This is a genomic window from Streptomyces sp. NPDC044719 (genome assembly GCF_056433405.1).
This window is the reverse complement of the sequence record NZ_JBWKHE010000009.1, coordinates 1-227924: the sequence shown is the minus strand read 5'-3', so window position 1 is coordinate 227924 and position 227924 is coordinate 1. Positions and strand designations below refer to the sequence as shown.

At 71.8% G+C, this 227924-nt stretch carries 197 protein-coding genes and 4 pseudogenes (1 of these 201 running past the window's edge); 101 read left to right on the top strand and 100 right to left on the bottom strand.

Annotation, left to right across the window (positions count from 1 at the left end):
* Positions 1-81, bottom strand: partial view of an NAD(P)/FAD-dependent oxidoreductase gene (locus AC07DF_RS32995; protein WP_478979742.1) — the 5' portion only. Its footprint begins 1596 nt before the window's first position; only the first 81 of its 1677 coding nucleotides appear in the window; it begins with the start codon at positions 79-81; its stop codon lies off the left edge, out of view.
* 188 nt (positions 82-269) lie between these two features.
* Between AC07DF_RS32995 and AC07DF_RS32990 the strand changes: the two genes are divergently transcribed.
* On the top strand, positions 270-1151 hold the full coding sequence (locus tag AC07DF_RS32990; RefSeq protein WP_478979739.1) for a universal stress protein: 882 nt from the start codon (positions 270-272) through the stop codon (positions 1149-1151).
* Between the two features lie 13 nt (positions 1152-1164).
* Here AC07DF_RS32990 and AC07DF_RS32985 read toward each other — a convergent pair whose 3' ends face one another.
* The 3 genes from AC07DF_RS32985 to AC07DF_RS32975 form a co-directional block, all read right to left on the bottom strand.
* A complete protein-coding gene (locus AC07DF_RS32985) occupies positions 1165-2397 on the bottom strand; it encodes a DUF4032 domain-containing protein (protein ID WP_478979737.1) in 1233 nt (410 codons plus the stop codon).
* Positions 2398-2438: 41 nt separating this feature from the next.
* A complete protein-coding gene (locus AC07DF_RS32980) occupies positions 2439-3185 on the bottom strand; it encodes an MBL fold metallo-hydrolase (protein WP_478979735.1) in 747 nt (248 codons plus the stop codon).
* A 116-nt stretch (positions 3186-3301) separates the two neighbouring features.
* On the bottom strand, positions 3302-3925 hold the full coding sequence (locus AC07DF_RS32975) for an alpha-ketoglutarate-dependent dioxygenase AlkB (RefSeq protein WP_478979733.1): 624 nt from the start codon (positions 3923-3925) through the stop codon (positions 3302-3304).
* A 118-nt stretch (positions 3926-4043) separates the two neighbouring features.
* Between AC07DF_RS32975 and AC07DF_RS32970 the strand changes: the two genes are divergently transcribed.
* Positions 4044-4676, top strand: coding sequence for a TetR/AcrR family transcriptional regulator (locus tag AC07DF_RS32970; RefSeq protein ID WP_478979731.1), 633 nt, complete (start codon positions 4044-4046; stop codon positions 4674-4676).
* A gap of 17 nt (positions 4677-4693) precedes the next feature.
* Positions 4694-6367 carry an FAD-binding dehydrogenase gene (locus AC07DF_RS32965; protein ID WP_478979729.1) on the top strand — a complete coding sequence of 558 codons (1674 nt, stop codon included), beginning with the start codon at positions 4694-4696 and terminating at the stop codon, positions 6365-6367.
* 19 nt (positions 6368-6386) lie between these two features.
* Here the strand turns inward: AC07DF_RS32965 and AC07DF_RS32960 are convergent, their stop codons facing one another.
* From AC07DF_RS32960 to AC07DF_RS32950, 3 genes are all read right to left on the bottom strand, one after another.
* Complete coding sequence (locus AC07DF_RS32960; RefSeq protein WP_478979727.1) at positions 6387-6737, bottom strand: DUF488 domain-containing protein; 351 nt, start codon at positions 6735-6737, stop codon at positions 6387-6389.
* Positions 6738-6809: 72 nt separating this feature from the next.
* On the bottom strand, positions 6810-7061 hold the full coding sequence (locus AC07DF_RS32955; RefSeq protein ID WP_193478998.1) for a WhiB family transcriptional regulator: 252 nt from the start codon (positions 7059-7061) through the stop codon (positions 6810-6812).
* Between the two features lie 103 nt (positions 7062-7164).
* Positions 7165-8382: a saccharopine dehydrogenase family protein gene (locus tag AC07DF_RS32950; RefSeq protein WP_478979724.1), complete on the bottom strand. Its 1218-nt coding sequence runs from the start codon at positions 8380-8382 to the stop codon at positions 7165-7167.
* 112 nt (positions 8383-8494) lie between these two features.
* On the opposite strand from AC07DF_RS32950, the gene AC07DF_RS32945 reads away from it, so the two are divergent.
* Positions 8495-9202 (top strand): TetR/AcrR family transcriptional regulator, encoded by a 708-nt coding sequence (locus AC07DF_RS32945; protein ID WP_478979722.1) that lies wholly within the window; start codon positions 8495-8497, stop codon positions 9200-9202.
* 11 nt (positions 9203-9213) lie between these two features.
* Here AC07DF_RS32945 and AC07DF_RS32940 read toward each other — a convergent pair whose 3' ends face one another.
* Positions 9214-10110 (bottom strand): LysR family transcriptional regulator ArgP, encoded by an 897-nt coding sequence (locus AC07DF_RS32940; protein ID WP_478979720.1) that lies wholly within the window; start codon positions 10108-10110, stop codon positions 9214-9216.
* A gap of 81 nt (positions 10111-10191) precedes the next feature.
* On the opposite strand from AC07DF_RS32940, the gene AC07DF_RS32935 reads away from it, so the two are divergent.
* Together AC07DF_RS32935 and AC07DF_RS32930 are read left to right on the top strand one after the other, a co-directional pair.
* Positions 10192-10809, top strand: coding sequence for a LysE/ArgO family amino acid transporter (locus AC07DF_RS32935; protein WP_478979718.1), 618 nt, complete (start codon positions 10192-10194; stop codon positions 10807-10809).
* A gap of 83 nt (positions 10810-10892) precedes the next feature.
* A complete protein-coding gene (locus tag AC07DF_RS32930; RefSeq protein ID WP_478979716.1) occupies positions 10893-12185 on the top strand; it encodes an MFS transporter in 1293 nt (430 codons plus the stop codon).
* 3 nt (positions 12186-12188) lie between these two features.
* Here AC07DF_RS32930 and AC07DF_RS32925 read toward each other — a convergent pair whose 3' ends face one another.
* From AC07DF_RS32925 to AC07DF_RS32915, 3 genes are all read right to left on the bottom strand, one after another.
* Positions 12189-12644, bottom strand: a complete 456-nt coding sequence (locus AC07DF_RS32925; protein WP_478979714.1) for a cyclic nucleotide-binding domain-containing protein — start codon at positions 12642-12644, stop codon at positions 12189-12191.
* 269 nt (positions 12645-12913) lie between these two features.
* Positions 12914-14392, bottom strand: coding sequence for an aminotransferase class I/II-fold pyridoxal phosphate-dependent enzyme (locus AC07DF_RS32920; protein WP_478979712.1), 1479 nt, complete (start codon positions 14390-14392; stop codon positions 12914-12916).
* Between the two features lie 75 nt (positions 14393-14467).
* Complete coding sequence (locus tag AC07DF_RS32915) at positions 14468-14689, bottom strand: hypothetical protein (protein WP_399014503.1); 222 nt, start codon at positions 14687-14689, stop codon at positions 14468-14470.
* 275 nt (positions 14690-14964) lie between these two features.
* Between AC07DF_RS32915 and AC07DF_RS32910 the strand changes: the two genes are divergently transcribed.
* The 5 genes from AC07DF_RS32910 to AC07DF_RS32890 all read left to right on the top strand — a co-directional run bounded on the left by AC07DF_RS32910 (position 14965) and on the right by AC07DF_RS32890 (position 18199).
* Positions 14965-15399 carry an ATP-binding protein gene (locus AC07DF_RS32910; RefSeq protein WP_478979709.1) on the top strand — a complete coding sequence of 145 codons (435 nt, stop codon included), beginning with the start codon at positions 14965-14967 and terminating at the stop codon, positions 15397-15399.
* 201 nt (positions 15400-15600) lie between these two features.
* Entirely contained in the window at positions 15601-16464 is an 864-nt protein-coding gene (locus AC07DF_RS32905; RefSeq protein WP_478979707.1) for a SigB/SigF/SigG family RNA polymerase sigma factor, read from the top strand.
* A 29-nt stretch (positions 16465-16493) separates the two neighbouring features.
* Positions 16494-16730: a DUF5133 domain-containing protein gene (locus tag AC07DF_RS32900; RefSeq protein ID WP_478979705.1), complete on the top strand. Its 237-nt coding sequence runs from the start codon at positions 16494-16496 to the stop codon at positions 16728-16730.
* Between the two features lie 166 nt (positions 16731-16896).
* The gene (locus AC07DF_RS32895; protein WP_478979703.1) at positions 16897-17736 is read left to right on the top strand and encodes a DUF1206 domain-containing protein; all 840 of its coding nucleotides are present in this window, start codon (positions 16897-16899) and stop codon (positions 17734-17736) included.
* Between the two features lie 28 nt (positions 17737-17764).
* On the top strand, positions 17765-18199 hold the full coding sequence (locus tag AC07DF_RS32890) for a hypothetical protein (protein WP_399014492.1): 435 nt from the start codon (positions 17765-17767) through the stop codon (positions 18197-18199).
* Between the two features lie 46 nt (positions 18200-18245).
* Here AC07DF_RS32890 and AC07DF_RS32885 read toward each other — a convergent pair whose 3' ends face one another.
* The 8 genes from AC07DF_RS32885 to AC07DF_RS32850 form a co-directional block, all read right to left on the bottom strand.
* On the bottom strand, positions 18246-20489 hold the full coding sequence (locus tag AC07DF_RS32885; RefSeq protein WP_478979700.1) for an FUSC family protein: 2244 nt from the start codon (positions 20487-20489) through the stop codon (positions 18246-18248).
* A gap of 83 nt (positions 20490-20572) precedes the next feature.
* Complete coding sequence (locus tag AC07DF_RS32880) at positions 20573-21946, bottom strand: NAD(P)/FAD-dependent oxidoreductase (protein ID WP_478979698.1); 1374 nt, start codon at positions 21944-21946, stop codon at positions 20573-20575.
* A gap of 218 nt (positions 21947-22164) precedes the next feature.
* Entirely contained in the window at positions 22165-23895 is a 1731-nt protein-coding gene (locus tag AC07DF_RS32875; RefSeq protein WP_478979696.1) for a PP2C family protein-serine/threonine phosphatase, read from the bottom strand.
* On the bottom strand, positions 23892-25289 hold the full coding sequence (locus AC07DF_RS32870) for a SpoIIE family protein phosphatase (protein WP_478979694.1): 1398 nt from the start codon (positions 25287-25289) through the stop codon (positions 23892-23894). The genes AC07DF_RS32875 and AC07DF_RS32870 overlap by 4 nt, the downstream gene beginning before the upstream one ends.
* Positions 25289-25729 carry an anti-sigma regulatory factor gene (locus AC07DF_RS32865; protein WP_478979692.1) on the bottom strand — a complete coding sequence of 147 codons (441 nt, stop codon included), beginning with the start codon at positions 25727-25729 and terminating at the stop codon, positions 25289-25291. The genes AC07DF_RS32870 and AC07DF_RS32865 overlap by 1 nt, the downstream gene beginning before the upstream one ends.
* A complete protein-coding gene (locus tag AC07DF_RS32860; RefSeq protein WP_478979690.1) occupies positions 25729-26148 on the bottom strand; it encodes an STAS domain-containing protein in 420 nt (139 codons plus the stop codon). The genes AC07DF_RS32865 and AC07DF_RS32860 overlap by 1 nt, the downstream gene beginning before the upstream one ends.
* Positions 26145-27032, bottom strand: coding sequence for an STAS domain-containing protein (locus tag AC07DF_RS32855; RefSeq protein ID WP_478979688.1), 888 nt, complete (start codon positions 27030-27032; stop codon positions 26145-26147). Before AC07DF_RS32855 ends, AC07DF_RS32860 begins: the two co-directional genes overlap by 4 nt.
* A gap of 264 nt (positions 27033-27296) precedes the next feature.
* Positions 27297-27698 carry an STAS domain-containing protein gene (locus AC07DF_RS32850; protein ID WP_382488571.1) on the bottom strand — a complete coding sequence of 134 codons (402 nt, stop codon included), beginning with the start codon at positions 27696-27698 and terminating at the stop codon, positions 27297-27299.
* A 347-nt stretch (positions 27699-28045) separates the two neighbouring features.
* On the opposite strand from AC07DF_RS32850, the gene AC07DF_RS32845 reads away from it, so the two are divergent.
* Entirely contained in the window at positions 28046-28411 is a 366-nt protein-coding gene (locus AC07DF_RS32845) for a PRC-barrel domain containing protein (RefSeq protein WP_478980202.1), read from the top strand.
* A gap of 61 nt (positions 28412-28472) precedes the next feature.
* Here AC07DF_RS32845 and AC07DF_RS32840 read toward each other — a convergent pair whose 3' ends face one another.
* Both AC07DF_RS32840 and AC07DF_RS32835 read right to left on the bottom strand, forming a co-directional pair.
* A complete protein-coding gene (locus AC07DF_RS32840; protein WP_478979685.1) occupies positions 28473-28907 on the bottom strand; it encodes an ATP-binding protein in 435 nt (144 codons plus the stop codon).
* 114 nt (positions 28908-29021) lie between these two features.
* Positions 29022-30920 (bottom strand): AMP-dependent synthetase/ligase, encoded by a 1899-nt coding sequence (locus tag AC07DF_RS32835; protein ID WP_478979683.1) that lies wholly within the window; start codon positions 30918-30920, stop codon positions 29022-29024.
* 150 nt (positions 30921-31070) lie between these two features.
* On the opposite strand from AC07DF_RS32835, the gene AC07DF_RS32830 reads away from it, so the two are divergent.
* Positions 31071-31304, top strand: coding sequence for a DUF6480 family protein (locus AC07DF_RS32830; protein WP_478979681.1), 234 nt, complete (start codon positions 31071-31073; stop codon positions 31302-31304).
* 42 nt (positions 31305-31346) lie between these two features.
* On the opposite strand, the gene AC07DF_RS32825 is transcribed toward AC07DF_RS32830, so the two are convergent.
* From AC07DF_RS32825 to AC07DF_RS32800, 6 genes are all read right to left on the bottom strand, one after another.
* Positions 31347-32435 carry a glutamate--cysteine ligase 2 gene (locus AC07DF_RS32825; RefSeq protein WP_478979679.1) on the bottom strand — a complete coding sequence of 363 codons (1089 nt, stop codon included), beginning with the start codon at positions 32433-32435 and terminating at the stop codon, positions 31347-31349.
* Positions 32436-32547: 112 nt separating this feature from the next.
* Positions 32548-34755, bottom strand: coding sequence for a 1,4-alpha-glucan branching enzyme (gene glgB / locus AC07DF_RS32820; RefSeq protein WP_478979677.1), 2208 nt, complete (start codon positions 34753-34755; stop codon positions 32548-32550).
* A gap of 3 nt (positions 34756-34758) precedes the next feature.
* Positions 34759-36129, bottom strand: coding sequence for a maltokinase N-terminal cap-like domain-containing protein (locus AC07DF_RS32815; protein ID WP_478979675.1), 1371 nt, complete (start codon positions 36127-36129; stop codon positions 34759-34761).
* 28 nt (positions 36130-36157) lie between these two features.
* Positions 36158-37876, bottom strand: coding sequence for a maltose alpha-D-glucosyltransferase (gene treS / locus AC07DF_RS32810; protein ID WP_478979673.1), 1719 nt, complete (start codon positions 37874-37876; stop codon positions 36158-36160).
* On the bottom strand, positions 37873-39870 hold the full coding sequence (locus AC07DF_RS32805) for an alpha-1,4-glucan--maltose-1-phosphate maltosyltransferase (RefSeq protein WP_478979671.1): 1998 nt from the start codon (positions 39868-39870) through the stop codon (positions 37873-37875). Before AC07DF_RS32805 ends, treS begins: the two co-directional genes overlap by 4 nt.
* Positions 39871-39945: 75 nt before the next feature.
* Entirely contained in the window at positions 39946-40269 is a 324-nt protein-coding gene (locus AC07DF_RS32800) for a DUF5133 domain-containing protein (RefSeq protein WP_478979669.1), read from the bottom strand.
* A gap of 373 nt (positions 40270-40642) precedes the next feature.
* Between AC07DF_RS32800 and AC07DF_RS32795 the strand changes: the two genes are divergently transcribed.
* Together AC07DF_RS32795 and glgX are read left to right on the top strand one after the other, a co-directional pair.
* Positions 40643-41155, top strand: coding sequence for a pep a2 (locus AC07DF_RS32795; RefSeq protein WP_184598753.1), 513 nt, complete (start codon positions 40643-40645; stop codon positions 41153-41155).
* On the top strand, positions 41152-43296 hold the full coding sequence (glgX, locus tag AC07DF_RS32790; protein WP_478979666.1) for a glycogen debranching protein GlgX: 2145 nt from the start codon (positions 41152-41154) through the stop codon (positions 43294-43296). The genes AC07DF_RS32795 and glgX overlap by 4 nt, the downstream gene beginning before the upstream one ends.
* Before the next feature lie 6 nt (positions 43297-43302).
* Here the strand turns inward: glgX and AC07DF_RS32785 are convergent, their stop codons facing one another.
* Positions 43303-44106: a VOC family protein gene (locus tag AC07DF_RS32785; RefSeq protein WP_478979664.1), complete on the bottom strand. Its 804-nt coding sequence runs from the start codon at positions 44104-44106 to the stop codon at positions 43303-43305.
* 251 nt (positions 44107-44357) lie between these two features.
* On the opposite strand from AC07DF_RS32785, the gene AC07DF_RS32780 reads away from it, so the two are divergent.
* The gene (locus AC07DF_RS32780; protein WP_478979662.1) at positions 44358-44678 is read left to right on the top strand and encodes an ANTAR domain-containing protein; all 321 of its coding nucleotides are present in this window, start codon (positions 44358-44360) and stop codon (positions 44676-44678) included.
* Between the two features lie 20 nt (positions 44679-44698).
* Here AC07DF_RS32780 and AC07DF_RS32775 read toward each other — a convergent pair whose 3' ends face one another.
* Entirely contained in the window at positions 44699-45490 is a 792-nt protein-coding gene (locus tag AC07DF_RS32775) for an RNA polymerase sigma factor SigF (protein ID WP_478979660.1), read from the bottom strand.
* Positions 45491-45739: 249 nt separating this feature from the next.
* Between AC07DF_RS32775 and AC07DF_RS32770 the strand changes: the two genes are divergently transcribed.
* The 3 genes and pseudogenes from AC07DF_RS32770 (at position 45740) to AC07DF_RS32760 (ending at position 47191) form a co-directional block, all read left to right on the top strand.
* A complete protein-coding gene (locus AC07DF_RS32770) occupies positions 45740-46195 on the top strand; it encodes a MarR family winged helix-turn-helix transcriptional regulator (protein WP_478979658.1) in 456 nt (151 codons plus the stop codon).
* Positions 46196-46286: 91 nt separating this feature from the next.
* Positions 46287-46478, top strand: a pseudogene (locus AC07DF_RS32765) (ABC transporter permease); the annotation flags it as partial.
* A 191-nt stretch (positions 46479-46669) separates the two neighbouring features.
* The gene (locus AC07DF_RS32760; protein ID WP_478979656.1) at positions 46670-47191 is read left to right on the top strand and encodes a hypothetical protein; all 522 of its coding nucleotides are present in this window, start codon (positions 46670-46672) and stop codon (positions 47189-47191) included.
* Between the two features lie 27 nt (positions 47192-47218).
* Here the strand turns inward: AC07DF_RS32760 and hemC are convergent, their stop codons facing one another.
* Entirely contained in the window at positions 47219-48154 is a 936-nt protein-coding gene (gene hemC / locus AC07DF_RS32755) for a hydroxymethylbilane synthase (protein ID WP_478979654.1), read from the bottom strand.
* A 137-nt stretch (positions 48155-48291) separates the two neighbouring features.
* Positions 48292-49170 carry a helix-turn-helix transcriptional regulator gene (locus AC07DF_RS32750; RefSeq protein WP_478979652.1) on the bottom strand — a complete coding sequence of 293 codons (879 nt, stop codon included), beginning with the start codon at positions 49168-49170 and terminating at the stop codon, positions 48292-48294.
* A 102-nt stretch (positions 49171-49272) separates the two neighbouring features.
* Between AC07DF_RS32750 and AC07DF_RS32745 the strand changes: the two genes are divergently transcribed.
* Positions 49273-49968: an SDR family NAD(P)-dependent oxidoreductase gene (locus AC07DF_RS32745; RefSeq protein ID WP_478979650.1), complete on the top strand. Its 696-nt coding sequence runs from the start codon at positions 49273-49275 to the stop codon at positions 49966-49968.
* 218 nt (positions 49969-50186) lie between these two features.
* Here the strand turns inward: AC07DF_RS32745 and AC07DF_RS32740 are convergent, their stop codons facing one another.
* Entirely contained in the window at positions 50187-50960 is a 774-nt protein-coding gene (locus AC07DF_RS32740) for an NPP1 family protein (RefSeq protein WP_478979648.1), read from the bottom strand.
* Positions 50961-51098: 138 nt separating this feature from the next.
* On the bottom strand, positions 51099-52079 hold the full coding sequence (gene ligD, locus AC07DF_RS32735; RefSeq protein ID WP_478979646.1) for a non-homologous end-joining DNA ligase: 981 nt from the start codon (positions 52077-52079) through the stop codon (positions 51099-51101).
* Between the two features lie 133 nt (positions 52080-52212).
* Here ligD and AC07DF_RS32730 point away from each other — a divergent pair, with 133 nt between their 5' ends.
* The 4 genes from AC07DF_RS32730 (at position 52213) to AC07DF_RS32715 (ending at position 54545) form a co-directional block, all read left to right on the top strand.
* Entirely contained in the window at positions 52213-52953 is a 741-nt protein-coding gene (locus tag AC07DF_RS32730) for a response regulator transcription factor (RefSeq protein WP_478979644.1), read from the top strand.
* 127 nt (positions 52954-53080) lie between these two features.
* Positions 53081-53557, top strand: a complete 477-nt coding sequence (locus AC07DF_RS32725) for a hypothetical protein (protein ID WP_478979642.1) — start codon at positions 53081-53083, stop codon at positions 53555-53557.
* Positions 53558-53821: 264 nt separating this feature from the next.
* Positions 53822-54019: a hypothetical protein gene (locus tag AC07DF_RS32720; protein ID WP_478979640.1), complete on the top strand. Its 198-nt coding sequence runs from the start codon at positions 53822-53824 to the stop codon at positions 54017-54019.
* Between the two features lie 10 nt (positions 54020-54029).
* On the top strand, positions 54030-54545 hold the full coding sequence (locus AC07DF_RS32715) for a MarR family winged helix-turn-helix transcriptional regulator (RefSeq protein ID WP_478979638.1): 516 nt from the start codon (positions 54030-54032) through the stop codon (positions 54543-54545).
* 51 nt (positions 54546-54596) lie between these two features.
* On the opposite strand, the gene AC07DF_RS32710 is transcribed toward AC07DF_RS32715, so the two are convergent.
* The gene (locus AC07DF_RS32710) at positions 54597-55754 is read right to left on the bottom strand and encodes an MFS transporter (protein WP_478980200.1); all 1158 of its coding nucleotides are present in this window, start codon (positions 55752-55754) and stop codon (positions 54597-54599) included.
* A gap of 90 nt (positions 55755-55844) precedes the next feature.
* On the opposite strand from AC07DF_RS32710, the gene AC07DF_RS32705 reads away from it, so the two are divergent.
* The 4 genes from AC07DF_RS32705 (at position 55845) to AC07DF_RS32690 (ending at position 59914) form a co-directional block, all read left to right on the top strand.
* Complete coding sequence (locus AC07DF_RS32705; RefSeq protein WP_478979636.1) at positions 55845-56591, top strand: AraC family transcriptional regulator; 747 nt, start codon at positions 55845-55847, stop codon at positions 56589-56591.
* Positions 56592-56666: 75 nt separating this feature from the next.
* The gene (locus AC07DF_RS32700; RefSeq protein ID WP_189729852.1) at positions 56667-57047 is read left to right on the top strand and encodes a DoxX family protein; all 381 of its coding nucleotides are present in this window, start codon (positions 56667-56669) and stop codon (positions 57045-57047) included.
* Positions 57044-57511, top strand: coding sequence for a peroxiredoxin (locus AC07DF_RS32695; protein ID WP_478979633.1), 468 nt, complete (start codon positions 57044-57046; stop codon positions 57509-57511). Before AC07DF_RS32700 ends, AC07DF_RS32695 begins: the two co-directional genes overlap by 4 nt.
* Positions 57512-57571: 60 nt before the next feature.
* Entirely contained in the window at positions 57572-59914 is a 2343-nt protein-coding gene (locus AC07DF_RS32690; protein ID WP_478979631.1) for an ATP-binding SpoIIE family protein phosphatase, read from the top strand.
* 15 nt (positions 59915-59929) lie between these two features.
* On the opposite strand, the gene AC07DF_RS32685 is transcribed toward AC07DF_RS32690, so the two are convergent.
* Both AC07DF_RS32685 and AC07DF_RS32680 read right to left on the bottom strand, forming a co-directional pair.
* Positions 59930-60538, bottom strand: coding sequence for a DNA polymerase ligase N-terminal domain-containing protein (locus tag AC07DF_RS32685; RefSeq protein ID WP_478979628.1), 609 nt, complete (start codon positions 60536-60538; stop codon positions 59930-59932).
* Between the two features lie 37 nt (positions 60539-60575).
* Positions 60576-61406 carry an aldo/keto reductase gene (locus AC07DF_RS32680; RefSeq protein ID WP_478979626.1) on the bottom strand — a complete coding sequence of 277 codons (831 nt, stop codon included), beginning with the start codon at positions 61404-61406 and terminating at the stop codon, positions 60576-60578.
* Positions 61407-61510: 104 nt separating this feature from the next.
* Between AC07DF_RS32680 and AC07DF_RS32675 the strand changes: the two genes are divergently transcribed.
* A complete protein-coding gene (locus tag AC07DF_RS32675) occupies positions 61511-62575 on the top strand; it encodes a LacI family DNA-binding transcriptional regulator (RefSeq protein ID WP_478980197.1) in 1065 nt (354 codons plus the stop codon).
* Here the strand turns inward: AC07DF_RS32675 and AC07DF_RS32670 are convergent.
* The 4 genes from AC07DF_RS32670 to AC07DF_RS32655 are packed head-to-tail and all read right to left on the bottom strand — an operon-like array spanning position 62538 to position 67151.
* Positions 62538-63920 (bottom strand): glycoside hydrolase family 32 protein, encoded by a 1383-nt coding sequence (locus AC07DF_RS32670; protein ID WP_478979624.1) that lies wholly within the window; start codon positions 63918-63920, stop codon positions 62538-62540. The two genes, AC07DF_RS32675 and AC07DF_RS32670, sit on opposite strands and share 38 nt — an antisense overlap.
* Positions 63917-64771, bottom strand: a complete 855-nt coding sequence (locus AC07DF_RS32665) for a carbohydrate ABC transporter permease (protein WP_478979622.1) — start codon at positions 64769-64771, stop codon at positions 63917-63919. The genes AC07DF_RS32670 and AC07DF_RS32665 overlap by 4 nt, the downstream gene beginning before the upstream one ends.
* 17 nt (positions 64772-64788) lie before the next feature.
* On the bottom strand, positions 64789-65745 hold the full coding sequence (locus tag AC07DF_RS32660; protein ID WP_478979620.1) for a carbohydrate ABC transporter permease: 957 nt from the start codon (positions 65743-65745) through the stop codon (positions 64789-64791).
* Positions 65742-67151, bottom strand: a complete 1410-nt coding sequence (locus tag AC07DF_RS32655) for an extracellular solute-binding protein (RefSeq protein ID WP_478979618.1) — start codon at positions 67149-67151, stop codon at positions 65742-65744. Before AC07DF_RS32655 ends, AC07DF_RS32660 begins: the two co-directional genes overlap by 4 nt.
* Positions 67152-67308: 157 nt before the next feature.
* Between AC07DF_RS32655 and AC07DF_RS32650 the strand changes: the two genes are divergently transcribed.
* Positions 67309-68853, top strand: a complete 1545-nt coding sequence (locus AC07DF_RS32650) for a glycoside hydrolase family 32 protein (RefSeq protein ID WP_478979615.1) — start codon at positions 67309-67311, stop codon at positions 68851-68853.
* 88 nt (positions 68854-68941) lie between these two features.
* Positions 68942-69916 carry a TauD/TfdA dioxygenase family protein gene (locus AC07DF_RS32645; protein ID WP_478979613.1) on the top strand — a complete coding sequence of 325 codons (975 nt, stop codon included), beginning with the start codon at positions 68942-68944 and terminating at the stop codon, positions 69914-69916.
* Between the two features lie 2 nt (positions 69917-69918).
* Here AC07DF_RS32645 and AC07DF_RS32640 read toward each other — a convergent pair whose 3' ends face one another.
* The 5 genes from AC07DF_RS32640 to AC07DF_RS32620 form a co-directional block, all read right to left on the bottom strand.
* The gene (locus AC07DF_RS32640; protein ID WP_478979611.1) at positions 69919-70947 is read right to left on the bottom strand and encodes an LLM class flavin-dependent oxidoreductase; all 1029 of its coding nucleotides are present in this window, start codon (positions 70945-70947) and stop codon (positions 69919-69921) included.
* A 79-nt stretch (positions 70948-71026) separates the two neighbouring features.
* Complete coding sequence (locus AC07DF_RS32635) at positions 71027-72532, bottom strand: metallophosphoesterase family protein (RefSeq protein WP_478979609.1); 1506 nt, start codon at positions 72530-72532, stop codon at positions 71027-71029.
* Positions 72533-72578: 46 nt separating this feature from the next.
* Positions 72579-73424 carry an MHYT domain-containing protein gene (locus AC07DF_RS32630; RefSeq protein WP_478979607.1) on the bottom strand — a complete coding sequence of 282 codons (846 nt, stop codon included), beginning with the start codon at positions 73422-73424 and terminating at the stop codon, positions 72579-72581.
* 122 nt (positions 73425-73546) lie between these two features.
* Complete coding sequence (locus AC07DF_RS32625; protein WP_478979605.1) at positions 73547-74302, bottom strand: dienelactone hydrolase family protein; 756 nt, start codon at positions 74300-74302, stop codon at positions 73547-73549.
* Between the two features lie 193 nt (positions 74303-74495).
* A complete protein-coding gene (locus tag AC07DF_RS32620) occupies positions 74496-75116 on the bottom strand; it encodes an L-threonylcarbamoyladenylate synthase (protein WP_382488613.1) in 621 nt (206 codons plus the stop codon).
* A 136-nt stretch (positions 75117-75252) separates the two neighbouring features.
* On the opposite strand from AC07DF_RS32620, the gene AC07DF_RS32615 reads away from it, so the two are divergent.
* The gene (locus tag AC07DF_RS32615) at positions 75253-76746 is read left to right on the top strand and encodes a helix-turn-helix domain-containing protein (protein ID WP_478979602.1); all 1494 of its coding nucleotides are present in this window, start codon (positions 75253-75255) and stop codon (positions 76744-76746) included.
* 214 nt (positions 76747-76960) lie between these two features.
* Here AC07DF_RS32615 and AC07DF_RS32610 read toward each other — a convergent pair whose 3' ends face one another.
* The 6 genes from AC07DF_RS32610 to AC07DF_RS32585 are packed head-to-tail and all read right to left on the bottom strand — an operon-like array spanning position 76961 to position 82525.
* Positions 76961-78187, bottom strand: coding sequence for a cytochrome P450 family protein (locus tag AC07DF_RS32610; RefSeq protein WP_478979600.1), 1227 nt, complete (start codon positions 78185-78187; stop codon positions 76961-76963).
* Positions 78184-79422: a cytochrome P450 family protein gene (locus AC07DF_RS32605; RefSeq protein ID WP_478979598.1), complete on the bottom strand. Its 1239-nt coding sequence runs from the start codon at positions 79420-79422 to the stop codon at positions 78184-78186. Before AC07DF_RS32605 ends, AC07DF_RS32610 begins: the two co-directional genes overlap by 4 nt.
* Positions 79419-80045 carry a GTP-binding protein gene (locus AC07DF_RS32600; protein WP_478979596.1) on the bottom strand — a complete coding sequence of 209 codons (627 nt, stop codon included), beginning with the start codon at positions 80043-80045 and terminating at the stop codon, positions 79419-79421. The genes AC07DF_RS32605 and AC07DF_RS32600 overlap by 4 nt, the downstream gene beginning before the upstream one ends.
* Positions 80017-80379, bottom strand: a complete 363-nt coding sequence (locus AC07DF_RS32595; protein WP_478979594.1) for a DUF742 domain-containing protein — start codon at positions 80377-80379, stop codon at positions 80017-80019. The genes AC07DF_RS32600 and AC07DF_RS32595 overlap by 29 nt, the downstream gene beginning before the upstream one ends.
* Positions 80376-80798, bottom strand: a complete 423-nt coding sequence (locus tag AC07DF_RS32590) for a roadblock/LC7 domain-containing protein (protein WP_382488620.1) — start codon at positions 80796-80798, stop codon at positions 80376-80378. The genes AC07DF_RS32595 and AC07DF_RS32590 overlap by 4 nt, the downstream gene beginning before the upstream one ends.
* Positions 80795-82525: an ATP-binding protein gene (locus AC07DF_RS32585; RefSeq protein ID WP_478979592.1), complete on the bottom strand. Its 1731-nt coding sequence runs from the start codon at positions 82523-82525 to the stop codon at positions 80795-80797. Before AC07DF_RS32585 ends, AC07DF_RS32590 begins: the two co-directional genes overlap by 4 nt.
* 310 nt (positions 82526-82835) lie before the next feature.
* Here AC07DF_RS32585 and AC07DF_RS32580 point away from each other — a divergent pair, with 310 nt between their 5' ends.
* Positions 82836-83072 carry a hypothetical protein gene (locus tag AC07DF_RS32580; protein WP_478979590.1) on the top strand — a complete coding sequence of 79 codons (237 nt, stop codon included), beginning with the start codon at positions 82836-82838 and terminating at the stop codon, positions 83070-83072.
* A gap of 73 nt (positions 83073-83145) precedes the next feature.
* On the opposite strand, the gene AC07DF_RS32575 is transcribed toward AC07DF_RS32580, so the two are convergent.
* Positions 83146-83760 carry a hypothetical protein gene (locus AC07DF_RS32575; RefSeq protein ID WP_478979588.1) on the bottom strand — a complete coding sequence of 205 codons (615 nt, stop codon included), beginning with the start codon at positions 83758-83760 and terminating at the stop codon, positions 83146-83148.
* A 96-nt stretch (positions 83761-83856) separates the two neighbouring features.
* Here AC07DF_RS32575 and AC07DF_RS32570 point away from each other — a divergent pair, with 96 nt between their 5' ends.
* A complete protein-coding gene (locus tag AC07DF_RS32570; protein WP_478979586.1) occupies positions 83857-85320 on the top strand; it encodes a hypothetical protein in 1464 nt (487 codons plus the stop codon).
* A gap of 55 nt (positions 85321-85375) precedes the next feature.
* Positions 85376-85608, top strand: a pseudogene (locus tag AC07DF_RS32565) (alkaline phosphatase family protein); the annotation flags it as partial.
* Between the two features lie 57 nt (positions 85609-85665).
* Here the strand turns inward: AC07DF_RS32565 and AC07DF_RS32560 are convergent.
* Both AC07DF_RS32560 and AC07DF_RS32555 read right to left on the bottom strand, forming a co-directional pair.
* The gene (locus AC07DF_RS32560) at positions 85666-86520 is read right to left on the bottom strand and encodes a fructosamine kinase family protein (protein WP_478979584.1); all 855 of its coding nucleotides are present in this window, start codon (positions 86518-86520) and stop codon (positions 85666-85668) included.
* Positions 86521-86581: 61 nt separating this feature from the next.
* Entirely contained in the window at positions 86582-87037 is a 456-nt protein-coding gene (locus tag AC07DF_RS32555) for a hypothetical protein (RefSeq protein WP_478979582.1), read from the bottom strand.
* Between the two features lie 225 nt (positions 87038-87262).
* Here AC07DF_RS32555 and AC07DF_RS32550 point away from each other — a divergent pair, with 225 nt between their 5' ends.
* Positions 87263-87586: a hypothetical protein gene (locus AC07DF_RS32550; RefSeq protein ID WP_478979580.1), complete on the top strand. Its 324-nt coding sequence runs from the start codon at positions 87263-87265 to the stop codon at positions 87584-87586.
* Between the two features lie 31 nt (positions 87587-87617).
* Here the strand turns inward: AC07DF_RS32550 and AC07DF_RS32545 are convergent, their stop codons facing one another.
* Together AC07DF_RS32545 and AC07DF_RS32540 are read right to left on the bottom strand one after the other, a co-directional pair.
* Positions 87618-88154 (bottom strand): hypothetical protein, encoded by a 537-nt coding sequence (locus AC07DF_RS32545; RefSeq protein ID WP_478979578.1) that lies wholly within the window; start codon positions 88152-88154, stop codon positions 87618-87620.
* Positions 88151-88783: a hypothetical protein gene (locus AC07DF_RS32540; protein WP_478980195.1), complete on the bottom strand. Its 633-nt coding sequence runs from the start codon at positions 88781-88783 to the stop codon at positions 88151-88153. The genes AC07DF_RS32545 and AC07DF_RS32540 overlap by 4 nt, the downstream gene beginning before the upstream one ends.
* Positions 88784-89039: 256 nt before the next feature.
* On the opposite strand from AC07DF_RS32540, the gene AC07DF_RS32535 reads away from it, so the two are divergent.
* Together AC07DF_RS32535 and AC07DF_RS32530 are read left to right on the top strand one after the other, a co-directional pair.
* Positions 89040-89570, top strand: a complete 531-nt coding sequence (locus AC07DF_RS32535) for a hypothetical protein (RefSeq protein WP_478979576.1) — start codon at positions 89040-89042, stop codon at positions 89568-89570.
* A 130-nt stretch (positions 89571-89700) separates the two neighbouring features.
* Positions 89701-90666, top strand: coding sequence for an NAD-dependent epimerase/dehydratase family protein (locus AC07DF_RS32530; protein WP_478979574.1), 966 nt, complete (start codon positions 89701-89703; stop codon positions 90664-90666).
* Positions 90667-90983: 317 nt separating this feature from the next.
* Here the strand turns inward: AC07DF_RS32530 and AC07DF_RS32525 are convergent, their stop codons facing one another.
* Positions 90984-91547, bottom strand: a complete 564-nt coding sequence (locus tag AC07DF_RS32525; protein ID WP_478979572.1) for a hemerythrin domain-containing protein — start codon at positions 91545-91547, stop codon at positions 90984-90986.
* 78 nt (positions 91548-91625) lie between these two features.
* Positions 91626-92159, bottom strand: a complete 534-nt coding sequence (locus AC07DF_RS32520) for a DoxX family protein (RefSeq protein WP_478979570.1) — start codon at positions 92157-92159, stop codon at positions 91626-91628.
* Between the two features lie 211 nt (positions 92160-92370).
* Here AC07DF_RS32520 and AC07DF_RS32515 point away from each other — a divergent pair, with 211 nt between their 5' ends.
* The 5 genes from AC07DF_RS32515 to AC07DF_RS32495 all read left to right on the top strand — a co-directional run bounded on the left by AC07DF_RS32515 (position 92371) and on the right by AC07DF_RS32495 (position 96266).
* Complete coding sequence (locus tag AC07DF_RS32515; RefSeq protein ID WP_399025747.1) at positions 92371-92559, top strand: hypothetical protein; 189 nt, start codon at positions 92371-92373, stop codon at positions 92557-92559.
* Positions 92560-92579: 20 nt separating this feature from the next.
* A complete protein-coding gene (locus AC07DF_RS32510; protein WP_478979568.1) occupies positions 92580-93275 on the top strand; it encodes a hypothetical protein in 696 nt (231 codons plus the stop codon).
* Positions 93272-94234 carry a DUF6895 family protein gene (locus AC07DF_RS32505; protein WP_478979566.1) on the top strand — a complete coding sequence of 321 codons (963 nt, stop codon included), beginning with the start codon at positions 93272-93274 and terminating at the stop codon, positions 94232-94234. The genes AC07DF_RS32510 and AC07DF_RS32505 overlap by 4 nt, the downstream gene beginning before the upstream one ends.
* Entirely contained in the window at positions 94231-95148 is a 918-nt protein-coding gene (locus AC07DF_RS32500) for a DUF6895 family protein (protein ID WP_478979563.1), read from the top strand. The genes AC07DF_RS32505 and AC07DF_RS32500 overlap by 4 nt, the downstream gene beginning before the upstream one ends.
* A 113-nt stretch (positions 95149-95261) precedes the next feature.
* Entirely contained in the window at positions 95262-96266 is a 1005-nt protein-coding gene (locus AC07DF_RS32495; RefSeq protein ID WP_478980193.1) for a serine hydrolase domain-containing protein, read from the top strand.
* A gap of 61 nt (positions 96267-96327) precedes the next feature.
* On the opposite strand, the gene AC07DF_RS32490 is transcribed toward AC07DF_RS32495, so the two are convergent.
* The 5 genes from AC07DF_RS32490 to AC07DF_RS32470 form a co-directional block, all read right to left on the bottom strand.
* Complete coding sequence (locus tag AC07DF_RS32490) at positions 96328-97695, bottom strand: alpha-lytic protease prodomain-containing protein (protein ID WP_478979560.1); 1368 nt, start codon at positions 97693-97695, stop codon at positions 96328-96330.
* A gap of 144 nt (positions 97696-97839) precedes the next feature.
* Positions 97840-99504 (bottom strand): alkaline phosphatase D family protein, encoded by a 1665-nt coding sequence (locus AC07DF_RS32485; RefSeq protein WP_478979557.1) that lies wholly within the window; start codon positions 99502-99504, stop codon positions 97840-97842.
* Positions 99505-99756: 252 nt separating this feature from the next.
* Positions 99757-100521: a metallophosphoesterase family protein gene (locus AC07DF_RS32480; protein WP_478979554.1), complete on the bottom strand. Its 765-nt coding sequence runs from the start codon at positions 100519-100521 to the stop codon at positions 99757-99759.
* Positions 100518-100805: a BON domain-containing protein gene (locus AC07DF_RS32475; RefSeq protein ID WP_478979551.1), complete on the bottom strand. Its 288-nt coding sequence runs from the start codon at positions 100803-100805 to the stop codon at positions 100518-100520. Before AC07DF_RS32475 ends, AC07DF_RS32480 begins: the two co-directional genes overlap by 4 nt.
* A 10-nt stretch (positions 100806-100815) precedes the next feature.
* Positions 100816-101493 carry a nucleotidyltransferase family protein gene (locus AC07DF_RS32470; protein ID WP_478979548.1) on the bottom strand — a complete coding sequence of 226 codons (678 nt, stop codon included), beginning with the start codon at positions 101491-101493 and terminating at the stop codon, positions 100816-100818.
* Positions 101494-101704: 211 nt separating this feature from the next.
* On the opposite strand from AC07DF_RS32470, the gene AC07DF_RS32465 reads away from it, so the two are divergent.
* Both AC07DF_RS32465 and AC07DF_RS32460 read left to right on the top strand, forming a co-directional pair.
* Positions 101705-102298, top strand: coding sequence for a hypothetical protein (locus tag AC07DF_RS32465; protein WP_478979545.1), 594 nt, complete (start codon positions 101705-101707; stop codon positions 102296-102298).
* A gap of 16 nt (positions 102299-102314) precedes the next feature.
* On the top strand, positions 102315-106652 hold the full coding sequence (locus AC07DF_RS32460; protein ID WP_478979542.1) for an HAD-IC family P-type ATPase: 4338 nt from the start codon (positions 102315-102317) through the stop codon (positions 106650-106652).
* 70 nt (positions 106653-106722) lie between these two features.
* Here AC07DF_RS32460 and AC07DF_RS32455 read toward each other — a convergent pair whose 3' ends face one another.
* The gene (locus AC07DF_RS32455) at positions 106723-107172 is read right to left on the bottom strand and encodes an SRPBCC family protein (protein ID WP_382488663.1); all 450 of its coding nucleotides are present in this window, start codon (positions 107170-107172) and stop codon (positions 106723-106725) included.
* A gap of 95 nt (positions 107173-107267) precedes the next feature.
* On the opposite strand from AC07DF_RS32455, the gene AC07DF_RS32450 reads away from it, so the two are divergent.
* Positions 107268-107720: a flavodoxin family protein gene (locus AC07DF_RS32450; protein ID WP_478979538.1), complete on the top strand. Its 453-nt coding sequence runs from the start codon at positions 107268-107270 to the stop codon at positions 107718-107720.
* Between the two features lie 5 nt (positions 107721-107725).
* Here AC07DF_RS32450 and AC07DF_RS32445 read toward each other — a convergent pair whose 3' ends face one another.
* A complete protein-coding gene (locus AC07DF_RS32445) occupies positions 107726-108802 on the bottom strand; it encodes a YihY/virulence factor BrkB family protein (RefSeq protein ID WP_478979535.1) in 1077 nt (358 codons plus the stop codon).
* A 103-nt stretch (positions 108803-108905) separates the two neighbouring features.
* On the opposite strand from AC07DF_RS32445, the gene AC07DF_RS32440 reads away from it, so the two are divergent.
* The 4 genes from AC07DF_RS32440 (at position 108906) to AC07DF_RS32425 (ending at position 113606) form a co-directional block, all read left to right on the top strand.
* Complete coding sequence (locus AC07DF_RS32440; protein WP_478979532.1) at positions 108906-109538, top strand: GNAT family N-acetyltransferase; 633 nt, start codon at positions 108906-108908, stop codon at positions 109536-109538.
* A gap of 141 nt (positions 109539-109679) precedes the next feature.
* On the top strand, positions 109680-110363 hold the full coding sequence (locus AC07DF_RS32435) for a lytic polysaccharide monooxygenase auxiliary activity family 9 protein (protein WP_478979529.1): 684 nt from the start codon (positions 109680-109682) through the stop codon (positions 110361-110363).
* Positions 110364-110627: 264 nt separating this feature from the next.
* Positions 110628-112625 carry a DUF1996 domain-containing protein gene (locus AC07DF_RS32430; protein ID WP_478980191.1) on the top strand — a complete coding sequence of 666 codons (1998 nt, stop codon included), beginning with the start codon at positions 110628-110630 and terminating at the stop codon, positions 112623-112625.
* 213 nt (positions 112626-112838) lie between these two features.
* Complete coding sequence (locus AC07DF_RS32425; protein WP_478979526.1) at positions 112839-113606, top strand: sulfite exporter TauE/SafE family protein; 768 nt, start codon at positions 112839-112841, stop codon at positions 113604-113606.
* Positions 113607-113687: 81 nt separating this feature from the next.
* Here AC07DF_RS32425 and AC07DF_RS32420 read toward each other — a convergent pair whose 3' ends face one another.
* The 7 genes from AC07DF_RS32420 to AC07DF_RS32390 form a co-directional block, all read right to left on the bottom strand.
* The gene (locus AC07DF_RS32420; protein ID WP_478979523.1) at positions 113688-114449 is read right to left on the bottom strand and encodes a YsnF/AvaK domain-containing protein; all 762 of its coding nucleotides are present in this window, start codon (positions 114447-114449) and stop codon (positions 113688-113690) included.
* A gap of 187 nt (positions 114450-114636) precedes the next feature.
* Entirely contained in the window at positions 114637-115341 is a 705-nt protein-coding gene (locus AC07DF_RS32415; RefSeq protein ID WP_478979519.1) for a DUF3618 domain-containing protein, read from the bottom strand.
* Positions 115317-115751: a phage holin family protein gene (locus AC07DF_RS32410; protein ID WP_478979516.1), complete on the bottom strand. Its 435-nt coding sequence runs from the start codon at positions 115749-115751 to the stop codon at positions 115317-115319. The genes AC07DF_RS32415 and AC07DF_RS32410 overlap by 25 nt, the downstream gene beginning before the upstream one ends.
* A 1-nt stretch (position 115752) precedes the next feature.
* Positions 115753-116346 carry a hypothetical protein gene (locus tag AC07DF_RS32405; RefSeq protein ID WP_478979513.1) on the bottom strand — a complete coding sequence of 198 codons (594 nt, stop codon included), beginning with the start codon at positions 116344-116346 and terminating at the stop codon, positions 115753-115755.
* Between the two features lie 285 nt (positions 116347-116631).
* Positions 116632-118890, bottom strand: coding sequence for an MMPL family transporter (locus tag AC07DF_RS32400; protein WP_478979510.1), 2259 nt, complete (start codon positions 118888-118890; stop codon positions 116632-116634).
* A gap of 58 nt (positions 118891-118948) precedes the next feature.
* Positions 118949-119935, bottom strand: a complete 987-nt coding sequence (locus AC07DF_RS32395) for an EamA family transporter (RefSeq protein WP_478979507.1) — start codon at positions 119933-119935, stop codon at positions 118949-118951.
* A 92-nt stretch (positions 119936-120027) separates the two neighbouring features.
* Positions 120028-120840: a chitosanase gene (locus tag AC07DF_RS32390; protein ID WP_478979504.1), complete on the bottom strand. Its 813-nt coding sequence runs from the start codon at positions 120838-120840 to the stop codon at positions 120028-120030.
* 230 nt (positions 120841-121070) lie between these two features.
* On the opposite strand from AC07DF_RS32390, the gene AC07DF_RS32385 reads away from it, so the two are divergent.
* Positions 121071-121253, top strand: a complete 183-nt coding sequence (locus AC07DF_RS32385) for a hypothetical protein (protein ID WP_454364280.1) — start codon at positions 121071-121073, stop codon at positions 121251-121253.
* A gap of 7 nt (positions 121254-121260) precedes the next feature.
* Here AC07DF_RS32385 and AC07DF_RS32380 read toward each other — a convergent pair whose 3' ends face one another.
* Positions 121261-121989 (bottom strand): ankyrin repeat domain-containing protein, encoded by a 729-nt coding sequence (locus AC07DF_RS32380; RefSeq protein WP_478979500.1) that lies wholly within the window; start codon positions 121987-121989, stop codon positions 121261-121263.
* Positions 121990-122160: 171 nt separating this feature from the next.
* On the opposite strand from AC07DF_RS32380, the gene AC07DF_RS32375 reads away from it, so the two are divergent.
* Complete coding sequence (locus tag AC07DF_RS32375) at positions 122161-124314, top strand: SpoIIE family protein phosphatase (RefSeq protein ID WP_478979497.1); 2154 nt, start codon at positions 122161-122163, stop codon at positions 124312-124314.
* 23 nt (positions 124315-124337) lie between these two features.
* On the opposite strand, the gene AC07DF_RS32370 is transcribed toward AC07DF_RS32375, so the two are convergent.
* Together AC07DF_RS32370 and AC07DF_RS32365 are read right to left on the bottom strand one after the other, a co-directional pair.
* Positions 124338-125000, bottom strand: a complete 663-nt coding sequence (locus AC07DF_RS32370; RefSeq protein ID WP_478980189.1) for an ANTAR domain-containing protein — start codon at positions 124998-125000, stop codon at positions 124338-124340.
* A gap of 280 nt (positions 125001-125280) precedes the next feature.
* Positions 125281-127848 (bottom strand): SpoIIE family protein phosphatase, encoded by a 2568-nt coding sequence (locus AC07DF_RS32365; protein WP_478979494.1) that lies wholly within the window; start codon positions 127846-127848, stop codon positions 125281-125283.
* 149 nt (positions 127849-127997) lie between these two features.
* On the opposite strand from AC07DF_RS32365, the gene AC07DF_RS32360 reads away from it, so the two are divergent.
* Complete coding sequence (locus AC07DF_RS32360; protein ID WP_478979491.1) at positions 127998-128585, top strand: AMIN-like domain-containing (lipo)protein; 588 nt, start codon at positions 127998-128000, stop codon at positions 128583-128585.
* An 89-nt stretch (positions 128586-128674) separates the two neighbouring features.
* Here AC07DF_RS32360 and AC07DF_RS32355 read toward each other — a convergent pair whose 3' ends face one another.
* From AC07DF_RS32355 to AC07DF_RS32335, 5 genes are all read right to left on the bottom strand, one after another.
* Entirely contained in the window at positions 128675-129778 is a 1104-nt protein-coding gene (locus AC07DF_RS32355; protein ID WP_478980187.1) for a GNAT family N-acetyltransferase, read from the bottom strand.
* A 97-nt stretch (positions 129779-129875) separates the two neighbouring features.
* Positions 129876-130262, bottom strand: coding sequence for a hypothetical protein (locus AC07DF_RS32350; protein WP_478979488.1), 387 nt, complete (start codon positions 130260-130262; stop codon positions 129876-129878).
* Positions 130263-130408: 146 nt separating this feature from the next.
* Positions 130409-131095: a hypothetical protein gene (locus AC07DF_RS32345; RefSeq protein ID WP_478979485.1), complete on the bottom strand. Its 687-nt coding sequence runs from the start codon at positions 131093-131095 to the stop codon at positions 130409-130411.
* 92 nt (positions 131096-131187) lie between these two features.
* Positions 131188-132246, bottom strand: a complete 1059-nt coding sequence (locus tag AC07DF_RS32340) for an LLM class flavin-dependent oxidoreductase (RefSeq protein WP_478979482.1) — start codon at positions 132244-132246, stop codon at positions 131188-131190.
* Positions 132246-132752 (bottom strand): SRPBCC family protein, encoded by a 507-nt coding sequence (locus tag AC07DF_RS32335; RefSeq protein WP_478979479.1) that lies wholly within the window; start codon positions 132750-132752, stop codon positions 132246-132248. Before AC07DF_RS32335 ends, AC07DF_RS32340 begins: the two co-directional genes overlap by 1 nt.
* A 321-nt stretch (positions 132753-133073) precedes the next feature.
* On the opposite strand from AC07DF_RS32335, the gene AC07DF_RS32330 reads away from it, so the two are divergent.
* Positions 133074-134426: a diacylglycerol/lipid kinase family protein gene (locus AC07DF_RS32330; RefSeq protein ID WP_478979476.1), complete on the top strand. Its 1353-nt coding sequence runs from the start codon at positions 133074-133076 to the stop codon at positions 134424-134426.
* 79 nt (positions 134427-134505) lie between these two features.
* On the opposite strand, the gene AC07DF_RS32325 is transcribed toward AC07DF_RS32330, so the two are convergent.
* Positions 134506-134832, bottom strand: a complete 327-nt coding sequence (locus AC07DF_RS32325; protein ID WP_059416674.1) for an antibiotic biosynthesis monooxygenase family protein — start codon at positions 134830-134832, stop codon at positions 134506-134508.
* A 115-nt stretch (positions 134833-134947) separates the two neighbouring features.
* Here AC07DF_RS32325 and AC07DF_RS32320 point away from each other — a divergent pair, with 115 nt between their 5' ends.
* A complete protein-coding gene (locus tag AC07DF_RS32320) occupies positions 134948-135898 on the top strand; it encodes a DUF1731 domain-containing protein (protein ID WP_478979472.1) in 951 nt (316 codons plus the stop codon).
* A gap of 7 nt (positions 135899-135905) precedes the next feature.
* On the opposite strand, the gene AC07DF_RS32315 is transcribed toward AC07DF_RS32320, so the two are convergent.
* Positions 135906-136775, bottom strand: a complete 870-nt coding sequence (locus AC07DF_RS32315) for an SCO4651 family lipoprotein (RefSeq protein ID WP_478979469.1) — start codon at positions 136773-136775, stop codon at positions 135906-135908.
* Positions 136776-136900: 125 nt separating this feature from the next.
* A complete protein-coding gene (locus AC07DF_RS32310; protein WP_193482844.1) occupies positions 136901-137047 on the bottom strand; it encodes a hypothetical protein in 147 nt (48 codons plus the stop codon).
* A gap of 138 nt (positions 137048-137185) precedes the next feature.
* Between AC07DF_RS32310 and AC07DF_RS32305 the strand changes: the two genes are divergently transcribed.
* From AC07DF_RS32305 to AC07DF_RS32295, 3 genes are all read left to right on the top strand, one after another.
* On the top strand, positions 137186-137614 hold the full coding sequence (locus AC07DF_RS32305) for a hypothetical protein (RefSeq protein WP_478979465.1): 429 nt from the start codon (positions 137186-137188) through the stop codon (positions 137612-137614).
* Between the two features lie 293 nt (positions 137615-137907).
* Positions 137908-139548, top strand: coding sequence for a phosphoglucomutase (alpha-D-glucose-1,6-bisphosphate-dependent) (pgm, locus tag AC07DF_RS32300; protein WP_478979462.1), 1641 nt, complete (start codon positions 137908-137910; stop codon positions 139546-139548).
* A 127-nt stretch (positions 139549-139675) separates the two neighbouring features.
* A complete protein-coding gene (locus tag AC07DF_RS32295; protein ID WP_478979459.1) occupies positions 139676-139969 on the top strand; it encodes a zinc-ribbon domain-containing protein in 294 nt (97 codons plus the stop codon).
* 49 nt (positions 139970-140018) lie between these two features.
* Here the strand turns inward: AC07DF_RS32295 and AC07DF_RS32290 are convergent, their stop codons facing one another.
* A complete protein-coding gene (locus tag AC07DF_RS32290) occupies positions 140019-140423 on the bottom strand; it encodes a hypothetical protein (protein WP_478980185.1) in 405 nt (134 codons plus the stop codon).
* Between the two features lie 207 nt (positions 140424-140630).
* Between AC07DF_RS32290 and AC07DF_RS32285 the strand changes: the two genes are divergently transcribed.
* The 3 genes from AC07DF_RS32285 (at position 140631) to AC07DF_RS32275 (ending at position 142802) form a co-directional block, all read left to right on the top strand.
* The gene (locus AC07DF_RS32285) at positions 140631-141107 is read left to right on the top strand and encodes an SRPBCC family protein (protein WP_478979456.1); all 477 of its coding nucleotides are present in this window, start codon (positions 140631-140633) and stop codon (positions 141105-141107) included.
* Between the two features lie 220 nt (positions 141108-141327).
* Complete coding sequence (locus AC07DF_RS32280; protein WP_478979453.1) at positions 141328-142335, top strand: trypsin-like serine peptidase; 1008 nt, start codon at positions 141328-141330, stop codon at positions 142333-142335.
* A 323-nt stretch (positions 142336-142658) separates the two neighbouring features.
* Entirely contained in the window at positions 142659-142802 is a 144-nt protein-coding gene (locus AC07DF_RS32275; RefSeq protein ID WP_478979450.1) for a hypothetical protein, read from the top strand.
* Positions 142803-142851: 49 nt separating this feature from the next.
* Here AC07DF_RS32275 and AC07DF_RS32270 read toward each other — a convergent pair whose 3' ends face one another.
* Positions 142852-143106 (bottom strand): EF-hand domain-containing protein, encoded by a 255-nt coding sequence (locus tag AC07DF_RS32270; protein WP_382488724.1) that lies wholly within the window; start codon positions 143104-143106, stop codon positions 142852-142854.
* 63 nt (positions 143107-143169) lie between these two features.
* Positions 143170-143868 (bottom strand): helix-turn-helix transcriptional regulator, encoded by a 699-nt coding sequence (locus AC07DF_RS32265; protein ID WP_478979446.1) that lies wholly within the window; start codon positions 143866-143868, stop codon positions 143170-143172.
* A gap of 89 nt (positions 143869-143957) precedes the next feature.
* On the opposite strand from AC07DF_RS32265, the gene AC07DF_RS32260 reads away from it, so the two are divergent.
* From AC07DF_RS32260 to AC07DF_RS32245, 4 genes are all read left to right on the top strand, one after another.
* Positions 143958-144395: a hypothetical protein gene (locus tag AC07DF_RS32260; protein ID WP_478979443.1), complete on the top strand. Its 438-nt coding sequence runs from the start codon at positions 143958-143960 to the stop codon at positions 144393-144395.
* A gap of 137 nt (positions 144396-144532) precedes the next feature.
* Positions 144533-144931, top strand: a complete 399-nt coding sequence (locus AC07DF_RS32255) for a cupin domain-containing protein (protein ID WP_478979440.1) — start codon at positions 144533-144535, stop codon at positions 144929-144931.
* A gap of 100 nt (positions 144932-145031) precedes the next feature.
* Positions 145032-146525 (top strand): HEAT repeat domain-containing protein, encoded by a 1494-nt coding sequence (locus AC07DF_RS32250; RefSeq protein WP_478979437.1) that lies wholly within the window; start codon positions 145032-145034, stop codon positions 146523-146525.
* Positions 146526-146728: 203 nt separating this feature from the next.
* The gene (locus tag AC07DF_RS32245; RefSeq protein WP_478979434.1) at positions 146729-147970 is read left to right on the top strand and encodes a glycosyltransferase; all 1242 of its coding nucleotides are present in this window, start codon (positions 146729-146731) and stop codon (positions 147968-147970) included.
* 21 nt (positions 147971-147991) lie between these two features.
* Here the strand turns inward: AC07DF_RS32245 and AC07DF_RS32240 are convergent, their stop codons facing one another.
* A complete protein-coding gene (locus tag AC07DF_RS32240) occupies positions 147992-149023 on the bottom strand; it encodes a LacI family DNA-binding transcriptional regulator (RefSeq protein WP_478979431.1) in 1032 nt (343 codons plus the stop codon).
* Between the two features lie 269 nt (positions 149024-149292).
* Between AC07DF_RS32240 and AC07DF_RS32235 the strand changes: the two genes are divergently transcribed.
* The 18 genes from AC07DF_RS32235 to AC07DF_RS32150 all read left to right on the top strand — a co-directional run bounded on the left by AC07DF_RS32235 (position 149293) and on the right by AC07DF_RS32150 (position 179865).
* Positions 149293-150603: an ABC transporter substrate-binding protein gene (locus AC07DF_RS32235; protein WP_478979428.1), complete on the top strand. Its 1311-nt coding sequence runs from the start codon at positions 149293-149295 to the stop codon at positions 150601-150603.
* 40 nt (positions 150604-150643) lie between these two features.
* On the top strand, positions 150644-151597 hold the full coding sequence (locus AC07DF_RS32230; protein WP_478979425.1) for a carbohydrate ABC transporter permease: 954 nt from the start codon (positions 150644-150646) through the stop codon (positions 151595-151597).
* Between the two features lie 31 nt (positions 151598-151628).
* Complete coding sequence (locus AC07DF_RS32225; RefSeq protein WP_478980183.1) at positions 151629-152450, top strand: carbohydrate ABC transporter permease; 822 nt, start codon at positions 151629-151631, stop codon at positions 152448-152450.
* 67 nt (positions 152451-152517) lie between these two features.
* Positions 152518-154452, top strand: a complete 1935-nt coding sequence (locus AC07DF_RS32220) for a glycoside hydrolase family 127 protein (protein WP_478979422.1) — start codon at positions 152518-152520, stop codon at positions 154450-154452.
* On the top strand, positions 154407-158624 hold the full coding sequence (locus AC07DF_RS32215) for an Ig-like domain-containing protein (protein WP_478979419.1): 4218 nt from the start codon (positions 154407-154409) through the stop codon (positions 158622-158624). The genes AC07DF_RS32220 and AC07DF_RS32215 overlap by 46 nt, the downstream gene beginning before the upstream one ends.
* Positions 158625-158646: 22 nt before the next feature.
* Positions 158647-160818: a glycoside hydrolase family 127 protein gene (locus tag AC07DF_RS32210; protein ID WP_478979416.1), complete on the top strand. Its 2172-nt coding sequence runs from the start codon at positions 158647-158649 to the stop codon at positions 160816-160818.
* 289 nt (positions 160819-161107) lie between these two features.
* Positions 161108-162370 (top strand): MFS transporter, encoded by a 1263-nt coding sequence (locus tag AC07DF_RS32205; protein ID WP_478979413.1) that lies wholly within the window; start codon positions 161108-161110, stop codon positions 162368-162370.
* Positions 162370-165705, top strand: a complete 3336-nt coding sequence (locus AC07DF_RS32200) for a type I polyketide synthase (RefSeq protein ID WP_478979410.1) — start codon at positions 162370-162372, stop codon at positions 165703-165705. The genes AC07DF_RS32205 and AC07DF_RS32200 overlap by 1 nt, the downstream gene beginning before the upstream one ends.
* A gap of 47 nt (positions 165706-165752) precedes the next feature.
* On the top strand, positions 165753-172958 hold the full coding sequence (locus AC07DF_RS32195) for a MupA/Atu3671 family FMN-dependent luciferase-like monooxygenase (RefSeq protein ID WP_478980181.1): 7206 nt from the start codon (positions 165753-165755) through the stop codon (positions 172956-172958).
* A gap of 142 nt (positions 172959-173100) precedes the next feature.
* Positions 173101-174306, top strand: a complete 1206-nt coding sequence (locus tag AC07DF_RS32190) for a glycoside hydrolase family 64 protein (RefSeq protein WP_478979407.1) — start codon at positions 173101-173103, stop codon at positions 174304-174306.
* A gap of 181 nt (positions 174307-174487) precedes the next feature.
* Positions 174488-175147 carry a hypothetical protein gene (locus tag AC07DF_RS32185; RefSeq protein ID WP_478979404.1) on the top strand — a complete coding sequence of 220 codons (660 nt, stop codon included), beginning with the start codon at positions 174488-174490 and terminating at the stop codon, positions 175145-175147.
* On the top strand, positions 175144-175431 hold the full coding sequence (locus AC07DF_RS32180) for a hypothetical protein (RefSeq protein ID WP_478979401.1): 288 nt from the start codon (positions 175144-175146) through the stop codon (positions 175429-175431). The genes AC07DF_RS32185 and AC07DF_RS32180 overlap by 4 nt, the downstream gene beginning before the upstream one ends.
* A gap of 73 nt (positions 175432-175504) precedes the next feature.
* Positions 175505-176005, top strand: a complete 501-nt coding sequence (locus tag AC07DF_RS32175) for a hypothetical protein (RefSeq protein ID WP_382488767.1) — start codon at positions 175505-175507, stop codon at positions 176003-176005.
* A gap of 76 nt (positions 176006-176081) precedes the next feature.
* Entirely contained in the window at positions 176082-176252 is a 171-nt protein-coding gene (locus tag AC07DF_RS32170; protein WP_478979396.1) for a hypothetical protein, read from the top strand.
* Positions 176243-177136, top strand: coding sequence for a UbiA family prenyltransferase (locus AC07DF_RS32165; RefSeq protein ID WP_478979393.1), 894 nt, complete (start codon positions 176243-176245; stop codon positions 177134-177136). Before AC07DF_RS32170 ends, AC07DF_RS32165 begins: the two co-directional genes overlap by 10 nt.
* A gap of 59 nt (positions 177137-177195) precedes the next feature.
* A complete protein-coding gene (locus tag AC07DF_RS32160; protein ID WP_478979390.1) occupies positions 177196-178284 on the top strand; it encodes a type III polyketide synthase in 1089 nt (362 codons plus the stop codon).
* A complete protein-coding gene (locus AC07DF_RS32155) occupies positions 178281-178799 on the top strand; it encodes an isoprenylcysteine carboxyl methyltransferase family protein (protein ID WP_478979387.1) in 519 nt (172 codons plus the stop codon). The genes AC07DF_RS32160 and AC07DF_RS32155 overlap by 4 nt, the downstream gene beginning before the upstream one ends.
* Positions 178800-178809: 10 nt before the next feature.
* Positions 178810-179865: an NAD(P)/FAD-dependent oxidoreductase gene (locus AC07DF_RS32150; protein ID WP_478979384.1), complete on the top strand. Its 1056-nt coding sequence runs from the start codon at positions 178810-178812 to the stop codon at positions 179863-179865.
* Between the two features lie 70 nt (positions 179866-179935).
* Here AC07DF_RS32150 and AC07DF_RS32145 read toward each other — a convergent pair whose 3' ends face one another.
* Together AC07DF_RS32145 and AC07DF_RS32140 are read right to left on the bottom strand one after the other, a co-directional pair.
* Complete coding sequence (locus tag AC07DF_RS32145) at positions 179936-180358, bottom strand: DUF350 domain-containing protein (protein WP_184598941.1); 423 nt, start codon at positions 180356-180358, stop codon at positions 179936-179938.
* Between the two features lie 123 nt (positions 180359-180481).
* Positions 180482-183013 (bottom strand): SpoIIE family protein phosphatase, encoded by a 2532-nt coding sequence (locus tag AC07DF_RS32140; RefSeq protein WP_478979380.1) that lies wholly within the window; start codon positions 183011-183013, stop codon positions 180482-180484.
* 203 nt (positions 183014-183216) lie between these two features.
* Between AC07DF_RS32140 and AC07DF_RS32135 the strand changes: the two genes are divergently transcribed.
* Complete coding sequence (locus AC07DF_RS32135) at positions 183217-184095, top strand: oxygenase MpaB family protein (protein WP_478979377.1); 879 nt, start codon at positions 183217-183219, stop codon at positions 184093-184095.
* Positions 184096-184202: 107 nt separating this feature from the next.
* Positions 184203-186164 carry a spermine/spermidine synthase domain-containing protein gene (locus tag AC07DF_RS32130; protein WP_478980179.1) on the top strand — a complete coding sequence of 654 codons (1962 nt, stop codon included), beginning with the start codon at positions 184203-184205 and terminating at the stop codon, positions 186162-186164.
* A 408-nt stretch (positions 186165-186572) separates the two neighbouring features.
* Here the strand turns inward: AC07DF_RS32130 and AC07DF_RS32125 are convergent, their stop codons facing one another.
* Positions 186573-187439, bottom strand: coding sequence for a class I SAM-dependent methyltransferase (locus tag AC07DF_RS32125; RefSeq protein WP_478979374.1), 867 nt, complete (start codon positions 187437-187439; stop codon positions 186573-186575).
* Positions 187440-187578: 139 nt separating this feature from the next.
* Between AC07DF_RS32125 and AC07DF_RS32120 the strand changes: the two genes are divergently transcribed.
* The gene (locus AC07DF_RS32120) at positions 187579-188172 is read left to right on the top strand and encodes a TetR/AcrR family transcriptional regulator (protein ID WP_478979371.1); all 594 of its coding nucleotides are present in this window, start codon (positions 187579-187581) and stop codon (positions 188170-188172) included.
* A gap of 32 nt (positions 188173-188204) precedes the next feature.
* Here AC07DF_RS32120 and AC07DF_RS32115 read toward each other — a convergent pair whose 3' ends face one another.
* Complete coding sequence (locus AC07DF_RS32115; RefSeq protein WP_478979368.1) at positions 188205-188642, bottom strand: cupin domain-containing protein; 438 nt, start codon at positions 188640-188642, stop codon at positions 188205-188207.
* Positions 188643-188827: 185 nt separating this feature from the next.
* On the bottom strand, positions 188828-189613 hold the full coding sequence (locus tag AC07DF_RS32110) for an AraC family transcriptional regulator (protein ID WP_478979365.1): 786 nt from the start codon (positions 189611-189613) through the stop codon (positions 188828-188830).
* A 70-nt stretch (positions 189614-189683) separates the two neighbouring features.
* On the opposite strand from AC07DF_RS32110, the gene AC07DF_RS32105 reads away from it, so the two are divergent.
* Positions 189684-190505 (top strand): phytanoyl-CoA dioxygenase family protein, encoded by an 822-nt coding sequence (locus AC07DF_RS32105; RefSeq protein ID WP_478979362.1) that lies wholly within the window; start codon positions 189684-189686, stop codon positions 190503-190505.
* Positions 190502-190777: a hypothetical protein gene (locus AC07DF_RS32100; RefSeq protein WP_478979359.1), complete on the top strand. Its 276-nt coding sequence runs from the start codon at positions 190502-190504 to the stop codon at positions 190775-190777. The genes AC07DF_RS32105 and AC07DF_RS32100 overlap by 4 nt, the downstream gene beginning before the upstream one ends.
* A 158-nt stretch (positions 190778-190935) precedes the next feature.
* Here AC07DF_RS32100 and AC07DF_RS32095 read toward each other — a convergent pair whose 3' ends face one another.
* From AC07DF_RS32095 to AC07DF_RS32085, 3 genes are all read right to left on the bottom strand, one after another.
* Entirely contained in the window at positions 190936-191463 is a 528-nt protein-coding gene (locus tag AC07DF_RS32095) for a cupin domain-containing protein (protein ID WP_478980177.1), read from the bottom strand.
* Positions 191464-191590: 127 nt separating this feature from the next.
* Positions 191591-192571 carry an LLM class flavin-dependent oxidoreductase gene (locus AC07DF_RS32090; RefSeq protein WP_478979356.1) on the bottom strand — a complete coding sequence of 327 codons (981 nt, stop codon included), beginning with the start codon at positions 192569-192571 and terminating at the stop codon, positions 191591-191593.
* Positions 192572-192679: 108 nt separating this feature from the next.
* Positions 192680-193570 (bottom strand): NAD(P)-dependent oxidoreductase, encoded by an 891-nt coding sequence (locus tag AC07DF_RS32085; protein ID WP_478979353.1) that lies wholly within the window; start codon positions 193568-193570, stop codon positions 192680-192682.
* A gap of 182 nt (positions 193571-193752) precedes the next feature.
* Between AC07DF_RS32085 and AC07DF_RS32080 the strand changes: the two genes are divergently transcribed.
* Positions 193753-194082: a winged helix-turn-helix transcriptional regulator gene (locus AC07DF_RS32080; protein ID WP_478979350.1), complete on the top strand. Its 330-nt coding sequence runs from the start codon at positions 193753-193755 to the stop codon at positions 194080-194082.
* A 258-nt stretch (positions 194083-194340) separates the two neighbouring features.
* Here AC07DF_RS32080 and AC07DF_RS32075 read toward each other — a convergent pair whose 3' ends face one another.
* The gene (locus AC07DF_RS32075; protein WP_478979347.1) at positions 194341-194673 is read right to left on the bottom strand and encodes a type II toxin-antitoxin system PemK/MazF family toxin; all 333 of its coding nucleotides are present in this window, start codon (positions 194671-194673) and stop codon (positions 194341-194343) included.
* A gap of 244 nt (positions 194674-194917) precedes the next feature.
* On the opposite strand from AC07DF_RS32075, the pseudogene AC07DF_RS32070 reads away from it, so the two are divergent.
* Positions 194918-195342 (top strand): annotated as a pseudogene (locus AC07DF_RS32070) (transposase family protein); the annotation flags it as partial.
* A gap of 112 nt (positions 195343-195454) precedes the next feature.
* On the opposite strand, the gene AC07DF_RS32065 reads toward AC07DF_RS32070, so the two are convergent.
* On the bottom strand, positions 195455-197107 hold the full coding sequence (locus AC07DF_RS32065) for a hypothetical protein (protein WP_478979344.1): 1653 nt from the start codon (positions 197105-197107) through the stop codon (positions 195455-195457).
* 262 nt (positions 197108-197369) lie between these two features.
* On the opposite strand from AC07DF_RS32065, the gene AC07DF_RS32060 reads away from it, so the two are divergent.
* The 9 genes from AC07DF_RS32060 (at position 197370) to AC07DF_RS32020 (ending at position 221547) form a co-directional block, all read left to right on the top strand.
* The gene (locus tag AC07DF_RS32060; protein ID WP_478979341.1) at positions 197370-204965 is read left to right on the top strand and encodes a hybrid non-ribosomal peptide synthetase/type I polyketide synthase; all 7596 of its coding nucleotides are present in this window, start codon (positions 197370-197372) and stop codon (positions 204963-204965) included.
* A gap of 5 nt (positions 204966-204970) precedes the next feature.
* Positions 204971-206218 (top strand): MFS transporter, encoded by a 1248-nt coding sequence (locus AC07DF_RS32055; RefSeq protein WP_478979337.1) that lies wholly within the window; start codon positions 204971-204973, stop codon positions 206216-206218.
* On the top strand, positions 206215-209736 hold the full coding sequence (locus AC07DF_RS32050; protein ID WP_478979334.1) for an amino acid adenylation domain-containing protein: 3522 nt from the start codon (positions 206215-206217) through the stop codon (positions 209734-209736). Before AC07DF_RS32055 ends, AC07DF_RS32050 begins: the two co-directional genes overlap by 4 nt.
* Positions 209729-212470 (top strand): beta-ketoacyl synthase N-terminal-like domain-containing protein, encoded by a 2742-nt coding sequence (locus AC07DF_RS32045; protein ID WP_478979331.1) that lies wholly within the window; start codon positions 209729-209731, stop codon positions 212468-212470. The genes AC07DF_RS32050 and AC07DF_RS32045 overlap by 8 nt, the downstream gene beginning before the upstream one ends.
* Positions 212467-214563 (top strand): amino acid adenylation domain-containing protein, encoded by a 2097-nt coding sequence (locus AC07DF_RS32040; protein ID WP_478979328.1) that lies wholly within the window; start codon positions 212467-212469, stop codon positions 214561-214563. Before AC07DF_RS32045 ends, AC07DF_RS32040 begins: the two co-directional genes overlap by 4 nt.
* A complete protein-coding gene (locus AC07DF_RS32035) occupies positions 214560-215342 on the top strand; it encodes a thioesterase II family protein (protein ID WP_478979325.1) in 783 nt (260 codons plus the stop codon). The genes AC07DF_RS32040 and AC07DF_RS32035 overlap by 4 nt, the downstream gene beginning before the upstream one ends.
* Before the next feature lie 16 nt (positions 215343-215358).
* On the top strand, positions 215359-219072 hold the full coding sequence (locus AC07DF_RS32030) for a non-ribosomal peptide synthetase (protein ID WP_478979322.1): 3714 nt from the start codon (positions 215359-215361) through the stop codon (positions 219070-219072).
* A 60-nt stretch (positions 219073-219132) separates the two neighbouring features.
* The gene (locus AC07DF_RS32025; protein ID WP_478979319.1) at positions 219133-220341 is read left to right on the top strand and encodes an acyl-CoA dehydrogenase family protein; all 1209 of its coding nucleotides are present in this window, start codon (positions 219133-219135) and stop codon (positions 220339-220341) included.
* Between the two features lie 78 nt (positions 220342-220419).
* Positions 220420-221547: a serine hydrolase domain-containing protein gene (locus AC07DF_RS32020; protein WP_478979316.1), complete on the top strand. Its 1128-nt coding sequence runs from the start codon at positions 220420-220422 to the stop codon at positions 221545-221547.
* A gap of 2 nt (positions 221548-221549) precedes the next feature.
* On the opposite strand, the gene AC07DF_RS32015 is transcribed toward AC07DF_RS32020, so the two are convergent.
* Entirely contained in the window at positions 221550-222104 is a 555-nt protein-coding gene (locus tag AC07DF_RS32015) for a winged helix-turn-helix transcriptional regulator (RefSeq protein WP_478979313.1), read from the bottom strand.
* Between the two features lie 93 nt (positions 222105-222197).
* Here AC07DF_RS32015 and AC07DF_RS32010 point away from each other — a divergent pair, with 93 nt between their 5' ends.
* Together AC07DF_RS32010 and AC07DF_RS32005 are read left to right on the top strand one after the other, a co-directional pair.
* Positions 222198-222965, top strand: a complete 768-nt coding sequence (locus tag AC07DF_RS32010; RefSeq protein WP_478979310.1) for a class I SAM-dependent methyltransferase — start codon at positions 222198-222200, stop codon at positions 222963-222965.
* A gap of 130 nt (positions 222966-223095) precedes the next feature.
* Positions 223096-223692 (top strand): annotated as a pseudogene (locus AC07DF_RS32005) (FAD-dependent oxidoreductase); the annotation flags it as partial.
* Positions 223693-223728: 36 nt separating this feature from the next.
* Here AC07DF_RS32005 and AC07DF_RS32000 read toward each other — a convergent pair.
* Entirely contained in the window at positions 223729-223962 is a 234-nt protein-coding gene (locus AC07DF_RS32000) for an MbtH family protein (RefSeq protein ID WP_478979307.1), read from the bottom strand.
* 53 nt (positions 223963-224015) lie between these two features.
* Positions 224016-227924 (bottom strand): non-ribosomal peptide synthetase (locus AC07DF_RS31995; protein ID WP_478979304.1); only part of this gene is annotated, 3909 nt, incomplete at its 5' end.

The following is a 227924-nucleotide window of genomic DNA, read 5'->3' as shown; positions in this document are numbered from 1 at the left end:
CCGGGCCACGGCCCGGGAGACCCCCGGGTCGTCGTCCACGGTCATGATGACGGTCCGTGCCGCGTCGGCGGCCTGTGCCATACGTCCCCCCACACCGGGCGGTCGACTACCGGTACGGCGCCCCGGGGCACCGCACCGACCTCCGCCCATCGTATGTTCGATCGCCGCGCCGCGCTCCGATACGGAGATCAGCTCCGGCTGCCTCGGCTCACCGACGGGGGTAGTGAAGACTGAGCAGCACGCAGTGACTTCCCACAGGAGGCAGCCGGATGACACGCCCGATCACCGCAGGGATCGACGGATCGCAGGAGAGCATCGCCGCCCTGGCGTGGGCGGCGAGGGAGGCGGTGCGGCGCGGGATCCCGCTCAGGGTGGTGCACGCGTGGCGGGTGCAGACGCCGGAGATGGTCGAGACAGCGATCACCGGGGACGCCGACAGCCAGGCGGAGTGGGTGCACAGCGCGGTGACCGGGGCCGTCCGGACCGTCACCGAACGGCACCCGGACCTCGATGTGACCACCGACGTCGTGGAGGGGCCGCCCGTCGACACCCTGGTCGCCGCCGCTGCCGGCGCCGAGCTGCTGGTGCTGGGCTCGCGCGGGCACGGGCGGATCGTCGGATTCCTGCTCGGCTCGGTCGGCCAGCAGGTGATCGCCGGAGCCGCCCGGCCCGTCGTCCTCGTCCGCGCGGGCGACGAAGCCTCGGCCGAGGCCGCCGAGCGCGAGATCGTCGTGGGCCAGCAGGGCGACCCGGAGGACAGTGCCGACGCGCTGCGGTTCGCCTTCGAGACGGCGGCCGCGCGCGGGGCGACCGTGCGGGTCGTGCGGGCCTGGACCCTGCCGCCGGTGTTCGCCTACAGCCCGGGCTCGCTGAAGCTCCTCGACGAGGCCGGGGGACTGGAGCCGTACGAGAAGCAGAGCCTGGACGCGGCGCTGCGGCCGTGGCGGGAACGCTTCCCCGACGTACCGGTGACGGAACACGTGGAGATGGGCAGTGCCGGCCAGGTGCTGCTGTCGGTGGCCGGGACGGCGCAGCTGATGGTCGTGGGCCGTCGGGCGCACCGTACGGCCGTCGGGGCCCGGATCGGCTCGGTGGCGCACGGGGTGCTGCACCACGCGGACTGCCCGGTCGCCGTCGTGCCGCACGCCTGACGGCCGCCGCGGCTCAGTCCGCGGTCGGCTGCAGGGTCTTGCGGGCCTTGGGCAGAACGTTCTCGATGTAGTCCTCGACCGCGGTGTCGAGGCCGATGTCGTGCTGAGCCCGCTCGGACATGTACCAGCGGTGTTCGAGGAGCTGGTGGTAGATCTCCGCCGGGTCCACGGCGCCGCGCAGCTCGGGCGGCACGGCCCGCACGGTCGGCCGGAACACCTCCCGCACCCAGCGGTGGGCGAGTACCTCCGGCCGGGCGCCCAGGGGATCGCCCGGCGCGTAGTCGTCCTGGGTGGCCATCCAGCTCTCCAGGTCGTTCAGCAGCCGCCGGGCCTGGTTCTCCTCCGTGTCGAGGCCGGTCAGACGCAGCAACTGCCGCTGGTGGTGGCCCGCGTCGACGACCTTGGGCACGAAGCTGACCGTGTCACCGTTCGAGGCGTGCTCGATCTGCATCTCGGCGACGTCGAAGCCGAGTTCGTTCAGACGGCGGATCCGGCGCTCTATGTAGTGGTACTGGCCGGCCGGATAGACGGAGGTGCGGGTCAGCTCGTCCCACAGGCCGCGGTAGCGGGCACAGATCTCCATGCCGAACTCGATGGGATCCACGGACGGGTGCAGCGCCCCGGACGCCTCCAGGTCCAGCAGCTCCCCGCTGATGTTCACCCGGGCGAGGTCCAGGTCGTACTCGCGCTGTCCGACGCTGAGCCGCGGATGCAGGTCACCGGTCTCGGCGTCCACCAGATAGGCGGCGTAGGCACCCGCGTCCCGCCGGAAGAGGGTGTTGGACAGCGAGCAGTCACCCCAGGCGAACCCGGCCAGGTGCAGCCGCACCAGCAACACGGCGAGCGCGTCCATCAGCCGGTGCATGGTGGCCGGGCGCATGGTCGTCTCGAACATCGAGCGATACGGCATCGAACCGCCCAGATGCCGGGTGATCAGGACGCTCTCCAGCGGGGCGCCGTCCGCGGTGGTGCGCCCGGTCACCACGGCGAGGGGGTCCACCGACGGGATGCCGAGCCGGTCCAGGTCGCGCAGCATGTCGTACTCGCGCTGCGCGGGGCGCTCGGCCAGTTCCTTGACGGCGATCACCTCGTCGCCGGCCCGGGAGTAGCGCACCACGTGCCGGGAGATACCGCGCGGCAGCGGCACCAGGTACTCCTCCGGCCACTCCTCGAGGGGCACGTCCCACGGCAGTTCCAGCAAGAGCGCGGGATGCTCCGGGTTGGTCGCGCTGATCTGCAGTGCCATGGGCCGGGTGTCCTTGTCTCGCCGCCGGTCGTCACATCAGATTAGAGGGCGAGCTCGCGGGCCCGGTGCGCGGCGTCCCGCACGGGACCGCGGTGCACAGGCCCGTGCCCGGGCAGCAGCAGCTCGCCCTCCAGTTCCGCGAGCAGGTCCAGGGAGGCCACGGCGCGCGGGCGCTCGTGGTGGAACATGTCCGGCAGCAGCTGCGGCCCCTCGATCCGCGAGGTGGGGTGCCCGCTGACCAGGGCGTCGCCGGAGATCAGCACCCCCGTGCCCGGCACGTGATAGGCGCAGTGCCCGTCGGTGTGGCCCGGTGTGTGCACCGGCACGGGTCGGCCCGGCAGGTCGAGGGCGCCCGCCGCCGGGAACGGTTCGGGGGCCGTGACCGGGTTGTGCTCCGTGCCGCCGGAGCGCAGCGCGTGCACCACCCACGGCAGCACACCGGGCCGCCAGGCGTTCCTCAGCACCGTTCCGACGGACACCTGGTGCAGGAACTCCCGGCGCGCGTGCGGTACTTCGGCCTCGTGCAGGTAGACGGGCGTGCCGCACGTGGCGCGCAGGTATTCGGCGGAACCCAGGTGGTCGTTGTGCGCGTGCGTGATCAGTACGGCCGCGACCGCCTCGGGGGAGCTGCCCACCTGCGCGAGCGAGGCGAGGACCTGCTCCCGGTCGCCGGGGTAGCCGGTGTCGACCAGCGTGACGGCGTCCCCCTCCGTGAGGATCACCCAGTTGGTGTTGGAGCCGTGCACCAGGTAGGTGCCGTCCGCGACTTGCTGTACGTCTGCCCGCATGATCGCCCCGCGTTCCGTGGTCCCAGCCCGTCGGGAGAAGGAAAGCAGACCCCGCGGCCGGCGGAATCACCGGGTCCGCGGTCAACGGACCTGTGCGACAGGGCGGTCAGGTCGCCTCACCGCACGCCGTGCGGACGGAACTGGACGCTGATGCGCGGCTCGGTCGCCCGCGTGCTCTTGGGGACGGAGTGTTCCCAGGTGCGCTGGCAGGAGCCGCCCATCACGACGAGGTCCCCGTGGCCCAGTGGGCGGCGCACGGTGTCGCGACCGCCCCGCATCGGGCGCAGCAGCAGATCCCGGGGTGCTCCCACCGACAGGATGGCGACCATCGTGTCGGTGCGGGCGCCGCGTCCGATCCGGTCGCCGTGCCAGGCCACGCTGTCCCGGCCGTCGCGGTAGTAGCAGAGCCCGGCCGTGGTGAACGGCTCGCCCAGTTCGCCGGCGTAGTGGGCGGACAGGGCGTCCCGCGCCTCGTCCAGCACCGGGTGCGGCAGCGGATCGTCCGCGCCGTAGAAAGCGAGCAGCCGGGGGACGTCGACGACGTGGTCGTACATCGTGCGCCGTTCCGCACGCCACGGCACCTCGGCGGCCAGCTGTTCGAACAGGTCGTCGGAACCGCTGAGCCAGGCCGGCAGGACGTCGAGCCAGGCGCCGAATCCGAGGTCGGTGCGGCTGATCCCGTCGAGAGGACCGAGGCGCAGCTCGTCGGTCTGGTCGAAGAGGGAGCCCTGGAGATGCATGACCCCAGCGTACTCCGAAATCGAAAATACGTTCCATCGAATCGGAAGGGCTCCATGTCATGAGGCTTTCGATACATCGGTGTATCGAATACAGTCACGTATCGAAAGGGGGCCGGAGATGGCCGTGGAGGGAACGACGGGGCGGGTGACCAGGCGCCGGGTGCGCACGCGGGCCAACCTCCTGGACGCGGCGTTCTCCGTGTTCGCGGCCAAGGGCTTCGGGCACGTCTCCATCGAGGAGGTCTGCGAGGCCGCCGGCTACAGCAGGGGCGCCTTCTACTCCAACTTCTCCAGCCTCGACGAGCTCTTCTTCGCCCTCTACCGCGAGCGGGCCGACCTGATCGCCGAGCAGGTGTCGGGGGCCCTCGCCCTCGACGGCCCCGGCCTGGACGTGCCGGCCGCCGTGGACCGCGTCACCGACGTGCTGCTCCTCGACCGGGACTGGCTCCTGGTGAAGACGGACTTCCTCGTGCACGCGGCCCGCGACCCGGACGTGGCCCGCAGCCTGCTGGAACACCGCGCGCGGCTGCGGCAGGCGATCGCCGAACGGCTCGGCCGGGCCCGCGGACACACCGCACTGCCCGCCGTGCTCGGCGACACGGACGGCGCCGCCCACGCCGTGGTCGCGGCGTACGACGGCGTCACCACCCAACTGCTGCTGGACCGGGACGTCGAACACGCCCGCGTCTGGCTGAAGCAACTGCTCACGGCCCTGCTGACCGACGGCAGCGGCACCCCCGATCAGAACTGAGGAAGGGAACGGTCGCCATGGATGCCGACGTCATCGTCGTAGGAGCGGGCCTCGCCGGCCTGGTCGCGGCACACGAGCTGACCAGCAAGGGCCGCAGGGTCGCCCTGGTCGACCAGGAGAACGCCGCCAACCTCGGGGGACAGGCCTTCTGGTCCTTCGGCGGGCTGTTCCTCGTCGACTCGCCGCAGCAGCGGCGCCTGGGCATCAAGGACTCCTTCGACCTCGCCTGGAGCGACTGGCGCGGCAGCGCCGGCTTCGACCGACTCGAGGACGAGGACTCCTGGGCCGTGCGCTGGGCGCGCGCCTACGTCGAGTTCGCCGCCGGGGAGAAGCGGTCCTGGCTGGACGGGCACGGCATCACGTTCCTGCCCACCGTCGGCTGGGCCGAGCGCGGCGACCTCACGGCGCACGGGCACGGCAACACCGTGCCCCGCTTCCACATCGCCTGGGGGACCGGTACCGGCGTGGTCGAACCGTTCGTCCGCTACGCCGAGCAGGCCGCCCGCGACGGCCTGCTCACCTTCCACCACCGCCACCGCGTCGACGAACTGGTCGTCGACAACGGCACCGCCCGGGGCGTACGCGGCACGGTCCTGGCCGACGACTCCGCACCCCGCGGTGTCGCCTCCAACCGTGACCCGGCAGGCGAGTTCGAACTCACCGCCCAGGCCGTCATCGTCACCAGCGGCGGCATCGGCGCGAACCACGACATCGTCCGCCGCTTCTGGCCCGAACGCCTCGGCACCCCGCCGCAGGAGATGGTCACCGGCGTACCCGCCTACGTCGACGGACGGATGCTCGACATCAGCGCCCGGGCGGGCGTACGGCTGGTCAACCGCGACCGCATGTGGCACTACACCGAGGGGCTGCGGAACTGGGACCCGATCTGGCCCGGCCACGGCATCCGCATCCTGCCGGGCCCCTCCTCCATGTGGTTCGACGCCCTCGGCCGCCGCCTGCCCGGGCCGTACCTGCCCGGCTACGACACGCTCGGCACCCTGAAACACCTGCGCACCACCGAGGACATCGCCGGGTACGACCACTCCTGGTTCATCCTCACCCAGAAGATCATCGAGAAGGAGTTCGCGTTGTCGGGCTCCGAGCAGAACCCCGACATCACCGCCAAGGACCGCGCCGGATTCCTCAAGGAACGCATCCTCGGCAAGGGCGCGCCCGGACCGGTCGACGCGTTCCTGCGCAAGGGCGCCGACTTCGTGACCGCGGCCGGCCTCGAACAGCTCGTCGCGAAGATGAACGACCTCACCGACAAGCCGCTCCTCGACGCGGCCGGGATCAAGCGCCAGATCGAGGCCCGCGACCTGCAGATCGCCAACCCCTACGCCAAGGACGCCCAGGTGCAGGGCATCCGCAACGCCCGCCGCTACATCGGCGACCGCCTCGGCCGGGTGGCCACCCCGCACCGCATCCTCGACCCGGCGGCCGGGCCCCTGATCGGCGTCAAGCTGCACATCCTCACCCGCAAGACCCTGGGCGGCATCCAGACCGACCTCGACTCCCGAGCACTCGGGGCGGACGGCAAGCCGGTGGAGGGGCTGTACGCGGCCGGGGAGGTCGCCGGTTTCGGCGGCGGCGGTGTCCACGGCTACAACGCCCTGGAGGGCACCTTCCTCGGCGGCTGCCTCTTCTCGGGGCGGGCGGCGGGCCGGGCGGCGGCGAAGCAGACCGCCTGACGGGACCGGGCCCGTCTCCTCAGCCTTCGAGGAGGCGGGCCAGCACCGTCGCGTGGCTCCGCTCCGGTGTCTTGGACGCGGTCAGCAGTGTCACGTCACCCTCGCGGACCAGGTCCCGCACCCGGCCGAGGAGTTCGGCGGCCTCGTCGCCGGCCAGCTCCGCCTCGTACCGCTCGGCGAACTCCTCGTAGGAGGCCTCGCCCGCGTGGTACCAGCGGCGCAGCTCCGTCGACGGGGTGACCGCCTTCGGCCACTCGTCCACCCGGGCCGTTTCCTTCGACAGCCCGCGCGGCCACAGCCGGTCGACCAGGACGCGCGTCCCGTCGTCCGGCTCGGGCGGATCGTAGACACGACGGACGCGCACGCTCATGGCCGGCCCCTTCTGCGACGGACGGGTCTGCCGCGAGCGTAACCCCGGCCGCGCCGAACGGCCGGACGGACGTCAGCCGGAGCGGCGCCGGGCTGCCGCGCGCCGCTTCAGCGCACGCCGTTCCGTCTCGCTCGTGCCGCCCCACACCCCGATGGACTGCCCCGTGTCCATGGCCCACTGCAGGCACTCGTCCTGGACGGGGCAGCGCCGGCACACCGACTTGGCCTGCTCCGTCTGCAGCAGGGCCGGTCCCGTGGTGCCGATCGGGAAGAAAAGCTCGGGGTCCTCGTGCCGGCAGGCAGCGTGGTCTCGCCAGTTGTCCATCGAAGTCACCTGCATCACAGTAGAAACGTGCCCGTTCGGATGCTTACTCCATTTCGGGTCACCTGTCGATGCCTCGTGAAACAGTGTCTGGACGGACAGCCGTTCACATCTCGCGCATGCCCCAGGGTGAGCCGTAGGCCGTCAGCAGGTCCAGGAACGGGCCGGCCGGGAAGGCCTCCGGGCCGAGCACGCCCGTGCCGGACCAGGCGCCGGTGGCGAGGAGTTCGAGCGCGACGACCGGGTTGACGGCGGTCTGCCACACCACGGCCTGGCTGCCGTACTCCTTCATCGACCACTGGTTGTCGACCACGTGGTACAGGTACACCTCGCGCGGCTTCCCGTCCTTGACGCCCCGCACCCAGGTGCCCGCGCACGTCTTGCCGTGCATCCGCTCGCCCAGGGTCGCCGGGTCGGGCAGGCACGCGGCGACCACGTCCCGGGGTGAGACCGCCACCGGGCCGTCCGGCCCCGGCACGGTCACCGGGTCGGTGCGGTCCAGACCCAGCAGGTGCAGCGTCTTCAGCGTCTCGACGAACTCCCGGCCCAGGCCGTACTTGAAGGTGACGCGGCGCGCGTCGACCCAGCGCGGGACCAGCAGCACCTCCTCGTGCTCCACGTTGACGCACTCGACCGGGCCGATGCCCTCGGGGAACTCGAAGACCTCGGGCTCGCTGAAGGGCTCGGTGGTGAACCAGCCGCGGTCGCCCTCGTAGACGACCGGGGGGTTGAGGCATTCCTCGATGGTGGTCCAGATGCTGAACGAGGGCGCGAAGTCGTAGCCGTCGACGGTCAGGTTCGCGCCGTCGCGGATGCCGATCTCCTCGATCCGGTCGAAGAGCTCGTCGGCGGCGTAGCGGGCGAAGACGTCCGACAGGCCCGGCTCCACCCCCATGCCGACGAGCGCCAGGACCCCCTCCTTCTCCCAGTCGGCCGCCTCGGCGAACTGCTCGTCGCCGAGCTTCAATCCGCACTCCGCGTACGGCCGTTCCTCGTGCGGGCGGGACAGCGACATCGCCATGTCGAGGTAGGTGGCGCCCGCGGCGCGGGCCGCGTGGAACAGGGGCATCACGAAGCGGGGGTCGGTGGCGTTGAGCAGGACGTCGCAGCGGTGCCGTGCCAGCAGTCGGGCCACCGCCGCCTCGTCACCGGCGTCCACGCGCTCGGCGGTGAACCGCGCGTCGCCGCCGAGCGCCGCGACCGCCGCCTCGGCCCGGGCCGGGTCGTAGTCGGCCACCACCATCGCCTCGAAGAACGGCCGCCGGGCCGCGATCCGGGTGATCGCGCCGCCCACACCGCCGGCACCCACGAGCAGTACACGCATGGCAGAAACTCCCTATTTGCGAAATGTGCGAAGAACGTGACGGGCCCTTGGGGAGATGAAACGCCGCCCGCTGTCTTAAGGTCAATGGCGTTGGCATAAGGAGGGAGCCGTCGTGCCGAAGCCCGTGGTGCCGGAGGACAAACGCCGTCGGCGCAGGCCCACCAAGAGCGGCACCGTGCTGTCCGAAGAGCTGATCGTCGAGACGGCCCTGCGCATGCTGCACGAACACGGCAGCGCGGGACTGACCGCCCGCAGGCTCGGCCTGGCCCTGGACGCCGACCCGAGCACGCTCTACCGGTACTTCCGGGGCATGGACGACCTGACGCTCGCCATCGGCGACGCGCTGATCGGGCAGGCGCTCGGCGGCTGGGCACCGGCGGGGGAGTGGCGGGCGGACCTGCGGGCCGTCGGGCTGCGCATCCACGCCGCGTACGTGGCGCATCCGCAGGCGGCCGTGCTCACCGCCAGCCGTGTCTCGGGCCGGGCCCATGAACTCGCGGCCGACGAGGCGGTCCTGGACGTCCTGCGCACGGCGGGCTTCCCGCTGCCGGACGCGGTGCGGATCTACCACGCCTTCGTCGACACCACACTGGCCTTCGCCGCACTCGACGCCGCCTCGCTGGCGCTGCCCCGTGCCTCACTGCGCGCCGACGAGGAGATGTGGCGCTCGACGTACGCCCGTCTGCCCGCCACCACCCACCCCCGCATCGCGGAAGCGGCACCCCTGCTCGCCACCCGCATGCTGACCAGTGCCTATCCGACGGCCCTGGACATGCTGCTGCACAGCGCGGCGGCGCAGCTGGACGGCATCGAGGCGTAGGGCGGCACGCCTCAGTTGCGCAGCGCCTCCGCGGCGGTCGCCGTCACCGTCTCCGCCACCTGCGCCAGCGCCGGCGAGTCGAGCTTCCACTGCTGCCAGTACAGGGGCACGTCGACCGGCCGGCCCGAGGCGAGTCCCACGAGCCGGCCGGTGCGCAGCAGCGGGTCCGCCTGGGCCTCGGGCACCAGGCCCCAGCCCAGTCCGGCGGCCACGGCGTCCACGAACCCCTCCGAGGTCGGTACGTAGTGCCGCAGCGCGCTCGCGCCGCTGCGCCCCCGGGTGAGCCGGCGGACGAAGCCGTCCTGGAAGTCGTCCCGCCGGTCGAAGGTCACGACGGGCACGTCGAGCAGCACCTCCTCCAGGGGGCCGCCGAGGTGGCGTGCGGCGAAGTCCGGCGCGGCCACCGGGACGTAGCGCATCCGGCCGAGAGACCGCACCGAGCAGCCCGGCACGGCGTCCGGCGACGAGGTCACGGCGGCCATCACCACCCCCTCCCGCAGCAGCGCGGCCGTGTGGTCCTCGTCCTCGCGGCGCAGCTCGAAGTAGAGCCGCAGCTCCTCCGGTACGCGGGTGAGCACCCCGAGGAACCAGGTGGCCAGCGAGTCCGCGTTCACCGCCACCGAGACCCGGGTCGGCTCGCCGGTACCGCTCAGGCCCAGCTCCGCGTACGCGTCGCGCTCCAGCCGAGCCACCTGGCGGGCCAGCCGCACCAGCACCTCGCCCGACTCGGTGGGCCGCACCGGCTTGGTCCGCAGCAGCAGGACCCGCCCCGTGCGCTGCTCCAGCGCCTTCACGCGCTGGCTGATCGCCGAGGGCGTCACATGCAGCGCGGCCGCCGCCGCGTCGAAGGTGCCCTCGTCCACGACCGCGAGCAGGGTCCGCACCTGGTCCAGAGGCAGGTCCGCCATCGCCGTAGTCATCACGTGCGCTAATGATACGTAAGAATCTTTAGCTGTACCCGAGCCGGGTCCGTCCGTAGCGTCAAGGTCATGACCAGCACCTTCACCGCCGCGGCCGCGGGTTTCGGCACCGGCCTGTCCCTCATCGTCGCCATCGGTGCCCAGAACGCCTTCGTCCTGCGCCAGGGGATCCGCCGCGAGGCCGTCCTCGCCGTCGTCGGCATCTGCGCCCTGTCCGACGCCGCCCTCATCACCCTCGGGGTCGGCGGGGTCGGAGCGGTGGTGGTGACGTGGCCGGGCGTGCTGACGGCGGTCGGCTGGATCGGCGGCGCGTTCCTGCTCTGCTACGGCGCCCTGGCCGCCCGCCGGGTGTTCCGGCCGGGCGGCGGCGGCCTCCGGGCGGAGGGGGAAGCGGCCGGATCACGGCGCCGGGCGGTGCTCACCTGCCTGGCGATGACCTGGCTCAACCCGCACGTCTACCTCGACACCGTGTTCCTGCTGGGCTCCGTCGCCGCCGACCACGGCCCGCTGCGCTGGACGTTCGGTCTCGGCGCCGTACTGGCCAGCCTGTGCTGGTTCACCGCCCTCGGCTTCGGCGCCCGGCTGCTCGGCCGTCACCTCGCCAAGCCCGCCGCCTGGCGCGTGATGGACGGCGTGCTCGCCACCACCATGATCGTGCTCGGTGCCGCGCTCATCGCCGGAAGCTGAGACCTCGACTCCGGGGCGCTCGGCGGCTGGTGGGATAGTGACCCCCGGCCGGACAGGTGTAGCGAGCATCCAGGAAGCGGCGAGTGGACACCAGCGAGAGCAGGACGGAAGAGCAGGATCCGGTGCCGGAGGCACCGCGGCGCCGCGGCTGGCGGCGCTGGGCCATGGACACCCGCCCCCTGCGCCGCCCCGCCTACCGGCGACTGTGGGGCTCGACCATCGTCACGGCCGTCGGCAGCCAGCTCACCGCCGTCGCCGTGCCCAAGCAGATCTACGACATCACCGGCTCCTCGGCATGGGTCGGCGCCGCGAGCCTGGCCGGGCTCGTGCCCCTGATCGTGTTCGCGCTGTGGGGCGGGGCGATCGCCGACAGCATGGACCGGCGCAAGCTGCTGCTGATCACCAACAGCGGCATCGCCGTCACCTCGCTGCTGTTTTGGCTCCAGGCCTTCGCGGGCCTGGAGTCGGTCGCCGCGCTCATGGTGCTGCTCGCGGTGCAGCAGGCCTTCTGGGGCCTGAACGCCCCGGCCCGCACCGCCTCCATCGCCCGTCTGGTCCCCGAGGACGAACTGCCGGCGGCGGGCGCCCTCGGCTCGACCGTGATGCAGACGGGCCAGGTGGCCGGTCCTCTGCTCGCCGGTGCCCTCATCCCCGTGATCGGTCTCCCCGAGCTCTATCTGATCGACGCCCTGGCCCTGTGCGTCACGGTGTGGGCGGTGTACCGGCTGCCGTCGCTGCCGCCCCTGGCCGGCACGGGCAAGCGCCGCGCGGGCGTGCGGGAGATCGCCGCCGGATTCCGCTACATCTCCGGGCACACCGTGCTGCTGCTGTCCTTCCTCGCCGACATCGTCGCCATGGTCCTCGGTATGCCACGCGCCCTCTTCCCGCAGCTCGCCGCCCAGACCTACGCGCCGTACGGCGAAGGGCTCGCGCTGGGCCTGCTGTTCGCGGCGATCCCCATCGGCGCCGTGCTCGGCGGACTGTTCTCCGGCACCTTCTCCCGGGCGCGCCGGCACGGCTGGATGGTCATCTGGGCGGTGGTCGCGTGGGGCGCGGCCATCGCGGGCTTCGGGCTGAGCACCAGTCTGTGGGTCGGGGTGGCGTTCCTCGCCGTGGCCGGTGTGGCCGACATGGTCTCGATGGTCTTCCGGGGCGCGATCCTGCTGTCCGCCGCCACCGACGAGATGCGCGGGCGCATGCAGGGCGTCTTCACCGTCGTCGTGGCGGGCGGCCCGCGCCTCGCCGACGTACTGCACGGCACGGCGGGCTCCGCCTTCGGCCCCCGCACCGCCGTCACGGGCGGCGGCCTGCTGGTCGTCGCCGTGATGCTGGCCCTGGCAGCGGCGGTACCGGCACTGCGCCGCTACCGGATCTGAGTCCTACAGGGCCCCTCGCCGGTGCAGTGTGTACTGCTCCATCAGCTTGCCGCGGGTCATCTCCAGCCGGTGTGCGAGCACCTCGGCGACCGACCGCACCAGCAACAGGCCCAGCTGGGAATCCTCCTCGCACAGCTCCAGCACGGCCGCCGCGTCGAACTCGTAGGCGCGTACGGGACTGAACGCCACCGCGCCGAAGTCCCAGGTGTGCGGCGGGAACAGCCAGGACCAGCCGAGCAGGTCGCCGGCGCCGAGGCTGGCCACGGTCACCCGTTGCAGGGAGTTGACCTCCTGGTCCAGGGAGACCGCGCCGGAGCGGATGACCCAGAAGCGGTCGGCCGCGCCGCCCGCCTCGAAGATGCGTGTGTCCTCGGGGAAGGACACCTCCCGCGCGAGCGCCATCAGACGGTGCCGCTGGGGCGGAGGCAGGGCGGTCAGGAGTTTGATCGCTTTGGTCATGCGGAGCTCCTCGCCGGGCGGTCGACTTCCGGTGCTTTCTCCCTACGCCCATTTCAGCCGCTGCCGGGGCCGCGGGCACCTCGGCGTGGGCAACTTTCTCCGGGCATGAAAAAGCCCTGGCTGGACGGGGGAGACCAGCCAGGGCCGTTAGCGGTGACGGACGGAGGAACGCGGGTTCGACCCCGTCGTCACGTATGAATGAACGGTAAACCATCATGGGGTCGTACGTGCACCCCGGACCGGGCCGGGTGACCCGTTTCACGTCGGAGTCACCGCGCGTCGCCGGCGACGACACGGACCGTATCCAGCTGCGGGTCCGTGGGATCGGGGAGGTGCATGCCCGCCGCCAGCCCGGTGCGCAGATACGCCAGCACGGGCTCGGTGAGGCGCTCACCAGGGAGGACGGCCGGGATGCCGGGCGGATACGGCGTGATCATCTCCGCCGCGACGCGTCCGGCGGCCTCGCCCACCGGCGCGTCTTCGGCCGGGCCGAAGAACGCGTCGCGGGGCAGCATCACCTGCTCCATCCGCAGCTCGGCCGACGACGGCACCTCCACCCGCTGCGCCCGGGGCAGATCCCGCGCGGCCCGGGCGAGATCGCGCAGCGCCTCCAGCAGCTGCCCGGTCGTCTCCCGGTCGTCGCCGTGGGTGATCTGCATGCCGATGCGGCGGTGGTCCACCAGATGCGCGTCGATGTGCCGGTGCTCGCGCAGCCAGTCCGCCGCCTGGAAGCCCGTGATCCCGAGCCCGGTGAGATCGATGACGCCGGGCAGGGGGTCGAAGTCGTCGGACAGACCCGGGCCGCAGAAGTCCTGCCGATCGTTGACGTGCAGCCCGTCGATCTCCTCGACGGCGGACCGGACCTCGGCCGCGAGAGCCAGCGCACCGCCCATCAGCTCCTCGCCGTGCAGCGCCATCTGCCGCCGCCAGCCGTCCAGACCCGCGAAGATCAGCACCGACGGACTGGTGGTGCCCAGCAGGTCCGCGCGCATCCCCAGCAACTGCGGCGGGACCAGGCCGCCCCGCAGATGGAATACGGAGCCCTGCTCCAGGCCACTGCCCATCTTGTGGATGCTGGTCACGCAGATGTCCGCGCCCGCGTCCATCGCCCAGGACGGCAGATCGGGGTGGAACGGCAGATGCGCGCCCCAGGCCTCGTCCACGATCAGCGGCCGCGCACGCCGGTGGCACACGTCGGCGATCGCCCGGAGATCCGCGCAACCGCCGTACGGCGTGGGGCTCGTGACCAGCGCGCCCCGCGCGTCCGGGTGAGCCCCGAAGGCCCGCTCGAAGTCCTCGGCGGACGGCGGATGGGCCAGTTTCCGCTCGGCGTCCCAGCGGGGATCGACCCAGACGGGTTCGATACCGGACAGGATCAGCCCCGCCACCACGGACTTGTGCGCGTCGCGCCCGATCAGCAGCTTCTCGTGCGGCCCCGCGACCGACAGCATGGCCGCCTTCACCGACAGGGAACTGCCGCACGTACTGAAGTACGTGTGCTCGGCATGCACCGCGTCGGCCATCAGCTCCTGTGCCCGCTGCAGCACCTGTCCCCGGGAGAGCCGGTCGTCCAGACCGCCCGAGGCCAGCACGTCGCCGAGGAACACCGCGTCACCGAGGACCTCCCGGACCATCGGATCGGCGCCGCGCGCCTGTTTGTGCCCGGGCGGCGTGAACGACAGATGCCCTTTGCGGCGGTACTCGTCCAGGGCTTCCAGAACCGGTGCTCGCGTGTGGTCGACTCTCATCCGCGCCGGGTTCCCGCCGCGTCCCGTCGCAATCGGCCGCTCTCCGGTACGGGGTACGGACCCGGACCCGCCCGGTCAGCCCTCCGTACCGTGCTTGCCCGGCGTCAGGATCTCGTCCAGCACCGTGACCACCGCCTCGTAGGACATCCCTCGTACGGTCGCGTCCCTGGCCCCCTTCGGGTCGGTCGCGCTCAGTTCCTCGCTCCTGGCCCGCCACGTCCGCTCCTCGCGCATCGCGCAGGCCCTCGCACGCCGGATGCGCCGCAGCAGTTCGTCCGAGTCCACCACATCGGTCATGCACCCCGCCTACCCACGCAACGCGCCGGGATGGCACCCCGGCCGGCGGCTGTTCGGGCGCTTTTCGGCAGGAGGAGGCGGACCGGAGGTTTGCAGGTGCGGGGAGAGGTCAGCCGAAGAGAAGAGACCCGCGGCGCTCGCGAGGTGCGCGCCCCGAACGCCGCGGCAGGTTGAAGGAAGCAGCGGGCACCGTGAGCCCCAGGGGTGCCCGTGCGGGCGGCCGTGGAACGTGGGCCGGACCCGGCTTCCGTCTTCACCGACCAGGGAGCTGAAGGATGTGCGACGAGCACATGATCGAATCCGTACTCGGGTCGTTCGGCCCGGACCGGGACCGGCCGTGCAAACCCGCTGAGGCGCGCCGGGCCGTGGAGCGCGCCGTGGCCGAACGCTGCCGCACCACGCACACGCCGTGCGACGCGGACGCCCTGTCCGACGCGCTGCTCGTCGTCTCGGAACTGACGACCAACGCGATCCTGCACGGCGGCGGCGTCACCGACTTCCGGGTCGACATCGACGGGCCCGGCGTGCGAGTGTCGGTGAGTGACCGCAGTGACGAACTGCCCGTGACCGCGCCCCCCGTGGATCCGCACGGACGGCTGCGGCACGGCGGCCACGGCTGGCCCATCGTGTGCCGGCTCTCCCGCGACGTCCGCGTCGCGGACCTGCCTGCCGGCGGCAAGTGCATCACCGCCGTCGTACCCCTCGTCTGAAACCCGGTTGCCGGCTCCCGGGCAGATTGCACAGCAAAGTGGAGTTTGTTCCACCGGGGGCAGGGCAGTCGCAATCTCGTGCTTCGGACCGGAGGCGCGCCAGCGGGAGCGGTATGACTGCCCCGGAGGCCCTCCAGGCGATCCGGGCAGCGGCCCTCCCGCGGTAGACCCTGAAATCACCGTTGTCAGGAGCGAATCCGCATGCTCATCGACACGCCCACGAACGGCCCCGACACGCCCGGAACCACGACCACCGCCACCCGGCGGCGGCACGACGACGCTCCGGACACCGCGGCCCTCTTCACCCGGCTGGCGGAACTGGAGGAGGGTCCCGAGCGGGAGGCCGTTCGTGACGAGCTCGTCACGCTGTGGCTGCCCATGGCCCACCGCATCGCCGGCCGCTTCCGCGAGCGCGGCGAGTCGCTCGAGGACCTCAAGCAGGTGGCGGCCCTGGGGCTGGTCAAGGCCGTCGACCGGTTCGACCCGAGCCGGGGAGCCTTCGAGAGCTACGCCGTCCCCACCATCACCGGCGAGGTCAAGCGGCATTTCCGGGATCGGATGTGGGCCCTGCGGGTCCCCCGCCGGGTGCAGGAACTGCGCAACAAGGTGCGGATGGCACGCCGTGAACTCACCCAGAACCCGGGCAGCCCCGAGCCCTCCGTGGCGGACCTCGCCGCCCGCACCGGCCTGACCGAGGAAGAGGTCGGCGCCGGGCTCGAAGCGCTGGAGAGCTTCAGCACCCTGTCGCTGGACGCCGAGCTCTCGGCCGACGACGACGGCTACAGCCTCGCGGACACCCTCGGCGCGGCGGACGCCTCCTACGACGTCGTGGTCGACCGTGAGTCCGCCAAGGAAGGCCTGCGCCGCCTGCCGGAACGCGAACGGGCCATTCTCTACATGCGCTTCTTCGAGGACATGACGCAAAGCCGCATCGCCGACCACCTCGGCATCTCCCAGATGCACGTCTCCCGCCTCATCAGCCGCAGTTGCGCCCGTGTGCGCGACGAGGCCATGGGGCAGCGGACGGGCGCCCGGGACAGCGGCGGCACCTCCACGACGGCCTGACCATCCGACCCATGAGGAGCGAGAACCACATGCTGAGACCCCATCCCGCGGTGCTGCGCCGCCTCGTCGACGAGTACGAGGCACTGGTGCCGGCCGTCGAGGCCGGAAACGCACCGGCGGAGACCGGTCCGCGGGCACGCGACCTGGCGTACACGCTGTGCGTGTCCACCGGCACCCGGGACGTCGGACGAGCCCTGGACGTCGCTCACCAGTGGCTCGCGACCGCACCCGCACCGGCCCGGGAGACCGCTGCCCTGGCCACCTGACAACGGCGGGACAGGGGCCCGGCCGACGGCATCAGCCGCGGCCGGGCCCTTTCGCGTCCCGCGAAGCCCGGGTCGCCGAGGGCGGTCAGGCCGGAACGCGCTGGTCCGGCGGCCGGCCGGGTGTGTGGCCGCCGAGCCGGGGCATCCGGAACGCCGGGAGGTCGACATGAACACGAGTGCGCTGGCACAGACCGGACGGTTCCGGGCCCGACGGGTGGCACGGGGTTCGGTGACGGAGGGGGCGGCACGGGCGGGACTCGCCGCCCGGGGCGTGATCTATCTGCTCGTGGGCGCGCTGGCGCTGCAGATCGCCTTCGGCGACACCAAGGAGCAGGCCGACCGCGGGGGAGCCCTGGCGGCGATCTCGCAGAAGCCGTTCGGGGCGGTGCTGCTCTGGGCCCTGGGCATCGGGCTCGTCGGCATGGCCCTGTGGCGGCTGTCCGAGGTGTTCTTCGGCTCCGTCGGGCAGGACGGCCGCAGCGCCCGCAAGCGACTGATGGCGGGCGTCCGCTTCGCGTTCTACGTCTTCGTCGCCTACTCCGTGCTGTCGTTCGCGGCCAGCCGCGACCAGAGCGGTGGCGGCTCCAGCGACCAGCAGTCCCGGGACGCCACCGCCAGGGCACTGGAGATACCCGCCGGGCAGTGGCTGGTCGGCGCGGCCGGGATGGCGATCGTCGCCGCGGGCGGGTGGATCGGCGTACGGGCGGTCCTGCGCAAGTACCACGACAAGCTCCGGCTCGGGCAGATGGGCCCCCGCACCCGGCGGCTGGTGGACATCACGGGCGTGGCCGGCGGCACCGCCCGCGGGCTGGTCTTCGCCGTGGCCGGTGTCTTCGCCGTGCGCGCCGCGATCGACTACGAACCCGACAAGGCGAAGGGCCTCGACGACACCCTGCGCACCTTCGCCGGCACCCCCCTCGGCCCCTGGCTGCTGGTCTGCGTCGCGGCCGGGCTCGTGCTCTTCGGGGTGTTCTCCTTCGCCATGGCCCGCTGGCGACGCGTCTGAGCCGCGTCGTGCGGGGAACACGAAGCCAATGAGCGATTCCGAGATTCCGCATGGCGACGACCGGCCCGTGGACATGTACCTGGACCTCCTGCGCATCCGGATGGACACCGAGGACTACCGCCTCCTGATGCGCGTGGTGGAACCGGTCCTCGAGGCGATCGACGAGGAGCGCCTGTCCAGCCTCGACTTCGCGCTCGACTCAGGGGCCGGCGACGAGCTGCCCCAAGAGGTGCGTGACGAGGTGGCCCTCGTCATCGCCACCGCCGTCACCGGCCGCCTGGACAACGAAGTGGTCGAACTCGACGTCGACGAGACCGGCCCGGTCAGGATCGTCACGGACGCGACCACCGCGTCCGACCCGGACCGCCTCGGCGAGATAGCCGACTACATCAAGGAACGGCACAAGCAGACCGAGGAGCTCCGGGGCATCGCCGAGGTGAGCGGACTGCCCACGGACTTCTGACCGGGACCGGCCGGGCTCCTGAGGGTACTTCTGAGTGGTACCGGCCTCAGCCCCGGGGTTCCGCCACCGGCACGCCCAGCGGCCGGGCCAGGCCCACCACGGCCTCGTCCAGCCGCTCCAGGTGCCGCAGCACGCGGTCGGTGATCCTGCCGTAGCGCGGTGTGCCGGCGTCGGACCCCAGCAGCGAGGCGATGCTCGGGCCCGTCTCCACCCGGGCCCCGGTGTGCTCGTCCTCGACCCGGGCCGCGATGGTCCCGATGTTGCGCACGGTACGCGCCGCGGCCCCGCGCAACCGCGGGTCCGCCGCGATCGAGGGATGCGTGGGCAGCAGCTCGGCGGTCGCCGCCAGCGTCCGCGCGTGGTACGCGCACGTCTCCAGCAGCGCCACCACGTACCGGGCCGTGTGGCGCCGGGCCCGCAGCGGCGTGACCGGGTGGGTCAGCGGCTGCGTGGCCGCCCGCAGATCGGCCAGCGCCTGGTCCAGGTCACGTGCCTTGTCCAGCAGTTCGTCCGCGGGCCCGCCGCTGAGCTGCCCGACGGCGGCCTCGGTGACGTCGGCCAGCCGCTCCAGCACCGTGCCGAGCAGCTCGTTCGTACGGCGGTCGGTCCGCACCGGCAGGACCAGGGCCGCGGCGACCACGCCGCAGGCCGCACCGAGGGCGGTCTCCTCCACCCGCAGCAGGAGCACGTCGAGGCTGTAGGTGTGCAGCAGCGTGTACAGCAGCCCCAGCATCGCCGTGACGAAGAACGACATCAGCGTGTACGACAACGGCGCCGAGTAGAACATCGCGAAGATCAGCACCAGCACCAGCGCGAACGCCGTCCAGGTGTGCTGTCCGACCAGGCCCGCCAGCACGATTCCGGCCACGACGCCGAACACCGTGCCGAGCAGCCGCCGATAGCCCTTGACCAGGATCTCGCCCGTGGACGCGGTGTTCAGGAAAACGATCCAGCAGGTCAGCACCGCCCAGTACCAGCGCTGTGTGGACAGCAGCTCGCCGCCCACGATGGCCAGCGTCGAGCCGACGGCGACCTGCACCGCGGCACGCGTGGTGGGCCGCCGCAGACCCGTCTCCTCCTCCACGGTCGGCTCTTCGCCGCCGCCGTCGATCGCCGCGTCCTCGGCGTCCAGCTCCTCGCGGGAGCGGGCCGTGGCAGGGGTGTCGTCCGACTCGTCCTGCGGGCCGTCCAGCGCGATCCGCAGACCCATGACCGCGCGGGCCGACTCGCCGATGCCCCGGAAGACGTCCTGGACGGCGGCGGGCGCGGCCGGCAGGTTCTCCTCGTCCCGGTAGCCGAGAAGCCGGTTGCGTACGTGGGCCAGACCTGTGCCCGTACTGCCGCTCCCGGCCCGCAGCACGAGGGTGTGCAGCGCCTGCAGATCCCGGCGGAGCGTGGCGGTGGCCTCGTCCGGCACCGCCGGCGCGCTCAGCGACGGCGCGGGCGCGCCCGGCAGGTGCAGAGTGAGCGTGTCGGCTCGCTCGGCGGTGCGGGCGGTCAGCAACAGCAGACCGAGCCGCTCGGCGGCGATCTCCGCGTCCGCGACCCGGCGCTGCACGAGCCGCGCCACGGACTCGTCCGGGGTGCCCTCGTCCAGCTGCGCCTGGATCATCATGGCTGTCTCGTGCAGCCGCGCGGTGCCCTCGCGCACGGCGTCCAGGGCCTTGTCCATCTCGTCCCCGTCGGCGTCGAGGAGGTCGACCTGCGCGGACACCAACTGGGCCAGCCGGGCGCGGAAGGCCAGTCGCAGCCGCATGAGGACGCCCGTGGGCGTCGCGGGCACCACCGCGAAGCGCATGACGGCACTGGAGCAGAACGCCACGGCCATGACGCCGCACAGCGCGGGCAGCGAGGAGACGGTGACGCCGACGAACAGGGACAGGAAGTAGATCTGGAAGCCGATCAGTCCCAGCGCGGTGCCGCGGTCGCCGAACCGGCGGCCGTAGACCGCGCAGAAGATCAGGACGACGAAGAAGATGTCACCGACGTAGAGACGCGCGTTCAGATACGCGCCCAGGGACACGGAGGCCAGCGCCACCGGCAGCCCCAGGGCCAGCGTCACGGCCTGAGGGCCGAGCTGCTTCTCCCGGATGGCGAAGGTGGCGACCATCGCCGCCATGGCCCCCGCCACCAGCTGGTGCACATCGGCCCCGAAGAGGCTGAGCACGGCGAGGGTGAGCGCGATGGCGCCGACGGTGCGCAACCCGGCCGTCAGGCGCAGCAGTCCGGGGTCGGACGCCGCGATCCGGTCCCGCAGTCCTGTCCACACCGACCGTCCTGCTGCCCTCACTCCGCCGCACTCTCTCCCGACTCACACCAAGATCCGCATCTCAGCATGTCATGCCGGAATCAGAAGCTCCCCTTCGACCCTGCCTAGTCCCGCCGAGCGGTCCCGCCGATGTGCTCCCGCACCTGTTCCGGCGTCAGATAGGCGTCCGTGTACTCGAAGTCCTTCAGCCTGGCGGCCTTGCGGGTCTGGAACCCGGTGCGTACGAAGTCGTCGCCGGCGACCGCGTTGAGCAGCCAGTTCGTCATCACCCGCGTCTTGGCCACGTTGGTGCGCAGCGCGGACCAGTGGTAGCCGCGGGCGACGGCCTGGGCGGGCAGGCCGCGCAGTTCGATGCCCAGCGGCTTGGAGACCGCGTCGGTGCCGCCGAGGTCGACGACGAGCCCGAGGTCCTTGTGGACGTACGGCTGCATCACCTGTCCCCGCAGCGTCGCGATCACGTTGTCGGCGACATGCTTGCCCTGCCGCAGGGCGTGCTGTGCGGTGGGCGGGCACATGGCGCCGTCGTCGCCCTTGGCCAGATCGGGCACGGCGGCCGAGTCGCCGAGCGCGAACACCCCGTCGTCGCCCGGCAGGTTCATCTCGGGGGCGACGGCGAGCCGTCCCTTGACCGTCTCGGCGCCGAGCGTGGCGATGAGGGGGCTGGCGACCACCCCGGCGGTCCAGATGAGCGTGCGCGTCGGGATCACCCGGCCGTCGGTGAAGGTGACCTCTTCGGGGCCCGCCTTGGCGATGGAGACGCCCAGCGAGATCTCGATGCCCCGCCGCCGCAGGATCTCCTGCGCGCTGTTGCCGAGCTTCTCGCCGAGCTCCGGCATCAGCTTCGGCGCGATGTCGATCAGATGCCACTTGATCAGCCCCGGGTCCAGCCGCGGATAGCGCTTGACGGCGGCGTGCGTCAGGCGCTGCAGGCAGGCCGCGGTCTCGGTGCCCGCGTAGCCGCCGCCGACCACCACGAACTGCAGCCGCGAGGCCCGCTCGTCCGGGTCCTGGCTCGCGTCGGCCAGATCCAGCTGCGAGATGACGTGGTCACGGACGTACGCCGCCTCGGCGAGCGTCTTCATCCCGAACGCGTGGTCCGTCAGGCCGGGGATGTCGAAGGTACGCGTGATGCTGCCGGGGGCCAGCACGATGTAGTCGTACGGCTCGTTGACGATCTGGTCGGTGATGGTGCGGATGACGCAGACCTTGGACTTCAGGTCGACGCCGATGGCCCCGCCCGGAATGATCCGCGTGCGGTACTTCTTGCTGCGGCGCAGGGAGACGGCGATCGACTGCGGCGTCAGCACGCCGGAGGCGACCTGGGGGAGCAACGGCAGGTAGAGCTGGTAGGCGAACGGCGTCACCAGAGTGACGTCGGCCTCGTCCGGGGAGAGTTTCCGTTCCAGACGGCGGACGCACTCCACGCCGGCGAAGCCTGCGCCAACCACCAGGATCCTGGGTCGTGTCACGGTGTTCATCCCTTTCTGCGGCTCCAGGCGGTCTGCCTCGAACGCCTTTCGACTGCCCATGGATCGCTGGTTCGCACCCCTTCGATCCCACCGTGTGTCCGGCCGGCACGCCAGCCGGACGCGGCAGGCAGACGAACGCGTCGATCACCACCATGCCCGCCTCGTGGCCGAAAAGCACCAGGCGGGAGTGAAGAACGCGTGCAAGGCCGGGCCGGCCGGACCTGCCGTCAGGACGCGGCGTCCCCGCGGAGGTGACACAGCAACAGACACACGTCGTCGTCGCGCTCGGAATCGCTCAGCAGCGGAGGCAGGAGCCGGTCCGCCGAGCCCTCCAGATCCGCGTCCAGTTCCGCGGAACGGAAGCCGCCGAGCGCAGCGGCCAGCCTTTCGATACCCGGGTCTATGCCCTGCGCGCGCCGCTCGACCAGCCCGTCCGTGTACAGCGCGAGCGTCGAGCCGGGCTCCACATGCTCCGTGTGGTCGGCGATCTCCTGGGTGAGCGGGATGCCGAGCATGGCGCCGGGTTTGGCGTCGAGCGTGCGCACGGTCCCGTCGGGCAGCCGCAGCACCGGCGGCGGATGCCCCGCGGCGGCCCAGGTCAGGGTGGGCTCGTCCGGGTGGAAGCGCGCGATGACGGCCGTGGCGTACAGATCGGGCTGCAGATGGTGCAGGAACCGGTGCAGCCGGGTCAACAGCCGGCCCGGGCTGTCGCCGTCGACGGCGTACGCCCGCAGCGCGGTGCGCAGCTGGCTCATCATGACGGCCGCGTGCAGCCCGTGCCCGGTCACATCGCCGATGACGGTGATGAGACCGCCGTCCCGCTGACGGAACGCGTCGTACCAGTCACCGCCGATGTTCATCCCGTGCGTGGCGGGCAGATACCGCGCGGCCAGGCTGAGGCCCGGCGTCGTCGGCAGCTCCGTCAGCAGGGCGCGCTGCAGCGTCTCGGCGATGTCGCGGTTGTGCTCGAAGCGCCGGGCGTTGTCGATCGCGATGCTGGCCCGCCGGGTCAGCTCGATCAGCATCACCGCGTCGTCCGGGTCCCAGCGCGCACCGGGCGGCGACAGGGTCAGGACTCCCAGCGGCGCCCGCCGCGTCGGCAGCGGGACACACAGCAGCGGCGTCCCGGGATCCAGCGCCGACGGCGGCTGGTCCTCCACGCCGGGCAGGCCTCCCGGATGGTCGGCGGCGTACTGGGGCCGGCCGGTCCGGGCCGCGACCACGGCGGCTGCCGGATGCGGCGCCGACCCGTGCCGGTCGTCCTCGTGGTCGAACAGCCAGATGTCGACGCTGCGCGCGTACTCCGGCACCAGCAGGTCAGGCAGCCGGCGCACGATCTCCTCGTGATTGAGCGACGCCGTCAGCACGGCACTCGCGTCCGCGAGGAAGGTCAGCCTGCGGCGGGCGCTCTCGGCCTCATTGCGTGCGCTGCGCTCGGCGGCGAACGCCTCGCGCTGGGCCCGCCCGGCCGCGTCCAGCTCCGCGTGCAGCGCCAGGACCCCCTGGTTCGTCTGGTGCAGCTCCTCCCGGTGGAAGGAGACCAGGTCCTCCTGCTCGGTGAGCTTGTCCAGCACCACGGCCGTGTCCTCGTCGGCGCCGAGCAGCGCCTCCGCGAGAGCCGCCGGGTCGTCCTCGACCGTGCCGCTGTCCCCTGCCCGGGCCGTCTCGGGGCAGGGGACCGTGACCTCCCACGGTGGCTCCCCGGCCGCTGCGGACGCGTCCGGCGACGGTGTCACCACGGCGTGCAGCAGCCCCTCCTCGGTGGGGGAACCGGCCAGGTCCATGGTGAGCAGCCAGGTGCCGCCCTTGGTGAGGCACTGGCGCAGCTGGGCGCTGAGGGCGGTGGCCAGCCTCGTCCGTTCGACGGTGGACACCCCGTACGCGGCGGCCAGGCGCGCGAGAGCGATGCGGGCGCGTGCCGCGTCGGTGACGGTGGTGATCTGCCAAGTGCGCATCATGGGAGTTCCGGCGGGGTCGGAGTCAGCACGGCCACGGCGGTGTCGTCCCGCACCGGCCGGGCGGGACTGCTCGCGTCACGTATCGTCACGGCGGCCGTCACGGCCGGGTCGGCCGCGGGCAGACCGGGGTCGGCCGGCGGCGTCCACCGGCTGGGCAGGCCGTCGGTGTGCAGGATCAGCAGCCGGTCGTCCGCCCAGTCGGCTTCCTCCTCGCGGAGGGTGCCGGGCCGGTGGACCCCGACGATGCCGGGCCGCGACAGCAGATGGCGCCAGGTGCCGTCCGTGCGCAGCCGCGCCCCCACGTTCCCGATGCCGGCGAACCGCAGCCGTCGCACCCGCAGGTCGAGCTGGGCCACGGCGACGGCGGCGCCCCGGGTGCCCTTCAGCACGTCGTGCAGCCGCCGCAGCGCGTCGGCGGGGGAGAGGTGGGACCAGCGGTGCAGCGCCCCGACCGCGGCGGACGAGGCACGAGCGGCCTCCGGACCGTGTCCCAGACCGTCCGCCAGCATCAGCGTCACCCGCTCCCCGGCCCGCACCCAGGCCCAGGCGTCGCCCGAGCACTCGGCACCGGCGTAGGGGATGTTCACGCCGCCGGCCCGCACACCGGCGACCGGCGCCGGGCTGTCGTCCGAGCGGCCGGGACGCACGTCACCCCCCGGCACACCGGGGACCGGCCGGGACCAGGGACCGTGCTCGGGTTCGTTCCCGGCTTCGCTCCCGAGGGCGCCGCCGGCCGTCGCCGCGTGCCCCGTCAGGCCGCCGCACGCCAGGGCTCCGACCACTGGCCGGTCATCCCCCGGGACAGCTTCCGGCACGCCCGACGGCCACGGCCCGCCGCTGGAAACCCCGCCGCCGGACCACCCCGGGACGGCACCGCCCGGCGTGCCGGGCCCGGGCGGGCCGCCCCAGCTCCCCGAGGCCCCGTCGGCCCACACCCGGACGGCCGGCCCGGCGGGTGTGCCGTCGCCGCGGGGCGTGACGCCCACCCGGGCCACCGCGACCGTGCCGCGGCCCGGGGTGCTGTGCAGACCGAAGTCGTCGGCGAGACGCAGACATGTGCCGAGGCCCGCGCCGAGCGAGCGCGTCGTGGAGAAACCGTCGCGCAGCGCCGCGGGCACGTCGGCAATGCCCGGGCCGTGGTCGATCGCGGCGATCTGCACGACCCGGGACTCCTCACGACCCTCCCGCAGCACGGGCGGCGCCACGACCTCGATGAGCACCTGACCACCCTCGGCGTGCTTGAGCAGATTCGTGGCGAGCTCGGTCGCGACCAGCGCGGCGGCCGCGGTGCGCCGCTCGTCGAGACCGGCCATCGCGGCCGCGTCCTCCGCGGCGACCCGCGCGTCGCGCACCCGCGTCGAGTCGCGCACCGGGACGTCCCACACGCGCGGCATCAGGCCTCCTCGCGCGGACGGGGCGGCTGGGCGACCCAGCAGGTCACCCGCACGGTGGTGCCGTCGCCCGGCGTGCTGTCGATGTGGAAGTCGTGCACCAGGCGCCGCGCGCCGCTCAGCCCCATCCCCAGCCCGCCGCCGGAGGTGTAGCCGTCGCTGAGCGCCCGGTCCAGGTCGGCGATGCCCGGCCCCTCGTCGGTGAAGGCCAGCCGCAGGCCCTGCGCACCCGCGCTGCTGACCCGCGTCACGTTCATGTGCCCGCCACCGCCGTGCACGAGGGTGTTGCGGGCCAGCTCACTGGCGGCGGTGACCAGTTTGGTCTGTGCCACCAGGCCGAAGCCGAGCCCGGCCGCGGCCTGCCGTACGTGCTGCCGCACCCACACCAGGTCCATGTCCGACCGGATGGGCAGGCAGGCCTCCACGCCCGCGGCAGTGTGCATCACAAACTCTCCTGACGCGGGCCGCCGGGACGAGTCACCGGGGTCTGCTGCGCGAGGAGCTCCATGCCCGCCTCGGTGCTGAGCGCGGTGCGCAGCCCCGGCAGCGTCAGCCCCAGTTCCACCAGGGTGATGGCGACCGCCGGGCGCATGCCGGCCACCACGGTCCGCGCGGCCAGCAGCTTGGCCTGCGCGGCGATCTCGGCCAGCACCCGGCCGAGGAAGGAGTCGACGATCTCCACGCCGGAGATGTCGATGAGCACACCGCGCACCCCGGTACGGGAGATCGTCTCCGCGAGGTCCTGCTGGAGCTGCTGCGCCGTGCTGTCGTGCAGGTCCCCCTGGAGCGTGACCAGGAGGACGTCGCTGAGCCGCAGGACCGGCACATGGCCCGGGACGGGACGGAGGTAGGCGTCGCTCACCGCTGTCCCGCACCCGCGTTCACGATGTCCGCACCGAGCTCGTGCAGCGCGTACCCCAGCGCGTCGGCGAGGTTCGCGCGGGTGATCACGTCCAGATCCAGACCGAGGTGGACGATGGTCTGCGCGATGGCGGGACGGATGCCGGAGACGATGCACTGGGCGCCCATCAGCCGCGCCGCGGCGACCGTTTTCATCAGGTGCTGCGCCACCAGCGAGTCGACCGTGGGCACACCGGTGATGTCGAGGATCGCGAACCTGGCGTGCTGGTCGACGACCGCGTTCAGCAGCGTCTCCATCACGATCTGGCTTCGGGCGCTGTCGAGCGTCCCGATGAGCGGCACGGCCACGACGCCGTCCCACAGCCGGATGACGGGCGTGGCCACCTCCATCAGCTGCAGCCGCTGCCGGTCGCTGAGCGCCTGCCACTCGCTCAGCGCCGTCTGCATGGCCACCAGGCGCAGGGTGCCCATCAGCACGGTCAGCGCGGTCGAACACGCCCGCAGGTGCTCGGGCGGCGCTTGCTCCAGATCGGCGGCCAGCAGGTTCTCGACCGGCGGCCGCAGGGCGGCCAGCTCGCTGGACACCTGGGTGTTGGACAGCCCGGCGCGGGAGCGGGCCACGCCCATCCGGGCCAGCTGCTCGCGCACCCCGCTGAACCCCGCGGAGTCCGGGTCCTCCACCTGGTCCGAGTCGGCCACCTGGGCCAGCGCGTCCACGACCACCTTGCCCGCCTCCACCGCCTCGTCGCGCGAGACGGTGAACACGGTGCGGAACAGGGGCTCGTCCGCCCACCGCTGGGCGATCTGTTCCCGCCGGCGGTGCAGGAAGTCCCTGACCTCGTGTGTGGGCGTGGCGAGCTGTCCGTCCGCTTCGTGCTCCGGCACCTGCTTCTCTCCTCATCCGCGTTGCGTCGACCGAGCCCGCTTCGGAAACGAGAACGGCGTGGTGACACTTGCCGGGCGACAACTCTAACCATGCCCCGACCTCGTACGACACCTGATCCGGCGCAAGTGATCCGGTTCCGGGGAACGGCGGTTGGCCACCGCCGGCGGCCGTGGCGCGCAGGGCGGTCCGCCGCACGGGCAGCGCGGAGCGAGGGCACCGGGCCGCCGGTCCGGACGGCGGCCCCGCCCGAGGGCGATCGGTCGTCAGGCGCCCGCTTCCCCCGGCTCCTCGGGGGTGTCCGGTACGTCGTCGGCACGGGCCAGGGCCTCGTCCACGCTCTCCGATATCGGCACCGTGATGCTGACGCCCGTCAGGTCGAGGATGCGTCGTACGGCGGACGTCGGGCTGATGACGTGCACACTGCCGGCGGTCTTACGGGTCTCCTGGTACACCCGGAGGATGATGTTCATCCCCGACGAGTCCATGAAGGGGACGGACGACAGGTCGAGCAGGAAGTGCCGTCGGCCGTGGTGGAGTTGGTTGGCCAGATGTGCCTGGAACTCGGTCGCGGTGTCGACGTCCAGGTAGCCGTCGACCGTGATCAGGGCCACGTCCTCCCGGGGCAGCTCGACTTCCACGGACAGCGGGTTCTGGGCGAGGGGCACGGGTACCTCCAACAAGTGCTACGGCCTGGTCTGGTCACCTCTCAGGGGTGACCGCGGTACGGGGCGACGCCGGTCGTGGGACGGGCTCGGATGCCGTGTCTCATGTGCCTCCCTTCGCCACCGGGCTCCGTTTTCACCGCGCCCCGCGATTACCCCGAAATCCGCCCTCCATTCACTCTGCCCCGAACCTCTGCGAGACCTGCCGCTCCGCGTCGTACGGTGGCAGGGGTGTGCGCCGAATGCGCTTGCGGCAGGAGGGTAGTTGCTGCTGTGGAGCCGGGTGGGCGGGACCGTCCGCCAGGAATCCGCTATCCGCACACCGCGAGGGAGGATGGAGCAGCGTGGCCATCGACAGAATCTGGTCGTACGCGCCGGACAGCGGTCACGTCGAAGGGCAGGACCTGACCGGGTTCACCGTCGCCGCGACCGACGGCACGATCGGGCACCTGGACCGCGAGGCCGCTCCGCACGGCATGCGGCACCTGGTCGTCGACACCGGAGTCTGGGTCTTCGGCCGCAGCGTGCTGGTTCCGGCCGGAGTCGTCATCGGCATCGACACACAGGCGCGGAAGATCACACTGGCCTGCACCAGGGGCGACACGAAGGCGGCCCCCCGCTTCCAGACGGACAGCGAGACCAGGGACCGGAAGTACCTGACGGCCGTGGGCGACTACTACGACCGGCTGCCGCCACGCGAGACGACTTCGATCTGAGCCGGTCCGAGCCGGTCACGGGCGTACCGCGCCCGTGACGCTCCCGGCTTCTCAGGGCGGCTCACCAGGGCAGGAACACGTGCACGTCCTTGCCGCGGTCGTCGGCCACCACGCTGACCTGGTCGCACAAGGTGTGGATCAGATGCCAGCCGATACCGCCGCCACCGCTGCGCGGATCGAAGGGCCGCGGAGCGGGCTCCGTGCTGCTGGTGTCGTGCAGCACCACGTGTACCCCGTCGAAGGTCCGGCGCATCCGCAGCGCGAACGGACCCGGGGCGTACTGGACCGCGTTGGCGGCCAGTTCCGTCACCACCAGCAGGATGTCGTCCCAGTACTCGGGGGCGGAGGGCGGCGAGGATCGCGCCAGGTCACGCAAGAACCCCTCCGCGGCCAGCCGCGCTCCGGTCACGTCGTGCGGCTCGCCCACGAAGCTGTTCGTGCGGCTCGGGATGTCCTCGGAGGTCAGTGCGTCGTCCCCACGCGGCTCGGTTGACATATCGCCTTTCCGGCCCGGTCGTCAGCAAGGGCTGTCGTCAGGGCTGTCGTCCTTTCTCTTGCGTCGCCACTGTCGTGTTCCCGTGCGAGCGCGGAGTACGCGTCCGGTCCGCGTTCAGCGGAACACGTTGTCCGAGTCGTCCCAGTGCGACGGATCCTCCGGGGTGCTCGGCCGCCCGGGACGCCTGCGCGACTCGTACATCGCGTCGATCTCGGCCGCGTAGTGCCGCACGATCTCGTCCCGGCGCAGCTTCATCGACGGCGTCAGCAGCCCGTTGGTCACGTCGAACGGCTCCGGCAGCACCCGGAACACCCGGATCGACTCCGACCGCGACACGGCACTGTTGGCCGCGGCCACGGCCCGCGCGACCTCCTCCCGCAGCGCGTTCTCCTCCCGCGCCTCCCGCATCTCGCCCTGCAACGCCAGCGCCGCCCGCCAGTGCGCCAGAAACTCCGGATCCAGCGTGATCAGGGCGCCGACACAGGGCCGGTTGTCGCCCACCACCACCGCCTGATGGATGAGCGGATGCATCCGCAGCCGCTGTTCCAGGGAAGCCGGGGCGACGCTCTTGCCGCTGCTCGTGACGATGATGTCCTTCTTGCGCCCGGTGATCGTCAGATAGCCCTCCGAGTCCAGTCGCCCGAGGTCACCGGTGGCCAGCCAGCCGCCGCGCAGCGCGGCCCGGGTGCCGGCGTCGTCACCGACGTACCCCTGGAACACCGACGGGCCGCGCACCAGGATCTCCCCGTCGTCGGCCACCTGGATCTCCGTGCCCGGCAGCGCCTGCCCGACGGTCCCGGACTTCTCCCGGCCCAGCGGCTGCATCGTCACCCCGCCACTGGTCTCCGTCAGGCCGTAGCCGTCGTTCACATAGATGCCGATGCCCTCGTAGAAGAGGGACAGGTCGCGGCTGAGGGGAGAGCCGCCGGAGGTCGCCCGCCGTACCCGGCCGCCCAGAGCGGCTCGCAGCCTGCGGTACACCGTGCGGTCGTAGAGGGCGTGCTGGAGCCGCAGATCGAAACCGGGTCCGCGGCCCCGGCCCAGCCGCTGGCGTTCGAGGGCCGCGGCGAAGTCCCGCGCCGTCTCGGCGGCCCGCTCGAACAGCCCGCCGTGGCCCCCCTGCTGCGCCGTGCGCAGGAAGTTCTTGTAGATCTTCTCGAAGACCGACGGGACCGCGTAGAAGTACGTGGGACGGAAGGAGCGCAGCGCCGCGAACAGCGCCTCCCCGCCGAGGTCGGCCTGGTGCCCCATCAGCAGGCCGCCGCGCACGCACAGGCCCTGGATCATGAGCCCGTACACATGGGAGAAGGGCAAAAAGGCCAGCACGGAGCCCTGCTCGCCGCGCGGTGCCGCCGTCCGGCCCCATCCGGTCAGCAACGTGTCGCAGGGCCCGGCCAGGTTGCGATGGCTGAGGGCGCAGCCCAGGGCGTGGCCGGTCGTGCCGGAGGTGTAGGCGATGACGGCCGTGGAGTCCGGCAGCACGATGCGGCGCATCGAGTCGACCGTGGCGAGCGGCACCGACTTCCCGCGCACCGTCAGCTCCTCCAGCGCGCCCGCGTCCAGCTGCCAGACGTGGCTCAGCAGCGGCAGCGCCGCGCACACCGAGCCGACGGTCATGACGCCCTGCTCGTCCTCGACCACCACGGCCACACAGCCGGAGTCCCGCAGGATCCACTCCACCTGGTCGCGCGACGACGACGGGTAGACCGGGACGACCTCGGCGCCCACGGCCCACAGCGCGTAGCACAGAACGGTCCACTCGTACCGGGTGCGCGCCATGATCGCCACGCGGTGGCCCGGCGCGATCCCGGACGCGATCAAACCCTTGGCCACGTCCACCACTTCGTCGCGCAGCTCGATCGCCGTCACCTCCTCCCACACGGCGGAGGCGGGGTCGGTGCGGCGGGCGAGCATCGGCCGGGTGGGCTCGTGGTCCGCCGTCTCGAAGACGCTGTCGGCGAGCCCGCCGGTCAGGGGCGAAAAGGCCGGTGGAGCCAGGGCCGTGTCGCGCATGCATGCTCCTGACGTGTACGGGGTGTGACATTGCCGACGGGTACCGTCATCGGCGGTGCTCGAATGTAGTCGAGTCGGGACCCTTCGGGGTCGGGAAATACGGAAGTGGCACCGCTGATGATCTCGGCGTGATCGGGGGACCCGGGAGGCATGACTCACATCAGTCCCGATCCCGAACCCGAACGCACCCCCGGCCTGGAACCCGGCGGCGGAGTACCGCCGGGCGAGACCCCGCCCGCGGAGAGCAGCCTGCCCGAGGCGGGCCCCCGGGAGACGCACAACCCGACCAAAGGCTGGGCCAAGGCACCCATGACCCTGATCATCGTCCTCGTGGTGCTGATCGCGGCGTTCTTCCTGGCCTACGCCCTCGTCCTGATCCTCTGAACACCCGGCGCTGCCCGCCCGTATCGACCAAGGCGGGACGCCTCACGCCTGTGTGTGGCGCACGCACTCGGTGACGACGTCCCGCAGGCTGCCCGTGCGCTCCATCAGCTCGCGCTGCACCTGTGCGCCGTTGCCCTCCCGCAGCAGTTCCTCGCAGGCGGCCCGGGCCCGCTCGAAGTCATCGGTGTCCTCGAGGGCCTCACCGACATGGTCCAGCAGGGCACGGACGACTGCCTCGGCGGGCAGGCGCCGCATGGTCGCGGGGTGCAGCAGCTCGCCCGCCAGACCGGACCGGGCGGCCTGCCAGTGGGCGAGCCGCAACAGGCTGACGCTGTGGCCGAGGGGCTCCTCGCCCGCCCGCCACGCGCGTGCAGCGGTCTCGACGAGTCCGCGGACCAGGGTGGCGACGAGCGCGGCCGTGCCCGAGTGCAGGCAGACGTCCGAGACCCGGACCTCCACCGTCGGATACTGCCGGGACAGCCGCGCGTCGAAGTAGATCATCCCGTCGTCGAGGATGGTCCCGGTGGCCACCATCTCCGCCACCAGCCGGTGGTACCGCTCGGCCGAGCCGAAGATCTCGGTCGGGCCGGCCGACGGCCAGCGCTGCCACACCCGGCTGCGGTAGCTGCTGTACCCCGAGTCGTGTCCCTGCCAGAAGGGCGAGTTCGCGCTGAGCGCCAGCAGCACCTGCAGCCAGGGCCGCACCCGGTCGACGACCGCGACACCCTCCTCGTCGGACTCCACGGCCACGTGCACATGGCAGCCCAGGACGAGCTGCTCCCGGGTGGCGATGCCGTACTGCTCCGCCATCCACTGGTAGCGACGGTTGATGCTGACGGCGGGGCTGACCGGAAGCGGGGACGTGGCGAGCGCCGCCACCGTGCAGCCGATCTCACCGGCGTGCCGTGCGGCCTCCTTGCGGCAGCGGACGATCTCCGCGCGCAGGCTCTCCATGGACGACTGCGGATGCGTGGCGAACTCCAGCATCTGCTCGTGGAGTTCCTTCTCGAAGACGTCCTGATCCGCGTCGTCCTGCGCGGCCCGGGCGAGCACCGCCGCGGACAGCGCCCGCGGCTCGCCGGTCTCCGGATCGACCAGGAGGAGCTCCTCCTCCACTCCGACGGTGCGCACCTGATGCCCGCCCTTCTGTGACCCTGCCGCGTCGTACCACCGGGTTCTCCCGTTGGTACGACCCCCAGTGCCCCTCACGGGCGGGTCGGACACCTGGTGCGCCCCTGGGACTTCACGGAGCGAACGGCGTCAGCCACACGGTGGCCAGCGGCGGCAGCGTGATCCGGACACATCCGTCCTCCGGTTTGGCCGGGTCCGGGTTGGTGACGCCGCTGCCGCCGTAGCGCGTGTCGTCGGTGTTGAGGATCTCCTGCCAGGCGACGACGTCCGCCGGGACCCAGAGGCCGTAGTCGTGCCGGACGACGGGGGAGAAGTTCGACACCGCCAGCAGCGGACTGCCCTCGGCGTCGTACCGGAGGAACGCGAAGACGTTGTCGTCGGCCGAGTCCACCGCCACCCACCGGAAGCCCTCGGGACGGGTGTCGCACTGCCACAGCGCCGGCGTCGCCCGGTACGCCGTGTTCAGGTCGCGGACCAGATCACGCACGCCCCGGTGGTCACCCGCCGAGTGGTAGCCGTCGTCGAGCAGCCACCATTCCGGCCCGTGCTCCACCGACCACTCGGCCCCCTGCGCGAACTCCTGCCCCATGAACAGCAGCTGCTTGCCGGGGTGGCCCCACATGAAGCCGAGGTAGGCGCGGGTGGTGGCACGCCGCTGCCACCAGTCGCCCGGCGCCTTCGACACCAGCGCCTGCTTGCCGTGCACCACCTCGTCGTGGGAGATCGGCAGGACGTAGTTCTCGCTGTACGCGTACACCATCGAGAACGTCATCTCGTGGTGGTGGTACTTGCGGTGCACCGGCTCGTGGCTCAGGTACTCCAGCGAGTCGTGCATCCAGCCCATGTTCCACTTCAGCCCGAACCCGAGCCCGCCCGTGTCGGTCGGCCGGGTCACGCCGCCCCAGGCGGTGGACTCCTCCGCGATCGTCACCACGCCGGGAGCGCGCCGGTACACGGTCGCGTTCATCTCCTGCAGGAACGCCATGGCCGCCAGGTCCTCCCGGCCGCCGTAGGCGTTGGGCTCCCACTGGCCGTCCTCACGCGAGTAGTCCAGATAGAGCATCGAGGCCACCGCGTCCACGCGGAGGCCGTCGATGTGGAACTCCTCGCACCAGTACACCGCGTTCGCCACGAGGAAGTTGCGCACCTCGGTGCGGCCGAAGTCGAACTCGTAGGTGCCCCAGTCCGGGTGCTCGGCACGCCGCCCGTCCCCGGGCTCGTACAGCGGGTCCCCGTCGAACCGGGCCAGCGCCCAGTCGTCCTTCGGGAAGTGCGCCGGCACCCAGTCCATGATCACGCCGATGCCGGCCCGGTGGCAGGCGTCGACGAAGAACCGGAAGTCGTCCGGGGAGCCCAGCCGGGCCGTCGGCGCGTAGAAGCCGGTGACCTGGTAGCCCCACGACCCGTGGAAGGGGTGCTCGGCGACCGGCATCAGCTCGAGGTGCGTGAAGCCGAGGTCCTTGACGTACGCGGGCAGCTCCTCGGCGAGCTGCCGGTAGGTCAGCCCCGGGCGCCAGGACGGCAGATGCACCTCGTACACCGACATCGGCGCCTCGTGCACCGGCGTGTCGGCACGGTGGGCCATCCACTCGGCGTCGGCCCACTCATGGTGCGAGGCCGTCACGATCGACGCCGTGTTGGGCGGTTCCTCGGCACGGCGGGCCATCGGGTCCGCCTTGAGGAAGCGGTGCCCGTACCGGGAGTGGATCTCGAACTTGTACGCGGTGCCCTCGCCGACGCCCGGCAGGAACAGCTCCCACACCCCGGACGCGCCCAGCGACCGCATCGGGAACTGCGTCCCGTCCCAGTGGGTGAAGTCCGTGGCGACCCGCACGCCCTGCGCGTTCGGCGCCCACACCGTGAACCGGGTGCCGGTCACGCCCTCGTGGGTCATGGGCTGCGCGCCGAGCGCCTGCCACAGCTGTTCGTGCCGGCCCTCGCGGATCAGGTGCAGGTCGAGCTCGCCGAGCGCGGGCAGGAAGCGGTACGGGTCGTGCGTCTCCTGCTCGCCGCCCTCGTACGCCACCTGCAGCGTGTACGCGGGGATCGCCTCCAGTGGCAGCACGCCCGAGAAGAGGCCGCCGCCTTCCGAGACAAGGGCCGTACGCCGGCCGTCGACCACGACGCTCACGGAGCGGGCGAAGGGGCGCAGCGCCCGGAACACGATCCCGCCGGGGACCGGATGGGCGCCGAGCAGCGCGTGCGGATCGTGGTGGGCGCCCGCCAGCAGACGCCCGCGGTCCTCCGGGCTCAGCGGGGGCGCGGTCGCGCTCGGGACCGGGCCGGACGGCTCCGGGATTGAGGTGTCTCGCAGGGCCACGGCTCAGTCTCCTCTCACAGCGAGGCGCTCGATCGCCGCCATCGGTACAGGCAGCCAGTCGGGGCGGTGCCGTGCCTCGTACAGCACCTCGTACACGGCCCGGTCCGTCTCGTAGGCGCGGAGCAGTCCGTGTTTCTTGCGCGGGTCCCAGCCGGCGCGGGCGGCGTAGCCCGCGCAGTAGGCCTCGCGGCAGCGGCGCGCCCACTCCGGGCGCCAGGGGCGGCGCTGCCGGGCGGCGTAGTCGAAGGAGCGCAGCATCCCGGCGATGTCCCGCACGGGGGAGTGGGCGCTGCGCCGTTCGGAGAGCGGCCGGGACGGTTCGCCCTCGAAGTCGATGACGAACCACTCCCGCCCGGCCCGCAGCACCTGGCCCAGATGCAGATCGCCGTGGATGCGCTGGGCTGGCGGCCCGGCGTCGCAGGTGGTGAGGGCGGCGAACGCGGTCCGCAGGCCCGGCACGAACGGCCGCAGCGCGGGCACGCAGTGCGCCGCGGCGTCCAGCCGCTCGGTCATCGCCGTCGCCGTACGCCCGTTCTCCCCGGGCGCCCCGACCGGGAAGGCCGAGGCCAGCGCGAGGTGCACATCCGCCGTGGCCGCGCCGAGCGCCCGCGCCTGGACCGTGAAGTCGTCCCCGGCGGCCAGGGCGTGCAGCGCCAGCGTCCAGCCGTCGGAGGCGTCCCGCAGATACGGCTGGAGCACACCGAGTGTGGCCTTGAAGGGATGGTTCATCTGGAACCAGGCCACGGGCGCGGGGACGCGGTGGCAGCCCTGGCGGGCCAGCGCCCCGGGCACCTCCAGGTCCGGGTTCACGCCCGGCTGGATGCGCCGGAAGATCTTCAGGATGTACTCGTCGCCGTACACCAGCGAGGAGTTGGACTGCTCGGCGTCGAGCAGCCGCGGCACCAGCCCGGCGGGCACCTCCTGGTCCGGGTCGCGGTCGAAGCGCAGCGGGCCGGCGGTGCCGGGCTGTCGCAGCCGGTCCAGGAGCAGCTGGGCCGAACGGGGATCGTGCAGCGCGTCGTAGACCGTCAGACCGGCCAGCGGCCCGTCCTGCACCTGTCCGATGAGCGCCCGGCCCAGGCGCGGTGACGGGTGTTCCCGTACGCCCAGCAGGAGCTGGTAGCAGTCGCCGGCCGGGGGAGCACCGCCCGGCGACGGCACGCCCGTGTGCCCGGCGTGCCCGGCGTGGACCAGCAGGTGCAGACAGCCCGGGAACAGCTCGGTCATCGACAGCAGGCCGAGCTCCGTGACGGGCCGGTCCTTGCCCGCGAACCAGCGCTGGCGGGGCAGCCAGTCGCGCAGCAGAGCGCCGAGCGACTCCATGGGCTCGGCCAGGCGCGTGAGGCTCGGGCGCAGGGATGCGGTCTTCGGCATGGTCACGCCTCCTTGTCCCGGCGCGTGCTCACAGTCGCCGGCCGATGCGGGATGCGACTCGGGTGAGCCGGAACCAGTAGAAGCCGTGACCGCCGAGGGTCAGCAGATACGGCAGCTCGCCGATGGCCGGGAAGCGCACCCCGCCGAACAGCTCCACCGGATGGCGTCCGGCGAACTCGCGCAGATCGAGTTCGGTGGGCTGGGCGAACCGCGCGAAGTTGTTCACGCACAGCACCAGGTCGTCCTCGTACTCCCTGAGGAAGGCCAGCACCGCGGGGTTGGAGGAGGGCAGTTCGGTGTACGTGCCGAGCCCGAAGGCGGGGTTCTGCTTGCGGATCTCGATCATGCGGTGGGTCCAGTGCAGCAGTGACGACGGCGAGGACATGGAGGCCTCGACATTGGTCACCTGGTGGCCGTAGACCGGGTCCATGATCGCCGGCAGGAAGAGGCGGCCCGGGTCGCAGGTGGAGAACCCGGCATTGCGGTCCGGGGTCCACTGCATGGGGGTCCGGACGGCGTCGCGGTCGCCGAGCCAGATGTTGTCGCCCATGCCGATCTCGTCGCCGTAGTAGAGGATCGGCGAGCCGGGCAGGGCCAGCAGCAGAGCGGTGAACAGCTCGATGGTGTGCCGGTCGTTGTCGAGCAGCGGGGCGAGCCGGCGCCGGATGCCGATGTTGGCGCGCATGCGGGGGTCCTTGGCGTACTCGGCCCACATGTAGTCGCGCTCTTCGTCGGTGACCATCTCGAGCGTGAGCTCGTCGTGGTTGCGCAGGAACATCCCCCACTGGCAGCCCGAGGGGATGGCCGGGGTCTTGGCCAGGATTTCCGAGACCGGGTAGCGCGACTCGCGCCGTACGGCCATGAAGATGCGGGGCATGACCGGGAAGTGGAAGGCCATGTGGCACTCGTCGCCGCCGCTGGGGTAGTCGCCGAAGTAGTCGACGACGTCCTCGGGCCACTGGTTGGCCTCGGCGAGCAGCACCGTGTCCGGGTACTGCGCGTCGATCTCCTTGCGCACCCGCTTCAGGAAGTCGTGCGTCTGCGGGAGGTTCTCGCAGTTGGTGTCCTCGGCCGCGTACAGGTAGGGCACCGCGTCCAGCCGGAAGCCGTCGATGCCCAGGTCCAGCCAGAACTTCAGCGCGGCCAGGATCTCCTCCTGGACGCGCGGGTTCTCGTAGTTGAGGTCCGGCTGGTGCGAGAAGAAGCGGTGGAAGAAGTACTGGCCACGTACGGGGTCGTACGTCCAGTTCGATGTCTCCGTGTCGACGAAGATGATCCGGGCGTCCGGGTAGCCCTTGTCGTCGTCGGCCCACACGTAGTAGTCGCCGTAGGGCCCCTCGGGGTCCTTGCGCGACTCCTGGAACCACGCGTGCTCGTCGCTGGTGTGGTTCATGACGAAGTCGATGATCACGCGCATGCCGCGCTGGTGGGCCGCGTCGACGAACTCCACGAAGTCGGCGAGGTCACCGAACTCCGGCAGCACGGCCGTGTAGTCGGAGACGTCGTAGCCGCCGTCGCGCAGGGGCGACTTGAAGAACGGCGGCAGCCACAGGCAGTCGACGCCGAGCCACTGAAGGTAGTCGAGCTTGGCGGTCAGGCCCTTCAGGTCACCGACACCGTCGCCGTTGCTGTCCTGGAACGAGCGGACGAGCACCTCGTAGAAGACGGCGCGCTTGAACCACTCCGGGTCGCGGTCCCTGACGGGAGTGTCCTCGAAGGTGTCCAGCACGGGCTCGTTCACGGTCATGACGTTCCTGTCCCTCCGATCGCTTGCGCGGCGGGCGGTGACAGGACGTGGAAGACGTGCGCGGGAGCCCGCCCCGGCTCGAGACGCACGTAGTTGTTCCGGCTCCAGTGATAGGTCTCGCCCGTGAGCTCGTCGCGCACCGGCACCGACTCGTGCCAGTCCAGGCCGAGTTGCGGCATGTCCAAAGAGACGGTCGCCTCCTGGGCGTGGTGGGGGTCGAGGTTGGCGACCACCAGGACGACGTCGTCCCCCGTGCGCTTGCTGTACGCGATGAGGGAGTCGTTGTCGGTGTGGTGGAAGCGGAGATTCCTGAGCCGGCGCAGTGCCGGGTGTTCCCGGCGGATGGTGTTGAGCCTGGTCAGCAGCCGGGTGATGGTGCGCCCCTCGCGTTCGGCGGCGTCCCAGTCGCGGTGGGTGAGCTGGTACTTCTCCGAGTTCAGGTACTCCTCGCTGCCCTCTCTGAGGGGGGTGTTCTCGCACAGTTCGTAGCCGGAGTAGATGCCCCAGGTCGGCGAGAGGGTCGCGGCCAGGACGGCCCGGACCTCGAAGGCGGGCCGGCCGCCGTGCTGGAGGTAGGCGTGCAGGATGTCGGGGGTGTTGGCGAAGAAGTTCGGCCGCATATAGGACGCGGCCTCCCCGGACAGCTCGGTGAGGTAGTCGGTCAGCTCCTGCTTGGTGTTGCGCCAGGTGAAGTAGGTGTAGGACTGCTGGAAGCCGATCTGGGCCAGGGTGGCCATCATCGCCGGGCGGGTGAACGCCTCGGCCAGGAAGATCACATCCGGGTCGGTGCGGTTGATCTCCGCGATCACCCGCTCCCAGAAGACGACCGGCTTGGTGTGCGGGTTGTCCACGCGGAAGATCCGCACCCCGCAGTCCATCCAGTGCCGCAGCACCCGCACCGTCTCGGCGATCAGGCCGTCCATGTCGGCGTCGAAGGCGATGGGGTAGATGTCCTGGTACTTCTTGGGCGGGTTCTCGGCGTAGGCGATGGTGCCGTCGGGGCGGTGGTGGAACCACTCGGGGTGCTTCTGTACCCAGGGGTGGTCGGGGGAGCACTGCAGGGCGAAGTCCAGCGCCACCTCCATCCCCAGCTCGCGGGCCCGGCCGACGAACCAGGTGAAGTCCTCCAGGGTGCCCAGGGCGGGGTGGACGGCGTCGTGGCCGCCCTCGGGGGATCCGATCGCCCAGGGCACCCCGACGTCGTCGGGGCCGGGGGAGAGGGTGTTGTTCTTCCCCTTGCGGAAGGTCGTGCCGATGGGGTGGATCGGGGGCAGGTAGACGACGTCGAAGCCCATGGCGGCGATCGCGGGCAGCCGGCGGGCGGCGGTGCGGAACGTGCCGTGCGGCTGCTGCCGGGTCCCCTCGGAGCGGGGGAAGAACTCGTACCAGGAGCCGTACAGGGCCCGCTCCCGCTCCACCAGCAGCGGCAACGGCTCGGAGGTCGTGACCAGGTCCCGCAGCGGATGCCGGGCCAGCACCTCCTCCACCTCCGGCGCCAGAGCGGCCGCGAGCCGCGCCAGAGGGGAGAGCGAGTCGTCGCGCAGTGTCTCCGCCGCGCCGAGCAGCACACCGCGGCCGTCGCCCTTCGGCACGCCGGCCGCTGCCCGCTCGTAGAGTTCGGCGCCCTCCTCCAGGACCAGGCCCGGGTCGATGCCGGCAGGCACCTTGATGCCCGCCGCACGGCGCCAGGTGGCCACCGGATCGCTCCAGGCCTGCACCCGGTACGACCAGCGGCCGACCGCGTCGGCGGTGACCTCGGCGCCCCAGCGGTCGCTGCCCGGGGCCAGCTCCCGCATCGGCGTCCACGGCCCGGGGCGGCCCTCGGGGTCCTTGAGCACGACATTGGCGGCCACCGCGTCGTGCCCCTCCCGGAACACGGTGGCGGTGACCTCGAACGCCTCCCCCACGACCGCCTTCGCCGGCCGGTTGCCGCTCTCCACGGCCGGCCGGACATCCCGTACCGGGATACGGCCGATGGCCCGGGTCCTACTCATGGTCCTCACCTCCACCGTGCTCGAAACCGGGCCCCCAGGGCCCGGTTCATGGGGACAAGATGTGCGGGAAGGCCCTCACCTTCCCGCTGGGTACCGCCGCTCCGCCTTCGGCGGTCTTCGTCGCACCGCGGTGGCCGGACGGGGCCGTTCGTTCTGTTCCTGCAGACAGCTGACCTGCTGTTCCTGCAGATACGTGAGCTGGTTGGTGCGCAGATACCGCTCGGCCGCGTCCGCCGCTTCCCGCGCGCAGCGCTTGCCCATCAGCACGCAGAGCGTGTAGCCGGAGTCCTCGAACGTGGTCCGCACCGTGCGGTCGTTGGGTGCCGCGAGCATCACGCGTTCCCAGGCCCGGTAACGCCGCAACTGCCGGGCGACTTCGGCTTTGGCGGGTAGCAGCATGGCGCCGATCACCTTTCGGGCTCGAGGGGCACGGTCTCCCGACGGTCGGACGGCGGCCGCGCGCAGAGCGACACGGACCCGTCCCGGCGATCGAGTTCTGTCACACATGGTGCATGGGTGACAACGCAACGTCCTGTTGGAGCTTCAACCAGTGACGCGTCCGGGTGATCCGTTACGGCCGTAGGGGTCCGTTCGGTCGCAGGCCCCACCGCCCCGACCGCCCCGGTGGTGGGCTCGTGTTGCACGAACGGGCTAGCCCCCTCACTCTGAGGGTGACTCAGAAGCGATACACGCTCACGTTCCGTGCTCGGGGCTCGTCCCGCAGGACTGCGGGAGCGAGGAGGAGCTGAGCCTCGCGGTGAGGAGCCGACCGATGAAGACCGCAGTGCCCTGCTACTACCACCTCGACGTGGAAGTCAGCCCGGAACGGGTGGGACAGGTCAGCCGCATTCTGGCCGCTCACCTGAAGTTCTGGGACCTGGACAACCTGATCCAGCCCGTCTGCGGCGGTGCCGAGATGCTGCTCGAGGCCATCGACGAACACGCCACGGACAAGAACACCTCGATCGAGATGTGGTGGAACGGGCAACACCTGATCACCGCCATCGGGGACAACGACCGCGCCCTGCGCCCCGACCAGGAACTGCGAGGCTGTCTGGAGCACCTCGCGGCGATGAGCGACGGCTGGGGCTGCTGCGCCACCGAGACCGGCAGCAAGGTCATCTGGTTCTCGCAGCGCGCCCGCGCCGGCGAGCGCGTCCCGCTGGTGCCGACCGCGCCCGCCCCGCGACTGAGCGAGGGTCTCGACGTGCCCCGCGAGGTGCGCGTCGCGCAGCTGGCCGGCCCCGCCGGCACACCGGACGAGGTCCTGGAGGAGGCCCGGTGACCCGTCTGCAGTACCGGAACGGGGCGTCCGCCTGGAGTGGGCGCCCCTATCCGCTGGGCGCGTCCTACGACGGGGAGGGCACCAACTTCGCCCTCTTCAGTGAGGTCGCCGAACGCGTCGAACTGGTCCTCGTCGACGACGACGGCACCCACACCCGGGTGCCGCTGGCCGAGGTCGACGGCTTCGTGTGGCACGGCTACCTGCCCGGCGTCGGCCCCGGCACACGCTACGGCTATCGCGTGCACGGCCCGTGGGCCCCGGCCGCCGGCCACCGCTGCAACCCGGCGAAGCTGCTCCTCGACCCGTACGCCCGCGCGGTGGACGGGCAGATCGACAACCACCCCTCGCTCCACGAGCGCAACCCGGACGGCCCCGACCCGGCCGACAGCGCCGGGCACACCATGCTCGGCGTGGTGACCGACCCGGCCTTCGACTGGGGCGAGGACCGCCCGCCCAGCCGTGCCTACGCCGACACGGTGATCTACGAGACCCACGTCAAGGGCTTCACCCGCACCCACCCCGGGGTGCCCGCCGAGCTCCGCGGCACCTACGCCGGACTGGCACACCCCGCGGCCGTCGAGCACCTCACCTCGCTGGGCGTCACGGCCGTGGAGCTGATGCCGGTCCACCAGTTCGTCCAGGACGGCGTGCTCCAGGGCCGCGGCCTGGCCAACTACTGGGGCTACAACACCATCGGCTTCTTCGCCCCGCACAACGCCTACGCCGCGCACGGCACCCGCGGCCAGCAGGTCGCCGAGTTCAAGTCGATGGTGAAGACCCTGCACGCGGCCGGGCTCGAAGTGATCCTCGACGTGGTCTACAACCACACCGCCGAGGGCAACGAGAAGGGCCCCACCCTGTCCTTCCGCGGCATCGACAACTGCTCGTACTACCGCCTGGTCGACGGCGACTGGGAGCACTACTACGACACCACCGGCACCGGCAACAGCCTGCTGATGCGCCACCCCTACGTGCTCCAGCTGATCATGGACTCGCTGCGGTACTGGGTCACCGAGATGCACGTCGACGGCTTCCGCTTCGACCTCGCGGCCACACTGGCCCGGCAGTTCCACGAGGTGGACCGGCTCTCGGCGTTCTTCGACCTCATCCAGCAGGACCCGGTGATCAGCCGCGTCAAGCTGATCGCCGAGCCGTGGGACGTCGGCGAGGGCGGCTACCAGGTGGGCAACTTCCCGCCGCTGTGGTCGGAGTGGAACGGCATGTACCGCGACGCCGTCCGCGACTACTGGCGCGGCGAGGACCATACGCTCGGCGAGTTCGCCTCCCGGCTGACCGGCTCCTCCGACCTCTACGCCCACAGCAGGCGCCGGCCACGCGCCAGCGTCAACTTCGTCACCGCGCACGACGGTTTCACCCTGCGCGACCTCGTCTCCTACAACGACAAGCACAACGAGGCCAACGGCGAGGACAACCAGGACGGCGAGAGCACCAACCGGTCCTGGAACTGCGGCGCCGAGGGCGCCACCCGCGACCCGGCCGTACGGGAACTGCGCACCCGCCTGCAGCGCAACTTCCTCGCCACGCTGCTGCTGTCCCAGGGCATCCCGATGCTCTCCCACGGCGACGAGATCGGACGCACCCAGCGCGGCAACAACAACGCCTACTGCCAGGACAACGAGATCTCCTGGATCGACTGGCGGCTGACCGAGGAGCAGCGCGAGCTGCTGGAGTTCACCCGGTACGTCATCCGGCTGCGCACCGGGCACCCCGTGCTGCGCCGGCGCCGTTTCTTCCTGGGCGAGACCCTGATCCGCGCGGACCAGCCGCTGCCGGACCTGGTGTGGCTGGCGCCCGACGCCCGGGAGATGACCGACGAGGACTGGCAGCGCGGTGACGCGCACTGCGTCGGCGTCTTCCTCAACGGCGACGCCATCGCCGAACCCGACCCCCGCGGCCGGCCCGTCGTCGACGACTCCTTCCTGCTGCTGACCAACAGCCACTGGGAGCCGGTGGACTTCCGGCTGCCGGACGCCGCCTACGGCGAACGCTGGACGGCGCTCATCGACACCGCCGAACCCGAGGGCATCCCGGACGAGGCGGAGCGCAAGGCGAGCACGGGCCTCACCGTCGGAGCACGCAGCCTGGTCCTGCTGTCACGGCCGTCGCGGAAGACTCGCTGAGCCGGATCAGCGGCCGCGGCGCGAGGTGACCGTGAACTGGGCGCCGTCGTGGTCGCGCAGCACGGCCTCGTCGCCGCCCTTGGACAGCACGCTGCCGCCGTGCAGCTCGGCGGTGCGGGCGCAGGCCCCCACGTCGTCGACGGTGAAGTGGACCTGCCAGTGCGGCCGGATCGTGGGGTCGGGGGCCGCCTCCAGCGCCCCCGACTCGATTCGTGCCACCACGTCACCGCGGCTGCGCAGCACGACCTCCTCGCCCTCGTAGTGGACCTCGCAGCAGCCGGGGCGCTGCGTCGCCCAGTCGAGGACCTCGCCGTAGAAGATGGCCGCGTCGAAGGCGTCACGCGTGTGCAGCGTGATGAAGACCGGCTGGGCGTTGCGCCAGGTCTCCCAGTCGGTGAACAGGTCCCCCTCCCAGATGCCGAAGGTCGCCCCGTCCCGGTCCGCCAGCAGCGCCGCCCGCCCCGGCGGCAGGGAGATCGGCCCGACCGCGGCCGTGCCCATGCGCTCCTGCACCCGCGCCACCGCCTCGTCGGCGCTGCGTACGGCGAAGTACGGCGTCCACGCCACGGCCATCTGCCACATGGTCGCCACGCCCGCGATCCCGGCCACCGGCGAGCCGTCCGCCAGCGCGATCCGGTGCCGGTCGCCCAGCTTGGCCGGCCGCCACTGCCAGCCCAGCACGGCACTGTAGAACTCCTCCGTCGCCTTGACGTCCCGGCTGGTCAGACTCACCCAGCAGGGCGCCCCGACCACGGAGTGTGATGAGACGACGTCCCTCGTGCCGGAGGGGGCGGGCATGTCGTGGTTCATGGTGTCGCGTCCTGATCTCGTCGGCCTGGCAGCCACCGGAGGATTGCACCCAGTGTCCAACCGGAACCGCTGTGGGCGCCTGCCGAGTACCCCGGCGGCGACGCACAAACGGTGTCCTGAACCGGCCTGGTCCGCCCCGGTGGCACCGGGCGGGCCGAGTGACGACGATGGAGGGGTCGGACACTGCGTCAAGGCACTCAAGCACCCTGTGAGGCCACACGGACAGCGGCGCACCGGACCCGGAGGTGACCATGCCCACGGACGGGGGCTCGGAGCGGATCTTCGAGCTGCTGGAGGAGATCCAGCAGCTGAAGGAGGCGGTCGTCTCCCACGCCGTCGTGGACCAGGCGATCGGAATGGTCGTGGCACTCGGCCGGATCTCGCCCGACCAGGGGTGGGCCGTGCTGAAGGAGGTCTCGCAGCACACCAACATCAAGCTGCGCAACGTCGCGGAACTGATCCTCGTCTGGGGGCGCACCGGCATGATGCCCGAGGAGATCCGGGCCGCCCTGGAAGACGCCCTCGACCGTGCCGGACCGACGCAGATCCCGGGAACCCCGCCGGAGGCGTGAGCTCCGGCGGCCCGAGTCGCTCACCCGGTCTCGGTCAGCAGCTCCTCGCGCAGATGGGCGAAGCAGCTGCTGAGCAGCCGGGAGACGTGCATCTGCGAGATGCCGAGCTGATCGGCGATGCGGCTCTGCGTCATGCCCTTGAAGAACCGCAGGTAGAGGATGATCCGCTCGCGCTCCGGCAGCGCTTCCAGGCAAGGCCTGACGGCCACCCGGTTGACGACGGTGTCGAAGGCCGGGTCGGGTCCGCCGATCGCGTCCCCGAGGGCGTAGCCGTCCGTCCCCGGCATCTCCGCCTCCAGCGACAGCGCGGAGAAGCACTCCAGGGCCTCCATGCCGGTGCGCACCTCGCCCTCGGTGAGGTGGGCGTACTCGGCGATCTCGGCGACCGTGGGGGAGCGGCCGGGGGTGGTCTGCGACAGCTCCTTGGCGGCGTGCCGCACCCGGTTGCGCAGGTCCTGCACCCGGCGGGGCACGTGCAGCGTCCACATGTGGTCACGGAAGTGGCGCTTGATCTCGCCGGTGACCGTCGGTACGGCGTAGGCCTCGAAGGCGTTGCCGCGCGCCGGGTCGTAGTGGTCGACGGCCTTGACGAGGCCGAGGGCGGCCACCTGGTACAGGTCTTCCAGGGCCTCGCCCCGGCCGCGGAAGCGGACGGCGATCCGCTCGGCCATGGGCAGCCAGGCCTCGACCAGTTCGTCGCGCAGGGCCTTGCGCTCGGGCCCCTCGGACAGCCGCGCGAGACGTTCGAACGCCGCGGCGGTGTCGGGGGCGTCGTCGTGGGGGTGCGTTCTGGTGCTGCCAGCGATACGCATGGTGCGCACCTCCCTGAGCAGGTGCCGAATGGACAGACACCGTGGGAGGCGCGGACTCGGACCTCGCGGCAGGCACCGGGGGCCCGGGCGGCTCCCACGGACGTGCCTCCTGTCCGAAGCACTTCACAGCCCATTCCCGGGCGGGAAGATTACGAAACAATTCAGACAATACGCCCACTTGGCCTTTCTTGACTTCTCTTGACCTCGCCATGGATCGATTAGCTCTCCTACAGAGCTGATCTCGGCCGCATGGAGCCGGAGACCTTCCCCGAAGAGCTGGCCGACGCGCTCGTCGGGGTCCAGCGGCTGGTCAGGCGGCGACTGCGGCGCCAGATGCCCGACCCGCCGCTGCGCGGCGCGGAGGCGGAGCTGCTGCGGCTGGTCGTGACACGGCCCGGGATCGGCATCTCCGACGCCGCCAAGGACCTCGGACTGGCGGCCAACTCGGTGTCCACCCTGGTCAACCAGCTGGCAGGTGCGGGCTACCTGGTCCGCGAGACCGACCCGGCCGACCGGCGGGCCGCACGGCTGCTGCCCACACCCGCCGCACGGACACGGCTCGACGCGTGGCGCCGGCGCCACGCCGCCCTCGTACGACGCCATGTGTCCCGCCTCGACGAGACGGACCGCCAGGCGCTGCACGCGGCGATCCCGGCCCTGCGCAAGCTGGCCGACACCCTGCACGAGGAGGCCGAGGAGTCATGACCCGGGACACCGCACCGCCCCAGGCCGACGCCGTCGCCCGCACCGGGCTCGCCTACGCCTTCGGCGACACCAGCGCCGTGGACGGGCTCGACCTTTGTCCGTGATGCCGGGCTGGCTCCAGGCCGTCGGCAAGGCCAACCCGCTCAGCTACGAGGTCGACGCCCTGCGCGGGCTCCTGCTCGGCACGCCCCACCACCTGGCCTCCGACTTCGCGGTGCTGCTCGTGGCCGCCGCGCTCGGCGTCGCCGCGGCATCGGCCTTGCTGGGCCGGCTGGCCCGTTGATCTTCACTCGGAAAAGTGATGTGCGGCACGCCTCGGCAACCGCTTTCTCCGGCTGTTTCCGGATAACCGCTGGGCACGGCTTGATCGTCGATCAAATGGGGTGAAGTGCCTGGCCACAGCGCATTCTGCTCATTTGACAGTGCGCTGAGACCACAGATAGGAAGCAGCTTCCAGAGGTCGAGAGGGGCACCGTGTACGAGCCGAACGTGGTCGGGGACTGGCAGGAGTACGACGAGCATGCCGGTCTGCGGGTCCGCGTCCACCGTCTGGAACCGGCCGAGCCGCCCCGCGGCCGTGACGACGCCGCCGACGGGCTGACGTACTTCTGCCTCCGTGTGACGGTCGAGAACCGCGGCCGCCGGCACCTCGGCGTCCACCTCGAGGACGGCCAGATCGACGTGCGGATCGGCCCGGACGGGGAGAGTGCCTTCCTCGACTGGCGCAACTCGCAGTTCATCGAGGGCTTCGACGTCTATCCGCTGCGCCGGGCCACCGCCGTGCTGTACGCGGCCGGTACCGAGGCGTCCCTGAGCCTGGTGGACGTCCAGGTCCAGCTGCGCGTCGAGGAGGAGTGGACCGACCGCCGGCTGTGGTCGGGCGGCATCGGTGTCCACGAGGGCCCCGCGGGGACCCAGCAGGGTGCGGTGCGGGACAGTCTGGCGCACCAGGTGAGCGTGTTCCTGCGAGACCAGGCGGAGGAAGGCACCGCCTGATCCGGCGTCAGGCCGGCATCCCGCCGGTCAGTGCGGGATGCCGTCGATGATCTCGCGGGCGCCCTGACGCAGCAGGGCCACGGCGACCGAGGTGCCGAGCGTGGCCGGGTCCAGCCGGCCCGCCCACTCGTGGGCGTTCAGCCGCGTCTTGCCGTCCGGGGTGAACACACAGGCCCGCAGGGACAGTTCACCACTGCGGTCCACCCGTGCGAACCCGGCGATCGGGCTGTTGCAGTGCCCCTGCAGCACATGCAGGAACATGCGCTCGGCGGTCGTCTCCCGGTAGGTGTCCGGGTCGCCGAGGCCGCTCACCGCGTCGATGAGGTCGGCGTCGCCCTCGCGGCACTGGAGCGCCAGCACGCCCGCGCCGATGGGCGGCATCATCGCCTCGGTGGACAGGATCTCGCTGATCACGTCCTCGCGGCCGATGCGCTCCAGGCCGGACACCGCGAGCAGCAGCGCGTCGGCCTCTCCGGCGGCGAGCTTCGCCAGGCGACGGTTGGCGTTGCCGCGGAACGGCACGCACTCCAGGTGCGGATGCGTGGCGGCCAGCTGTGCGACCCGGCGCACCGAGGAGGTGCCGATCCGGGTGCCGACCGGGAGCTCGTCCAGGGTGAGCCCGCCGGGATGGATCAGGGCGTCCCGGATGTCGTCCCGCTTGAGGAACGCGGCGAACACGGTGCCCGCGGGCAGCGGCCGGTCGGCGGGCACGTCCTTCACACAGTGCACGGCGAGATCGGCCTCCCCGGCCAGCAGTGCCGCGTCGACCTCCTTGGTGAACGCGCCCTTGCCCTCGACCTGGGACAGATCGCCCATCCACTTGTCGCCGGTGGTCTTCACCGGCACCACCTCGGTGCGCACTCCGGGGTGGGCGGCGGCCAACTCGGCCCGGACGCGCTCCACTTGGGCGAGCGCCATGGGCGAGTCGCGGGAGACGATGCGGATCAGTTCGGGGACGGACATGCGGACACGATAGACCCTCCCGCGGACGCGTTCGTGCCGTACCTCCCCCGACCGCCCGTCGGCGCACGTCAGTTCGAGGCGAACGGCTCGCTCAGCGAACGCCTCGACCTGCTTGTGAGAAACCGCATGGCGGACCTTTACGGCGTGGAGAACAGGCCGGGTCCCGGAAGCGCGGGGCCGTCGGCCCGGACGCGGTTCGTGACCCGCAGGAACTCCAGCTTCTCCGCGTCGGTGGAGCCCGCGGCCACCGTGTAGACGACGAGTCGGATGTCGCAGCCTGGGACGGTGAGAACGTCGCAGTCGCAGATCACCTCACCCACCTGGGGGTGTACGACGGTCTTGCGGGCCGAGACGTGCGGGCCGACCGTGCCCTCGTCCCACAGTCGGGCGAACTCCGCGCTGGTGGACCGCAGTTCCTCGACCAGGTCGGTCAGGCCGCGGTCGCGGGGGTAGTCGATGAGAGCGGTGCGCAGGTCGGCGACGAGGGCGGGTCTCAGGGCGTCGCCGTCCTGGAGCACGGGCCAGGACGCGAGCCGGCTGGGCCCTGTGGTGAAGACCGCCCGTGCCAGGTTGCGCTCGTCGTGTGTCCGTGCGCTGGGATCGCCCATCAGCACTGACCATGCGGGGGTCCAGGAGAGCAGGGTCCAGTCGGCGCTGAATACGCCCACGGGGAATTCCCCGAGGCGGGCCAGCATCCGTTGGACCCCGGCCGGAACATGCGTGGAGACCGTTCCCTCCTGGGGAGGCAGGAGGCCGGCCAGCCGGTAGGCGTGATCGCGCTCCATGGGCTGCAGTTGCAGTGCCCTGGTCAGGCTCGCGACGACCTGCGCCGAAGGGCTTTTGGCGCGGCCCTGTTCCAGGCGGACCACGTAGTCGACCGACAGTCCGGCGAGTTCGGCCAGTTCCTCGCGTCGCAGCCCCACCGCGCGTCGTCCGGGCCGTGAGGTCAGTCCGACGTCGGCGGGAGAAAGGCGGTCGCGCCAGCGGTGCAGTGCCGTGCCCAGGGTCTCGTCCACTCGGCCATTGTGTCCGCCGGGCCGTCGTCGTGCCTGGTACTGGCTGTCCTACCGTCACGGAGAGCACTGGTTGTCCTCTCGTCACGGGCCGAGAGTGGACGCATGACGACCACATTCATCACCGGAGCCAACAAGTCCCTCGGGTATGAGACCGCCCGCCGCTTGATCGAGGCCGGCCACACCGTCCTCATCGGCGCTCGTGATCCGGAGCGCGGCCGGGCAGCCGCCGAGACACTCGGGGCCCGTTTCGTCCAGATCGACGTGACGGACGACGCGTCGGTGGCCGCGGCCGCCGCCGATATCGAGGCTCGCGAGGGGAGCATCGACGTCCTGATCAACAACGCCGGCGTTTTCGGCACGCACAGCCCGGCCGACCAGATCACGGCCGCTGACGCCACCGAGGTGTTCGAGGTCAATGTCGTGGGGACCGTCCGGGTGACGCACGCGTTCCTGCCCCTGCTGCGCAAGTCCGCCAGCCCGGTCATCGTCAATGTCTCCAGCGGCATGGGGTCGTTCGCGGCCACCCACGACCCCGGGCGCGTCGAGTCGAGGAACCTCGCGCCGCTCTACACGGCGTCCAAGGCGGCGGTGACCATGCTGACCACGCAGTACGCGAAGTCCTGGCCGGACGTGAAAGTGAACGCGGCCGACCCGGGCTACACCGCGACCGACTTCAACGGGCACAGCGGCCCGCAGACGGTGACCGAGGGAACCGACGCGATCGTCGAACTCGCCACCATCGGGGCTGACGGACCGACCGGAACCTTCCGTGACCGTCACGGTGAGATGGCCTGGTGATCCACCCCTGAATTCCCGCCTGCCGGCGTCGCTCACGGGAGGAAGGGGAGCGGGGGAGTCCTCCGGTTTGTGCCGGTACCGATCCATCCAGTGATGTACGGACCTTGGCCGGCCGTCCATGACGGGACGCTACGCGCCGCCCCGCGCCGACGGATCGGACGCGGGGCGGGAAGCCGGACCCGGCCGGGGACCTGGGCCCCGGGTCGGGCCGGGCGGGGTCAGGCGTAGGGATCGAACGCGATGCCGGAGGGCTTGGCCGCGGCCAGGTGGTTGGCGAAGTTGGCGTCCTTCAGGCCGAAATTGGCGCTGCCGAAGTTGTACGCGGAGAGCTTGTCGCGCACACCCGCCGGATAGCCGTTCCAGCCGACCAGCGGCGGGTACTGCCAGGTGCCCTCGTGGTTCTCCGGCGGCTCGTCGTTGGAGTTGGCCAGGCGGAAGCAGTGCGTGCTGACGCCGTCCTTGTGATACACGATCTTCGCGTGCGTGCCGTCGAAGCGGACCGCGGACGCCGCGTGCACGTCGAACGAGCCGTGGGCGGACGTCGACACGTACTTGACCTGGTTGTCCTGCACGAACACCGCGACGTGCTCGAAGTCGTGCCGGTGGCCGCCGATGCTGCTCCCGGCGACGGCCTGGTCCTTCTCGAAGTAGAGGGCGTACAGGATGGCGCACCAGCCGTTGTTGCACTTGTAGCGCGAGTAGCCGTTGGTGTTGTCCAGGTCCGAGGCGTCGCGGCAGTCGCCGTTGAGGGCGCCGGTCGGGTTGAGCCCGCCGTTGACCGTGCCGTCCGCGCCGATGGCGGGCGTGGCATAACAGCCGTCGGTGTCGTAGTCGTAAGCGGGCTGGTACGTCTGCTCCAGCGACTCCGCGTTGGCGGGCAGCGCCCGTGGCGGCGCGGCGAAGGCCGTGGCGGGGAAGGCGAGGACGAGGGTGGCGGCACCGGCCAGGCCGGTGAGCCATCTCCTGCGGGGAGCGAACGGGCGTGACGACACTGCGTCCTCCTCTTGGGCGCAGCCCAACGGCTGTGGGGGAAAGGGAGGTTCAGCTTCCAGGCTGAACGCGTCCATGCCAAGAGGGACGAGGGATCCAAGGAGTGAATCACTGCCCAACGGCCGGAGTCCGGCGCCGTTTCAGACCAGGTCGTCCGGGATGTCGGCCGCCGCCTCCCCGGGCGCGAGATCCGGCCGGAGCCGCAGCCAGGACGGCTGCCGCAACAGGCCCTCCCGGGTGCGGGTGCTGTAGCGGACCTCGCCGACCAGCCGGGGGACGACCCAGTGCGCGCCCGGAGCGCGCGGGGCCGGGTCGAAGGGGCAGACGTCGCTCGCGGCGGCCCGCAGCAGCCCGGCGAGTTCCGTCCGTTCGGCCTCGCTCCAGCCGGTGCCCACGCTCCCCACGTAACGCAGCCGCCCGGCGGCACGCTGCCCGACCAGCACCGCACCCGGCAGTCCGGTGAGCCGCCCCTTGCCGGGCTGCCAGCCGCCGACCAGGACGTCCTCGGTGCGCATGTTGCGGATCTTGATCCAGGCACGGGAGCGCGTCCCCGGCTCGTACACCGAGTCCAGCCGTTTGCAGACCAGGCCCTCCAAGCCGTGCGCCCGGGTGGCGGCCAGGGCCTCCGCGCCGTGGCCGACCAACGCGGCCGGGGTCGACCAGGCGGGCCCGGCGAGCCCGAGCTCCTCCAGCGCCGAGCGGCGTCGCGCGTAGGGGAGCCGGATCAGCGAGTGGGTCTCCAGGTGCATCAGGTCGAACAGCACGAGGTGGACCGGCACCTCCGCCGCCCGCCGCGCCGCCCTGGCCGGCGCGTGGGCCAGGCCCATACGGGACTGGAGCAACTGAAAGTTCGCACGGCCCTGTTCGTCCAGGGCCAGGATCTCCCCGTCCAGTACGGCGGGCGTGGGCCCGAGGGCGGTGCCCAGGGGCCGCAGTTCGGGGTACGCGGCCGTGATGTCCTCCCCAGAGCGGGCCCGCAGCAGCACGCTGCCGTCCCCGGGGAGATAGGCCACCACGCGCTGGCCGTCCTGCTTGGTCTCATAGGCCCAGCGCGCGTCCTGCGCGGCGGGCGGCAGGGTGCCGGGCGTGGCGAGCATGGGCGGGATCAGCGGTAGGTCCACGGGTTGAGGTGTGGACGTACCGGGGTGCCGTCACGCGCGTTTTCCGGGTCTTTCGCCTGAACGGCGTCGATGCCCGAGGCCGGCGATGGACGGTATTGCTTGAGTTAGGCAAGTAGGGCGGTAGGGTGGACGTATGGCTACCTCGTCGCCGTACGGCACTCTCTGTGAGACGTCGAGGCTCGCGCGCGGGGACGGGCAGCGTGTGCTGGTCGTCGCGCGAGAGCCGGAGCTCGCGGAACTGCTGTCCACCACGCTGGAGTTGGCGGGATACCGGATCAGTCTGGTCGGCTCCGGGATGGAGGCGCTGGCGCAGGTCGAACGGCGGCGGTTCGATCTCGTCGTCCTCGACGGCGAGCTGCCCGACATGGCGGAGCTCGGCCGGCGCCGCCCCGCCGTGCTCACCCACCGTCCGCCGGCCCTCCTGCTGACGGTGTGCGACTCCCTGCCCGGTCTGCTGCCCGAACTCGGACCGGGGGAGACGGACTACGTCACCAAGCCCTTCCGCGTGGCCGAAGTCCTGGCCCGGATTCATGTCTTACTGCGTGCCTCGGTCCCCGGCCCGGGCCGTGCCGAGGAGCTGGGCTACGGCGATCTGGTCCTGGACGACGCCCGGTGCCGGGCGCGCCGCGGGGCGCGGGCGCTCGACCTGACCCCGGCGGAGTACCGCCTGCTGCGTCACCTCCTGGTCAACGCGCACCGGGTGCTCTCCAAGGAGCAGATCGGCAGGATCGTCTGGGGCGACCCGCGTGGCGGCAACGCGATCGAGCAGCTCGTCTCCCGGCTGCGCCGCAAGGTCGACCAGGACGCACCGGTGCTGATCCACACCCGCCGCGGCTTCGGCTACTGGCTCGGGCGCGCCGACCTCGAACCCTGACGCCCTGTGAGCCGGGTCACGTCAGCTTTCTGTCAGGTGACTGACGGGAGCGCGTCAGCCCCCTCTGTTTGCATGGGCTCACCGAGGCCTCGACAACGCGCTCCGCCCCCTACGGCCGAGGAGAAGCATGGCCGATACCCTCGCCGGCACGGCAGCGGTCCACGAGTACCCCATGGCCCGGGCCGCCGGCTGCCCCTTCGACCCGCCCCCGGACCTGACCGCCCGGCAGGACGAGGGCCGGCTCGTCAAGGTCCGCCTCTGGGACGGCAGTACGCCCTGGCTCGTGACCCGGTACGAGGACCAGCGCGCCCTGCTCCTCGACCCCCGGGTCAGCGCCGACATCACCCGGACCGGATACCCGCTCCAGGCCGCCGCCGCCGGCGGTGGTGAGAACAACGCCGGCTTCATCCTCATGGACAACCCGGAACACGCCCGGCTGCGCCGCATGGTGACCGCGCCGTTCGCGATCAAGCGCGTGGAGGCGATGCGGCCCGGCGTGCAGAAGATGGTGGACGACCTGACATGCTCGCCGGACCAGGGCCGGGGACACGGCCATTCAGGACCGGATGGCGGTCCACGGGCGGCTCATCGCCTACCTGGATGAGCTGATGGGCGAGAAAATGGCCCGTCCGGCCGACGACCTGCTCTCCGGACTCGTCGAGCGGGTCAGATCCGGGGAACTGTCCCGGCTCGGATCGGCCCGTATGGGCGTGCTCCTGCTCATCGCCGGGCGCGAGACCACCGCCAACATGCGCTCGGCACTCTGGCCCTGCTCGAACAACCGGGGCAGCTCGAGCGGCTGCGCGACACCGACGACCCCAAGCGGGTCGCCGCCGCCGTCGAGGAACTGCTGCGCTATCTCACCATCGTGCACAACGGCCGCCGCCGCGCCGCCCTCGAGGACATCGAGATCGGCGGACAGGTCATCCGGGCCGGTGAGGGCATGGTCATGCCCAACGACCTCGCCAACCGTGACCCCACCGCCTTTGCCGACCCAAACCGGCTGTCTGGCCGCCGCGATCCGGCTCATCGAGTGATTTACTTGAGTTACGCAACGAGATGGTAAAGTGGCTCCCATGTCCACTCCACCGCTCCCCGACGTCCCCTCCCCGGAAGTGATCGAGATCGAGCGTGCGCTCACCCGTATCACGTATCTGAGCACGCGCGCCCGCCAGCACGAGCGGCTGATGGCCCTGGCGGGCGTGCTGCTCGACCGGGCCGCCGTCGCACTGCTGCGGCAGGTCGCCGACTCCGAGCCGCTGCGGCCGGGGGAACTCGCCGCGCGGCTGGGTGTGGAGGCCTCACACGTCACGCGCACGGTGCAGCAGTTGCAGAAGTCCGGCCACGTCACCCGCGTCCCCGACCCCGACGACCGCCGCGCCCAGCGCATCGAGCTCACCGACGCCGGGCGGCAGGCCATCACCAAGATCCGTGAGGTCGGGGTCCGCGGCATGCAGCTCGCCCTGTCCGACTGGTCGCCCGAGGAGCTGCGGCAGCTCGCCGGCCTCTTCCACCGCATGGTCGACGACTTCCTGGCCTACGCCGCCGAGGAGGAGCCCGAGTCGCAGACCATCCAGGAGAGCAGCGCCTGATCCCCGCGCCCGCGGACGGCCGCGACGGCGTTCGCACGGGCCGGACCCGGTTCACCGTGCGGCCGGGTCGCGCGGATCCGCCGGCTCGGCGACCGCGGGACCCGGCGGGGCGGGCTCGCGCAGCCGGCACAACAGCAGCCGGCCCAGGGCGGGCAGCGCGATCAGCGGCAGCAGCGCCGTCCGCAGGGACGTGGCGTCGGCCAGGGCTCCGATCGCGGGAGCGGCGAGGCCGCCGACGCTCACGGTCAGGCCCAGCGTGACACCGCCGGCCGTGCCCACGCGCCGGGGCAGAAAGTCCTGGCCCAGAGTGATGTGCAGCGAGAACGGCACATACAGGCCCGCCGACGTCAGCGCAACGAACGGATACACCGCCGGTCCGGGCACCAGGACCAGCCCGGCCACGGCCAGGACCGTCAGGGCGTACGACCGGCGCACCACCGCCAGCCGCCCGTACCGCTCGGCCAGCCGGCCCCCGGCCAGCGTGCCCACCGCACCCCCGGCGTAGAGCACGAACAGCGCCACCGTACCGGCCGCCTCCCCACCGCCGGTGCGCTCCCGCACGTACAGCGAGACGAACGCGCTCAGGCCGACGAACACGGCCGAGCGGCACACCACCGCACCGGACATCCGCAGGAAGGACGCCCAGTCGTCCTCACCCGGGGCGACGCACGCGCCGCCGCCCTCGGCGCCGGACCCGGCGGAACGCACCGCCGCCGCGCACAGGGCCGCTCCCGCAAGGGCCGGGACGACCAGGAAAGGAGAGGCATCCAGCCCGCCCGTGGCCACCACGGCGAAGACCAGCAGGGGTGCCAGCGCGAAACCGGCGTTGCCGCCGAAGGAGAACCAGCTCATCCCCGTGTGCCGGCCGCGCGCGACGGCCCGCGCCACCCGGGCGGCCTCCGGATGGTAGGCGGCCACGCCGGCCCCCGACACGGCGACCACCGCCAGAGTCAGCGCATAGGAGCCGGTCACCCCGCTCAAGGCCACGCCGGCCCCGGCCGTCAGCGCGCTGAGCGGCAGCAGCCACGGCATCGCCCACCGGTCGGTGAGCACCCCGAACAGCGGCTGCACCAGCGACGACAACAGGGAGGCCGCCAGGACGACACCCGAAGCGGCGGCATAGGAGTAGGCGCGCTCGGCGACGAAGTACGGCACCAGAGCGGCCACGGCTCCCTGGTACACGTCCACGCAGGCGTGCCCCAGGGACATCAGAAGGACGGGTCGGTCGTGTTTCGAAGCAGTCACCTGGCGATCGTCGTCGGCGGCGCCCGTGGCTCGCTTCCGATAATCTGCCGGACTGTGCCGAACATCCGCCACACCCCCGAGGCGCCGACCCGTGCCCAGCGGCTGACCGCAGGGGACCGTATCGACGCGCACCGGCACGACGACCACCAGATCGTCTACGCGGGCTCCGGCGTCGTCGCCGTCACCACCGACTCCGGCACCTGGTTCGCGCCCGGCACGCGTGCCATCTGGGTGCCCGCCGGCACCGTGCACGCCCACCGCGCCCACGGCCGCCTCGACCTGCACCTGGTCGGCCTGCCCGCCGACGACAACCCCCTCGCCCTGGACCACCCCGCCGTCCTCGCCGTCAGCCCGCTGCTGCGTGAGCTGATCCTCGCCTACACCCGCGACCCCGGCGACGACAGCCCCGAGCGCCGCCGGCTGCGCGACGTCCTGCGCGACCAGCTGCGCCACTCGCCGCAGCAGCCGCTGCGCCTGCCCACGCCCGCCGATCCGCGGCTGGCCGCCGTCTGCGCCCTCGTGCACGCCGACCCCGCCGACCCGCGCACCCTGGCCGCCCTCGGTGCCGCGACCGGGGTGGGGGAGCGCACCCTCAGCCGGCTCTTCCGCGGCGAGTTCGGCATGACCTTCCCGCAGTGGCGCACGCAGTCGCGGCTCTACCACGCCCTGCGGATGCTCGCCGACGGCCTGCCCGTGACGACCGTCGCCCACCGCTGCGGCTGGTCCTCCGCCAGCGCGTTCATCGACGTCTTCCGCCGCTCGTTCGGCTACACCCCGGGCGCGCACAACCGCCGCACCTGACCTGGTGAACCCCCCGGTCCGCCCGCCCCTTTACCGCCCGGTAATATCGCGCGGCAGGCCATCAGAGGAGGAACCGTGTCCCGGTCCGAACGCTCGCCCCTGCTGCTCGCCGGCCTGCTGGCCGCCGCGGGGGTCGCCCACTTCGCCGCCCCACGCTCGTTCGACGCGACCATTCCGCGCGGCCTGCCGGGCACGCCCAGGACCTGGACCTACGCCAGCGGCGCCGCCGAGCTGGCGCTGGCCGCGGGCCTGGCGGCGCCGCGCACCCGCAAGGCGGCCGCGCTGGCCACGGCGGCCTTCTTCGTCGGGGTGTTCCCCGCCAATGTGAAGATGGCCGCCGACTGGCGCCACCGCCCCACGCCCCAGAAGGCCGCCGCCTTCGGACGCCTGCCGCTGCAGGTGCCCCTCGTGCTCTGGGCCCGCGGCGTCGCACGGAACGCGGAGGGCCGCTCGTGAGCGCGCGCGTGGAGGCCGGGGACAAGGTCGAGGACTTCGAGCTGCCCGACGAGACCGGCACCGTCCGCACCCTGTCCGGGCTGCTCACCGAGGGACCGGTCGTGCTCTTCTTCTACCCGGCCGCCCTGACCCCCGGCTGCACCGCCCAGGCCTGCCACTTCCGCGACCTCGCCGCCGAGTTCGCCGCCGCCGGCGCACGCCCCGTCGGCATCAGCGGGGACACCGTCGAACGCCAGCAGGAGTTCGCCGGACAGCACGCCCTCGGCATGCCCCTGCTGTCCGACGCCGACGGCACGGTCCGCGAGCGGTTCGGCGTGAAGCGCGGCTTCTCCCTGGCACCCACCAAACGGACCACGTTCGTCATCGCGCAGGACCACACCGTCCTCGACGTCGTCCGCAGCGAGCTGCGCATGAACGCCCACGCCGACCGGGCGCTCGCCGCCCTGCGCGCTCACCGGAGCTGACACCGTCACGAAAGCACCGCCGCGGTTGATAGCGGGCGGCAAAGGGATGATCCTGGACGAATGGAGGACGCCTCCGCTGCTGCGATCATCGACGCGCGCGGCATTGTGACGGGGTGGAGCGAGGGTGCCCGGCGGCTGACCGGCTATCCGGCCGAAGAGGCCGTGGGCCGGGCCGGACGGGAACTGCTCGCCGAGGACGTACCGCCCGAGGCGGTGTCCGCGCGGTCGGGCACCGTCATGGTGCGGCACCGCGAGGGCTATCTGGTCGGGCTCCGTGTCAGCGGGTGTGCCGTGACCGGCCCGGGCGGGGAGTCCGGCGGATTCGTGATCACCGCCGAGCCGCCCGGCGGGGAGGAGACGTCCCTGGCCGGGCAGGCGTTCCAGCAGGCGTCCATGTCGATGTCCGTGTTCGACATCGGCCAGCGGTACATGCGGCTCAACGACGCGGCCTGCCACGTCATGGGCGTGTCCGAGGAGACCCTGCTGGGCCGGCACTTCCCGGAGACCGTGGCGGAAGCGGAGCACAGCCAGGGCTTCAACTGGCACCTCCGGCACGTCATCGAGACGGGCCGCCCGCTCCGCTACGAGAGCTACACCGGCGCCCCGGCCCTGAACCGCGAGCACGCCTGGGTCACCGAGATGTGGCCGGTCCGCGACCCCTCCGGCGAACTCCTCGGCACCGCACTCGCCGCCTTCGACAGCACCGAGCAGTACTGGGCCCGGCAGCGGCTGGCCCTGCTGAACGAGGCGGCGGCCACCATCGGCACCACCCTGGACGTGGTGCGCACGGCTGAGGAACTGATCGAGGTCGTGGTACCCCGGTTCGCCGACTTCGCCAGCGTGGATCTGTTCGACTGGGTCCTCGGCGCCGAGGAGTCGCCGACCGTGCCCACCGACGACATCGCGCTGCGCCGCGTCGCTCACGGCTCCCACACCGAAGGCACCCCGGAAGCCGCCGTCCGCCTGGGAGAAGTGGACGTCTACCCCGCCTTCTCACCCATCGCCCGGGCGATGCGGGAAGGCCGCGCGATCCTCAGCCAGGCAGGGGAGCCGTCCTTCATGCGCTGGGTCGCCGAGCGCAACACGCGCGCCCCGCAAGGACGCCCCTACCGCAAGGGCGTCCATTCGATGATGGCGGTGCCGCTGCGGGCCCGCGGCACCACCCTCGGCGTCGCCGTGGCCGTGCGCATCAAGCAGCCAGACGACTACGCCGCCGACGACGCGGTCTTCGCCGAGGAACTCGCCAGCCGGGCCGCGGTCTGCGTCGACAACGCCCGTCGCTTCGCCCGGGAGCGCACCACCGCGCTGGCCCTCCAGCACAGCCTGCTGCCGAGGGGGCTGCCCGGCCAGGCCGCCGTCCAGGTGGCCCACCGCTATCTGCCCTCCGGCTCGGCGGCCGGTATCGGCGGCGACTGGTTCGACGTCATCCCGCTGTCCGGCAGCCGGGTCGCGCTGGTCGTCGGGGACGTCGTGGGCCACGGCATCCCCTCCTCGGCGACCATGGGCCGGCTGGTCACGGCCGTACGCACCCTCGCCGACGTGGACCTGCCGCCCGACGAGCTCCTCACCCACCTGGACGACCTGGTCACCCATCTGGCGTCGGACGACCAGGGCGACGAGGTCGCCGAACTCGGCGCGACCTGCCTCTACGCCGTCTACGACCCCGTCACACGCCGCCTGAACCTGGCCGCCGCCGGGCACCCCGCGCCCGCCCTGGTGCTGCCCGACGGATCCGCCCGGCTGATCCCCATGAGCGCGGGGCCCCCGCTGGGCGTCGGAGGGCTGCCGTTCGAGGCGACGGAGCTCCAACTGCCCGAGGGCTCCGTCGTCGCCCTCTACACCGACGGACTCATCGAGGACCGCGACCGCGACATCGACCACGCCACCGACGAGCTGTGCCGCGCCCTGACCGTGCCCGCCGACTCGCTCGACGCCCTCTGCGACACCGTGCTGAAGGCCGTACTGCCCGAGGAGCCCAGCGACGACGTGGCGCTGCTGCTGGCCCGCACCCGGGCGCTGGGCGCGGACCGGGTCGCCACCTGGGACGTCACCGGGGACCCCGCTGAGGTGGCCGCCACCCGGCAGGCCGCTACCGACCAGCTCACCGCGTGGGGGCTGGACGAGACGGCCTTCGTCACCGAACTGGTCGTCAGCGAACTGGTCACCAACGCCATCCGGTACGGCGCCCCGCCCATCCAGCTGCGCCTGATCCGCGACCAGAACCTCATCTGCGAGGTGTCCGACGGCAGTTCGACCTCGCCGCACCTGCGGCGGGCCCACCAGGACGACGAGGGCGGGCGCGGACTGCTGCTGGTCGCCCAGCTCACTCAGCGCTGGGGCAGCCGGCAGACCACCAGGGGCAAGACCATCTGGTGCGAGCAGCCGCTCACCCCGCTGTTCTGACCACGCCCCGGAACGTCATTCCCCGGCCGCGTCCGAGGCCACCTGGGCGAGGGTGCGGCCGGACCTGGCCGAACGCGCCCGGCGCGGATCGGGTGCCCCCTGCGTACGAGCGCCCCCGGTCCGCTTCACGAGCAGCCAGGCCTCCTCGCCCCCGTCCGAACCATCCCGGAACCGGGTGAGGGCGTATTCGCCGTGCAGCTTCGACCCGCTCAGCCGGAACGTGGCGTGCCCGCGCTCCAGCGACTTGGCGAAGTCCACGGGCCTGCCCCCGCGGTCATGGCTCAGCGGCTCGTACGTGCCGTGGTCCCAGACGATCACGGTGCCGCCCCCGTACTCGCCGTGCGGGATCACGCCCTCGAACTCCTCGTACTCCAGCGGATGGTCCTCCGTGGGCACGGCCAGCCGCTTGTCCTTCGGGTCCGCCGAGGGGCCCTTGGGGATCGACCAGGACTTCAGCACATCGTCCACCTGCAACCGGAAGTCGAAGTGCATCGTGCTCGCGTCATGGATCTGCACCACGAACCGGGGCCGGTCCCCGGAGGCCGCCCCGCGCCCCCGGGGCTCGCCGGTCCGGCCGAAGTCGCGCTTGCCGCGGTAGTCCCGCAGCCGGTCCCGATCGGCCACGAGCCGCTCCTTCCTGCCTGGGGACCCCGGGTACCCGTCAGAACTCCTCGTGCACCTCGGGGTCCCCGCCGACGCGCCGGTGCGCCCGGTCGGCGACGGTCCGCAGCTCGTCCTCGCTCAGCTCGAAGGCGAAGACGTCGAGGTTCGCGCGCTGCCGCTCGGGGTTCGCCGACTTCGGGATGGGCACCGCGCCGAGCTGTGTGTGCCAGCGCAGGACCACCTGCCCGGCCGACACCCCGTGCGCCTCGGCGATCCGCGCCACGGCCGGGTCCCGCAGCAGGGGCGTGCCCCGGCCCAGCGGGCTCCAGCTCTCGGTGACGATGCCCTTGCCCGCGTGGAAGGCGCGCAGCTCGTCCTGCGGCAGGAAGGGGTGCAGCTCGATCTGGTTCACGGAAGGCAGGACACCGGTCTCCTTCTCCAGTCGCTCGATGTGCGCGGCCGTGAAGTTGGAGACGCCGATCGAGCGGACGAGCCCCTCCTCGCGCAGCTTGATCATGGCCCTCCAGGCGTCGACGTACCGGTCCACGCGAGGCAGCGGCCAGTGGATCAGGTACAGGTCGACGTACTCCAGGCCGAGGCGGGCCCGGGACTCCTCGAACGAGGCGAGCGTCTCCTCGTAGCCGTGGTGCCGGCCGGGGAGCTTCGTCGTCACGACGATCTCCTCGCGCGGCACCACGCCGGAGGCCACACCGCGGCCCACCCCGGTCTCGTTGCGGTAGTTCGTCGCCGTGTCGATCAGGCGGTAGCCCGCCTCCAGGGCCGAGAGCACCGCCTGCTGCGCCTCGTCGTCGCCCAGTGGCCAGGTGCCGAGGCCCAGGGCGGGGAGCGTCGTACCGTCGTTGAGTGTGTGCGTCGGGATGCTGATCACTGCCGGACCTTCCCGTTGACTGCTGACCGTGTCGTCCCTCCAGCGTCACGGATAGGGTGGGCGATGATCAACCGGACAGGTGGGGGATGGGGACGGCGGACGGTATGGACAGCGCCGAGAAGAAGCCGGTGACGGGATCGGGACGTCCCACCTCGCGGGACGTGGCCCGGCTCGCCGGCGTGTCGCACACGGCGGTGTCCTTCGTGTTCAACGGCCGGGCCGACGGCAACCTCTCGCCCGCCACCCAGGAACGCATCCGGCAGGCCGCGACCCAGCTCGGCTACCGGCCCGACCCCGTCGCCCGCGGCCTGCGCCGCAGCCGTACGGCCGTGATCGGCCTGGTCACCGACGAGATCGCCTCCTCGCCCTTCGCCGGACGGCTGCTGCGCGGCGCCATGGACACCGCCTGGGCCGGCGAGCACCTGGTCCTCACCGTCGACTCCGGCGGCGACCCGGCCAAGGAGGACGCGGCCGTCGCCGAGCTCCTCGACCGGCGCGTCGACGGCATCATCTACGCGGCCATGTCCCTGCGCCGCGTCCGCGTCCCCGAGGGACTGCACCGCACCCACTCCGTGCTGGCCAACTGTCTGCCCGAGGACGACTCGCTGCCCGCCGTCATCCCCGCCGAGCGCGCGGGCGGCCGTACGGCGGCCCGGCTGCTGCTGGAGCAGGGGCACCGGCGGGTCGCGCTCGTCGGCGGGCAGGACGACATCGCCTCGGTGGAGCGGCTGCGCGGCTTCCGCGACGCGCTGCGCGCCGAGGGCATCACCGTGCCCAGGGGATGGGTCGTGCGGACCGGCGGCGAGATCTCCGGTGGGTACGAAGGCACCGTCCGTCTCCTCGAGGGGGCCCCGGCCGACCGGCGGCCCACCGGGATCTTCAGTTACAACGACCGGGTCGCGGCGGGCGTCCTGCACGCCGCGACCCGGCTCGGGATCTCCGTGCCCGGCGAGTTGTCGGTGGTGGGCTACGACGACCAGGAGCACATGGCCGCCTACCTCGCACCGCCCCTCACCACCGTCGCGCTGCCCCACCGGGCGATGGGGGAGGCCGCGGCCGGGCTCCTCCTCGAAGCCATCGCCACCGGACGCACGCCGCCCGCCACCGTGCGGCGCCTGGCCTGCCCGGTGATCAGTCGCGCCTCGGTGGGACCAGCTCCCATCCGGTGACGGCCGCGCCGGACGTCACGCTCAACTCCCCCACGTCGTCCGGACGTCGGTAGATCCGCTCGGTGACCATGGCCCGGTCGCCGACGAACAGCTCGTACAGCGAGCCGTCGACGAGGACGCGCACCGTGAGCTCCTCGTACGGCGGCACATGGACGACGATCGGCCCGGCCGCCTCGGCCTCCTCGCGGGGCCAGTCCCCCCGGTCGAGTGTCACGGCGCCCTCTTCAGGGTCGAGAGAGACCGTGAGCCCGGCTCCTGAGGCCGAGCGCAGGAGGGTCACGGTGGTGCGGTCGCGGGCGCTGACGGTCAGGTCGTAGGCCGCCGGGAGCGCGGTCCGGCCGGGGGTGGTGACGAACGGCTCCGCGGCGTGCAGCCGGCGCAGCTCCGGGGCCGGGGCCACCCGCAGCGCCCCGTCGGGATGGACGTCGACGACGCGGGGAGCGGTCAGGACACCTGCCCAGTCGCTCCCGCCCTGCTCGCGGGCCTCCCACGACCAGCCCCACATCAGGGCCCGGCCCTGCTCCTGGAGCACCGCGGGCGCGTAGAAGTCACGGCCGTGGTCGAGCCGGCCGCCCGTCCGCACGGTGAAGCGCAGGTCCGCGTCCAGACGGCCCGTCAGATATCCGGTGGTCCAGGGGTGGCCGTCCCACAACGACACCACCAGCACCCACTCGCCGCCCCGCGCCGCGTACAGCTGCGGGCACTCCCAGCCGGTCGCCCGGTCGCCGAACGCCGCCGCGGCGGCCGGGTCCCGGCCGTCCAGGAGCACACCGGCGAAGCGCCAGTCGGCCAGGTCGTCGCAGTCGTAGAGCAGGACCGACGGCGTGCCGTCGGCGTGCCCCGCGCCGACCAGCGCCAGGCGCCTCCCGTCGTGGCGGAAGACGAACGGGTCGCGGAACATCACCACGTCCAGCCCCTCGGGCGGGCCCGTCACCACCGGAGTGGGCAGGGGAGCCCACTCGGTCAGCGTCTCGTCGTCCGGGTCCGCCGCCCGGGCCAGGCAGATCGTGCCGAGGCCGGTGTGGTTCCGGTCGACACCGGTGTAGACGGCCGTCGGCACGCCGTCGTCGTCGACCACACACCCCGACCAGCAACCCGCCTCGTCCGGGCCCCCCGGTGTCGGGGTGAGCGCGATCGGGTGGTGTTCCCAGTGCACGAGGTCCGGGCTGGAGGCGTGCCCCCAGTGGACGTTCGCGTGCACCGGGGCGTCCGGGTTGTGCTGGTAGAAGAGGTGGTGGCGGCCACGCCAGCGGAAGGGCCCGTTGGGGTCGTTCATCCAGTTGGCGGGCGGGCGGACCCGGTAGCGCGGGGCGTTCGGGTCCTGCGGGGGAGCGGTGAGGCTCAACGGTTGACTCCTGCGGAGGTGATGCCCTCGCGCAGAGGGCGCTGGCCGACGACGAACACGGCGACGGCGGGAATCATGGAGAGGACGACACCGGCGAGCACGACGGAGATCGAGCCGGTGCCGAGATTGCCCTGGAGGGAGACCAGACCCAGCGGCAAGGTGTAGTTCTGCCCCGAGGTCTCGAGGATCAGCGGCCGGAAGAACTCGTTCCAGTGGTAGTTGAAGGCCAGCACGCCGACGATCGCGAGGCCGGGCGCGGCCAGCGGGGCGTACACGGAGCGGAAGGTCCGCCAGGGCCCGGCGCCGTCCAGCATGGCCGCCTCGCCCAGGTCCTTGGGCATGCCCAGGAAGTACTGGCGCATCAGGAACGTGCCGAAGGCGGTCGGGAAGGCCGGGATGATCAATCCCAGCAGGGTGTCGGTCAGGCTCATCGACTTCAGCACCAGGAACACCGGCACGATGGTGACCTGCAACGGCACCATCATCGTCGCCAGGACCAGGCCGAACAGCGGCTTCTTGAAGCGGAACTCCAGCCGTGCGAAGGCGTATCCGGCAAGGCCCGCCGTGATCATCTGGCCGACCGCGATCAGCCCGGTGACCAGGGTGGAGTTCAGCGCCAGCAGCCAGACGTCGATCTGGTCGAACACGCCCCGGTACGCCTCGGTGGACGGGTTCGTCGGGACGAGCTGCGGCGGTAGGTCGAACGCCTCGGCAGGGGTGCGCAGCGAGGTGGAGACCGTCCACACCACCGGGCCGAGGGTGAGCAGCGCGCATACGGCCAGACCGGCGATCCGCGCCCAGGGCGCCAGCCGGTACCGCACACGGCCAAAGGACAGGGTTGCTTGGCTCATGAGAGGACTCACCCGGCTCACTGGTAGTGGACGAAACGCCGGCTGAGCCGGAACTGGAGGGCCGTGACCGCCATGATCAGCACGAACAGCAGCACACCCACCGCGGACGCCTCACCGAAGCGCAGCTGCTCGAAGGCCGTCTCGTAGATCACCATCACGACCGTGCGGGTGGAGTCGCCGGGACCGCCGTTGGTGAGGACGTAGGGCTGTTCGAAGACCTGCAGCGCGTTGATGATGCCGACGACCGAGGCGACCAGCAGCGTCGGTGACAGCAGCGGCAGGGTGACGGTGAGGTGCTTGCGCAGGCCGGTCGCGCCGTCCAGGGCGGCGGCCTCGTGGATCTCCTTCGGGATGTTGTTCAGGCCGCCGATGAACAGCAGGAACGAGAAGCCGAACTGCTGCCAGACATAGACCAGGACCACGGTCGCCATCGCCGCGTTCTCCGACGTCAACCACGGTACGGGCGCGATCCCGACGAAGCCGAGCAGCCAGTTGACCACCCCGAAGTCCTGGTTGAACAGGTACTTCATCACGACCGAGATCGACGCGGCGGACAGCACGAGCGGGAAGAAGAACGCTGAGCGGAACACCGACCGCAGCCACACCGGCATCCGGCCGTTGAGGGTCAGGGCGAGCGCCAGCGCGATCAGCAGTTGCAGTGCCACCGCGAACACCATGAACACCAGCGTGTTGCGGAAGGACACCAGGACGGTCTCGTCGCCGAACACCTCACCGTAGTTGGAGAGCCCGGCGTAGGACGGCGAGTCGATGACATTCCAGTGGAACAGGCTCAGGACCACCGAGCCGAGGATCGGGACGACCGTGAAGACGACGATGCCCACGATCGTCGGCGTCAGGAACAGCGTGGCCAGCAGCCGGGTGCCGCGGTCACGGGCCGAGGGGCCCTTCGGCGCGGGGGCAGGCGGGGCCGCGGGTCGCTCGGCCCGTGCGGGCGGTGTCTGGGTGTTCGTCACGCGTCACGCTCCATGGCCTTCTCCAGATCGCCCTGCATCCGGCGCAGCGCGGGACGCACCGAGCGCGGGGAGGCCAGGGCCGTACCTGTGTGCTTAAGCAGTACCTGCTCGACCTCCGCGACCTGCGGCGGCGCCGGGATCGGGCCGGTGTCGGGGAACCGGTCGAGGGTGTCGTAGAAGACCGGCCAGTGGGCCGGACCCGTCTTCTCGTAACGGGCGGCGGTCAGCAGCGAGCGGCGGGCCGGGGTCGTCTGGTTCGTGGCGAACAGCCGCTCGAGGGTGTCCTTGCGGGCCGCGTACTTGATGAACTCCCATGCCTCGTCCTGCATCTTCGAGGTGCGCAGCAGCGCGTAGCCCGCCGCGCCGTACTGCATGCGCTGGGTGCGCCAGCGCGGGAAGTACTGCACGTCGAACCCGTCCCGCCGCATGCCCGCCAGATGCAGGCCGCCCGCCCAGAAGCCGCCCGCCGGTGTGACACCGACCCGGCCGGTGGAGAACACACCGATCAGGTTCTGGCCGTTGCCGCCCTCGGGGCGGGTGCACAGGCCCTCCTGGATGAGGGAGGCGAGATAGTCGTAGACCTCCTCCACCCGGTCGTGGGTGGCCTGCGGCGTCGTCCAGCGGAAGCCGCCCCCGCGGCCCCTGCGCCGGCCCGCCGGATAGAAGCCGTCCCAGAGCCACTGCCCGCCGGGCGCCTTGGACTCGGTGAGCAGGTTGGTGTCGTTCGCGAACAGCCAGGGCACCACGCCGCCCCAGAGCCGGTTGGTCCAGAAGTAGGGCGTGAAGCGGCGCCCGCCGGACTCCTTCATGTCCCGCAGGAGCCTGGTGAAGTCGTCGCGGGTCCAGTCGGCCGGCGGGAAATCCGCCCCCGCCCGGCGCAGCACCTGCCGGTTGAAGTACATGTCGGCCGCGTTGAACTCCACCGGCAGCTGGTAGAGGCTGCCTTCGTACATCATCGACTCCACCAGTGACGGGTGGACGTCGGCGAAGTACTCCTTCAGCTCGGCCGCGTCCCGCCGCACCCACTTGTCCAGGGCCACGCCGAGCCGCTGCGCGAACAACTGCACGCCCTCGGTGGCGACGTAGACGAGGTCGGGGGCGGTGCCGGCCGCGACCTGGGTGAGGATCTTCGCGAAGAAGTCCGACCAGTCGACGGCCTGCACCGCGTTGATCCGGAGCTTGATGTCGGGGTGCAGCTCGCGGAAGCCCTCCTGAAGGGTGCGGATGGCCTCCGGCCCGTAGGCGGGGCCCAGCGTGGCGACGACCAGGGAGCCGTCGTCCCGGCCGGGGATGTCGGCTCCGGTGAGCCGGTCCCAGCTCGCGGCGGTGCCGGCCAGGGCGGCGGCCCCCGCGCCATAGGCGCCGTACCGCATCAGAGCGCGGCGGGTGAGGTGCGAGTCGGTCATCTGTGGGGCCTAACTCGTGTTAGACGAGGGTTGATGCCCCAGATGATGTGAGGACCGAACCGACCTGTCAAGGCGTGTGACCGCTTGACCTTTAACGAGTTAGGTCCGAGAGTCCTGGTCCCATGAGCCGCCGTTTCCGACGAGAGGAACGAGTGTGATGAGCGGGATCACCAGGAGAGCGCTGTTCGCCGGCTCGGCCATGGGCACGGCCGGCGCGTTACTGCCCGCCGCGGCGGGCCCGGCCGCAGCCAGGCCGAGGGCGGCCCGTGCGAGCTACCGCGCCGCCTATCACTTCACCGTCCCCGAACAGTGGAAGAACGACCCGCAGCGCCCGGTCTGGATCGACGGCGCGTACCACTACTACTACCTCCACAACGCCGACTACCTCTCCGGTGAGGTCGGCACCGCCTGGCGTCTGGCCACCAGCACCGACCTGGTCTCCTTCACGGACCGGGGGATCGCCGTGCCCAAGGACATCAACCCCAACGGCGACGTCTGGTCGGGCTCGGCGGTGGTCGACACGGAGAACACCGCGGGCTTCGGGGCGGGCGCGGTCGTCGTCCTGGCCACGATGTCGCCGCACGACGGCCCGAGCGACCAGGCGCAGTACCTGTACTACTCCACCGACGGCGGCCGTTCGTTCACCCCGCACGGCACCGACCCGGTGCTGCCCAACCCCGGTGTGCGCGACTTCCGCGACCCGAAGGTGATCCGCGACGAGGAGCGCGGGCGGTGGGTGATGACCCTCGCCGAGAACGACAAGGTGGGCTTCTACCACTCCGCCGACCTCAAGTCCTGGACGTACGTCAGCGGTTTCGTCAGGGGCGGCATCGGAGTGCTGGAGTGCCCCGACCTGTTCCGCATCCGTGCCGGGGACGGCACCGTGAAGTGGGTGCTCGGCGTGAGCGCCAACGGCAAGGCCGCCGGGCTGCCGAACACGTACGCGTACTGGACGGGCTCCTTCGACGGCAGCGCGTTCACCGCCGACGCCACCGAGCCGCAGTGGCTCGACCAGGGCTGGGACTGGTACGGAGCCGTCACCTTCGACCAGCGCGGCGCCGACGGCACGCCCGACGAGGAGACCCGCTGTGCGATCGGCTGGCTGAACAACTGGGACTACGCCCACATCACGCCCACCATCGACAGCGACGGCTTCAACGGCACCGACTCGATCGTCCGCGAGATCACGCTGAAGCGCGCCGCCGACGGCACCTTCCACCTGGTGTCCCGGCCGGTCGCCGCGCTCGACCGGTACGTCTCCCGCACGGTGCGGCTCGGCGACCTGGCGGTCGACGGCACCCGCGTCCTCGACTACCGGGGCACCGCCTACGAACTGACCTGTGAGATCACCTGGGAGCAGCTCACAGGCGCGGGAGTGCAGTTGCGGCGCTCCCCGGACGGCGTCCGGCACATCGACGCCGGAGTCCACCGCGACTACGCCTACCTCAACCGCCGCCCCTCCGTCTCCCCGGACATGTCGGGCAGATGGCAGGAGAGCCACAGCCCCTTCGACCCGGCCCGGCGGGCGGTGAAGCTGCGGATCCTGGTCGACCGTACGTCCGTGGAGATGTTCGTGGACGACGGCCGGTACGTGCACTCCTCGGCGGCCTTCCCCTATCTGGTCGACACGGGGCTCGCGCTCTTCACGATCGACGGGAAGGCGGTGTTCCGGAACACGGTGGTCCGGGAGTTCAGGGTGTGAGGGGCGCCGACGCGGTGTCGCCCCGGGCGGAGATCACTGTCACGATCTTCGGGACGGCAGACACTCGCCCACGACCAGCGGAGCGCTCATGACGACGGACGGCCCGATCACGGACGAGGCGGCGCGGGAGGCCGGGGTGGAGGTGAGGCCGGTCGCCGGGCACATCGGCGCCGAGATCAGCGGCGTCGACCTGGCGGCGGACCTCGACGACGCCGTGATCGCCGCGATCAGGGCGGCGGTGCTGCGATGGAAGGTGGTGTTCTTCCGGGGACAGCGGCTGGACCACACCGGGCATGTGGCGTTCGCGCGCCGGTTCGGCGACATCGTGGTGCTGCCCCGGCGCGGCAAGGCCTCGCCGCCCGGCTTCCCCGAGATCGAGACGACCGCCGACCGGCTGGAACTGGGCGGGCGGTTCGGCATGGAGCACGACGAGTGGCTGCGGCGGCGCCGGCACACCCTGCTGCGCGGCTGGCACTGCGACCACGGCGCCCGCGTCGACCCGCCCGCCGCGACGATCCTGCGCGCCGAGACCGTACCGCCCTACGGCGGCGACACCACCTGGTCGAACCTGGCGGCGGCGTACGCCGGACTCTCCGCGCCGCTGCGGGAGTTCGTCGACGGGCTGCGGGCCGAGCACCGGCTCGGCGTCGGCTACCAGCCCCGGCCCGGTGATGACGCGTACGTCCGGCACCTGCTGGACCGCCAGGTCGCCTCGCTGCACCCGCTGGTGCGTGTCCACCCGGAGACGGGGGAACGCATCCTCTACGTCAACGGCTACTACGTCGAGCAGATCGCCGGCCTCTCCCGGCCCGAGAGCGGCGCGATCCTGGACCTTCTGCTGGAGCAGGCGGTCCGGCCCGAGTACACGGTGCGGTTCCGCTGGGAGCCGGGCAGCGTGGCGTTCTGGGACAACCGCGCCACCATGCACCTGGCCCCCGGCGACACCGCGCACCTCGACCATCCGCGGATCATGCACCGGGTGATGCTCGCGGGGGGCGTGCCCGTCGGGGTGGACGGCAAGCCGTCCGAGGTGATCACCGGCAGTGAGCCGGGCCGTTGGTGAACTCAGCCGCCCGCCCGCCACCCCAGCGCCGGCCCGAGCTTCGTCGCCATGTCGGTGAGGATCTGCAGATAGTCCTCGTGCTCGAAGGTGAAGGGCAGTGCGAACGCCACCTCGTCCACCTCCCGGAACGCGGCGTGCGCGTGCAGCCGCTCGGCGATCTGCGTGGAGGTGCCCACCAGGTCCGGCGCGAACAGCAGTCGCGCGGGGCCCTGTGGTTCGGACGTACGGGGGGTGCGCTCGGCGGCGTACTCCTCGTACCGGGCGCGCTGTGCGGGCGAGGCCGAGTCCGTCGGGATGACCACGAGGCCCTGCGAGACCCGGGCGGCCTCGCCGTCGGGGTGGGCGGCGCGGAAGGCGCGGATGTGGGAGAGCTGGATCTCCCCGAAGTCGTAGGGGCCGTAGGGGTCTTCGGCCTTGACGACGCTGCTGGTGAGGAGGTTCATGCCGTGCTCGCCCGCCCACCGGGCCGAGCGCAGGCTGCCGCCGCCGTACCACATGCGGCGGCCCAGGCCGGGGGAGTGCGGCTGCACCCGCTGCGAGAAGACCTCGAAGCCTTCCCGCCCGCTGAAGTCCGTCGCCGGCTTGCCCCGGACGAAGTCCAGCAGCCGTTCCACTCGCCCGTAGCCGAAGTCCTCGGTGTCGGCCGTGTCCGGGTAGAGCGCGCCCTTGACCTGGTCGTAGTGCATCGGCGGGCCCACGCTGACGCCCGGGTTGAGGCGGCCGCCGGACAGCAGGTCGACGGTGGCCAGGTCCTCGGCCAGCCGCAGGGGATTCTCCCAGCCGAGCGGGATGACCGCCGTGCCGAGTTCGATGCGGCGGGTGCGCTGGGAGGCCGCGGACAGGACCGCGACGGGCGAGGAGATGCCGTACTGGAGATGGCGGTGGCGTACCCACGCGCTGTCGAAGCCGAGCCGCTCGCCCAGCTCGATGATCTCCAGCGTCGTCTCGTGGCCACGGCGTGGATCCGCCTCGTCGAACAGCCCGATGGTCAGGAAACCCAGCTTGCGCAGCGGTCGTGAGGTCGGTGGCACGGACCCTCCATCATTGAACGTTCAATGGCTACGCCTGTGCCAACCCCGCCACCGTCCGCCCTGTTCCCGCCGCACCGGGTCAGCGCAGCGGGATCGTCACCTCGTCCTCGATCGGCGGGGCGAGTTCCTGGGCGCGGTCGCCGGTGGCCGCGTGGCAGCGCAGGCGTACCGAGTCCGGGGAGACGTCCAGGCGCAGGAAGCACTTGAAGAACGGCGGGCTGTAGGTCGCCGAGCTCGGTGAGAACAGCGACGTGTAGATCTTCCGTACGGGCAGCCGGAACCGTTTGGCCTTGTCGGGCCGGCGACCGGTGCCGAGCAGCCCGGCGACCAGGCGGACGCGCCGGGTGACACGGGTCGAGGTGGCCGGCGAGCGGGCGGGCCGGATGCCGAGGCGCTCGGCGATCACGGCCGTCGCCTCGGCCTCGGTGAGTGTGAAGAAGCGGCGCATGCGCAGCCGGCGGCCGTACAGCCGGCTGTAGAAGGCGAGGGAGTCACCGCGCAGCGGATAGCAGCGGAAGTCCTGCTCGGTGACGTTCGCGACGGAGACGCGGGGGATGGTGTGGGTGGCGTGCATGAACGCCCCGCCACCGCCCGCGACCACGTACTGGAGGGTGCGTCCGTCGTCCAGCCGGACCGGGTAGCGCTGGTAGTTGTGGATGTCGCCGCCGATCGCCGCCACGTAGTGGTGCGCGGGGTCGCGGACGATGCCGTCGACCGTGCCGCCTCCCTCGATGGCACACGGTTCGTGCCTGCCGTCCACGTACAGGGGCGAGCCGGTGACCAGGATCTTCGGGCGGGGACCCTGGGAGACCTCGCGCAACCAGGCGCCCTGCTCGGCGTCGAGGGTGCCCAGCAGACCCGTGTCGATGCCGATGATCCGCACCGGTCCGGCGTCGATCGCCCAGTACGGGCCCGGCTGAACCGCCTGCTGAGCGGGGGAGGAGCGCAACTTGCGGGCCTCGGCCAGGTGCTGCCCGTCGTCCGGGCGCGGCCTGTGCCACAGCAGGGACCGCAGCCAGGCCCGGGTGAGGGGGCGCGGCCGGGGCTCGGGCGGCAGCGGCGGGGCGTCGTCGCAGAAGACGCGCATGAAGCCGCCGAGGTCCTCGTACCAGTCGTGGTTGCCGGGTATCGCGTAGATGGGCGCCTGGTAGTCCTGGTACGGGCGGAAGAACTTGGTGTCGTAGTCGTCCGCGCTGCCCACCGGGTAGATCACGTCACTGGCCAGTACGGCGAAGCTGGTGTCCTGACCGGTCTTCAGAAAGCCCGGCACGACGGCGTACTGGGGGTCGTCGCCCTCGCCGGTGTCGCCGATGACGAGGAAGGAGAACCGGTCCGGCTCCTCGCGCCGGATCACCTTGTCGGCCGGTGCGCCCGTCGCCTCGCGCTGTGCCACCCACCGGCCGCGGATCCGGCCGGTGGGGTCGCCGAACCAGGAGGCCAGCACGCCGTTGCGGGCGGCCCACAGCGTCTTCGGGTTCAGCCAGGAGATCTTCTCGACCCGCGGCGGCATCAACTGCTGGTACGCGCCGCGTTCGGTGCTGTTCCAGCCGGCGCCTTCGGCGGTATCGCGTGAGGAGTCAGACACCGGTGCACCGTAACAATCGATCTAGAAGCCGTCCGCGGCGGGTGCCTCACCGCTTACGGGCGGGCCACCCCGCTGTGGGTCGCGAACTGCTGGGCGAAGCCGCGGAGTTGGGCACCGAGTCCTTCGCGGAGGTGCCCGGGTGCGATACGGAGGGCCGTTCGCCCAGCACCAGCAGCGGATCGAACATCACCACGACCCCGGCCAGCAGGAGGAAGACGACCGGTCCGATCAGCATCGGCAGCAGCAGTGACATGGGCGAGTCGCCGGCCCATGTCCCGCCCGCCGTGTCGTGCACATGGACGCTGACGGCGGCCATGCCCGTGTAGTGCATCCCGGACACCGCCACACCCATCACGAGGCTCGCCCCGAGGCTCATCAGCAGGCTGCGGATCGTGACGGCCGACCACAGCGCGGCGGTCGCCGCGGCGATGGCGATCAGCACGGACAGCGCGACACCGAGTGGGTCGTAGCCGACGTCGCCGTTCAGCCGCATCGCCGCCATACCCAGATAGTGCATGGTCGCGACGCCCAGTCCCGTGACGGTACCCGCGACCGCCAGGACCGGGAGGCCCGTGCCGCGGTAGCCGACGATGAACACGCCGATGCCCACCACGACAACGGCCACGACGAGACTGAGCACCGTCGTGGCCGCGTCGTAGCGGATCCGGGTCTCCTCCACGTGGAAGCCGATCATGGCGATGAAGTGCATCGTCCAGATGCCGCACCCGATGGAGGCGGCGCCTAACGCCAGCCAACCGGGTTTCCAGGATCGCTCGTTGAGCAGCGAGCGCACGATGCACCGCAGCCCCAGTGCCCCTCCCAGACAAGCCATCAAATAGGCCGCAACCGGGGTCACCGCACCGTAGCGGAACCCGTCGACCGTGCCGTCCATGAGCCAACTCCCCCCAGAGTCCTGGCTGGTGTGGAGGCAAGGTTTACGTGCCGTGGACACGTGAAAGCAAGCCCTTACCGTCGGTAGATCGACAACTTACTTTCATCGACAGTCGACTTCGGTCAGAATGTGCGCTTCAGGAGGTCGAGCAGAGCCGCCCAGTGCCGCTCGTCGCCCTCCTGGTGGTACGACGCCGTGTCGGCCTGCGTGAAGCCGTGGGGCGCGCCCGGATACACCTCGCAGCGGTGGCGGACGCCCGCCGCCGTCAGGGCCTCCTCCAGGCGCTCGATCTGCTCCGGCGGCAGCGAGGGGTCCTGGTCGGCGTGGCCGAAGTACAGCTCGGCGGTGATCCTGCCGGCCACCAGGTGCGGGCTGTCCGGTGTGTCCGTCGCCAGCCGCCCGCCGTGGAAGCCGGCCGCGGCCGCGACCCGCTCCGGGTAGGTGCCGGCGGTGAGCAGCGAGAGGCGGGCCCCCATGCAGTAGCCGGTCAGCGCGACCGGGCCGTCGGCCACGGCGGGAGACTCGGCCAGCCAGCCGAGATAGGCGGCGGCGTCCCGCATCGCGACGTCAGGCGTCAGGGCCTGCATGACCGGCATGATGCGCTCGAATATCTCCGGACGCGCCCCCGGATCGATGAACTCGGGCAGCTCGAACACAGGGGCGCGACCGTGCCGGTAGAACACGTTCGGCACCAGCACCGTGTAGCCCTGGCCGGCCAGCCGGTCGGCCATGGAGCGCAGCCGCGGACGCAGGCCGAAGGCGTCCATGTAGAGCAGGACCGCCGGATGGGCGGCCCCGTCGTCGGGACGGGCCAGATACGCGTCCGCGGTGCCGTCCTCGGTGCGGATGTCGACAGCGGTTCCCTGTACGGCGGTCATGGCTGGGCTGCCTCTCTGCGGGGTGTCGGAGCTGCGGGGTCCCGGACCCGAGAGGTGTCGGACCCGCGGGATCCCGGCCGGGGACCCGTCCGCGTGACCGGGCGGATCACGGGCATCGTGACACGCGCTTTCCCGGGGCATTTCACCCACCCCCCGCACACGGTTCAACCGTGAACGGCCTTTGGCGTGCCCTTTACTCGAACCGTGTGGTGTCTCCCGCGCCGTGCCGCACGATCTCCGCCTCGCCGCCGGAGAAGTCGATGACCGTCGTCGGCTCGGTGCCGCAGTCGCCGGAGTCGACCACCGCGTCCAGGACGTGGTCGAGCTCGTCCTTGATCTCCCAGCCCTGCGTCATCGGCTCCTCCTCGCCGGGCAGCAGCAGCGTGCTGGACAGCAACGGCTCACCGAGCTCGGCGAGCAGGGCCTGGGTGACGACGTGGTCCGGGATCCGGACGCCGACCGTCTTCTTCTTGGGGTGCTGCAGCATGCGCGGCACCTCCTTCGTCGCCGGAAGGATGAACGTGTAACTGCCGGGCGTCGAGGCCTTGATCGCGCGGAACACGTCCTTGTCGACCCGCACGAACTGGCCGAGCTGCGCGAAGTCCTGGCACACGAGGGTGAAGTGGTGCCGGTCGTCCAGCTTGCGGATCGACCGGATCCGGTCGATGCCGTCCCGGCTGCCCAGGCGGCAGCCCAGTGCGTAACAGGAGTCCGTGGGGTAGGCGACAAGAGCGTCCGCGCGGATGCTGTCGGCGATCTGGCCGATGGTGCGCGGCTGGGGGTTGTCGGGGTGCACGTCGTAGTACTTCGCCATCTGCCGAGCTTATGCCGCCCGAGCGGGCCGGTGGCGCAGGGTGGGGTTTCGGCCCGGGATGAGTGCGTGGCACACGTGAGGTAACGTCCCCGACCGGTGCGCCGGAGGCGGTGCGAGGAGCGAGGGGAAGGCCGAGGTGGCTGGCCGAGAGGGCGGGAACCGGCAGCAGGAGACGCCGGCCGGCGCGGGTCCGGCGTGGGCGGAGGAACTGCTCGAGCATCTGCGCCCGGCGGGACGCGACGTCCGCAGGGTCGTCGCCTGGCTCTCCCGCGCCGTGCGTGGGTCGGTGGCCCTGCAGGACGCCGCCGGGAATCTCATCGCGGGGAACCGGCTGCCGCTGGACGAGGACCTCGTCACGGACATCACCGCGGGCCGGATCGCCTCCGCCGCCTGGGAGAGCCGGGAGCGCCATCTGCGCCTGGTCCGGGTGGAGCACCCCTCCCACGCGTGCGTACTGGCCGTCTCCCGCGCCACCCCCTTCGACCGGCGGGCCTCCGACGTGGTCACCCACACCGCCCAGGTGATCGAGCTCCTGCTGACGGCGCGCGAGTCGACCGCGGCAGGGCACCGGCTCCGGCGGGCCACCTCCGACCTGCGCCTGGCCATCCTGCAGCTGCTCATGGTCGAGGACACCGTCGCCGCCCGTCGCGTCGCCGCCGGGCTCTGGCCCGGGCTGCTCGACGCCGACACGGCGTGCGTGTACGTGGTCGAGTCCGCCCCCGCCGTACGCGACCGCATCGCCGAGGAGTGCCTGGACAGCACCGGGGAGGAAGCCCTGGTCGTGCGCTGTCCGGCCATGGACGGGCACGTGATCGTCGTCAGCCCCCGGGACGGCACGCGCGAGGCCTTGCGGTCACTGGTGGGACGGCACCCGGACCTCTTCCTGGGCGGGAGCGTCCGGCAGAGCCTGGCCCGCACCGCCACCGCGTACGGACAGGCCGTCAGCGCCCTCGCCGTCGCCCACTTCCGGCCCGACAAGACGGCCGTGTACGCCGAGCGCACCCACCCGGAACGCCTGATGGACCCGGTGGCGCTGCGCGGCTGGACGTCCCGGGTGCTGCGCCCGCTCGACACCCTGCCGCACCACACCCGCGCCGAACTGCTCGCCACCAACCGACTCGGCCTGGAGTTCACCGCCGTCAACGCCGCCAAGGTCCTCGGCGTGAGCCGCAACACCGTCCGTGCCCGCATGGAACGCGTCGAGGGCCTGCTCGGCACGGACTTCGCCGACCTCACCGTTCGGGCCGTCGTCCACCTGGCACTCAACACCCGGATCGGCCTGCCCGACGCCCACCCGGCGGGCGACACCGGCAACCCCGGACTGCGGCTCTCCGACCTGCTGTCCGGCCCCGCCGTGCGCACCTGGGCACAGGACCTGCTGGGCCGGCTGGACGCGGACGCCAGGAACCCGCGCCGGACCCTGCGCACCTGGATCGCCGCCGGCGGCAACGCCGAACGGGCCGCGCAGACCCTGGGTGTGCACGCGCAGACCGTGCGCGAGCACGTCCGCAGCGCCGAACCCGTCCTGGAGCGCCAGCTGCTGGCCGCCGGTACCGACCTGTACGAGGTCGTGCTCGCGCACCTGGCCGTCGGTGACCTCGACCTGCCGGTTTTCCACCGCCACGACTGATCGATTTGCCTCAGGGGCAACCGGTTGGCCAGGTCCAGGCGGGACGAAACCGGGCTAACCGGACTCAGCTGTGCACGGGTGAGCCTTGTTGACTGTGCAACGGGCATCGACGCGGTTCACAAGGCCTCTGCCATGGACGTAAGTTCAACGCACCGCGGGGGCACGACCGGAACGGGGGACCGGTCGCGCTCCCGCGAGCTGTCCGTCCCCCGGCTCAGCCTCGCAGCCGCACCGGGATCTCCTGCCAGCCGAAGGCGATGAAGGACGGCACCTGCCGCAGGCCCTCGTCACCGGTGGCCAGGCACAGGTCGGGGAAGCGGTCGAACAGGGCGGGCAGCGCGGTGAGCGCCTCCAGGCGGGCCAGTGGTGCGCCGATGCACCGGTGGACCCCGATCCCGAACGCCAGATGGTCGTCGGCGGCGCGGGTGGCGTCGAAGGTGTCGGCGTCCGCACCGTAGTGCTCGGGGTCGAGTCCGGCGGCGGCGTACGTCGTGAGGATGGCGTCACCGGCCGGGACGGTGACGTCGCCGACGGTGAGGTCGGTGACGGCGAACCGCAGCGGCAGCGACGCGATCGACGGGTGCGCGCGCAGCGTCTCGTCGACGACGGCGTCCCAGCCGATCTCCCCGGCCCGTACGGCGGCCAGTTGCTCGGGGCGCCGGAGCAGGGCCACGGCCGCGTTGCCTATCAGGTTGACGGTGGTCTCGAAGCCGGCCCCGATGACCAGCAGCAGCGTGTACAGCAGTTCCTCGTCGCTGAGCCGGTCGCCGTCCTCGTCCCTCACCCGGATCAGCTCGGTGGTCATGTCGTCGCCGGGGTGCGCGGCCTTGTGCGCGATCAGCGCGGGCAGCACCGTGCCGATCTGCCGCTGGACGGACTCCGCGTGTTCCGGGCTGGGGTCGGTGGTGTCCATGAGGTCCGCGATCATCCGGGCGGTGTCCTCGCGCAACGCGTCCGGGACACCGAACAGTTCGCAGATCAGCCGCATCGGCAGCGGATGGGCGAACCCCTCCTTGATGTCCACGACCTCGTCGTCGGCCGCCGCGAGCGCGTCCAGCAATTCCGCCGTGATGGCCTCCACGCGGGGCCGCATCGCCTCGGTGCGCCGGTGCGTGAAGCTGGGCGCCACCAGCTTGCGCAGCCGCGTGTGGTCCGCGCCGTACGTGGAGAGCATGTTGACCACGCCCACCCAGCCCAGGATCCAGCCCCAGGACGGGTGCTCGCCGATCTCGGGCCACAACCGCCAGTGCAGCCGCGGGTCCCTGCTGACCCGCGGATCGAGGATGAGCTCCTTCAGCGTGCCGTAGCGCGTGGGGGCCCAGGCGGGGATGCCACCGGGCAGTTCCACGGGCACGATCGGGCCGAGGGAGCGCAGCCGGGCGCTCTCGCCGGCGATGTCGGCGCCGAACGGGTCGAGAGCGATGCGGTCGGTGACGGTCACGGTCGTCCTCCAGGCTGGTCGGGGGAGCGGGGGCTGAAACGCACGGGCAGCGCCGTCAGCGAGCGGTGGAAGGGCCCGGGGCGCCAGGTGAGGCGCTCGCGGGGCAGCACGGGTTCGAGGTCGGGCAGCCACTGGGTGAGCCGTTCGATCGCCTCCGTGGCGATGAGCAGCGTGTGCTGCTTCACCGGACAGGCGTGCGGGCCCGCCGACCAGGACAGGTGGGAGGCATCCCCCGGGTGCCGGTCCGTGCCGCGCTCCTGCTCGGCGGCCTGCGCCAGCGCCCCGTAGGAGATCACCACCGGCACCGCGGCCCTGAGCCACACGCCGTGGAAGGTCACGGGGGTGCGGGCGTAGTGGATGCCGAAGTTGGCGAGCGGCGTCTCGTGGTGCAGCACCTCCAGCACCGCGTCCGTCACGGGGCGGGCGCCGCTGGTGAGCGTCGAGTAGTAGGCCGGGTTTCCGAGGATCCTGGACAGCGCGTTGGACACCAGGTTGGCCGTCGGCTCGTGCCCCGCGCCGAGCGTGAGGAACACCTGCCAGGTGACCTCCTCGGGAGTCAGCCCCGCCGGATGGTCCAGCAGCCAGCTCGGCAGGTCGTCGCCGCGCCGCTCGCTCTTGGCGGCGATCAGCTCCAGCACGTACCCGCCGAACTCGGCCTCTCCCTCCGCCGCCTGCGCGCCGCCCTCGATCAGCTTGCCGAGCGCGGAGTCGAGCCGGTCGCTCGCGCTGTCCGGCAGCCCGAACAGGCTGTTGAACACCAGAGCCATCAGCGGCCTGGTGAACTCGCCGACCAGATCGGCCTCGCCCCGCGGCCCGAACCGGCTCACCAGCAGATGCACCGCCCGGTGGATCCGGGCCCGCAGATCGTGCGGCTCCACCAGGTCGAAGGCGTCGATCAGCGCGGTGCGGTAGCGGATGTGGGCGGCGCCGTCGGCGAACAGCGTGTTGGGCCGCCAGCGCATCATCCCGAGCACGGGGGAGTCGTCGGGGACGGTCGCCTCCCACGGCCGGGGGTCGTGCGAGAACGTCTCCGTGTCGTGCAGCAGGTCCAGCGCCGCCCGCCGGTCCGTGACGACGTACGCCGCCACACCGGGCGCGAGTTCCGCCCAGCCGACCGGGCCGTGGGCGCGCAGTGCGGCGTAGTAGGGGGAGGGGTCGCGGGCGAAGGCGTCCTCCCACAGGCGTACGGGCGACGCGAGGGCGAAGGCCTGCTCGGCGGGGGACGGACGGTTCACCGGTGCTCCGCGGGTCGATGGTCGATCAGGTGCTGGATAAGGGCGAGCAGGGAGTCGATCGAGGAGTTCGCCTCCCGCGCGTCGCAGGTCACCATCGGGGTCGTCGGCTCCAGGTCCAGGGCGGCGCGCAATTGCTCGGCCGTGTGATGGCGGGGCGCGTCCGGGAAGGTGTTGAACGCGACGGCGTACGGCAGCCCGGTCTCCTCCACCAGCCCCAGCACGTCGAACGAGGCGTCGATCCGGCGGGCGTCGACCAGGACGAGCGCGCCGAGCGCCCCGTAGGCGATGTCGTCCCACAGCGGCCGGAACCGCTCCTGGCCGGGCGTGCCGAACAGATACAGCACGATCCCGCCCGGCAGGCTGATCCGGCCGAAGTCGATGGCGACCGTGGTGGTCGTCTTGTCCCGCACCCCGGCGAGATCGTCCACCCGCGCGGACGCCTCGGTGAGCTGCTCCTCCGTGTGCAGCGGGCGGATCTCGGAGACGGAGCGGATCAGGGTGGTCTTGCCCACTCCGAAAGGCCCTGTGACCAGGATCTTCACCAGGTCGCGCGCGGTGTCGGGGAGGTGGATGTCGGTGTCGCCGGGCTGGGCGTCAACGGTGCTTGAGGTCGCGGAGGCCATCGGCCACTCTCTTCAGCAGGTCGGGGTCGAAGCGTCGGGCGGGCGGGATGGGCGCGCGGGCCACTGCCAGGTCACGGTCGACGAGGCCGGCGGCGAGCACCAGCACGGCGGAGACCGGCAGCCGCAGCAGGGCGGCGGCCTCCAGGACCGTCAGGGACCCGTACTCCAGCTCTTCCAGCAGGGCCGCCTGGGCGGCGGGCAGATCGGGCGGCGCCGGCGCACCGCTGCCCGTGAGTACGGACAGCCGTTCCAGATGGGCACGGCTGGGCCGCGCCACCCCGCCGGTCGACAGGTACGCGGGAACCAGGGGGCGGCCGCCTCTGCGGCCGGTCATGCCGGCGTGCCGCCGTCGGCACCTCGGGGCCCGGCGGCCATGGCCTTCTCGCCCAGCCGGGCGACCTGCGAGTGCACCCGGTGGGCGAGCAGGTCGAGACGCACCTCGGGATCGCCGTACGCGGCCACGCAGGTCCCGTGGTCGGTCGGCACGATGAGCACATAGCCGTGGTCCGACTCGATGACGACCTGCCGTATCTCGGCCCGGTCGGTATCGGCGAACGCGGCCGCCGCGGTACGGCAGGCGCCCTGCACCGTGCTGGTGATGGCGGCGACCCGCTCGGCGGACGGCTGAGACAGCGCGTCGGTGTAGCCCGTCACGAGCCCGTCCCGGGTGAGCAGGACGGCGGCCACGACGTGCGGCACCTCCAGGACCGGTTCGAGCACCCATGCCGTGTCCCCCGCTGCGCGGCTGGTCATCGAGCCGTTCCCCCTTCGTGGTCGTTCCGGTCGTGACCGGTGTCGTCGGATGCCGCGTCGGCCGTGGTCTCGGCCGGGGCACCCTCAGGTACGGCTGGGAAGGCCCCGGTGTTCGGCCTGGCGGCGGCGGAACGTCCGGCGGCCGTGCCGGACTGGAGCGCGCCGAGGGCGGCGGCGGACTCCTCGGGGCGCCGGGGCCGGCGCTGCGGCGCGGGTGCGGAGGCGAAGCCCTGGGTGTCCGGCGCCGGAGTGGCCCGGCTGCGGCGACGGCGCTGCGGGAGGCCGCCGCTGTCACCGGGGCTGTGATGACCCGGGGCCGGCGCTGCCTCACGGTCGTCCTGGTCGGTGCCGTAGCCGTGCTCCCGGTCGGCGGCGGTGGGGGTCGGCTCGGGCGGCTCGTGGCCGGTGGTCGGTTCGGGCGACTGGGGCGCGGCGGTCGGCTCGGACTGGTCGGACCTGTGGGGCTCGTCGGCTCCGTGGGGCCCAGCGGCCGAGTGGGGCTTGTCGGACCCGTGGGACTCAGCGGACCCGTGGAGCCCGCCGGACGCGGTGGCCGGTGCCGTTTCGGTCCCGCGGGACGGAGACGGGGCGGGCGCGGCCGGTTCCGCGCCGCGGGGCGGAGCGAAGCCGCCCGCCGTGTCCGGTACGGCCTCCTTGCGGGTGGAGCGCGGGGCGCTGGCCGCCGGGGGCAGTTCCTCGGGATCGATCCGCGTCAGCAGATGACGGTCGACCCGCAGCACCGCCCGCACACCGCCGTACGGGGACGGGGAGGACAGGTCGACGCTCAGATCGAACTGCCGGGTCAGCTGGCCGATCGCGGCGAGTCCCATGCGCGGCGGGTCGCCGAGCTCGGTGAGCAGGATCGGTTCGCGGCCGCCCACCAGCCGCTGGGCCCGGGCCCGTTCGTCCTGTGTCATGCCCAGCCCGGCGTCGTCCACGGTGACACAGACACCGTGGTGGACGGCCTCGAGATTGACCACGATGCCGGTGTCGGGCGCGGAGTGCCGCAGCGCGTTGTCGAGCAGTTCGGCGACGATGATGGCGACCGGCTCGACGGCGTGGGACACCAGGGCGGTGCCAGCCTCCAGGTGGTTGTGGATACGGACGCGCTGGTAGCCCGCGAGCCGGGCCTGACCGCCCGTCACCGCGTCCACGAGGTGCGACTCCTCCCGGGCGAGCCCGACCCAGGCCCCGCACACCACCGCGGCGATCTGCGCGCGGCGCAGCGACTGCTCGTTCTCGTGGTCCAGTTCGAAGAGGGTCTGCGCCAGCTCGGGGTCGTCGTAGCGCTGTTGCAGACCACGCAGGGCGTCCTGCAGCCGGTACAGCGCCGCCTGGATCTCCCGTGTCGCCCCGCGCATCCCGGCCTGCGCGGCGGCGTCGATCCGGGTGCGCTGCGCGGCGAGTTCGGCGTGCAGACCCTTCAAGACCTGCTCCAGTGCGAATCCCAGGGGCGAACCCACGAGCTGCGGGCTCAGCGGGCCGGGCACGGCGATGTGGGGATGCGCGACCTGCCGGGCGGCGGAGGGCAGGCGCCGCGCCGCCAGATGCTCGACCTCGGCGGTGAACGCCCGTGAGGTTCCGTCGAGTTGGGCCCGCAGCGCGGCGGTCTTGGCGCGCTGGGCGGCCAGTTGCCGCCGCGAGCGCAGCAGCCCGCCGCCGAGGGCGAACGCGGACAGTGTGCCGAGGGCGAGACCACCGACGGCCAGGTCCGGTAGTTCGATCATCGAAGAGATTCCAGGGAGAGTCGGGCAGGGCGGGGTCCGAGGTGCTCTGGCGAGCTACCCGCAGCACAGTACACACCGTCATCGACTGATCTCGCACGGTGGAGCGCCACTTCGTTCCGAAAGTGATCGCTGTCTGTTCGTATCTGGGGCAACTGTCGGGATTGCCGTGCAGGGCAGGGGAGTTGGCGGTGTGTACGGTTCCGGCCGATGGCAGGGGGACGGACAGCGCTTCGGCGGGCTGTGTGTCCGACCGGGGGAGGGGTACTCGCCTCACGCCTGAAGAGGTCAGCTCCGCGAGGAGGAGATCCGAATGACCAGTGAGACGGAGACCGGCGGCGTGACCGGTACCCAGGACAAGGACTACAACCTGATCTGGTACGTGGAGGCATGCCTGAACAACGCGCTGCGCCTGGAGGGCTACATCCAGGACGCGGAGCGAGCCAAGGACACCGAGGTCGCGGACCTGTTCCGCAAGGCCCAGGCGGACAGCCGCAAGGGTGCCGCCATGGGCAAGGAGCTCCTGCGCGCCCGCCTCAGCGAGGGCTGAGGCGCAACCGGCCGCAGGGCGGCGGGGTCCGGGCATCGCCGGTGGGCGGGGTCCGGACCCTTTTCATGTTCCGTCAGAGCCGGAAGACCCTGCTCACCCGCTCGGTGAGTTCGTCCTCCGGCATCGGGAGGTCGACGGTGATGGCGGGCAGCCCGAGGCGTGCGGTCTCCTGGTGCAGGCGTCTCGTGAACAGGTCGTCCCGCACCGCGATGTTGCGATCGGCCCTCTCTGGATCGCTGGTCCCGGCCGTGAATCCTCCGTCCGGAGCGGCCCGGCTCCGGAACGCGGCCTGGCGGAAATCCGGGGTGGGCAGGAGCCAGACGGCGTGCCCGGGTGCGGTGAGCAGGGGCTTCACGAGGTGCGGCAGCAGGCGGAACCCCTCGACCAGGACATTTGTCTCCCGCGGCATGCTCAGCAGGTCCTCGACGATCAGCCCGAAGGCCTCGCCGTGAAACCAGTGGAACGTCTCGAGCATGGTCTCGGGAGACCGGTTCACCCACCGCTCGTCCATGTCCATGGCCATGAACTGGTGCAGCAGCGGCGCTTCCGCGGCGGTGGTCCGTCGCGCGTGATCCCGCATCACCTCGTCCGTCGGGTAGAGACGCCAGCCGTGCCGATCGGCGAGGCGGCGGGCGATCGTGGACTTGCCCGCACCGCTGCCGCCCCCGATCCAGTAGACGTGCCGCATCTTTCCGCTCTCCCCTGATCGAGCCCTGATTGTCAGTGGCGGATGCCACGATGCCGACAGCTCACCATTTCACCCCCTTGCGAGGAGGAGCTGATCGTGCGCAGGCCGGTCGAGGGCGAGGTGCATGTGCACTATGGCCAGATCTATGTCGAGAGCGACCCGGACGGCTACGGGCCGGGCCTCGCCGAGGCGTTCGCCGGGCAGAGCGGAGGGCTGTGCGGGGCGGCGTCACCGGGTTTCCTGTGGCTGAGCACCGGCCTGCACACCGGCGACGTCGGCTTCACGGTCGAGGTGTGTGAGGAGGCCCCGCCACTGGACCCGGCCTGGGAGGACGTGGTGGAGGTGTCGTTCCGTCCGGTGTCGCGGGACACCGCGCTCGTGCAGTGGGCGGGCGAGGCGTCCTGGCCGCTCGGCCTGGAGGAGACCGACTATCGCGTGCGGTACTGCGCCCAGGGCATGGACCGGGCGGGCGAGCGCGACACCCGGTTGGACGACGAGCCCCAACTGGACCGCTACCTCCTGCAGTTCTGGCCCGCCCCGCCCGAGCCGGACCGCGTCCTGAAGCAGACCTCGCTGAGCGCCGCCCACTCGCACCGCTACGCCCGCGAACTGCCGCCGCCCCCCACCCCGGCCGAACGCGCCGAAGCCGAACGCCGGGCCCGTGTCGCCGAGGAGACGGCGCGACGGGAGCGGCTGCTCGCGCGTGGGCGCTGGGAGTGGGGCGGACAGTCGCCGAGCCAGGCCCTGCGCGACGTCGGCGGCAACGTCCGTGGCCTCCTCCCGTTCGACCCCGCCCTGCTTCACGCCCTCGACGCCGCCGGTCCCGTCACCCAGCGAGCGGTCGCCCTGCTCGCCGCCCGCCGTGCCTGTGAGGCGGCCGGTCTCACCACCCTCGACTGGGTCGCCGAGGCGCTCACGGCCCTGGCCGAAGGCCGCCCCCTGCCGCCGCCCTTCGACGACGACGCCCGCATGTGGCAGACCTTGGCCGGCGACCCACGCGTCCCGGACCGCACCGTCGGCCGCGCTGTCCCGCCCGAGCGGCCCCCCTTCCGGCCGCCTCTGTCTCCGGGGGACCGCGGCCTGGACCCCCAGGAGGCGGCACAGGTCGTGGTCGGCCCGGCGGCGGCCGTGGCGAGAACGGCGATCGCGGAGTCCCGACCGCTGCCGTCCGCCGAGGCGGAACGACCGACCGCCGGGGCCGCATCACCGACCGCTGAGGCGGAACGGCCGACCTCCATGCCCGAATCATGGACCGCCGAGGAATCGCCGATCACCGAGGCCGAATGGTCAATCACCGAGGCCGAATCGCCGGTCACCGAGGCGAATCCACCGGCCTCCGGCTCCGCCCCGTACACCGTGATGATCAGCTTCGGCCCGCCGGACCCGTCCCTGCGCATCTCGCAGCCCCACATGGCCCTCCCCGCCCTCACCGGCGCCGCCGAAGCCGACCCCCTCCAGGCGGCGCTCGACGCGGTGTACGCGGCCGTGGTCACGTACGGCGAGGACCACCCGGCGCTCCTCGCGGAGGTCCGGTCCGCGGTCGAGGGGCGGCGTTCGTAGTCCTGCCCCCGGCCGAGCCCCCGACCGCGCCCCGGTTCACGCGCCGACCATCCGTCCCCCAAGCCCGGGCAACGCACCGGGAACGGAGCTGCCGATCGGCGGCGGCTTCCGCGTCCCCGCCGTCATCGTCTCGCCGTGGACGGTCGGCGGCTGGGTCGTCTCCGAGCCCTTCGACCCCACCTCCGCGCTGCGGTTCCTGGAGCGGTTCAGCAGGAGGTCGCCACCCTGCCCGAGCCGACCCTGCCGGGAGCCGACCAGCGCTTCCCGCGCCAGGAGGGGGGCCGCCGTCGCACGTGTGACGCCCGGCAGGCCCGTTCCACGGCACGCCGTGACCTGCCGACCGGGTCACCCCGCCAGGGCGCCACGGGCCACCGAGAGGGCCTGTTCCGCGTAGCCCCGGCCGAACAGCACGGCGTGCACCAGCAGTGGGAACAGCTGGTGCACGCCGACCCGGTCCGCCCACCCGTCGGCGAGCGGCGCCCGCTCCTGGTAGCCCTCCAGAACGGCCTCCAGGTGGGGACAGCCGAAGAGACGCAGCATCGCCAGGTCGGTCTCGCGATGCCCGCCGTGCGCGGCCGGATCGATCAGCCACACCTGCCCGTCGGACCCCCACAGCACGTTGCCGTTCCACAGATCGCCGTGCAGCCGGGCAGCCGGCTCGGCCGGCCCCGCCAGCCCGGGCAGCCGCTCGCACAGCTGCTCCACGACGGTCGCCTCACCGGGGCGGACGGTGCCCTGGTCGACGGCGCGCCGCAGATACGGCAGGACGCGCTGCCCGGCGTACCAGCCCGGCCAGTCGGTGCCCGGCTCGTTGCGCATCGGGGCGAGCCCGATGTACGCGTCGGCGGGCCCGTCCGGTGGCGGCGCGCCGAACGCGGGCGCCCCGGCGGCGTGCAGGGCGGCGAGGTCGCGGCCGAAACGGGCCGCCGCCTCCCGGCTCGCCCGCCCCTGCGGAACCCGGTCGATGACCAGCCAGCTCCCGTCGTGGCCGTGCACGCCCGGGACCCGCACCGCCCCGGCGCCGGCCAGCCAGCGCAGCCCCGCCGCCTCGGCCCGCGTCGCCCCCGGATCGTCGGCACGCTTGACGACCACCACCCGCCCGTCGTCGAGGGTGACCTCCGCCAGGGCCCCGGACAGGGGCCGTTCGCCGGTGACCACCCGTCCGGTGAGCCGGGCGGCGGCGTCCGTACGGGCGGTCATTCGTGGTCCTCCTCGACTCCGCGGCTGATCTCCGACCAGCGTACGGTCGCGGCGGAACCGCTCAGCTCCCGGAATCGCAGTCGACGTCGAGGAGCTGGATCGGCCGCGTCGCGTCCAGGTCGACGTACGCCGTGAAGTCGGCCTTGCCGGATCCGCCGTTCCAGTGCGTGCTCACGGTCGCCCAGCCGACCCGCGCGGACTGGGCCGTGGTGACCGGGCCGATGTCGATGGACGCCGGGGTGTTCTGGGCGCACAGCAGGACGTCGAACTCCGGGTTGTCGGCGACCTTCTCCTTGAGCTGCGGCGAGATGCCGTACTTGCGGGCGAAGTCGCCGGGACCGTGCTCGCCGTAGAAGTCCTCGAGGAAGGTGTGGATCTCCTCGGCGGTGTACCGGTCGTTGCCGTCCGCGGCGGGTGCGGCGGCGGCCGGGACAGCGGCGGCGGCGATGCCCAGAGCGGCGACACAGCCGACGGCGTAGGTGCGCCACCTGGCAGGGCGCGCGGTGTTGCGGAACATGTGGATACCCCCGTTGTGGTCTCTTCGACGTGCTCCCCGTGCCGCGGCGCGGCCGTTCGCCGGGGAAGCCGGTCGCAGGAGGAGACCTCGCGTGTCCGGCCGCCGTTGTGCCCGTCTCGACGGCCGTTTCGATTCCGGGACATTCGCCACGCGCCGGTCACGCGGGACGGTGAAATCCCGCCGCCCACCGACAGAACCGGCCGCCGCCGGGGGAGCAGTCGGGGCATGACGACTTCACCGTTCCAGCGCACGATCGCCCTGCCCGCCCCCGTGTGCGAACAGGCCGCACAGCACCTGGAGCAGGCCGCGCAACGGGCCATCGACGGAGCCGCGGTGCCCCTGAAGGCGTTCCGCGCGGCCGCCGACAGCGACTTCACCCTTCCCGTGCCGGTCGTCGAGCAGGCGGCGGCCTGTCTGCTGGTCCTGGCCACCGAGACCGCCCAGACCGTACGCCCCTCGGCCCTGCGCGCCACCATCAGCGTCGCGCTGCGGCTGCGCGACGCCGTGGATCTGACGCATCAGCCCGCCCTCAGCAGCAGATTCTGGTGAAGCCTGGGCCGATCGTCCGGGGGCCTGCGCGTCAGGTGGTCGCGCGGAAGGCGACGTCGACCTGTTTGCGGCGCAGCTCCTCCAGTGCGGTGTGCTGCCGCCGCGCCCGTTCGACCAGGTCGTCGAGCTGCCGCGCGTCGAGGCGCCGGTCCATGCCGGCCAGGGCGCGAAGTGCCTGCCAGCCCGCGGTCTTCCCGTCCACTCCCAGCCGCAGCGCCTCCAGCTCCCATAGCGTGCTCAGCGGGGAACGCCGTACCAGGCTGCCGTTGCTCTTCAGACGCCCCATCTGCTCGGCCGCCCGGCCCGCGTAGACCTTGTAGCGCCGCACCGGGACATCGAGCCGCCGCATGATGTGGAGCAGGCTCGCCCGGTCCTCGCCGATCTCGTCGGAGATCGGGGCCAGGGCGTCGGCGAGCGCCGGATCACCGCACGAGCGCAGCAGATAGCGCACTCGGGCGGCCCCGGCGGTGGCACCGGCGAGATGGTCGTTGAGGTAGATGCCCAGCAGGGCCATGTCCGTCGCCGGAGCACCCGGTGCGCCCGGCGGGTCCGCTCGCTGTTCCGTCATGGCACTGCTCCTGTCCTGCTCCGGCCCTGTGCCACGGCCACCCGCGTGGTGACGCGTACGACGCAGGGATTGCGGGGCGTCGAGCCGGGCCCGAACCGCACGGGCGGCTCGACCGGGGCGAGGGCGCCGAGGCTCTCGCCCTCGTAGATGACGGTGGCCGAGGCGACGGGGTGCAGGTCCCGGACGCCGTACCACTGGTGCCGTCCGGCCCGGGCGCTGCCGTGGGTGCGCGCGCCCAGCAGCAGCCGGGCGGGCCGGTCCCACAGCGCGATCCAGCCCGGGCTGGTGGCGAGCCGGCCCGGCACCGCCCGCAGCGCGAGGCCCGGCAGGCCCCTGCGGCCGGTGCTGAAGCGCAGGTCGAGCGGCGGCGCCGAGACGGCCCAGTGCCGGCGGCCGGTGACGTCCACCCCTACCGGCACGTCCCGCACCTCGTCGAAGAGATACGTACCGGCCACGAAGTCCGCGGTCTCCCGTGAGGGCGCCAGCAGCAGCCGTGGCCCGCCGGGCGCCTCGAACATCACGTCGCTGAACGGCCCGAACGGCGACCTGGTCCAGTGCCCGAGCACCACACGGGCGCCGGACGCCGTTCCGATCCCCGCGATCCAGCCGTCGAAGCGCAGTGTGCGCAGCGGCGACCGGGATCGGGTTCGGGTACGCCGGGCCTGACCACTGGGTTCGCCGGACTCACCGGGCCCATGGAAGAGCACACGGGCCGGGTGCCCGGCCCTTCCGCGGCGAAACGGCACCGGAGCCACTCCCCCCGGGCTCCGGGATGTGGCCGAGGCCACGTCAAGGACGAGGTCCCTGTCACGCCCGGGCGAGCACGACGGCGGCTACCGTCTACGAGCGGATCCCCACTTCCCCACCCTTTCGGACGGCCAGGCAGTGCAAGCAGATCTCTCCCCTGTCATCGCGGCGACCGCCCAGTGGCTGACCCGCGCCTACCCCGCCTCCGGCGGCGCGCTGGCCTCCGCCCTGTGCGAGGTGCAGGCCCGGCAGGCCGTGACGGTCGCGGCATGGCTCAGGTACCCGACCGAGACGGACGCCGCCCTGCTCGGCATCGCGGGCCCGGGCGGCTCCGCGCGGCTCGACTGGGTCACCGGCACCGACGCGGCCCCGTGCGACGACGAGGACGACGCGGCCGCGTGGCGCACCTGGGTGGACGAGGTCGTCGCGAGCTGGGCGGCCTGCCTGCTCGGCGACGGGGAGCTGGCAGACCGGGCGGTGGCCACGCTCGCCGAGGGCAGCCACAGCACCGGCACACCGGCCGAGTTCCGCAGGCTCCTCGCCCCCGACGACGGCGACCGCCGCGCCGCCGTCCTGCTGCGCCACCCCGACCTGCTCGCCCCGGTGGCCGGCCTGCACCACTCCCGGCTCCTGGACCGCCTCCACCCGGGCCGCACACTGATCGTCTGACACGGCGCCCCGGACGGCGCCCGTCCCTCACCCTCCGTCACTCACCCCTTTGCCGTTCACGACCGTGCCCCATCCGCACGGGCGGCGGACGCTGAGCGGGGGCAACGCCGCCGACGGAGGAGAGACCGACATGACCACCGCCCTCTCACGGAGCTGGGAACACGCCGTCGTCACGGGTGGTGCCGGGTTCGTCGGATCCCATCTGTGCGCGGCCCTGCTGGACGCGGGCGCCGCCGTCACCTGTGTGGACGACTTCAGCACCGGCAGACCGGAGAACATATCGCCGCTGCTCGAACGACCCGGCTTCACGCTGGTGCAGGCCGATGTCGCGGAGGACCTGCCGGTCAGACAGCGGCCCGACCTCGTCCTGCACTTCGCCTCCCCGGCGTCCCCGGCGGACTACCTGCGGCTGCCGCTGCACACCCTGGACACGGGCAGTCTCGGCACCCGCAACGCCCTGGACCTCGCACACTCCGCCGGGGCCCGCTTCGTCCTGGCCTCGACCTCCGAGGTCTACGGCGACCCGCGGCAGCACCCCCAGGACGAGCGCTACTGGGGCAACGTCAACCCCGTCGGCCCGCGCAGCGTCTACAGCGAGGCCAAACGCTTCGGCGAGGCGCTGACCACCGCCCACGCGGAGGCCCGCGGCACCGACACCTGCATCGTGCGGCTGTTCAACACCTACGGCCCCCGGATGCGCGGCGAGGACGGACGCGTGGTGCCCGCCTTCGTGCGGCAGGCCCTGGCGGGCGAGCCTCTCACCGTCAGCGGCGACGGCCGGCAGACCCGGTCGCTGTGCTACGTCGACGACACCGTGCGCGGCGTTCTGGCGGCGGCGGCACACGGCATGCGCGGCCCCGTCAACATCGGCAGCCCGACCGAGATCAGCATGCTCGACCTGGCGCGCCTGGTCGTCGAACTCGCCGGGTCCTCCTCGGAGATCCGCCCCGTCGCCCGCCCCGTGGACGACCCGGCCGTGCGCTGCCCGGACATCACGCTGGCGCGCGACAAACTCGGCTGGGAGCCGCAGATACGCGCCGAGGAAGGGCTGCGGCGCGCGATCGCATGGTTCCGCGAGGACGCGACGAACGGCTGACCCACCCGGTCAGGCCCCGGTTCCTCGCCGCGGGCACCGGTTCCTCGCCGCGGGCACCACCGCGCCCCGCTCTCCTCGGCGTGCGGCGGTGCCCTAAAGCCTGTCGTTTGGATCACGCCGTAGACGCGGGGCCTGGCACGCACATCTGCCGCGTTGTCGTCGGTTGCCGACTCCCCCACGCTCGGCTTCGCTCGCGCGGGAGGGACCCCCATCGCGCCGACGCCCTCCTCCGCCTTGCAGCTGCACGCACCAGGCCCCGCTCACCGGCGCTGACAAGGTGCCGCCGATTCCCTGCGACCTGATCCAAACGACAGGCCCTAGTCGAACTTGCCGCGGCCGGTCAGCGCGTCGCGCAGCCGGTCGACCATCCCCGTGCCCGGAGCCAGGAGCTTGTTCGCCGGAGGCTTGTCGGGCGCGGCGGGGTGGGGCCGGGTCGGGGCGGTCTTCTTCGCCTTGCGGACCTTCTCGCCCAGCTCGTTGAGCGTGTCCATCGGACAGGCCTGCCGCAGCGCGGGGAAGAGGGTCCCCTCCTCGTCCGCGAGGTGGGAGCGGATCTCGCTCATCAGCATGCCCATCAGCCGGTCGAAGTCCGCGTCGCCCGCGTCGCAGCCCTCCAGGTCCTTCATGATGCGCTCGGCGGTCGCGTGGTCGGCGAGTTCCCGGTCGGCGAGGGCGTCCCCGTTGGCCACGTGCTCGCGTACGGCCGGATACAGATAGGCCTCCTCGGCCACCGAGTGCCGTACCAGCTCGATCGTCACCTGGTCCGCGTACACCTTGCGGTCCTGGTGACCGGACGGCAGTGCCTCGATCCTGCCGAACATCTCCTCGACTTCGCGGTGATCGGTCACCAGCTCGTCGATGACGTTTCCTCCGTGTCCCATGTCCTTCACCTCCAGTCCCCGGGTCCCCCCTGCCACGAATGGGCTAACGCGCCATCCCGGACCCGCACCGCCGGCGGCTCAGACGGGCAGCCTGGCCCGGACCCGGCCGGCCGCGGCGGCGGGCCGTGCGGTGGCACGGACGGAGCGGCGCACCAGTCCCGCGTCGTGTCGCAGGCCATGGGCGGCATGGGTGCCGCGCCACAGCAGCGAGGGGCGGGCGCCGGTGTCGTCGGCGGCGATCAGCAGCCCGCCGAGCATCGACATGTTCTTGAAGAAGTGGATGCGCTGCTGGGCCCGTTCCGAGGGGTCCTCCGCCTCCCAGAAGCGGTGCGCCGCGAGCGTCGTGGGCACCAGCGTGGCCGCGATGGCCAGCGCGGCCGGACGCGGCATACGGCCCGTGGCCAGCATCAGGCCCGCCACGACCTGTACGGCGCCGCTCAGCCGTACGACCTGCTCGGTGCCGTCGGGCAGCGCCGAGAGACGTTCGGTGACCGGTTGCACGACAGGCTCGGCGACCGGGGCGACCTCCTCCGGGGCACGGACGGAACTCAGGCCGCCCGTCAGGAACATCGAGGCCAGCATGGGGCGGCCGAGCACACGCAACAGGCTCATGGTCCTCTCCAGACGTGTCGGTGAGTACAGCGTTCGCCGGGTTCCCCGTCAGGGGCGAAAGCACGCACCCGGGTCGCGCCGTGGGGCTGATACGCGTGCGCCGGATGTTGAACATGTGATGTAAATAAACTCATGGGTAAGTTGGCATGATTTGTTCCCATCAGGTGCACTAGAGGAGGAAAGCATCCGCTTCCCTCAAGGAGATGGTGCAATGTCCCCCACCGAGAAGGTCACCAAGGAACTGACGGGCATCCAGAGTGCCGACATCGAGGCGGCGCTCGACCCGGCTGAGACCGACGGCATCTACCGCGACAGCCGTGAGTGCGCCGCACTCGCGCTGTTCAAGGGCGGATTCGGTCTCCTCCTGTCGCCGCCCACCCCGCGCCCCAAGAAGGGTTGAGTGGACCGACAGGAGCAACCATGAAGCAGTCAGGCACTTCGTCTCTCTTGCAGGACGCGGTGCAGGACCTCGCTTCCGGCGTGGTCTCCGCTCTTCGGAGCGGAGACCACGCTCGTGCGGCCGCCCCCGTGGCGGTCGACCCGGAAGCGGAGGGCCTCGCCCTCGCGGCCGTACGTGTGCTGGGAGCCGACGCGTTGCTGCCGAGCACCCTTCAGCACACCCCGCCCCCGCCCGACGAACTCGCCGTGTTCCACAAGGCCGTGGAGGCCTACCCGCCCGGCGCCGGGGCCGCCCCCACCGTCGTGTGGAGCCACTGGGCCATGCGACGGACTCTGCGGCGGCTCGACCCGGGCCACGCCGTCGGCCCGGACGAAGAACCCGACGCGGCCTGGCTCGAGGGCGCGAGCTGGCAACTCCTGACGCACCAGCTCGCGGTGCTGGCCGCCCTCGCCCTGCCCGGCGAGGACAGCGCGGTCGCCCGCGCGGCCGTGCACCGGCCGGTCGACGTCGCCCGCGGCTTCGTGCGGGCCGTACGCCGCAGGGACTGGCGGCAGGCGGCCGGCGCCGGACGCTGGCTGACGCTGCTGGACGGCGTACCGCGGACGCTGGGGCTCGAGAACGGCCTGGACTTCGTGGAGCTGATGGGCGGTCAGGACCCGCTCGTGGCACTGCAGGTACGGGCGGCACGGCTGACACGGACGGGAGCGTTCGTGTGAGCGACGTACGGGGGCCACGCCAGGTGGCCGAGGACGCGCTGGCGTGGGTGTCCGCACACCGTGAGCAGTTCGCGCTGGGCGAGGACGCGCTGGCCGCCGACGGACAGGTGAACCGCAGCTGGAAACCGCTCGGAGAACTGGCCCAGGTGTGCGCGACCGTCTCCCAACACACCGCGCCCCCGGATCCGCTCCACGCGTGCGCGGCCGACCTGATGGCCTTCGCGTGGCAACAGACCGGCCGGGGGGAGCTTTTCGTGCGCCTGCAACGGCTGGAGCCCTTCGCCACCTACCCGCTGGAGGTGTACGCGGCCATGGCCGCGGCGGGCCTGCGGCACCCCGGCTACGAGGCGGCCACCGCCACGGTGGCCCGCACCCGCGGCTGGCGGCTCACCGAGCAGGAGCCCACCCGGCGGCTCGGCGTCCTGAACGCCGAGACCCGCAGCGGCATCCGGCCCTCCGACGCGATGCCGCAGGCGCTGCGGCACACCTGGCTGGCCGGGCTGCCCGAGCCCTGGACCTTCGAGCAGTCCTCCGGCTACTCCCTCACCCACGTGGTCTTCCACCTCACCGACTGGGGACGCGCCGGGCCCGGGGGCGTACCACCGGACGTCGCCGACTACCTGGCCGACTGGCTGCCGCCCTGGCTCGACACCTGTCTGGACGCCGGGATGTGGGACCTCGGCTGCGAGCTGCTGGCCGTGGCGGCGAGCCTGCCCCTGCTGCCCGAACCCGCCGTCCTCGAGGACGCCTGGGCACGGGTCGCGGCGGTACAGCACCCCTCCGGCGCGATCCCCGAGCAAGGAGGCGGAACGGACCACGACGGCGGCCCGGACTTCCTCACCCACTACCACCCCACCCTCATGGCCGCCTTCGCGGCAACCCTCACCACAGGGCGTCTCGAGGACGGAGCCCGGGCGGGCACGCACCACCGGCCCGGCGGACAAGGAGTGCTGGGATGACCGACACCCGCCTGATCCACAACGTCGGGGCCGGCGCCCTGGAATGGCTGTGGGCCCACCGCGACGGATTCGAGCTGGAACCCGACGTCGACCCGGAGGTCGGATTCCTGGAGCGCTTCAAACCCATCGGCGAACTCGCCATGATCTGCAAGGTGCTGTTCCGCGAGGGCGTCGCGGGATCGCGCCAGGCACAGCTGGCCCGGCAACTCGTCGACCACGCCTGGCGCGAGACGCTGGACGGCGGCCGCATGCTGGTGCGCGGGCAGCTCACGGAGCCGATCTCCCCCATCCCGTTCGAGGTGTACCTGCCCTTCAAGGAACTCGGCTACAGCCAGCCGGAGGTGGAGCGGGCGGCCGCCCTGAACCACCGGCTGGACAGCTGGGTGGCGTTCGAGGCGACCCCCACCCGCAGGCTCGGACTGTCCGCGTTCCAGCGCCGGTTCGGCCTCCCGCCGCGTCCTGCGGAGGCCGAACTGCGGGAGACCACCTGGCTGGCCCGCACCCCCGAGCCCTGGACGGTGGAGGGGCACATCGCCTACGACGTCACGCACAACGTGTTCCACCTGACCGACTGGGGAGAGAACCCGGACGGCCTGCCGCCCGACACCGCCGATTACCTCGCGACCTGGCTGCCCGTCTGGATCGACGACTGGCTGGACCTCGAGCGCTGGGACCTGCTGGGCGAACTGCTGGTGGTCGACGCCTGCCTGCCCCGCCCGACGCTGGACGAACGGGCCTGGGAGGGCTTCGCCGCCGCTCAGCAGCCCGACGGGGCCATGCCGGCGCTACGGACGATGCCCGAGGGCGACCCCGACGAGGTGTTCGACATCGTCTACCACCCGACCCTGGTCGCCGCCTACGCCTCCGTCCTGGCCACGTCCCGCTCCCTGTCCCGCCTGGCACACGCCTCGTGACGACCCGCCGGCACGCCCCGCGGCAGGGCGAACCGCTCGACGACCCACGCGCCACGGACGCGGCCGCTCACCCCGCCCCGCCCGTCCGGTCACCGGAACTCCCCCCGGACGACGTGGCGCTCGGCGCCCGGCTCGCGGACGCCGTCACCGCGGCCGACGCCCCGGACGTCGTCTTCGCCCTCTCACGGCACGGCCGCCGCATCGTCCTGAGCGGCGGCACCGCCCCGCCACCGCCGCTGCCCCGGGAGGAGCTGCGGTACGAGATCGGCTCGGCCGCCAAGACGTTCACCGGGCTGCTGCTGGCCCGGCTGATCCACAGCGGACGGCTGTCAGGCGGCGAGCCGGCCATCGCCTTCCTGGACAGGGGGCGGCCGGCCGGTGCCCACCCGGTGACGCTCGCCCATCTGATCACCCACACCTCCGGACTGCCCGCCCTGCCGCCCGGCTTCCTGCTCCGGGGCCTGCCCGCCTGGCACACCAACCCCTATGGCCGCTTCCCGGCCGCCCGGGTCGTCGACGCCTTTCTGCGTCACCGGCCGCGCCACCGCCCCGGCACCCGGTGGCGCTACTCCAACTACGGCGTCGCCGTACTCGGACACGCGCTCGCCGCCGCGACCGGCACACCGTGGGAGGACCTGCTCACCGGCCAGGTCCTGCACCCGCTCGGCCTGGACGGCACGACCCTGCGCGCGGACGACTCCGGATTCGACGCGCTCGGGCACGGCAGGGACGGCCGGTCGCCCGTGCCCCCCTTCGACGCCGGGGGCTTCCAGGCCGCGGGTGCCGTGCGGGCCACGCCGCACGACCTGCTCACGTTCCTGGAGGCCCATCTGGACCCCACCGGCCGATCACCGCAACTGACCGCGGCCCTGCGCGAAGTGCGCCGGCCCGTGCTCCGCCGGGGCATCGGGCACCGGCACGTCCACACCACAGCCTGGTTCCGTCACCCGACCGGCGGCGGGCCGATGTACTTCCACAGCGGGGCGACCCTCGGCCAGCAGGCGTTCCTGGGCTTTTGCCCCGGCACCGGCACGGCCCTGGCCGCGGTGTGCACTCGCCGCTTCCGCGGCCACGACCCGTTCCTGGCGTCCGCCTATGCGCTGCTGACGGGGGAGTAGCGGGCCCGGCCCGGCGCCGACGGCGTGTGCCGTGCCGGCGCCGGACCGCCCTGCCCCTTCGTCACACCCGCTGCCACAGGGCCGGGGTGCGGGTGGGCGCCCACGGGCCCTGGGCCTGGTGGGTCTGCAGGCACCGGTAGCGCACCCCGGCGTGACTCACCGTGACGCCGGCCTCGTAGACACGGCCGGCGGCCCAGGTCTGCGCGACGTTGCCCTGCGGCGCCGCGGCTTCGGCGACCGCGGTCTTCAGAGTGAGGCCGAAGTCGCTGAGGAGCGCGTTGATCGGCTGGAAGAAGGTCGTGCCCCGGCTCTTGCAGTCGCCCGTGCCACCGGAGGTCACGCCCTGCGCCTGGACGCCCGCCACGTAGGGCCCGCCGGAGTCGCCCGGCTCGGCGCACACCGTCGTCCGGGTCAGCCCGTCCACCCGGCCCTCGGCGTAGCTGACACTGGCGTCGTGCTGCTCGATCTTGCCGCAGTGCCACCCGGAGGTGGAGCCGGAGCGGCAGACGGCGGCCCCGACGAGCGCCTGGACCGAGCCGGTGACCTGCACCTTCTGCTCACCTTCGACCTTCACGTTCGCCGTGGTCGTCCACTGGTCGTTGACGGCCACCCACGACATGTCCTTGCCGGGGAACGTGGAGGCCTGGAACGTGCCCTGCTCCGCCTGGTTGAACCCGGTCGTCGTGGCGCCCTTCTTGCCGCAGTGGCCGGCCGAGGCGAAGCCCTGCTGCTCGCCCTTGGTGACGGAGAAGCCGATCGAGCAGCGGGCGCTGCCGTTGATGTAGTAGGGATCGCCGCCGGTGATGTCCGCCAGGAGGCGCGGCCGGTCCGCCGTCACCGTGACGCCCACGCTCTTGGCATCGAGGCCCGCGGCCTTGACGAACGCTGCGGCCGCGGCCTTGCTCCGGGCCTGCACCACGACTCGGTTCGCCGGGATGTCGACGTACCACAGGGGCGTGTCCCGGGTGTTGGCACGGGCCGCTGCCCCGTCCAGCTTCCTCTTCGCCGCCTGCAGGTCCCGGAGCGTCTTCTTCACGACGGCGGCCTTGGCCCCCTGGGCCTTGATGGCGGGCACGTCGGCGGTGTTGGTGGTCGCCACCACGAGCTCCTGCGCTGTCGTACCGCGCAGCCAGGCCCCGCCGAAGCGGCTGCCCAGGGCGTTGCGCAGCCGCCCCGCCCGGGTGCCCGCCTCCGCCTCGTTGACCAGCCGCCGGGACGCCTGGGCCGGTGTCAGCCCGAGGTCGCGCTCCAGAGCGCGCAGCACCTGAGCCGACGGCCGGTCGGCGCCGAGGGTCTGGGCGGCCGAGGGCAGCGGACCCGCGGGGGGCGTCGGCTCGGCCGCCACGGCGGAGGGGAGCCCGGTGGCGACGAGCAGGCCGAGTGCGGTCAGGGCCGCCCGGCGGCCGGTCACGGCGTGTCTGTGGACCATGCGATGTGTCTCCTTCGATCACGGTGGAACTGCCGCAAGCCATAGGCCTTGCCGCAACGGCCCGGAGTGATGTCCCGGTCCGCCCCGGTTCGCGCTTGGGCGCGGGGAAGGGCGCCAAGTGCAGTACTGCGGTCGCCGGGCGTGTCACGCGGACTTCAGGCCGGGCGAACCCACCTCCGTGACGAAGGACGCGGTCGTCGAGACGGGGCCTCCGGGCTGCGTGATGGACGGGACGGTCCGGAAGTCGACCTGGGCGTTCGCGCGGCCCAGCTCCACCCGGACGTAGCCGCGCCGCCCGTCGTAGTACTTCATGTGGGGGTTGGCCCGCAGGTAGGTGTCCCAGTTGTCGGGCTTCTCGGTCCCGTTGCCGCCGCTGGAGATGGAGGTGCAGGTGAACTCCGTGCCCAGCGTCTTCGACCGCGGGTCGTCGAAGTCGTCCTTGATGTCGAAGGCGTATCCGACGTGGACGTCGCCGGTGAGGACCATCCAGTTGTCGATGCCCGCGGCCTGCGCGCCCGCCGTGACCCGGTCGCGGGAGGCGCGGTAGCCGTCCCAGGCGTCCATGGAGACCCGGGCCGGCCCGGTCACGTCGAACTTGCGCTGGGAGAAGCACACCTGCTGCGGCATCACGTGCCACAGCGCGGAGGAGTTCCGCCAGCCGTCCAGCAGCCAGCGTTCCTGAGCGGCGCCGGTCAGGGTGCGGGCCGGGTCGTCCGACTCGGTGCCCGGCGCGTGCGGCCGGTCGTCGTAGGCCTGGTCGGAGCGGTACTGGCGGGTGTCGAGCAGGTCGAACTGGACGAGTGACCCCCAGGCCAGCCGGCGGTACAGCCGGGCGTCGGGGCCCTGCGGCAGCTGCTCGGCGCGCAGCGGCTGGTTCTCCCAGTAGGCCCGGTAGGCGGCCGCGCGTCGTGCCAGGAACTGGTCCGGGGAGGTGCCGTTCTCGTCGAAGCCGCCCGCGTAGTTGTTCTCCGTCTCGTGGTCGTCCCAGGTGACGAGGAACGGGTGCCGGGCGTGCGCGGCCCGCAGGTCCGGGTCGTTCTTGTAGAGCGCGTAGCGCAGCCGGTAGTCGGCGAGGGTGATCGTCTCGCGGTTGAACACGTCGGGCAGCTTGCGGTCGCTGTAGCGGCGGGCCCCGCCGGCTGAGTCCACCGGGTACTCGTACAGGTAGTCGCCGAGGTGGAACACCACGTCGACGTCCTCCTCCGCCAGATGCCGGTGGGCCGTGTAGTAGCCGTCCTGGTAGGCCTGGCAGGCCACGGCGGCCAGCCGCATGCCGGCGGTGGCGCTGCCCGCGGCCGGTGCCGTACGGGTCCGGCCCGTGGGGCTGATCCAGCTGCCCACCCGGAACCGGTAGTAGTAGTGGCTGTTCGCCCTCAGGCCTTTGACATCGACGTGCACGCTGTGGGCGTACTCGGGATGCGCCGTGGCGACACCCCGCTGCTCGACGAGCGCGAACCACTCGTCCACGGCCACCTCCCAGGAGACGGCGACCCGCTCCTGGCCCAGGCCGCCGTCCGCGGTGAACGGCTCGGGGGCCAGTCGCGTCCAGATCAGCACCGAGTCGGGCAGCGGATCGCCGGAGGCCACGCCGAGGGTGAAGGGGTCGTCGGAGACCCGGGCGGCGTCGCGTTCCGGAGCGGCGGCGGCGCCGCGGGCCGGCCGGTTGGTGCTGAAGGCGAGCATCGCCGCCGCCGCGGTGACGGTCAGGAAGCGGCGGCGGGCGACGTGCGGCGCCGCGGTGCGCAATACGGCGTCGTGCGGCGAGAAGGCATGCTCGGACGGTGCTCTTCGACGGCCCGTCAGCGCCATCTGGTGTCCTCTCGTACGGGGCAGGGCGCCCCGGACGGACGCGTGGGGCATCGCCGACGTGGGGAGCGCGGAGCATGCATGCTAAGCAGACAAAATGCCTGAAGCGGGCGCGACCTGCGGGGCGTTCACACCAGAGGCGGTACGGGAACGGCACCTCGCGTCACCTGTCGTGGAACACGGAAAACGCCGCCGGCGTCGGCCGGCGGCGGAGAGTGAAGGGGCAGGGGGGGAGCCGACAGGGGCCCCGGGGAGCTAGCGGGCTGCCTGGGCGGCGGCACCGGTGGTCGCGTGATCAGCGACCGGCAGGTGGTAGACGTGGAACGCCCGCCCGATGACCGGCTGGGCGACATTGCGCACCCGTATGCCGCCGCTCGTCATGCCGTGCTCCGTGCCGGCGTGGGCGTGCCCGTGCACCGCGAGATCGGCGCCGGCCGTGTCGATCGCCTCGGCCAGCAGATAGCTGCCCAGGAAGGGATAGATCTCCAGCGGTTCGCCCGCCAGCGTGTCCGGGACGGGGGAGTAGTGCGTCAGGGCTATCCGCGCGTCGCAGCCCTCCTCGCCGAGCTGCTCCAGGGACGCCCGCAGGCCGTCGGCGCAGCGGCGCGAGTGCCTGACGAACTCCTTCATGACCGGCTCGCCGAACTCCCCGGCGCAGCGGCCGACGAAGCCGCCGCCGAACCCCTTGGTGCCGGCCACGCCGATCCGCGCCCCGCCGCACCGCACGACCGTCCCCTGCCCCTCGAGGACATGGGCTCCGGCCTCCCTGAGCACGGCCGTGACCTCGTCGGGCTTGTCGTCGTGATGGTCGTGATTGCCCAGGACGGCGACCACCGGCACCCCGAGGCCCTGGATCTCCCGAGCCACCACCCGGGCCTCCTCCAAAGTGCCGTGCCGGGTGAGGTCCCCGGCCAGCAGCAGGAGGTCGGCGCACTCGGGCAGGGTCTCGAACGCGGGGCGGAGCAGGCCCTGGCTGTCGGGCCCCATGTGGATGTCTCCGACGGCTGCGATGCGGATCATGAGAGTTCCTCCGCGTGGTCGGGGGAGGACGCCTCGGTGACCACGAGGTCGCTGTGCACCGGTATTCCGGCGAGCTCCTCGAGGGCGGTGCGCAGGATCTCGTCGCGGCAGGGGGCCGAGGGTACGGTGCCGGTGAGCAGCACCGTCCCGCCGCGGGCCTCGGCCCGTACGCCCAGTTCACCGAGTTCGCCGGAGGCGAGCCGGTCCTGGAGGTGGGCGATGCGGTAGTCCAGGCTCTGTGCCGGCGGCGCGCCGCCCGGCTCCTGGGAACCGTGGGTGCTCATGGGTGCTCCTTCAGATGACGTTGAGGCGCTCCAGGAGGAAGAAGAATGCGGCGGGCATGGGCGCGTCCCCGCACTCCCGCCGCACCCGCTCCCAGTCGACCTTCTCCCGCAGGGCACGCGCGATGGGAAGGGCGGCGCCGAAGTCGCAGTGGTGCTCGGAGAAGGCGGCGGCCAGGCTCCACAGCAGGTCCGTCGGGGCCAGCACGGGCATGCGCACCGAGTCGACGGAGATCTCCTCCGCCCGCTTCAGCATGTCCGCGCCGACCGGCCGGTCCGCCAGCTCGAAGATGATGTCGACGGGCTGGCCGAAACACGTCGCCTTGATCAGCCAGTCCTCCGGTGGTGTGTAGACGGTCAGTCCCGCGTCCCGGAGCGTGACCGCCACCGCCTCGGCGTCCTCGGGGCGGATGGCGAAGTCGACGTCGTGCTGGAGGTTCTTCTCGCCTCCGTGCGCGTAGGCCGCCACACTCCCGGCCAGTGCGAAGAGATGTCCCTTCCGCTTCAGCAGGGAACCGACCTGCTTGGCCGCCTCCAGAATCGCCTGGTTGCGGTCCAGGGGCAGTTCGTGCGGCGGCTCGCCGGCCTGCGGGTCCTGGGGCGGCGCGGGCTCGGTCCGGTCCGGAGCCAGTCGGAGGTCGGGCGTACCCGGCCGCCGGACGAGCGTCGCGTCATCACCGTTCTCCGTCATGACCACTCCCTTCGCCGAACCGGACACTCCGCCGCCTCACGGGCCCGCGTGCCCGCTCTGAGTACCCAGCGCGCCCGTGCCGACACGGAAGGCTGCGACTGCCTGCTCCGGCCGAACAAGACAAGCGCTCACACCGTCGACGACGGAATATGGGGCGAGAAGCTGGAGAACCGGTTGAAGCCGGATAAAAAACGCGCCCGTGGAGGTCGACATGAACCAGGAGACATCACGTTCGTCTGATCTTCCGCAGCCGTTGCGGGCCGTAGCCTCGGGCCTCAGGCATCTGCCGGGTGCGGAGCAGGTGGGCAAGGTGGCCGGAGGAGCCCTGGACAAGGTCGGCGCGGTGTCGCCGCGCGGCCGCCGGATGGCCGTCTACGCCGGTGCCGGTGTGCTCGGTGTGGCCGGAGTGGTGGAGTGGCCGGTGGCGCTGACCGGCGCCGCCGTCGCCTGGCTGACCCGGCCCCGGCCCGGACAGGAACCCGACGGCGCGTCACCGAACGGCGGCACGCGGACCGCCCGGGCCGGTGAACGCCGCGAGGGCACCGGTACCCAGGACACGCCGGACGACCAGGACACCTCCGCGTACGGCCCCGGCGGCAGGCTCGCCGCGTCCCACTACCGGCACGACCGCCACGACCGGCCCGAACAGCACGTCCACGAACAGCCCGCCAAGGTGGGCGACACCGCCACCGCCTCAGCGCTGAAGCAGGTCGCCGAGGCCACCGCCCACCACGAAGCGCACGGCGAGGAACCGGACCGGGAACACGCTCACCCACAGGGACACGACAGCCGGTCCGCCGGCTGAGTCAGGACATCGGCAGATGCTCACACGCTTCGACGTCGCCCCGCTCGTCGGGGCCGTGGCCGGGGCGGCCGCAGGGGCCGTCCGCGGCACCGCCCAGGGCATGACGTCCGTCTACGACACCACGCGGCGCGTGCGCAACGTCGCGCGCAACGCTCTGACCGGCCAACAGCACTGGAAGGCCGGGCAGTACGTCCACCTCGCTCTGCGGCGCTCCGACGGCGGGGCCGGCACGCTCGCCCGCGAGCTGGCCGGGGAACTGCTCGACCACCCGGACGTCCTCATGGCGTACTGGGACGAGGGGCTGTCCCGCATGGTGATCACCGTGGCCGAGGAGGCCGCCACCGACCGGGTCACCGAGCGGGCCACCGCACTCGCCGCCCGTTTCGGCCTGGAGGAGGGCGCCGACCCGAACGCCCGGGACACCAGTCACCCCGGCGACCCCACCGAGGTGCGCGTCACCGCGGCGGCGATCCTGCTGGACGTCGCCGGCGCGGCCGGTGCCCTGGCCGGCCGGTCCCTGCGCCTGCCGCCCACCTCACGCGTCATCACCGCCACCGTCACCCTGCTGCGCGAGAACCCCCGCTTCCGCGCCCTGCTCCGGGACCGCTTCGGCGGCTCCGGCATGGAACTCGTCCTCGCCGCCGCCAACGCCGCCGCACACGGCGCCGGCCAGACCCCGCTGGCGCTCCTGCTCGACGGCGTGCTGCGCGGCACCCAGCTGACGGAGGCCGTGGCCAGGGCCGCGGCCTTCGAGGCACTGCACGACGACATCCTCCACGAACGGCGCACCAGCCTGCCCTGCCCGCCGGACACCCGGCCGCCGCTCAAGGTGACGCCCGCCGCGGAGTACGCCTCCCACGCCAGCACGGGCAGCGTCGCCGGCGCCGCCGCCACCCTCCTCGTCACGCACAGGGCGAGCGACGCGGCCGAAGCGATCCTCGCGGGATCCCCGAAGGCGGCCCGGTACGGACCAGCAGCCTTCGGCGCCACCCTCGGCACCTTCCTCGCCCACGCCGGGATCCTCCTGCGCAACGGGGAGCGCCTGCGGCAGCTGGAGATCGCCGACGCCCTGGTCCTGCACGCCGATGCCCTGCGCAGCAGGCGGGAGGACACCGAAGGCGACGGCGACGGGCTGCCCGACGACCCGGTCCACCCCTTCGCCGAGGCCGTCCTCGACGCCGCCCGCAGGGCGGGACTGCACGTCGTGATCGCCGGTGGCTCCGACCTGAAGGACATCACCCGGCTCGCCGACGAGGTCGCCCCGGGCGCGAAACCGTTCGGCGACGTCGTACGGGCCTTGCAGCAGGACGGGCACGTGGTGGTGACCGTCGCCCGCCTCAGGGCGTCCGGCGACGGGCACGTGGCGGAAGGACTGCCCGCGGGCGACGTGGCCATCGCCCTCGCCGACGGACGGGCCGCCGTCTCCTGGGGCGTCGACGCACTGGCCCCGGGCGGCCTCGCCGACGTCTGGCGGCTGCTGACCGCGATCCCCGCGGCCCGGCGCGTCGGACGCCGGTCCCAGACACTGGCCCGCGCGGGCGCCGCCCTGTCGGGGCTCCTGGTCGCCCGCGGCGGACAGCGCCTGGGCCGACTCGGCATGTGGCCCCTCACCCGGCACGCCCCCGTCAACATCGCCGCCGCCAGCGCCCTGCTCAACGGCTGGCTCGCGGCCGTCCGGGTGGCCCGGGCCACCCCGCCTCCGCCACGACTGCACATCCCCTGGCACGCCCTGGAGCCGCACGAGGCCCGTGAGCGGCTGGGACGCAACCGACGCGACGACGAGCCCCGCGGACTCGCCCTGCTCGCCGACCGCTCACGACAGCAGGCCGGACGCCTGATCCGCCACCCGGCCGTGACCCCCGCCCGCTGGACGTGGCAGGCGGCCGGTGCCGTACGCCGCGAACTCGACGATCCGCTCACCCCCGTCCTGGCCACGGGCGCCGTCGCCTCCGCGCTGCTCGGCTCGGTCGTCGACGCCCTGCTGGTCGTGGGTGCCATGGACCTGAACGCCGTGACGGGCGGACTCCAGCGGCTGCGCGCCGAACAGGCACTGGCCCGGCTGGCCGCCCGGCAGCAGCCCAAGGCCCGCAAGCAGGACAGGCGCCGGCGCACCGTCACCGTCGACGCCGCCCGGCTGCGGCCCGGCGACGAGATCAGCCTCGATGCCGGCGACGTCGTACCCGCCGACGCCCGGCTGCTGGAGGTCGACGGTCTCGAGGTCGACGAGTCGGCACTCACCGGCGAGTCCCTGCCGGTGACCAAGGCCGTCGACGCCACGCCCGGACTGCCGGTGGGCCAGCGCACCTGCATGGTGTTCGAGGGCACGACCGTCGTGGCCGGACGCGCCACCGCGCTCGTCGTCGACACCGGCGACCAGACCGAGGCGGGCCGTGCCGTCACACTCGCCTCCCGCACCCCGCCGCCCGCCGGCGTCCAGGCCCGCTTGCAGGAACTGACCCGCAAGGCCCTGCCCGTGACCTTCACGGGCGGCGCCGCCGTGACCGGACTGTCCCTGCTGCGCGGCAGTCCCGTACGACGCGCCGTCAGCGGCGGTGTCGCGGTCGCCGTCGCCGCCGTGCCGGAAGGACTCCCGCTCGTCGCCACCGTCGCGCAGATGGCGGCCGCCCGGCGGCTGTCCCGGCGCGGCGTCCTGGTCCGCACCCCGCGCACCCTGGAGGCGCTCGGGCGGGTCGACACCGTCTGCTTCGACAAGACCGGCACCCTCACCGAGAACAAACTGCGACTGGTCCGGGTCGCCACCGCCGACGGCACCGTCCTCGAGACCGGCACCGAACAGGCCCTGCCCGTCGTGCGCCTGGCCGCGCGCGCCTGCCCGCAGGAGGAGACGGGAGAGGGCCGTCGTGTCGCGCACGCCACCGACGAGGCCGTCCTCGACGTCGCCCCGCCCGACGAGGGCTGGGACCCGACCGGCGAGCTGCCCTTCGAGACACGGCGGGGCTACGCCGCGGCGGTCGGCCGCGACGGCGACCCGGACTTCGGTGAACTCCTCGTCGTCAAGGGCGCCCCGGAGACGATCCTGCCGGCCTGCCGGGACCTTCCCGGCCACGCGACCGACACCGCCCACGAGCTGGCGGGAAAGGGGCTGCGTGTCCTCGCCGTCGCCCGGCGCCCCTGCCGGGCCGACGACGCCGAGGCCGAACTCGACGCGCCGCTGGCGGACCTGGAGTTCAGCGGTTTCGTCGCCCTCGCCGACGTCCCGCGCGACACCTCGCACGCCCTGCTCGCGGAACTCCGCCGCTCCGGCATCCTGCCCGTCATGCTCACCGGCGACCACCCCGAGACCGCCCGCGCCATCGCCCTGCAACTGGGCTGGCCGGAGGAGACCGAGGCGGTGACCGGCGACGAACTCGTGGCCATGGAACGCCGCGAGCGTGTCCGGGTCCTGCGCGGCGCGGGCGTCATCGCCCGGGTCGCACCCGAGCAGAAGCTGCACGTCGTCGAGGCCCTGCAACAGGCCGGACGGGTGGTGGCGATGGCCGGCGACGGTGCCAACGACGCCGCCGCCATCCGCGCCGCCGACGTCGGGGTCGGCGTCGAGTCCCGCGGCTCCGCGGCCGCCCGCAACGCCGCCGACCTCGTGCTCACCACGGGCGACCTGTCCGTCCTCGTCGACGCGGTCGCCGAGGGCCGCGCCCTGTGGCGCAGCGTCGCCGACGCGGTGAGCATCCTCATCGGCGGCAACGCCGGCGAGGTCGGCTTCAGTGTCCTCGGCACCCTGCTCGCCGGCGCCTCACCCCTGTCGACACGTCAGCTGCTGCTGGTCAACCTGCTCACCGACATGTTCCCGGCCATGGCCGTGGCGGTCACGCCGAGCGACGACCCCTCGACGGCGGAGCACGCCGCGACCGGCCCGATGGGCCTGGGCGTCCTCGGCGCCCCGCTGCTGCGCTCCATCCGGCGCCGGGGCATCACCACCTGCCTCGGCGCGGTCACGGCGTACCTCATCGGCCGCCTCACCCCGGGCACCGAACGCCGGTCCACCACCATGGCCCTGTGCGGTGTCGTCGGCGCCCAACTCGTGCAGACCCTCTCCGGCCGCCGCCACAGCACGCTGGTGTGGGTGACGGCCCTCGGCTCGGCCGCCGTACTCGCCGCGCTCGTCCAGACTCCCGGCGTCAGCCACTTCTTCGGCTGCACCCCGCTCGGCCCGGTGGCCTGGGCGGGCGTGGCCGCGGCCATCGCCCTTTCGGCCCTGGCCCCGCGCCTGGAACGCCTCCGTGCCGTCCATCTGCTCTACGAGGCCCTGACCCGCTTCGCCCTGCGCCTGGGCGACCTGACCCAGCAGGCCCGGGAACTGCTGCAGAGCGGGATCGCCCGGCCGGTGGTGGCGTAGCGGGCGGGCACGCACGGCAGAAAGCGGCCGCCACCGCGTGCAGTGGTGGCGGCCGCCCGCTGTCGCCGGTTCAGACCGCGCCGCGCCAAGCGCCCGTCTCCGAACCCCGGGCCTCCATGAACTGCTTGAACCGCCGCAGGTCACCCGAGACCTGCCGCTTGACGAACCCGAGCTTGTCGCCCACGGTCTCGGTCAGCCCGACGGGATCGAACTCCAGCTGCAGCATGACCTTGGTCGTGTCGTCCTGGATGCGGTGGAAGGTGACCACACCGGCCTGCCTGGCCTCCCCGCCCACCGTCGTCCAGGCGACGCGCTCGTCGGGAACCTGCTCGGTGATCTCCGCGTCGAACTCCCGCTCCTGGCCGCCGACCTTCGTCACCCAGTGCGTCAGCGTGTCGGTGCGCTGCTCGATGCGCTCGACACCCTCCATGAACTGGGGAAAGTCCTCGAACTGGGTCCACTGGTTGTACGCGGTGTGCACCGGGACGCGGACCTCGATGGATTCCTCTACCTGTGACAAGGCGGTACCTCCCTTTCTCGTACGGAGAGCGACGGACGGGTACCAGATCCCGCGCCGACCACTCCTGCTCCGGACGACTTGTAAGGTCGGGTGCCGTGGCCACCTTGCTGATCGTCCATCACACGCCCTCGCCCAACTGCCAGGCGATGTTCGAAGCCGTCGTCTCCGGGGCGACGGACCCCGAGATCGAGGACGTCCGGGTCGTACGCCTGCCCGCGCTGTCCGCCACCGCCTCCGACGTCCTCGCGGCCGACGGCTGCATCCTCGGCACCCCCGCGAACCTCGGCTACATGTCGGGCGCCCTCAAGCACTTCTTCGACCAGGTCTACTACCCGTGCCTGGACGCGACGCGCGGCCGGCCCTTCGGGTTCTACGTGCACGGCGGGAACGACGTGACCGGAGCGGTGCGGGGCATCGAGTCCATCACGACGGGCCTCGGCTGGCGCCGCGCCGCCGCGGCCGTGACCGTCACCGGCGAGCCGGACAAGGGCGACATCGAGCGGTGCTGGGAACTGGGCGCGACGGTCGCCGCGGGACTCATGGGCTGACCGGGTCAGGTCTTCTCCACCCGGCGCCGGTCCTCCTCGTCCCACGCACGGGTGTCACGCGGCTGGGTGTACGGCTCGTCCTCGGGCGGATGCCCACCGGCGACGGCCCGCTGCCGTACCGTCTCCGCGTCGAACTCCAGGCCCAGCAGGATCGCCAGGTTGGTGATCCACAGCCACACCAGGAAGACGATGACACCGGCCATCGTGCCGTAGGTCTTGTTGTACGAGGCGAAGTTGGCCACGTACACGGCGAAGCCCGCCGACGCGGCCAGCCAGATCAGCAGGGCCAGCACACTGCCCGGTGTGACCCAGCGGAATCCCTTCACCTTGGCGTTCGGGGTCGCCCAGTACAGGATCGCGATCATGATCGTGACCAGCACGACGAGAACGGGCCACTTGGCGAACGACCACACGGTCAGCGCGGTGTCGCCGATGCCCAGGGTCGTCCCGGCCTGACGGGCCAGCCCGCCCGTGAAGACCACGATCAGCGCGCTCATCGTGGCCAGCACCATCAGCACCACCGTCACCCCCACCCGCACCGGCAGCACCTTCCACACCGGCCGCCCTTCGGGCATGTCGTAGACGGCGTTGGCGGAGCGGATGAACGCCGCCACGTAGCCGGAGGCCGACCACACCGCCAGGAGCAGACCGACGATCGCCATCAGTGAGCCGACACCGGCGTTGCCCTGCAACTGCTCGACGGCGCGGGTGATGATGTCCCGCGCCGCGCCGGGAGCGAACTGCTGGATGTTCTCGAGCACCTTGTCCGTGGTGGATTTGCCGGTGATCCCCAGCAGCGACACCAGGACGAGCAGCGCCGGGAACATCGCCAGCACCGTGTAGTACGTCAGCGCCGCCGCCCGGTCGGTCAGCTCGTCCTTCTTGAACTCCCGCACGCTCCCCTTCAGCACCGCGCCCCACGACGTCCGGGGCAGCTCACTCGGCGTGTCGGGCGCCGCACGCTCCACCTCGGGCCCCGGCCCGGCCGCCTCGGGCGCCGGCGGAGGGCTCTCCGACGGCTCCGAGGGCGCGGTCTCGCTCTCGTGATGTTCTTTTCGTCCCGGAATATGCAGCTTCACCATGTGGGCCGGGTAACCCCGGTCCGGGCCCTTAAGCCGAGCCGCAGGTCGCCGCCCTCGCCACAGCGGGTTGAGGGAGCGCTCCCACACCGTGCACGATGCCGCCATGACCGCGTCCCCCGCCATCCGCCCGTACCGCCCCGAGGACCGTCCGGCCCTCGACGACATCTGTATCCGCACCGCGCACGCAGGCCAGGACAGCCGCCCCCACTACGCGGACCCGGGCATCTTCCCGGTGACCTTCGCGGCTCCCTACGTCCGTCTGGAGCCGGGACTGGCCTTCGTCCTGGACGACGGCCAGGGGCGGGCGGTCGGCTACATCCTCGGCGCCGCCGACACCCCGCGCTTCGCTGCGGAGTTCCGCACGACATGGCTGCCCCTCGTCGCCGGCCACTACCCGGAACCGCCCGAGCCGCCACGCACCCCGGACGAGGAGATGGCTCATCTGCTGCACCACCCGGAACGAATGGTGCTGCCCGAACTGGCCGCGTATCCCGCGCATCTGCACATCGACCTGCTGCCAGGCTGGCAGGGCCGGGGCCACGGACGCCGCCTGATGCGGACGCTCCTAGGGGCCCTTCAGGACAGGGGAGTGCCGGCCGTCCATCTGGCCATGGCAACCGCCAACACCGAGGCCAGGGCCTTCTACGACCGTCTGGGGTTCCGCGAGATCAAGGTGCCCGAGCCCGGCTCGGCCACCTACCTCGGACGCACCACGAGCGAACTCGACCGGCTCTGACGGAAGTGGCGCAATCGTGTGTTGCCGACTGGTGCCATCGGGCGCAGCGTGGGAATGCGGGAGCGCTCCCACGCCGCGCCCGCACTCCCCACGCACGGCACACCGCAAGCACCGCAACCCCCACATCCGAAAGAGGAGATCATGAATTGTCATGGTCATGCTCGTAAAGAAGCCCGTTCGGTCAGGTCCCGTCTGACGCTCGCCCTGAGCGTGCTGGTCGCCGCGCTGCTCAGCCTGATCCCATGGAGCGGCACCGCAGTCGCCCACGGCTCGGTCGTCGACCCGGCATCCCGCAACTACGGCTGCTGGCTGCGCTGGGGGAACGACCACCTCAATCCCGCCATGGCCCAGCAGGACCCCATGTGCTGGCAGGCATGGCGGAGCGACGCGAACGCCATGTGGAATTGGAACGGCCTGTACCGCAACGGCTCCGGCGGCAACTTCCAGGCCGTGGTGCCCAACGGCCAACTGTGCAGCGGCGGCCGTACCGAGGGCGGCCGGTACAACTCCCTCGACACGGTCGGCGCCTGGAAGACGACGGACATCGGCGGCAACTTCACCGTGAAGCTCTACGACCAGGCCAGCCATGGCGCCGACTACTTCCTGGTGTACGTCACGCGGCAGGGCTTCAACCCCGCCACCCAGCCGCTGACCTGGAACGACCTCCGGCTCGTCACCCGCACCGGCAAGTACGCGCCCAGCCAGAACTACGAGATCCCGGTGAGCACTTCGGGGCTGAGCGGCCGGCACGTCGTCTACACGATCTGGCAGGCGTCGCACATGGACCAGACCTACTTCCTGTGCAGTGACGTGAACTTCCGCTGACCTGCGGCTGCGGCTGCCGTACCCCGCCGGACGGGGCGAGTCCGGCGGGGTACGGCCGGGCGGGCTTTCTGAGAGTTCCCGAAGAATTTCAGGAGCGGCTGAACGCTCCGGTGCTCGCGCACGTATGGGGCGAGGGGATTTTCATGCCCGGCACGCCTCAAGCGCAGGAGAGCACCCTTGGCACGCAATTCGCGAAGACGCCCTACAGGCCCACGGCGCGCGACCTTCGCCGCAGTCGCGCTGATGCTGGGCGGAGGCGGCCTGATGGCGGCGAACGTCTACGCCTCGGCCACGGACGGCGGTTCGGGCGGTGAGTCCGCCCAGACGCGGTCCGGTACGGGGGTGCGGACCGCCGGCGCCACCATCGACTGCCCGGACGTCGGCAGCAAGCTGACCTCGGTCCCCGAGCAGGCGAGGACGGAGGTCGACAAGGAACTCGCCCTCCTGGACGAGCAGATCGCCAAGGCCTACCAGCGGCTGAGCGAATCGGCGCAGCAGATCCAGCAGGATTCCGGCTTCGCCGACAACGCGATCATGAACCCGCTGAAGGAGAAGCGGGGCGCGACCCTCGAGCGCATCGCCATCGCCATCGACCGGGTGGGCGACCGCCCCGAGGGACTCGACGCCCTCGCCGCCTGCACCGTACGGGAATCCGGCAACCAGGCTCCCGAGCAGGGCGAGGGCCAGGCCGGCGAAGGCGAGGAGCAGCCCGGCGAGGAGCAGGACCAAGGCGGCCAGGAGCAGGAAAACGGCCAGGAGCAGGGACAGGGCAACAACGGCGGACAGGCGGGCAACGGACCGGTCGCCGCCGACTTCGCGGACATCACCAGCGTCCAGCCCAATGTGAACAGCCCCCGCCAGCAGGGCGACGCCTCCCGCGGCACCTTCGCCACCAGTTGCGGCGTGAACGAGAACGGCCTCTTCAACTCCGACAACATCATCGCGGCCCCGGGTGTCACCAACGGCGCCCACCACTTCCACGACTACGTCGGCAACCAGGCCAACAACGCCTTCGCCAGCGACCAGGACCTGGCGAACGCCGAGACCAGCTGCGACGACCAGGGCGACAAGTCCTCCTACTACTGGCCCGTCCTGCGCCTGCAGAACGGCACCCAGGAGCAGGACGCCAACTCGCCCGGCGGCGGCATCGAGGGCAACGCCGGCGCGATCGTCACGCCGAAGCAGGTCACCCTGAACTTCGAGGGGAACCCGCGCGACAAGGTCACCGCCATGCCTCGGCTGCTGCGCATCATCACCGGCGACGCCAAGGCGTTCGTCAACGGCACGGCCAACGCCAACGCCTCCTGGAGCTGCACCGGCTTCGAGGACCGGCAGCTGAAGGACAAGTACCCGCTCTGCCCTGAGGGCAGCGACGTCGTGCGCTCGTTCAAGTTCCAGAGCTGCTGGGACGGCCGCAACATCGACAGCGCCAACCATCGCACCCACGTGGCGTTCGCCGACGCCTCCGGCGCGTGCCCGTCCGGCTTCCGGCCGATCCCGCAGCTGGTCCAGCGCATCGTCTACGACGTCGACGCGCCGAGCCTGCGGGACGGCGGCCGTACGACACCGCTGTTCGCGGTGGACTCCTTCCCCGAGCAGCTGCACAAGCCGGTCACGGACCACGGCGACTTCATCAACGTCTTCGACGAGGACCTGATGGGGGAGATGGTCGACTGCATCAACGAGGGCCGAAAGTGCGGAGCCGGAGCGGGAGCAGAGCCGGGCGAGGAGCCGAGCGAGGAGCCGAGTGAGGAGCCGAGTGAGGAGCCCGGGGCGGGCGAGGAGCCGAGTCAGGAGCCGACGAAGACCCCCGAGGCTCCGCAGGAGCAGCCCACCCGCACCCCGGACGCCCCGCAGGACGGCAACGCCGGCGGCAAGCCGGGCGACACGGGCAACGACGGAGAGGACGGAGAGGGCGAGGCTTCCAGGCCACCGGCGACGGACAAGCCGGCCCCCGAGCCGGCGCCGAGCGACTCGCCCGCCGACGAGGCCGAGGTGTACGCGACGCCCTCGGCGAAGTCCGGTGAACAGGGCGGCTCGAAGGACGGCAGCGGCGAGGACTCGGACGGTCTCGGCCAGTCCCAGGCCGTCGGCACGGCGACCAGCGCCGCCGCGACCCCGGCCGCCCCGCCCCGGACCGAGCCCCAGGCGGTCGGCAGCGGCAGCCTGGCCGAGACCGGCGCCCAGCTCTGGCCGGCCGCGGCAGGCGCCGTACTCGTCATGGCGGGCTTCGTGGTCCTCCGCCGCGCCAGGCGCAGCTGACACGGCGACGCCCTGACGCGCCCCGGGAACGGCGGCGGGACCCTCCTCGGATCCCGCCGCCGTTCCCTCGTGTCGTGCCGGGGCGATACGTAGGACCAGCTCGATCTCCGGCGTCCGGCACCCTTCGGCGAACCCCGAAGTGCGCACCCTCTAGCGTGATCCCATGGACAGCACCTGGAACGCCGGACGCGGCGCCGGCGTCGGAGTCGCGGCATGACGCCCTGGGAGATGGCGGCCGTGTTCGCGGCCGGTACGGGCGCCGGTGCCGTCAACGCCGTCGTCGGCTCGGGAACGCTGATCACCTTCCCGGTGCTGCTCGCCACCGGACTGCCTCCGGTCACGGCGACCGTGTCCAACGGGCTCGGGCTGGTTCCCGGCTCGATCAGCGCGGTCATCGGCTATCGCGAGGAACTACGGGGTCAGAGACGGCGCGTCCTCCTGTTCGGCATCGCCGCCGTGCTGGGCGGCCTCGCGGGCGCCGTGCTGCTGCTGACCCTGCCCGCCGCGGCCTTCGAGCGGATCGTCCCGGCCCTGGTCGGCCTCGCCCTGGTCCTGGTGGCCTGCCAGCCCCTCATCGCCGGGTGGGTGCGCCGCCGCCGTCGCCGTACCGGCGGCCGCGCCCGTGCCGACGGCGGTCCGCTGCTGTTCACGGGGCTGACGCTCGCCAGCGTCTACGGCGGCTACTTCTCCGCCGCGCAGGGCATCATCTACGTCTCCCTGATGGGCATGCTGCTCGACGAGACGCTCCAGCGGCTCAACGCCGTGAAGAACGTGCTCGCGGCCGTCGTCAACACAGTCGCCGCCCTGCTGTTCCTGTTCTTCGCCCATTTCGACTGGACGGCCGTCGTGCTCATCGCCGCGGGATCGGCGCTGGGCGGCCTGATCGGAGCCAGAACGGGCCGCCGCTTCAGCCCCGCCGTCCTGCGGGCCCTGATCGTGTCGGTCGGCACCATCGCCCTCGTGCACCTGGTGCTCCGCTGATCCCGCCCTCCCCTCGCCGACGGCGCAGGGCGCCCGGGAGGGAAGGCTCGTCGGTCCTTCCGCCCGGGCGCCCGGTGGAGTTCAGGGGCGGCGCCGCTGGTCCTCCTGCTCGTCGGTTCCCTCGGTCTCGATGCGTTCCTTGCGGACCTCGCCGGTGACGGTCTCCTCCTCCTCGACCTCTTCGGTGGTCAGGCGCACCCGCTCCTTCGGTACCGCCCTGGTCTCCACCACGGGCTCTTCCTCGTAGAGGGTGACGTCGTGCTCCGCCTCGGAGATGTCCTGGCCGGTCATCGCCCTGTCGCGGTTGGCGTCGCTGATCGGCTCGCGTTCGACGCGGACCTCTTCGTGGCGTACGGGGACGGTGTACTGCTGCTCTTCGGTGACGACGTACTTGCGCAGCCGGGCCCGGCCGGCCTCGCGGCGTTCGACACCGACGTGCATCTCCTCCTCGGACCGGGTCATCGCGTCGTCGGTGGTACCGGCGGCCTGGCCGGTGCCGGAAGGCGCGTCCTGCCAGGCGGCGTCCCAGTTGATGCCGTAGTACTGGTACAGGCGCTCCTCCTCCTGCTCGGAGAGGTGACCGCCGGCGTCTATGTCGACGTTCGGCGCGTCCTTGACCTGGTCCTTGGCGTACGGCACTTCGAGGTGGTCCTCGACGACGGTCGCGTCGTGGATGGGCACGAAGGACTCGCTGGTGCCGAACAGGCCGGTCCGTACGCTGACCCACTCGGGCTCGCCGGTGACGTCGTCGAAGAAGACGTGCCTGGCATCGCCGATCTTGGCGCCGCTGGCGTCATGGACGGGGTGGTCCAGGACGGTGGGAATCTGCTCTCGGGCGATCATTCTGCGACTCCTGAATATCGATACTTGACGGGTCCCGGCCGCGCATGGTCGGCCGGGGCGGGCAGCGGGGCGATCACACCCGTGTCGACCCGGAGGTGGGTGACGTCACTGCGATCGCCTCCGTGGACATGGGGCTTGGCTGGGCCGCACCGGTGGAGCACGGCCGACCGGGAACGCCGCGGGGTGCCTACGGCCCGGAGCTGCGGGTCTGCCCGCGTGTCTCCTCGGCCGTGGTCTGCGCGGACTGACGGGCCTGGTCGGCGACCTGCCCGGCTTGTTCCGTGGCCTGTTCCTTGGTGGTGCGGGCGGCCTCGGAGGCGGTGTCCTTCACCTCCTGGGCGGCCTGGCGGCCCGCCTGGGCGGCGTCCTCCTTCAAGTGCTGCGCGGACTCCAGCGCGGCCTGCTTCACCGGCTCGACGGCCTGTCCGGCCCGCTGTGCCGCCTGTTCCTCGGCCTGTGAGGTGGGCAGCAGCGAGGCGGTGAGCAACCCGGCGCCGAAGGCGATCAGGCCGGCCGCCAACGGGTTGCCCTGGGTCTGCCGCATCGTCTGCTCCGGGGCTTGTCGTGCGGCCTCCGTCGCCTGCTCGGCGGTGTGCCGGGCGGTGTCGGTCACCTTCCCGGCTGTCTGGCGCGCGGTGTCCGCGGCCTGGCCGGTGGTGTCCTGCACCGACTGTGCGGCCTGCTGGGTGCGGTCGGCGGTCTGCCCGGTGATCTCCGAAGCGCTGCCCATCACCCGCTCCGTGACCCCGTGCAGGGCGCCGCGGACGCGCCGGGTGCGACGCCGTACCATCCGGCGGGGGCGGGCGCGGTCGGCCAGCCGGGAGACGTCCTCGGACAGTCTCTCCCGCGTGGATTCGATGTCGGCCCTTATCTGGTCGGGTGCCGTGCCCATTGCATGTCCTCCTTCAGCGTCTGCATGGTCTGCTCCGGCTTCGGAGACACGGTGCGCATCTGCGCCCGCCCCCGTAGGTAGAGGATCAGGCCGATCACCGCCCAGATGCCGGTGACGATCAGCGCGGCCCATCCGGCGTCCATGACGTTCGCCAGGGCGAACACCGCCGCCAGGGTCAGGAAGACGGCCACCATGTAGCCGGCGAAACCGGCGCCGCCGAACATCCCGGCGGCCTTGCCCGCCTTGGTGGCCTCTTCCCGGATCTCGGCCTTCGCCAGTTCCGCCTCCTGATGCAGCAACTGCTGCACGTCCGACGTCACCGTCGACAGCAGTTCCCCCATCGAGCTGTCCTCCTGCCCGCGGTGTTTCGGGGCGTGGCGCTGCGGGGCGTGGGGCATGAGCGACGACATCTCACGCCCCCCTGCCCGGCAGCTCCGGCGGCACCGCGTCCCCGGGCAGGCTCTGCGGGCCGGAGGTGCCCGGCTGCTCCGACGGGTGCGAGCCGGAACCGTTGCCTGTGCTCCCGGCCTTGGCGAGCCGTCCGACGGCGAACCCGGCCAGTACCGCCCCGCCGAGGAAGGCGCCGGGACGTCTGCGGGCGAAGTCCTGCAGGTCGCCGACGAGGCCGCCCACGCCCCGGGTGTCCAGGTAGTCGGCGGCGCGGTGACCGCGGTCGGCCGCCTGTGTCACCAGGCTCTTGGCGGGTGAGTCCGTGTCAGCGCCGTCCGCGAGACCGGACAGGTCGTCCGCCCACTGCCGCATCACCTGCGCTCCGCGTCGTGCCTGGCTCTCGGCCTCCTCGCTGACCCGCGTCCGCAGGTCACCGGCCATCGCGCCGGCCTGCGCCCTGGCCTCACCGGTGACGGCTCTGACCTGGTCGGTGGCCGTGCCGGCGACCTCACTCGCCCCTTCTCTGGCCTTACCGGCCGTGACCGACGTCTCTTGCTTCGCCGTCTGCCCGGCCTGCTGAGCACGACCGGTGCTCACATTCGCCATCTCGCTCATGGGTCCTCTCCCTCAGGCACCGCCCGTAATTCGATCTCTTCAGGAACCCGGAGCGCCGTCGGCGACGGCATACGCCGTCCACCGCCGCGCTTCGGCGCGTCCGGCCGGGTGCCGGGGGCTCGCCGCCGGCCCTTCGTGCTCCGGCGTCCGTCCCACACGCACTCTCCTCGATTAACCACACCAACTAGGCCAAAACAGGAAAAGGGGATTTTTCGGGCCTAGGGCTTCAGGGTGAGGTGCGGAGCCTCGCAAGGCGCTGATTACGCAAGGGAGTTGGGGCACACTTCAGTGAGACGTCGGACGCGCCCCGGCCTGTGCTCCCTCGGCGTCGATGTGGGGCAGCACCCGGTCCAGCCAGTGCGGCGTCCACCAGGCGTGCCGCCCGAGCAGCGTCATCACGGCCGGCACCATCAGCAGCCGTACCACCGAGGCGTCGATGAGCACACTGACCGCCAGCCCCAGGCCGAGCATCTTGACCACGATGTTGTCGCTGATGATGAACGCCGCGAACACGCTCACCATGATCAGCGCGGCACTGGTGATGACCCGGGCCGTGATCTCCAGGGCGTGCGCCACCGACCCCTTGGCGTCCCCGGTGCGCCGCCACGCCTCGTGGACGCGGGACAGCAGGAAGATCTCGTAGTCCATGCTGAGGCCGAAGATGATGGCGAACATCATCATGGGCACATAGCTCTCGATGGGCACCTTGCCGTGCACGCCGAGCGCGGGCCCGCCCCAGCCCCACTGGAACACCGCGACGACCACACCGTACGACGCGGCGATCGACAGCACGTTCAGGACGGCCGCCTTGACGGCGACGAGCAGTCCCCGGAACACGGCCAGGATGATCAGGAACGCCAGGCCCACCACGACCGCGATGATCACGGGCAGCTGGGAGGCGACGATGTCACGGAAGTCGACCTGTGTCGCCGTCGTGCCGGTGACGTACCCCTTCGCGTCGGTCCCCTGGACGGCGTCCGGCAGCGTGTCGTCGACGAGACGGTTGGTCAGGTCCGTGGTCGCGGCGTTCTGCGGGGACTTGGTCGAGTAGACCGTGCCGACCAGGACGTCCCCGTCCTGGGTGGGTGTCAGGGGCGTGACGGCGGCGGCTCCTTCGACCGAGTCGAGCGTCGTCTGGGCGCGCGAGGCCAGATCGTCGCGCTGCGAGTCGGGTACGTTCGTCTGGTCGATGACGACGGTCAGCGGACCGTTGGACCCCGGCCCGAACGCGTCGGACATCAGGTCGTACGCCCGCCGGTCGGTGAAGGAGGTCGGGTCGGCGCCGTCGCCGATGTGGCCGAGCTGGATGGAGAACAGCGGGATCGCGAGCACCACGATCACGGCGACGCCCCCCGACAGGAACCACAGCGGCCTGCGCTCCACCCGTTGCGCGTACCGGTGCCAGGTGCCCTGCGCCGTCTCACCCGCCTCGGCGTCGGTCTCGGCGACGGGGCGGCGCACGTGGTAGCGGTCGATGTGCCGGCCGATGAGGCCGAGGAGCGCCGGCACCAGCGTGAGTGCGCCGATGACGGCCGAGACCACGGTGACGGCGGCGGCCAGACCGAGCAGGGAGATGAAGGAGACCCCGGACGCGGACAGGCCCGCCAGGGCGATGATCACCGTACAGCCGGAGACCAGGACGGCGTGGCCGCTGGTGCTCGCCGCCTGCCCGGCGGCCCGTACCGGATCCGCACCGTCGATGAGGTTCTGCCGATGACGCGTGATCATGAACAGGGCGTAGTCGATCCCGACACCGAGGCCGATCATGGTGGCCAGGGTCGGTGAGACCGTCGCGAAGGTGAACGCGGCGGCCAGCAACCCGAGGATGGCGAGACCGCCGACGACGCTGATCAACGCGGTGAGCAGCGGAACACCCGCGGCGATCACGCTGCCGAACCCGACCAGCAGCACGACGACGGCCACGCCGAACCCGATCAGCTCGCTCACCCGGTCGTCGGCGGCCGGCCGCGCGAGTTCGCCGAGCGGCCCGCCGTACTCGACCTCCGCTCCCGCCGAACGCAGCGGCTGCACGGCGGAGTCGACGCCGTTCAGGTATCCGGCGCCGAGGGTCGAGGGCTGCACATTGAAACGGACCGTGATGTACGCCGTCTTCTTGTCGTCCGACAGCGGCCCGACGTTGGGCTGCGACTGCTGCGAGGACGAACCCTGGGCGGTCAGCGGGTTCTGGGCCGACAGGACGTGCGGGAGCTTCTCCAAATCGGCGACCGTGGTGGACATCTGCGAGCCCAGCGCCGTCAGGTCCTGGCTGTCGTCGTGCAGCACGATCTGGCTGCTGTAGCCGCCGGCCTGCGGATCGTGCTCCTTCAGCACGTCCAGGCCCTTCTGCGCCTGCGCCTGGGGAAGGGAGAAGTTGTCGGAGTACGAGCCCCCGGACACATGGTTGACGACCTGCAGAGCCACCAGCGCCACGAGCCAGGCCCCGATGACGATCCCGAAGTGGCGGGCGCACCACTCGCCCAGCCGCCGCAGCAGACCCGCACGCGCGGCCTTCTCGTCCCCTTCACCGGTGCGGGAGTGCGGCATCTACGTGGCTCCTGTGTCGGCTCGGACATGAGGTGCCGTCCATTAGATGCGCGGCTGATCACTCCGGCGTTTCCGGCGCGCGGACGCCCTGCCACTCCGGGCGGGCGTTCCCCCGAAAGGTCGTCGCCGGGGCGGCTCGCCGGGCTCGCCCGCCGATGCGCCGGCGCGCCGCGGTCAGGTTCAGCGCCCCGGACCCCAGGGCGACGCCGAAACCGACCAGCGCGCTGCCCGCCGCCTGCGCCAGGCCGTAGGAGCCCGTGCCGACGAGTGGTGCGGTGCCGGCGGCCGCGACCGGGATGAGGCCGGAGAACAGGGTGGCGCGTTCCGCGCCGATCCGCTGCATGCCCATGTACCAGCACACGAACCCGACGACGGTGACCACCACCGCCTGCCACAGCAGCGCGGCGGCCTCGGCGGCGTCCGGACGCCGCAGCCATCCCTCCCCGTCGGCGAGCACACCGACCGCCGCCGACTCCAGCGCGGCGACCGCGCACACCGTGGCGGACAGCAGCCGGGGCCCGAGCGGCCGCAGCACGGGTACGGCGAGCACGGCGAACCCGACCTCCCCCGCCAGGGCGCACACGGAGAAGGCCAGGCCCGCGCCGTCGGTGCGCCCCCAGCCCTGGACCGCGCAGGCGCCGACGGCCACGAGCAACGCCCCGTACAGCACCGCCCGCCTGGGCCCGCGCCCGTCCAGGAGCGGCACGAGCACGGCTACGACCACCGGCGCACAGCCCACGAACACGCCCGGAACCGCCGGTTCCGCCGTGCGCTCCGCGGCGATGACGGCCAGGTTGAAGCCGACCATGCCGATGGCGGCGAGCAGGACGAGACGGACCCAGTGACGCGGCGTCAGCGCCCTCAGCCGGGCGGTCGAGCCCTTCCCGGCCAGGGGCAGGAGCAGCAGACAGGCCAGTCCGTAGCGCAGGAACTGGCCGCCCGCGTACGGGTACTCGCCCAGGACGCTGTTGGCCGTGAAGGACGCTCCGACGAGGACACAGGCGAACGCGGCGAGCAGGGCTCCCCGCGTGGTGGTGACGTTCATACCGGCGACGCTAGGCAGCGCGGCGGCCCGGCTGGAGGTCCACTGGCGTGCCTGCTTCCTGGACCAATCCGCCCCGGGCCGCCGCCTCCCGGTCAGCCGATGTGGTAGCTGTCGCCGTAGACCTTCCAGTCCAGCGGCGGGTCGAGGTCGAGGTTCCGCTTGCGCAGGAAGACGCGCTGAGCGGTGTCGACCCGGCTCGTGTCGCTGTGCGCCTCCTCCTGCCTCATGGCCCACACCCGCGCGTTCAGGAAGGCGTCGAGGTACGTCACCTCGTCACCGCCCCGCGCCGGCGGGTTCGCCGTGCGCAGCGCACGCCGCCGGATGTTGCGGAAGCTCAGGGGATCGTTGCCGTCGCCGTGCATGACGATGGCGTCGTAGTACGCGAACTGGCCCAGCACCCGCAGCCCGTCCGCCTTGCCCTGCCGGACCGCCGGGCCGAAGTACACCCGGTCGCGCTCGTCGTCCTGAGCCCGCCGGAACGCGGCGTCACGGGCCGCCCGGCGCCAGTCGCCGGTAAAGCCCGGGTCGAGCCCGTCGTGCGAGTCGGAACCGTCGACCTCGCGCAGCGCCGGCAGGTACTTCGCCAGGACGTTGCCGGGCTTTCGGTCGGTGTAGAGCTCGACGAGGTCGAGCATGTCGCCGGTGCCGGAGCAGAACCCGATGATGCCGGCGGTGTAGCCACGGCCGTCGCGGATGTCCTCGATGTACTGGTACTGCGCCTTCCAGTCGAGCGAGGAGTTCTCCGCGCTCGACACGAGCTGCATGGCGATCTCCTTCTTCGCCGGGTCGTCGAGCCCGATCGCACGGACCAAAGCCGCGGCGTGCGACGGCTTCAGGAACGGGGCGGCGGCGAGGGCGGCGCCGAACAACGCCAGAGCGGTGCGGCGCGGGGTCGGGTGTCTCACGGGGCCTCCAGACAGAGTGGGGGTGGGAGAGCTGGCCGTGCAGAACTGATAGGAAGGTTTCCTATCACTGTCCGCGTGTCCCGGGAACCGCCAGAGGCGAAGTTTGCGAAGTTCTCAGGGCCGAACGAGCCGGCCGAGCGCAGGGTGGGAACCAAGAGCCCGCCCCGTGCGTCAACTCTTTGCCCAGGGAGGCCGATCGGCCTCGAAGCCGGCGAGAGAGGGGAATCGCGGTGGACGACGCGACGTCGCAGCAGGGGAGCGAGACGGAAGCGGCGGCACGCCGGGCTCGCTTCGGCGCACTGCCGGAGCCGGTGCGCGTGGAGGACATGGTCGAGGAACGAGCCGTGGGTGTCCCCGACCCCGCGCGCACCGCCTACAACCAGGACGAGTGGCTCGTGCGCTACTGCCTGTGACCCGACCCTACGAGCGGCTCTTCGCGCCCAGGTCGCGCAGCCACCGCACGACGTCGTCGGCGTCGTGGGCGCGGGCGATGTCGAGCGGTGTCATGCCGTCGTAGCCGCACCAGTCGGCGTCGGCGCCGTGCTCGTGGAGATACCGCGCGGTGGGCAGATGCCCGCCGTGGCAGGCGCCCCAGAAGGCGCTGGTGATCTCGTCGGCCGAAGGAGGCTCCCCGGCCTCGACACACGCCCGCACCCGGTCGAGCAGGCCGAGTGTGGCGGCGTCCTGGAGGGTGGTGCGGGCGCCGTGCTCGACCAGCCGGCGCGCGGCACGCCACTGGCCGAACGCGCGGGCGTCGGCGAGCGGAGTGCCACCGGCGATCACCGCCCCGGGGGCCTCGATGTCGGCACCGGCGGCGATGAGCGCGTCCAGGACGGCCACGTCGTTGTTACTGGCCGCCCAGTGCAGCGGCGTCTCCGTGTGCGCGCCGCCGAAGCGCGCGTCGGGATCCGCCCCCGCGGCGATCAGGGCGGCGACCACCTCGGGACCATGGGGGAAATGGCCGGGCCAGTCGGTCGCGATGTGCAGCAGACTGCGGGTGCCCTTGCCGTCCTCGCCGTGCTCGGTGACGCGTGCCGCGGCCAGACCGGGATGGTCGGCGAGCAACTGCCCGAGCCCCGGCAGATCCCCGGCCCGGATCGCCGCGGTGACGGCGACGGCCAGCGGATCCTGTGATGTCAGCGTCTGCAAGCCGGCCTCCCGATCGCCGTCCAGGGCTTCCGATTCTGTCGGACGGCACCCCCGCACACCACGCTCCGTGCCCGTAGCACTCATCCACGGGGTCATCCACGCAGTCATGCCCGACGACATGCCCGCAGGCCCCGCGAGGCGTAGCGTCCGGGTAAGAGCGGGAGGGACAGCATGTCCGCGAGCAACGAGCCGCCCGGGGGCGCCGGGACGCTGGACGCCCTGGGGACGGCTCTGGCCGACACCGTGCGCGGAACCGGAGCCTCGATCGGCGGCCTGTACCTGATCGAGGAGGCGGAGCCCGTGCTGCGGCTGGTCGCGCTGTGCGGCCTGCCGATCGCGTTCAGCGCCCCCTGGCAGCGGCTGCCCCTGACCGCGCCGGTCCCGGTCGCCGACGCGATCCACGACGACACACTGGTCAGTATCGCGAGCCAGGAGGAGATGGCCCGCCGCTACCCCCGCGCCGCCGCGGTCCTGCCCTACCCGTTCGCCCTGACCGCCGTCCCGCTGGCCGGCGTGCGGCGCCGCTGGGGCGGCATCGTGCTGATGTGGCCCGCCGTGCGGCCGCGCGGCATCACGCCACGCGTACGCGGCCACATCACCTCCAGCGCCCGCCGCATGGCCCGCCTGCTGGACGATGCCGCCGGGCCGCCCGTCCTGCCCGACCAGCCGCGCATCGTCCCCGTCGACGCCGCGCACCACCCCGTGCAGACTGGCCTGGCCGCCGCCGACTACCTCGAACGCCTCCCCGAAGGCGCCCTGGCCCTCGATCTGGAGGGCCGAATCACCTTCGCCACCACCACCGCGGCCCGTCTGCTCGGCTGCCGCGCCGACCGGCTGCTCGGCACCCGGCCCTGGCAGTCCCTGTCCTGGCTGGACGACCCCGTCTACGAGGACCACTACCGCACGGCGGTCGTCGGCCGCGCCCCCGTGTCGTTCACCGCGCTCCGCCCGCCCGGCCTGTCGCTCACCTTCCAGCTCTACCCCGACTCCAGCGGCATCAGCGTCCGCCTCGTCCCGGGCGGAGAGCGGGCCGAGGCCCCGTCACCGCCCGCCGCCGAGCGCAGCCCCGCGGCGGCCCCGACGGGACGCCTCTACCAACTGGTGCACCTGGCCGCCGCGCTCACCGAGGCGGTGACCGTGCGCGACCTCGTGGCGCTGAGCGCCCACCAGATCCTGCCCGCGTTCGGCGCCCAGGGCCTCGTGCTGTCCGTCGCCGAGGCCGGGCGTCTGAAGATCACCGGCTACCACGGCTACGCGGCCGACGTCATGGAACGCCTCGACGCCCTGTCGCTGGACACCGACCTCACCCCGGCCGGCCAGGTCCTCGCCAGCGGCACCCCCGCCTTCTTCGCAAGCCCGGCCGAACTGGCCGCCAACTACCCGGGCGCCCCCCAGATCAGCGGCAAACAGGCCTGGGCCTTCCTGCCGCTGATCATCTCCGGCCGGCCGGTGGGCTGCTGCATCCTGTCCTACGACAACCCGCACACCTTCACCGCCGACGAACGCGCCGTCCTGACCTCCCTGTCCGGTCTGATCGCCCAGGCCCTCGACCGCGCCCGGCTCTACGACACCAAACACCGTCTCGTCCACGAACTGCAGCGCGCCCTGCTGCCCAGGGCCCTGCCGAACCTGTCCGGCCTCGATGTCGCCGCCCGCTACCTGCCCGCCGGCCACGGCATCGAGGTCGGCGGCGACTTCTTCGACCTCCTGCGCCTGGACGAGACGACGGCGGCCGCCGTCATCGGCGACGTGGAGGGCCACAGCATCGCCGCCGCCGCTCTCATGGGCCAGGTGCGCACCGCCATCCACGCCCACGCCGCCGCGGGCGCCGCACCCGACGAGGTCCTCGTGCGCACCAACCGGCTCCTGGCCGACCTCGACTCCGAACTGCTCGTGTCCTGCCTGTACGCCCATCTCGACCTGGCCCGCCACCAAGTGGCCTTCGCCAGCGCGGGGCACGTACCGCCGCTGCTGCGGCACGCCGGCCGGCCCGCCGCGGTCCTCGACGTCGAGCCCGGCCCGCTGCTGGGCATCGACACCGGCAACCACTACCCGGTCACCACCGCGCCCCTGCTCCCCGGCACCACCCTCGCCCTCTACACCGACGGTCTGGTGGAACTCCCCGGAGCCGACGCCACCCGGACCACGTCCGACCTCGCCGGGCAGCTGGACGCCGCCGACGGCCACGACCTGGAACGGCTCATCGACCGGCTCGTCCACCACACGACGCCCACCGGCCACCACACGACGCCCACCGGCCAGCACACCGACGACATCGCGGTGCTCCTGCTGCGCGCGTACCGCCCCGACCGCCACCGGGCCTGAGGCCGCCGCCTCGACGTTCCCGGTCAGGCCTGGCCGGGGTCCGGGCGGACGTGCCGGGCCACGTCGCGCAGCTTGATGTTGTGGTTCTGCGAGATGCGCCGCAGCACGCCGAACGCCTCGTCCTCGCTCAGCCGGTGGCGTTCCATGAGGATCCCCATGGCCTCTCCCACGGCGTGCCGGGTCTCCAGGGCGTGCTCGAGCTGGTCGACGGTACGGGCGGTGTCCAGTGCCACGGCGGCATGGGAGGCGAGCAGCCAGCCCGCGGCCTCGATGTCCTTGCCGAAGGCCCCCGGGCGGCGCGAGTAGAGGTTCAGCGCGCCGAAGTCCTCCTGCTCGGTGTAGAGCAGCACACCGGTCATGCTGCCGATCCCCAGATCGCGGGCCGCCCGGGAGAACCGCGGCCAGGACGGCTGCGGCGTGGTCATGTCGGCGATACGGAACAGCCGCTCGCCGTCCACACGCCGGGCGGCGTCGAAGCACGGCCCTTCGCCCAGTTCGCCCTGCAGCCGGTCGGACTCCTCGACCATGTCGCCGCACGCGGACAGCGTCACGGCCCGCCCCCTCGACACCGTCAGGATCCCCGCCGCGTCACAGCCCTCGACGAGCTTCACCGCCGACACGGCGATCTCGTCCAGCGTCGCCTGCACCGAATCCTGGGCCACCAGATCCCGGGCGAGCTGGGCCATCTGCTCGGCATACCGCTGCCACTCCACCGCCACCACCGCCTCGCTCCCCGGTCCCGCCCACCGTACTCCGAACCACACCACGCATCCGCGCGGCCCCGCGCCTGCACCGACCGACCGTCACCGAGGTGCCGGGCCAAACGAGGGGCCGGCCCGGGACGCGCCGAAACCGGCCGGGTTCCGGATACGACGGCACCCACCGGACCGGGGGCGGTGGCGTCAACGGGCCCGGACGCGGCAGGTCCGCCGGTGAAGCCGGGGCCATGACCGGAAGGCCCGGCCGTCAGCGGTATGCCGTCAGCAGGAGGGCCACGTCGTCCGGGCGCTCGGGGGCGCGGCGGGCCGTTCTCACCAGGAGGTCGGCGAGGTGCTCCACCGAGTCCGCCGGGGTGTCGGCGAGAACGCGGCGGACCTCCTCGATGCCCGTCTCGATGTCGCTGCCGGGCTGTTCCACGAGCCCGTCGGTGTACAGGGCGAGGACGCTGCCGGGGGCCAGCGTGAGGGCGGTGACGTGATAGACCGAGTCGGGCTGCACACCCAGCATGACCCCGCCCACCAGGTCCAGCGTCTCCGCGTGCCCGTCGGGGTGGCGCAGCAGCGGCGGGGGATGGCCGGCCCGCACGGCGAAGGCCCGCCCGCTGCGCGGGTCGAGTTCGATGTAGCAGCAGGTGGCGAAGGCGTCCGCCTCCAGCTCGGCCAGCAGCCGATTGGTGTGGGTGATGACCTCCTGCGGCGGCCGCTCGCTCGCGGCGAAGGCGTGCACCGCACTGCGCAACTGGCCCATCACGGCGGCCGCGCCGACACTGTGGCCCTCGACGTCCCCGATCACCAGGGCCACGCCACGTCCCGTCGTGATCACGTCGTACCAGTCGCCGCCGATGGCCATGCCCTGGGTGCCGGGCAGATAGCGGCCGGTGGTGCGCAGCCCCTCGACCGCCGGCAGCCGGTGCGGCAGCAGCCCCTCCTGGAGACCGCGGGCGACAGCGGACTCCGCGTCGTAGAGCCGTGCCCGCTCCATCGCCTGGGCGGCCAGCCCGCCCAGCGCCGTGAGGGCGGAACGCTCGTCGGCGGTGAACCGGTGCGGCGTGTCCCAGCCGAGGATGCAGGAGCCGACGGAATGACCGGAGGCGATCAGCGGCAGGAACGACCAGGCGTTCATCCGGTCCAGGGCGATGCCCGGATAGGCGACCGAGAGGTCCTTTGGCGATTCGAAGAAGAGCGGCAGCCGCGTGGTCAGCGCGTGGACGCCGGGCAGCCTCGTGTCGAGGGCGACCCCCTCGAACTGGGTGAGGAAACCCTCCGGGTACCCCGACTCCCACTGCAGGTACATCCGGCCCTCGCGGACGGTGTACAGCGCGAGTTCCCGCGCACCGAACGCGGGCAGCAACTGCTCGGAAACGGCCCGGCACACGTCCTGCACGGTGACCGCCTCGGTGAGCACGCTCGCCATCTGCACCACGTGGTACAGCGCCCCGGCCCGCGCCTCCGCCACCGGCCCGGGCGGCGGCGCCACGGCCGCGCCGCCCGGCACGGGGCCGGCGGACGACCCGGCCTCGCGCGCCTCCTCGCCTCCGGTGGGCGGGCCGGTCGGATGGACCCGGCCGGTCAGCCCGTGCACGTCCGGGTACAGCACGAAGCTCAGCCAGTTCCCGGCCGGATGCCGCACGAGGAAGGACACCTGCTCCTGCGACAGCATCGCCGCCCGGTAGCGGTCCTCGTACGCGGGATCCCGGAGCCAGGTGATCACCTCCCAGGGATAGCGGCCGAGCAGCTCCTCCCGCCCGGCGCCGAGCAGTTCCTCGCAGCGGCGGTTGGCGTACGTCAGACGGCCGTCCTGGTCCAGGGAGAACAGCCCGTCGGGCAGCCGCTCCGCCGCCTCGGCCGCGGTGAGCCCGCCCGCCGCGTCGACGAGGGCGCCCACCAGGATCCGGGCGGAGCCGGTGCCGCCGCGCACGAGATGGCCCCACAGTTCGACGGGCCGGTAGCTGATCTCCCCGCTGCCGGCGGACTCGTCACGGACCCGGAAGTGACGGGATCTGACCCGGCCGTTCGTCAGCGCGTCCTGCCGGCTCGCCCGCAGCTCGTGCAGATCGTCCGGGCTGACCCGGGCCTCGACGGCCGCCATGGTGCCGTCGAAGTCCGCCCCGGCGATGCCGAGGAGCGCGAGGGCCTCGTCGTCCGGCGTGCACCGGTCGTTGTCCAGGTCCCAGTCGAGCAGCCCGACCCGCACGGGGTGGACGGCGGCCGTGGGCAGCCGCACGCCGACGGGTTCGTCGTCGTACTCCACCAGGTAGGGGCCCGAGCCGGACCGGCCGGCGGCGAGGCGGCCGAGGCGCTCCTCCATGTCCCGCCCGGCGGGGCGCAGCGCTCGATCCACCGCCTCCGCTTCCATCGGCGACCGGGCGGCCGAGCGCAGCACGACCAGCACGCCCACGGCCTCCCCGCCGGCCCGGACGGGCCGGTAGGCGGAGCCGAAGGAGTACGGCAGCCCGGCGGTGAACTGCGGGAAGCGCACCATGGTGACGCGCTCGTCCGGCAGCCACAGGGGCTCGTCGCGCCGGTAGACCTCGGCCATGGGCAACGCGCCGCCCATGGGCACCCGCCACCATGCCCTCAGCAGCGATCGGGGCACCCCCGTCACGAGGGCCAGCACCAGCGAGCGCCGGTCGCGGGAGCGCAGGTAGACAAGACCGCCGTACCCCCCGAGGTCCCGTACGGCCGCGATCAGCGGAGCGGTGAGGGCGTCCTCGATCCGGCCGGTGTCCCCCGTCCGGACCCGGCCGTCGCCCCCGCCCCGGCCCGGGCCGCCGGATGACCGCGGCCCGTCCGGTACGGCGGCTGCCTCATCCATCTCGCGTCCTCCCGGTACGGACGCACCGGACATCAATCGCTCCCCATCAGGATGTGCCATGGTCGGCACTCCGGCGCGGCAAGCGCAACCTTTCGGTCGTTGCGGCCGTCTCACCCGATATCAGCAACACATAAGCCTCGGGGGCGAAAATGGTACGAATCCGAACTGCATGCGCGACTCTCGCACTCGTGGGCGCCACGGTGGGCGTGGCCGCGGTCCCGGCCGGCGCGGCTGCGGTCGGCACCCGGCAGGCGACCCAGGCCGCGGCGTGCCCCACCGGCTGGGGAAGTCTCGCCAAGACCGACACCAGCGCCACGATCGCGCCGGTGAAGGACATCAGGACCGGCCGTCACACCTGCTTCGACCGGATGGTCATCGACCTGCCCGGCGCGGGCAGCGATGTCGGCTACTCCGTCCGCTACGTCGACCGGCTCCACCAGGACGGGTCGGGCCGCCACATTCCCGTGGCCGGCGGAGCCGTCCTCGAGGTGCGGGTGGCAGCGCCCGCCTACGACCCGGAGACCGGCGCCGCCACCTATCCCGGCCGGGTGGCGCGCCCGCTGCCGGGTGTGGACCTCACCGGCTACCGCACCTTCCGGGACACCCGCTTCGCCGGCAGCTTCGAGGGGGAGACCCAGATCGGGCTCGGCCTCCGCGCCCGGCTGCCCTTCCGGGTGCTGCAGCTGGACGACCGCGTCATCGTGGACGTCGCCCACAGCTGGACCGCCGCGAGGTGACGGTGCGGCGCGCCCGGTTCTCCGGAGCCGGGCGCGCCGCTGGGCCCGCATCCGCCAGGGCCGTCGCGCTCGCCGGACCGGGGCCGCTCTCACCGGCCGCGCACGCGCCCCAGTTCCGCCAGGGTCCGTGCCGCGGCGCCTGCCAGACGGGGCCGGTTGCGTACGAAGCGGCGGGCGGCCCGGGCGGGCTCCCGGCCCAGCCAGTGGACGGCCCCGCCCGGCCCGGGCCGTACCACCGCCCCTTCGTACACCCGCAGGTCACGGGTCTTGAGCGACTCCTTGTAGCGGGCGGGGCCGCTCCCCAGGTCGACCGTCTGTACACCGTCGGCCGCCGCGGCCTCCAGCATCCTGAGCTGCAGCACGAGACCGGGGGAGTACTTGGCACAGGCGCGGTCGTACGCCGGGAACCACCAGGACAGCACCGAGCGCGAGCGCAGGCCGAAGTGCGCGGCCACGGGCCGGTCCGCGGCGTAGAGAACGGACAGCACGCCACGGCACTCCGGTTCCTCGCTCTCCCCGAGCAGCGTCACCAGCCGGGTGATCCACTCCTGCGCGAACCGGTCGCGCCGGCCGGTCCGCCGGTACTGGGCCGACTTCCAGTCCATCAGCGCCCGCAGAGCGCCCGGGTCCCGGGCGTCGTACACGAACCGCACCTCGCCGACCTGCCGGGCCAGCTTGCGCTCCTTGGCCAGGATCTGTCTCAGGAAGCCCGGCGACTTCGCCCGCAGCCGCTCCCTGTACCGCTCGAACCCCTCGCCGATGTCGACGACCGGGGAGGCGAGCTCCTCGGCGGCGTGCGGCACGAAAAGTTCTTGGCCGGCCTCGAGGTTGTCGAACTCCCAGGACGACAGCGCGCAGGACCGGAGCAACCCACGGGCGTCGAGCCGGATCCCGGGCCGTAACACGGCCCCCTGGCTGTCGGACACGCCGAGCCCGATGGCCCGGCCCTGGCCCAGGGGCCCCCTCTCGTAAGGGAAGAACCCGACCGGGGAGCCGTCGTCGAGCAGCACCGCCACTCTCGCTCCCGGCCTGACCTGACCCACCATGGTGGTGAACGCCGGGTCGAGAAAGGGGTTCGCGGGGGCCGCGGACTCCGTCCGTATCTCCCGCCACATCTTCTGGTCGTTCGGGCCCAGTTCGTCCGGCCTCAGAACGAGAACGCGCTTTCCAGGCAACTCTGCCTCCTGTGTCATCGGCATGGGGACACACGAAGGCCTGCACATCACCGCGAATCGGCACCAGGCAGTACGCAGGCCGCACGGCGCAGGCCTTTGTCGGTACTGCCGTCGCTCAGCAGCGGAACGTCTGGAGCTCGACGGCGTTCGGGGCGGATCCGGCCGTCCCCGCACACCGGCTCGTCTCCGCCGTCCGGATGTCCGTGCCGCCCCGGGCCACCGCCAGCGCCCCGGCCACCACAGCGCCGGCACCGGCCGCACCCGTGGCCCGCGGTGTCCGTGCCGCCGGGTGCCGGAGCGACGGCTCCTCCTCGCACGGACAGGGCTCCCCGGCTCCTTCGGCCTCGGGCGCCGAAGCCGTGCCGGTGGCCCGCGCCTCCACGGCGGCCGTGACCACGGCTCCCGCCGCGCGCTCGTCCTGCGCGAGCCCCGGGACGACGAGATGCAGCAACAGCAGGCAGGCCACCAGACCCACCGCGGCTGCCCATCGTCGCCGCACCATCAGACCCCCCGACTTGGCCGGCTGCGCCTACCAGTAGGCCGAGCGCATCTCGCCCCCGTCAAGCCCTTGTGGGCCGATTCGCCCCGCTCGGCCAGTTGCTGCCGAAATCCAACGGAAAGCGCTGCCGTTCTGCCTGCCGGACCGGGTCAGTTGCTGCCGCCGGGCAGGCTCAGCACCTCGCCCGCCTTCGGCGCCCGGATGCCGAGCGGCTCGTCGAAGGCGCTGAACGCGGTGGTGGTGTGCTGTGCGCCGTTCTTGTAGACCGTCTTGAGCAGGTAGGGCTCGCCTTCGTCGGCCACGTAGAAGGTGTACGTCCCTTCCTTGTCCGCCTTGTCCGTCACGATCAGCTCGATGGCCTTCGTGCCCCCGACCCGGGTGGAGCCGCCCCTCTTCGCCGTGCCGAACGAGTCGAAGGGCCGTTCGCAGGAGGTGAGGTCGTTGCCCGAAGCGGCCGGGTCCACCGGCGTCTTCACCCACATCCGCTGCTCGCCCGTGACCCCCGGGATCTTCTTCCACTTCTGCAGGTAGGCCCGGTTCGGCCGGACGAAGTCGGTCCGGCCCAGACGGATCTGTTCCAGAGCGGCGCCTCCGGGCATCTCGGTCTTCGACCGGCACCGGCTGTCCAGATCGGTCTCCAGATGGCTGGTGACGGTACCTCTGGTGGTGCGGTTGGTGATGTCGACGGTGACGGAGTCCAGCTTGCGCATCGTCGCGTTGGCCTCGTCGAGGAGATCGCCGGCGGACTTGTCGTCGCCGGTGCCGCCGGAGCCGCACCCGGCCAGGGCGGAGCCCGCCAGCAGGCACGCGAGCGCGGTCGTCGTCACGGTAGCCATGGCCCGCACGGAGCCCCCCTGATGTTCGTGTCGGCCGATGATCAGCACGGGAGCCTACCTGTCCGCCGCTGTGCGCGGCGGACAGGCCGGGTTCAGGCTCCGGTGCCGGTCTCGCGGACCAACTCGATCGCCCGGCCAAGGGTGTCGAGCCGGTCGTCCAGGGTCTCCCCGGCCGGATAGAGACGGACCGTGTCCACACCGGCGTCCCGCCAGACCCGCAGCCGTCGCCGCACCATCTCCTCGGTGCCGATGAGCGTGGTGGCCAGCACCATCTCGTCCGTGACGAGACCCGCCGCGCCGTCCCGGTCGCCCGCCTGCCAGCGCTCCCGTACCTCCGCCGCGACCTCGGCCCAGCCCTGACGGCCGTAGGCCCGGTTGTAGAAGTTGGTCGACGCGGAACCCATGCCGCCCAGGCTGAAGGCGAGTTCCTTCCTGCGGTCCGCGATCATGGCGCCGAGCGCCTCCTCGTCCCGGGCGAACGCGACCTCGGCGCCCTGGCAGACGTCGAACCCGGCGCGTCCGCGCCCGGCGGCGGCCAGTCCCTCGTCCAGCGGGGCGAAGTAGGCCTCCGCCGCGCCCTCCGGTACGAAGCTGGTGCCGAGCCAGCCGTCCGCGACCTGGCCGGTCAGCCGCAGCATGGCGGGCGACAGCGCGGCCAGGTAGACGGGGACGGGGTGCTCGGCCCGCATCGACAGGCGCATCGGCACCGCCTCCCCGCCGGGCAGCGGAATCCTGAACTCGGAGCCCGAATGGGAGATCTTGCCGCCCGCGACCACCTGCCGCACGATCTCCACGGTCTCGCGCGTCCGGGCCAGGGGACGGGCGAACGGCACCCCGTGCAGGCCCTCCATCACCTGTGGTCCGGACGGGCCCAGACCCAGCAGGAAACGCCCGCCGGACAGGTTGGACAGGGTGATCGCCGCCTGGGCGAGGGCCACCGGCGTGCGCGTCCCGACCTGCATGACCGCGGAGCCCAGCACCATCCGTTCCGTACGGGCCGCGTAGAAGCCCAGGGCGGACGGCGCGTCCGATCCCCAGGCCTCGGCAACCCAGCAGACGTCGAGCCCCAGTTTCTCCGCCTCGACGACGAAGTCGGCCTGCCGGGACCAGGAGCCGAGGGCCGCCGCCTCGACGGTCGTCGCCGTGCGCATCACGCCTCCGCCCGCTGCCTGATGTGCTCCAGCGTGGCGGTCATGCCTCGCTCGAACTCCCGCAACCTCACGAACACGATCTTCTGCTCCTTCTCCGGCATGGCGTCGATCGCGAAGGAGAGGCCGGAGCGCCCCGGTCCCATCCGCATCCACTGCGACAGCTCGGTCCCGCCGTCCCTGGGCTCGAGCCCGAACCGCCATACGGCACTGGGCTCGGCCGGATCACCGACCGCCCAGGCGAACACCCGCTCCGGGTCACATGCGACGACCGTGGAGGTCGTCTCCCACTCGCCGAGCGACTCGTGGCGGCTCCGGCCGGTGAACCGCGCCCCGACGGACGGCCCGGCGGCCCCGTCGGCCCACCCCGCCCACTGCAGCTCCTCGCTCAGATCCGGCATCCGCGTCACGTCCGACACCAGCGCCCACACTCTCCCGGGCGGAGCGGCGATCCACGTCGTCACCTCGACCGTCGGTTGGTCCGCGTACCGCGCGCCCGTCCACTCCATCGCGTGCCGGCCTCCTCGTCGACAGGGACTGTGGGCAGCAGGGTTGCGTAATGAGACTCACCAGGTCAAGAGGGTGCGTGTGTCCATGCCCTTAACGGGCCGTGAAGGTGGGCGCAGGCGTGCCCCGGTGCGCGGAACAACGCTCGCGGGGCCGCGTACGCTACCGATGGCTGCACCCCGGGGGGTCTTCACGTCTGACGTGCCCGCCGGTGGGGGAGCCATCAGGGACGGCAGTGGCCGAGCCGATCCGTCGGCGGGCACCATGATGCACGGCCGGGCGCGGCCGCGAGGGTGCGCCCGGGCCTTCGAGTGGAGGACGAGATGGGATCGGCGATGGGTGAGCGGGATCACCGCCGGCAGAGATGGGCGGCCCGAGGAGCCCTGGCCGCGGTCGCGCTGGCGGCGTTGCTGCCCCTCGTCTCCGGCGGTCTGAAAGGACTGCTGCTGCTCCTGGCCGGCCTGGCGGGACTCGCCCTGACCGCGGCGGCGCTCTGGTGGGTCCTGTCCCGCCGTGGACCGGCACGCATGGCGGCGGCCGTCCTGGCCGTCGCCGCCCCCGTGGGCGTCATCATCCTCTTCGCGGCCGCGAATCTGATCTGGGTGGTCTTCGCCTCGCTGCTGCTGTGGTGCGTCGCGGTCTGGAGCGGCCGCTACGCCCTGCGCAGCACGGGTCTGCGGCCGGTACGGGTCAAGGAGTACCGCACACCGCCGCCGCAGCGCCCCTTCCTCCTGCTCAACCCGCGTTCCGGCGGCGGCAAGGTCGAGAAGTTCTCCCTCAAGGAGAAGGCCGAGGAGCTGGGTGCCCGGGTCGTCCTGCTCGACCCGGAGCACCACCAGGACGTCACCGCCCTGGCCAAGGCCGCCGTGGCCGACGGAGCCGACCTCCTGGGCGTCGCGGGCGGTGACGGTACACAGGCGATGGTCGCCGCCGTCGCGGCGGAACACGGCCTTCCGTTCCTCGTCATCTCGGCCGGCACCCGCAACCACTTCGCCATGGACCTGGGCCTGGACCGGGACGACCCCTCCACGTGCCTCGACGCCCTCACGGACGGGGTCGAACTCCGCGTCGACCTCGGCTTCGCCGACGACCGCCCGTTCGTCAACAACGCGTCGTTCGGTGTCTACGGGGCGGTCGTCCAGAGCCCCGGCTACCGCGACGACAAGGTGGGCGCCGCGCTGGAGCGGCTGCCCGAGTTGCTCACCCGGCAGAGCGGCCCGCGTCTGACGGCCAGCGCCGACGGCACCACCATCACCGACCCGCAGGCCGTCCTGGTGAGCAACAACGCCTACCGCATGGACGACCCGTTCGGCTTCGGCCGCCGCGAGCGGCTCAACTCCGGGAAGCTGGGCGTGCTCGCCGTCCGTGTGGACAGTGCCGTGGAAGCGGCCGAACTCCTGCTGTCCCCGCGCCCGGAAGGCCTCACCGTGCTCACCGCCCAGCAGGTGGTCGTCCACTCCGACGAACCGCATCTCGAAGTCGGCCTCGACGGCGAGGCGCTCACCCTGCCCGCTCCCGTCCACTGCCGCATCGCGCGCCGGGCCCTGCGCGTCCGGGTGCCCCGCAATCGCCCCGGAGTCCCCGAGGCGCCGCCGCGCCTGGACTGGCGCCGGCTCCGCAAGCTGGCCGCCGCGGTCGGCCGTACCGCCGCACCCACACGCTCCCGGCGCACCTGAGCACCGTGCCCGGCGCCATGTGAAAGGTCCCCTCTGCCGCTTCTGGCAGGGGGGACCTTTTCACGTGCGATCAAGCGGGTTACGCGCCCTTGGGCCCCGCCTGCTGCACGACCTCGAAGGACCAGAGAGTCGAGTCGCTCGCGGCGGGCTTGGGCCGCTCGCCGCCCTCGCCGCCGCCCTGGTGCGCGGCCTTCATCGGGCCCTCCATCCAGGCCTGGAACGACGCCTCGTCACGCCACCGCGTGTAGACGAGGTAGGTGTCGGTGCCCTCCACCGGGCGGAGGAGCTCGAACCACTCGAACCCGTCGGAGCTCTCCACGGTGTGCGCGCGGGAGGCGAACCGCTTCTCCAGCGTCTCCCGCTGCTCGGCGGGCACGGTCAGCACATTGATCTTGACTACGCTCATGGCTCCATCTTGCCCGATGGCACATCCGCGCCGGCCGGGACCTGCGGCGCCGGAGGTTTTGAACGCGTTCAAATGTGGGCTAGGGTCGATCCCACACGTCGAGGGGGAGACCTTCATGAAGATCGTGATACCCGGCGGCACCGGACAGGTCGGCACGGTCCTCAAGCGCGCGCTGAGCGCCGCAGGACATGACGTCGTGGTGCTGAGCAGGCGTCCCGCACGCCAGGGCGAAGTGCACTGGGACGGCGCGAGTCCGGGGCCGTGGGTGCGGGAGATCGACGGCAGCGATGCCGTCGTCAACCTGGCCGGCCGGAGCGTGAGCTGCCGCTACACCCCGGCCAACCTCCGCGCCATGATGGACTCCCGGGTCGACTCCGCCCGGGTCGTGGGCGAGGCCATCGCCAAAGCCGCCCGGCCGCCCCGGGTCTGGCTCCAGATGAGCACCGCGACGATCTACGCCCACCGCTTCGACGCGCCCAACGACGAAGCCACCGGCGTGATCGGCGGAGCCGAACCCGGCACCCCTGGCTACTGGGCCTACAGCGTCGACATCGCCAAGGCCTGGGAACGGGAGCAGGAGACGGCCGGCACGCCGGACACCCGGAAGGTGGCCCTGCGCGCCGCCATGGTGATGAGCCCCGACCGCGGCGGTGTCTTCGACGTCCTGCTGCGGCTGGCCCGGCTCGGCCTCGGCGGCCCGGTCGCCGGTGGCGGGCAGTACGTGTCCTGGGTCCACGACCGGGACTTCGTCCGGGCGGTGGAGTTCCTCATCGCCCGGGACGACATCACGGGCCCGGTCAACATCGCCGCTCCCACGCCCCTGCCACAGCGGGCCTTCATGCGCGCCCTGCGTACCGCCTGGGGGATGCCGGTGGGGCTGCCCGCGACGCGCTGGATGGCCGAGGCCGGCGCCTTCGTGCTGCGTTCGGACACCGAACTGCTCCTGAAGAGCCGCCGCGTCGTCCCCGGCCGTCTGCTCGAAGCGGGCTTCGCTTTCGATCACCCCGGCTGGCCGGAGGCCGCGGACGACCTCGTGCGGCGGGTCCGCGGCCACGACCCGAGGTGAGCCGGTGTCAGCTCTTCCTCTGGCCCTGCTCCAGGGCCTTGCCGGTCATGTCGGTGACCTGCCCGGCCGGCGGCTCGTCCGCCTCCACCTCGGTACCGAAGCCGGTGAAGTCCATGACCGTGCGCACCGTGACCTTCTGCGGCGCGGACGAGGTATCGGTGGAGGACCGCTCCGTCGACGTCGGCGCCTTGAGGGTCATGTCGATCTGCTGACGGCGCATCCGGCCGTCGTCGTCCAGCCACACGTCCATCGGCAGAGTCGGCCCGACCTGCTTGCGGAGTGTGTCGCCGTTGGGCAGCTCGGCGACGTCGACCATGACGCGGTAGTGCGTGGTCCGCACCCCGCCGATCGTGGCCGTGCCCTTCTCGGTCACGTCCTTGTCCGTGATGGCCTTGGCGTACGCCGCCGACTGCGCCGGATCGCTCATGGAGCCGTCGCCGGCGCCCTGCTTCTCGGCGACCTTCCCCAGGTCGATCTTGATCCACGGCTTGCCGTCCGGCGCCTGCCCCTTCGGCATCTTCTGGTACAGCACCTGATCGATCACGCGCTGCTCGATCCGCTGCCCCCGCACCGTGAGCGTCATGACGCTGTCGCCGTCGCCGAGGTCCACGACGCCCTGCCCGTCGGCCGACTCCGAGGCGCCCTGGGCCGAGGTCCGCACCCGCAGCTTCACCTTGGCGGTGTCCTCCTCGGCCGTCCTGTCGTAGGCCGAGCGCACCGCCTGGGTGCCCCGCTCCCGGGTGCCGCCGTCGGCGGAGGAACCCCGCGCACCGTCGCCGGTGTCCCCGTCACCGCCGCAGCCGGTCAGCACCGTTCCCGCCAGGACACCGGCGACGCCTAAGGCGCAGACCCTCCTGCCGTTCCCTGCCCTGCTCATCGAACCAGCTCCTCTCAGGTGTGGTGCGACCCAAGTGCCCGAACCGGGCATGAACACACGTGCCGGTACGAGGAGTTGGCCACCGGGAGGTTCGTGACGCGGCCGGTGCGGATGCCGGGGTCCGGTCAGCGGCGGCCGCGGAGCTTGCCCAGCAGACGCTGGGCCTGGGCCCGCTTGCGGGGGTCGGCCGCGGCCCGCCGTGCCTGCTCGACGGCCCGCCGCCCCTGCGGACTCCGGGCGAACTGCTTGATGCGATCCAGGATGTTGGCCATGAGGCACCTTCCCTCGTGTCTGACGTGCTTGTTGTCTGTAGCCCGCCTACCCCTTTGAAGAGGGGCTCAGCCCTCACCCGCCCCGACGGCGGACGACCGAACGTGTTTGCCGACGGAGTCAGAGGCAAGTCGGTGTCCATGACTGAACAGAACAAGCGCACGAATCACAAGCCGACCACCATTCGGACGACGGAGTCCAAGGCGCGCAACGCCACGGACAAGGCGACCGCGCCGACGACCCAGGCCGCGAAGCGCGCGGCGGCCAAGGCCGATGACGCGGGGTCAGCGGTCAAGGCCGGCGCCGAGCGCTCCGCCGAGGCGACGACGGCGGCCCTGCAGACCGCGGCCAAGGGCGTCGAAGCCGGCCGCCAGGCGGTCGTCACCGCTTCGGGCCACGTCGCGACCACGGCGAAGACGGCCTGGACGGTCATCGCCCACCGCAAGCTCGTCGCCGCGGGCGTCGGAGCCGGCCTGACCGCCCTGAGCGCCGCGTCGTACGCGGTGGGACGGCGCGCGGAACGCGGCACGCACGGTCCCGTCACCCGGTTCACCGGCGGACGGATCTGACCACGGCAAGGGCGTCGACGTGACGGCCACGCGGAGGACAGGCGGCGCGGCGCGCATCACCGGGACGTCCCGGTGGTCCGCGGCGCCGCCTCCTTGCGGTCTCCGACGCGCCCCGGCGTCCCAAGGCACCGCCTCCGTGTGCTCCATAACAACACCCGCCGTCCCAGACGTCTTCTTCGCGTGGTTTGGCGCACATCCGGCCCTCGTAGTGGTGTCCCCCTCGCGCGGCACCGCCGTGACGAGGAAGGATGAGACAGCAAGCGAAGGATCAACCCATGCGGAGGAGCGGGCCCATGCAGCACGAGCGAGCGGGCAATCCGGCCGGTTTCGAGGATCTCGTCGATGTGGCCCGGCTGGTGACCGCGTACTACGCGCTCCACCCCGACCTGGACGATCCGGGGCAGCGCGTCACGTTCGGGACCTCCGGACACCGTGGATCGTCCCTGGCGAGCGCGTTCAACGACGACCACATCGCCGCCACCAGCCAGGCCATCTGCGAGTACCGCGCCGATCAGGGCATCACCGGCCCCCTCTTCCTGGGCGCCGACACACACGCCCTCTCGGAGCCCGCGCGCGTCACCGCCCTGGAGGTGTTCGCCGCCAACGAGGTGACGGTGCTGATCGACGACGCGGACGGCTACACGCCGACCCCGGCCGTCTCGCACGCCATCCTTGCCCACAACCGCGGCCGCACCTCGGGTCTCGCGGACGGCGTCGTGGTCACGCCCTCCCACAACCCGCCCGCCGACGGGGGGTTCAAGTACAACCCGCCCAGCGGCGGCCCCGCCGCCTCCGACGCCACCTCCTGGATCCAGGACCGGGCCAACGAGATCATCCGGGGCGGCCTGAAGGACGTACGGCGCATCCCCTGCGCCCGCGCCCTCGCCGCCCCCACCACCGGCCGCTACGACTTCCTGGGCACCTATGTCACCGACCTGCCCAGCGTGCTCGACCTGGACGCGATCCGCGCGGCCGGGGTCCGGATCGGGGCGGACCCGCTGGGCGGGGCGTCCGTCGCCTACTGGGGCCGCATCGCCGAACAGCACGGCATCGACCTCACCGTCGTCAACCCGCACACCGACCCCACCTGGCGGTTCATGACGCTGGACTGGGACGGCAAGATCCGCATGGACTGCTCGTCGCCGTATGCGATGGCCTCGCTCATCGAGCAGCGCGACCGCTTCCAGATCTCCACCGGCAACGACGCCGACGCCGACCGGCACGGCATCGTCACCCCGGACGCGGGCCTCATGAACCCCAACCACTACCTGGCCGTCGCCATCTCCTACCTGTACGCCCACCGCGACCGCTGGCCGGCGGCCACCGGCATCGGCAAGACCCTGGTGTCCTCCGCCATGATCGACCGGGTCGCCGCGGACCTCGGCCGTGAACTGGTCGAGGTGCCCGTCGGGTTCAAGTGGTTCGTGGACGGGCTGGCCGGCGGCACCATCGGCTTCGGCGGGGAGGAGTCGGCGGGGGCGTCCTTCCTGCGCCGGGACGGCTCCGTGTGGACCACCGACAAGGACGGCATCATCCTGGCGCTGCTCGCCTCCGAGATCACGGCCGTCACCGGCAGGACTCCGTCGGAGCACTACGCCACGCTGGCCGCCCGCTTCGGCGAGCCCGCCTACGCCCGGATCGACGCCCCGGCGTCGCGCGAGGAGAAGGTCCTGCTCGCCAAGCTCTCCCCGGCCCAGGTCAGTGCGGACACCCTGGCCGGGGACGCGGTCACCGCCGTCCTCACCGAGGCCCCGGGCAACGGTGCCGCCATCGGCGGTATCAAGGTGACCACGGACAACGCCTGGTTCGCGGCCCGCCCCTCGGGCACCGAGGACGTCTACAAGATCTACGCCGAGTCCTTCCTCGGCCCCGACCACCTCGGCCGGGTCCAGGAGGAGGCCAAGAGCGTGGTGCTGACGGCACTGGGCGGCTGACCACCGACAAGGACCGCACACGGCCCGGGCCACGTCGTCGTGGCCCGGGCCGTACGGGTGCCGACTCGTCCCGCCGGACCGGGATACAGGACACTGGGGGCAGATCCGATCCGGGAAGGACCGTCACGTGATCATCTTTGGCACCAAGGGGTACCTGTACCAGCTGGCGATACTGACGCTGGTCTGCGTGCAGTGCGGCAACCCCGCCGCGCACACGCTCAGGAAGCGCGTCACAAAGTTCACGCTGTTCTTCGTGCCGCTGTTCCCGATCTCGACGAAGTACCTGACGCAGTGCACCTTCTGCGGCGCGGAACAGAAGGTGACCAAGGAGCAGGCGGAGCAGCTGCAGATCCAGAGCGCGGGCGGCCAGGGTGGTCAGACGCATGGTCAGCCGGAGCAGCAGCACCACCGCTTCCAGTGACCCGCACCGCGACCGGTGAGCGCCTCCGGCCCCGCCTACGGCGATCAGCTCACCGGTCGCCCGGGTGTGCCGCGCCCGCCACGGGTGCCGGGCGCCGCTGCTCGTACCGCAGCGCCACAGCCGTCGCGACCGCCCCCGCTCCCTCCCACAGGCCCACCCCGACGAAGACACCCGGCGCCCGCCCGCCGAGCGCGGCGGCGGTGAAGACGGTGCAGGTGAGCAGCCGGAACGGCACGGTCCACCGGAAGAAGGCCCGCCAGTCGGCCAAGGCCGCCAGCACGTAGTACACGCCCATGTTGAGCGCCGCCATGGACGACGCCGTCATGAACGCGGGCGTGAGATCCCCGGCGGCGCGCACACCCGGAGCGGAGAGCCCGAGCAGCGTCAACTGCGCGGCCGGCGAGAGCAGACCCACCGCCCCGAGGGCGGCGGCGAACACGCCGAAGACGGCCATGGTCCAGCCCGAGGCGGAGCGGGGAAGGCGCACGCCGGGATCGTATCCACGTTCGATCGGCGGCCGGGCCCGTTCCGCTTCCTTTCCGGACCGGCGCGGATCCATGTGGCAACCGCACGATCTCGGGTACCCGCCCGCCACGGGCCCGGACCTGTGCTGCGGCCGATGGGCCTCCCGCAGTCGATCAGTGAAAACGGAGGCATGAAGATGAGCACCGTCAAGGAATCCGTGGAAGTCGACGTCCCCGTCCACACTGCCTACAACCAGTGGACGCAGTTCGAGGAGTTCCCGAAGTTCATGGAGGGCGTCGAGGAGGTCAGGCAACTGGACGACCGCCACAACCACTGGACCACCAAGATCAGCGGAGTACGGCGCGAGTTCGACACCGAGATCGTCGACCAGCTGGCCGACGAGCGCGTCACCTGGCGCACGACCAGCGGCGACATCAATCAAAGGGGCTCTGTCCGCTTCGAGCGCCTCGACGACACCCACACCAGGGTCGAGCTGGTGATGGACATCGAGCCCAGCGGAGCCGCGGAGAAGGCGGCGGACATGACGGGCACGATCGACCGTCGGGTCAAGGGCGACATGAAGCGCTTCAAGCAGTACATCGAGGAGCGCGGAGCCGAGTCCGGCGCCTGGCGCGGACGCATCCAGCCCGGCGGCACGGACCCCGCCCTCTGACCCTCACGCTCGTCCCGGACCCGGCCTCCACAGTGGAGGCCGGGTCCCTTTTTGCGTGCGCGTGCGGAGAGCAGGTGATGATTCGGTCATCGTTATGACATGCACCTGTCCATATCGGTCTCCCGGTGGCACGCTGCCCTCTGACTGTCCGCAGTAACACCCCTGCCTGACCGGGCGGACGGTTCCCCGCCGCCCGGCCCCCACAGCAGAAGGAGACCGCGTGATAGGCAGACCCCGCAGCCTTCGATCGTCCGGCGGCACCACCCGCGTCCGCCACACCCTCCTCGGCACACTCGCCGGCGTCGCCGCACTCCTGGCGACCGGTGTCACCGCCGCACCGGCGAGCGCCGCGCCCGAACCGGGAGTCATGGCAACCTCGGCGCAGAAGAGCGCCCTCGACTTCTGGACCCCGCAGCGGATGCGCGCGGCCACCCCGCTCGACATCCTGTCCGTCGACCGCTCCGACGTACGGGCATCCGCACCCCGCAAGGGCAAGACGACCGTCGTGGCACCCAGCACACCCGTCTCCGACGTGGGACCCCTGGCTATTCCGCACGGCGGCGGCCCCTGGTCCGGCGGGGGAGCGGTGACCAAGACCGCGGGGCGGGTGTTCTTCACCTACCAGGGGCGGACCGCCTCCTGCTCCGGCAACGCCGTCACCAGCGCCAACAAGAGCACCGTCCTCACCGCCGGGCACTGCGTGAAGATGCAGGGAGCCTGGCACACCAACTGGGTGTTCGTGCCCGGCTACCACGACGGCCAGCGCCCGTACGGCACCTGGGCCGCGTCCAAGACCCTGTCCACGCCGCAGTGGACGGCCAGTGAGGACATCAACTACGACATCGGCGCCGCCGTCGTCGCCCCGCTGGACGGCAAGCGGCTGACCGATGTCGTCGGCGGCCAGGGACTGGCCTTCAACACCGGCTACAACAAGGCCATGTACTCCTTCGGCTTCCCGGCCGCAGCTCCGTACGACGGCGAGAAGTTCATCTACTGCAGCGGAACCACCTTCCGGGACTTCCTGCTGTCCAGCGACCACGGTCTGACCTGCAACATGACCGGAGGCTCCAGCGGAGGCCCGTGGTTCACCCAGTTCGACGAGGCCACCGGGACCGGCCTGCAGTCCTCGGTGAACAGCTTCAAGTACAACTTCCTGCCGAACGCCATGTACGGCCCGTACTTCGGCGCGGATGCGCAGAACCTGTACCAGAGCGCCCAGTCGTCCTGAGCCATCGCACCAGCCGGGAGCCGGGCCCGCCCCACCACGGGGGGCGGACCCGGCTCCCGCGCCGTCGGGCCGGTGCCGGGTCTCCCCGGAGATGACGCGCCCCTTGCCGTCGGGCTTCGGGGAGAGCACCAGGGACGTGACCTCCCCTCCCGGCCGGTCGCCGGACCGAGCCCATGCATCAAGGGAGCCGCAGATTGATGCCGGTGGTTGCGGGCAAAAGCGACCGGGGAGGGGAGGCATGCATGAAGCGTCGTTCTGGTTCCGGTGATCCGCCGCCTTGGGCCAGGCCGGGCAGCCGATGGGGGCCGTGGGTCTACTGGCCGATGCTCTGTCTGAGTGTCGGTCTTCTGGGGTGGCGAGTGATCGACGGCGACGGCGCGGGTCGCATTCTGGTGGCGGCCGTCCTGGTGCTCGTCTGGGTCTGTCTGCTGGCCGCCAACCGCGCGGCGCGACGCAGGCGGGAGTGACCCCGCGAGGCCTGCTGAGCTGCCCCGCGGGTGCTGCGCAGCGTGGTGGTCAGCTCCAGCCGAACCGCCGGTCCACCACCGCGGCGAACTCATCGAGGGTCAGTACCGCGTCCCCGTTCTGGTCGGCCCTGTCGAACAGCGCGGAGGAGTCGTCGACGTCCTGCACTCCCCAGAACGGCAGTACGCCCGAGGCGGCCAGTGACGGTCCGTTCGTACGCAGGGCGATGATCACCTCTTGCCGGGTGAGAACCCCGTCGTGGTCGAGGTCGAGCGCCTCGAACAGCTTGCGGGCCTTGTCGCTCATCTTGTGTCCCCGTCGCATGGAGGTCGGGCGGGCAGCTACATCCCGCTCACTGGCGAGGACGCCCTACGCGCCGACCGGGTTGCCTCCGGGCGGGAAAGCCGGCTCCAGACGAACACAGCAGTAGCCGGGACTCGGGGCCAGGCATGCCTGGAGGGTCTTCGTGCCGAGGCCTTCGAGGGCGCCGCGGAGCAGGCGCAGGTTCATGCCGCAGACGGTCTCTGTGTGGTCGCGGGCGAGCGCGTGGAAGGGGCAGTTGCCCAGCACGATCGCGTCACCGTCATGGCGGGGCTCGAACCCGTGCCGTTCCAGCAGGTCGAACACGCCCGTGTCGCCTTCGCCGGCGAGCCGGGCGCCGAGGTCGTGGGCTTTGCGGTGCAGGACCGTACGCACCGGCTCGCCGGTGGCCTCTGATTCCTCCATGGCCTGGGCGAGGAGCCGGCCGGCCAGCTCGTAGTGCCGCTCGGGCAGGCTGACGGAGACCTGCCTGGTGGAGCGCTTGTAGAGCTTGGCCGGCCTGCCCGCTCCAGGACCGGTGCGGCCGCTGCGCCGCTGGTAGACGACGTCGAGGAGCGACTCGTCCGCCAGGCGGTCCAGATGGAATGCCGCGGTCTGACGTGCGAGACCGAGGGCGGCGGCGGCTTCGTCGCGGCTGACGGGCTCCGGCTGGCGCACGACGTGCTCGTACAGCCGCTTCCGGGTCGGCTCGTCCAGTGCGGCGACCGCGGAGACGTCGGCACGGGGCGCTTGCTGCGGGTGTTCCATGAACACCAGTGTAAAACCCATAGCCCTTGACTAAAGAGGCCTGGCGAGCTTCTATAGTTAACGAGAGTCATCGATAGAAGGAGGCAGTCATGTCGTCCCCCACCGCGACCAGCACGTCCGCCGTCCCCCGGCGATCCGGGTTCACCGACCCCGGCTACCAGGCGTTCTTCATCCTGCGTGCCGGGTTCACCGTGGCGCCGATCCTGTTCGGGCTGGACAAGTTCGCCAACCTGCTCGTGGACTGGCCCGGCTACCTCGCGCCCTGGATCAACGACGTCGTGCCCGGCAGTGCCCAAGCGGCGATGTACGCCGTCGGTGCCATCGAGATCGTCGCGGGACTCGTCGTCGCCATCGCCCCGCGCTTCGGGGGCTGGCTGGTGGCCGGATGGCTGGCCGGCATCATCGTCAACCTGCTGAGCATCCCCGACTACTACGACATCGCGCTGCGCGACTTCGGCCTTCTGCTCGGCGCGGTCGCCCTGGCCCGGCTCGCCCAGCACTACCACGGCGAGCGGTCATCGCATTGAGGGGTGCGCCGTCCGCCGTGATCTCGTAGGTCGTCTCGATGACGATGCGGTGGCCGCCGAGACCCGGTCCCCGCGAGGCGGTCGGCCGTACCCTGCCGGGGGCAGCAGTAGGCACGTACTCGGATGGTGGCCGATCGATGAATGACGAAGAGACGACCCCCGGCGCGGCCGGCGTCCCCTTGCCGCGGGTGCTGTGCGACACCGCGTCGCTCATCTCTGACGACTCGGCACCTGCTGGCGCGCTGTGGCGACTGGCCGAGCCGGGACGGCAGCTGGACGCCAACCTCATCCGCATCCCGCCCGAGGGGCGTATCGACCCGCACACCGAGCCCGACCTCGACGTCCTCCTGCTCGTCGTCGCCGGTGACGGCACCCTCGGCCCGGCAGCGGACCCGCAGCCTCTGGCCCCCGGCAGTCTGGTCTGGCTGCCGCACGGCAGCGAACGCAGCCTGGCCGCGGGGAGCGGCGGCTTGTCCTACGTGACCGTGCACCGCCGCCGCCCGGGCATGCAGATTCGGAGCAGGTCCAGCATGTGACACCGCCTGCTCCGGCCCAGGAGACGACTCGGCCTCGTCGCGTGACCCCGAGTCACGCAACCTTCGCCCGGCTCGGAGGTCTTCCTCCTCGGAGGTGTCCATGGGGAAGGACCATCAGATCGCTTTCCTCTTACGGGAGTCGGCGGCGGCAGATCCGGCGCGCCGCGCGGCGGCGGTGAAGGGGCTGGAGAAGGCGGGCGGGGCCGCGTACGTCCACGTCGTCGCCGGTGCGGCCGACGACCCCGCCCCCTCGGTGCGCGCGGCCGCCGCTCTGGCCCTGGGCCGGCTCGGGATCCCCGAGGCGGGCCGTGAGGTGCTGCCCCCGCTGATGGACGACGAGAATCCGGTCGTACGGCGCAGGGCTTCGATCGCCGCCACCAGACTGGGACTCCGGGGGCCGGCGGTCACACGGGCCTTCACCCGGCTCCTGTCCGACCCGGATCACCACCTGCGGATCAACGCCCTGGAAGGACTGGCCGCACTGGGCGAACCCGGGGATGTCACGACCCTGGTCGGGCTGCTCGGTGACCCGGACCCCGCCGTGTGGGGCCGGGCCCGCACCCTGGTGTACCGATGGAAGGACGACACGGCTGTCCGGGCGGAAGTGCTCCGCACCGCCCGCCAAGGCACGGGCGCCGCCCGCGCACGGGCCCTGGACTGGCTGCCGGAACGCTGCACCGAGCAGCTCCTGGACTCGCTGCTCACCGGACTGGCCGACCCGTCCCGTGAGGTGCGGATCGCCGTGGCCCGGCGGCTGTTCGACGTGGCACGGCCGCAGACGCAGAACACCCTGGCCGCGGCGCTGCGGACCGAGCGGGATCCCGAGGTCGCCGCACATCTACTGCGGGGCCTCGGACGGCTCGGCGACGAGCGGGTGACCGGACCGGCGGTGCGGTGGCTGCGCGATCCCGAGGCCGGAGCATCCGCCGCGCGTGCCCTGGGCGGTGCGGCCACGGGGACGGCCGCCGCGCACCTGCGCACGGCCTTGACCGACGAGTCCCTCCACGCCCGCACCCGGGCCGCCGCCGCCAGGGCCGTGGGCGCCGGGGCGCGATGGGACGCGGTGTGGCTCCTGCTGTCGCTCCTGGACGATCCCGACGACGAGCTACGCGCGGGCGTGATCGACGGACTGGAGGCGCTCGTCGAGAACGGACTCCGCCTCTGGGAGCGCCACCCCGTGGCCTGGGCTCTTGTCGAACGGCTGGAAGCCGGCGGGGAGCACACCTGGCGCACCCGCAACGCCCTCGACGGCCTCACCCAGGCCCTGCCCGCCGTACGGCGCCTCGCCGACGAAGCCCAGTCCGCCGAGGTCCGAGCCGCGGCGCTCTCGCTGCTCGCCGGTGACGACGAGTCCGACGAGCACACCCGTCACGACATAAGACGCTTCCTGCGCGGCCTGGACGACCCGCACGAGGCGGTCCGCTACGAGGCCGTCCTCGGTCTCGAACGCGGGGTGACGGCGACGGGGTCGCTGCCGCCGGGAAGCGAGGAAGCGTACAGCCGGCTGACCGCCCTCACCGCGGACGCGTCCCCACGACTGCGCCAGGCCGCCGCGAGAGTCCTCGAGGCGCTGGACACCGGCCAACAGGCCTGAAACCACCGCAGCACCATCCACTCGACACACCAACCACTTCCCACACCACCCGCTCCGCGCACCACCCGCTCCGCGCACCACCCACTTCGCGCACCACCCGCTCCGCGCACCACCCACTCCGCGCATCACTCACACCGGCGATTCTCGGACCCCTGCCGCCGTACACCGTGTGTCGTCCGCCTCGCCGGGCCACACTGGGACCCATGCGGCTGGTGATCATGACGGCGGGATCGCGCGGCGACGTCGCGCCGTACACCGGGTTGGGCGCGGGGCTGGCGCGGAGCGGGCACGAGGTCACGCTCGTCACCCACGGGCTGTTCGAGCCGCTGACCGCCGGTTCCGGCGTCCGGTTCCATCCGACCCCGGTCGACCCGCACGCCGAGTTGCACTCCGAGCGCGGCCGCCGCCTGCACGCCAGCACCACAGGACTCGGCAAACTGCTGCGTGTCGTCTCGATGGCCCGTTCGGCGGCCGAGGAGATGACCGACGACCTCGTCCGGGCGGCACACGGCGCCGACGCCGTGCTGGCCGCCGGTGCCGTGGCACCGCTGGGCCGCGCCATCGCCGAGGGACTGTCCCTGCCCAGCCTCGGACTGTTCCTCCAACCCCAGCACCCGACACGGGAGTTCGGGGCACCCATGCTCGGCGGACGCTCCCTCGGCACCGTGGGCAACCGCCTGGGCGGACTGGCCGTCACCACCGCCGTCGACCAGGTCTTCACCCGGGCCATGCGCCGACTGCGCACTCGGCACGGCATGACCCTGCCCGGCCGCGCCACGATCCGCCGGACCCACGAGCGGGCACGCTGGCCGGTGCTGCACGGGTTCAGCGAGGTGGTGGTGTCCCGGCCGCGGGACTGGCGGCCCGGGCTGGAGATCGCCGGGTACTGGTGGCCGTATGACACCCGGACCCTGCCCGGGGAACTGGAGGAGTTCCTCGCCGCCGGGCCCGCCCCCGTCTTCGTCGGGCTGGGCAGCGCCACCGTGCCGGACCCTGAGCGTCTCAGCGGCGAGATCGTGCGCGCCCTGCGCGCGGCCGGACTGCGCGGGATCATCCAGCAGGGGTGGGCGGGCCTCGCCGCCCGCACCGACGGTGTGATCACCGTCGGCGATGTGCCGCACGCGTCGCTGTTTCCCCGGACGGCCGCCGTCGTCCACCACGCCGGAGCCGGCACCACCGCCGCCGTCCTGCGCGCGGGTGTCCCGAACGTTCCGGTGCCGGTGCAGTTCGACGCCGGTTTCTGGGCGGCCCGGCTCGTCGCCCTGGGCACCGCCCCCTGCGCCCTTCCCTTGCGCCGCCTCACCGCCGACGCGCTCGCCCCCGCCCTGCGCCGGGCCGTGGGCGACCCGGCCCATCGCGACCGGGCCCAGGACGTGGCGCGCCGCCTGGCCGGGGAGGACGGCGTGGCACCGGTCCTGGCGGCACTCGACCGACTCGCGACGTGAGCCCCGAGCGGCCGCCGCGCCTCACGACAGCGGCACGGTCGACCCCCTGATCACCACCCGGCAGGGCAGGGTCTCGATCCCGGAGCGGCGCGTGCCGCCGGAGATCGCCGTGAACAGGGCGTGCGCGGCGGCCCGTCCGACCTGTTCGAGGTTCATGTCGACACTGGTCAGGGGCGGCCGGGACGCGGACGTCAGGACCCGCCAGTTGTCGAAGCCCATGACCGCCACGTCTTCCGGCACCCGCCGGCCGCGCTCGCGCAGGACGTCGATGACGCCCCGGGCGATCTGGTCGCTGCCGCACAGCACGGCGTCCACCTCCGGGTGCTGGTCGAGCAGCATCGCGGTGGCCGCCCGCCCCCAGCCCTCCGACCACGCCCCGAACCGCGGCTCGCCCACCAGGGTCAGGCCGGCGCCGGCCAGGGCGGCCCGGGCACCCTCGGCCCGCTCCTGCGCGGCGGCGTACCCGGGGTCTCCGGTGATGTGCGCGATGCGGGTACGGCCGCAGGCCAGCAGATGCTCCACGGCGATCCGGCCCGCGCCGACGCTGTCCGGGACGATGGACAGATCCTCCGGATTCTCCGACGGCGCGTACGCGTAGACCACGGGGACCGGCAACTCCCGTCCCAGGGACGGCCTGGGGTCGGTCCGGCTGCCCACCACGATGAGCCCGTCGACCCGGCGGCCCAGCAGCGCGCGGACATGGTGCTGCTCGCGGATCGCGTCCCCGCGGGCGTCGCACAGGAACACCGCGACCTCGCCCGCCCCGAAGGCGTCCTCGGCGCCCATCAGTATCGGGATGCTGAACCGGCCCTCCAGGTCGCTGGTCAGCAGACCCACGGTGCCCGTCCGGCCGGCCAGCAGGCCCCGGGCCACCTGGTTGGGCCGGAACGCCAGCCGCTCGGCCGCCTCGATCACGCGCGTTCTGGTCTCCGCCCGTACCTGGCTACGGCCGTTGAGGGCCTTGGACGCCGTGGCGATCGACACGCCCGCCAGCCGGGCGACATCGCTGAGGGTGGCGGGCTGTGAACGCGAGGGGCCGGTGGCCTGTGCCATGGGTCTTCTCCTGTCTCGCGTCGCCTGCCGACGCCGTCGAGGGCACCCCAAACAGTACGCGGAAATTTTCGGTCCTGTCCTCGTCCGGGTTTTCGAGTTCCACTCAGAAACCGCTTCACGCAAGGGGATTGACGGGTTGTGGGATGCGTCCTTAGCGTCTCAGAAAGCCTTTTCGGCCCGTTTCCGCCACTCAGTTCAGTGCCACCACATCATTGTCCCGACCGGAGGGCCCGCGTACCGGGCCCGCCGCGACACAAGGGGAATCGACCATGGGGAGCACGGCCGGACCGCGTGGACACATACGCCGCCTCGTCACAGGCGCCATCGCCCTGCTCGCCACCGCGAGCCTGCTCACCGCGTGCGGCTCGGACAACGAGGGTTCCGGCGGGGGAGGGGGCAAGTCCGCCGCCGGCGGTGTCGACGACGGCACGAAGCTGACGATGTGGACGCGCGCGGCGACCCGGCCGCAGAGCGAGGCCCTGGTCAAGGCCTACAACGCGGGCCACAAGAACAAGATCGAGCTGACCGTCGTACCCACCGACGACTACCAGGCCAAGGTCGGCGCGGCGGCCGGATCACGCGACCTGCCCGACCTGTTCGCCTCCGACGTCGTGTTCGTGCCCAACTACACCTCCAGCGGCCTCTTCGCCGACCTCACCGACCGCGTGGACGCCCTGCCCTTCGCCGAGCACCTGGCCCAGTCGCACATCAAGGCCGGCACGTACGAGGACAAGAAGTACGTGGTCCCGCACACCCTCGACCTGTCGGTGCTCTTCTACAACAAGGAGCTCTACCGGAAGGCGAAGCTCGACCCCGAGAAGCCGCCCATGACGCTGCGCGAGTGGGACCGGCAGGCCCGGGCCGTGGACGCGCTCGGCGGCGGTGTCGACGGCACCTTCTTCGGCGGCAACTGCGGCGGCTGCGGCGTCTTCACGTGGTGGCCGTCCGTGTGGGCGGCGGGGGAGGACGTCCTGAACGAGGAGGGCACCGAGGCGAATCTCGCCTCCGCCGCCTCGAAGAAGGTCTACGACACCTACCGCGGCTGGGTGCGGGACTCCATCGTGGCGCCCGGCGCCCGCGAGGAGACGGGCACGACCTGGACCGGGATCTTCCCGAAGGGCAAGGTCGGTGTGATGCCCATGCCGTCGACCACGCTCGGGCTGATGCCCGAGGACCTCGACCTCGGCGTCGCGCCCATCCCAGGGCCCGACGGCGGCAAGTCCACCTTCGTCGGCGGCGACGCCATCGGCATCTCCGCCACCAGCGAGTCGGCCGACCAGGCCTGGAACTTCCTCGCCTGGTCCCTGGGCGACAAGGCCCAGGTCGACGTGGTCGCCGCACACAAGGACGTGGTGGCCCGCACCGACCTGGCGTCCAACAAGCACTCCAAGGCCGACCCGCGCCTGGTCACCATCAACGAGCTCGTCGCCGAGGGCCGCACCCCGTACGCGATGAAGTTCGGCCAGACCTTCAACGACCCCAACGGGCCCTGGCTGCAGCTGATGCGCCACGCCGTCTTCGGCGACGGGAAAACGGTCGAGAAGGACAACGACGCCGTCACCGCCTCACTGGCCGACTGAACCGACCGACCCTCCCGACGTCCTACGGCTAAGGAGAGCCATGCCGGTGAAAGTGGCCGACCGGTCGACGGCCGAGCACCCGACCCCGCCGCGGCGGCGGGCCGGTCCACCCCCGCCCCGCTGGCGCTCCCGCAAGGCCAAGGGCCTGGCCTACGCGGCCCCCACGGCGGTGTTCGTCACGGTCTTCTTCCTGCTGCCCCTGCTGCTGGTCGGGCAGATGTCGCTCAGCGACTGGCCGCTGCTCGCGGGAGACCGGGGCGTCAACGCGCCCGAGAACTACACCGGCATCACCGGCGGCACCCTGTTCTGGCCCGCGATCCGCTTCACCCTCCTCTACACCGTGATCGTCACGGTCGTCCTGCTGGCCCTGGCGCTGCTCCTGGCCCTGCTGGTGCAGGAGTCGCGCCCGGGCGCGGGCTTCTTCCGCACGGTCTTCTTCCTGCCCGGCGCCCTGGGGCTGGCCTCCGCCTCCCTGCTGTTCTGGGGCCTGTACAGCCCGGCCACCGGCCCGCTCAGCCGCATCCTCGAACGCCTCGGCCTCGTCGACGACCCGGTGTCCTTCCTCGGCTCACCGACCTCGGCCCTGTGGTCGACGGTGTTCCTGATCGTCTGGAAGTTCGCCGGGTTCTACATGCTGATCCTGCTCGTGGGCCTGCAGCGCATCCCGCACGAGGTGTACGAGGCGGCACGGATGGACGGCGCGAGCCGCGCCCAGATCTTCCGCTCCATCACGCTGCCGCTGCTGCGGCCCTCCCTCGCCCTGTGCCTCCTGCTGTGCGTGACCGGATCCCTGCTCGCCTTCGACCAGTTCTTCATCCTCACCAAGGGCGGACCGGACAACAGCACGGTCACGGTCGTCCAGCTGATCTACCGGGAGGCGTTCCAGCGGCTGAACCTCGGTACCGCGGCGGCCCTTTCGATCCTCATGCTGGCCGCGCTGCTCCTGCTGAACGCCCTGCAGTTCCGGGGCCTGCGCCGCGCCGACGAGTCATGACACCCGCCGCCTCATGAGAAGGGACACCACGGTGCTCACCCGCGCCCTGGGCCGGACGCCCCACTACGTCGTCGCCGGCTCTCTGGCCGTCATCTTCCTCTTCCCCCTGCTGTGGAACGCCTGGGCGTCGGTGAGCGGCCAGCCGGGCACCGCCCAGCAGTCCGGCTACGGTCTCGGCAACTACCGGACGCTGCTCGACTACGACGCGGGCCTGTGGCGGTACCTGCTCAACAGCACGGTCGTCTCGGCCCTGACCGTCGCCCTGACCCTGGGGGTGTCCCTGCTGGGCGGCTACGCCTTCGCCCGCTTCGACTTCCCCGGCAAGAACCTGCTGTTCCTGCTGACCCTGGCCATCCTCATGGTCCCCTACGCCACCCTCCTCATCCCGCTCTACGTCCTGCTGGGCCGGCTCCAGCTGCAGAACTCGCTGATCGGGCTGAGCCTCGTCCTGGCCATGTTCCAGCTGCCGTTCGCCACCTTCATGATGCGGATCTCCTTCGAGGCGGTGCCCCGCGAACTGGAGGAGTCCGCCCTCGTCGACGGCTGCGGCACGACGGGCGCGCTGCGCCGCGTGCTCCTGCCGGCGGTGCGGCCGGGGCTGATCACCGTGGGACTTTTCGCGTTCCTCGCCGCCTGGAACGACTTCATCGCACCGCTGATCCTCATCTCCGACAGCGAGAAGGCACCGCTGCCCCTCGCCGTCGCCAACCTGCGGCAGCAGAGCATGGGCGCCGTCGACTACGGCGCCACCGAGGCGGGCGTGGTGGTCCTGGCCGTGCCCTGCCTGCTCCTCTTCCTGCTGCTGCAACGGCACTACATCAGGGGCTTCATGTCCGGCGCCCTGAAGGGCTGAGCCGGCGCAGAGCCGATTCGACGGACAAGACGGACAACCGGAAGGACGTGGACGGAGGCATGGACCGGTGAGGGAGAACACGGCACGCTCGCTCGTGCTGCCGGTGGCGCCGACCCGGGGCCGGCTGCGCCCGCTCGGCCTGGACGAGGTCCGGATCACCGGCGGCTTCTGGGCCGGGCGCCGCCACACCAACGCGACCGCGACGCTCGGCCACTGCCGCGACTGGATGGAACGCGAGGGCTGGACCGGCAACTTCAGGGCCGCCGCCGAGGGCAGGGTGCACACCGACCGGCGCGGCCGGGAGTTCGCCGACTCCGAGATCTACAAGCTCCTCGAGGCCATGTCCTGGGAAGGCGCTTCGTACGACGGGGACGTCGCCGCGCTCACCGACATCATCGCCCCGGCCCAGGCCCCGGACGGCTACCTGAACACCGCCTTCGGCCACCCCGGACAGCAGTCCCGCTACAGCGACCTCGAATGGGGCCACGAACTCTACTGTCATGGGCACCTCATTCAGGCGGGTGTGGCCCAGGCCCGCGCCCGGGGAGAGGGCGAGCTGACGAAGGTCGCCCGCCGGGCCGCCGATCACCTCTGCGCCGCCTTCGGACCGGGCGGCAATCAGGGCATCTGCGGGCACCCCGAGATCGAGACGGCCCTGGTGGAACTCGCCAGGCTGACGGGGGAGCAGCGCTACCTCGACCAGGCCGCGCTGTTCCTGGGCCGGCGCGGCCACGGCACGCTCGCCGACATCGAGTTCGGCCGCGCCTACTTCCAGGACGACCTGCCCGTGCGCCGGGCCACGGCTCTGCGCGGCCACGCCGTGCGCGCCCTGTACCTCGCGGCCGGCGCGGTCGACGTTGCCGTGGAGACCGGGGACGACGAACTGCTCGCCGCCGTCGTACGGCAGTGGGAGACGACGGTCGCCCGGCGGACCTATCTGACCGGAGGGATGGGCTCGCACCACCGCGACGAGTCCTTCGGCGACGACTTCGTGCTGCCCCCGGACCGCGCCTACTCGGAGACCTGCGCCGGGGTCGCCTCCGTGATGCTCGCCTGGCGGCTGCTGCTCGCCACCGGCGAGCCGCGCTTCGCGGACCTGGCGGAGCGGACCCTGTTCAACGTGATCGCGGCCTCCCCGTCCGAGGACGGCCGGTCCTTCTTCTACGCCAACACCCTGCACCGCCGTCACCGGGGCGCCGCGCCCCCGGCGGACCGCGTCAGCCCGCGCGCCGACTCGGGCCTGCGCGCCCCCTGGTTCGCCGTCTCCTGCTGCCCGACCAACGTGGCGCGCACACTCGCCCAGCTGCCGGCATACCTGGCCACGGCGGACGGCGACGGCCTGCAACTGCACCAGTACGCCGACGCGGAACTCGCCACCTCCCTGGCCGACGGACAGGGCGTCGCGCTGCGGGTCCGTACCGACTACCCGTCCGGCGGCACCGTGGCCGTGCGGATCAGCCGCTCCCCGGCCCGCCCCTGGACCCTGTCCCTGCGCGTCCCCTCGTGGACGGCGGGGGAGACCGCCTGGCTGGTCGGACCGGACGGGAACCGCCGTACGGTCGCCCCCGGCACGGCGCAGATCACCCGCGTCTTCCGGCCGGGCGACGAGATACGCCTCGAACTGCCCGTCGCCCCGCGCTGGATCCGGTCCGACCCCCGCATCGACGCGACACGCGGCACGGTGGCCGTCCAGCGCGGACCCCTCGTGTACTGCGCCGAATCCACCGACCTGCCGGACGGACACGACGTCGACGCGCTCCGCGTGGATCCGTCCGCCGCTCTGGAGGACGGGCCCGGCGACACGGTCCTCGCGCCCGGCGAACTCGCCGAACCACACGACACACCCTGGCCGTACCGGCCGGCCGACGAAGCCACCGCGCCCGCGACCGGCCCCGAGGCCCTCACCCTCGTCCCCTACCACTCCTGGGCGAACCGCGGCCCCTCGACCATGCGCGTGTGGCTGCCGACGACCCAGCCCCCGACAACGCCCACCGAGAGGTAGCCGTGCCCGCACAGCGAAGACGACACCGCCGCGGCCTCCTGGCCGGGGCGCTGGCCCTGGGCCTGCTGGCCCCGCTCGCCGCCACCACCGGGGCCGCCGCGGACAACTCGGCGATCGGCTACCCCGTCTACTCGGGAACCGCCGACCCCGTCCCCGCCCTCCCGGCCGGCTTCACCGTCCACCGCACCCTGCGCGCCCAGTACGAGGCCGACCGCAGGGCCGGGGACGGCACCGACTTCTGGATGGACCGCATGCTGGCCCGCAAGGGCGAGGACCCGGCGGGGGACTGGCTGTTCACGCGGGGACGCGCCCTGTTCATGAAGGAACACGAACCGTCCCGGCTGGGCTTCGCCGGCAAGGTCGCCTACTGGGAGAGCATCGACAACCGGTCGGCGTACACCATCACCCTGAACGTCGACGGCGAGAACCTCACCCTGCGGGAGAACACCGGCGCCCGCACCCAGACCCCCAGCCACTGGCGCGGCGAGTTCACCCACGAGGCAACCGGCCTGAAGGTGACACAGACCAAGTTCATCACCGAAGCGAACGCCGCCGTGACGAACCTGGCCCTCACCAACACCGGCCCTGAGAGCCGTGAGGTCCGGCTGAGCGCCACGTCCCCGTACACGACGACCGCCGAGGACCGTGAGCTCACCGGCGCCGTGCCCGCGAAGAACAACCTCACGACCGTCTTCCCCCGCCTCAGCGGAGACGGCTTCACCGCCGAGGGCGAGTCGCTGACCCGCACGCTGACCCTGCCGGCAGGCCGCAGCCGCACCACCAAGGTCCAACTCGGTTTCGTCACCGAGGAGATCACCGAGTCCCGCACCGAGTACGACTCCGTGCGCACCGCGTCCCCGGCCACCGCCTTCCGCCGGCACGTCCAGACGTACAACCGCTGGTGGGCCGAGAACCTGCCCTACCTCGACGTCCCCGACGACAACATCGAGAAGACGCTCTACTACCGGTGGTGGCTGCTGCGCTACAACTACCTCGACGCCGACATCCCGGGCAGCGACTACCAGTTCCCCACCTCCATGGAGGGCGTGCTCGGCTACAACAACGCCATCGCGCTCACCGTCGGCATGTTCGTCGACGACCTCAAGTACCTGCGTGACCCGAGCTACTCCTACGGCCCGTGGGTCTCGGCCGGAGAGGTCTCGAGGAACGGCAAGTACACCGACAACCCGGGCGACCCGGAGAACTGGTCCAACAGCTACACCCAGTACATCTCCGAGGCGGCCTGGCGCTCCTACCAGGTGCACGGCGGCCCCGACGGCATCGTGCGCAACCTCGCCCGGTACGCGGAGAAGGACGTCCGCGGCCAGCTCGAGAACTACGACGAGGACGGCAACGGGCTGATCGAGTACGACTGGGGCGCGATGACCGGCAACGACGCCGACGCGGTCTCCTTCGACTGGAAGTCCGGAAACCTGGACCGCGCCGAATCCGCCTACGTCTACAGCAACGCGACAGCGGCTGCCCGCGCGTACGACCTGCTCGGCGAGAAGACGAAGGCCGACGAGATGCGCGAAACGGCGAACCGGGTCAGGAAGGCGGTCCTCGACCACCTCTGGGATCCGAAGGACAAGCTGCTCAAGCACCGCCACGTCGCCACCGACACCCTGGTGCCCTGGAAGGAGATCAACAACTACTACCCGTACAGCGTGGGCCTGATGCCCACACCGGAGGAAGACCCGCAGTACCTCGAAGCGCTGCGGCTGTGGGCCGACGCGAAGCAGTACCCCGTCTTCCCGTTCTTCACGGCCAACCAGGCCGACAAGGCGCAGGCGGCGGAGCAGGGTCACCCCGGGAGCAACAACTTCTCGGTCATCAACTCCACCGTCACCTTCCGCTTCCTCTCCTCGGTGCTGCGGAAGTACCCCAGCAAGTACATCGACCGCACCTGGTACAAGAAGCTGCTGTCCTGGAACGCCTGGGCCCACTACATCGACGGCGACAACCGGTACCCCGACCAGAACGAGTTCTGGTCCGACGGCAGTGCCGACCCGCAGAAGATCGGCTACCGCTCCTGGATCCACCACACCATCCTCGGCACCACCAACTGGACCGTCATCGAGGACGCGATGGGCTTCAGGCCGCGCGACGACCGGAAGATCGAGCTGTGGCCGATCGACGTCGACTGGCCGCACTTCGCGGTCACCGACATCAACTACCGGGGCACGGACGCGGCCGTCCTGTGGGACGAACCCGGCGACGGGAAACGCCCGTACGGCAAGAGGGTCCCCGAGGGGTACTCCCTCTACCTCGACGGGAAGCTCGCCTTCACCGCCGACCGCCTCACCCACCTCGTCTACGACCCCACGACCCGCAAGGTCACCTTCCCCGACGGGGGCGGAGCCAAGGCGAGGACCACCGGCCTGCGCACGGAGGTCGCAAGGCCGCAGGACGTCACCTACGGCACGAAGGAGCGCGTCACCGACCTGTTCGCCAAGGCCGGCCGGGACCTCACGGGTACGGCCGGGAACAACCTCGCCGACGGTGCCACCGCCCGTGCCTCCCACGAGGCCGAGGGCCGGGGCGTCGCCGGTGCCGTCGACGGCTTCACCGTCAACGAGCCCTACTGGGGTGCCCGCGGCTCGGGGAACGCCGAGGACTGGTACGAGATCGACTTCGGTCGCGACCGCACGGTCGACGACGTCCGGCTGCACTTCGCCGGCGACAAACGGCCCGGCGGATACGCCGAACCGGCCCTCTACACCGTGCAGTACCAGGACCGGGCCGGCCAGTGGAAGGACGTGGCCCGGCCCGCCAAGTCACCGGCCTACCCGCGCGCCAACCTCAACCGGGTGCGCTTCCAGGAGGTGACCACGGGCAAGCTGCGCGTGCTCACGCGCCACCGCGACGGCCACACCAGCGGCCTGAAGGAGATCCAGGCCTTCGACACCGACGCGCGCCCGCCGACGGCCCGCAACCGGCCTCCCTACGTCGAGGCCTGGCGGGACCCGGCGTACACCCGGCCGGGCCAGGTCAGACTCACCGGCATCACCGAGGACGACGCTCTGCCGAAGAGGACGCTCTCCGGCTCCTGGAGCGCGGCAGACAGCCCCGACGGCGGCACCGTCATCTTCGACGACCCCCACGCCCCCTCGACGATCGCCCGGTTCACCAAGGCGGGCACCTACACCCTCGAACTCACGGCCGACGACGGTGCGCTGAAGTCGTCGAAGCGCGTCGTGGTGAAGGTCGAGGAACTCGGCGACGGCCGGGTGAACCTGGCACCGTCCGCGACTCCCACCGCGTCCTACACCTCCGGCTGGGAGTCGGTGGCCGCGATCAACGACGGCCGCGAACCGGCCTCGTCGTCGGACGTCCCGCGCTGGGGCAGCTGGCCCCAGAAGGACACCCAGTGGATCCAGTACAGCTGGCAGGACCCGGTCCGTGTGGACGGCTCCGACCTGTACTTCTTCCGCGACGCTCAGCCGGGCGCGGCCGACGGGGTGGGAGTTCCGGCCTCGTGGGTGATCGAATACCGCGACGGCGACACCTGGCGCGAGGTCCCCGCCCCCAGCGGCTACGGCACCGCCGAGAACCTCTACAACCGGACGACGTTCAGCCCGGTCACCACCACCGCACTGCGGGCGAAGCTCACCGGGCACCCGAACCTGGCCCTCGGCGTACAGGAATGGAAGGTCTACGCCGAGGCACCGGAGTCGGTGCGCGAGACCCACATCCCCACCCTCCGCGGCACCGTCCCCGAGCTGCCCGAGCAGGTCACGCTCGTGTACGCCGACGGCTCAACGGCGCGCTCGCCCGTGGCCTGGCCGGCCCTGACCGAGGATCAGGTCGCCGAGGGCGGCACCAGCGTCACGGTCACCGGCCTCGCCGACCGCACCGCCCAGCCGGTCACCGCCACCGTGTGGGTACGGCACACCGACGCGGTCGAGATCACCAGCATCACCGAGGAACGCGCCACCACCCGCCCCGGCAGGACCCCCACGCTCCCCGCCACGGTGGTCGCCACCTACAACGACGGCTCCAGGGACAGCCGGACACAGGTCACCTGGGACCCGGTCGATCCGGACCAGTACGCCAAACCCGGCACCTTCGAGGTCAAAGGAACCGTGCCGGACACCTCCCAGCGCGCCACGGCCACGATCACCGTGACACCCCCGCCCGAACCGGGCGGGACCGCTCCTGCCCGCCGATGACCGACGACGATCGGAGTGCGCCATGTTCCAGCCACCCACCCGACGCCGCGTGCTGAGCCTGACCGCCGGTGCCGCGGCCACAGCGACCCCGCTCATCGCCTCCGGCCCGCCGGCCCAAGCCGCCCCCGCCGGCTCCACCGCCCAGGCCGCCGGGGCCGCCGAGACCGCCACGCGAGCGCTGCCCGCTCAGCCGACCTGGGCACTGCGGCCTTTCGGCCTGGATCAAGTGACCCTCGGCGCCGGTGTCTTCCGCGCCAAGCGCGACCTGATGCTCGACTACGCCCGCGCCTACCCGGCCGACCGCATCCTGGCCGTCTTCCGCGCGAACGCCGGTCTCGACACACGCGGCGCACGGCCGCCGGGCGGCTGGGAAACCGCCGACGGCAACCTGCGCGGCCACTACGGCGGCCACTTCCTCAGCCTCATCGCGCAGGCGTACGCCGACACCCGCGAGGCCGCCCTCAAGACCAAACTCGACCACCTGATCACGGCCCTCGGCGAGTGCCAGCAGGCCCTCGCCGAACGCGGCGACCCGAAACCCAGCCATCCCGGCTACCTGGCGGCCTACCCGGAGACCCAGTTCATCCTGCTGGAGAGCTACACGACGTACCCCACCATCTGGGCGCCGTACTACACCTGCCACAAGATCATGCGTGGCCTCCTGGACGCACACACCCTGGCCGGCAACCCGCAGGCGCTGACCATCGCCGCGAAGATGGGCGACTGGGTGCACAGCCGCCTGGGCCGGCTGCCGAAGGCGCAGCTGGAACGCATGTGGTCGATCTACATCGCGGGCGAGTACGGCGGCATGAACGAGGTCATGACCGACCTCTACGCCCTCACCGGCCGGCCGGAACACCTCGCCGCCGCCCGCTGCTTCGACAACACCACGCTGCTCAACGCCTGCGCGGAGAACCGTGACGTCCTGGAGGGCAAGCACGCCAACCAGCACATCCCGCAGTTCACCGGCTACCTCCGCCTGTTCGACCATACGGGGGACGAGACCTACGCCGCCGCGGCCCGCAACTTCTGGGGCATGGTCGAGGGCTCCCGCACCTACGCCCTGGGCGGCACCGGCCAGGGCGAGATGTTCCGCGCCCGCGGCGCCATCGCGGCGACCCTCGACGACAAGAACGCCGAGACCTGCGCCACGTACAACATGCTCAAACTGAGCCGGCAGCTCTTCTTCCACGAGCCGGACCCCGCCTACATGGACTACTACGAGCGGGGCCTGACCAACCACATCCTCGCCTCCCGCCGGGACGCCCCCAGCATCGACAGCCCCGAGGTCACCTACTTCGTCGGCATGGGCCCGGGTGTACGACGCGGATACGGCAACACCGGCACCTGCTGCGGCGGCACCGGCATGGAGAACCACACCAAGTACCAGGACTCCGTCTACTTCCGCTCCGCCGACGGCAACACCCTGTACGTCAACCTGTACCTGGCCTCCACCCTGCGCTGGCCGGAGCGCGGCCTCGTGATCGAGCAGACGAGCGACTACCCGGCCGAGGGCGTCCGCACCCTGACCTTCCGCGAGGGCGGCGGCCGACTCGCCGTCAGACTCCGCATCCCGTCCTGGGCCACGACAGGCGTCACGGTCACCGTCAACGGAACCCCCCAAGGAGGCCGGGCCACACCCGGCACCTACCTCACCCTGAACAGAAACTGGCGCCCAGGGGACCGCATCCGCGTCTCGACGCCGTACCGGCTGCACATCGAACGAGCCCTGGACGACCGGACCGTCCAAGCGCTCTTCTACGGCCCGCTCCTCCTGACAGCCCAGAGCCCGGAGCAGCAGTTCCGCACCTTCTCCTTCTACCGGGACTTCACCCTCCGCGGCGACCTGGCCGACGCGATCAGACCTGCCTCCCGCCCGCTGCACTTCACCACGCACAACCTCACCCTCGCCCCTTTCCACCTGGGCAACGTCGCCCCCTATCACGCCTACTTCAAGCGCTCCGAACCCGTCATCGTGTTCGGAGCGGTCGACTCGGGCGTCCCCAACCGCGCCCGTCCCGACGGCCAGACCTTCCTCGACGTCCTCTGGCAGCAGGCCCCCTTCCCGACCTCCGCCCCCTTCGTACGCGCCGTACGCACCCTCGCGGACCGCTGGCTGTCCGAGAACCTGCTCTCCCGCGCCGAACGCGACCGCGTCGTCACGGCGGCGAACAACGCGGACCTGAGACGCTGAACGCTCCGAAATCGCCAAATCCGGACCGGAAGTCGTCTGGACCACTTCCGAGTCTTGAACACGCCTGTCCGGGTCTGCTTGGGTGGCGGATCAATGGCCGCCACCCGGCGGCGTATCGGGGGGAATGGTTTCTGTGCTGGGCCGGCAGCGGGGCTTGAACACGCCGTACGACGGGCGACCTCACCGGCCCCTTCCGTCCGCCTGGATCCCGTACCGCCACTGAGCGGACGGGCAGGGCGATCCCGGACTCACACCATTCACACCCTTCATGCAGACCAGAGGAAGGTGCATGAGGTACTTCCGTCTGCTCGTCCTGGGCAACGGCATCTCGGCGTACGGCAGCTATCTGAACATGGTGGCGCTGAACGTCTTCGTCTACGACGCGACCGGCAGCGCGCTGGCCGCCGGCCTCTTCATGGCCGTACGCCTGGCGACCAGTGTCGTCTCGGGCTGGGTCAGCGGCCGGCTCGTCTCGGCCTACGACCGCAAGCGCCTGATGGTCGGCGCCGACCTGTGCCAGGCCGTGGCCCTGCTGTCGCTCCTGCTCGCCCCCGACGGGATACGTCCCGGAATGCTGTACGTCCTGGCCGTGGTCACGGGCGGCTGCTCGACGCTCTCCCAGGTGGCCCTGCGCAGCAGCATCCCCGAGATCGTCGGGGCGGAGCACCGGGTCCGGGCCAACGGGCTGCTCGTGACCGGACGTTCGCTCGCCATGATCGCCGGCTTCGCCTCATCGGGCGTGGTCGTGGCGCAACTCGGCTACTCCGCGGCGTTCGCGCTCGACGCCGCGACCTTCCTGGTCTCCGCGACCATGCTCTTCCTGCTGCCCGTCCGCACCAGGTCGGCCGACGCCCCCGCGGGCGCCGGCTCCGCGAAGGACTCCGGCGCCGCGCGCTGGACGGCCCGGATGCTGCTGGGCACCGCACCGGTACTCATGGCGATGGTCGCCGTCAGGGCGGTCGACGGGCTGGGCTCCTCGTCCCACAACGTCGCCCTCCCCATCTACTCCAGCAGCCTGGACCCCGACCATCCGGCCACGTTCATCAGCCAGTTCTGGGCCACCTGGGCCATCGGCAACATCGTGGCCCAGCAGGTGATCGGCCGGGTCACCAAGAAGTCCGGACGGACACCGGGGGAGCGGGCGTTCGCGCTCGGCGCCTGTGTGATGTCGGCCGGTTTCATCGTGGTCTTCAGCGGGCTGCCCACCGTGCCCGCCGTCATCGCCGCGCTCGTCGCCGGAGCCGCCGACGGATTCACCGAGATCGTCTACGTGTCGAGGCTGCAGACCGCCCCCGACGAGCAGCGCGGCCGCCTCTTCGGGCTCACCGCCTCGGTGGAGAACTTCGGGTTCGGGCTCGGCATGCTCGTCAGCGGCGCCCTCCTGGAAGCCTTCTCGCCGCTGCAGGTGGTGGGTGCCTTCCACGGCCTCGCGATCGTCCTGTGCCTGATCCTGCTCGGCTGGCTTCTGCGCCGGGGCAGGACAGCGCCCGGCCCGCCAGCGGAGGAACCGGCCGGCCGTGACCAGCCGACGGTGACGGAGGGACGCGGCTGATGAGCACCAGCGAGCCCGACCCGCGGATGGCCGTCATCGGCCTGGCCTTCCGGCTGCCCGGCGCCGACACGCCCGAGGACTTCTGGCGGATCATCCGCGACGGCACGGACTGCGTCTCCCGCTTCACCGACGAGGAACTCGCCGCCGCCGGTGTGCCCGCCGAGGAGTACGAGGCGGAGGACTTCGTCGGCGCCTCCGGGCTCCTCGACGACATCGCCGGCTTCGACGCCCAGCACTTCGCGATGAGCCCCCGCGAGGCCCAGCTCACCGACCCGCAGCACCGCATGTTCCTGGAATGCGCCCAGCACGCCCTGGAGAACGCCGGCTACCCGGGCGAACGGGACGGCACCCGCGTCGGCGTCTGGGCCAGCACCGGCTACCACCTCTACACGATGCAGAACTACCTGCTCAACAACGTCCTGCCCAGCGGGCCGGTGCCCGACTGGACGTCCGGTATGCAGGTCACGGTCGGCAACTACGCCGACTTCACCGCCACCCGGGTCGCCTACCGGCTGGGCCTGACCGGACCCGCCGTCAACGTCCAGACGGGCTGCTCCAGTTCCCTGGTCGGCCTGCAGTCGGCCGCGCAGTCGCTGCTCATGGGCGACTGCGACATCGCCCTCGTCGGCGCCACCGCCGTCCATGTGCCGCAGGTCCTGGGCTACCGCTACGTCAAGGGCTCCATCCTGTCCCGCTCCGGCCGCCTGCGGGCCTTCGACGCCGGCGCCGACGGCACCGTGGGAGGCACGGGCGTCCTGGCCGTCGTCCTGAAGCGGCTGGCGCGGGCGGAAGCCGACGGCGACACCATTCACGGCGTCGTCCGCGGCTGGGGCATCGGCAACGACGGCGCCGGCAAGAAGGCCTTCACCGCCCCCAGCGCCCAGGGCCAGCGCGCGGCCATCCGCCAGGCCCTGCGACGCGCCGGCGTCGGCGCCGACACCATCGGCTACCTGGAGACCCACGGCACCGGCACGCTCAAGGGCGATCCCATCGAGTTCGACGGCGCCGCCGGCGCCTACCGCGAGGACACCGACCGCCAGGGCTACTGCGCCCTGGGCTCGACCAAGGCCAACATCGGCCACCTCGACGCCGCCTCCGGACTGGCCGGCCTCGTCAAGGCCCTGCTGGTCCTGCGCCACGGTGTCATCCCGCCGATGGCGAACTTCAGCGAACCCAACCCCCTCATCGACCTCGACCACAGCCCCTTCTACATCCCCCGGGCCGCCCGGCCCTGGCCGAAGAGCGACGGCCCCCGCCGCGCGGGCCTCACCTCACTCGGCGTGGGCGGCACCAACGTCCACCTGATCCTGGAACAGGCCCCCGAGCCGACGCCCAGGACCGGCGACACCGCACCTCCGGATGTGCTGCTGATCTCGGGGAGCAGCCGGGAAGCCCTCGCGGACAACGCCCGTGCCTTCCGGGACCGGTTACGTCAGCCGCCCGCACCGCACCCGGCGGACCTCGTCACCACCGCCGCCCTCGGCCGGGTCCACGGGCGTCACCGCCTCGCGGTCCGAGGTTCCACCCCGGCAGCCCTCGCAGAGGCCCTCGACGCCTGGCTGACCGGAACCGCCCCGGCGACGGTCACCACGGGCACGGCCTCGGGGGAGGGCACCCCGCGCGTGGCGTTCCAGTTCACCGGGCAGGGCAGCCAATACCCCGGAATGGCCGACGCCCTCTACGCGCGTTTCCCCGCCGCACGCCAGGTGCTCGACACCTGCGACCAGCACTACCGCGACCTCACCGGCGACTCCCTGCTCGACGCACTGCGCACGGCTGACCCGGCGGACGTACCTGGGGAGGGGCCGCTCGGGGAGACGGACACCGCGCAGCCCGCGCTGTTCGCCCTGCAGTGCGCACTCGTCCGGCTGTGGCGCGACGCCGGCGTCGAACCGTACGCCGTGACCGGGCACAGCGTCGGGGAGTACGCCGCGCTGTACGCGGCCGGAGCCCTGTCCCTGGAGGACGGGCTGCGCCTCACCACCGAACGGGGCCGGCTGATGCGGCAGCGCTGCGTACCCGGCGCGATGGTCGCGGCGCCGGTCGACCGGGCCACCGCCCTCGCCCTGGCCGCCGAGGTCCCCGGACTGGAGCCGGCCGTGACCAACGGAGAGCGCCTTCAGGTACTCGCCGGGCCCGTCACCGCCGTCGACCGGGCGTACGCGCTGCTGGACGAACGCGGCACACCGGGCCGGCGGCTGCCGGTGACCCGCGCCTTCCACACCGCCTTGATGGAACCGATGCTGGCCGAGTTCGAGAAGGTCCTCGACGACGTGGACTTCCGGCCGGTGCGCATCCCCTTCGTCAGCGCCCTGGACGGCACGACCCGCCCGCCCGGCTGGACCCCTGACACGGACTACCTCATACGCCATACCCGCGAACCCGTCCGCTACGACGAGGCGTTGCGCGGCATCGGCACCGAATCGCCCGGCGTCCTGCTCGAGATAGGGCCGCACACCACCCTCAGCGGTCTGGCCCGCCGGGCCCTGCCCGACGTACCGGCGCTGCCGTCCCTGCGGCGCGGCACCGGACTCGGCGCCCTCTGGGGGGCGGCGGCGGGACTGCACTGCGCCGGAGCGGACGTCGGCTGGGACGCGCTCCTGGCGGGCAGCGGTGGCAGACGCGTCCCACTGCCCGGCTACCGATTCCAGCACGAGAACCACTGGATGGGGCACCGGTCGACGCCCCTGAGCAAGAGAACAGCAGCGAGAAAGGGAACCGAAGTGGTGCAGCAAGAGGCAGCGGTCGCACGAGTACTCCAGAGCATCGTCGAGGCGACCGCCCGGCACCTCGGCGGGGATCCGTCGGCGATCGTCGGCGACGCGAACTTCTTCGACCTCGGCGCCGACTCGCTGCAGATGATCAGTGTGCTGCGGGAGCTGGAACAGGCGCATCACGTCAAGGTGACGATGAGACAGCTGCTCGAGGAGACGGGCACACCGCGTCGGCTGGCCGAGTTCATCGTCTCCCACATGCCGGACACGACCGGGACAGCGCCGACCGGATCCCCGGCGCCGGGGGCCGAGCCGGCGCGGCCCGTAGCACCGGCCCCCGCTCCGGAACCTGTCGCACCGGCACCGGCACCGGCACCGGCACCGGCACCGGCACCGGCACCCGCTCCCGAGCCCGCCCCACCGGCACCGGCACCGGAGCCCGCCCCCGCCGGCACGGCCTCGGCTCCCGAGTACGCGACCCGCGAGGAGCTGGAGGACCTCGCCCACAAGATCCAGCAGATGTCCCGGATACAGCTGCAGATGATGTCCCAGCTCTCCCAGCTGCTCGCCCTCCAGACCGCCTCGGTGACCGACCGGCTCAACGGCAAGGTGGCCAAGTGACCGGGCTGAACGGCATCTCCGCGGCGCTGGACCAGGACCTGGCCGCCATGACCGAGCTGTCGCGGCGCATCGCCGAACAGATGGGCGGGACCGGTGCTCCCGCCTCACAGCCTCCGCGCATGCACGGGCCCCGCGTGACGGTCGCGAAATCCTCCGGCATGGTCCAGGACGTCTCGCCGCACACCCAGCAGGAGCACCTGACCGACCTCGTGCGCCGCTACACCGCCAGAACACCGACCTCGAAGCGGATCGCCCAGCGCTACCGCCGTGTCCTGGCCGACAGCCGTGCGGTCGTCGGCTTCCGCAGCGGCACGAAGGAGATGCTGTACCCCATCGCCGGCCGCCGGGCGAGCGGGGCACGGCTCGAGGACGTCGACGGCAACGAGTACGTCGACATCACCATGGGCTTCGGCGTCCTGCTCTTCGGCCACGAGCCCGACTTCGTCACCGAGGCCGTGCGCGAGCACCTGTCCCGGGGCATCCAGCTCGGCCCCCGCACCATCGAGACCGGCGAGGCGGCGGAACTCCTCGCCGGCCTCACCGGACTGGAGCGGGTCGCCTTCGCCAACTCCGGTACGGAGGCGAACTCGGCGGCCATCCGCCTCGCCCGCGCCGCCACGGGCCGCGACAAGATCGTCTCGTTCCTGGGCGCCTACCACGGCCACGCCGACAACGTCCTGGGCCGGTCCTCGCACAGCGGCACCGACCAGATCACCGTGCCCGTCTCCCGGGGCATCCCGCAGGCCGCCGTCTCCGATCTGATGGTCCTCGACTACGGCAGCGACGCGGCCCTGGAGACGATCGCCCGGAACGCCGGCGACATCGCCGCGGTCGTCGTGGAGCCGGTGCAGAGCAGGCACCCCGAGCTCCAGCCGGTCGAGTTCGTGCGCAGGCTGCGGGAGCTGACCCGCCGCCACGGCATCGTGCTGCTCTTCGACGAGATGCTGACCGGCTTCCGCCCCGCCCCGCGCGGTGCGCAGGAGCTGTACGGCGTGACCCCGGACCTCGCCACCTACGGCAAGCTCCTCGGCGGCGGCTTCCCCATCGGCGCCATCGCCGGCCGCGCCGACATCATGGACGGCGTCGACGGCGGCCACTGGTCCTACGGCGACGACAGCTACCCGCCCGCCGACACCACCTTCTTCGGCGGTACGTACATCCAGCACCCGGTGTCGATGGTCGCCGCCCGCGCCGTGCTGACCCACCTCAAGGAGCACAGCCCGCACCTCCAGGAGCGCCTCAACGCTCGGACCGCCGAACTGGCCGCGACGCTGAACGCCTTCTTCGAGGCCGAGGAGTACCCGCTGCGGATGAGCCACTTCGGCTCCCAGTTCCGCTTCGAGCACCGCGCCGACATGGAGCTGCTCTACCACCACCTGATGCTGCGTGGCGTGCACGTGTGGGAGTGGCGCAACTTCTTCCTGTCCACCGCCCACTCGGACGGCGACATCGAGTTCATCGCCGACGCCGTGCAGGACTCGCTTCGCGAACTGCGGTCGGCGGGCTTCTTCCCGGGAACGCGGCCCGTGGCGTCGAAGACAGCACCCCCGGCAGCACCGCCGAAACCGGCACAGGCCACTCCTGCACCGACAACCGCCGCCCCCGTGGCCTCCATGGCCTGGAACGCCGCGGCAGTCACAGCACCTCGCACGGAACCCGCGAGAGAACTCGCCCCGCGCACCCCCGACTTCAGCGTGTACTTCTTCGGCGACTACCCGCAGGACACCCCGGCACCCCGCCAGGGCCAGTACGAACTCCTCATGGACGTCGCCCGGTTCGCCGACCGGCACGGTTTTCACTCGCTGTGGATGCCCGAGCGGCACTTCCACTCCTTCGGCGGACTCTTCCCCAACCCGGCGGTGCTCGCCGCCGCCCTGTCCCGCGAGACCGAACGCATCCGGCTCAACGCGGGCTCCGTCGTCCTGCCCCTCCACGACCCCATCCGGGTCGCCGAGGAGTGGTCGATGGTCGACAACCTCTCCGGAGGGCGCGTCGGCATCGGTGTCGCCAGCGGCTGGAGCGCCAACGACTTCGTCTTCTTCCCCGACCGGTTCGGCCGGCACAAGGAGCTGATGTACGAACAGCTCGAAGAGGTACGGAAGTTCTGGCGCGGCGACGCCCTGCACCGGACCAGCGGGGACGGCGAGGCCGAGGTGCGGCTCTTTCCCCGGCCGGTGCAGGACGCCCCGCCCATGTACACCGCGGTGGTCGGCAACCCCGCCTCGTTCGAACTCGCCGCCCGTCACGACCTGGGCATCGTCACCAACCTGATGACCCAGACCGTCGAACAGCTCCGGGACAACATCGCCCTCTACCGGCGCACCCGGGCCTCGCACGGCCTCGACCCGGACGCCGGGCGCGTGGCCGTCCTGCTGCACACCTACCTCGCCGACGACCACGACACCGCGCGGACCGAGGCGTACGAACCGCTGTCCCGCTATATGCGCGCGTCACTGTCCGTGTTCAGCGGCGTCACCAACAGCCTCGGGCACCGCATCGACCTGGCCGAGCTGAGCGAGGACGACCTGGACGCGGTGTTCCGCCGCGCCTACGGCCGCTACTGCGACCAGCGCGCCCTGATCGGCACGGCGGACAGCGTGCGGCCGGTGGTGGACGCGGTGACCGCGGCGGGCGCCGACGAGATCGTCGCCCTCGTCGACTTCGGCGTCGCACAGGACGCGCTGCGCGCGGGCCTGCCCCGCCTGGACGCCCTGCGCCGCCGCTACCGGGAACCGGCTCCCTCCGCTCCTCGCGACGCGCCGTTGTCGCCCGGCCAGGAACGGATCTGGTTCCTGGAGCGGCTCCTTCCGGGACGTACCGCCTACAACGAGGTCAAGGCGATCCGCCTCGCCGGCTCTCTCGACGTACCCGCTCTGCACGCGGCACTGCGCGGACTCGTCGCCCGTCACGAGGGCCTGCGCACCGTCTTCCGCGAAACCGGAGGGGAGCCCCGGCAGGTCGTGCGGACGTCCGCCGAGCCCGACTTCGAGATCGTGGACGGCGCGCTCCAGGACGTCCTCGCGGCCGAGAGCACACGCCGCTTCGACCTGGCCGAGGGCCCGCTGTTCGTCACCCGGCTGGTCAGGATCGCCGAGACGGAGCACGTCCTCGTGCTGTCCCTGCACCACATCGTGGTCGACGCCGCCTCCGCCACCGTCCTCGCCCGCGACCTGTCCGCCCTCTACCGGGCCGCACGCGAGGGCACCACACCCGACCTCCCCGCCCTCACCTGGAGCTACGCCGACCACGCCCGGGAACTGGCGGCGGCCGCGAACAGCCCCGAGGCAGAGGAGGACCTGGCCCACTGGCGCCGCACCCTCGGCGGCGAGCTGCCCGTCCTCGCCCTGCCCACCGACCGGCCGCGCCCCGCGACGATGACCTCCAACGGCCGGGCGGTCTTCCACACCCTCGACCCGGAACTCTCCCGCCGCCTGCGCGAGTTGAGCCGCAGCCGCCGCAGCACCCTGTTCATGACCCTGCTCGCCGGATACGCGACGATGCTGCACCGGATCACCGGACAGACTGACATCGTCGTCGGCACCCCGATCTCGGACCGTCCCGAGCGGGCCGAGCACCTGCTCGGCTTCTTCGTGAACACCCTCGCGCTGCGCCTCGACCTGTCCCAAGACCCCGCGTTCTCCGCGCTGCTGGAGCGCGTGCGCACGGTCGCCCTCGACGCGTACGACCACGCGCGGGTGCCCTTCGAGACGGTGATGCGCGAGCTCGCCCCGCCCAGGGCGGTCGACCGGACCCCGGTGTTCCAGGCCTTCGCCGAGTTCCAGCGCGCCGAGCCGTTCCGCTTCGACCTCCCCGGCATCGAGGCCACCCCCCTGGACGCCGGCCCGGACAAGTCCCTCACGGACCTCACCGTCTACTTCACCGACCAGCCGCACGGCATCCGCTGCCATCTGGAGTACAACACCGACCTGTTCGACCAGAACACCGTCGACCGGTTCTTCGCCACCTTCCGGGACCTGCTCACGGCCGCGGTCGACACCCCCGAGGCACCCCTGTCCCAGCTCGCCGCGACTGCCGTCGACACGGCGGCCGAGGGCGACCCCGTACCGCGGTCCTGGCAGGACGGCCCGTCCCGCCCGTCGGCGAACACCACCGTCCACGCCCTCTTCGCCCGGCAGGCAGCCGCCCAGCCGAACAACACGGCGGTGATCACCGCAGACTGCCGACTGACCTACCGCGAACTGGACGACCGAGCCGAGCAGTTGGCCTCCGCCCTGCGAGCGCGCTACACGACGGGCAGCGACCAGGACGGGACTGTGGCCCTCTGGCTGCCGCGCTCCGCCGACCTGGTCGTCGCCATGCTCGCCGTGCTGAAGACGGGCCGCGCCTACGTCCCGCTCGACCCCTCCCTCGGCCGGGTGCGCGCCGAGCAGGTCATCGCCGAGTGCGGGGCCCGGACGCTGGTGTCGTCGCGCGGGGAGGCGGCGGCCCTGAAGCTGCCCGGGCACGTAACCGTCGTACCGCCGGACGACACCGCACCAGGCTCGCAAGACGGTGCGTCGACCCCCGGCGACCGGTCCCCGTGCTGCGTCCTCTACACCTCGGGCAGCACCGGCACGCCCAAGGGCGTCGTGGTGCCGCACCGCGGTGTCGTCGACCTGTGCGAGTGGCAGCACCGGCGCTTCGCCTTCACCCGGGCCGACCGCGGTGCCGTCGTCTGCAGCCAGAGCTTCGACGCCTCGCTCCTGGAGATCTGGCCGGCGCTGACCGCGGGAGCGTCGATCGTCGTCGCCGACGAGGAACTGCGCAGGGACCCGAGGTCGCTGGCCCGGTGGTACGCCGAGCAGGGCATCACCTTCTCGATCCTGCCCACCGCCCTCGGCGAACAGGTGCTCCGCCTGCCCCCGGCCGACCAGCCGCCCCTGCGTCACCTGCTGCTCGGCGGTGATGTGCTGCGCACCCGGCCGCGGCCCGAGGCGCCGTACGAGACGGTGAACGTGTACGGGCCCACCGAGGTCACCGTGCTGTGCACGACGCACACCGTGCCCGCACAGGGCGAGGACACCGCCACCGCGATCGCGCTCGGGCGTCCGGTCGACAATGTGACGCTGAGCGTGCTCGACGCGTCGGGCACCCCGGTGCCCGTCGGCACGGCGGGGGAGTTGTACGTCGGCGGCCCCGGTGTGGCCCTCGGGTACCTGCACCGCGCCGAACTCACGCAGGAGCGTTTCCTGCCGGACCCCCATGCCGGCCCGGACGCCCGCCGGTACCGCACCGGCGACCTGGTCCGCTGGAGGAGCGACGGGACGCTGGAGTTCTGCGGCCGGGCCGACGACCAGGTGAAGATTAGGGGCTTCCGGGTCGAGCCGGAAGAGGTCTCCCGTGTGCTCAACGCCCTGGACGGGGTGCGTGAGGCGGCCGTGCTGGCCCGCCGCAACGACCGCGGCGAGGCGTACCTCGCGGCCTACGCCGTCCCCGCAGACCCGGTCGGCACGGCGGCCGACGACCGGCAGGCGTTCGCCGACCTCGTGGCCGAGGAACTGGCGGCCCGGCTGCCGGAGTACCTGGTACCGCGAGCCTGGAGGATCCTGCCGGCCCTTCCCCTGACGGGCAACGGCAAGCTGGACCGATCCGCGCTGCCGGCGCCCGACCTCGTCACGACGGCCCCGGCCCCCAGGCCGGGCACCGCCGTCGGCCAGGCTCCGGAGGCCGGTCACCGCACGGACGTCGAGCGGCGCGTACGGCGGCTGTGGGCGGACGAGTTCGGCATCGACGCGGACGCCATCGCGGCCGACACCTCGTTCTTCGACCTGGGCGGCCACTCGATCACCGCGATGCGGCTGGTCAACCAGGTCCGGGAGGAGTTCGGCACCGACTACCCGATGCTGAGCTTCTACCAGGAGCCGACACTGCGGGCCATGACGGCCCAACTGGCCCTGGCGGCGGGCGAGACGCCGGCGGGCGCGGGGACCGATTCCGGAGAAGGACCCGGCTCGGTGGAACGCCGGGCACCCGCCACCGCCCAGCAGGCCCGTTTCGCCAAGGTGCACGCCGAACACCTCCTGCCCCAAGTGTTCAACGTCGCCCTGCGGATCACCCTCTCCGGAGACCTGGACGTGGCGGCCCTGCGCACCGCCCTGACCGGCCTCGTCGAACGGCACGAGGGACTGCGGACCCGTCTGGCCCCCGACGGGGACGGCTGGGAGCAGCAGGTGCTCCGGCCCCGCGTCGTGGAACTGCCGGTCGAGGACCTCACCGCACGGCCCGCCGGGGAGCGGCAGACAGCCCTCGACACCGCCGCCACGGAAGCCACCGAGACACCGATCGACCCCGCCCACGACACGCCGATGGCCGTGCGCCTCCTGCGCACCGGCGAGAGCACCTCGGTCCTGCTCCTCGTCCTGCACCACTCCGCCTGCGACGGCTGGTCCGTCAGCCTGCTCCTGAAGGAACTGGCCGCCCTCTACGGCGCCGCCGTGCGGGGTGAACCCCACACCCTGCCTCCCGTGGAGTGCCAGCCGGCGGAGTACGCCCACTGGCAGCGGGGCCAGACGGACAAGGCCGCCGACGAACGCAAGCTGCGGTTCTGGCTGCGCGAACTCGACGGAGTGCCGTTCGACGTCGACCTGCCCCTGGACCGGCCCCGGCCCGAGAAGCCGAGCGGCCGGGGCGGCGCCGTGATGTTCACCGTGCCGGCCGAGGTCCGGACCGCCGTGGAACAGCTGGCGCGGCAGCGGGGCACGACGCCCTTCGTGGTTACGGCGGCGGCCCTGGGCCGGCTGCTCGCGCGGAAGTCCGGGCAGAGCGACGTCGTGTTCAACATCTCCTACGCCAACCGGGAACGCCGCGCGTTCGAATCCCTGCTGGCCTGCACGATCACCGGTTTCGCGCTGCCCGTGCGCGACGGAGCCACCGGTTCCTTCACCGGGCTGACGGACCGCATCGCCCGCACGGCGGTGGAGTGCATGGACCGGGCCATGCCGGTACGCCTGATCGCCCCCGCGTTGCAGGAGCGTACGGGCGTGGCCGTGCCGGACCGGCTGGACGTCGGCTTCGCGTACCAGAGCTCCCTGGACGCCGAGATCGAACTGCCCGGGCTGACCACGGCTATCGAGGACCTCGCCCCCGCCGCGTCCCGCACGGAGCTCACCTTCGGTCTCGTCCCTGCCGGGGACCGGCTGCAGGGCTTCGTCGAGTACTCGGCCGACCTCTGGGACCGCACCACGATCGAAGGCTGGACCCGTGACTACGTCGCCCTCCTGCGCGACGAGACGGGCAACGCGCTCGGGGACTGACTCCCGTCCGTGTCGCCGCCTCACCTGGGGCGGCGACACGCACCACCCCGTCGCCCCCATTGACAGGTCCGTACCAACACGCCACGCTCTGAGAGCGCTCTCAAAGCTTCTCGCATCGGCCCCCGTCGAACGGAGAAAGAGCATGTTACGGACCCTCAGGCGCCGGGCCACGGCCCTTGGACTGTCCCTCGCGACGGTCCTCGGCGGCTCACTGCTCGCAACCGGAGCCGCCGAGCCGGCCCACGCCGCCGTCCCGGCGACGATCCCCCTGAAGATCACCAACAACTCGGCCCGCGGCGAGCAGGTGTACATCTACAACCTGGGCACGGAACTGTCGACCGGACGGCAGGGCTGGGCCGACGCGGGCGGCACCTTCCACCCCTGGCCGGCGGGTGGAAACCCGCCGGTCCCCGCACCCGACGCGTCGATCCCGGGCCCGGCCGCGGGCCAGTCGAAGACGATCCGCATGCCGAAGTTCTCCGGCCGCGTGTACTTCTCCTACGGCCAGAAACTGGTGTTCAAGCTGACCACCGGCGGCCTGGTCCAGCCCGCCGTCCAGAACCCGGCCGACCCCAACCGGAACATCCTGTTCAACTGGTCGGAGTACACACTCAACGACTCGGGCCTGTGGATCAACAGCACACAGGTCGACATGTTCTCCGCGCCCTACGCGGTAGGAGTGCAGCGAGCCGACGGATCCACCGCGAGCACCGGCCGGCTCAAGCCCGGCGGATACAACGGCTTCTTCAACGCCCTCAGGGGACAGCCCGGAGGCTGGGCCAATCTGATCCAGACCCGGTCCGACGGCACCGTACTGCGCGCCCTGTCGCCGCTGTACGGACTGGAGACCGGCGCACTGCCGGCCACCGTCATGGACGACTACGTCAACCGCGTCTGGCAGAAGTACTCCACCTCGACGCTGACCGTCACCCCGTTCGCCGACCAGCCCGGCACCAAGTACTACGGCAGGGTCTCGGGCGGCGTCATGAACTTCACCAACAGCGCAGGCGCCACGGTCACCCGCTTCGAAAAGCCCGACGCCGCCTCGATCTTCGGCTGTCACAGGAAACTGGACGCACCGAACGACCTGGTCCGCGGCCCGATCTCACGCACCTTGTGCGCCGGCTTCAACCGCTCCACGCTGCTGGTCAACCCCAACCAGCCGGACTCCGGCGCCGACGCCTTCTACAAGGACGGCGTCACCAACCACTACGCCCGCAAGATCCACGCGCAGACGGTCGACGGCAAGGCTTACGCATTCGCCTTCGACGACGTGGGCCACCACGAGTCACTCGTACACGACGGCAGCCCACGCCAGGCCTATCTCACTCTCGACCCGTTCAACTGACAGCACAGTTGACGGTTCAGCAGTTCTGAACATCAAATACAACTTTACTGTTCCTTGGTGTAGATGAACTGCGGTTTACGTGAGCCTCATTGACACCACGCGGTGACTGCAGACCCTCCCGTAACAGGAGGGTCTGGTCACTGTCCCCCATGCGATGGTGAGAGGCACCAACGAAATGACGATGAATCACACCCTGCGGTACGGCGGCCGCACACTGGCGCTGACGGCGACGGCCCTCGGGGTGATCGCGACAGCCGTCCCCGCGGCGGCCGAGGAACAGCCCACCGCGGAGCAGATCATGGCCGACTGCGCTTCCGGAGAGGGCAAGTGCTCCTTCAACTCCCCGGAGCTCGGCAAGGCGTACCTCGGTGAACCGCGTCAGGTATCCGAACTGCTCTTCAACTGCACCGAATCGCCCGCCGCCCAGACGATGTCCTGGGCCGACACCGTCGGTTCCTCCCACTCGGTGGGAGGCTCGGTCACCGTCGGCGGAGGCATCGAAGGCATCATCACCGCCAGTGTCACCGCGACGTACAACTACACATGGCAGAGCTCTCACACCGAGACGAGTTCCTTCACCGTGAACGTGAAGCCGGGAGAAGTGGGCTGGATCTCCCGCGCCCAGGTGATGCAGCGGATATCCGGCACATGGCAGACCCACTACGACGACCCCAAGTGGGGCCACTACTACTGGTTCGTCCCCGACGTGGTCACCGGCCCGGCCCCGAACGGCACGGACGGCAAGCACAGCGCGGTCGTGGTCAAGTCCCGCAAGATGACAGCCGACGAGAAGAAGCTGTGCTCCACCGGCAACACCCAGGACAAGGTCTTCACCAGGTGATCAGTGTGTTCGGTGGGGTCGACGACCTCGAGCTCTTCCTCTCGCGCTGCCGCGTCATGACCATCGGTTTCGTGCCGGCCTGTTTCGCCGTCACGGCGTTCTTCATCGCGGAAGAGGGCTGGCACTTCAGCCTGCTCCTGAGCTGCGTTCTGCCGCCGATCGCCGCCTGTCTGGGGATCCGGGGCAAGCGGGAGATCCGGCCGGGGATGGCGGCCGCGGGACTCGCTCTCGCGCTCGCCACGCTGCCGTTGACCTTCGTCGTGGCATCGCTCGAGGGCTCGTGACCCCCACCCCGGCGCGGGCATGCCGTCGGCCGACGGCGGGCAGTGCTGAACCAAGTCAAAGGAAGGTGGCGCCGTGGCCGGAGTTCACGTCTGCTCGCTCAAGGTCGACACCCCCCAGCTGATCGCGCCGGGAACCACGTACAAGATCGTGCGGTTCCCCTTCGGCACGGCGGAGTCGTCGGACGGATTCGAGATGCACCAGGCCGTCCAGCCGGACGGCTACGTCGTGAGCAACTGGGCGACAGACGACCGCAGCGGCCTGATCTGGCCGTCCAAGGCCGGCTGGGGCCATCTGCACGCGATGATCCAGTGGGAGTCCGCCAGTGGCACGGGCGGCTACACCGAGCTGCGCGACCAGTACGTCCGCGACCCGCTGGGCCTGACGCCCACCCCCAACGACACCACGGCCACCGAGCACCGCACACCGACACCCGGAGGCCAGTACTACGTCAAGAACCACGGCATCTTCGTCGCCCCGGGCACCCCGATCGCACTCCGTGTCACGCACAACGACGCCGCCTCCCGCCTCCTGACCCTGGCCGAGTTCAAGCTCGTCATCCACGATGCCGCCTAGCGCTCCGGGCACGCCGATTCCACCGGATGCCTGACCGCCTCGTGTGAGCGGCCCGGCAACGTGGGACCGATGCTCCATGCGCATCGTGCTCACCGGGTCGACCGGACAGACCGGCTCCGTCGTACGCCGCCCCCGGGCCGGGGCCGGGCACGCCTCCGGCGGTGACGCCCGGCGGCGGCCCGGCGGCCCCGGGGCGTGCGGCGGGACGACCTGTCAGGCGCCGGACACGGCCCGGCGGTGCCGGTGACCGCCGAGGCGGCCCGCACCGCCGATGCGGCCCGCACCGCCGATGCGGCCCGCACCGCCGATGCGGCCCCGGCGCGCCACGGACCGCCGCTGTTGCTCGCGCTGCTCGCCGCCGCCCACGGCGGGCCCGCCCTGGCGGTCACCGTCATCGCGGGCCTGCTGGCGCTCCGCGGCGGCCTGCACCCGTTCCACGCCGTCGCCGTCACGGCGGCGGTGTTCACCGGCCAGCTCACTATCGGCTGGGGCAACGACCTGCTCGACCTCGCGCGCGACCGCGCCGTGGGCCGCACCGACAAGCCGCTGGCCGCCGGCTCCCTCCCGCCCGGCTGGGTGGTGCGCGCCCTGGTCGTGGCCGGCGTCGCCTCCCTCGTGCTGTCCGCGCTCGCCGGCTGGCGCAGCGCGTTGGTCAATGTCGTCCTCGCCACCGGCGCGGGCCACGCCTACAACCTCGGGCTCAAGGCGACCCGGTGGTCCTGGGCGCCGTACGCGTGCGGCTTCGGGACGCTGCCCTCGGTCGTCACCCTCACCGGCCCGGCACCGCACTGGGCGCCGTGGTGGATGACCGCAGCCGGCGCCGCACTCGGCGTCGGAGCGCATCTGCTCAACGTGCTGCCCGACCTCGCCGACGACGAACGAACCGGTGTCCGCGGCCTGCCGCACCGGATCGGCGAACACCGCTCCCGCGTCCTGGCCGCTGTGCTGCTCACCGCCGCCTCGGCGCTCGCGGTGACCGGTCCCGCGGGGTCCCCTCCCGTGTGGACCTGGACGACCTTGGCCCTGGTGGTCGTCCTCGCGGTGTTCACGCTGTTCGCCCGCGGGCGCGCTCCTTTCCGTGCCGCGGTGACCATCGCCCTGCTCGACGTCGTGCTGCTGGCGGCCGGCTGATGACGCGGCAGACGTCGCGCCCGCCCCGGCGGCCCCACCGCCCCATCCCAGGAGTCAGCATGACCATGCGCGTCCTCAGCGTCCGTGGCACCCTGCCCGAGCACTGCCACCGGCAGGAGGAGATCACCGAGTCCGTCACCACCACCCTGGTCGGGAACACGATCGATCGCGGCGTCGTCGAACGGTTCCACCGCAACGTGGGCGTCGAGACCCGTCACACCGTGCTCCCGCTGGAGGAGTACGGCCGCATCGAGGACTTCGGCCAGTCGAACGACGTCTTCATCAGGGCCGGCGTCGAACTCGGCGGCCGCGCGGTCGTCGACGCGCTCAAGAGCGTCGACCTCACCCCGGCCGACGTCGACTACATCGTCTCGTGCACGGTGACCGGCCTGGCCGTGCCCTCCCTCGAAGCCCGTGTCGCGGCGGAGATCGGCCTGCGCCCCGACGTGGTGCGCCTGCCCCTCGTCGGCCTCGGCTGCGTCGCCGGCGCGGCCGGCATCGCCCGCCTCCACGACCTGCTGCGCGGCCGTCCGGACGCGGTGGCGGTGCTGATGTCGGTCGAGTTGTGCTCCCTCACGCTCCAGCGCGACGACACCTCGGTCGCCAACTTCGTGGCCAGCGGCCTGTTCGGAGACGGCGCCGCCGCGGTGGTCGCCGTCGGGAGCGAGCACCCCCTCGCACAGTCCGACGACCCCGCCGCTCCCGAAGTGCTCGCCTCGCGCAGCCGTCTCTACCCCGACTCGGAGCGCATGATGGGCTGGGAGATCGGCTCCGGCGGATTCAGGGTCGTGCTCGACTCCGCGGTCCCCGACCTGGTGCGCAGGTACGTGGGCGACGACGTCCGCGGCTTCCTCGCCGATCACGGACTGACCTGCGGCGATCTCGGCTGGTACGTGGCGCACCCCGGCGGTCCCAAGGTCCTCGAGGCCTTGCAGGATGCCCTCGGCGTCGAGCGTGACGCGTTGAGCGTGACCTGGGAATCGCTGCGCCGGATCGGCAATCTGTCCTCCTCGTCGGTGCTCCACGTCATGGCGGACACCCTCGCCGACCGACCGCCCCCGCCCGGCTCGTACGGACTCATGCTCGCCATGGGCCCGGGTTTCTGCTCCGAACTCGTGCTCCTCCGCGCCCCGGGCGGTGGGCGGTGACGAGCGAGATCCTGTTCACGATCCTGGTGCTGGCCGTGGGCCTGGAGCGGGTGGCCGAGCTGGCCGTCTCCCGCCGCAATGCCGCCTGGAGCCTCCAGCGGGGCGGCGTGGAATCCGGGCAGGGGCACTACCCGTTCATGGTGCTGCTGCACACGGGCCTGCTCGTCGGCGCGCTCGGCGAGGTGTGGATCCGCAGGCCGGCCGCCGTACCGGTCCTGGCGTGGGCCATGCTCGTCCTCGTCGTGCTCGCGCAGGGGCTGCGCTGGTGGTGCGTCGCCACCCTGGGCCGGCAGTGGAACACCCGGGTGATCGTCGTGCCGGGCGCCGCGCGCGTGACCGGCGGCCCCTACCGCTGGATCCCGCACCCGAACTATGTCGCCGTCGTCGTCGAAGGGCTCGCGCTGCCCCTCGTCCACTCGGCCTGGGCCACGGCGATCGTCTTCACCGCGCTGAACGGCTCCCTGCTCGCCACCCGCATCCGCGCCGAGGATGCCGCCTTGGCACGGCTGGCCTGAGGAGGCACCCATGGACCTGCTCGTCGTCGGCGGCGGACCCGCGGGCCTGGCCACGGCCCTGCACGCGGCCCGGGCGGGGCTCGACGTCTCGGTCTGGGAACAGCGCGCCGGCATCGTCGACAAGGCGTGCGGCGAGGGCCTGATGCCCGGCGCCGTCGCCGCCCTGGCGGCACTGGGCGTGCACCCGCCAGGGCGCGACCTGCGTGGGATCCGCTATGTCGCGGGTCCCCGCCGGGCCGACGCCGACTTCCGGACGGGCCCGGGCCGCGGGGTCCGCCGTACGACGTTGCACGCGCTGCTGCGCGAGTCGGCGCTGGCGGCGGGCGTACGCGTCGACCAGCGCACCGCGCTCCAGGTCGAGCAGGACCAGGACGGGGTGGTGGTCGACGGCACCCGCGCCCGCCACCTCGTGGCCGCCGACGGCCTGCACTCGCCGATCCGCCGCGCCCTCGGGCTGAACCGGCCGCGCCGGACCCGCCCCCGGCACGGGCTGCGGCGCCACTACACGCTCGCCCCCTGGAGCGACCACGTCGAGGTGCACTGGTCCCGCGAAGCGGAGGCCTATGTGACCCCGGTGGCCGACGACCTCGTGGGCGTCGCGGTCCTCACCACAGCCCGCCGCCCCTACGACGACCACCTCGCCGCATTCCCCGAGCTGCGGGAGCGGCTGGCCGGGGCAGACCCCGCCGGACCGGTACGGGGCGCGGGCCCGTTCCGCCAGACCGCGAGCGCGCGCACCGCCGGCCGGGTGCTGCTCGTGGGCGATGCCGCCGGCTACGTCGACGCGCTGACCGGCGAGGGCATCGCGCTGGCACTCGCGCAGGCATCCGCCGCCGTCCGGGCCATCACCGACGGTGACCTGACGGCCTACGAGCGGGAGTGGCGCCGGCTCACCCGGCGCTACCGCTGGCTGACGCACGCGCTGCTCGGCGCGACCAGACCCCTCCCCGCCCGCGCGGCGCTGGTGCCCGTCGCGCAAAGCCTGCCGTGGCTCTTCTCCGCGGCCGTCGGCATGCTGGCGCGGCCGGCGGGGGAGCGGGCCGGGTCAGGCCGAGCGACCGGGTAGCGGCCGGCCCCCTGCCGGACGCTCGACGTCCGGCAGGGGGCCGACAGGACCACTCGTCGGTAAATCCGCGTCAGGCGATGGACGCCGAGAGGATGGCCGACACGGCGAGATTGCAGGACGCGGTCACCCAGACCGCGGGGTGCGGCTCGGGCTCGACCAGCGCCGCGCCCAGGCGGCCCGGCGTGATCAGGTCCACCACCAGGAACGCCACCGCCATCATCACCAGACCCAGCAGCCCGAACGCGGCGGTCGAGACCAGCCCCTTGCCGAAGTCCTCGTAGGTCGTCCAGATGGACGTGAACACGATGCCACCGATACCGAGCAGCGCGGAGCTGAGCACCATCGCGGCGTTGCGGTTGCGCTGTTCCCAGATCTGCCGGCCCAGCTTTCCGGGCGTGAGCACGTCGACCAGGACGATGCCGAGGACCAGCAGAACCAGTCCCAGTCCGCCGTAAGCGGTGGCCCTGCCAAGTCCGTTGACGATGTCGCTCATGGGTGGGCGGCTCCGTAGCGTGAGAGATCGTGAATGATCGCGGTCAAGGAACAGCAAAATGTAACGCACCTGTTCGGCGCCCCGACCGGCCCCCCTGGCCCGATCCGCCGGCCCAGGGGGCCGTTACGACGCGGGCAGTGCCTGCTCGCACCAGATCGTCTTGCCCTTGGTCGTCTGCCGGGTGCCCCAGCCCTGGGTGAGCTGGGCGACGAGGAGCAGTCCGCGCCCGCCCTCGTCGAAGGCCCGGGCACGCCGGAGGTGCGGCGCGGTGCTGCTGGTGTCGGACACCTCGCAGATCAGCGTGTGATCGCGGATGAGGCGGAGCCGGATCGGGGGCTGCCCGTAACGGATGGCGTTGGTGACCAGCTCGCTCACCACCAGCTCGATGACGAACGTCGCCTCCGCCAGCCCCCAGGCGTCGAGCTGCTCGACGACCAGCTTGCGGGCGCGCTCCACCTGGACCGGCTCCGCGGGGATCTGCCACGTCGCGACATGGTCCGCCGGCAGAGCGCGGGTGCGGGCCAGCAGCAGCGCCACGTCGTCCGCCGCCCGGTCGGTGAGCAGGGATCCGAGCACGATGTCACAGGCTTCCTCCAGCGACTGCGCGGGCTGCGCCAAGGCGTGGCACAACTCGGCCAGCCCGACGTCGATGTCCCGGTGGCGCGCCTCGACGAGGCCGTCGGTGTACAGGGCGAGCACACTCCCCGCGTCCAGTTCCAGATCGGTGGCCTCGAAGGGGAGGCCGCCGATCCCCAGCGGGGGTCCGACATGACCGGCGACGACGTGTGCCGTGCCGTCCGGAGCCAGGACTGCGGGCATCGGGTGCCCGGCCGTGGCCAGCGTGCAGCGGCGGGAGACCGGGTCGTACACCGCGTACAGACAGGTGGCGCCGAGGTCCGCGGAGGAGAACCCGAGGCCGTGCTCCTCGTCGTCGTCGCCGTGTCCGCCGGGCACGGGTTCGCCTTCCGACAGGTGCAGGATGAGGTCGTCGAGGTGGGTGAGCAGCTCGTCGGGCGGCAGGTCGACATCGGCCAGCGTGCGCACGGCGGTGCGCAGCCGCCCCATGGCCGCGGAGGCCTGGAGACCGTGTCCGACGACGTCCCCCACGACCAGGGCGACCCGGCTGCCCGACAGCGGGATCACGTCGTACCAGTCACCACCGACCCCCGTCCGCGTCCAGGCGGGCAGGTAGCGGGAGGCCACCTCCACGGCCGTCTGATGGGGCAGACGCTGCGGCAGCAGATGACGCTGCAGGGCCAGCGCCGTGGACCGCTCCCGGGTGAAGCGGCGCGCGTTGTCGACGGCGACCGCGGCCTTGGCGGCCAGCTCCTCGGCGAAGGCGACGTCGTCGGGCCCGAAGGGATCGGGCCGGCTGCGCCAGAAGTCCACCGTGCCCACCGTCACCCCTCTGGCCTGCAGCGGTGTCCTGATCCTGGAGTGAATGCCGTACGCGAGGACGCGTGCCGCCGCCTCCGGCTGCTCCGACGCCCACTCCGTGCTGTCCCGCAGGTCCGCGTCGAGCCTGGCCCGTCCGGAGAGCGGCCCCCGGGCTTCAGGCGGGGCCGGGGTCGGGTCCGGCAGGTCCGCCAGACCCAGCAAGGGGGCATCGTCCCGGACACCGTCCGCCGCCACCCGGCGCAGCCGAGTGTCGACTCCGGGGGTGGGCTCGTCGCCGCGCAGGACCGGTTCCAGCAGGTCGACGGTGGTGAAGTCGGCGAACCCCGGAACCGCGACCCGCGCCAACTCGCGTGCCGTCCGCTCCACATCCAGCCCCGTGCCCACCGACACACTCGCCCCGTACAGCAGCTCCAGGCGCTTGTACAAGGACTCCAGACGCTCACGGGCCTCCTCGGTCCGCGCGCGGCTCTCCTGCAGGGAGACGGCCATGGTGTTGAACGACGCTGCCAGCGCGGCGACCTCCGCCACCCTGCTGGAGGGCACCCGCACCTCCAGATCGCCCTTCGCGAGCTGTCCGGCCGCCGAGGCCGCGCGCCGCAGCGGCCGCACGATGGCCCGGTGCTGCAACACCGTGAGCGTGACGATGAGCCCGGTCAGTCCGGTGAGTCCCGCACACGCCACGATCACGGCCCGCTGGGCGCTGGCGTCGGTGGCGTCCTGGCGCTCCTGGAGCTTGGCCCGCTCATCGGTGATGTACGTGGTGAACCTGGCCCGCAGCGCGTCCACCCGCCGCTTTCCCTCAGCCGTCACCGCCGGACTCGAGGCCGAGGGGTCGTCCCGCCGCACCGCCTCGACCAGCGGTATCGAGTAGTCCGTGAGGAAGGAGTCGATGTCCCTGTTGATCAGTCCCGCGAGACGGCGCTGTTCAGGGGAGGTCGCGGAGGCCAGGAGTCGCCTGGCCTCGGCCGGATAGCTGTCCCGTGCCGCTTGCCAGTGCTGGAGGAAGGTCTCGTCCCGGGTGATGACGAAGCCGCGCTGCCCGGTTTCCAGGTCGAGCAGATGCTGTTCCAGAGTGCCGGCGTCGGTGATGGCCTCGCGAGAGGCCCGCGCGTCGGCGGTGAAGCCGCGAGCGTCACCGATGACTTGCAGCAGGACGGCGAACGCGACACCGATCAGCACCGCCAGGAAGCCGCTCGCCAGGACCGAGGTACCCGTCAGCCCGAGCCGCCTGCTCCCACCCCCGGGCCGTGTCCTCATGATCCGCCCACCTAGGTCGTCCGACCGCCGGCGGTGGACGCACAGGTTCCGTGCAGAACTTTCGTCGAGCAGTGTCAAGGCTAGTGGAGCCGGTCACGCGCCGCACCCGGCTACCGTGCCCGGAGGAGGCCTCCGAAACGTGAGCCTGGGCAGAAGAAGTCATAGGGGACTGAACCGTCCGTCGCCGTGGTCAGGAGGACGCGATGACCAGGAAACTCCTCCCGGAAGGCGGACCCTCGCTGCGTGACCGGCTCGGCAGGGAGATCTTCGCCCGTGTGGCGGGTCCGGAGGGCCCGGGCAACCGGGTGCGCATACACGGCACACCCGGCCCCCGCTGGTTCGGCCCCGACCGGCCCGTCAGGAGGGTGCACGGGGACGCCGCGATGTTCATCGGCGGCCTGTCGGCCCTGCTGCTCCAGTCGCTCCATCCGCTGGCCATGGCAGCCGTGGCCGGGCACTCGGGGTTCCGCGGGGACCCGTGGGGACGGCTGCAGCGGACCAGCACCTTCCTGGCCGTCACCACCTACGGGACCGCCCGCAGCGCCCAGGAGGCCTGTGACCGCGTACGAGCCGTACACGAGACGGTGCGCGGCACGACCGCCGACGGACGGTCCTACTCCGCCGCGGACCCGCATCTGCTGTGCTGGGTGCACATCGCCGAGGTCGACAGCTTCCTGCGCGCCCATCAGCGCTACGGTGCGCACCCCCTCGACGACGAGGGCTGCGACGCCTACGTCGCCGACATGGCACGCATCGCCGCCGCGCTCGGCGTCCCGGACCCGCCGGTGAACGCAGCCGAACTCGCCGCGCGCCTGGCCGTCTACCGCGGGGAGCTGCGCGCCACGAACGAGGCGCGCAGCTCGGCCCGGTTTCTGCTGCTGAACCCGCCCGTCCCGCTCCTCGCCCGCCTCCCGTACGGCGTCATCGCCGCCAACGCCGTCTCCCTCCTACCGCTCTGGGCCTCGCGCGCACTGTGGCTGCCCCGGCTCCCCGTGGCCGAGGGCCTGTGCGTCCGCCCGCTCGGCACGGCCGTGACCTCGGGCATCCGCTGGGCCATGACACCGCCTAGCGACGCGGCATAGCACTCCCCGGCAAGGCACCTCGACTCGCCGTTCCGAAGCTGGCACTGTGCATGCGTATGAATCGGGTCGAAACCGGGCAAACCGTAAGCTCGGTGCGCTTGAGACTCATGCTGGCCAGCAGCACCATGCTCTTCGTCGAGCTGGCACTGATCAGATGGGCGGGCGCCAACGTCGTCCACCTCAGCTACTTCTCGAACTTCATCCTGCTGGGATCGTTCCTCGGCATCGGCATCGGATTCCTGATCCCCGCCGAGCGCGGACACTGGCTCAGACGCTGGACACCGGTCCCGCTCGTGCTGCTCGTCGTCCTGGTCCGCGAATTCCCCGTGCAGGTCCGTCAGAGCAGCGGCCAGGTCATCTACTTCACCGCGGTGAAGACCACCGGCCTGCCCGAGTGGGTGACGCTGCCGGTCATCTTCCTGCTCACCGCGCTGATCATGGCCGGGATCGGCAAGATCACCGCAGACCTGTTCCGCCTGCTCCCCTCACTCAACGCCTACCGCTACGACCTGCTCGGCAGCCTCACCGGCTCGGTGTCCTTCGCCGTACTGTCCTGGCTGCGCGCACCCTCGGTCGTATGGGGCGTACTCGCCGCCGTGGCCCTGCTGATCCTCGGCGGCCGGCGCAACGCACTGCCGTACGGCATCCCTCTGACGGCGATGGTCGCCGTGCTGTTCCTGGAGTCGACGACGACCGGCATCTCCTGGTCGCCCTACTACAAGATCGAGCTCAAGCCCTCACCGACCACCACCCGGACCTACTACATCTCCGCCAACGGCGTCCCGCACCAGAGCACCGCGCCGCTTCGGGTGCTGATGCGCGAGAACTCGCCCTACCGGGAGGCGTACGAACAGACGCCCCGCAACCCCCACAAGCGCGTGCTGGTCATCGGGGCCGGCAACGGCAATGACGTCGCGGTCGCGCTCGCGTACGGGGCGGAGCGCGTGGACGCGGTCGAGATCGACCCCCGGCTGCAGCAGATCGGCGCCCAACTGCACCCCGCGAAGCCGTACGACGACCCCAGGGTGCACGTCCACATCGACGACGGCCGGGCCTTCCTCGAGCGGACGGACGCCAAGTACGACCTCATCGTCCTGGCGCTGCCGGACTCGCTGACGCTGGTGGCCGGCGCGAGCAATCTGCGCCTGGAAAGCTATCTGTTCACCCGGGAGGCGTTCGAGGCGGCGCGCGACCATCTGACGCCGGACGGCGCGTTCGCCATGTACAACTACTACCGGAAGAGCTGGCTGGTCGACCGCTTCGCCGGCACCCTCGACGACGTCTACGGCCACGCCCCTTGTGTGACGACGTTCAAACGGAACGCGGCCGTGCTGGTGGCCGGAATGACCACCGCCGACCAGTCCTGCGAGCGGGTCTGGCGGCCCAGCGGCCCGGTCCCGCAGGCCGCGACCGACGACCACCCCTTCCCCTACCTGCTCCACCGCAGCATCCCCACGCTCTATCTGGGCGCGCTCGGCGCCATGCTGCTGGTGACGCTGCTGTCTGTTCGCCTGGCCGGGGTGCGCGTCCGGAGCACATTGCGCTACATCGACATGTTCCTGCTGGGCGCGGCCTTCATGCTGCTGGAGACGAAGAACGTCATCGGCTTCGCGCTCTACTTCGGCACGACCTGGCTGGTCAACGCCCTGGTCTTCATCGGCGTGCTCCTGGCGGTCCTGGCGGCGGTCGAAGTCCGGCGCAAGCTACGGCACGTCAACGGGATGCTGCTGCAGCTTCTCCTCTTCGGCTCCCTCGCGGCAGCCTGGCTGGTCCCGGCGGAGGCGGTCCTGTCCCTGCCGTTCCCCGCCCGCCTCGCGGCTGCCATCGCCCTGGCCTTCGCCCCCATCTTCTGCGCCAACCTCATCTTCTCGGACCGCCTCGCCCTGGCCCCGGACCCGACCTCGGCGTTCGGCGCGAACCTGCTGGGCGCGCTGACCGGGGGCGCGCTGGAGTACCTGGCCCTGGTGACGGGCTATCAGACGCTGCTGCTGGTCGTGGCCGTGCTGTACCTGGGGGCGGGCGTCGCCATGCGCTTCACCGACACCGGGACGGCCGCTTCCAAAGTCTGAGGGCGCTTTGCCGAGGGTTGTTGGAGGGCGCGTATCGGGGTACCTGCGTCCGCATGGCAACGGAAACTGATCACGCTGAGTCCGTACGGGCCCTGCGGCAACTGCGCAGGATCCGCACCTTTTACGCCGGGGGCGTCGCCTTGTGGGCAGCTGTGGCCGCATCGGTGGGTTGGGACGATCCCGGAAGCCGGCAGATGTGGGTATCGGTGGGTTTCCTGGTGGTCTTCACCGCTCTGCTGTCCATGACATCGCTGTGGCTGTGGCGTCAGCAGGCCGCCGGTCCCAGGGAGCCCGCACCCCATGCCGCTCCGCGAAGGACGGCCTGGCGCCGCCACGCCAGCGCCTGACAGCCGGAGCCTGGCCCGGCCGGCCCAGGACCCCGTCCCACGTGTCAGGGGTCGCTCAGGCCTACGGCTTGCCCGAGGGATCGGCCGGGCGGTCCGCCGTGACCAGCCATGACGTGCTGAGCAGCAGGACCGTACCGTCCGCCGCCTCGTGGTCGCGCAGATGACCCGTCAGGGTGTCACGAGCGCGGGCCCTTGCCGTCGCGTCGGCGTGTTCCATCAGGTGGCGGCCGGGGCCGGTTCCCAGCAGGAACTCCATCGCGTCCTCCGCGCCGTGCCCCCAGGCCCCGTACGCCTGCGCTCGACTGATGGTGATGCCGCTGAAGCCGGCCGCGGTGAGGACGTCGCGGATGTGGTCCGGGGCGGCCAGGGAGAACATGCCGGGCAGCCCCGGCCTGCCGAAGTCGCCCACCGGCAGGACCTCACGCAGTGACGCCATCGCCGCCGCCCAGCCGTTCAGCTCGGCATCGGCTGGGCAGACGAACGCCAGGCGACCACCGGGTCGCAGCGCCCTGCCGATGTTGCCGAAGGCCGCCACGGGATCGGCGAAGAACATCACCCCGTAACGGCTGATCGCCGCGTCGAACGCGCCCGGCTCGAAAGGGTGCACCTGCGCGTCGCCTTGAGCGAAGGAGACGTTGGCGACGCCCTCCTCCTCCGCGCGGACCCGCGCCTCTGCCAGCATCGGCCCGGACAGGTCGAGGCCCAGCGCGCTCCCTCCTGGTGCCCGCAGCGCGGCGAGGCGCGTGGTCTGCCCGGAGCCGCATCCGAAATCGAGCGTCCGGTGAGCCCCGGTGATCGCGGCGGCCTCGAGCAGCGGCTCGTTGAAGCCCTCGTTCACGGCATTCCACCGGGCCTGGTTACGTGCCCAATGGGTGCCTTCGGGACCGTTCCACGCCTTCGCCTGTTCGGTGTTGACGACCTCTGACACGGGTGCCTCCTACGGTGGACGACAGAGAATGGGCGTTTGCCCAAACTGTATGGGCGCGTGCCCATACAGGCAATCCCCGTTACGATTCGAGGAGTTGTGCCCTTACGGGCGAGGACGGCGGAAGGGAAGAGAGAGGCCCATGTCACCGCGCGGAGTGGCGACGCCGGACGTGCGTGAGCGACTGTTCGCCGCCGCCGAGCGAGTCGTGGAGAGAGACGGTCCCGGCGCGCTCACCAGCCGGTCCGTCACCACCGAGGCGGGCTGCGCCAAAGGGCTGCTGCACGCGCACTTCGCGGGGTTCGACGACTTCGTGGCCGAACTCTGCCTCGACCGCTTCGCGCGGACGGCGGCGAAGGCGCAGGCGTTGCCGGGCCTGGTCGGACAGGGCACGGTGGTGCGGAACCTCGACGCCGTCGTCCTCGCGTTGTTCGACGACGGCGGCCCCGCCCTGTCAGGCCTGGCCATGACTCGCCCGGCAGCCACGTCGCGCATCCGCACGGCCCTGGAAGCCGGGGCACCGGGATTCACCGCGATCCAGGAGGCCATCACCGGCTACGTGAAGGCCGAGCAGGCGCTCGGCAGGGTGGCCGGGACCGTCGACCCGGGCACCTTGGCTCTCGCGATCGTCGGCACCGCCCACCACCTTCTGATGACGAGCTGGCCAGGCACGCCCGACCCACGGCCCGCCATGACGCGCCTGGTGGCCTCGTTGCTGGATGTGCGCGAAGAATGAGCGCGACCCGGTGACGTTCGGCGTTCTCCTGCTCAGGCGCAACAGCAGCAGTAGCAGTAACACATCAGCGCGCCGTAACGGCCGACCTCGAAGGAGTACTCCATGGCCGCCGGGATGTACATCCAGTCCCCGGCCGTGAGCTCGTGGCCGTTGTAGACGATCGACCCGCCCGCGATGAACCGGATGCCGGCGCCGTCGTTGTGCGCGTGCGGGGATGCCTTCGCGCCCGGTTCGGCAACCGTGATGAAGAGCTGGGACTCACAGGCCATGTACACCGGAAGCTGCCACTTGCGGAATCCCGGCGGGACATTGTCGACCTCAAGGATCTTGAGCGCCTTCTCGACCCCCGGGTCCCTCGACGTGACGATGCGGTTCTCGACGTCGAGTCCGCTCTCGCGCACCGCGTTCTTGATGCGCTCCACCCCCTGCTCGAACGTGAGCCGGTTGGGATCGAAGGTCTGCTGTGCCATGACTTCTCCTTCTGTACGACCGTCTCGTTCGTCCGGCCGGAGGAGTGACTTCCCCGTCCGTCTCGAGGCCTGCGGCAGCCGAGGACGTTTCACTGCGACAGCGTCATCGAAATAACCGTGTGGCGCAGCCGCCGAGCGCCGCGCCGGAGCGGGCGCGAGCGGCAGGGTGCGGCGGCAGCAAGCCTTCACGCGTTCGCGCTGCTCCGCACCGCCCGCGGTGAAGCACCCAGCTCCTTGCGGCACGTCTTGTTGAACGCCTGCAGGTCCGGAATGCCGACGGTCGCGGCGATCGCCGGGATCGCCAGGGTCGAGGCGATCAGCAGGTGGCGGGCGCGTTCCATGCGCCGGTGCCGGAGGTAGCCGATGACCGTGTGCCCGGTCGCCTCGCGGAACAGCCGGGTCAGGTGCGTGTGCGACACGCCGACGGCCTGGGCGATCCCGGGGACGCTCACCGGATCGGCCAGGTGCTCCTCGACAAAGGCCATAGCCGCCCGCAGCGCCGGGTGGTGGACACCTTCGGACTCCTCAGCGGCGTCGGACAGCGTGGTCGTACGCCACAGCACCGTCCACAGTTCCGCGGAGGCCCGGGCCGGCAACCGCGCACTCGCCGTGATCGTCTGCCGCAGCAGGCCGGTCAGCATCGCCGCGTCGGCACCGGTGTCCTGCATCACCGGCAGGCGGCGCATCACGCCCTTGCCGGGCAACCGGAAGTGGGCGTAGAGGTGTTCGCAGCGCGGGGCGTCGTAGTGGAAGTGCACCTCGGTGTCGGGCGGCACGAGGCTGATGTGCCCGGGCCGGATCGGGTGCCGCGAACCACCGAACTCGAGTGTGCCGGAGTAGCCGTAGAGGTGCAGCTGCCACAGGTGCGGCAGGCGGAACACATCGTGGGGCCCGGAGGAGCCGTGCACGCCCACGCCGGCGTGCACGAGGTCCGGAGGCAGATCGAGGGGCAGTTCCACGGATGACGGCATGGTGGAAATTTACCAGTGCTCGCCGATTACACCCCACGACAGCAAGGCCGGCTGTCCCTACGTTTGCCTCATGCCAACCACAACAAGATTGCTGAGCTCGGTCCAGGTCGCCCGATTCGTGGCGCACGGCTATCTGCGTCTCGACGAAGTCGTGCCCCGGGAGATGAGCGAGGAGGCACTCGGTGTCTTCGCCGCCGGGCTGCCTTCCATCCCGTACGGCACGCCCGTACCCGAGGCGTTCCCGGAGGGTGCCTTCGCCCGCAGACTGGTCGGACTTCCTGCCGTGGCGGGCGCGTTGGAGAGCCTGGTGGGAAGGGATCCGATGATCGACCACCACTTCGTGCACACCCGCCGGCCGCACGAGGGCAGCGCGCAGCCACTGCACGCGGACGCGGTCATCGACCTGCGGACCGAGGCGTTCGACGTGCAGCTGATGTACTACCCGCAGGCGGTCACCGCCGACATGGGCGGCACCCTCGTCGTCCCGGGCAGCCACATGCGCCGCACCAATGAGTCCGACACCGGCCGCTACCAGAACCTGCGCGGTCAGACGCGTCTCACCTGCCCGGCCGGAACCGTCCTCCTGCTGCACCACGGCATCTGGCACGGCGGGCGGCGCAACGACAGCGACACCGTCCGCCACATGTACAAGATCCGCTTCAACCCGACGGTGCCGCAGGTGCGGTTGTGGGACATGGAGGACGCCGGCTCCCCGGCCGTCAAGGAGGAGCTGCGGCGCACTTTCCCTTGGTACGAACAGGCCACGGCCCGCCTCGAGATCCACAACCGGATCATGCTGTGGCGCCGTCTGACCGGTGATCCCGGCTTCGACATCGACCACTGGGCCACCCGCATCACCAACCGCCCCACCGCGTCAAGGAGCTCCGCGTGACCACCACCAGGCAGCAGGTCCTCGTCCTCTACCTCGACACCTCCGCCCTCGACTCCAAGGTCATCGGCTGGTCCCGCTACGACGGCACGGGCACCACCCGCCCGACGACGGGCGACAGCGACGCGCCCCCCTACGAGACGGGCGTGGCGGCCCTGGAGGACGGCTGGCGGCTGTTCCAGGCGGCCCAGCTCATACCGCCGTACCCGGGGGCGGAGCACGAGACGTCGTTCCTGAAGCACGAGTTCTTCTTCGAGAGGCTCGTCAGTCGGTGAGATTGGCCAGCGGCCATTGCCAGAGTTCTCGTCGAGGTCGTCCTGCCGGGCGTGGTGGATCCCGAAGGGCTCCGGATGCGGCACGGCGCCGTGCCCACCCCCGGCCCGGGCCAGGTCCTGATCCGGACGGAAGCACAATCAGTCCCCGAGGGCGGGTCTCAGCTGCGTGCGGCGAGCGCCTCGCGCCACGCCGGGCTGTCGACATAGTGGTTGTCGAACCGCTCCGAGGAGTCCTTGATCTCCTGCGGGTCGGCCTCGCCGCGCATCACCCGGCCGAGGAGCCGCAGGTAGTCGAAGCGACCGGCGCCCGGGGTGAAGACGAACAGTACGTCGGCGGTTCTGCCAGGCGCCGCGGCGAAGGCGTGCGGGGTGTGCGGCGGCACGACGAGGAGGTCGCCCGCCTCCAGCACGGTGATCTCCTCGCCCACCAGCACCTGGAGCGCTCCGTCGATCACGAAGAACGCCTCGGAGGCCTTGGTGTGCAGGTGGGCAGGTGCTCCTACCGCGCCTTCGGCGAATGTCGACCGGTAGCTGGTGAGCCGCCCGCCGGTGTGACCGGAGTCGGCGAGAAGTGTCATGACACTGCTGGGGTCACGGGTCGTCTCGGCGTCGCCGGCGCGGGTGAGAACCGGGACGAAGTCCACGGTCTGCATGGCCTGCGCGGTGTGTGTGGTCTCGTTCTTCATTGTCGTCATGGCTACGACTCTATGAAGCTGATCGACCGATGGCAGGGTGCACTTCTGGGCCACAATCATGGGTCAATTCGGCCGTGCCTGCTGCCACACCGAGCCGCCGGGCGAGCTCAGAGCAGCTCTAGCGGGAAAGGCCGTTGGTGTGGGCCACCAACTCGTAGGATCGGAGGCGGTCCTCCAACCTGTAGACGGGGGTCACGAGCATGAGCTCGTCCGCGCTCGTCGTCCTGACGAGTTGGTCGAGGCGCTGCCTCACGTCGTCGGGGGTGCCGTAGGCCTGGTGGGCACGGAAGCCGGCCAGGGCCTGCCGTTCCGTGTCGGTGAAGGGGTGCTCGGCTGCCTGCGCGGGCGTGGGGAAGGGGAGGTCGCCGCGGCCTTGGAGAAGCGCGGACTTGACGACGTTCATGGGTCCGGCGAGCCAGTCTGCCTCTTGCTGCGTCGCCGCGCACACCGTTTCCACGCACAGCAGGACTCGCGGACCGGGGCACCAGCGTGAGGGCTGGAATCGGGTGCGGTACGTGTCGATCGCCGCTGCGGTGTTGTCGGGCCGAATGTGGTGCGCGAACGCGGCAGGCAGGCCGAGCGAGGCGGCGAGCGCAGCACCGCCCGGGCTGGAGACCAGCAGCCACGGTTCGGGCAGAGGGTCGAGCGCGACTTCATCGACCAGGTATTCCAGCGTGGCCGCCACGTCGGCCCGATACTCGTCGTCCGTGGTCGGGCCCCCTCCGCGCCTGAGCGCCCGTGCGGTCGGCTCGTGCAGCGTGCCCGGACCGCGACCGATGCCGAGGTCGATGCGATCCGGGTGCAGCGCGGCGAGCGTGCCGAACTGTTCGGCCAGCATGATCGGGGCGTGGTTGGGGGCGAGGACGCCCCCGGAGCCCAGCCGGAGCGACGACGTCGACACGGCGGCGTGGGCGATCAGCACGACGGGCGGGAACGCGCCGATCGCGGGCGAGTGGTGATGCTCGGCGTACCAGAGCCGCCGATAGCCCAGCGCTTCGACTTTCTGGGCGAACTCGGTCGTGTCCCGCAACGTGGCAACGGGGTTGGTGTCGGTCTGGACCATAGCGACTTCGAGCACGGAGAGCGGCACAGCCATCATGTGATCATTATGCTCCAACGGCTGTGATTGACAGGGAACTTGGGCCAATGACTGTCCTGTATCCGACATGACGTTGCCGGGATGCGCGCCCCGCCCCAATGGAGAGAATTATGCGTTCGGCGCCGGGTTCTTGAGTATCTCTGTGAGAGCGGAGATGCTGTGGTCGCCGTAGCCGGCCTCGACGGCTCGCTTCAGCAAGTCATGGAACGGCTTGTGCCACTCCATGTCGAGGTTTGCTTCCTTGCCGAGTTCCTCGTCATGGGCGGCTCCAGCCAGGAACAGGTTCACCGAGGACGCGGGCTTGCTGTAGTCGCCGCGGTCGATCTCCGCTGCGAAGACCGGCAGCACCGAGTTGATCATCTCGAACCATTTGATGCTGAACCGCACCATTGAGGCCGCCTCGAGGCCACGGGCCTGCACCGCTGCCGCGCCCTGGAAGAAGCCGACGAGCGCGGGCAGCAGGGTGCCACCCACCGCCATCTCGTACAGGGCAGCGAGATCGGCATCGGGGCCGAGGTAGACGGTGTCGCCGCCCAACACCCGCAGCGTCGACCCGAACTCGTCGAAGACAGTGTTGTCGCCTCCGTAATACAGGAGGGTGTCCTCGGCTCCGACGGCGGACGGCACATTCTTGATCGCACCGCCGAGGTAGCGTGCGCTGTGCCCGAGAGCCCACCTAGCCATCTGACGGGCACCGGCCGGCGAACCGCTGTTCAGGGTGACAAGGGCCCGCCCCTTGAGCGCCGCAGCGGCCGGTTCCAGGGCTTCGATGGTGTTCTCGTACGTGGTCATGCAGGCGATGACCAGCGGACTCGCCGCGACTGCCTCGTCCACCTTCTGCGCGTGAACGGCACCCTGGGAAACGAGCGGATCGGCCTTCGACGCCGTCCTGTTCCAGACGGTGGTCCGGTGTCCGGCGGCAATGAATGCCTCTGCTAATGCGCTGCCCATCGAGCCCAGCCCGACGACGGTCACGGGAGTGCGATAGTGCCCGGTCATGCGTTTGCTCCTGCCTGATAGCGATTCACCTGAAGCGTGAAACGGGTGGAGTGGCCGGCATCGCACGCAGTTGCTGCTGCCCTCTCGGTGCGACGCGTGGTCCATGCTCCCGGTGGAGCCAACATTTCTTCAAGTACCTACAATTCTGTCTGGTACCCACATTTTTGTTAGGGGGAGTGCTGGTGCGGAAGCGGAGCTATACCTGCGGCCTGGACGCTGCCATCGACGTCATGGGAGGAAAATGGAAGGGATTGATCCTGTTCTGGCTCGGTGAAGGGCCACTGCGCTTCGGCGAGTTGCGCCGGACGGTGGTGGGCATCAGTGAGCGGATGCTGATCCTGCAACTCCGGGAGCTGGAGGCCAGTGGCCTGGTGCACCGCGAGGTCCATGACCAGGTGCCACCGAAGGTGGAGTACTCACTGACCGAGTTCGGGCGGTCGCTTCTCGCCGCTCTCACTCCACTCGGCCAATGGGGCGAGGACCACATAGAGCGTCTCGAAGCCCGCCCCTGAGCCTGGCACACGAAAGCGCGGATTACTGTCCGGCCCTCAGAAGGCGCCCTACGACCGCTCTTGATACGCCACGATCCCGATCGTGACAGGTGTGGACCACAGCATGCGACTGTCGCCTGAAAGGCGGCGGGACAACCCTTTGTACTCCAGCCGTAGTTCGTGATCTCGATGGTGAGGGGTGCCGAGGAGACAGGTGGCCAGCGTCGTTCATCTGGACGAGACCGCCCACGCCATCGGGGGAGTCGGTTCCTTCTCCGCCTACCCGAGGCCGCCGAGACGGAGGGCATCCTCGATCTCGCTGAGCTTCGCGGAGGACAGGACGCCCGCCCGCTCGATCAGGTCGTCTCGGGACACGGTGGTCAGCCACGTGCAAGGGGTCAAGCCTGGACGCGGGATCGCGAACCGGAGCACGCCTTCAAAGGGCAGTCCTTCCATGGCGCCAACTCGCACTTCGACACCCAGACCGCTGATGTCGACGCCCGCCGGAGCGACGACCTGCATCGCCCGGATCCCGGACGCGTCGTCTACCGACAGCAGTACAACCAGCCGCCGCTCGTCGAACTCGACCCACCAGACTTCGCCACGTTGCACATGTCCTCCTGACACGGGACGGCAGGCGAACGCTGCGCGACCCTGACGCGCTGTGGAGACAGTGCGGCCACCGTTGATCATCGGTGTGTGAAGACAAACGATCACGCAGTGGCCGCAGGTCACAGCGTAGGCCCTGCCCGCTGGCAGGAGGCATTCGAGGCCCTGATGAGCCGGATCGCAGGCCGGTTCGCGGGTCGAACCCCGGCGCCGGGTCCGGCAGTTGGTACTCGGCCTGCTGTAGGAGACAGGGGTCGCGACCAAGCCGGAGTTGGCCGCTCGCATGGCCGCCCGGTTCCTGGACGCCGGCCACCGGGCCGCATGGGTTGCGGGTGACGAGGTCCACGGAGACAACCCGACGCTGCGAACCGCGCTGAAGGACGCCTCGGCCAAGAAGGTGCCCGAGCGGGCGTGGCAGAAGCTGTCCGCAGGGGATGGAGCCAAGGGCCACCGCTTCTACGACTGGGCCGCCATCGACCTCGTCGATCCCCGCCCGGGAGTCGCCAGTTGCTCATCCGCCGCAACCGCAGCACCGGCGAACTCGCCTACTACCGCTGCTACTCGCCCGCACCGGTGCCGCTGACCACCCTGGTGCGAGTTGCTGGATCAAGGTGGCGGGTGGAGGAGTGCTTCCAGTCCGGCAAGGGCCTGGCCGCCCTGGACGAACACCAGGCCCTATCCCAGATCAGCCGCTACCGACGACAAGCCACTCAGGCATGGAAGGTCACAAACTACGGCTGGAGTATTAGGTCATAGCCTGTGATAACACAATCAGCACGTTTCCTCACGAAGCAGGGCCACTGCGTTTTCCGATCAAGTCCCGATACAGGGCCGCGCGTTCCTCCGGGGTCTTCGCCTTGGCCCATTCGGTCTTCCAGTCCTGCTCCAGGTCTTTCAGCTTCTGGACCCAGTCGCCGAACTCTCGCAGGTCGACATGGCGCTGGCTCGAGCCGAGAGGGGCTTTGGCGGCGAGCTTGTCGTCCTTGTGGCCGCCGAATTGGCTCACGGGATTGTTGTTCTTCTCGCTGCTCGTCACGCCGTGTTCGTACCCATCGGGGGTACGGCCCCCCGGCCCGGCGGTCTCGATACCGACCTGCAGTGCCCCGTCGCGCTTCCGGGTCGGGGGCTTGTAGCCCATGAACAGGTGTCCGTACGACTCGTCCGGGAGGATGGTGTCGCCGTGGAAGTCGTTGTTTCCCATGCCTCCGACGGCCATGGGCAGGCCGTAGAGGTGGCTGTGGGGATCGAGCCAGTTCTGGACGGTGGCACCTATTTCGCCCTTCTCCACGAAGTCGCCCCGCGTTCCGTCAGCCTTGTTGTCCCCGATCTCCATGTGATGCGTGCCGAATCCGCGCCGGTACACCGGCTCCTCCGGCGTCGATTTGGGCTCCCAGGGCCTCCGGTCCTCCTTGGTGATATGGAGCCACTGAGGCAGCTCGTAGCCGTGCTGGCCGTGGGCCAGCTGCGGAATTCGGATGTTGACGCGTCCGCCGTAGGCCAGAGCGTGAGCGACGTCGTCCTCGAAGTCCTCGTGGATACCCGCCTCCGGATTGAAGACCTTCAGCCCCGTCTTCAGGATCAGGAAGATCTTCGTCAGCAGCTCGGTGCCGCGCTCGACCCGCTGCCGGTGCTTGTCGGCGTCCGGTACGTCGTCGCTGATGCCGGGAGGGAGGAGGGTCTTGATGAAAGTCTGGAAGATCTGCTCGTTCCGTTCCCCCGTGAGCTGATCCTTCTCGGATTCCGGGGTGTCTTCGGCGTGCATGGCCATGTGGCGGCCGAGCTGGTAGTCCGATCGGGTGGGCTTGGCCGGCGGCTTCCCCTGGCCGCGATCCTCGATGTTCTGCTGCCACCGCAGGGTGGCCACGAGCAGGCGTTTGCCTTCCGGCTGCTGGAGCCAGCTGTGGAAATCGCCTGCCTTGATGTAGGCCTCCGCTTCGGCGTGGGTGCAGAGGCCCACGGTCTTCAGCCACTTGGGATCCTCGGACCCCGCCGCCTTGATCGCCTGTAGCTCCTCGTCCGTGAACCTCGGGCCACCACGCACACGCTTGTGGATGACGTCGCGTACTTCCTTGTTCCTGATCTCCTGGTCGCCGCCGACGAGCAGCCGCGCCAGACGGACCATGGCCGGGGGCGCGGCCGTGGCCGGGAGTGGGGCTGTGGTCGGGGGCGCGGTCGTGGCCGCGGGCCCGGGCCGGTCCGCCCGCTGGACGGTGAGGCCCCCCTTCTCACTGCGCTGCACCGCCTCGCCGGGTACGGCGGCCCCCGGCGGTGAAATATCAGGAGCGGTGCCCCGTGCCCGCTGAATCGCGCGGGTCACCGCGGCGTTCCCGGCGGCCTGTTGGAGAGCGATGAGCGGGGGTGGGGCGGCGGTCGGCCGTAACGCGGGGCGTCCGTCGGCGCGTTCGGCGCTCGAGCGGTTCTCTGCCTGGTTACGCATTCGCGGTTCCCCTCCGTTGGACGCGAGCCCTCTCCTCCTACCCGACCGGCGCCCGGAGCGGGGATGTCCGCAGGGGCACAACCGGGGGCAGACCGCGCGCCCGCGCTTCCGCGGCCGTGAAAGCTGATGCGGAAGTGGCCTGTGATGCGTGTCATATCGAACGTGGGTGCAGATTGCATCCAGTCGGGGCACGTAGCTTGCAGGCAGCGACGATCTTGAGTCCACGGGGGACATGATGACCGCGTCAGCCAGCACGGGACCGATGACGTTTGCTCAGGAGCGGCTGTATGTGACCAGCGAGGCGGAGGGGCACGACGTCTACCTGGTGACCGTCGCGATGCTCATCGACGGTGACCTCGACGTCGAGGCGCTGCACCGGGCCGTCCAGGAGGTGACGGCCCGTCATGATTCGCTGCGGGCCACCTTCGTCTTCGAGGGCGGTGCGCTGGTCCAGCGGATCCTGGACCGCTCGACCGGGCCCTCGTGGACGGTCACTGACACTGTTCCGGTCACCGACATTGATCCGGTCGCCGACGCCGATCCGGCGGCCGAGCGGTCCGACGCGGTGCGGGAGTTGGCGGGACGGCTGAGCGCGTCGCCGTTCGATCTCGCGGCAGGCCCACTGGTCCGCTGGGGGCTGACCCGGTTCGGCCCGCGGGAGTTCGGGCTGGTCATGGTGGCCCACCACATCGTGTGCGACGGCTGGTCGCTCGGTGTGATCTTCCGCGACCTCGAGACCGCCTACGCCGCGCGGCTGGCGGACCGCGGAGAGCAGCTCTTCGAGGGCGAGGCACCCAGCCCGCTCGTGTGGGCCGGGCACGAGCGTGCGCAGTGGACAGAGGGTGACACCTCGTCGGCCGATCTGGACTTCTGGCGCGGTCACCTGGCCGGGATGAGCCCCCTGGCCCTGCCGACCGACCTGCCGCGTCCAGCGGTTCCCAGCGGCGCCGGCGGATCCCTGCTGGTGCCCCTCGACGAGGAGTTGGTCACTCGGCTGCGCGACACCGCACAACGGGCGGGAGCCACCGTCTTCATGGCCTTCGCCGCGATCTACGCGACCGTCCTGGGCCGGTACGCCGGCCAGGACGACGTGGTGATCAGCAGCCCGGTCGCGGGCCGGAACTCCGAGGAGGAGCAGTCCCTCGTCGGATGCCAGGTCAATATGGTCCCGCTGCGCCTGGACATCTCCGGGCGTCCGAGCTTCACTGACCTGCTGCGCCGGACCCGCAGCGCCGTACTCCCGGCCATGGCCCGGCAGAACGTGCCCGTCGATGTGCTGGTCCGTGAACTGGGCCTGCGCGGAGCCGCCGGAAGATCGCCGCTCATGCAGTGCTCACTGGCCGTGCAGAACTTCGACGCGGCTTTGCCGGAGCTCGCCGGAGTAGCGGTCACCGAAGTAGAGGTGCACAGCGACAGGGCGAAGTGGGACGTGGCCCTGACCGTCGATCTCTCGGGTGAGCAGCCCTCCCTGCGGCTCGAGTACGACGCCGACATCCTGCTCGCGCCCACAGCCGAGAGCCTGGTGCGCCACCTGGAATCGGCACTGCGGCACGCCGTGGAGTCGCCCGACGAGCCGCCCCGGATGGTGAACGCCGAGGAGGCGGAGTACCTCACCCTCGGGGTGAACCCGCAACCGGCCGCGGCCGAGACCGAGAGCGTGCTCGCCCGGTTCCGGCGGGCCCGCACATCCCATCCCGACGACTCGGCGCTGACCGACGGTACGACCACGCTGACCTACGCGGAACTCGACGCCCACGCCGACCGGGTGTGCCGAGAGCTGCGGAGCGCGGGAGTGGCGCCGGGCGCGCGGGTGGGCGTATGCGGCCAGCGGAGCCCCTGGACCGTGGTCGCCATGCTGGCCGCGTGGAAGGCCGGGGTGACGTACGTACCACTGGACCCCGTGGGCCCGAGCGAGCGCCTGCGGTCGATCACGGAGCGAGCGGGGATCGGCCTGGTCATGGCCGACCGCGCGAGTCGACCCGTGCTCCAGGAGTGGCTGCCCGCGCTGGACTGCCTCGTGGTGGATGCCCAGGAACACCCCGCACCACCCGCAGCTCCCACCGCTCCCGCAGCTCCCGCGGGTGTCGTCGAGGCCCCGTCACTTGAGGAGAGCACCCCCGAAGAGGCCGCGTACGTCATCTTCACCTCGGGCTCCACCGGGGAGCCGAAAGGCGTCGAGGTACCGCACTCCTGCCTCGCCCAGCTCTTCGCCGATCGGCCCGCCGGGCTGGAGACGGACCGGACGGATGTGTGGCTGTGCACGCACTCGTTCGCCTTCGACTTCTCGGTCTGGGAGATCTGGGGTCCGCTGACCACCGGCGCCACCTGCGTCATCGCGGGGACCGACCAGGTACGCGACCCTGCGGCGCTCGCCGCTCTGGTCGCCGAGCGCGGGGTGACGGTCCTCAGCCAGACTCCCGGCTCGCTCTACCGCCTCGCCCCCGCCTTGACCGGCGCGGCTCGGCCGGACGACTCCACGCTGCGGTACATCGTGCTCGGCGGCGAGGCACTCGACTGGGACCGGCTGGCCCTGCTGCTCGGGGACAGCGGCCTCGCCGCCACCGTGGTGAACATGTACGGGATCACCGAGGGGACCGTCCACGTCACCGCACGGCCGGTCCACACCTTCGAACTCGGCTCGGTGCGGACGAACTCGATCGGTGTTCCGCTCCCACAGACCCGCTGCTACGTGCTCGACGAGAACCGCGAGCCCGCCGGACTCGACGTGCCGGGTGAGCTCTTCATCGGAGGCGGGCACGTCGCCGCCGGCTACCTGAACGACACAGCGCAGACCGCGGAACGCTTCATCCCCGACCCGTTCCACGCCGGCGGAACGATGTACCGCACCGGCGATCTCGCCCGCTGGCGCACCGGCGGCGAACTCGAGTATCTGGGACGCAACGACGACCAACTCAAGGTGCGGGGCTACCGCGTCGAGCCCGCGGAGATCGAACGGGCCGTACTGCGGCTGCCCGGACGCCGCCCCTCGGCCTGCACCGTCCTCGCTCACGACGACACCCTGGTCGCCTTCGTGGTCGTCGACGGGCCCATGCCGGAGACCGAACTGCGCGATCACCTGCGGTCGGTACTGCCGCCCTACCTCCGGCCGAGTCGATTCGTCCAGCTCGACAGCGTTCCGCTGACACCGAACGGCAAGGCGGACCGTGCCCGCATGCTCGATGTCCTGGCCCTGGAGCAGCAGGCCGACGACCGGGCAGCCGCGGTGTCCGGGACCGCTCCGGTCCCCTCCCGGGGACGGGACGTCACAGACGTCACAGACGTCACGGATCTCACGGGCCTCACGAGGACCGTGCTGGCGACCTGGAGGGAGGTGCTCGAGCAGTCCGACATCGGGCTGGACGACAACTTCTTCGACGTGGGCGGGCACAGCTTCGCCCTGCTGAAGGTCCACGAGGCGCTGGGCAGGGCCGGTCTGGAGATCAGCGTCACCGATCTCTTCCGGCACACCACCGCCCGAGCCTGCGCCCGGTTCCTGCACGGCAGACACGGCACTTCCCCGGCGGACGAGACAGAGCCGCTGCCGGCCCGTCGGCCCTCGGGGCGCCGACGACCCGCCGACGAGCGGATCGCCGTGGTCGGCATGGCGGCACGGCTGCCCGGCACCGGCGAGGATCTGGACGCGTTCTGGCGGATGGTGGTGTCCGGTGAGCACGCCGCCGCCCGCTTCGGTGAGGAAGAGCTGCGCGCCGCCGGTGTGCCGCGCGGCGTCCTCGACGCCGCGGGCTATGTGCCGGTGCGGGCCGTTCTCGACGATGTCCGGGGATTCGACCGGAAGTTGTTCGGCTACTCGCCGCTGGAGGCGTCCCTGCTCGACCCGCAGCAGCGGATCCTGCTGGAGTGCGCCTGGCGCGCGCTGGAGCACGCCGGATACGCCCCTGCGGGGCCGGAGGAGAACCGTACCGGTGTCTTCACCGGCATCGGCGGCAACGCCTATCTCCAGGAGGTGCTCGCCGACCCGAAGATCTCGCGGAACGCCGGACCCCTCCAATTGGTCATCGCCAGCGACAAGGACTTCGCGTCCACCCGCATCTCCTACAAGCTCAACCTCCAGGGGCCGAGCGTCACGGTCCAGACCGCGTGCTCGACGTCCCTGGTCGCCACACACATGGCCGTGCAGAGCCTGCTGGCGTACGAAAGCGACCTCGCTCTCGCGGGCGGCTGCTCGCTCGCGCCGCCCTCCCGTCACGGCTACGTACACGAGCCCGGCGGCATCTTCTCCCCGGACGGTCTGTGCCGGCCGTTCGACGAGCACGCGGAGGGCACCATTCCCGGCGACGGGGCGGGCGTCGTCGTACTCAAGCGGCTGGAGGACGCACTCGCCGACGGGGACGTCATCCACGGCGTCATCCTCGGGTCGGCCGTCAACAACGACGGTGCCCGGAAGGTCGGTTACACCGCGCCCGGTCCGTCCGCCCAGGCCGGGGTCATCCGCGCCGCCCTCGATGCGGCGGGGGTACCGGCGGAGTCGATCGGTCTGGTGGAGGCGCACGGCACCGCCACCAGACTCGGCGACCCGGTGGAGGTCTCGGCTCTGCGCGAAGTCTTCCTCAGCGGAGCGCGGGACACGGAGGACTCTCCCCTGTACGTCAGCGCCGTGAAGTCGAACACCGGTCATCTCGACGCCGCGGCCGGAGTGGTGGGCTTGATCAAGGCCGTACTCGCCGTACGCCACGGCACGGTGCCCCCGATCGCGAACTTCACCCGCCCCGCTGAACGGCTCGCCTCACAGGGCACCGCACTGCGCTTCCCGGCCACGCCACAGCCGTGGCCGCAGGGGCCGACGCCCCGGCGCGCGGGGATCAGCTCCTTCGGCATCGGCGGGACCAACGCCCATGTCATCGTGGAGGAACCGCCCACCAAGGACCCCCAGGGCGTCAAGAACGCTGAGGACGCCGAATCCGCTGCTTCCGCCGCGGCCACGGCGTCCTCAGTCCCCCAGCTACTGATGCTCTCGGCCGCCGACGAGGCCGCGTTGGGCCGGGCCGTCCACCGCCTGGCCGACCATCTGGAGGCCAACCCGGACCTCTCCCTCGCGGATGTGGCGTACACCCTCCGCGTCGGCCGGGCCCGCCTCCCATGGCGTGCGGCGGTCGTCGCCCCGGACACGGTTCGGGCACCGGCCCTGCTGCGCCGGGCGGCACTCGGCGAGGCCCGCGCCGGAGCCGGATCGGGCGCGGTGCTGATGTTCCCCGGACAGGGCACCCAGCGACCGGGGATGGGGCGTGCCCGCTACGACGCCGACCCGGTCTACCGCTCCTGGGTCGACGAGGGACTGGAAGCCCTCGACCCCGCTTTCCGGCAGGAGGTGGCGGACGCGCTGCTCGTCCGGGCGGACACCGCCCGTGGCGACGCCCCGGACGACACCATGAGCACCCTGCTCGCCCAGCCCTGCCTCTTCCTCGACCAGGTCGCCACGGCACGGAGCCTCACCGCCCGTGGACTCGAACCGCGGGCACTCATCGGACACAGCCTCGGCGAACTGTCCGCGGCCTGCGTCGGCGGGGTCCTCACCCTCGCGGACGGGATGACCGTGGTGACCGCGCGGGCACGGCTGATGGAGGCCGCGCCGCCGGGTGCGATGGCGGCCGTCGTCGCACCGGCCGAGGAAGTGGCCAAGCTGCTGGGCAAGGGCAAGGGCAAGGGCAAGGGCAAGAGCAAGAGCAAGGGCATGTCCGGCGGCGCCGGCGGACCGTACGAGGAGGCTGCCGGGCTGGTCATCGCGGCTCACAACGGACCGCATTCGACGGTCGTCTCCGGCCCGGCCGAGAGCGTGGCCGCCTTCACGGACCGTTGCCGGGCGGCCGGACTGACCACCGTACGGCTGCGCACCTCGCGCGCGTTCCACTCGCCGAGCATGGCCGCCGCCGCGGCCGACTTCGCCGACCTGATGGCCGGAGTCGGTCTGAACGTCCCCCGGACACCGCTGTTCTCGGGCGCGACGGGACGCCGGCTCAGTGACTTCGAGGCTGTCGATCCGCAGTTCTGGGCCTCGCAGATCCGACTGCCCGTGCGCTTCTCCGACGCGGTGCGCGCCACCTCGGACGAGCTTTCGCCGGCGGTCTGGTGGGAAACGGGAGCTGGTTCCACCCTGCAGGGGCTCGTGAGCGACATCCTGCGGGACCGCAAGCCGCTGCTAGCCGGGTTCGACCGGCCACGGAACGGCGGGTCCCTCACCTCGGGGCTGGATGCCGTCGGGGAGCTGTGGCGCTCGGGGCTCGGCGAACTGTGGCGGGACGAGGGCGAGAGCGTCCGGAGAGTGCCACTCCCGACGTACTCCTTCACCCGCGAGCGGTGCTGGATCGAGCCGGAGGGCACCGGGACCGCTCCGAGCGAGTCAGGTATTTCGCAGCACACGGAGATCGACGAACCAAGCGACGTGGAAGAGAAGGAGGCAGCCGTGAGCGAGGTGACGGCGGACACCGACCAGGTGCTGAGCGCCCTGTGGTGCGAGGTTCTGGGCGTCGATGCGGTGAGCCCCGAGGACGACTTCTTCGACCAGGGAGGGCACTCCCTCGCCGCGCTGCGGCTGAGCGCCCGCATACGCGATGCCCTGGGACTGGAGATCAGTCTGGACTCGTTCTTCGACGAGTCGACCTTCGGTGGACTGGCCCGGGTCGTGTGGGAACGGCTGGGTTCACCGGCACCGACCGCACCACCGCGCGCACAGACCCCGGCAGCACCCGCCACGGTCGCGCCGGCGTCGGTGACAGCCGCACCGGTGCCCGTGCCGGGGGAGTACCGCCAGGCGGCGCCGACCGGCGCCCTCAGCACCAGTGTCTACTTCTTCTCCTCCGCCCAGGGCGACCACGGCTCCGACTACGATCTGATCCTGGCCGCCGCCCGGGAGGCGGACGCGCTCGGCTACGAGGCGATCTGGACACCGGAGCGGCACTTCCACGAGTTCGGCGCGCAGTACCCCAACCCGGCGGTGCTCAGCGCGGCACTGGCGACGGCCACCGAGCGCATCCACATCCGGGCGGGCAGCGTCATCCCGGCTCTGCACAACCCGCTGCGCCTGATCGAGGACTGGCGGATCGTCGACCGGATCTCGGGCGGCCGGATCGGCGTGTCCTTCGCCCCCGGCTTCCACCCCAGCGACTACGTGCTGGCCCCCGACCGGTACGCGGGCCGCCGCGACACCTTCGAGGCCGATGTCCGCCGGCTTCGCACGCTCTGGTCTGAGGGTGTCGCGCCAGATGCCGTCGACGGCACGGGCGGCCGGATCCAGGTCTCCCTGTACCCGAGGCCCGTCCAGCCGGTCCTGCCGACCTGGCTGACCGCGACCTCGAACGACGAGAGCTTCCGCCGGGCCGGAGCGATGGGCGTCAACCTCCTCACCGCCATGCTGGAGCTGAAGGCCGAAGAACTCGCCGACAAGATCCGGATTTATCGCAAGGCGCGCGAGGAAGCCGGGCACGACCCCGAGACCGGCCGCGTCACCCTGATGGTCCACTGCTACGTGGGCGAGTCGGAGGACATGGTGGAAGAGGTCTGCCACGACCCCTTCCTGCGCTATCTGCGCAGTCACACCCAGTTGCTCGGCACGCTCACCGCCGCCCTGCCTCAGGAGCAGATCGACCTGGACCGGGCCAGCCCGAGAGACGTCGACGCCATCCTGCGGCGCGCCTACCGGAAGTTCCGCGGCGAACGGGCCCTGCTGGGCGATCCGGCCACGGTGCGAGCGCGTTGCGAGCTGCTGCGGGAGGCCGGGGTGAACGAGATCGGCGCCCTGGTCGACTTCGGCCTGACACAGCGCCAGGTACTGGGCAGCCTACGGCGGCTGGCCAGGCTCCGCGACGACATGGCTGGAGCCGGCGCCGCAGCGGCCACCCGATGAGCGGCGTGTTCAGAAGATTCCTGACCGCCACCGCGGTCTCGGACACCGCCAACGGCGTCTTCGCCGTGGCGGCGACGATCACGGCGGCGGCTGCCTCGCACTCGGCGATGGCGGTGGCCGCGGTCACCGTCGCGGCGACTCTTCCGTGGCTGATCGTGGCGGTCCCGGCCGGTGTCCTGGTGGACCGGATCGGTGCGGTCCGCGCCGTGACCCTCGCCAACCTCGGACGCTGCGTCGCGATGTTCGGCCTCGCGGGACTGATCTGGGCCGACGTGGCGCTCGCGGTCACCGTCCCGGCGCTGGTCTTCGTGGTCTCCTGCCTCCAGACCGTGGTCGACACCGCCGCCGAGGTCGTGACGGCGAACGCCGTCGACGACTCGCGCCGCACCCGGGCGAACGGTCTGCTGGCTGTGTCGACCCGGCTGTTCTACCAGTTCCTGGGGCCTGCCCTGGCGGGCGTGCTGGTCGACGTCGACCACGTGTTGCCCAGCGTGCTGTCCGGTCTGGCATGTCTGGCTGCCGCGCTGGTCGCAGCCCAGCTGCCGCGCACCGAAGCCGAAGCACGATCGGACTCGGACGAGGGCTCCACCGGCTTCTGGGACGGGGCACGGATCGTCTTCTCCCAGCCGATCCTCGCGACCATCGTCGCCGTGGGCGGTCTGACGACGATCGCCAACAGCATCTTCTTCACCCTCCTCGTGGTGTACGCGATCTCACCGGGTCCCCTCGGACTGTCCGCCTCGCAGTACGGCTTCCTCGTCGGCGCCATCGGGGTGGGCGCGGCCGTCGGTGCGCTGATGACCCACCGGGTGGAGCGGTGGCTGGGCCGGAGCATGACCCTCACCCTCACCCGGGTGGGCTGGGCGCTGGTCTTCGCGGGCCCGCTGTTCGCCGAGGGGTTCCTGCTGACGGCCGTGATGACGGCCGGCAGCGCGCTCGGCGGCATGTGGTCGGTCGAGTCGATGTCCGTACGGCAACTCACCGTCAGCCGGGCGGACCTGGGCCGCGTCAGCGGTGCCTCGCGGATGCTGACCTATGGGATGACCCCGGTCGGTTCGGCGATCGGCGGCACCGTAGCGCTCGCCGTCGACGCCCAGGCCCTCTTCGCCGTGTCCACCGCCCTGACCCTGCTGACCATCATCCCGATCCGGGCCTACCTCTCCGATCGGGCGATCGAGGCGGCGACCCGGAGGCCCGAACCCGACGCCGGGAAGGTGCCGGTGTCCGACAGCGAGGGGGACAACACCCAGTGAGCACCGACGCATCGCCTCCCGTGCCGACGACCGAGGCCTGGGAGCCGCTGCTCCACGAGGCGCTGCGGCACGCCACCCGTCCGCCCGGCACCTGGGCCGACGCCGGCTTCGGCGAGCTGGGCGGCTCATCGCTCCAGGCGTACCACCTGGTGGCGCTCGGCGAGCGGCGGCTCGGCCGGGCCCTGGACCTGAAGCTGCTGCTGAGCGGCGCCCCGCTGGGCGACGTACTCGCCGACGCGCGGCCGGTACCCGACCGGCCCGTGTCGGTACAGCCGCCCGGCGACCGTCCCCTGCTGCCCGGCCAGTCGCAGATGCTGACGGCTCAGCTGGCGGGACGTGACGCGGCATACCGGCTGATGTTCTCCGTGGAGGCCCCGGACCTCGACGCCGCTCGTGTCGCCGCGGCGTTGCGGGCACTGGCCGCACGGCACGAGTCCCTGCGGACGCGGTTCGTCGCCCAGGGCGACGCGTTCGCCCGGCGGGTCCTTCCGCAGTGGCGGGTCCCGCTGCGCGAGTTGGAACTCCCGCCGAGCGGCGGCAGCCCCGCCGAGCGCATGGAGGGGCTGGTCGGACCGACCGCCGGACGGTTCCTGCGGCCCTTCGAACAGCCGCCCTGGTGCGCGTTCATCGGCCGCTCCGCCGATGCCGGAGACGTCCTCACCCTGGTCTTCCACCATGTGATCGTCGACGGATGGAGCATCGGTGTCCTGCTGCGCGAGTTCGCGGAGTGTTACGGCAAGGGCCGGATCGAGGACCCGGACACCCCCGTACCCGACTCCTCGCTGACCCGGTACCAGGCCAGGGCGGACTCGGGCCGGCTCGCCGAAGACCTCGGCAGGGTAGCCGAGCGGCTGGCGGGAGCGCCGGGCGACCTCCGGCTCCCTCGGGCGGCCGGGGAAGAGGACGGGTTGTTCGACCCCAGCGGCAGCCGTCTGCCCTTCGTACTGCCACCCGATGTGCGGGACGCGGTCGAGGCCGTGGCGCGACGGACCGGTGTGCGCCGCCCGGTCGTCCTGCTGGCGGCCTGGGCCCTGGTGCTGGGGCGCCGCGCAGGCGTCGACGACCTCGTGCTGGGGATGCCCACGAGCGGCCGTTTCCGCGCGGACCAGTTCGACGCGGTCGGTCTGCTGACCCGGGTGGCACCGGTCCGGCTCCGGCTGGAACCGGAGCTGACCGTGGACGGCTACCTAGCCCGGGCGGCCGCCGACTACGACGCCGCGATACGGGACTCGGAGGCCCCGTACGAGGACATCGTGCGCCACCTCGGCGCGCGCCCGGTCCGCGGCTCCAACGCGCTGACCCAGTTCGCGTTCGCCGCGCACGACGAACTCGTCCCGGCCACCCTCGACCTCGCCGGAACATCGGCCGAGGTGGTCGAAGGTCACTGCCGCGGCGCGGTGTTCGACGCGATCCTCTACCACCGGCGCTGGGGGAGTGAGCCCGCATTCGCCCTGGAGTACTCGCACTCCCGGGTCGGACCCCAGACCGCCACCGCCCTCGCCGGCGCGCTGCTCGCGACACTGCTCGACTTCGAGCGGACCCCGGACGCACCGATCGGCCGGCTCGCCGGACTGTCGGCCCTCGAACGAGCACGGATCACCGCGCCGGCGCACCACACCCCCGAGACGGCGGACGGACCCGAAGGTCTGTGGGAGCGCTTCGTGTCGACCGCCCGGAGGAGCCCCGACGCCGTCGCCGTCACCGATCCCGCCGACGGCCACACGCTGACCTACGGCCGGCTCGAACAGGCCGCCGCGTGCTACGCGTCCGTCCTGCGGGAGGCGGGCGTCCGAGCCGGGGACCGGGTGATCATCCAGGTCGACCGCTCGGCCGCGGAGACCGTCGCGGTGCTGGCGGTCCTGCGGACGGGAGCCTGCTACGTCCCGGTGCCGCAGCAGACGGCCGGCGCCTGGCGCGACGAGGTGCTCCGCGTCACCGGGGCCACGGTGGCCGTGGCCTTCGCCGATCACCGCCGGGACTGGCCGCAGCAGGTGCGGCTGGTGGCACCGTGGTCCTCCGGGGCGGCCGAGCCCGAGGAGACCGAGGCGCTCGCGGAACCGCACCCGCGCGCCGGGGACAGCCCGGCCTACATCTCGTTCACCTCCGGGACCACGGGTACGCCCAAGGGAGTCGAGATACCCGACCGTGCGGTGATCCGCCTGGCCGCGGACACCGGCCTGCTGCGCCCGGCGGACGACGAGGACCCCGGTCGCCGACGCTCGATGCTCCGCATGGCCCCCCTGGCCTTCGACGCCTCGACCCTGGAGCTCTTCCACCCGCTCCTCAACGGGGACCGGATCGCGATCCTCCCACCGGGGCCCGCCTCGCCCCAGGCGATCCGAAACTTCCTGCGGGACGAACAGGTCACCCACGCCTGGCTCACCGCGGGGATCTTCCGCCTGGTGGCCCGGTACGACGCCGCTTCGCTCGGCTCGCTGCGCCAGCTGCTCACCGGCGGGGACGTGGTCTCACCGGACCATGTCCGGACCGTCCTGGAGGCCTCGCCCGGACTGTGGGTCACCAACGGGTACGGCCCGACGGAGAACACGACGTTCACCACCGTCCACCATGTGACCTCCGCGGACGAGGTCGGCGACACCGTTCCCATCGGCAGGCCAGTCCTCGGCACCGGCGTTCTCGTACTCGACGAGACGGGCCGGCCGGTCCCGCCCGGGGCCGACGGCGAGCTGTACGCCACCGGCCTCGGCCTGGCCCACGGCTATGCCGGGGACGCCGAGCGGACCGCCGCGGCCTTCGCCGCGGTGCCCTGGCTCGCCGGGACGCGCGCCTACGCCACCGGGGACATCGTCTGCTGGAACGAGGCCGGAGAGCTGCTGTTCCGCGGCCGCCGCGACCGGCAGATCAAGGTTCGCGGCCATCGGGTCGAGCTCGCGGCGATCGAGTCTCGCATCAGATCCTGGCCGGGTGTCGTCGACGCGGACGTGAGCGCCGTGGGCGACGACCACACCGACCGGGCCGTCCTCGCCTCGGTCGTCGGCCCCGACCGGTCCGCCCTCCAACGGCTCATCCCCTCGTTGGCGGACACCTTCCCGTCGTACTCGCTGCCCGCCCTGTGGTGCCTGGTGCCGTCCCTGCCTCTGAGCGGCAACGGCAAGGTGGACACCGAGGCGCTGAAGGCCCGGGCGCTGACGACCCAGCGTTTCCTGGCCGAGAGCCCCGCACCGGCCGCCCCGCAGGCACCGACCGACCCGCCGGCACCGGCCGTACATGTGCCGGCCGAGGCCCCGACGGCACCCCGCCCGCCCTCCCCGGGCCCGGCCGGGGACGCTCTGGTGGAGCAGGTCGCAGACGTCTGGCGGGACCTTCTCGGCGGCGACGAGTTCCACTACGACGAGGCGTTCTTCGACGCGGGCGGCGACTCGCTGCAACTGACCGAGATGCGCAACGCGCTGCGCAAGCGATTCCCGGGGGTCCGGATCACCTCGGTCGACATCTACCGGGCCCCGACGGTCAACAAGTTGGCGGCGCACATCAGGGAGGGCATGCGCGGTGCGTGAAGGGGAGAGGGAGACGGAGACGGAACCGATCGCGGTCATCGGCGTGTACGCCCGTACCCCGGGCACGGGAGACGATCTCGACGCCTTCTGGCGCATGGTGGCCGAGGGCCGGGAGGCGGTGACCGCCCTGTCCGGCACCGAGCCGATGAGGGAAGGGACAGCCGCCCCCGCCGCCGGCAGCCGGCCCGGCCGGGTCACCCGGCGCGGAGTCCTCGCGGACGTCGGGCAGTTCGACGCCGAAGCCTTCGGCATGCCGCCGCGGGAGGCCGAGCTGACCGATCCTCAGCACCGGCTGTTGCTGGAGGCCGCGTGGGTGCTGCTCGAGCGGGCCGGGCACGGCACCGGCGGCGAGCGCGACGGCCGCGGCACCCGCGGACGCATCGGCGTCTTCGCCGGCGCGGGCCTGAACTACTACCTGCTGCGCCACATCCTCACCGATCCCTCGATCGAGCAGGCGGAGGGGCTGCTGCCCCTCGTCCTGGCCAACGACCGGGACCACCTCGCCGCCAAGATCGCCTACCGGCTCGGTCTGACCGGCCCGGCGATGACCGTGCAGACCGCCTGCTCGTCGTCTCTGGTCGCCGTGCACCAGGGCGTTCGGGCGCTGCGCAGTGGGGACGCCGACCTGGTGCTGGCCGGTGGGGTGAGTGTCGAACTGCCGCAGGACGAGGGCTACTCGGTGACCTCGGGCAGCGTGCTCTCCCGCAGTGGACGCTGCCGCCCGTTCCAGACCGGCCGGGACGGCTCCGTACCGGGCAACGGTCTCGGCCTGGTCGCCCTGCGGCGGCTCGGGGACGCGATCGCCGACAACGACACCGTCCTGGCCGTGATCCGCGGCTCGGCGGTGAACAACGACGGCGGCGACAAGGCCGGATACACCGCTCCGGGGTTCGCGGGCCAGGTCGACGTGTTGCGGACGGCCTACCGGGACGCCGGAGTCGACCCCGCGACGGTCGGATACCTGGAAGGCCACGGCACCGGCACCGAGGTCGGCGACGACATCGAACTCGCCGCGCTGGCAGAGGTGTTCACCCGTGGTGGGGCCGACGAACCGCTGCCGCTCGGCGCGGTCAAGGCCAACATCGGCAATCCGGGCGCGGCAGCCGGGGTGATCGGTCTGATCAAGACGGTGCTGGCCCTGGGCCACGGCGTTCTGCCGCCCCTGGTGGGTGCCGGCGACGATGCCGCCGCGGACGACCTGCCGGACGGCTTCGTGCTGGATCCCGTCGCCCGGCCGTGGGCCACACAGCCGGGTCAGCCGAGACGGGCCGGGGTCAGCTCGTACGGCATGGGCGGCACCAACAGCCATGTCGTGGTCGAGGAGTACCGGCCCTCCCGGCCCGCGCCGGAGCAGGATCTGGAGGCGGCGCTGATCCCGCTCTCGGCGGGGGGGCCGGAAGGCGTGCTGCGCTACCGGGACGCCCTGGCGGACCACTTGGCGGCCGCTCCCGTCCGGGTCGGCGATGCCGCCCGCACCTTCACCTCCGGCCGGCGCCGCTTCCATGTGCGCCTCGGCGCGGTGCTCACCCCGGACGGCCTCGCCCGCGACTCTCTCCAGGACGTCCCCCGGCGGGCACTGAGGAAGGCGCCCCCGATCGTGTGGGCCTTCGGCGGCCAGGAGTACGGCGTGCGCGGCATGCTGGCGGGCCTGTACTCCCGTTACGCGGTGGTGCGCCATCGGGTGGAGGAGATCCTCGCCCACCTGGGTGAGGAGCACGGAGCGAGGGTTCGCGCCGTCCTACTGGACAAGACCGACGGGACCGACGAGACCGGCGGGACCTACAGCGCGGCGCCTTCGGCCGAACTGGCCCAAGTCTGCCTGTATGTGACCCAGTTGGCTCTCGCCGATCTCCTGACCTTCCTGGGCGTCGCGCCCGCCGCCGTACTGGGCCACGGTATCGGGGAGTTCGCGGCGGCCTGCCTGGCCGGCGAGTTCTCGGCCGTCGCGGGCGCCGACCTGCTGGCGAAGCCCTCCCCGGAGGCTGCAGGTGTCGTTCTCAAGCCGCCGGCCCTGCCTGTAATCTCCTCGAACACCGGCCGGGCAGTGGATCAGCACAACGGCCGTGACTCCCACTTCTGGACCGCCGGGCCGCCGCGACCCGTGCTCTTCCCGGACGCCGCCCGCACGCTCACCGGCATGGTGAAGGGCGCACTGGTCGTCGAGATCGGGCCCGGGCGGTCGCTGAGCGACCTGCTGCGTCCGCACGTCCGGGACGACGGCCTGTACGAGGTGGTCCCGATGCTGCCCGCCGCGGGCCTGGTGCCCTTCCTCACCCAGCTCGGCCGGCTGTGGTCGGCGGGGGCCGGGGTCGACCTGGAACGGGCCAACGGCGCCGAGGGCTACCGCCGGGCGCCCCTGCCCACCTACCCGTTCGACCGGCGACGGCACTGGATCGAGGCGCCCCGCCCCAGGGCCCCGGACACGACCGGACGGCAGGGCGGGAACGAAGACCTCGCGCCGCCGGAGGCCGAGGCTGCGGCCGGGACGCTGTCCGTGGTGCTGGGCGCCTGGGAGGAGACGCTCGGGTTCACGGACATCGAGCCGGATGCCGACCTGTACATGCTCGGCGGGGACTCCTTCACGCTGGTCCGGCTGGCCGTCCGGCTGTCGCGGAGCTGCGGCCTGGAGATCGCGGCGAGGAACCTGCTCGGCGTCGACCTGACGCCCCGGGCCATGGCCGACCTGATCGACGAGATGACCGACGGTACGCGGGGGGAAGCGAGCCGACCGTGACGCAGCACGAAGTGATCGAAGCACAGCGCGCCACGGTGGAGGCCCCCGACCGGGCCTCGGCAGCCCTGGCGGCCGCAGCCGTGGCGGCACGGGTCTGCCACACCGGGCACGTCACCGTCCGGGTCGGATCGGGCACCTCGGCCGAGGGGACGAGCAGCGTGCCCCTGGCGGACGGCGGACATGAGGCGGTGACCCGGCTCGCCGAAGCGATCGACGAGTGGTGCCGACATGGCACGGTTCGCCTCGACGTGCACTGCGACAGCTGCCGCGACGGCGTGGGAGACCACCGGCCCTGCCGGCTGGAACTGCCGGACGGCAGGCAGGACGGGCTGCCGACGGTCGTCCACGGGTGCGGTGGGACCTTCACCCGATGGGCGCCCGAGCGGACGAGGACCGTGCTGGAGCGACTCGCCGCCACTCCCGGGGCCGGTCTGGATCACCTGGTGGTCGCCGGCCCGGAGGAGCGCCGGATGCTCCTGTCCCTCGGGGGAGCGCGAGTGGCCCGCCCGCCGTCCTCGCTGCACGAACTGATCGTGCGGACGGCCGAGCTCCACCCTTCGCGGGTGGCGGTCACCGCCGGGGACGCGTCGCTCACCTACACCGAACTCCTCGCCCAGGCCCGCGCGTTCGCGGACCGGCTCCGCGCCGAGGGCGTCCGCCGGGGCGACGTGATCGCAGTGAGCACCTTGCGCTGCGTGGAACTGCCCGGGGTGCTGCTGGGCATCCTCCTGGCCGGCGGGGCGTATCTGCCGCTCAGCCCCGAGGCACCGCCCGCCCGGCTCCGCACCATGATCGAAACGGCTGCGGCGCGGATCGTCGTATGTGCCGAGGAAGCCGTGGAGAAGGTGCGGCAGGCCGCGCCGGATGTGACCTCACTGGCCCTTTCCGGCGTACGGCTGTCTGGGCCGCCGCCCTCAGCCGGGCCGGTTCCCACAACGGCGGACGGGCTCCGGGCCCGGTCGGACGACCCGGCGTACGTCCTGTTCACCTCCGGCTCGACCGGCCACCCCAAGGGCGTCGTAGTTCCGCACGGCGCCATCGTCAACCGTCTGCTGTGGATGCGGGACCACTTCCGTCTCGACGGATCGGACACCGTCCTGCAGAAGACCCCGTTCGACTTCGACGTGTCCGTGTGGGAGTTCTTCTGGCCGCTGCTCGCCGGGGCCCGCCTCGCGATGGCGCCGCCGCTGGCGCATCTCGACCCCGAGGAGATGGCCGAGACCGTCATCCGGGAGGAGGTCACGGTCGCCCACTTCGTGCCCTGCGTCCTGGAGCAGTTCCTGCGGGAGCCACGGGCGTCGGAGTGCACCCGGCTGCGCCTGGTGGTGTGCAGCGGCGAGGTGCTCCCGCCCGCGCTGGCGAACCGGGCGGCCTCGATGCTGGGGGCCGGCGTGCACAACCTCTACGGACCCACGGAGGCGGCCGTCGACGTGACCGCCTGGGACTGCCGTACTCCCGAGCCGGGACCCGCCGTACCGATCGGCGAGCCGATCGCCAACGTCAGCGCCTATGTGCTGACCGCGCACGGTGAACCCGCGCCCTTCGGAGCGGTCGGGGAACTCCATCTGGCCGGGGCCTGCCTCGCCTCGGGCTACGCCGGTGCTCCGGATCTCACCCGCGAGCGATTCGTTCCCGACCCCTTCGCGACCGCGCCGGGCGAACGGATGTACCGCACGGGGGACCTCGTCCGGTGGTCCACTTCGGTGTCGTCCGCCGACGGCCGCGCGGTCCTCGACTACCGGGGGCGGATCGACCAGCAGATCAAGATCCATGGGGTGCGGATCGAGGCGGGGGAGGTCGAGCACGTTCTCGACCAGCACCCTAAGGTGCGGGCGAGCGCGGTCGTGAAGATCGAGGAGCCCGGCGGGGACCGACTGGTCGCCTGTCTCGTCGCCGACCCCGGCGACCCGCCCGGCCGGGCGGCGCTGCGCCGTCACGCGCTGGCCCATCTCACACCCGCCATGGTCCCGACCCGATTCACCGTCCTGGACCGGTTCCCGATGACAGCCAGCGGCAAGATCGACCGGTCGAGGCTGCGCGAGCTCAGCCGGCAGGACGGCTCCGAGCCACAGCAGGAGGCGTTCCCGGCATGAGCTCCGTTCTCTTCCCACTCGACCCCGAGCGCCGGCGGCAGCAGCCGCCGTCCGGACTCCCGCTCGTGGCCGTACCGCACGCGGGCGGGACCGCACACGCCTTCCGCGGCTGGACGGCACCGGCCCGGACCCGAGGATTCGCGATGCTGGGCACCCGCACGGTCACGCCCGCCGGGGGGTCTCCGGCGCCGACCGTCCGGGACCGGGCACACAGGCTGGCCCGGTCCCTGGCCGAACTCGGCGAGCCCTACGTCCTGGTGGGCCACAGCCTCGGCGGACTCATCGCCGCGGAGGCGGTCCTGCATCTGGAGGAGCACCATCCCCACGCGGTCCCTGCGCTGCTCGCGGTCTGTGCCACCAACCCGCCCCATCTGCACCGCCCGTTGCCCGTGCCCAACGGGACCGAAGCGGAAGCACTGGACTTCCTGCGCACGGCCGGCGGCACACCGGCGGAGGTGCTCGAAGACCCCGGCATGCGCAAACTGGCCATAGCGATGCTCCTGAACGACCTCGCGTCGCTGCGCGGCTTCGCATGGGACGGCCGTCGTCTCACCACCCCCAGCGCCGTGTACGCCGGCCGCACCGACCTGCTCGCCCCGCCCGAGTCGCTCACTCGCTGGACGGGCGCCGCCGAGTCGGTGACGACGCGGGAGTTCGACAGCGGTCACTTCTTCCCGCACGACCGGACCGCGGAGGTGCTCGACGCGATCCGGCTCGATCTCGCCGGCCGCGACGCGCCCCGGACCGTCGCTCGCCCCCACCACGCCCACCGGCCCTGACCTCTGGAGCTCGTGTATGTCCCGCATCGAGACGCCGCTGTCCTACGGCCAGCAGCGCATCTGGTTCGTCGAGCAGGTCGCGCCCGGGAACGTCGCCTACATCAACCCTGACGTCAGGATCCTGCGCGGTGCGCTCGCGGTCGACGCGCTCGGCGCCGCCGTCCGGACGGTCGTCGAACGGCACGACGCCCTGCGTACCAGGATCACCCCCGCGACCGGCGCCCAGGAGCCCATGCAGTGGGTCGAGCCGGGGGCCGGACAACCGCTGCAAGTGGTGGAGATGTCCGCGGCGGACCTGTCCACCGACGCCCTGCGGCCGGACATCGAGGCATTCGTCCGGGAAGCCGCCGCCCGGCCGTTCGACCTGGCGTCCGAGTCACCGATGCGCGCCTATCTCCTGCGCTGGAGCCCGACGCTGCACGCGCTGGTCGTGATCGGGCACCACATCGCGCTGGACGGCTGGTCCCTGACCAACGTCATCGAGGAGATCGCCCTCTTCTACGACCGGGAAGTCGGCGCCACGGACCGCAAACCCCGGGAAGTGACGGTCCAGTACCCCGAGTTCGCCGCGTGGCAGCGAGAGCACCTCGACGAGGACCGGGTCCGGGAGGAGGTCGAGTTCTGGCGAGGCTATCTCGAGGGAGCCCCCGCGGAGATCGAGCTGCCCTGGGACCGGCCGCGTCCCGAACGCCGCGACATGACCGGCTCCATGATCAACACCATGCTGCCCGAGGAGGTCCACGACGCGGCCCGGCAGCTCGCGTCCACGGCACGCTGCACCCTGTACATGGTGCTGGCGGCGGCGCTGTCCGTGGTGCTCACCAGGTACTCCGACCAGCGGGACGTCGTGCTGGGCACGCCGGTCGCCGGAAGGACCCGGACGGAGTTCGAGTCCACCGTCGGACTCTTCCTGAACCTGATCTCGGTCCGGGTCCAGGTCGACGACGAGGCCTCCTTCCTGGACCTGCTCAAGTCCACCCGCGGCTCCAGCCTGAAGGCGATGCAACACCAGGAACTCCCGTTCGACCAGGTCCTTCAGGGCCTGTCGGTGCAGCGGCAGGAGAACGTCTCGCCGGTCTTCCAGGTCTCGCTTTCCGTCGCCAACCTGCCCGACCTGCCCTTCGAGCTGGCGGGTCTGGAGGCGACCGAACACATCTGGGTCGAGCTGAGCGGCGCGCGGTACGACCTCACGACCACCTTCGTGCCCGAGGCCGGGGGCCTGCGGCTGCGGCTCCAGTACGACACGGCCCGCTTCGACGAGGGCACCATGCGCACGCTGGTCTCCCACATCGGCCAGGTCCTGCTTCAGGCCGCCGGTACACCGACGGTGCGAGTGGCGGACCTCGACCTCGCCTGCGAGGAGGAGAAGACCCGGGTCGGCGAGTTCTCCGGGCTGGGCACCGTCGAAGCCGCCGCCCAGCCCGTGCCGGACATCCTGACGCGGTTCGCGGAGGCGGTGCGAACCTCGCCCGACCGGATCGCCGCACGCTCCTCGGAAGACACCCTGACCTTCCGGCAACTGGACGGGAAGGCCGACTCGTTCGCCGACGCCCTGGCCGCCGAGGGCATCAGCCGCGGCGATGTGGTCGCGGTCCGTCTGCCGCGCAACCTCGACTTCCTGGCCACCGTGCTCGGCGTGTGGAAGCTGGGCGCGGTCTTCCTCCCCCTCGACGCCACGCACCCCGCTCAGCGGATCGCGTTCATCCTCGACAACGCGAGCGCCCGGCTGGTGGTGGCCGACGAGGACACGGAGGCCATGGCGGGGGTGCGCACGGTCAGCCCGGCCGGCCTGCGGGGTCGCACGGCCGAGCGGGCCGCCCGCCCGGAGACCGAGTCCGAGATGACCGCCTACATCATGTACACCTCGGGTTCCACGGGGGATCCGAAGGGCGTGGCAGTCGCCCGCACCGCGCTCTCCGCCTTCTGCGAGGCCGCTGTCGACCTCCTCGGGTTCACCGCCGACGACGTCTCGCTGAGCCTGACCACCACGTCGTTCGACATCTCCCTGCTGGAGTACCTGGTTCCGCTGCTGGCCGGCGCTTCCGTCCACCTGCTCGAGGAAGGGGCGACCGACCCGGCGGCGGTCGGGCGGGCACTGGCGACGACTCCACCGGTGACGTACGTCGGTGGCACTCCCACCGTGTGGAAGTCCCTGCGCGAGGCGGGAGTCGAGGTCGCCGCCGGTACCAGGCTGATGCTCGGCGGCGAACCGCTGCCCGGCGAGTTCGCCGCCTACCTGGACGGGCGCGGTCTCGCGTACTGGAACTTCTACGGACCGACCGAGGCTACGGTCTACTGCACCGTCCAGCACTCCGGCGGAGACAGGAAGGCCCACGCCGCTCCGGTCGAGACGACCTCCTGCGTCGGCGCCCCCTTCGGCCTCAACCGGGCCTACGTCCTGGACGCGTCCTACCGTCCCTGCCCCGTCAACGTCCCCGGCGAGATCTTCCTGGCAGGCCCTCAGGTGGCCCAAGGCTATGTCGGGCAGCCGGAGCTCACGGCCAGCCGCTTCCCGCTCGACCGGATCGCGGCGGACGGGTACCGCCGCTATCGCACCGGGGACGCGGGGCGCTGGGACGCCCAGGGACGGTTGCGCTTCCTGGGGCGGCTCGACACCCAGGTCAAGGTGCGCGGCTTCCGGGTCGAGCTGGAGGAGATCGAGAAGCGGCTGGCGGAGTGCCCCGGCGTCGCCGACGCGGTCGTCGGCGTCGATCAGGAGAGTGCCGACCGGTTGATCGCCGGCATCATCCCCGAGGGCGACGACCTGCCGGAGGCGGCCGAACTGCGCGAGCAGCTCTCCCGGACGCTGCCCGCGTACATGATCCCGTCCCTCTACGTCAGGCTGGACGCGCTGCCGATGTCGGCCGCAGGCAAGCTCGACCGCCGCGGCCTGGCCGACAGCACCAAGCCGGCGCCGGTGGCCGACCAGGACGGCGGCTCGCCCCACGAGCAGCTGATCCGCGGCGTGTTCCGGGACCTGTTGGGACGCGACGACATCGGACGCGACTCCAACTTCTTCGACCTGGGCGGGCATTCGCTGCTCGCCGTGCAGATGGTGCTGCGCTTCCAGGACATGTTCGGCGTCACCCTGGAGACGGCCGAGGTGTTCCGCTACCCGACCCCGCGGACCTTCGCCGAGCGGCTCGGGCGTCCGGAGTTCGTTCCGGAGCCGTCCGTCCCGCTGCGGACCGCGGGCGGCGAGCCGGCCGTGATCTGCCTCCCGCCGGTCAGCGGCACCGCGTGGAGCTTCGTACAGCTGCTGCCGTATCTCCCGAAGCACATGCCCGTCCACGGTGTCCTGTCGCCGCTTCTCGAGGCGGACGGGCGATCCGCCGATCCGGCCGCCGTGCTGGAGGAGTTCGTCTCGGCCGTGGAGGACATCGACGTGCTGGGACCGGTCGTGCTGGTCGGCTGGTCCATCGGCGCGGCGCTGGCACCCGGTGTCGCGGCCGGACTCCAGGAGCGCGGACATCAGATCGAGCACGTGGTGATGTTCGACGCCGCCGACATCGACCTCGCCGGACCGCCGCCGAGGGTGTCCTGCGGTCTCACGCACTTCCTGGCCGCCGACCGTACCTCCGCCCTCGACGGGCGGTACTGGGAGAGCTTCTTCGAGGGCGAGAAGGACACGATCGAGACCGCCGCACCGCACTTGCGCATGCTCGACCCGGACAAGCTGGCCGAATCCGGGCCGCGCCTGCGGAAGACGCTCATGGAGTTCGGTGACTGAGCCGACAGGGCCGACAGCCCGCCGCCGAGCCGCTGACAGCACCCACGTACGGAAGAGGCCATGACTGAAGCCCTGGAAGGCACGAACCACATCGACGACAGCGCGGACCGTCTCACCCTGCGCGAACGGGTCGCCGCAGCCGTGGCGGTGGCCCGCACCCACGCCGAGGACGTGGACGCCGAGGGCCGCTTCCCGGCCGAGGCGGTCGCCGCGCTGAAGGAGCACCGGCTGCTGGCCCCCGAGCCCGTCCCGGGCCAGGGACTGTGGACCGCGCCGCAGATCGTCGCGGTGGCCCACGCGCTCGGTCAGGCCTGCGCCTCCACCGCCATGATCTGGGCGATGCACCAGGGGCAGATCCAGGCGGTCGCGCGCCAGCCCAAGACCAGTGAGCCGGTGCAGGAGTTCCTCGACTCCGCGTGGGAGACCCAGCCACTGGTGGCGAGCCTGATGTCGGAAACCGGCGCCGCCAGTCCCCGCGAGAGCCGGGCCCACTGCCGCGATGACCCGGACGGCAGCGGCGGGATAGTCATCGACAAGAACGTCTCGGTCTCCTCCTACCTCCAGCAGGCCGACGCCGGGCTGCTGGTCGCCAGGCGCTCGGCCGACGACGCGGTCACCGAGGGGGCGCTGGTGCTGGTGAACCGCGACGAACTGGTCATATCCCAATGGCGCGACTGGCAGGCGCTCGGCATGCGGGGCACGGGCAGCGGCGGCGGCCGGGTACGGGCCCGGACGCGTCCCGACCGGATCCTCGAGGAGTCGTTCAGCGAAGCCTCGGCCCGCGTGATCATGCCCCTGTCGAACCTGGGCTGGGCCGCGTGCTGGCTGGGCATCGCCGAGTCCGCGTTCGCCACCGCACAGGACGCCTTCCGGCGCCAGCAGAGCAGGACAGCCCCCGATGTCCTCACGGCCAGGACCATGCGGCTGGGACGGGCGTCGGACACCATCGACGAACTCACCGAGCAGATCCACTCGCTCGCCGGCCGGTACGAGGTGCTGCGAGGCACCGCGAGCGACACCATGGTGCGCCGCTCGAACGCGCTGCGCCTGACGGCAGCAGCCCGGGCCAACGAGAGCGTGCTGGACTCGTTCCAGGTCATCGGAGTGGACGCCTACCGGGAGCCGTCGGCGAGCAAATGGAGCCTGAGCCGCCAGATACGCGATGTGCTCTCCGCCCGGGTCATGATCAGCGAGGACCGGATCCGCCTCGGCAGCGGCCAGCTCGCCCAGCTCCCGCGCAGAAGCAGCTTGCAGGACGCGATCGGCTGACCCGGCGGTACCGGACCGCGTGACATGCGGGGCGGCCGAACAGAGCACACATGAGCCGACAGGCGGCGGAGGACGGACGTGGACGCAGCGGCATCGCGATACGACGGAGAGGTCCTGGAGACCGGCGATCAGACCAGCGACCCCTGGGAGGGAGTGGACGCGGCGGCACTCGCACGGGCCGTGCGCGAGCAGGCGGGGCGGCCGGTGGCGGGCATCGACGACATGGCGTCGTATCTCGCCCGCCAGGTGTCCGACACGTCGCACCGCGAGGTCCTCGGCCCGCTCCTCGACGGGCAGGGGGCGAGCGGTGTCGTGGTCCGGGCCGGCACGGTGCTCGCCTCGTGGGGCGACCCCACGCGCGCCGAGATGGCCTACAGCGCCACGAAGAGCGTGCTGTCGCTGGTGGCGGGCATCGCCTACGACGACGGGGTGCTGCGCCTGGACGAGCCGGTGTGCAAGACCGTGGACCTGCCCGGGTTCGACACCCCTCACGGGCAGGCGATCACCTGGCGCCATCTGCTGGACCAGACCAGCCAGTGGGAGGGGGAACTGTGGTCCAAGCCGACCTGGGTGGACGCACAGAGCACCCGTGAGGGAACGGAGTCCGCGGGCGGACCTCCCGGCGCCGGCTGGGCCTACAACGACGTGCGCGTCAACCTGACCGCGTTGGCGCTCACGGTCCTGTTCCGCCGCCCCCTGCCGGACGTTCTCCGCGACCGCGTCATGACACCGGCCGGCGCCTCCGACGGCTGGTCCTGGCACGGCTACGACCACGCCGTGATCACCCTCGACGGCACCGAGGTGCCCGTGGTCTCCGGAGGCGCGCACTGGGGCGGCGGACTGTGGATCAGTGCCCTGGACCTGGCCCGCGTCGGCCTGCTCTGCCTGCGGAGCGGGAGTTGGGGCGGGCAGCGGGTCCTGTCGCGGCGCTGGATCGAGGAGTTGTGGACGCCCTGCCCGGTCAAGCCCGAGTACGGCCTGTCCTGGTGGCTCAACGACCACGGCACGGTATGGCCCCGGGCCCCGCGCACAGGCCGCTGCGCCCGCGGCAACGGCGGCAACCACCTGCTGTGGGTGGACCCGGCACGCGACCTGGTGATCGCCTCACGCTGGGGGAGCGAGGTGGAGCGGCTCCTGACCGAGGTGTCGTCGGCGGTGCGGCCCTGCGCGACGCCCAAGGAACCGGGCCTGGGCCGGCAGCAGTGAGATCAGGAAGGAGCTGACCGGGCGGGATCCGTGGTGGTGGACGGGTCCGGGCCCTCCTCTCCCCGCGCGGCGATCAGTGGCCCCAGCAGCTGTGTACCCGGCCCTAGCCGCCCCCCGGGGCCCGGCAGTTGTGAAGTGCCGGCCACGGTGAGCGGCTCCCGGCAGGCGTCGCAGGCCACGACCGGCGTGGTGACGTGCCCACAGGCGTCGTGGCGGATCCGGGCGGGTGGCCCCTCGGGCCCCGCGTACCACTTGTCGCCCCAGGCCATCAGCGCCAGCAGGACGGGGTAGAGCTCCTGGCCCTTCCGGGTGGCCACGTACTCCTCGCGCGGCGGGCTGACTTGGTACCGCTCACGAGTCAGCACGCCTTCCTCGACCAGTCGGGTCAGCCGCGCGGAGAGAACCTTGCGGGACAGGCCGAGGTCCTGCGCCAGTTCGTCGAAGCGGCGGATGCCGACGAGGACATCGCGCATGATCAGGGCCGTCCAGGCGTCGCCGAACAGGTCGCTCGCGCGGGCGATCGAGCACGCGACATCGGAGAGGGAGGTACGGGTCACGCTTCGACGATATCGGTCACGGGTTCCCTGAGGGAACTCGCCGATGCTAGGTTCCTTGAGGGAACCTGATCCCGAGCGCCGAGGGAGCGTGCCATGCCCACCGCCCCGCACATCGCACTGGACTCGGCCGGACCCGCGGCCATCGACGGCCGCCACATCCGGGCCCTGACCTTCCAGTCCGTACGGATGGAGTACCTGCGGCGCGTGCTCGGGGAACTGGGCCTCGCGGCGGCCGGCAGCCGGGCGCTCGTCATCGGCAGCGGGCGCGGCCTCCTGGCCCGCGGCCTCGCCCGGCTCGGGTTCGAGGTCGTCGCCGCCGATCCGTCACCTGCCGCGACGGCCCTGGCCCTGGACGGGGACGACGGGCTGGGTGTCACCTACCTGACCACGCCCGCGGAGCGACTCGACGTTCCGGGCGACTCCTTCGACCTCGTGTACTGCGCCGACACGCTCGAGATCACCGAACGGCCGGAGGCGGTCCTCAGCGACGCGGCGCGCGTGCTGCGCCCCGGCGCGGCTTTCGTCTACGACACGGTCAACCGCACCCCCGTGTCCCGACTCGTCTACCTCGGTGCCTTCCAGGCTTTCCCGGGCACCCGGATCATGCCCCGGGGCCGCTACGCCGCACACCGGCTGCGCCGCCCGGCGGAGCTTGCCGAGTCCCTCGACGGGGCAGGGCTGTCCGCGAGGAACGTCTCGGCGTTCAAACCGCGCGACGTACGCGACCTGGTACGCGCGACGCGCGGGCGCAGGCGTGGCACGCTGACCGACGACCAGCTGCCGGAGCTCGTCGACATGGTGCTCGAACCGGAGGGCAGCCCGGTGGTGACGTATCTGGGGTACGCGGTTCGCCGGGCATGAGCCACGGCCGGCCCCGGACGGACGGCGTCGCGCCGGGCCGGGCCGCCGTGAGTCGCTCAGCGCCGCTCTCAGATGCTGCGCCTCACCGCATGACGAGCACCCGCGACGACGAGGTCGGAGACCGCCGCCTTCGTTCGTGGAGACCTACCTGTTCGATGCCGACACCCGGCACCCCGCCACCGCGAAAGCGGTCGGCGGAGGGATGCTGATCGCTCCTTCGCCAGGCAGGGAGATCTTCGCCCACCGGGAGAAGGGCGACACTCTGCACGCCTACGTGGGACTGTCCGAGCCGCAGGACTGGTTCGCCGCCATCGATTTCACCGATGCCGCCACGGCGACCGCGCGGATCGCGCGGGAGTTCGACGGCTGGGCGCCGGAGCTCACCGCGCTGATCACCGACAGCGACACCGCGCCGGTACTGCGCCCTCACTACCCCCTGCCGCCGGAGCACCGGTGGGACCGTGTGCCGCGGGTGACCCTGCTCGGCGACGCCGCCCACCTGGCGGCTCCCAACGGCGAGGGCGCCAACCTGGCCATGCTCGACGGCGCCGAACTCGGCACCGCCCTCGCCGCGCACCCCGACGACATCGAGACGGCGCTCACCGAGTACGAGCAGGCCATGTTCGTCCGCAGCGCCGAATCCGCCACCGACGAGATGCCCGGGATCGACTCCGCCGACAACACGGCCCAGAGTTTGATCAACCTGTTCACCGAGAAGGGCCAATGAGCAACTCGGCCTTGATCTGATGCCCTCCTTCCAAGCTCACGCGGGATCGGGCCGGGCCGTCGCCGCGTTCATCGCCTCCACGAGGCTCTTGGGACGCATGTCCGTCCAGTGCTGCTCGACGTACTCCAGGCAGGCGGCCCGATCCTGGTCTTCCAGGGCGACGGACCAGCCCTGGGGGACGGTCGCGAAGACCGGCCACAACGAGTGCTGGCCCTCGTCGTTGACGAGCACATGGAAACGACCGTTGTCGTCGTCAAAAGGATTGGTCATGTCCTGTCCTTCCTCATCTGCAACGTGTGGTTTCTTCGCAAGGCGACCAGCCCTCAGTCGCCAGTCGTAGATGCCGGCTCCGGAAAGAACCCCGAGCTGACAAAGTGCTGAACGTACGTGGCGACGAGGTCGTCGCCGACGACGGGGCACGCTATGCCGGAGCCCGTCAGACCGCGCTCGGTATTGCTCCGGTCGTAGCGCGGGCTGGCGGCGCCGACCCGCAGCGCCTGTGCCAGCAGAGCTGCCGGAGCCAGCGAGGACTTCCCGTCGGCGGTGCCGAGGAGCAAGTGCTTCCATTCCTCGTAGGACAGGCTCGCCACGTCGTAGCCGAACCGCCGCAGACAGTCGATCAACGCGTCGAAGCCCAGCGGCTCGGGGTTCGTCACGTGAAAGACCTTGCCTGCCGACTCCGGCTGCCGGCCGAGATGCACGATCGCCCTGGCCACATGGTCGACCGGCACCAGGTCGACGTCGAACCGCATCCCTTCCCGCACCGTCCTGTCGGGCGCCGCACCCAACTCGATGATCGCTCGAACCATCGTCCACAGTGCGTCCCCCGTCGTACACACGCCCGTGACGGTGTGTCCGCTCACCCGGCTCGGCCGGTAGACCACGGCGGGAACCCCCCGCTCTCCGGCCGCCCGCACGAGTTCCTCGGCCACCCATTTCGTGGCGACGTAACCGTTCGACGCGACGCAGTCCGGGGCGACACGGCCCTCTTCCCGGACGACATCCGGCGTACGGTCCCGCCCTACCCCGGCGGCGGAACTGGAGACGTAGTGCAAAGGCTTGACCCGCGCGGTGGCCGCCAGGCGGACGACCTCCCGCGTGCCCAGAACGTTGGCCGCCCTCAGCCTCGCGTAAGAGTCGACGATGTTGACCCGCGCGCCGTTGTGGTAAATGACCTCGATCTGGTCCGCCATCAGGGCGAACCGCTCCTCGGTCAGGCCGAGCAGCGGCTTCTCCAGATCTCCCGCCACGGCGACGATCCGCCCGCGCAGGGCCGCGTCCCACAGCTGGTACGCGGCCAGGCCGTTGCGCAGCCGCTCTCCTGCCTCTTCGTCGTTGGCCGCCCGCACCAGACACCACACCTCGGCCTCGGTCCGGTCCAGCAGCTCGCGGAGCAGGAAGGAGCCGAGGAACCCGGTGGAACCGGTGAGCAGGATGCGCCGGGGAGCAGCGAACACCCGGGCGTCCACGGGCCGGCAACCCACAGTCGTGATCGCCGGATCGAGCACCGCTTCAGCGCGGAAATCGATGCGGTCCGCGCTGCCCCCCAAGTCGTCCGGGGCACGCTCGGCGGCTTCGACGGCCGCCGCCAGTCCCGCGACTGTGGGGGACTGGAACAGGGCGCGGACCGACAGCTCGGCGCCCCATACCGACCGAACCCGGTTGATCAAGCGGGTGGCGAGCAGAGAGTGCCCGCCCAGCGCGAAGAAGTCGTCTTCGATCCCCACCGCCGGCAGCCGCAGTACCTCGGCGAACAAGTCGGCCAGGACCTCCTCCCGGGAGTTCCTGGGGGCCACGCCGGTAGACGGCGCTCCCGCCTCGGGCGCGGGAAGGGCCTCCCGGTCCAACTTTCCGTTGGAGGTCAGCGGCAGGGCGTCGAGTTCGAGCACGGCCGCGGGAAGCATGTGATCCGGCAGCACTGCCGCAAGGTGCCTGCGCAGCCCGGGGGTCCGGACCCGCTGGCCCGGCCCCGGCACCACATAGGCCACCAGACGTGTGTCGCCCGGCCGGTCCTCCCTGGCCAGCACGGCGACCTGAGCCACGCCCTCGTACTGGGCGACGGCCGCCTCGATCTCGCCGAGCTCGATACGGAACCCGCGTACCTTGACCTGGCGGTCCGCCCGGCCGACGTACTCCAGGTTCCCGGCGAAGTCCCACCGCACCAGGTCCCCGGTGCGGTACATCCGCGTCCCCGGGCCGCCGAACGGATTCGCCACGAACCGTCCGGCGGTCAGCCCCGGGCGCCGCAGATAGCCGCGAGCCAACTGGGCACCGGCCACATACAGTTCCCCCACCACGCCCGGGGGCACCAGCCGCAGACCGGCATCGAGCACATACGTCTCGACGTTTTGGATCGCCCTGCCGATCGGTGCCGTGCCCGGCCATTCCGCTTCCTCTTCCGGCAGCGTGAAGGCGGTGACCACGTGGGTCTCGGCCGGCCCGTAGTGGTTGTGCAACCGGCGCCGTAGGACCCGGTGGAAGCGGCGGACCGGTTCGCCCAACCGCAGCGCCTCACCCGCCTGGGCCATGTCCACCAACGCGGGCAACGGCTCTCCGCTCTCGACGGCCGCCTCACACAGCCCCTCGATGACCAGGCTCGGCGCGAAAACCTTGCCGACCTCGTGTCGCCGCAGCCACGCCACGAAGGCCGCCGCGTCACGCCGGACGCCCTCGGGAGGAATGACCAGGCACGCGCCGGACAGCAGGGTCGAGAGGATCTCTTGGACCGACACGTCGAAACTGAGCGCGGTGAACTGGGCGACCCGCAGGCCGGGGCCGACCGGCGTCGCCGAGGCCTGCCACGCGAGCAAGTTCGCCAACGAGCCACCCGACATCATGACGCCCTTCGGATGACCTGTTGATCCCGACGTGTAGATCACATAGGCCAGGTGCTCCGGTGCCAAGGGCGCTGGGCGATCCGCGTCGGTGAGGTCGACGCCGCCCTGCTGGTCGAGGTCGATCCGGTCGATCAGCACCGAGGGGACGTCGCCGAAGTCCGGCAGCCGCGCCGCGGTCACGGAGTCGGAGAGGACATAGGCGGGCCGGGCGTCGGCCAGCATGAACGCGATCCGTTCGGCCGGGTACTCCGGATCCACCGGCAGGTACACGCCGCCCGCCTTCAGCACGGCCAGCAGGCCGGCCACGGCGCGCGCCGACCGCGGCAGCGCCACGGAAACGACTCGGTCAGGACCGACACCGCCCCGAAGCAGCGCACGGGCGAGCTGATTCGCCCGGGCATTCAGCTCCTCGTAAGTGATGCCGATGTTGTCGTGCAGCACGGCCACGGCATCGGGCGACTCTTTGGCCCGAGCCTCGAACAATCCGGGGAGCGAACTGTCCGGCTTCGGGACGAGCGCTGAAGCGGGCCGCGGTAGGGGTGCTTCATGGCTGCCGCGCCTCGGGACGAGACGGCCGCGCTCCTCGGCGGTCAGCAGATCGACGTGCCCGATCGGCTGCTCAGGGCGCATGACCACCGCTTGAAGCAGCAGGCGCAGCCGTGTCATGACCGACTCGGCCGCATCCCGCTCCACCACATCCGCCCGGTACTGCAACCGCAGCCGCAGGACCTGACCGGGCGTCACGGTGAGGCTGAGCGGATAGTGCGTGCCGTCGGTCGCTTCGATGTCGACCAGTTGCAGATCCGGGGCGGTCTTCTCCAGTGCCCCGGTGTCGACCGGATAGCTTTCGAACACGGTGGTCGTGTCGAACAGGCTGCGTACACCGGCGATCTGCTGGATCTCCGCCAACGCCAGATACTGGTGGTCCAGCAGTTCCGACTGTTCGTCCTGCAGCCGGGTCAGCATGTTCGCCCACGACTCGGTCTCGTGCCAGCGCACGCGTACGGGCAGGGTGTTGATGAACAGCCCCACCATGTCCTCGACACCGGCGACCTCCGGCGGACGGCCGGAGACCGTGGCGCCGAAGACCACGTCGGTGCGGCCGAGCAAGCGTCCCAGAAGGACTCCCCAGACCCCCTGGACGACGGTGTTCGGCGTCAACTCATGTCGGCGGGCCCAGGTGGTCAAGGCCGAAGTCAGCGTCTCCGACAGCTCACCCGTCACGTCCGCGGGGAGGACTGTGTCGCGGGCAGAACTGACCGGGACGAGCAGTGTGGGCTCCTCCATGCCGGCCAGTGCCTCTTGCCAGGCCTTCTTGGCTGCGTTGCGGTCCTGGGTTGTGAGCCAGGTGAGGTAGTTCCGGTAGGGGGCTGGGGGTGGGAGGGGCGTGTTGTT

What these genes read in the sequence shown, in the direction of transcription:
- AC07DF_RS32990 (WP_478979739.1), top strand. Translation starts at nt 270, where the DNA reads ATGACACGCCCGATCACCGCAGGGATCGACGGATCGCAGGAGAGCATC.
- AC07DF_RS32985 (WP_478979737.1), bottom strand. Translation starts at nt 2,397, where the DNA reads ATGGCACTGCAGATCAGCGCGACCAACCCGGAGCATCCCGCGCTCTTG.
- AC07DF_RS32980 (WP_478979735.1), bottom strand. Translation starts at nt 3,185, where the DNA reads ATGCGGGCAGACGTACAGCAAGTCGCGGACGGCACCTACCTGGTGCAC.
- AC07DF_RS32975 (WP_478979733.1), bottom strand. Translation starts at nt 3,925, where the DNA reads ATGCATCTCCAGGGCTCCCTCTTCGACCAGACCGACGAGCTGCGCCTC.
- AC07DF_RS32970 (WP_478979731.1), top strand. Translation starts at nt 4,044, where the DNA reads ATGGCCGTGGAGGGAACGACGGGGCGGGTGACCAGGCGCCGGGTGCGC.
- AC07DF_RS32965 (WP_478979729.1), top strand. Translation starts at nt 4,694, where the DNA reads ATGGATGCCGACGTCATCGTCGTAGGAGCGGGCCTCGCCGGCCTGGTC.
- AC07DF_RS32960 (WP_478979727.1), bottom strand. Translation starts at nt 6,737, where the DNA reads ATGAGCGTGCGCGTCCGTCGTGTCTACGATCCGCCCGAGCCGGACGAC.
- AC07DF_RS32955 (WP_193478998.1), bottom strand. Translation starts at nt 7,061, where the DNA reads ATGGACAACTGGCGAGACCACGCTGCCTGCCGGCACGAGGACCCCGAG.
- AC07DF_RS32950 (WP_478979724.1), bottom strand. Translation starts at nt 8,382, where the DNA reads ATGCGTGTACTGCTCGTGGGTGCCGGCGGTGTGGGCGGCGCGATCACC.
- AC07DF_RS32940 (WP_478979720.1), bottom strand. Translation starts at nt 10,110, where the DNA reads ATGGCGGACCTGCCTCTGGACCAGGTGCGGACCCTGCTCGCGGTCGTG.
- AC07DF_RS32935 (WP_478979718.1), top strand. Translation starts at nt 10,192, where the DNA reads ATGACCAGCACCTTCACCGCCGCGGCCGCGGGTTTCGGCACCGGCCTG.
- AC07DF_RS32925 (WP_478979714.1), bottom strand. Translation starts at nt 12,644, where the DNA reads ATGACCAAAGCGATCAAACTCCTGACCGCCCTGCCTCCGCCCCAGCGG.
- AC07DF_RS32920 (WP_478979712.1), bottom strand. Translation starts at nt 14,392, where the DNA reads ATGAGAGTCGACCACACGCGAGCACCGGTTCTGGAAGCCCTGGACGAG.
- AC07DF_RS32915 (WP_399014503.1), bottom strand. Translation starts at nt 14,689, where the DNA reads ATGACCGATGTGGTGGACTCGGACGAACTGCTGCGGCGCATCCGGCGT.
- AC07DF_RS32910 (WP_478979709.1), top strand. Translation starts at nt 14,965, where the DNA reads ATGTGCGACGAGCACATGATCGAATCCGTACTCGGGTCGTTCGGCCCG.
- AC07DF_RS32905 (WP_478979707.1), top strand. Translation starts at nt 15,601, where the DNA reads ATGCTCATCGACACGCCCACGAACGGCCCCGACACGCCCGGAACCACG.
- AC07DF_RS32900 (WP_478979705.1), top strand. Translation starts at nt 16,494, where the DNA reads ATGCTGAGACCCCATCCCGCGGTGCTGCGCCGCCTCGTCGACGAGTAC.
- AC07DF_RS32895 (WP_478979703.1), top strand. Translation starts at nt 16,897, where the DNA reads ATGAACACGAGTGCGCTGGCACAGACCGGACGGTTCCGGGCCCGACGG.
- AC07DF_RS32890 (WP_399014492.1), top strand. Translation starts at nt 17,765, where the DNA reads ATGAGCGATTCCGAGATTCCGCATGGCGACGACCGGCCCGTGGACATG.
- AC07DF_RS32880 (WP_478979698.1), bottom strand. Translation starts at nt 21,946, where the DNA reads ATGAACACCGTGACACGACCCAGGATCCTGGTGGTTGGCGCAGGCTTC.
- AC07DF_RS32875 (WP_478979696.1), bottom strand. Translation starts at nt 23,895, where the DNA reads ATGATGCGCACTTGGCAGATCACCACCGTCACCGACGCGGCACGCGCC.
- AC07DF_RS32870 (WP_478979694.1), bottom strand. Translation starts at nt 25,289, where the DNA reads ATGCCGCGCGTGTGGGACGTCCCGGTGCGCGACTCGACGCGGGTGCGC.
- AC07DF_RS32865 (WP_478979692.1), bottom strand. Translation starts at nt 25,729, where the DNA reads ATGCACACTGCCGCGGGCGTGGAGGCCTGCCTGCCCATCCGGTCGGAC.
- AC07DF_RS32840 (WP_478979685.1), bottom strand. Translation starts at nt 28,907, where the DNA reads ATGTCAACCGAGCCGCGTGGGGACGACGCACTGACCTCCGAGGACATC.
- AC07DF_RS32835 (WP_478979683.1), bottom strand. Translation starts at nt 30,920, where the DNA reads ATGCGCGACACGGCCCTGGCTCCACCGGCCTTTTCGCCCCTGACCGGC.
- AC07DF_RS32830 (WP_478979681.1), top strand. Translation starts at nt 31,071, where the DNA reads ATGACTCACATCAGTCCCGATCCCGAACCCGAACGCACCCCCGGCCTG.
- AC07DF_RS32815 (WP_478979675.1), bottom strand. Translation starts at nt 36,129, where the DNA reads ATGCCGAAGACCGCATCCCTGCGCCCGAGCCTCACGCGCCTGGCCGAG.
- treS (WP_478979673.1), bottom strand. Translation starts at nt 37,876, where the DNA reads ATGACCGTGAACGAGCCCGTGCTGGACACCTTCGAGGACACTCCCGTC.
- AC07DF_RS32805 (WP_478979671.1), bottom strand. Translation starts at nt 39,870, where the DNA reads ATGAGTAGGACCCGGGCCATCGGCCGTATCCCGGTACGGGATGTCCGG.
- AC07DF_RS32800 (WP_478979669.1), bottom strand. Translation starts at nt 40,269, where the DNA reads ATGCTGCTACCCGCCAAAGCCGAAGTCGCCCGGCAGTTGCGGCGTTAC.
- AC07DF_RS32795 (WP_184598753.1), top strand. Translation starts at nt 40,643, where the DNA reads ATGAAGACCGCAGTGCCCTGCTACTACCACCTCGACGTGGAAGTCAGC.
- AC07DF_RS32785 (WP_478979664.1), bottom strand. Translation starts at nt 44,106, where the DNA reads ATGAACCACGACATGCCCGCCCCCTCCGGCACGAGGGACGTCGTCTCA.
- AC07DF_RS32780 (WP_478979662.1), top strand. Translation starts at nt 44,358, where the DNA reads ATGCCCACGGACGGGGGCTCGGAGCGGATCTTCGAGCTGCTGGAGGAG.
- AC07DF_RS32775 (WP_478979660.1), bottom strand. Translation starts at nt 45,490, where the DNA reads ATGCGTATCGCTGGCAGCACCAGAACGCACCCCCACGACGACGCCCCC.
- AC07DF_RS32770 (WP_478979658.1), top strand. Translation starts at nt 45,740, where the DNA reads ATGGAGCCGGAGACCTTCCCCGAAGAGCTGGCCGACGCGCTCGTCGGG.
- hemC (WP_478979654.1), bottom strand. Translation starts at nt 48,154, where the DNA reads ATGTCCGTCCCCGAACTGATCCGCATCGTCTCCCGCGACTCGCCCATG.
- AC07DF_RS32745 (WP_478979650.1), top strand. Translation starts at nt 49,273, where the DNA reads ATGACGACCACATTCATCACCGGAGCCAACAAGTCCCTCGGGTATGAG.
- AC07DF_RS32730 (WP_478979644.1), top strand. Translation starts at nt 52,213, where the DNA reads ATGGCTACCTCGTCGCCGTACGGCACTCTCTGTGAGACGTCGAGGCTC.
- AC07DF_RS32725 (WP_478979642.1), top strand. Translation starts at nt 53,081, where the DNA reads ATGGCCGATACCCTCGCCGGCACGGCAGCGGTCCACGAGTACCCCATG.
- AC07DF_RS32715 (WP_478979638.1), top strand. Translation starts at nt 54,030, where the DNA reads ATGTCCACTCCACCGCTCCCCGACGTCCCCTCCCCGGAAGTGATCGAG.
- AC07DF_RS32710 (WP_478980200.1), bottom strand. Translation starts at nt 55,754, where the DNA reads ATGTCCCTGGGGCACGCCTGCGTGGACGTGTACCAGGGAGCCGTGGCC.
- AC07DF_RS32690 (WP_478979631.1), top strand. Translation starts at nt 57,572, where the DNA reads ATGGAGGACGCCTCCGCTGCTGCGATCATCGACGCGCGCGGCATTGTG.
- AC07DF_RS32675 (WP_478980197.1), top strand. Translation starts at nt 61,511, where the DNA reads ATGGACAGCGCCGAGAAGAAGCCGGTGACGGGATCGGGACGTCCCACC.
- AC07DF_RS32665 (WP_478979622.1), bottom strand. Translation starts at nt 64,771, where the DNA reads ATGAGCCAAGCAACCCTGTCCTTTGGCCGTGTGCGGTACCGGCTGGCG.
- AC07DF_RS32655 (WP_478979618.1), bottom strand. Translation starts at nt 67,151, where the DNA reads ATGACCGACTCGCACCTCACCCGCCGCGCTCTGATGCGGTACGGCGCC.
- AC07DF_RS32650 (WP_478979615.1), top strand. Translation starts at nt 67,309, where the DNA reads ATGAGCGGGATCACCAGGAGAGCGCTGTTCGCCGGCTCGGCCATGGGC.
- AC07DF_RS32645 (WP_478979613.1), top strand. Translation starts at nt 68,942, where the DNA reads ATGACGACGGACGGCCCGATCACGGACGAGGCGGCGCGGGAGGCCGGG.
- AC07DF_RS32630 (WP_478979607.1), bottom strand. Translation starts at nt 73,424, where the DNA reads ATGGACGGCACGGTCGACGGGTTCCGCTACGGTGCGGTGACCCCGGTT.
- AC07DF_RS32625 (WP_478979605.1), bottom strand. Translation starts at nt 74,302, where the DNA reads ATGACCGCCGTACAGGGAACCGCTGTCGACATCCGCACCGAGGACGGC.
- AC07DF_RS32620 (WP_382488613.1), bottom strand. Translation starts at nt 75,116, where the DNA reads ATGGCGAAGTACTACGACGTGCACCCCGACAACCCCCAGCCGCGCACC.
- AC07DF_RS32600 (WP_478979596.1), bottom strand. Translation starts at nt 80,045, where the DNA reads ATGGCCTCCGCGACCTCAAGCACCGTTGACGCCCAGCCCGGCGACACC.
- AC07DF_RS32595 (WP_478979594.1), bottom strand. Translation starts at nt 80,379, where the DNA reads ATGACCGGCCGCAGAGGCGGCCGCCCCCTGGTTCCCGCGTACCTGTCG.
- AC07DF_RS32590 (WP_382488620.1), bottom strand. Translation starts at nt 80,798, where the DNA reads ATGACCAGCCGCGCAGCGGGGGACACGGCATGGGTGCTCGAACCGGTC.
- AC07DF_RS32585 (WP_478979592.1), bottom strand. Translation starts at nt 82,525, where the DNA reads ATGATCGAACTACCGGACCTGGCCGTCGGTGGTCTCGCCCTCGGCACA.
- AC07DF_RS32580 (WP_478979590.1), top strand. Translation starts at nt 82,836, where the DNA reads ATGACCAGTGAGACGGAGACCGGCGGCGTGACCGGTACCCAGGACAAG.
- AC07DF_RS32575 (WP_478979588.1), bottom strand. Translation starts at nt 83,760, where the DNA reads ATGCGGCACGTCTACTGGATCGGGGGCGGCAGCGGTGCGGGCAAGTCC.
- AC07DF_RS32560 (WP_478979584.1), bottom strand. Translation starts at nt 86,520, where the DNA reads ATGACCGCCCGTACGGACGCCGCCGCCCGGCTCACCGGACGGGTGGTC.
- AC07DF_RS32555 (WP_478979582.1), bottom strand. Translation starts at nt 87,037, where the DNA reads ATGTTCCGCAACACCGCGCGCCCTGCCAGGTGGCGCACCTACGCCGTC.
- AC07DF_RS32550 (WP_478979580.1), top strand. Translation starts at nt 87,263, where the DNA reads ATGACGACTTCACCGTTCCAGCGCACGATCGCCCTGCCCGCCCCCGTG.
- AC07DF_RS32545 (WP_478979578.1), bottom strand. Translation starts at nt 88,154, where the DNA reads ATGACGGAACAGCGAGCGGACCCGCCGGGCGCACCGGGTGCTCCGGCG.
- AC07DF_RS32530 (WP_478979574.1), top strand. Translation starts at nt 89,701, where the DNA reads ATGACCACCGCCCTCTCACGGAGCTGGGAACACGCCGTCGTCACGGGT.
- AC07DF_RS32525 (WP_478979572.1), bottom strand. Translation starts at nt 91,547, where the DNA reads ATGGGACACGGAGGAAACGTCATCGACGAGCTGGTGACCGATCACCGC.
- AC07DF_RS32520 (WP_478979570.1), bottom strand. Translation starts at nt 92,159, where the DNA reads ATGAGCCTGTTGCGTGTGCTCGGCCGCCCCATGCTGGCCTCGATGTTC.
- AC07DF_RS32515 (WP_399025747.1), top strand. Translation starts at nt 92,371, where the DNA reads ATGTCCCCCACCGAGAAGGTCACCAAGGAACTGACGGGCATCCAGAGT.
- AC07DF_RS32510 (WP_478979568.1), top strand. Translation starts at nt 92,580, where the DNA reads ATGAAGCAGTCAGGCACTTCGTCTCTCTTGCAGGACGCGGTGCAGGAC.
- AC07DF_RS32500 (WP_478979563.1), top strand. Translation starts at nt 94,231, where the DNA reads ATGACCGACACCCGCCTGATCCACAACGTCGGGGCCGGCGCCCTGGAA.
- AC07DF_RS32490 (WP_478979560.1), bottom strand. Translation starts at nt 97,695, where the DNA reads ATGGTCCACAGACACGCCGTGACCGGCCGCCGGGCGGCCCTGACCGCA.
- AC07DF_RS32485 (WP_478979557.1), bottom strand. Translation starts at nt 99,504, where the DNA reads ATGGCGCTGACGGGCCGTCGAAGAGCACCGTCCGAGCATGCCTTCTCG.
- AC07DF_RS32480 (WP_478979554.1), bottom strand. Translation starts at nt 100,521, where the DNA reads ATGATCCGCATCGCAGCCGTCGGAGACATCCACATGGGGCCCGACAGC.
- AC07DF_RS32475 (WP_478979551.1), bottom strand. Translation starts at nt 100,805, where the DNA reads ATGAGCACCCACGGTTCCCAGGAGCCGGGCGGCGCGCCGCCGGCACAG.
- AC07DF_RS32470 (WP_478979548.1), bottom strand. Translation starts at nt 101,493, where the DNA reads ATGACGGAGAACGGTGATGACGCGACGCTCGTCCGGCGGCCGGGTACG.
- AC07DF_RS32465 (WP_478979545.1), top strand. Translation starts at nt 101,705, where the DNA reads ATGAACCAGGAGACATCACGTTCGTCTGATCTTCCGCAGCCGTTGCGG.
- AC07DF_RS32460 (WP_478979542.1), top strand. Translation starts at nt 102,315, where the DNA reads ATGCTCACACGCTTCGACGTCGCCCCGCTCGTCGGGGCCGTGGCCGGG.
- AC07DF_RS32445 (WP_478979535.1), bottom strand. Translation starts at nt 108,802, where the DNA reads ATGGTGAAGCTGCATATTCCGGGACGAAAAGAACATCACGAGAGCGAG.
- AC07DF_RS32440 (WP_478979532.1), top strand. Translation starts at nt 108,906, where the DNA reads ATGACCGCGTCCCCCGCCATCCGCCCGTACCGCCCCGAGGACCGTCCG.
- AC07DF_RS32435 (WP_478979529.1), top strand. Translation starts at nt 109,680, where the DNA reads ATGAATTGTCATGGTCATGCTCGTAAAGAAGCCCGTTCGGTCAGGTCC.
- AC07DF_RS32430 (WP_478980191.1), top strand. Translation starts at nt 110,628, where the DNA reads ATGGCGGCGAACGTCTACGCCTCGGCCACGGACGGCGGTTCGGGCGGT.
- AC07DF_RS32425 (WP_478979526.1), top strand. Translation starts at nt 112,839, where the DNA reads ATGACGCCCTGGGAGATGGCGGCCGTGTTCGCGGCCGGTACGGGCGCC.
- AC07DF_RS32420 (WP_478979523.1), bottom strand. Translation starts at nt 114,449, where the DNA reads ATGATCGCCCGAGAGCAGATTCCCACCGTCCTGGACCACCCCGTCCAT.
- AC07DF_RS32415 (WP_478979519.1), bottom strand. Translation starts at nt 115,341, where the DNA reads ATGGGCACGGCACCCGACCAGATAAGGGCCGACATCGAATCCACGCGG.
- AC07DF_RS32410 (WP_478979516.1), bottom strand. Translation starts at nt 115,751, where the DNA reads ATGTCGTCGCTCATGCCCCACGCCCCGCAGCGCCACGCCCCGAAACAC.
- AC07DF_RS32405 (WP_478979513.1), bottom strand. Translation starts at nt 116,346, where the DNA reads ATGAGCGAGATGGCGAATGTGAGCACCGGTCGTGCTCAGCAGGCCGGG.
- AC07DF_RS32400 (WP_478979510.1), bottom strand. Translation starts at nt 118,890, where the DNA reads ATGCCGCACTCCCGCACCGGTGAAGGGGACGAGAAGGCCGCGCGTGCG.
- AC07DF_RS32395 (WP_478979507.1), bottom strand. Translation starts at nt 119,935, where the DNA reads ATGAACGTCACCACCACGCGGGGAGCCCTGCTCGCCGCGTTCGCCTGT.
- AC07DF_RS32375 (WP_478979497.1), top strand. Translation starts at nt 122,161, where the DNA reads ATGTCCGCGAGCAACGAGCCGCCCGGGGGCGCCGGGACGCTGGACGCC.
- AC07DF_RS32370 (WP_478980189.1), bottom strand. Translation starts at nt 125,000, where the DNA reads ATGGCCCAGCTCGCCCGGGATCTGGTGGCCCAGGATTCGGTGCAGGCG.
- AC07DF_RS32365 (WP_478979494.1), bottom strand. Translation starts at nt 127,848, where the DNA reads ATGGATGAGGCAGCCGCCGTACCGGACGGGCCGCGGTCATCCGGCGGC.
- AC07DF_RS32360 (WP_478979491.1), top strand. Translation starts at nt 127,998, where the DNA reads ATGGTACGAATCCGAACTGCATGCGCGACTCTCGCACTCGTGGGCGCC.
- AC07DF_RS32355 (WP_478980187.1), bottom strand. Translation starts at nt 129,778, where the DNA reads ATGACACAGGAGGCAGAGTTGCCTGGAAAGCGCGTTCTCGTTCTGAGG.
- AC07DF_RS32350 (WP_478979488.1), bottom strand. Translation starts at nt 130,262, where the DNA reads ATGGTGCGGCGACGATGGGCAGCCGCGGTGGGTCTGGTGGCCTGCCTG.
- AC07DF_RS32345 (WP_478979485.1), bottom strand. Translation starts at nt 131,095, where the DNA reads ATGGCTACCGTGACGACGACCGCGCTCGCGTGCCTGCTGGCGGGCTCC.
- AC07DF_RS32340 (WP_478979482.1), bottom strand. Translation starts at nt 132,246, where the DNA reads ATGCGCACGGCGACGACCGTCGAGGCGGCGGCCCTCGGCTCCTGGTCC.
- AC07DF_RS32335 (WP_478979479.1), bottom strand. Translation starts at nt 132,752, where the DNA reads ATGGAGTGGACGGGCGCGCGGTACGCGGACCAACCGACGGTCGAGGTG.
- AC07DF_RS32330 (WP_478979476.1), top strand. Translation starts at nt 133,074, where the DNA reads ATGGGATCGGCGATGGGTGAGCGGGATCACCGCCGGCAGAGATGGGCG.
- AC07DF_RS32325 (WP_059416674.1), bottom strand. Translation starts at nt 134,832, where the DNA reads ATGAGCGTAGTCAAGATCAATGTGCTGACCGTGCCCGCCGAGCAGCGG.
- AC07DF_RS32320 (WP_478979472.1), top strand. Translation starts at nt 134,948, where the DNA reads ATGAAGATCGTGATACCCGGCGGCACCGGACAGGTCGGCACGGTCCTC.
- AC07DF_RS32315 (WP_478979469.1), bottom strand. Translation starts at nt 136,775, where the DNA reads ATGAGCAGGGCAGGGAACGGCAGGAGGGTCTGCGCCTTAGGCGTCGCC.
- AC07DF_RS32310 (WP_193482844.1), bottom strand. Translation starts at nt 137,047, where the DNA reads ATGGCCAACATCCTGGATCGCATCAAGCAGTTCGCCCGGAGTCCGCAG.
- AC07DF_RS32305 (WP_478979465.1), top strand. Translation starts at nt 137,186, where the DNA reads ATGACTGAACAGAACAAGCGCACGAATCACAAGCCGACCACCATTCGG.
- pgm (WP_478979462.1), top strand. Translation starts at nt 137,908, where the DNA reads ATGCAGCACGAGCGAGCGGGCAATCCGGCCGGTTTCGAGGATCTCGTC.
- AC07DF_RS32290 (WP_478980185.1), bottom strand. Translation starts at nt 140,423, where the DNA reads ATGGCCGTCTTCGGCGTGTTCGCCGCCGCCCTCGGGGCGGTGGGTCTG.
- AC07DF_RS32285 (WP_478979456.1), top strand. Translation starts at nt 140,631, where the DNA reads ATGAGCACCGTCAAGGAATCCGTGGAAGTCGACGTCCCCGTCCACACT.
- AC07DF_RS32275 (WP_478979450.1), top strand. Translation starts at nt 142,659, where the DNA reads ATGCTCTGTCTGAGTGTCGGTCTTCTGGGGTGGCGAGTGATCGACGGC.
- AC07DF_RS32270 (WP_382488724.1), bottom strand. Translation starts at nt 143,106, where the DNA reads ATGAGCGACAAGGCCCGCAAGCTGTTCGAGGCGCTCGACCTCGACCAC.
- AC07DF_RS32265 (WP_478979446.1), bottom strand. Translation starts at nt 143,868, where the DNA reads ATGGAACACCCGCAGCAAGCGCCCCGTGCCGACGTCTCCGCGGTCGCC.
- AC07DF_RS32260 (WP_478979443.1), top strand. Translation starts at nt 143,958, where the DNA reads ATGTCGTCCCCCACCGCGACCAGCACGTCCGCCGTCCCCCGGCGATCC.
- AC07DF_RS32255 (WP_478979440.1), top strand. Translation starts at nt 144,533, where the DNA reads ATGAATGACGAAGAGACGACCCCCGGCGCGGCCGGCGTCCCCTTGCCG.
- AC07DF_RS32250 (WP_478979437.1), top strand. Translation starts at nt 145,032, where the DNA reads ATGGGGAAGGACCATCAGATCGCTTTCCTCTTACGGGAGTCGGCGGCG.
- AC07DF_RS32245 (WP_478979434.1), top strand. Translation starts at nt 146,729, where the DNA reads ATGCGGCTGGTGATCATGACGGCGGGATCGCGCGGCGACGTCGCGCCG.
- AC07DF_RS32240 (WP_478979431.1), bottom strand. Translation starts at nt 149,023, where the DNA reads ATGGCACAGGCCACCGGCCCCTCGCGTTCACAGCCCGCCACCCTCAGC.
- AC07DF_RS32235 (WP_478979428.1), top strand. Translation starts at nt 149,293, where the DNA reads ATGGGGAGCACGGCCGGACCGCGTGGACACATACGCCGCCTCGTCACA.
- AC07DF_RS32230 (WP_478979425.1), top strand. Translation starts at nt 150,644, where the DNA reads ATGCCGGTGAAAGTGGCCGACCGGTCGACGGCCGAGCACCCGACCCCG.
- AC07DF_RS32210 (WP_478979416.1), top strand. Translation starts at nt 158,647, where the DNA reads ATGTTCCAGCCACCCACCCGACGCCGCGTGCTGAGCCTGACCGCCGGT.
- AC07DF_RS32205 (WP_478979413.1), top strand. Translation starts at nt 161,108, where the DNA reads ATGAGGTACTTCCGTCTGCTCGTCCTGGGCAACGGCATCTCGGCGTAC.
- AC07DF_RS32200 (WP_478979410.1), top strand. Translation starts at nt 162,370, where the DNA reads ATGAGCACCAGCGAGCCCGACCCGCGGATGGCCGTCATCGGCCTGGCC.
- AC07DF_RS32195 (WP_478980181.1), top strand. Translation starts at nt 165,753, where the DNA reads ATGACCGAGCTGTCGCGGCGCATCGCCGAACAGATGGGCGGGACCGGT.
- AC07DF_RS32190 (WP_478979407.1), top strand. Translation starts at nt 173,101, where the DNA reads ATGTTACGGACCCTCAGGCGCCGGGCCACGGCCCTTGGACTGTCCCTC.
- AC07DF_RS32185 (WP_478979404.1), top strand. Translation starts at nt 174,488, where the DNA reads ATGAATCACACCCTGCGGTACGGCGGCCGCACACTGGCGCTGACGGCG.
- AC07DF_RS32170 (WP_478979396.1), top strand. Translation starts at nt 176,082, where the DNA reads ATGCGCATCGTGCTCACCGGGTCGACCGGACAGACCGGCTCCGTCGTA.
- AC07DF_RS32160 (WP_478979390.1), top strand. Translation starts at nt 177,196, where the DNA reads ATGACCATGCGCGTCCTCAGCGTCCGTGGCACCCTGCCCGAGCACTGC.
- AC07DF_RS32150 (WP_478979384.1), top strand. Translation starts at nt 178,810, where the DNA reads ATGGACCTGCTCGTCGTCGGCGGCGGACCCGCGGGCCTGGCCACGGCC.
- AC07DF_RS32145 (WP_184598941.1), bottom strand. Translation starts at nt 180,358, where the DNA reads ATGAGCGACATCGTCAACGGACTTGGCAGGGCCACCGCTTACGGCGGA.
- AC07DF_RS32140 (WP_478979380.1), bottom strand. Translation starts at nt 183,013, where the DNA reads ATGAGGACACGGCCCGGGGGTGGGAGCAGGCGGCTCGGGCTGACGGGT.
- AC07DF_RS32135 (WP_478979377.1), top strand. Translation starts at nt 183,217, where the DNA reads ATGACCAGGAAACTCCTCCCGGAAGGCGGACCCTCGCTGCGTGACCGG.
- AC07DF_RS32130 (WP_478980179.1), top strand. Translation starts at nt 184,203, where the DNA reads ATGCTGGCCAGCAGCACCATGCTCTTCGTCGAGCTGGCACTGATCAGA.
- AC07DF_RS32120 (WP_478979371.1), top strand. Translation starts at nt 187,579, where the DNA reads ATGTCACCGCGCGGAGTGGCGACGCCGGACGTGCGTGAGCGACTGTTC.
- AC07DF_RS32115 (WP_478979368.1), bottom strand. Translation starts at nt 188,642, where the DNA reads ATGGCACAGCAGACCTTCGATCCCAACCGGCTCACGTTCGAGCAGGGG.
- AC07DF_RS32110 (WP_478979365.1), bottom strand. Translation starts at nt 189,613, where the DNA reads ATGCCGTCATCCGTGGAACTGCCCCTCGATCTGCCTCCGGACCTCGTG.
- AC07DF_RS32105 (WP_478979362.1), top strand. Translation starts at nt 189,684, where the DNA reads ATGCCAACCACAACAAGATTGCTGAGCTCGGTCCAGGTCGCCCGATTC.
- AC07DF_RS32095 (WP_478980177.1), bottom strand. Translation starts at nt 191,463, where the DNA reads ATGAAGAACGAGACCACACACACCGCGCAGGCCATGCAGACCGTGGAC.
- AC07DF_RS32090 (WP_478979356.1), bottom strand. Translation starts at nt 192,571, where the DNA reads ATGATGGCTGTGCCGCTCTCCGTGCTCGAAGTCGCTATGGTCCAGACC.
- AC07DF_RS32085 (WP_478979353.1), bottom strand. Translation starts at nt 193,570, where the DNA reads ATGACCGGGCACTATCGCACTCCCGTGACCGTCGTCGGGCTGGGCTCG.
- AC07DF_RS32065 (WP_478979344.1), bottom strand. Translation starts at nt 197,107, where the DNA reads ATGCGTAACCAGGCAGAGAACCGCTCGAGCGCCGAACGCGCCGACGGA.
- AC07DF_RS32060 (WP_478979341.1), top strand. Translation starts at nt 197,370, where the DNA reads ATGACGTTTGCTCAGGAGCGGCTGTATGTGACCAGCGAGGCGGAGGGG.
- AC07DF_RS32035 (WP_478979325.1), top strand. Translation starts at nt 214,560, where the DNA reads ATGAGCTCCGTTCTCTTCCCACTCGACCCCGAGCGCCGGCGGCAGCAG.
- AC07DF_RS32030 (WP_478979322.1), top strand. Translation starts at nt 215,359, where the DNA reads ATGTCCCGCATCGAGACGCCGCTGTCCTACGGCCAGCAGCGCATCTGG.
- AC07DF_RS32025 (WP_478979319.1), top strand. Translation starts at nt 219,133, where the DNA reads ATGACTGAAGCCCTGGAAGGCACGAACCACATCGACGACAGCGCGGAC.
- AC07DF_RS32010 (WP_478979310.1), top strand. Translation starts at nt 222,198, where the DNA reads ATGCCCACCGCCCCGCACATCGCACTGGACTCGGCCGGACCCGCGGCC.
- AC07DF_RS32000 (WP_478979307.1), bottom strand. Translation starts at nt 223,962, where the DNA reads ATGACCAATCCTTTTGACGACGACAACGGTCGTTTCCATGTGCTCGTC.